The organism is Alexandriicola marinus (assembly GCF_004000435.1).
In the GTDB taxonomy this organism is placed as follows: domain Bacteria; phylum Pseudomonadota; class Alphaproteobacteria; order Rhodobacterales; family Rhodobacteraceae; genus Alexandriicola; species Alexandriicola marinus.
The window spans coordinates 453,150-678,693 of the sequence record NZ_RBVZ01000001.1 but is presented as its reverse complement, the minus strand read 5'-3'; the positions used below and the strand labels follow the sequence as shown (position 1 = coordinate 678,693).

Below are 225,544 nucleotides of genomic sequence, written 5' to 3'. Positions count from 1 at the left end.
CAGGAGGCCGCGCGCACCGCGCTGGCCGAGGTCGGCGGCACGCCGCAAGAAACGCTCGGGCCGTGGGTGCAGGATGCGGACCTGATCATCCTGTCGCTGGCCTCGCCCAAGGTTCTGCACGCGGTCGTGGGTGAACTGGCGGGCCTGATCGCGCCGGGGCAGATCGTGGCCGAGACAGGCACGTTCGCGCTTGCCGACAAACACGCGGCGCGCGAGGTGATCGACGGGGCGGGCGGCGTAATGCTGGATTGCACGGTCAGCGGCACCGGGGCGCAGGCCCGCGTCAAGGACCTGCTGATGATGACCTCCGGCCCCGAAGAGGCGGTGCGCAAGATCGAACCCATCCTCGAGAAATTCACCAAGGGCACGATCTATGGTGGCGAATTCGGCAACGGCGCACGGCTGAAATACGTGGCCAACCATGCGGTGGCGCTCCACAATTGCGCGGCGGCCGAAACGCTGCACTATGCCCGTTCCCACGGCTTGCCGGATGACCTCGTCTACAAGATGCTGTCCACCGGTGCGGGCCAGTCGCGGATGCTGGAACTGCGGATGCCGATGATGATCTCGGGCGAATACCGGCCCGCCACGGCGAACATGTCGATGTTCGAGAAAGACCTTTCGGTGATCGGCGGGGATATCGCGGTTCAGGGCTGCGCAACGCCTATGTTCGATGCGGTGCGCGAAGTCTATGATATCGCCTATGCCGAACTGCCGATGGATCTGGATACCGCCGGCGTCTACGAGGTCTATCGCGAGGGCCGGCTGGAGAAGGACGAGACGTGATCCTCGATCCGATCACCATCGTGATCGTCATGGTCGCCCTTGTCGTGGCCGGCACAGTCAAGGGCGCCATCGGCATCGGCCTTCCGGCCGTGGCCATGTCGATCCTGCCGCTGTTCATCGAACCCGCATTGGGCGTCGCGCTCTTGTCGCTGCCCATCGTGGTGACGAATATCCAGCAGATCGTGACGGGCGAGCGATGGCGGCAGGTGGTCGCCGAATACTGGGTGGCGGGGGCGTTTACCTTCGGGACGACCTTCATCGTGTCGCAGACCCTGCCCCATATCCCCAGCGACATCGTCGGCGGGATCGTCGGGATCACGCTGATCCTGTTTGCGGTGGCCGCCCTCTTCAAGGTGGACTTCCCTGTAACGAAGGCCGCCGGATGGCAGGCCGCCTTCGGCATCGCTTCGGGGATCGCGGGCGGGTTGTCCGCGGTCAAGGCACCGGTGATGATCTATTGCGCCGCGCTCAAGACCCCGCGCGAGGAATTCGTGATCTCGGCGGGGTTCCTGTTCTTCATGGGGGGGCTTGGCCTCGTCTCCGGGCTGTCGCTGGCGTCGGTCTTCACGCTGTCGCTCCTGCCCCTGTCGGTCGGCGCGGTCGTGGCGACGGTCGTCGGGTTTCAGCTGGGCGCCGTGATCCGCAAACGGATCAATGCAGAACTGTTCCGCAAACTGCTGCTTGGCCTGATGCTTCTGATCGGGCTGCGCATGGTCATCCGGATGTTCATCTAGAAGATCATCGCCGTCCGGCCCCTCCCAAAGCCGGACGGCGGCGCTGCTTAGTCTAGACCGAGCAGCTTCAGGGCCGAACCGCCTGCGACGGCGGCCTTGTCGGCCTCGGAAAGATCGGACGAGACGATGTGCTCGACCGGGTCGTAATCAGCCATGTCATACGGGTAATCGGTGCCCATGACAATGTGGTCTGCGCCATACTGCGCGACGAGGTATTCCAGCTGGTCGGGCGTGAAGACGACCGAGTCGAAATACATCCGCTTGAGGTACTCGGTCGGCGGTTTGGGCAGGCCCGCGGCGCTGTCCTTGCGTGCGCCCCAGGCGTGGTCGATCCGACCGGAATAAGCGGGCAGATAACCGCCCCCGTGAACGCCGAGGATCTTGAGGTTCGGGAACCGCTCCATCGTGCCGGAGAAGATCAGATGCGCGAGCGCCAGAGACGTCTCGAGCGGGTTCCCCATCACGTTGGCGAAATAGTAATCCTCGAACCGGTCACCCTGGGTGAAGCCATTCGGGTGGACCATGACCAGCGCGCCCAGTTCCTCGGCCTTCTTCCAGAAGGGTTCGAAGCGGGCATTGGAAATCTCCTCGCCGTCGATATTGGTCAGGATCTGCACGCCCTTCATGTTCAGTTCAGTCATGCAGCGGGTCAGTTCGGCCGCGGCCTCTTCGGGTTCGGTCATTGGCACGGTGCCGAGACCCACGAACCGGTCAGCAGCGCCGCCGACCCATTCCGCGATGCCGTCGTTCACGATCTGGCTGCCCTTGATGCAATGCTCGGGCGGCGACTGATACCAGCACTGGAACGGGATCGGCGCCACAACCTGCATGTCGATGCCCATGGCATCCAGAACGCGCAGACGGTCGTCGCGATCCTTCATCGCCACAGTCCGGTCCTTGTCCTGTTTCATGTTGAGCGCGCGGGTCTCGTCGTTGGAGTGCTTGACCATCGCGATCTTGGACGCGTCGAAATGCGGCGTCATGTAATCCCATGCGGCAGCAATGCTCACGTGGGCGTGGATATCCACCGTCTTGGAGGAAAGGCGTCGCTTGTCGCTGGGCGCGGGGCGCGCGGCGGTCGGGCCGTATCGGTTGTCTTCAGAGCCGAGTTCCGGCGTATCGATCGTGGCATGTGTCATCGGGAATCCTGCATTGTGCCGAGGTCAGGGGTGAGGTTAAGCCCCGCCCGGATCGCTCCGGACGAGGCAGTCTTAAGTCGTCTCGCCTGAAATCAGGCGAAGATTACATGTTTTCTGCGCGCCAGGCTTCTGCCTCGGCATCCACCTCGGCCCGATCGAAATCGTTGGCGGCGTCGATGTAGGTGTCGTTCAGGAAGTCGGCCGGATCGACTTCACGCTCGATCGCGCCCGACGACAGAAGCCGCGGCTGGATGTTGGACCAGACTTCGGTCTGCAGGTCGCCCGCACGCGGGGTTGTCGACACGTTCATGCCGATCACACCGTTCAGAAGGCTGATGCCGGCGGCCTCGTTTTCCCACTCTTCGGGAACAGCGGCGCGCAGCATCGTCTCGACCACGTCGGGGTGGTTGACCGACACATACATGCCCTTGCTCCAGGCGCGCAGGAAGCCTTCGATCGACTCGCGACGCTCTTCGATCATGTCGACGTTCATCGCGAAGGTGTTGGCGGGGCTCGCCAGAAGCTCTTCGGGGGTGATGAGCTTGACCTGGATGCCTGCGCCTTCAAGGCCGGCCCAGTCGTTGATCGACCCCACGAGGCCCGAAACCGAGCCATCGCGCACGGCGGCGGCCAGCGTCGGGCCGCTTTCGCCCAGAACAACCGTCTGGACATCGTCGATCGAGTGGCCTTCGGCATCGAGAGCGGCCTGAAGGAAGGCGCGGTCACGGTCCGACACGAGGCCGACGGTGGTGCCGACAAGATCAGCCATGCTGGTCGCGTCGCTGGTCGCGGCCACGGCCACGCTTTCCGGCGCGTTCTGCATCACTTCGTAGACGGTGTTGATGTTGGTCCCGGCGATGACCGCGTTCAGCGTTTCGGTCGCGTCGAGCATCGCCAGATCGGCCTGACCGTTCTGGACGAAGGCCACATAGGGGATCGAGGTGTCGGACGGCAGAAGTTCGACGACAACGCCCTCTTCCTCGAAGTAGCCCATCGCTTCACCAACGACGAGCGGGTAGAAAACGGTCGAGCGCGGCAGCGGGTTGATCATGCGGACCGCGTCGAGATCCTGGGCAACCAGCGCCCCGGGCGCGAGCATGGCGGCAAGCGCCGTGGATGCAACAAGTGACTTCATGTAGGACATGGGTCTTTCCTCCCTGAAAAGAGTGATATCTCTTTTACTATTTCAGCCCTGCCTCCCAGGCTCGGGCCCTTGCGCGCGAGGCGGCCGCCCTGCGCGCTTCTCTCCGCCAGAAGACAATCCTGTCGTCGAGAAACTCCATAGAATAGAACATCAGAAGCCCCATCACCGTCATGCTCAGAAGCGTGGCGATGGACGAGGCCATATCAAGCTGGAACGAGAACCGGTTCATCAGGACACCCACACCGGCTGTCGCCTGCGCGAATTCCGCGACGACCGCGCCGATCAGCGCCGTGGTCAGACCGATCTTGAGCCCCGCGAACATCAGCGGCAGGGCCGCAGGCACCCGCAGCTTGGTGAAGATATCGCGATGCGATGCACCGAGCGAACGGAACAATTCCTCGCGTTCCCGGTCGATCTTGGTCAGGCCCGTCAGCGTGTTCACGAAGATCGGGAAGAAGCTGATGATCGCGGCCAGCGCCACCTTCGAGCCCATGCCATAGCCGAACCACGCGATGACAACAGGTGTCAGCGCGATCCCCGGCGTCACGTTCAACACGACCGCGTAGGGCGTGACATAGCGCTTGAACGTCTCTGACAGCGAAGAGCTGACGGCCAGCGAGATCGCGATCGCCGCCCCAATCATGAAGCCTGCGACAGCCTCGAACAGGGTGATGAAGAAATGCGAATAGATGGTGCCTTCGGTGACATACAACTCCCAAATGGCGCCCATGATCGCGGTGGGTTTGGGGATCATGATCGTGGCGATCACATCGGTGACCACAGCGATTTCCCAAAGCAGCAGGATCAGCAGGAACAGCCCGATATGCGGCACGAGGCGCAGGTAGAGGGGCTTCGGCTCCTTGGATGCGATGGTTGCGTCAGACATTCCGGCCTCCCGTCAAGTTGCCCCAGGCGCGGGCGCGCTTTTCGCTCATCCGGTCGGTCGCATCGGAATGGTTCCAGAATGCGATCCGGTGATCGAGCACTTCCATTCCCTTGAAGATCAGGAACCCGATGATCGTCAGCGTAAAGATGCAGGCGAAGGCCGAGGCCATGTTCAGGTTGCGGGTATAGGTCAGGATCAGCGCGCCGATCCCCTGATCGCGCAGGATGAATTCGGCGACGAGCACACCCGACAGGGCCGCGGTCAGCGCCAGCCGCTCGCCCGCCATGATGACGGGGACGGCCTCGGGCAGAACCAGCTTGCGCAGGGTCTGCATCTTGGAGGCGCCCATGGAGCGGAAGAGTTCAAGCTTCTCCTCGTTCACGTTCACCACGCCCGAAAGGGTGTTGATGAAGGGCGCAAAGAAACAGACCAGCATGATGATCGCGATCTTGGGCGGCGCACCAAAGCCGAGAGCCGCGATCAGAAGCGGCGCCACGGCGATCCGGGGCGTGGCCTCGAGCACGATGACATAGGGCTGAAGGAACCGCCGCACGACCGGATTGAAGCCCACCAGCGCGCCCAGCCCGACCCCGAGGATCGAGCCTGCAGCAAACCCGATGAAGACCAGCCCGAGCGAGACATAAAGATGATGCCAGACGTTGGCCTGGGTGACGTAGATGCGCCAGAAGGATTCGAGAATCGCGGTGGGCCTCGGATAGAACAGCGGGTCGAGCCAGCCGATCCGCGATCCGAATTCCCAAAGCGCGATCAGCGTCAGGAAGATCGCGGCATGATTGATCATCCGCCGCATCCCGATGCTCATCAGCGGCTTGCCACCGCCCTCGCCCGCAACCTGATCGGTGACAGCCATCAGTGCGACCCCAGCGTGTTTCGAACCTGTTCGACCAGCACGTTGAATTCCGGCGTCGTCTGAAGCGACAGCTCACGCGGACGCGGGAAATTGACCGGAACCATGGCGGCCAGGCGACCGGGGCGCGGTGTCATGACACCCACCCGGTCGGCAAGGAAGATCGCCTCGGTGATGTTGTGCGTCACGAAGATCGTGGTCGCGCCGAATTCGGCAACGATCCGCATCAGTTCCACGTTCAGGTGTTCGCGGGTGAATTCATCGAGCGCGCCGAACGGTTCGTCCAGCAGGAGCACGTCCGCGCCCGTCTGCAACAGCCGCGCCAGCGCGACGCGCTGCTGCATCCCGCCGGACAGCTGGCTGGGATAGCTGAACATGAAATCCTTGAGCCCCACCAGTTCCAGCAACTCGGCCGCGTGGCGTTTGTCCTTGGCGGTGATGGTCCCGTTGAGTTCGGTCGGCAGAAGGACATTCTCGATCGCGGTGCGCCATTCCAGAAGCGTGGCCTTCTGGAACATCATGCCCACATCGGTGCGCGGCCCCTTGACCGGGTCGCCATGCACCGACATCTGGCCGCTGCTCAGGTCGATCAGGCCGGAAATCAGGCGCAGGAGCGTGGATTTCCCGCAGCCCGAAGGCCCGACAAGCGACACGAACTCTCCCTTAGCGATATCGAAAGTCGCCCCTTCCAGCGCCACGACCGAGCCGCCGGCGAATGTCTTGCCGACATTCGTCCCATGCACGATCGGGGCACCCGGTGCGATGCCTGCCGTCTCGGCCGGTGCGATCTCAGATGTTTCCATGAGCATCCTGTCCTCTCAGATTCCGTTTGGTCGTCATTCGACGATGGGCCTTCGCGAAAGCCCTTTCATGATCTTTCGGCGCGACGCGCCAAGATGCCGGTCAACGATACGCACTGCCGCACGGGCGTCGCGGGCCTGGATGGCATCAATCAGGGCCACGTGATCAGCCAGCGGCTGTTCGAAGCCGCCAAGGTCGTCCCTGATCTGCGACAGCGACACGACGCAGAGCCGGTCATAACTGTACATCAGCCGCCGCACGTCTTCGGCCAGCCGGCCGTTCCCGCAAAGATCGGCCAGCGCGATGTGGAAATCGCGGTTGTATTCGGCGAAGGCCTCGATCGAGCTGGTATCGGCATCCCGCCAGCGATCCAGAGGCTTGAGTTGCGCGTCCTCGCATTCATTGACCATCCGGCGAACAGCCGCAGCCTCGAGCGTTTCGCGCATCTCTAAAATATCAGAGGCATCAGAAATCGAGATCGGCGTCACGCGATGGCCCTTGCGGGGCAGCGTCTCTACCAGACCCTCAAACTCCAGTCGTTGAAGCGCTTCGCGCACAGGGCTCTTTGAAACCTCGTATTTCTCGGCAAGTTCGGTTTCACGGATCTCCGCGCCTGGCGGGATCTCGCAGGTGAAAATATCACTACGTATACGATCTAGTACTCGGTGACGAATTAGATCCACTCAACTGTCCTCCCTGTGAAATATCACAAGACTGTCAGAGTGAGTCGGTCAATGGGGTAAACCATTATCGATTCGGCTAGTGTGGATCACGAAATCCGATAGCTGCGCGACGCGCGCTCAGATCCAGTTCTGATAGGTCAGCGGGACCCAGCGATAGCTGTCACCCGTCGCCTCGACATATCCGACAGAGGGGAACGGCATGTGATGACCAGCCACGAGAATCCGGTCGGTCGCCACCATGTCAAGCACGCGCAGCCGGGTCGCGGTCGCGGCCTCGGGATGGTCGTCAAAGGCAATCGCTGCGCGCGGATGGCGCAGCGAAAAGGCATAATGGTTCGTGACGTCGCCCCAGACCAGAAGCTGATCCTTGCCCTGATCGAGCCGGTACATCATGTGGCCCGGGGAATGGCCAAAGCCCTCCTCGGCGAAAAGGCCGGGCGCGATCTCTGCCCCGCCCTCGATCAGGTCAAACCTGTCGGCGACGGGCGCCACGATCTTGTCGAACAATTCCTTGTTGTGGGCGCGCTTCTCGGGGATGCCCTCGCCCGTGCTCCAGGCCTCGAATTCGACACGCCCCACGACGTGGCGTGCATTGGGAAAGGTCATCTCGCCATCGGTGAGAAGCCCGCCCATGTGATCTGGATGACAATGCGTCAGGGCCAGCACGTCGACGTCTTCGGGTGCATAGCCCGCCTCGGCCATGCGCGCGACAAGATTGCCCGCACCCTTGTCATGACCCAGCGCGCCCCAACCGGTATCGAACACGACCAGCTTGCCACCGGTCGTGATCAGGGTCGGCGTGAAGGCGTTTTCCGTCTTGTCGGCCGGCACGAAATTCTCGTGCGCAACCTCGGCCCGCCGCTCCTCCGTCATGTCGGTGGCGTAGGGCGGCGACACCTGCGGCAGGACAATCGCCCCGTCGAGGATCGTGGTCACGTCCGCCTCGCCCAGACGAAAGCGGTGGATCGCGGGGCGGATCGGGGCTTTCAGCGAAGCGGACATGATGTTTCTCCCTATAGCAACGCCGCGGGCAAGGCCGTCGCCAGCCACGGCATGAACAAGACGATGAAGGCCGCCACGAGGATCAGCACGAAATAGGGGGTCGATCCGATGAAGATCTTGCCCAGCGTCGCCGTCTTGTCCGGCACCGCCCCCCGGACGGTATAGACCAGAAGCCCGAACGGCGGCGTCAGCAGCCCCGCCTCGATCACGAGGATGCCGAAGATCGCGAAGGCAATCGGGTCGATCCCGATGCTGGCGGCGATGGGCGAGAAGATCGGAACCGTCAGAAGGATGATCGACACGCTGTCGATCAGCATCCCCATGATCAGCCAGATCACCACCATCAGCGCGATCACCTGCCAGGGATCGAGGCCCGCCTGCGCGAACAGCCCCTGGATGAAGTTGACCGCGCCGCCGATCCCCAGAAGCCGCGAATACATCGAGGCCGTGATCAGAAGGAACATGATCGGCGCCGTCGTGCGCCCCGCCTGCAGGACCGCCTGATAGAGTTCGCGCCAGCCCAGCCCTTTGATGACCGCGATCAGCAGCGCACCCAGCGCGCCGAAACCTGCCGCCTGCGTCGGGTTGAACCAGCCCGTCCAGATTCCGCCGATCACCAGAAAGATCAGGAAGATGATGCCGAAGCTGCCGATCACCTCGGAGCGGACCTCTTCGGGCGTGAGTTTCACCAGATCGCCATCGAAGGGTGGCGCCACGTCAGGCGAACGGACCGCAGCAATGATCACGTAGGCAATGAACAACAACGCAAGAACGATGCCCGGAATGATCCCCGCGATGAACAGCGCACCCACGCTCTGTTCGGTCAGGATTGCCCAGACGATCAGCAGGACAGAGGGCGGAATCAGCATCCCAAGGCAGGCAGACCCCGCCACGGCCCCCAGCGCGAAGGTCTGCTTGTAGCCCACCTTCATCATCTCGGGATAGGCGATCCGGCTGAAGGCTGCGGCCGAGGCGATCGACACCCCGGTCACGGCGGCAAAGATCGTGTTGCCGGTGATCGTGGCGATTGCCAGCCGTCCCGGAAGCCGCTTCATCGTGCGGTCGCAGACGCGGTACAGATCCCCGGCCGCCCCGGATTTGGATATGAATTCCCCCATCAGAACGAAGAGCGGAATCACCGCGAAGACGTCCTTTCTTACCGCCTCGTAGGCGGTGTTGCCGAGGATCGAAATCGCGGGCTCCAGCGCGCCCAGCATCAGCCAGACGCCGATCCCCGAACAGATCGCAAGCGCCACGCCGATATGCGTGCCCAGAAGGATCAGCAGGACCAGAAGGCCGAGCATCCACAGAACGATATCACCACCCATGGATCAGTTCTCCCCGCCCATATAGGCGCCCGGTGCGGCCTGCCCGTCGATCAGATTTCCGCGCCAATCGTGCCAGATCATCGTCAGGTAGGCCCAGGCAGCGAAGCCCGACATCACCAGAACCGTGCCGCGCACGGGCCATGTCGGCACCCTGAGAGAGCCCTCGCCCTCGTATTCCCCGATCCGGTAGGAATCGAAGAAGGCGGGCCAGGTGCTCCAGAGAATCGTCATGAAAACGAGGAAGCCGAGGATCGACATGGATGTGCGCAAGAGCTTTTGCACGAACGGCGGCACCGCATCGGCCAGAATCGAGGTGCGCAACATCGAACCGGAGTAGATCGCCAGCGGGATCTGCAGGAAGGTAATGGCCACCACCGAGTTCTGGATGATCTCCTTGGTGCCGGGCACCGGGCGTCCCAGGAACTTTAGTCCCATGACGTCAAAGAAGATCAAAACCGCTAGACACAGCGTCCAAAACGCCGCGAACAGGTGAATGGCCCGTGCAACACGGGTGTCCACAGACATGATCGGCCCCTCCCTCGACCTTTGTTTCGTGCAACGCTAGCGGAACGAGACGAAGGGTCAAGCCAAGATTAGCAATCGATAAATAGCGCGTCTCGAGGCTTGACCGGTTGCAGATTCTGTGAGGTAGTTAGCGAACGATAAATAAGCCCTTTCTCGGGAGGAAGGGGCCGAGGGACGTGTTTCATGTCTGATGGGAGGAACTGATGACACTTAAGAACGCAATAGTTGCCGCTGGTACGGCAATGGCCATGGTCTGGGGCGCAGCGGCGACAGCCGATACGTTCACGCTTCGGATCGGATCGGGTCACCCGAACGGGCCGTCCGTCTATGTGACTGATACGGCAAACTTTTTCGTGCCCGAAGTGGTGCGTCGCGTGGCCGAGGAAACAGAGCACGAGATCGAATTCGTCGAAGGTTACGGCGGCGCGATCGCGGGCGTGGCCGAAACGCTCGAGGCGGTTCAGAACGGCATCCTCGACATCGGCGCCTTCTGCATCTGTTTTGAACCAGCCAAGCTGTTCCTGCACAACTTCCCCTATTATGCTCCGTTCGGGCCGCAGGATTCGATCGAGGCCATGGCCACGACTCGCGCCGTCTATGACCAGGTGCCGTGGCTGACCGAGCAATTCTCGGAAGAATATGGCCAGATCCTTCTGGGCCTGCATGGCTGGGACAACTACCATCTCGGCACGACCGACCCGTGGGAAACCGTGGCCGACCTCGAAGGTGTGAAGATCGGCGGCGCCGGTCCGAACCTGCCGTGGCTTGAATTCGCGGGTGCGATCCCGGTTCAGTCCACCCTGCCCGACGGCTATCTGTCGCTTCAGACGGGCGTCTACCACGGCTGGCTGATGTTCCCGTCCGCCTATCTTGGCTTCAAGTTCTATGAGCCGTCGCCCTATTACACCCGGATCGGTTTCGGTGCGATGGCGGTGAACGCGCTGACAATGAACGAACGCTCGCTGAGCCGCCTGCCCGAAGATGTTCAGCAGATCATCCTCGAAGTGGGCCGCGCCTACGAGGAGCAGGCCGGTGCCTCGCTCAACGCCGCCCAGCAGCGCGGGATCGAGGGTCTGATCGAGGTTGGCGCCAGGGTCAACGACCTTGCCCCCGAGGTGCGTGCGGGCTGGGCCGAGTCACTCACCAGCTTCCCGAACCAGCAGGCCAAGGAAGCCGACGGTCGTGGCATGCCGGGATCGGAGGTCATGCAGGCCTATCTCGATGCGGTGGCCGCTAGCAGCTATGAGTGGCCAGTCGAATACGTGATCGACTAAGATCGATACAACGGGCGGCCCGAACGGGCCGCCCGTTTTGATTCCAAGACCTTCAGACAGGACCAGACCGATGGATATCATCGAACCAAGCGTCGAGGAAATGCTGGAGCGCGTGGCCCGCTACAAGGAGCTCAAGGGCTCGAAGCAGGCCTACGTCGACACCCGCATCCCCGAATATCACCGCGACATCTTCAACGTCATCGGGCGCGGCGTGACCGAAGACAAGGACCTTGCCCCCTCGATCACCGATGCCCGTTACTTCGGGATCACCTATGTGGGTGCGGAACCCGGCAAGGGCGCGGCACTCCATGCGCACGAGACGATCGAGGTCTTCATCCCCCTCACGGGCCGCTGGGCGGCCTATTGGGGCGCGGAGGGCGACAAGGAGATCGAGATCGATCCCTTTGACGTGATCTCTTTCCCGCCGGGCGTCTTTCGCGGCTTTCGCAACGTGGGCGACGACTATGCGATGCTGATGGCGATCATCGGCTCGAAAGAGACGACTCAGGACGGCGGCCGCGTCGCCTGGGCGCCACAGATCCTCGAGCAGAGCCACAAGACAGGCCTGCGGGTCAACGCAGAAGGCGATCTCGAAGAGGGCTGAGACCAGCGCAGGAGAGGGCGGGGCATGCGCCCTGCCCTCAGGTTAGAGCTTCCAGTATCTCCAGCGGGGACCAGACAAGGCACGCCAGAACGCCCACAGCCGCCGAAATCAGGAAAAGATAACGGGGCCATGGCGAATGGCTGCCCAGGAGCTTGCGTTCGCGAATGTCCTTGAGTTCGGCCTCGGACCGGTCGCTCAGCGCTTCCATGGCCTTCAGGCTCCCCTTGTCCGAAATCCACTCGAACAGGAAAAACAGGGCCACGACACCCAGGAATATTGCAAAGATCTTCCAGCTGGTCACGGAGGCCAACTCTGCCACGCCCGACCCGATTACACCCAGAATGAACCCGAGCGGGATCGAAAACACCGTTCTGATCCTGTCCTCGAAATTCACGGGCAACCCTCACACCAAGGAACTGTATTCACGGCCGGTTCGACAGATAACACCCTGCAAATCGGACATGGAATTGCAAGAAGAACCTTCTGGCGAAAGGCACGGATCACCGACAATCGCCCAAGGGCAAGGCTGGCCCCGCAACGGGAGTGGACGCGTCCTAGTCCGTGAAGACACCGACGCCTGCACCGATGACGGCGCCTTCGACGCAACGCCCATCGACCAGGTATTCTCCCGCAGCACAGCCAATCGCCGCACCGATGGCCGCACGTTCCAGCTGAGGATCGAGGTTCAGTTCATCACAGGCCGACAGGGCGAATACCGGCACCATCACGAGAAGAGCGATCAGTTTCTTCATCTTGGCGTTCCTTTCAAGGTTACTTCCATGGCCACGCAGCTCTAGCTCCGCAGGATGCTCTGCATCTTCTTGCCGCGGCCGAGTTCGTCGACCAGCTTGTCGAGGTAGCGGATCTCCTGCATCAGCGGATCTTCGATATCCTCCACCCGGATCCCGCAAATTACGCCGGTAATCTTTCGCCGGTCCGGGTTCATGGCGGGGGCTTCGGCAAAGAAGGTTTCGAAATCGGTGCCTGCGTCCAGCTGCTGACGGAGACCCGCAGCATCATAGCCGGTCAGCCATGACACCACGGTCTCGAGGTCGGCTTGCGACCGGCCCTTCTTTTCGACTTTCCTGATGTAGTGGGGATAGACCGCCGAAACGGCCATCCCGAAAATCTTGTGGCTCATATGCCCAGCATCACCCGCGCCCGGTTGGCCTGTCAAACGGAAGAGGAATCGGACACCACGGCGATCGGCGCCTTCACGCCACTGCTCGCGTGAAGACAGGTCCGCGCCGGCGCTTGCACGCCGCCGCGACCAATGATCGAACTTCGGTCAGGTCCAGGACCATGCCGTCCGGCTGGCGCGCCTCAGTCGACGCCTTCCAGCTTGCGACTGGCCTGAACGGAGGGACGCTGCTTCATCCGCTCGTAATGCGCCATGACGTTGGGCGGCAGCTCCCAGCCCGCCACGTCAACGGCCCAATATTCGTTATAATAGAGGGCGGTATCGGCGATGGTGAAGGTGTCGCCCATGACCCATTCCTTGCCCTCAAGCTGTTCGTCGACCACGGCAAGTGCCGCCATCATCGCGTCCTTGCCGCGGACCTTCAGCTGCTCGATCGCCTCGGGGATGTCGGAATAGGCGTCCGGGCGCCGGTACATCCGCCACGACAGCATGTGAACGGTGCCGATGATGAAATCCATGGCCTCGAGCGTGCGGATCAGACCTTCGGTATCTTCGGGCAAGAGGTTCTTTTCGGGGTGCTGGCGCGCCAGCCAGATGGCGATTGCCGCGAATTCCGTCACCACGCTTCCGTCGTCGCGCACCAGCGCCGCGACCTTGCCCTTCGGGTTCAGCGCGAGGTATTCCGGCGTCTTCTGTTCCTTCTTCGAGAAATCCACGATCCGCAAATCGTAAGGTTCCCCGATCTCCTCCATCAGCACGTGGATGCCGATGGAGCAGGTCTTTTTCGCGTAGCACAGGGTTGTCATGAACTCATTCCTTCGCGCCCAACCGGCGCGTCATTGTGTGACAGATTTGGCGTCCCGGTCGTCGGGAGGGCTGCGGATTACACCGTGCCCAACGCCTTGAGGATACGTTCGGGCGTCATCGGCATCTGGTGGATCCGTCCCCCCAGAGGCGACAGCGCGTCGTTGACGGCATTCATCAGCGCCGCCGGTGCACCGCCCGTCCCCGCCTCGCCCGCGCCCTTGGCGCCAAGCTCGGAGGTCCGTGTCGGCGTTTCGACATGCGCCACGACGATATCGGGCATCTCGGCGGCCATGGGCACTTCATAATCTGCCATCGATGCGTTCAGCAACTGCCCTTCCTCGTCATAAAGGCATTCCTCGTAGAGCGCGCCGCCGATCCCCTGCACGACACCGCCGCGCACCTGTTCATCGACGAGCATCGGGTTGATCACCCGGCCGCAATCCTCGACGGCCCAGAAGCCCAGGACCTTGACCATCCCCGTTTCCACATCGACCTCGACCTGGGCGGCCATCGCGCCATTGGTAAAGACGAAGGGGAAATCGGTGACCCTGTAGTGGCGGGTCGCCACAAGTTCGGGCTTCATGTCCGAGGGCAATTCGTTGCCGCGATAATAGACCGTGCGGGCCAGATCGGACAGGGTCATGCGCTCGGACCCGTCAAGATCGGTCACCGCACCGTCGCGGATATCCAGCTTGGAGGGTTCGGTCTGAAGCATGACCGCCGCCACGTCGAGCACCTGATCGCGAAGCGCGACCGCGGCCTGCAACATCGCCTCGCCGCCGATGCCGGCCCCGCGCGATGCCCATGTGCCGCCACCGTAGGGCACGGTGTCGGTGTCGCCGGTCGTGACCCGGACCCTGTCGATCGGGATGCCGAACCGATCGGCCGCGATCTGGGCAAGGATGCCGTTCGTCCCCTGCCCCTGTTCGGTCACCGAGGAACTGATCCGCAATCCACCGCCCGCATCCAGCCGCACGGTCGCGCCGTCCTGGCTTGCGATGGGGGCGCCGCCGATCCCGTAGAAGGCGGGCGACGGATTGGTGACCTCGACCATGCTCACAAGACCGATCCCGCGGTAGACGCCCGATTTGCGGGCCTGTGCCTGATCGGCGCGCAGGCCGTTGTAGTCCATGATCTCGAGAAGTTTCTCGAGGCTTTGCTGGTGGCTCAGATCGGCCAGCTTCATGCCAGAGGCCGATTGCCGGGGATAGCTGTCATCGGCCATCAGGTTCCGTCTGCGGACCTCGGCCACGTCCATCCCGATCTCGCGCGCGGCATCCTCAAGCAGGCAGTCGCAGATCGCCATGGCGATCGGATGGCCCACCGCGCGATACTGGCACATCAGGTTCTTGTTCTGGAACACGACGCGCGACCGGGCGCGGTAATTCTCGATCTCATAGGGCGCGCCGGTCAGGTTGAGCACCTGGTTGGCCTCGATGGCCGAGGTGCGCGGATACATCGAGAACGGCCCGATCCCGGTGATGTCATCGAATTCCAGCGCGGCGATCTTGCCGTCGGCCGTCAGGCCCATGCGCCCCTTCACGATGTGATCGCGGGCGTGGATATCTGTCTGAAAGCTTTCCAGCCGGTCGGCCACGAATTTTATCGGCCGGCCCAGCAACTTTGCCGCCGCCGCCGTGGCCACCTCGTCGCCATAGGTATGGATCTTGATCCCGAAGGAGCCGCCTACGTCATGGGCGATGACGCGCACGTCCTCTTCCATCAGGCCAAGATGCTTGGCGAAGATGAACTGCATCATGTGGGGCGCCTGCCCCGAATACCAGAACGTCAGCTGATCGGTCGACGGATCGAACGCCGCCACAGCGGCCCGGGTTTCCAGCGTGACGCCGGTATGCCGGCCAAAGGTGAAGCTGCGCTCGACCGTCGTGACACCGTCGGCGGCAAAGGCCGCGTCCACGTCCCCCACATCGACCGTGCGTTCCCACGCGAGGTTCGACCCGAGGCTGTCGTGGATCAGGGCTGCACCCGGCTCAAGCGCGGCCTCGGGGTCGGTGACCGGATCGAGCGGGTCGAGATCGGCCTCGATCAGGCCCAGCGCATCCTCGGCGATGGCGCGGCTCTCGGCGATGACCATCACCAGCGGTTCGCCCTGCCAGCGGGCGACATCGACGGCCATCGGCATCTGCGGCGCCGACTGAAGGCCCGCGAGGTGGCTCAGGACGCCGACATAGGGTTCGACCACGCCTTCGAGGTCCTTGCCCGTCAGGATGGTATGGACCCCCGGCACAGCGCGCGCGGCCTCGAGATCGAAGCCGTTCACCCGGGCATGGGCATAGGGGGATCGCAGGAAGGCGGCATGCAACATGCGTGGCAGTTGCAGATCATCCACGAAGCGGCCCCGCCCTTCCAGAAGGCGGGCGGCATCCGCGCGGGGCACCGCGCGACCGATATAGCTGTTCGGCCGGTCCAGATCTGTCAGAGGTCCGCTCATGACTGCCTCCCTTCGATGGTTTCGCACACGGCGTCGACGATGGATTGATACCCGGTGCAGCGGCAGTAATTGCCCGACAGGTGCTCCCGGATCGCGGTGCGATCGGCGGGCGCACCGCTTTCGATGTATTCGAGCGCCGACGCCAGCATGCCCGGCGTGCAATAGCCGCATTGCAGGGCGTTGCGGTTGGTGAAGGCCGCCTTCAGCGCCTTTGTATCGGGGCGCGCGCCAAGCCCCTCGATCGTGGTGATCGAGGCGCCATCGGCCTGCACGGCCAGTGTCAGGCAGGACCGGACTGTCTGGTCATCCATCAGGAGCGTGCAGGCCCCGCAGACGCCATGCTCGCAGCCCACATGGGTGCCGGTCAGCCCCTGCCCGTTGCGCAGGAAATCGGCAAGGTTCTGGCGCACCGGAACGGTCGCGTGGATCGTCTCGCCATTGATGGTGACGGTGATATCTTGTGTCTGGCTCATTCAGCTCATCCCTCCGATGGCGCGGCGCAGTGCAACGCCGGCCAGATGCCGTTTCATCGCAGGATCGCCATGCCGGTCGCCGTCGATCTCGAGCGAGGCAAGCGCGGCGACGGCGGCGTCGATATCCGAGGCATCCGCATTCAGCACAGCCTCGGCGTCCGTGGCGCGGAGCGGCGTGCCCGCGACCGAGAAGAAGGCGATCCGCCAATCGGGCGCCTGCGCGACCGCGACGCCGATCATCGCGTAATCCCCATGCCGCCGGGTGATTTCGTAAAACCCGAAGCGATGTCCGGGCGCCGCCTTTGGCAGGCGAACAGCGGTGATCAGTTCCTCGGGCTGACGGGCCGTCTCGTAGAGCCCGAAGAAAAACTCGTCCGCCGCCACGCTGCGTTGCCCGCTGGCCGACCTCAGATCGACGCTGCCGCCCAGCGCCAGAAGAACGGCCGGGCTTTCGGCTGCCGGGTCCGACAGCGCGAGGCTTCCACCGAGGGTGCCGCGGTTGCGGATCGCGGGGTGCGCGATATGCGGCAGCGCCGCGGCCAGCAGCGGCACGTCGCGCGCCACCATCTCGGAGGCCATGAGATCGCGGTACCGCGTCATCGCGCCGATGACGATCTCGCCGTTATCCTCGCAGATGCCGGACAGTTCCGGCACACCCCCCAGATCCACCAGCACGTCCGGCGCGGCCAGTCGGAAATTCATCATCGGCATCAGGCTTTGCCCGCCGGCAAGCGGCTGCGCCTCCTGATCCGTATCTGCCAGAATCGCAAGCGCCTCGTCCATGGTGGACGGACGCTCATAGCGGAAATCCTGAGCTTTCACAGCTATCCTCCCTGCATATCAAGCCACGATATGGTGACGTGACATCTCCCTGACCCGCAGCTTATTTATCATTCTATAAATAGCAAGCGGGGAGACGACATGGCGATCCGACCAAAGACAGTCGTGCAGATGAAAGTGACCGGGACGGGCGAGACGCATGCCCGTTCGCAGATTACCGCGCGCGACGTCGCAAGCACGATCGACGAGCCGTTCGAGCGGGATGGCACCAACATGGGCCTCACCCCGACCGAGACGTTGATGTCGTCCCTGATCGGCTGTACCAACGTCATCTCCAAGCGGATCGCCCAGCAGATGGGCTTCGAGATGGGCGAGATGACCATCGTCCTGACCGCGAAATTCGACCGCCGCGGCACCATGCTGATGGAAGAGATCGACGTTCCGTTCCCGGACGTCATCATGGATATCGACGTGGCCACAGATGGCACGCCCGAGCAGATGGAGGCCATGAAAGCCGATCTCGCCCGGTTCTGCCCGGTCGCCAAGGTGATGCGTGCCGCGGGCACGACGATTACGGAAAACTGGTCGACGAAACCCCTTTGAAGGAAAGCACATGACATACAAACTCATGCCGGAAGCCCAGGCTCCGGCCCTGTCCCTGCCCCTTGTCGGCGGCGGCACCTTCGACCTTGCGGCGCAGACGCCCGCCAATTTCACCATGGTCGTGTTCTATCGCGGTCTGCATTGCCCGGTCTGCCAAAGCTATCTCGGCAAGCTCGACGCACTTGTTCCGGCCTATGAAGAGGCCGGCTTCTCGGTCGTTGCGGCCTCGATGAACACGGGCAAACTGGCCGAACAGACCAAGGCGGACTGGGGGCTGAAGAACCTTCAGATCGCGCATTCGCTGGATGAGGCCACGGCGCGCAGCTGGGGTCTGTGGATCTCGAACTCGATCAAGGAAGCCGAGGCCGACATGTTCTGCGAGCCCGGCCTTTACTGGGTCCGGCCCGACGGACGGCTCTACCTGATCGACATCTCGAACATGCCATGGTCGCGGCCCGATCTGGAATTCCTGCTCTCCAAGGTGCCGTTCGCTGTGGACAAGGGATATCCCGCGCGCGGCGTCAGCTGAAGCATACCCCAAAGGTGAAAAGGCCGGGCGCTCTGCCCGGCCTTTTTCGTTTCGCGCCAGCCCGTCTCAGGCCGCGGGAACGACCGGCGCCTTGTAGGCCAGAAGGCTCTTGGGCGCCCAGTCCCGCACATCCGTTTCCTCGACCGCGCGGCGCAGGCGGGCCATCCGGTCTCGGCGCTGCACCTCGGGCATATCGAGGGCCGCGCGAATCGCGCTGTCCATCGAGCGGTTGGAGAACGGATTGGTGATGACCGCATCGCCCATTTCGACCGCGGCGCCCGCGAATTCCGACAGGACAAGAACGCCGTCGCCGTCGATCCGCGAGGCGACATATTCCTTGGCCACGAGGTTCATCCCGTCCGCCAGCGGCGTGATCCATGCCACATCGGCGGCCTGATAATACGAGACCAGTTCCGTGAACGGGATCGCGCGGGAAATCAGCGTGATCGGCTGCCAGTCCAGCGTGCCGAAGCGGCCGTTGATCCGGCCCGCAATCTGTTCGATCTCGTTCTGGATCTCCTCATAGGCGGTCATGTTGCGGTTGGCCGAGACCGAGACATGCATCAGCCGCACCTTGCCCCGCATATCGGGATCGGCTTCCAGGAGGCGTTCGAAACAGCTGAGCTGTTCGATGCCCCCCTTGGTGTAGTCCGTGCGGCCGACTGACAGGATCAGCTGGGCATCGCCCAGTTCTGCGCGGATCACAGCGGCCTTGTCGCGCGCGGCGTCAGAGCGGGCCTGCTCATCGATATAGGTCACGTCGACACCCACGGGTGTTACGCTGATATCCACTTCGTGACCATCATAGGACAGCCGCGTCGGAACCGCCCGTTCGGTCAGCGCCGTGCCCTCGGAAATCCACTTGTCCGGCACGCGGGTGCGTTCGACGGTATCCACGTCGAACAGGCTCCGCGCGACCGAGACGAAATTCGCCGCATAGCGCGGAATGTGGAAGCCAACGTCATCACAGGCCAGCAGGCTTTCGACGATTTCCTTGCGCCAGGGCAGGACGTTGAACATGTCGGCCGACGGGAAGGGCGTGTGATGGAAGAAGGAAATCTTCACATCGGGGCGCAGCTTGCGCAGGTAACCGGGCACAAGCCACAGGTTGTAGTCATGCACCCAGACCAGCGCCCCCTGCGCGGCCTCGGCGGCCGCGGCCTCTGCAAAGGCCCAGTTCACCTCGCGGAAATTCGGCCAGTTGACCGGGTCGTAATTGTAGCGCTCCTTGAAGCTGTGAAGGATCGGCCAGAACGCCTCTTTCGAGGTGACGTGATAGAAGTCGCTCACCTGTTCGGCCGAAAGCGGCAGACGCGAGACCGAGTAGGAGCCATAGGCATCGTTGATCTCGATCACCTTGTCGAAGTCGGGCTTCGACGGGTCCTCTGCCAGCTTCCACGCGATCCATGCCCCCCGGTCGACCGAGCCGAAGAAGCTTTTCAGCGTCGGCACGATCCCGTTCGGGCTCTTGTTTTCCCGAAGGACGGTCTTTCCGCCCTCCTCCACCTCTTCGTAGGGTTGACGGTGATAGACGATAACCAGATCGGATGACATGGCGTCTCCTTTCTTCAGGCTGCGGTGCGGTCGATCATGTTGAGTGTGAGGATCGCCTCGGCGATGCCCGCGGCCCCCGCGCCTTTCGCGAAGTGGACATGCGGCGCCCCGTTCAGCGCCTCGATCAGAGCGGGTTCGGAATTGCCGACTGCCACGGCCGGAAGGCCAAGCGACAGCATCGACAGGTCGTTGAGCGTATCGCCCGCCACAAGGCAGCGATCGTTCTCGATCCCCAGATGCGTCATCAGGCGCAGAAGCGACGGACCCTTGCTCACACCCTTGGGCAGGACATCGAAGAACCGGTTGTCCGACACCAGCGCATCCAGACCAAGCCCCGCCACGATATCGAGGGCGCTGTCGTCGAACGTTTCGGCATCGAGATCATAGCTGACCCGGTAGCGAAAGCCCGTCGATTGCAGCCTCAGCCCCTTGATCCGGTGCAGCGCGGATTGCACACGGGCCGAGGCGTCGTTCCAAGCGGTGGCGATTTCGGCCTCCAGTTCGGGGATCGGCGTCAGCATGTGATCGCGATCGACCGAGGCGATGGTCGTGCCCACGTCGCCCACGACGTAATCGGGACGCGGGATGCCCTTGGATCGGGTCAGCGACCGGATATAGCCGGGATCGCGCCCCGTGACGAAGACAAGCCCCACGATGTGGCGGTTGTCCTCAATCCAGGAATAGAGCGCGCGGCGCGCCTGCTCTGTCCCGCCAAGGAAGGTGCCATCAAGATCGGTCGCAAGCACAAGCGGCTTGGAGGACAGATCGGGGTTGGGTCGTGTCTGTTCGATCAGGGTCATGAGAACCTTTCTGCAAATTGCTGGATCGCGCTGTCCGAGGCCGGGTGGCTGAAGGACAAGTCCATCGCCTTCGGCTCGGCCTCGATGGGGCGGGCCCACAGCGCGGCGAATGTCGTGCCAAGATCGGCACCGTCGTGGAGAATGGCGCGGACGGCCTCGCAGATCGGCATCTCGACGCTCAGCCTGCGGGCCAGATCGGTGACGGAGCGGGCATTGGCCTCGCCTTCGACGACCACCGGCTTGCCGTCGAAACATTGCTCGCGCGGCACGCGCTGGCCCAGTTGCATCCCAAGCGCCATGTTGCGCGAGGTGGGGCTGGAACAGGTCAGTGTCAGATCGCCGATGCCCGACAGTCCCGTCACCGTCTCGCGCCGGCCGCCCAGCGCCTCGGCCAGAGATTTCATCTCGTCGAGGCCGCGTGTGATCAGGGCCGCCCGCGTGTTTTCGGCAAAGCCCGCGCCCGTCATCATCCCGCAGGCGATGGCGATCACGTTCTTGACCGCCCCGCCGATCTCGACCCCCACCAAATCGTCCGAGACATAGGCCCGGAAGCTTTCTGTCGACAGCGACATGGCCAGCCGGGCGGCCGGGCTGTCATCCGGGCGCAGCCTGTCGGCATAGGCAAAGGGAAAGGCCACCGTGGCGGCCGTCGGATGGCCCATCGCGGTTTCACGCGCGAAGGTCGGCCCCGAGACGCAGCCCACCACGTGGCCCGGCAATTCCTCTTCGGCGACCTGCGTCATGAGAAGGCCGGTCTCGGCCTCGATCCCCTTGGCGCAGACGGCGATGGGGATGCCCTTTGGCGCATGTTCGGCGACCTGCCGCGCGACAGTACGTATGCTGCCCGAAGGCACCACGATCAGCGCAGCCTCGGCGCCCTGCAGGGCCGACGACAGATCATGCACCGCCCTGAGCCGTGGCGGCAGGGCGATCGTGGGCAAGTGGCGTGCGTTTTCGGACCTGCGGTTGATCGTGTCGACCACCTCCCCGTCGCGGCCCCAAATCCGCGTCGCGACCCCCGCCCGCGCAAGGGTCGCGGCCAGGGCTGTGCCCCATGACCCGGCGCCGATCACGGCAACCTTGTCATAGGCATGTGAATGGGAGGGGCGAGGATCGCCGCGAAAAGGCTGATGCTTCATGTCTGTTCCGGATTTTGTTGCGCCGAGGTCGGGTGCACACCGAGAGCGGGTGCGATGGGACGGTCGGGATGTCGCTTACAGGCCATTCATGTCGTAAAATGTACATCCCGCAGCGCCAAAATCAATGCTGCACCCGCAAAAAGCCCCGAGCGCACCGTCAAAACCGGGAAATTGGCGCGTCCGGGGTCACTAAATGTGCACATCACCTTGCTCGGAGCCTCAAAATACAGCAGGTCATGTATCAAAAGCGACATTCATTGGTCGTTTTTTGACTATCTCACCTCAGCCCCTATGCTTTTCCGCAACGCAGCAATTCAACAGGAGGCTTTTCGATGACACAGAGCGTGCGCACCGCCATTTTCCCCGTGGCCGGACTTGGCACCCGGTTCCTGCCCGCGACCAAGGCGACGCCGAAAGAACTTCTCCCGGTCATCGACACCCCCCTGATCCAGTATGCGATCGACGAGGCCCGCGCGGCGGGTATCGAACGGATGGTTTTCGTCACCCACCCGTCCAAACCGGCGATCGAGCGCCATGTGATGGATGACAAGGCCCTGCGCGCAGAACTGCAGGCCCGCGGCAAGGACGGCCTTGCCGAGGATCTGGCCGAAAGTGCCTTTTGCCCCGTGGCCGACGACGTGCGCTTTGTCATGCAGCCCGAGCCTCTGGGTCTGGGCCATGCGGTTCTGTGCGCCCGGGACGAGGTTCTGCCAGGTCCCGTGGCGGTCATCCTTCCCGATGACCTGATCCTTGGCACACCGGGCGCTCTGTCCGAGATGATCGCGGCCCATGAAGGGGGCCACATGGTGGCCACCATGACCGTGCCGCGCGAGGAGACCGCGAAATACGGCATCCTCGCCGTGACAGAACAGGACGGCCCGATCATGAAGGCCCGCGGCATGGTGGAAAAGCCCGCCCCGGCAACCGCGCCGTCGCGCGAGGCGGTCGTGGGGCGCTATGTGCTCGACGCGTCGATCTTTGCCGATCTTGAAACGCAGGCCCCCGGCGCGGGCGGCGAGATCCAGCTGACCGACGCGATCTCGCGCGGGGCGGCGCGACTGGGGCTCCGGGGCTTCCGGTTTTCCGGTCAGCGGTTCGACTGCGGATCGAAGGCCGGAATGCTTGCCGCGACCCTGCACCTTGCCAGCCAGGATCCCGATTACGCGGATGTCTTTGCCGAATTCGGCCTGACAGCCGAGCCCAGCCGCGCGGCCTAAAGCACGCGCGACAGGAAGGCCCGGGTCCGTTCTTCGCGCGGGGCGCCGAAGACGGCCTCGGGCGGGCCCTGCTCCAGAATACGGCCGGCATCCAGAAAGCAGACCTTGTCGGCCAGTTCGCGTGCAAAGCCCATCTCGTGTGTGGCCAGAACCATCGTCATGCCCTGCCGGCGCAGATCGCGCAGTACGTCGAGCACCTCGCCCACCAGTTCTGGGTCAAGCGCGCTCGTGATCTCGTCGAAGAGCATGATTTCGGGCGCCATCGCAAGCGCGCGGATGATCGCCACGCGCTGCTGCTGCCCGCCGGACAGCTGGTCGGGATAATGCTCCATCCGGTCGCCAAGGCCGAACCGGGTGAACAGCTCCGTCACCTGCGGGCGCAGTTCGTCCCGGCTCAGCCCCTTGACCCGGCGCGGCGCCAGCATGACGTTCTCGGACGCGGTCATGTGCGGAAAGAGGTTATAGCTCTGGAACACGATGCCGATGCGCTGGCGCACCGGCTGCGGGTCGCGCCCCGGCTCGGAGATATCGTCCCCGTCCAGCCAGATCGCCCCATCGTCGATCGGCTCGAGCAGGTTCATGCAGCGCAGAAGCGTCGATTTACCCGAGCCTGACGCGCCGATCAGGCAGACCATCTCGCCCTCGCCCACGTCGAGGTCGATGCCCTTGCAGACCTCGTGATCGCCGAACCTCTTGCGCACCCCGCGCAAGGACAATTTCGCGCTCATCTGCGGCGCCTGTTCTGCTTGTTCATCAGGTAATCGGCATAGCGGGTCGCCGGGATCGTCAGCGCCAGAAAGATCAGCGCAGCGCCCACATAGGGCGTGAAATTGGCGTAAAGGGACTTGTAGACCCCGGCCTGCCGGAAGATCTCGACCGGGCCGATGAACGACAACAGCGCCACGTCCTTCTGCAGCGCGATGAACAGGTTCATGTTCGCGGGAACCACGTTGCGGATCGCCTGCGGCAGAACGACGAACCGCATCGTATCGGCATCCGACAAGCCCAGCGAGGCCGCCGCCGCGCGCTGCGACTGGTGGATGGAATCGATGCCCGAACGAATGACCTCGGCCACATAGGCCGCATAGACAAGGATCAGCGCGAGAGAGCCCCAGATATAAGGCGAATTCCAAGGTCGCGGCAGGCCGAGACCCGGAATGCCAAAGCCGATCAGGTAGATCACCAGAACGACAGGAAGTCCCCGGAACACATCCGTATAGACCGCCCCGAAAAGCCGCAGCGGGAACAGCGCCGGCGCCCGCACATCGCGGCAAAGCGCGATGCCAAGACCGACAAGCGCGATCAGCGGCGCGCACCATGCAAAGATCATCACATCCAGAAGGAAGGCGTTCAGCAGCCCCGGGAAAGTCTTGGCAAAGACCTCGCCGTTGAAGAAGGACCGTTGCACCGCCTCCCATCCCGGAGCCAGCGGCACGAGGATGAAGACCGACAGAAGCACAACCGCCGTCGAGGTCAGCGCGATCCTGTTGGATCGCCGCCTGACCGACGCCTCGTAGGCTTCGCGCCGGGTCGGTGCGGCGGGTTTATCCCCCGCCGCGCTTTGATAAAGGTCCTGCTCGGCCATTTACTGGATGACCGGGACGCCCGTCGCCTCGGCCAGCCACTGGACCTCGATCGCGGCCAACTCGCCGCTCTCGGTCAGCTCGGTGATGGCGGCGTCCACGCATTCCTTGAGCGGGTTGCCCTCCTCCATCAGGAGGCCGAACTGATCGGGCGTTTCCGACTGATCCGGCGGGAACTGACCCAGAAGCGCGCCGTTATCGACGACGACCGCAGACAGATACAGCGCGGTGGGCAGGTCATAGAGGGCGGCATCGATCTGGCCCGCCATGATCGCGGCGTTCACATCGGCATTGTCGTTATACAGAAGCGGGTCGCTGTCGGGCTGGATGATCTCGTTGAGCATCGGGACAGCGGTCGTGGTGGCCACGGCGCCCCATTTCAGGCCCTTGAGGCTCTCGAGCGTGGGCTCCGCCCCACCCTCGATGACGGCGCTGGTGGTCAGGACAGCCATCGCGGAGGTGTAGTAAGGCAGGCTGAAATCAACCATCGCCTCACGTTCGGGCGTGATCGAATATTGCTGCATGTTGAAATCGAAATTCTTCGCACCGGGCTGGATCGCCTCGTCGAAACTGGTGCGGACCCAGGTCACCATGTCGGGGCCATAGCCCATCTTTTCGGCGATGGCATAGCCGACGGCCGCCTCGAAGCCTTCGCCACTTTCGGGATTGTCGTCCATCACCCATGGGTAATAGGCGGGATTGCCGGTGGCGATGGTCAGCGTGTCTTCGACAAGCGTCTTGCCGGCCGCGCAGTCGCTGTGCCCCATGGCCATGGCGGTTCCGGCCGACAGGACAAGGGCGAGGGCAGAGGTCGTGATGCGTTTCATGTGGTGACTCCCCGGTGATTTTTCATTCGCTCTAGGTTTGGGTCTGGCAGGCAAATTGTCCAGCCCCCTCGGGGTCGGCGGGGCCCGACTTTCACAACTATCTTTGCCCGTTTTGCCCCGATTGCCGATTGCGCCGGCGCCCCGCGCGCCCATACTGCGGTCACCATGGTCACACCGAACGTCAAGTCGATCCGATCGCTTGCCCGCGGGCTGGATGTGCTGCGCCTATTGCAACGCTCGGGCGCGCTGTCGCTGGCCGATCTTCACCGGCTTTCGGGCCTTCCCAAGGCGACGCTTCTGCGGATCCTGAAGACCCTGACGGAACAGGGCGTCGTCTGGCAAAGGATGGCCGACAACGCCTATATCGCCTCCTATTCGCTCTCGACGCTGGCGCAGGCCATCGACCGGGAGACCGAACTGGTCGAGGCCGCCTCCCCCATCCTCGACCGGCTGAGCCGCGAGGTCAGCTGGCCATCTGTACTGGCCGCGCCGCGCCTGACCCATATGGAGGTGCTCGAGACCAACGCCTCGCGGACCCGGGTCGCGGAGGTGCCGCTCGGGCCGGTGGGGTTCCAGATCAACATGCTGCGCTCGGCCTCGGGGCGGGCCTACCTTGCCGCCTGCGCCGACAACGTGCGCGAGGCCACGCTTGACCGACTGCGCCTGTCGCAGCGCCGGGGCGACAGAGTGGTGCATCTGCCCGGCTATGTGGACAGGCTTCTGACCGAAACGCGCACCCGCGGCTTTGGTCTGCGCGACCCGGATTTCGGCGGCGATTTCGATCTTGGCCGGTCCGAGGCCGATGATGCCCGCGACTCGCTGGGCGTGGCGATCCGCGCGGGCGCGGATGTGCCCGGCGTGATCAACATCACCTGGGCGCGCCGGATCTTCGACCGCGACGCCGCGATCGCGGCCTTCGCGCCCCCCCTCACCGAGGCGGCGCGAGACATCGGGCGCGTGCTGTCGCACTAGATGTTTCACCTGGTGAAACCAGCGGCGACCACCCGTTTACCGCCGGGCGCGTGCTGCCTAGCCTTGCTCCACCTGATGCCGCAAACCGGGAGGCGCGTGCGATGAGCGGGCTGACGCGAGAAGACATCGACTACATCCTCAGGCTTGTCGACGGCTCCGATTTCGAGGAACTGACCCTCGAGATGGGCGATCTCAAGCTGGAACTGCGCAAGGCAGGCGCCCCTGCCCCCCTCGCACCATCGGCAGAGCCCGCATCCACCCCAAGGCCGGCACCTGCCCCCGCGACACCACCAGAACTGACCGGCGAAGGATTGGAGGTGCCGGCGCCCTTGCTGGGTATCTTCTACCATGCCCCAAAACCGGGCGCCCCGCCCTTTGTCACGGTGGGCGACAGGGTCGGCCCCGACAGCGTGATCGGCATCATCGAGGTGATGAAGCTGATGAACCAGGTCACCGCCGGTGTGACCGGCCTCGTGACCGAGATCGTGGCCCCGAATGGCGAGATGGTCGAACATGGCCAGACGCTGATCCGTGTGAAGCCGGATTGAGATGCCCCGGATCGCCCGGATATTCATCGCAAATCGCGGCGAGATCGCCGTTCGCGTGATCCGCACGGCCCGCGCGATCGGGATCGAGACGGTTCTGGGCGTGTCGGAGGCCGACCGCGACAGCCTTGGCGCGCGGCTGGCGGACCGCGCGGTCTGTCTTGGCCCCGCCCCGGCAAGCCAGAGCTATCTGTCGGTCGGCGCGGTGATCGAGGCGGCCAAGGGCATGGGCTGTGACGCGATCCATCCGGGCTATGGCTTCCTGTCGGAAAACCGCGATCTTGCGCAGGCCTGCGCCGACGTGGGGCTGATCTTCATCGGCCCCAGCCCCGACAACCTTGCGGCCGTGGGCGACAAGCTTACCGCACGCGGCCATGCCCGCGATGCGGGCGTGCCGCTTGTTCCGGGCGCCACGGTCGCGACCACCGAAGAGGCGATGCGCCTTGCCGACGAGCTGGGCTTTCCCTTGCTGATCAAGGCGGTGGCGGGCGGCGGCGGGCGCGGGATGAAGCGCGTCGATCACGCGGGTGAACTGGCCTCGCAGCTTGACCTCGCGATGTCAGAGGCGGCGGCGGCCTTCGGCGATGCCCGCGTCTATATCGAACGCCTCGTGACCTCCGGGCGGCATATCGAGGTGCAGATCCTGTCCGACGGGATGCAGGTGCTGCACGCCGGCGAACGGGATTGCTCGATCCAGCGGCGCTATCAGAAAGTGGTCGAAGAAGCGCCTGCCCCGCATCTGCCCGACACGCTGCGCGCAGCCATCCTCGAGGCCGGCTGCGCCTTCGCGCGCCATATAGGCTACCGCTCCCTCGGAACGGTGGAATTCCTCGTCGATGTGGCGCGGGAAGAGTTCTATTTCCTCGAGATGAATGCCCGGGTTCAGGTCGAACACCCGGTGACCGAGGAGGTGACCGGCCTCGATCTGATCGCCCTCCAGATCGCGATTGCCGAAGGGCAGCCGCTGGCGCTTTCGCAAGACGATATCGGGCTTGTCGGACATGCCATCGAGTGCCGTCTGAACGCGGAGGATATCGGCAACAACTTCATGCCCTCGCCGGGGCGGGTGAGCGACGCCTGGTTCCCCTCCCTCCCCGGCCTGCGGGTCGATACCCACATGCAGCCGGGCGCGATGATCCCGCCGCATTACGATTCCATGATCGCCAAGCTGATCACCCATGGCGCGACCCGGGCCGAGGCCATCGCCCGGATGCGCGACGCCCTGCGCGTGATCCGACTTGAGGGCGTCAGGACCAACGCCCCGCTTCATGCCGCGATCATGGAGGATGCGGCTTTTGTCGCGGGCGGGGTCGACACGACCTATCTGCCAGACCTTCTGACACGGATGGACACGACGCCATGACCGATATTTCGCTGATCGACACGACCCTGCGCGACGGCAACCAGTCGAACTGGGGGGCGACCGGGCTCGACACGGGCATGATGCTCCAGATCGCGCCGGTTATGGACAGGATCGGCTTCGAGGCGATCGATTTCACCACCTCCACCCACATGGCCGTGGCTGTGCGGTTCAAGCAGGAAGACCCGTGGGAGAGGCTCCGTCTCTTCAAGGAAGCCACGCCCAACACGCCCCTGTCGTTCCTGACCACGGGCATGCGCTTCATCTCGTGGGAAATCGCCAGCGAAGAGCTGATGGAATTCGCCTTCGGTCTTCTGGTGAAGAACGGGATCGAGCGGTTCGCGGTGATGGACCCGATGAACGACACCCAGGCGATGCTTAACATGGCCGATGTCACGCGCCGTGCGGGCGGCTCTCAGATCGTGGCGGCGCTGACCTTCACGCTGTCGCCGCTTCATGACGACGCGCATTGGTGCGACAAGACCCGGGAGCTGTGCGCCTCCGGCCGGTTCGACAAGATCTATGTCAAGGATCCCGGCGGGCTTGTTTCACCCGAACGGGCCGCCAGACTCTTTCCCGCACTAAGGCAGGCGGCGGGCCGCGTCCCGTTCGAATTCCATTCCCACACCACGATCGGGCTTGCGGCCTTTTCCTACCTCGAGGCGGCGGAGGCGGGCGTCGATTGCCTGCACACTTCGGCCTCGTCGGCGGCGAATGGCACGGGCCAGCCCGCCATGAGCCAGACCACCGCCAACCTGCGCGACATGGGCCATCGGGTCGACGTCGACGATGACGCAGTGGCCGAGATGGATGGCTACATGACCGCGCTCGCCCGGGCCGAGGGGCTCTCTGCGCGCGGGCCCGGAGATTATGACCGCGGCTATTTCCGCCACCAGATCCCCGGCGGGGTCATGGGCACCATGATCCGCCAGCTGAAGGAAACCGGCCGCGAACACCTTCTGCCGCAGGTGCTGGAGGAGGTCGCGCGCGTCCGGGCCGAATTCGGCTATCCGATCATGGTCACGCCGTTCAGCCAGCTGGTGGCAACGCAGGCGATGCTGAACGTCACCTCCGAGGACCGCTACCAGACGGTGCCCGATGAGGTGACGCGCTATGTGCTGGGCCGGTTCGGCACGCCCGCCATGCCGATGGACGGTGCGGTCGAGGATCGGATCAGGGGGTCGAAACGCGCCCGCGAGCTGGAGGATGAGCCGCGGATGGCCTCGCTCGATGAGCTGAGGTCGCGGATCGGCAGGGACTGCCCGGACGAGGAGTTCCTGCTGCGCGCCGTCATGCCCGGCGATCAGGTCGATGCGATGAAGGCCGCGGGCCCCGCCCGGCGGAGCTATGATCCGGCCACCCGCCCCGCGCTCGACCTGATCCGGGAACTGACCTCCCGCAAGGGGCTGGGATCGGTGCGGGTCGAAAAACCGGGGTTCAAACTCTCGCTGTCCGGAGGACGCCCATGACCCATCCCCACCCGATCCGCGCGCTTGTCTTCGATATCGACGGCACGCTGGCCATGATGGACAAGGAAACCGGCACCTACGAGCCGCTTCCCGGCGCGGTCGAGGCCCTTGAGCTCGCCCGCGCGCGCGGGGTGCCCGTGGTGGCCTATACCAACGGCACCTTCTTTCCGCCCGATCATTACTACCCGAGGCTTGCCGACGCGGGCCTCGTGATCGATCCGGGCCATCTCCTGACGCCGGCGGTCGTGGCCGCAGGCGTTCTGAAGGCGCGCGGCCACGAAAGGGTCATGGTGCTGGCCGATGACGGGATCCGGACCCCGCTCGCACAGGCCGGGATCGAGATGGTCGAGCCGGTCAAGACCGCGGGTCCCGTCAGTGCAGTGATGGTGGGCTATACGCGGGCGCTGTCCTCAGACGCGCTCGAGGCGATCGTCGCTGCGATCTGGGACGGGGCCAAGCCCTTCACCAGCTCCGTCGCGCCCTTCGTCGCCTCCTCGAAGGGGCGGATCGTGGGGATACCGGGCGCGGTATCCGCCGCGATCGAGCATTGCACGGGGATCGCGCCCGAGGTGATGGGCAAACCCTCTGTCGCCGGAATGGAGATCGCCTGCGGCCTGACCGGCGTGCCCGCCGAGGCCAGCGCCGTGATCGGCGACGATCCGAAGCTGGAGATCCGGATGGGCCGGGCGGCGGGCGCGCTGACGATCGGCGTGACGACGGGCGCCTATGACGCGGCCGCCTTCGAGGCGGTCGAGCCCGCGCATCGGGCGCATCTCCTGCTCGACACTCTGGCCGGCATCGACGCGCAGCCATGGTTCCCCGCTCCATGACCGGTGATACCCACGGGGCCGGCGCCCTGCCCCTTCCCCGGATGTTCGACCTGACAGGCAAGACGGCCCTGATCACCGGCGCTGGTCAGGGCCTTGGCGCCGAGATGGCGGCCGCGTTGGCCGAGGCCGGTGCGCATCTGGCGCTGCTCGATCGCGATGAGGCGACGCTGGCCGAGACGGCCGCGACGATTTCCGGAGCCGAGGTGCTGCCCCTCACCGCCGACGTGACCGACGCCGCGGCCATGGAGGCGGCGGTGGCGCAAACCGTGGCGCGTTTCGGCACGCTCGACATCGTCATCCCGAATGCCGGGATATCTGAGGCCCAGCCCGGGCGCCTGCACGAGATGCCCCGCGAGGACTGGGACCGGGTCACGGCGGTCAACCTCGATGGTGTCTACAACACCGTGCGCCCCGCGCTGGGGCAGATGGTCTCGCAGGGCAGCGGCAAGGTGATCATGATCGGCTCAATGTTCGGGATCGTGGCGGCGGCGGGCATCTTCCCCCGCCCGGCCTATGCCGCGGCCAAGGGCGCGGTGGTGAGCCTGACGCGCGAACTTGCGTTGGAATACGCCTCGCTCGGCATCCAGGTAAACGCGATCATCCCCGGCTTTTTCCGAACCAAAACCCGCCCCCGCTCGCCGGAGCACGCACAGCAAATGGCGGATTACACGCCCATGGGCCGACTGGCGGAAGCGGCAGAGATACGCGGCACCGTGGTCTACCTTGCCTCGTCTGCCACGGATTACATGACCGGCAACATGCTGGTCATCGACGGCGGCATTCTGGCGCGATGACGCCTGCCGGGGGGCCGGAAACTTTCAAAGTTTCCGGTTCGAATTCTTTCAAAGAATTCGTCACTCAGTCAGCCGGGCGACGCATCAAGGGCCCGAAGGGCGCCGCGACATCGTCGCTTCCCACATAGCCGATGCCATCCTCCTCCCAGACAGCGATATGAGGCACCCAACGGATCCCGCGCTTTTCCTCCACGATCTCGGAGACAAGACCGGGCCAGGAAACCCGCTGGATCGCAACACCATCATAGAAGGAGCCATCTCCCCCGCTAGTGCGCAGAACCCAGATGTTCCGCGCGCCGTCGTCGGAGACCGCGAAATCGAGGACAACACCCATGCCGGGGACGGCCGGCAACGTCTCGCCCCGGACGCGCGAAAAATCGTTGTCCCCCGGATTGAGAAACGCGCGGGTCGGCCCGCCTTCCCAGTCATGGCCCCCGACAAGGATGTCGTAGAACCCATCCCCGTTGATGTCGGGGACCTCGACGGTAAACCAGGTATGCGATCCGCGCGTGCCCTGCGGAATGAACCCGTCGACCCGCTGGAATTGTCCTGTCCCGTCATTAAGCAGGACAAAGAGTGGATCCCTCTGGGTCCCCGCGACAGCCAGGATATCCGGATCGCCGTCGCGGTCGAAATCCGCGGCGGCAGCGCCATGAAAGAAGCCCACATCGGGAGACGGGATCGCGATCCTGTAGGTCCCGTCCGGCTGTGACAGCAGGATGTTGTTCCGTTCGCCGGGAAACGGCGGCCCATCCCATCCGTGGCAGGCGACGAAGACGTCGGGAACCGCATCGCCGTTGAAATCGGCGACGACGGCTTTTCGGGCGTGGATGCAGATATCATCATGGTCGCCTGTCAGGATATCGAGGTGCTCCCATCGCTGCCGTTCCCCTTTGGCAAAGAACGCGTAATAGCCGGGCGATGCCTGTTCGCGCGCGTCCCTGGGATCGTAGATCGCGGTGGCGACGAACAGCTCCCGCGCGCCATCCCCGTCGATATCGAGCGTGGTGCGAAAGATGTCCTGGAAATACCGACCGACCGGAACGCTCAGGCGCGGTATCCGAAAGGGAGGCGTCCCGGGTTCCCTGGCTGTTGCATAGGACGTGGCCGGACCGGGCGGCACCTCAGCGACGGCCTGTCGGAGCAGGTCGAGATCTCCGGCGTCCAGCGCTCCGTCATGCGCCCTGTCAAGCGCGCCGAGAAACCCGGACAGGGCTGTGTCGGAATTCCGGCCCCATTGCCCGTCAACGACGCCCGGCTCGAACCCCAGAAACGTCAGCGCACGTTGTGCATAGGCCACGTCATCGCGACCCTGCGCCTGTGCACTCAGGCTAAAGACGATCTCATGGGCAAGAAGGACAACGACAAACACGCAGGCACGCAACACGATCAAACCCCGCAACAACAAAAGACCGCTTTAATCTATCAGCCCCCGGCCGTCGCCGAAAGCAGAATTGCCGGGGCCGCGGACAGGTCTCTTCTGTCGGGGGCGGACGTTTTTCCGCCCGAAGCAGGGCGCAGACCAAGGGGGGCGTGGTCGGGGCCTATCGCCCCGTCGCAACTTCGAAGACGGCCCCGTCGAGCGCCGGCGTCACCGTGATCTGACAGGTCAGCCGGCTGTTTTCCCGCGGCTCGTTGGCCATGAACTCGACCGTGTCGGCCTCGTCGGCCCGCGGCTCGGGCAAGGTGCCGGGCGCAGCCTCGATCACGTAGCAATGGCATGTTGCGCACATGGCCGAGCCGCCGCATTCGGCGACGATGCCCGCCACGCCGGCATCGCGCGCGGCATACATCAGCGGCTCGCCTTCCGGCGCGTCGACCTCGCGGCGAGTGCCGTCGGCTTCGATAAAGGTGACCTTGACCATCTCGTCTCCTCAGATGAATTGCTTGCCGCCGTCAATAACCAGCGTCTGGCCCGTCATGAAGCCCGAAAGATCGGAGGCGAGGTAGAGCACCCCGCCCACGATATCTCCGGCCTCGGCGTTGCGCTTCAGGGCCGCGCGATCGACACCGTAATTCCGGGCGTCTTCCATATGACCAAAGCTGGCCTCGGTCAGGGTGAAGCCCGGCGCGATGACATTGGCCCGGATCCCGTCGCCGCCCAGTTCCTTTGCCATGACGCGGGTCATGGCGATGACCGCACCCTTGGAGGCCACGTAATGCATCCATTGGGGCGAGCCCGAAAAGACGGTGGCCGAGGCGATGTTGATGATCGATCCGGCGCCGGCCTGCTGCATCATCGGTGCGATGGCCCGGGTGACCTGCCAGACGCCCTTGGCATTGACGTTCATCGCGCGGTCCCAGTCGGCCTCTTCGATCTCCATGAAAGGCGCGCGGGTCAGCCCGCCGAAATAAGCCGCGTTGTTGACCAGAACATCGACGCCGCCCATCGCGTCATGCGCGACAGAGGCCAGCGCGGCACAGCTGGAGCTGTCCGTCACGTCGAGCGGCGCGGCATAGCAGGCAGACCCGATCCGGGTGGCTGTTTCCGCTGCGCCGGCCTCGTCGATATCGGCGGCAAGAACCCGTGCCCCTGCCCCGGCAAAGGCCTCGGCAAAGGCGCGGCCAAGGCCGCCCGCGGCGCCTGTGACGATGACGCGCTTGCCCTCGAGGTTCAGTTGCGTTGCCATTTGTCGGCTCCCTTTCCCGGCGGCAGGGCCGTGGTGAATTCCGGCCCGTGGCCGAGACAGGCCTCGATCATCATCTCGGTCCGGACGGCCGTTGTCTGCCCTTCGGCCAGCGCGCGGCCCGCAGGTGTCAGCATCAGCGGGTTGGATTTCTCCTCAAGCATGATCAGCACCTCGTCGGGGCCCACGCCATACCAGCCACCGATGGTGCGCATGCCATGCGGCGTGGAGCGCCAGCCCTTGTCGGCATCCTTCACCACCGCATCGTTGAGCGACTTGGCTTCCTTCACCGTGTCGTGGCCGTCGATGATCTCGCAGACGGCATCGATATCGACCCCTTCGGGGGCGTGGCGTTCCAGTATCTCCCGGGCGATCTCGACCCCGTAAAGCTCGTGGTCGCGGACAAGGTCGGGCCGGGTCGGCTTGCGCCCGACCGCATGAAGCAAGAGGTCTTCGGGGACCTTTTTCCACCCCACGTCATGCAGCAGGATCGCGGGCAGGACGACGCTTTCCTCGGCCCCCGGCGTCAGCGCGACCAGCCGTCTGGCCAGCGCATAGGCGATGATCGTGTGTTCGTCGTTGTTGCGCACATCCAGATAGGGCCGCGCATCCCGCCAAAGTGGAAGATCGCGGGGAAGAAACAGCGTCTCTGCGGTCATTCCGGCACCTCGTAGCTCAGGTAAAGGGTCTTGTATTCAAGATAAGCCTCAACGCCGTAGCGGCCCTTTTCCCGACCCAGACCGCTTTCTTTCATGCCGCCGAAGGGCACGAAATGCGACGATCGCTGGATGTCGTTGAGCCAGACCGACCCGGCCTCCATCCCTTCGCACAGGGCAAGACCGCGGGCCAGATCGCGTGTGAAGACGAAACCCGCAAGCCCATACCGGCTGTCATTGGCAAGGCGGAGGGCCTCGGCGGGGCTGTCGACCGCGCAAATCCCCAGAACCGGGCCAAAGGTTTCCTCTCTCAGGATCAGCATGTCGGGCGTGGCATCGGCGATGATCGTGGGCGGCAGGTAATGGCCGCCGTCGAAGCCCGGACCGGTCTGTCGGTCGCCCCCCAGAACAATCCGCGCGCCCTTGTCCCGGGCATCGGCCACCTGCGCGGCGCTGTTGGCGTATATCTTGGAATTGACGAGCGGGCCGAGATCCCCGTCGCCCCCTGCGGGCGCAAGCGTAAGGGTCGCGACCTTGTCGGTCAGTTGCGCGACGAACGCGTCATGGATGGCACGGTCGACATAGACCCGGTTCACCCGGTAGCAGAATTGCCCGGAATTGGCGAAGCCGTGGCGGGCGATGGCACTGGTGGCTTTGTCGAGATCGGCGTCGGCGCAGACGATGGCCGGAGACTGACCGCCCAGTTCGAGTGTCAGACGCTTCATCGTGCCGGCCGCCGCCGCCGCGATGGCCTTGCCCACGGCGGTGCTGCCGGTGAAGGCGATCTTGCGCGGGACGGGATGTTCGACGAGCGCCTCGCCCAGAGCCCTGCCCTGCCCCGTGACCACGTTGAAACAGCCCGGCGGCAATCCCGCCTCGGCGAAGATCGCGGCCAGTCTGAGTGTCGACAGCGGCGTGTCTTCGGAGGGTTTGGCAACCATCGTGCAGCCCGCCGCGAGGGCCGCGCCGAGCTTGAACAGAAGAAGCGTGACGGGATAGTTGAACGGGGTGATCGCCACGACAACGCCCACGGGGTCGCGGGTCACGATGGTCTTTTCGCCCGTGGCCCCGCCAAGGCCCATCGTGGCCTGAAGGCGAAGGCCCTCTTCGGCGTAAATGTCCATCAGATCGGCAGAGCGGGATATCTCGCCGATGCAGCCCGCAAGCGGCCGGCCCAGTTCTGCGTGCAGAAGCGCGCCGATTTCGTCCGCGCGGTCGCGCATGGCCCCGGCGCAGGCCTTGAGGATCGCCACCCGCTCCGTCACCGGGCGGTGTCGCCATGTGTCGAAGGCACGTGCGGCCGCCGCGATGGCGCGATCGGCATCCGTGGCCGTGGCATCGGGGACGTGATCGACCACCGCGCCCGTTGCGGGGTTCGACACCTCGAACGTCGCGCCGCCGTCAGAGGCCTGCCACGTGCCGTCGATGAACATCTCCATGGCCCGGGTCCTTCCCTACAACACGTGAAGCATCAGCTTGGCCCGCGTCGCGGCCAGTTCGCGCGCGGCCATCTCGCGGCCCGGCGCTGTCTCGAGGATATCCTTCTGCGCCTCGAGCATGTCGGCATAGCCATGCGGCGTCACCGCGAACCAGTCACAGGCCACCGCGATGCCTGTCACCTCGAACCGCCAGAGCTTGTCGGCATCGCGCACGATCCGGTCATTCAGATGGTGCGGATCCGGGCGGGTGTCATGGCCGTCGATGATCTCGCACACCTGCGCGATGATCTCCTCGCTCCAGCCGGTCGCGCGCAGAACCTCGGTGCCCAGACGCACGCCCTCGGCCTCGTGCAGGTAGCGCACGTCCGATTGCAGCGGGTTGTCGGAGCGAAAGCCCTCTTCGATGATCCGGTCCATGTCGATGGAATACCAGCCGATATCGTGCAGCAGGATCGCAAGAGAGCAGACATCGCGGTCCGCCTCGGGGTGCAGATCAAGAAGCCTCTGGCACCATGCAAAGCTGAGCGGGATGTGCACGTCGTTGCGGCGCGCGCGCATGTAGGGTTCGGCCGCGCGCCAGACAGGGTCATAGCGCGCCGTATCGGCGATCTTCGTCATCGGGGTGTGTCTCTGCAAGGTTGTGAGGGGGCCGCGCGACAGACGCCCGGCCCCTGTCGTGGCTTACGCCTCGTCGAGCACCGTCACGGTGCCGGTGTTGCCGTTGACGCGCAGACGCATCCCGGTCTCGATCCGCGAACTGGCATTGCCGGTTCCCGTCACGGCGGGCAGGCCGTATTCCCGGCAGACGATGGCCGCGTGGCTCATCATTCCGCCGATATCGGTGACCGCGGCGCTGATCTTGCCGAAGACCGGCGCCCATGACGGCGCCGTGACGGGCGTGACAAGGATCTCGCCCTTCTGCAATTCGGACAATTGATCTGGGCTCGACAGAACCCGCGCCACGCCCTCGACCTCGCCGGGGGCGGCGGCCATGCCCTTCAGCTCGCCCGACGTGTCGTCGGCGGCGACCCAGCGTTCCACCGCATCCGAGGTGATCCCCCAGAGCATGATGGTAAAGGGCTCGGTGATGACCTCGGGCGGGTTGTTGAGCGCGGGAAGAGGCCGGACCGAGGACAGCGCCTTGTGAATGCCGCGCCGGCGTTCGATCTCGGCAGGCCAAAGTTCGGTGCCACGCTTGCGCACGCCGATGGCCCAGGACGAGGAGTAATCCCACAACACGTCACGGATCTCGTTGCGGTTGAGGAAGAACATGTCCTCGTCATTCTCCCAAAAGCCCTGATCGGACAGGAGCTTGGACAGCTGCCGCATCTTGCGCCAGAACACGCCCAGCGCCCAATGTTCGATGTAGAAGTTGTGATCCTCGACATAAGGAAACACGACGCGGGCCAGACCCAGCTTGCCGTCAAAGACCTCCTGCGCGTCGGCGTCCATCATCTCGCGGTATTCGGCGGTGATGCGGTCACGCTCGGCCAGAAGCTTGGCGGTCGGGCGCATGATCTCGTCACCGTCCTCGACCCGCTCGATGTAGTCGCGCAGATAGGCCATCGGGATATCGAGGTGATCGATCCAGTACTTGTCCGTCGAATAGAAGCCGTTGCCGGAGGTGAAGTTGAACCACGGGTCCTTGGCCTCTTCCCATTGGGCAAGCCATTTGTCCCCGCCCGGGGCCTTGGCCACCGCGGCCAGCGCCTCGTCGACCGTTCCCGTCTTCAGGGCATCCGCACAGCCCAGTTCGACGGCAAGCTTGGCAAGCTTCTTGATCTCGTCATCGGGGCGGAACAGCTCGGAATCGACGCCCTGAACCATCTTGGCGATGGCCTGATCAGGGATCGTCGGAAACTGCTCCTTCACGAAGCCGAAGAAATCCAGATAGGCCGCGTAGCCGAGGTTCAGAAACTCGAAATGATACTGCCAGATCTTGTAGCACAGCTCGATCGCCTTGTCGTATTGATCGAACAGCTGGTTGGTGGAATCGAGCCCCTTGCCGCCGGTCACGACCGCGATGTCCTCCACATCCGGAAGCGCGGTGAATTCGATCGCGTCCAACTCGCCGATCATGGCGAGAACCTTTTCCTTCCAGTTGGCGTAAAGCTCGCCCCAGTTCTGGAAATAATGGCCCGCACGTTCCATGAATTGCGGCACGCGCGCCTCGATCAGCTCGGGCGCGACGGCCACGGGCGAGAAATAGACATAGCCGTTCAGGATACGGTAATCGACGCCATTCGCGGGCGGGACCACCAGATGGCGGGTGTTGTATTGCCCCAGCCCCTTGATCGCGAAATCCAGCATGATCGTATCGAAGGGACGGAACGGCGTCGGCCAGTGCTGCGAATTGCAGAACCAGAAGGTCGCATCATCCTCTTCGCGCCGCGCGGGCTGAAAATGCGTGTAATAGGGGTAGAGATCCTTCCACCCCTCGGCACCGGCCGGTGTCTCCACCTCGAAGGCGCTTGGGAACATTGGTTTCTGAGCGTCCATTCAATTTCCTCCCTGGAATGGATCGAATGATCAGCCTTTGCTGCTGATCGGATTATTCAGCGTATTCACGATGCCCATCATGCCGGTCATGTAGCTCGCGGGCTTTTTCTCGGCCTTCTTCTGGGACCAGATCGTTTCGGGGCGCGATTGCAGCGCCAGAAGGTTTTCGCCATCGGGCAGGTCCGCGTCGATGGCCCATTCCACATCTTGCGGACATTTGTTCTGCTTTTCCAGACGCTTGGCCAAGCGCGCGACGGCCAGTATCTCGGCATCACTCAGGCAACAGGCCGTGCGGCGGGCCGCCTCGACCTCGCGTTCGACAGCCTCCCCCAGTTCGGCGTCGCCCACCAGTTCCACATGCTTGTCCGCGATCTTGCGGTCGAGGATTTCCTCGAGCACCTTTTCCACCACGAAATTGTCGGGCGTGACCACGCCGGAAACCACCATTTCGCCCAGGCCCCAAGAGGCCTCGATCACGATCCGGGTGCGATCGCCGGTTCCGGGGTCAAGCGTCATGGCGACGCCCGCGGCGCGGGCATTGACCATCTTTTGCACGCCCACGCTCATCAGAACGCCGGCATGCGCGATGTTGTTCTTTTCGCGGTAGGCCACAGCGCGCGTCGTATAGAGCGACGCCCAGCAATCGCGAACATGGGTCACCACGTCATCGGCGCCGCGCACCCACAGATAGGTGTCCTGCTGCCCCGCGAAACTCGCATCCGGCAAATCCTCGGCGGTGGCCGACGACCTGACAGCGACGGGCATATCATCGCCGAGCGCGGCATAGGCTTCGCGGATCGCGGTCTCGACCTCGGGTGGCAACTTGTGCGACCGGATGCGGATACGGATCGCCTGCGCGGCACGGTCGACCGCGTCGAGATCCTCGGGGTCCACACCATCGAGCGCGCGGTCGATCTCGTCGCGCAGTCCGTGATGATCGAGCATGGCGGAGAAGGCCTCCGTCGTCACGGCAAAGCCCGGGGGCACCGCGACACCGGCCTGCGTCATCTCCCCAAGCGAGGCGCACTTGCCGCCGACGCGGGCATGATCCGCTGAACCAATCTCTGAAAAATCAAGAGTAAAGAGATCGTTCATCAAGCGTGCTCCCATTCGACCATGACCGATTTCGGAACACGGAAGGTGATGTTGCGATTGTATTCGGGAACGAAATCTTCGGCCAATCGCATGTCCGGGAACCGTTCGGCCAATTGCCGCACAAGGGCCTGCCCTTCCATCTTGGCGAGGTGGAACCCAAGGCAGTAGTGGATGCCGTAGCCAAAGCTCAGATGGGTTCGGGCATTCTCGCGCGAGATATCGAGCCGCTCGCCTTCGGGGAAAGTCGTCTCATCGCGATTGGCAGAGCCCGTCAGCATCAGGATCTCGGCCCCTTCGGCCAGGTCCACCCCACCCAGCTGGGTCGCATGGCGCGCCTTGCGGCGCCAGCCCACAACCGAGGGCGCAAAGCGCAGCATCTCTTCGATGGCGTTGGGAATGAGCGAATGGTCGGCCTTGATCGCCTCCCAGGCGTCGCGATTGCGCAGCGCCTCGATCACGTAATTGCCCATGAAGGTCGACGTGGTCTCGTGGCCCGCGAACAGCGTGGAATAGAGAACGCCCGCGATTTCCTCGTCGCTGATCTCGGCGCCCTCGGCCTGAAGGCGCAGCAGGTCGGAGGGGAAATCGTCGCCCGGTTCCGCGCGCCGCATATCCAGCAGGTCGTGGATGTATTGCCAATAGGCAACCATGTCGTGGGCCACCGGGACCTGTTCTTCGTCGGTCAGGTCGGACGATGTCATCCGCGAGCGGCTTTCGCCGTATTTCTTGATCCGGGGCACGTCCTCGTCGGGGATCCCCATCAGCGTGAACAGGACATAGGCCGGCACCGGATGGGCAACGATCTGCCAGAAGTCGACCGGGCCGCCGGCGCGCCCCGCCTCTTCGAGGTCGTCGAGGTGCCGGGCCACGATCTCTTCGATCTGGGGGGCGATCGCCTTGAAGCGGCGAGGCCCGAAACAGCCCTGCGCGATCTTGCGGATCCGCGTATGATCGGGCGGAACCCGCGCCGTCAGACCCGAATAGGCGCTGAAACCGCCATCTTTCATGACTTGCCGGGCCGCGTCGCACATCGGCCTCATGGGCTTTTGCGCGTTCTCGCTCGAGAAGGTCTTCCAGTCGTCGAAGATGGCCTTGATGTCGTCATAGCGCGACACGATCCAGTAGCCCGACGGCTCGTGATAGAAGATGGGCTGTTCCTCGCGGAACCGGTGCCATTCGGGATGCGGGTTGTTCAGATCATACGGATCATAGGCATCCGACCCGCGGATGGTATCCAAGGCGTTCATGCTGTCCTCCCTCGTGGCGCGCCACCGATCCTCCGTGGTGTCGCGCCGTCGAGGATGAGCCTAGGGACTAGTCTTTGGTTTTTCTTTGGCCCACGCAATCCAAGCCAAACACCTGTTTGAAAGAGATTTTTCCGATCGAGGCGGAGCAGCCTCCTTCCAAAGCCCAAAGGGCAAGCGGCCTTCGTGGTGCCGGTCCGATTCGCGCTATCGCAGGCTCAGATCCCGCATCTTGCGCCGCGTGGGCGACAGATGATCGAGCGAGCGGCACATCTCGCCATACACCGAGGTCACCTCCGGGCCCGGCGCCGAGACACCGATCGCATTGAGCGCGGCGCTGTATTGCCGGAACTGCCGGTGCATCGCCTCGATCCGGCCCTGCGCATGAAAGACCCGCATGGCTTCGGTGTTGGCGGCCTCGTTCAGCGGATCGAGCGCCACCGCCTTGAGCGCATGATCGAGCGCCTCGCCGAGGCGGCTGTAGCGGCGGAGCAGCTTGGACATGTCATAATGCAGCCGCACCGCCATATCGCGCAGCCACGTCCGGCGCGGGATGATCCAGTCTTCGGTTTCGGTCGAAAGGTATTCATGCGGCAGGTTCTCGAAGAGATCGCCGCGATATTGCCGTTCCCCCTCGAGATAGAGCTTCAGCGCCGCCTCGTTCTTGCCGGCGCGCGCAAAGGACAGGCCGCGTCTGCAGATCTGCTCGAAACTGTCGACGTCGATCCGGCTGCCCGGCGGCACGTTGAGCCGGTAGCTTTCGTCGATGCGCAGCACGGCATCCTGCCCCCCCAGCGTCCGCCTTAGCATTGCGACCGTATGGTGCAGGCGCGCGCGCTTCTTGGCGTTGGGCTCCTCCCCCTGCCAGAGCAATTCGCAGATCTGATCGGCATGGGCACCCTTTTCACCGGCATTCAGAAGGTAGGCGAAAAGCGTTCGCGTCTTCTTGGGCGCGCTGCCCGGCTGGCGCCAGTCGACCGGTTCAGGCCCGCCCGCAAAGACTTCGAGGGGCCCGAGACAGCGGATGTACCACGGCGGCCGATCGCTGGTCTCGGCCGGAACAAGCGGCGCGCGGTCGAGCCAGTCCGGCGCCCCGCCCCGCGCGGCCATCTGATCAATGCGACGCAGCCCGCCCGAACCCGCGAATTCCGGCACGATCCGCCCCAGCATGAAGCCCAGCTTCTCATCCAGCGTGGAACCAAGCCGGATTTCATTGGGCAGCCAATGCGGGTTTTCCCGCAGACCCGAGGGCGAGATGAATTGCTGTGTCGCCCGCATCGCGGCCTGAAGCTGATCCTCGACCAGGAATTCCTTGTCGAACGCCGAGACGACCGCCACGCCGGGCCGCGCGCACAGCCGCTCGGCGATATCGCCCCATCCCTCGATGCCGCCGACGCTTGTCGCGGGGGCATGTGTCCAGGACATGTCGATCACGACGCAGGCCACGTCGGGCACTGCGGCCAGCCGCTGGCGCAGCCGGTCGAGAACATCGTCGATATTCAGGGGAACCGAATCCAGCTGGGCCTCGGCAAAGTCCATGCTGTGACCGGCACCGAACAGCCGCGCGAAGGCATCCGATCCGGTGATTGCAAGGACAGGCTCGCCGCCCGTCGCATGGGACATCGCACCCGCCACGAATTCGGGTTCGTCCGCGGCAAAGAACAGCGTCGCGTTGATTTCGTTCGGCACGGTGGCGCCAGTGTCTGGCATGGGCATCGTTCCTTCCGGTTCAGTCCTATCTTAACGCGATCCCAGCCAATTTGCCAAAGGAAAACCAAAGCCGTGACGCTAGCGTTTCTTCAACGCCCGGACCCGGGCGTCGAGGGAGGATGCATCGGTGACATCGACACCAGGCCGCGCCGGTCGCGCGCGGGCACTCGGGACATGGCAGACCAGCGCCCGGCACAAAGCCGGGATCCCTGGCCGGGACTAGCCCGTCATGGGGTCAGGGCGGGTCTTCGACTACGTAATCATCGGGGCCGGGTCTGCCGGGGCGACCCTTGCCGCCCGGCTGAGCGAACGGCCCGATGTCACCGTCTGCCTGCTGGAGGCCGGCCCGGCCGACCGATCCCCGCGCATCAGTATCCCGCTGGGCGTGATGCTTCTTTCGAAGGACCCGCGGCACAACTGGCTCTATGCCTCGACACCGCAGGAGGCGCTGGATCACAGGCGCATATCGGTGCCGCGCGGAAAGGTTCTGGGCGGATCGTCGGCGATCAACGGCATGATCTATATCCGGGGCCACCGCGCCGATTACGACGGCTGGGCCGAGGCGGGCTGCACCGGCTGGGATTACGCATCCGTCCTGCCCTATTTCAAACGCTCCGAGGCGAATGACGACCCGTCGCTTGACGATGACTGGCATGGCCGGACAGGTCCGCTTTCGGTGACCTATATTCCCGACCCTTCACCCGTGAACGCCGATTTCGTCGCGGCGGCGGGCCAGTTGCAGATGCGGGCCTGCCCGGATTTCAACGTCCCCAAACCCGAGGGCGTGGGCCTGTTTCAGGTGACCCAGCGCGGCGGGCGGCGGCAATCCACCGCCGAGGCCTTTCTCTCGTCCGCCCGCAAACGGGACAATCTGTGCATCGAGACGGACCTCGAGGTGGTCGGCATCGAACTCGACGGCACACGCGCCCGGACGGTCAGGGCGCGCCGCGCCGATGGCACGGCGATCGACTTTGCGGCACGGGCAGAAATCGTGCTGTGCGCCGGGGCGGTAGGGTCCCCTGACATCCTGATGCGCTCTGGCATCGGGGGGGCGGAGGCGCTGCGCGCCGCAGGCATCACGCCGGTTCACGATCTGCCGGGCGTGGGCCGCAACCTTCAGGATCATGCCGATTGCATGATCATCAACCGAAGCCGCTCGACCGTGCCCTACGGCGTGTCGCTGCGCGCCCTGCCCGCCCGCGCCATGGATGCGGTCAACTGGCTGACCCGGCAGCGCGGGATGTTCGCCTCGAACATGGTCGAGGGCGGCGGATTCGTCCGATCCTCCCCCGCTGAGGCGCGGCCCGATATCCAGTTTCACATCATCCCCGGCCTGAAAAGCCACCGGGGACGGATGATCGAATATGGCCACGGCATCTCGTTGCACACCTGCCTGTTGCGGCCCGAAAGCCGGGGCAGCGTCACCCGCACCGCCCCCGACGGCCCGCCCGATATCGATCTTGGCCTTCTGCGCGAAGACGCGGACATGGAGCGGATGCTGCGCGGGGTGAAGCTGGCACGTCAGATCCTGCGCCAGGAGCCCCTTGCCCGCCACGGGCTGACCGAGGTGATCCCCGGCGCCGAGGTGACCGAAGACGACGGGCTTGTGGCGCATATCCGCGCCCAGACGCGGACGGTCTATCACCCGGTCGGCACCTGCGCGATGGGCACCGGCCCCGAGGCGGTCGTCGATCCCGCGCTGCGGGTGCGCGGCCTGCGCGGTCTGCGCGTGGTCGATGCCTCGATCATGCCGCGGATCGTGTCGGGCAACACCAATGCGCCTACGATCATGATCGCCGAAAAAGCGGCCGATCTGATCCGGGCCGACCAGCTTCAGGCAGCGGAGTGACACCAGATGCCACGCTGCGCCCCGCAATCGAACCTGACCCGGGCCATTACGGCCCGGTCGGACAATTGCCCCGGGAGAGGGGCACACACCAGGGAGGAGACGACAAGATGAAACCCGATCTCAAACAACTGGGCGCCGCCGCCGTCGCGGTTCTGGCGCTCGGCAGCCCCGCGTTCGCCGCCGCCGAATGCGGCGCGAATACCGGCGAGCCCGCAACCGGGGAGCCGATCTTCGTGGGCGGTATCCACGGCAACGCCGCGCCCGGCGACTGGACCTCGTCGACGGATTCCGCCGCCGCCTATTTCGCCTGCGTCAACGCCAATGGCGGCATCCATGGCCGTCCGATCGAATACCTCGTCGAGAACGACCAGTGGAACCCCGAGGCCGCGGCACAGGCCGCAGCCCGCCTTGTCAACGACACCGACACGGTGGCGATGGTCGGCAACGGATCGTTCATCGAGATGGCCGTGAACGCCGGCACCTACGAGGCGGCCGACATCATGGTCATGGCCTCGGCCTGCGCGATCTCGGAATGCTTCGAGACGCCCAACCTCGTCTCCACCAACCAGGGGCCGCTGCCGTCGAACCTTGGCGCCGCGCAATATGCGCAGGAGGAACTTGGCGCCGAACACATCGCCTGCATGGGGCTCAACATCCCCAACAACGGCATCTGGTCGTGCAACGCGGTGGCCGAATTCATGGAAAGCCGTGGCGGTCAGTCGACGCCGGTTCTGATCAACCCCGGCGCACCGGATGTGAACTCCGCCCTGCTCGAGGCGCTGGCTTCGGGTGCGGATACGATCCTGATCAACCAGCCCGCGGGCATCGCGCTTGCGATCCTCTCGGCCGCCGAGGAGCAGGACCTGCGCGACATGTTCAACTGGATCGCGCCGACCCCGCTCTATGACCTGTCGGTGCCCGATCAGCTGGGCAGCTACTGGCATGGCCATGTCTTCGTGAACGCGGAACTTGCGCCGCTGAACCTCGAAGGCCCCGACGCGCTCAACTGGGTGGCGGTGCTGGATGAATTCGGCAATGAAGACGATCCGCGCGACACGTTCGGCCAGGCGGGTTACCTGTCGGCCCGCTTCTTCGTGAAGGCGATGCTCGAGATGGATCCGGCCGATGTGGGCGACCGCGCCAAAGTCAGCGAGGCGATCCGCGGCATCTCGGGCTATACCTCCGACCTGATGTGCGGCCCCTACTATGTGGGCGACGCCGATTTCCACATGCCCAACCACGCGGGTTACATGGTGCAGATCGTCGAAGGCGGGTTTGAAATCGTGCGGGACTGCTACGAATACGACAGCCCCTATTTCGAGCGCCACATCGCGATCGAGACGGAACTGGGCCTGCGCTGATCGGCCCTGACGACGTCACCCGGCCCCCCGTCCATCGAACCGGACGGGGGGCCGGTCATTCAAAGCGGGGTGCGAATGGCGAACCTGTCGAAATATTCCAACTGGCTGGCCTGGGCCGTCGCGATGACGCTGATCATCGGTGTCTTGTCGTGGGACGCGCCCCGCCCCCAGATGGTGGGGCTGTTCATCGCATCGGGCCTTGCCGTGGGCTCGCTCTATGCGTTGGGCGGGATCGGCATTGTCGTGCTCTACCGTGCGACCGGCGTTCTGAATTTCGCGGGCGGCGCCGCGGGGGCCGCGGGCGCCATGACCGCTTGGCAATTGGTCGACTGGGGCATCTGGCCGCCGATATCGTGGCTCGGCTGTCTGGCCGTGTCGCTGGCGATCACGCTGTTCTACGGACGGCTGATCGCGCCGCGCCTTGCGTGGCGGGATACCGTGGTCAAGGCCGTGGCGACGCTGGGTTTTGCGCTGATCGTTCTGGGGCTGGTATCCTTCATATGGGCCGACGATCCACGCTCGATCGAATTGCCGACCGACGCGATCGGCGTGCGCATCCTGGGCATGCGGGTCACCGCCACCCGGCTTCTTGTGTTCTTTGCCTCGGTCGCCATCGTCATCGGCATTTGGGCCTTCCTGACCTATACCCGGATCGGGCTTCAGATGCGGTCGCTGGCGAATGATCGCGACCTGTCCGCGCTTCTGGGCATCCCGATCCTGAAGGTCGAGACGATTGCCTGGACGATCGCCGGTGTTCTGGCCGGTTTCACCGGGCTGATGTTCGCCGACCTGATCCGGCTTGAACCTGTCGTGATCACTTTCATGGTCATCCCCTCCATCGCCGCCGCGATCTGCGGCCGGCTCGAGAATCTGACCGCTGTCCTGATCGGCGGGCTCTCGATGGGTGTGATCGAGAACCTTCTGACCCTGTCCGCCCCCCTGCGCGGCGTGCGGCCCATCGCGCCCTTCGTCATCGCGGCGGTCGTCCTGTTATGGCTGCAACGCGGGCAGCGGCTGTCCTTCGGCGGGAGGGACTGATCATGCGCGGCCTGTTTCACGTCACCCCGTCCGGATGGAGCGGCCTCGGCTTCGCGGCATTCGTCATCCTCCTCGTTCCGGAACTCGCCGGAAGCTACTGGCTGTCGGTCTTTACCTCGGCCGCCTGCTTCACGCTGGCGATCGCGGGCGTGGCCTTTCTCTATGCCCGGCTGGGCCTTGTCTCGCTGACGCAGGTCGGCCTGATGGGCGTGGGCGGCTGGGTCATGCTGCGGCTGAACCACGGCACAGACCTGCCCTTCGAGGTGAACCTCGTCCTTTCCGCCCTTGCCACGATGGTGTTCGGCTGGATCCTCGCTCTGCCGGCGCTGCGTTTGCGCGGGCTCTACCTCGCGCTGGTGACGCTGATGGCCGCGGGCGGGCTGGAGATCGTCTTTGCCACCTTCCAGTTCCCCAATGGCGGCGAGGGGTTCTGGGGCGTGACCATCGGGTCGAGCGAGCCGTTTCGCCGCCCTGCCCTTGCCCAGTCGCCCGAGGCCTACCTGCGCTATGTCGCGATCTGTGCGCTTCTGGGCTTCCTGCTGATCGAATTGCATCGCCGCCTGCAACCGGGCCGCGCCTGGGCGATGATCCGCAGGTCCGAGGCGGCTGCGATGGCGGCGGGCGTGAATGTCACGCTCTACAAAACATGGGCCTTCGGGATCTGCGGCCTTCTGGGGGGTGCGGCGGGCGCACTACTGGCCGGATCGCTGGGTCTTCTGGATGACGGCACCTTCCGCGCATCCGAAAGCGTGATGGTCTTCGCGCTCGCCGTCGTGGGGGGCGCGCGCTACTGGCAGGGCGCGGTGATCGCGGCGGCGCTCTACAAGATCCTGCCCCCGCTTCTGTCGACATGGGGCGTCGATGCGGACCTTGCCTTCGTGATTTTCGGCGCGGGTCTCCTCCATGCGGTCATCACCGCGCCTGACGGGATCGCCGGTCAGCTGCGCGGCGCGATTGTCGCGCGGTTCGCCCGGAAGGAGCGCGCCGATGCTTGAGATCACAGACATCACCGTCCGCTTTGGCGGCGTCGTGGCCCTGAACGAGGTCTCGGCCAGATTCACCCAACCCATCGGCGGGATCATCGGCCCCAACGGCGCCGGAAAGACGACCCTGATGAACGTCATCTCGGGCTTTGTGGAACCCGCAGGCGGACGGATCGAACGGGACGGCCAGAACCTCCTGGCCCTCGCCCCGCACCGGCGCGCGCACTGGGGCCTGCGCCGGTCGTTCCAGAAGGAGGAAATCGCCGAGGATCTGACCGTCTTCGAAAACGTTCTGGTCCAGATCGACCATGGCCGCGCCGAACGGGGCCGCAAGTCGGCCGAGGTCCTTCGAATGCTCGAACTGGTGGGGATGGCCGACCGGATGGACAAACCGGGTGAGGCGCTCAACAGTTTCGAACGGCGTCTGACGGATGTCGCCAAATGCCTTGTCGGCAGCCCCCGGATCGTCATGTTCGACGAACCCGCAGGTGGTCTGTCGATCGACGAGACTCGCCAGCTTGGCCGCCTGATCCGCGCGATCCACGACGAGACCGGCGCCCAGACGCTTGTCATCGACCATGACGTAGACCTGATCCGCGAGATCTGCGCCGAGACGCTGGTTCTGGATTTCGGCAAGCGCATCGCCTTTGGCCCAACCTCCGAGGTGCTGGACAATCCCAAGGTCAAGGCCGCCTATCTGGGCACAGAGGAGATCGGGATATGACGCTCGAGGTTGCCAACCTCTCTGTCGGCGGGGGGAGCCGCAAGCTGGTCGATGGCGTGTCGCTGACGCTCGCGCCCGGGAGTGTGACGGCCGTTCTGGGGGCCAATGGCGCGGGAAAATCCGAGCTTGTTCTGGCACTTGCAGGCATGATGCCCGTCACCGGCGGCACGGTCAGCCTCGACGGTGTGGACCTGACGGGCAAGCCCGCGGCCACGATCCGCAGGGCCGGCATCGCGGCCGTGCCCGAGGGTCACAGGGTCCTGACCCGGCTGAGCGTCGACGACAACCTGCGCGCGGCGGGATCGATCCTCGACACCGGCCTCGACGAGACGCTGCGCGAAACCTACGCCCTGTTCCCCGAACTGGCCGAACGCAAGGACCAGATCGCGGGCACCATGTCGGGCGGGCAACAGCAGATGCTGGCCCTTGGCCACGCCATGATGAGCCGGCCGAAATTCCTGCTGATCGACGAGATGTCGCTGGGCCTCGCGCCTCTGGTCGTCAAGCGGCTGATGACCTTCGTGGCGGGCCTCAAGGCGGGCGGCACCGGCGTTCTCCTGATCGAGCAATTCACCGAACTGGCCCTCGGCATTGCCGATACCGCGATCGTCCTGCGCGGCGGAATTCCCCGCTATGCCGGACCCGCCCAGACCCTTCGCGCAGAGCCCGCCAGGCTGGACGCGGCCTATTTCGGAACCGGCTAGCCGCGCGGCACGCCAAGGCTCGCCCGTGCCCCTTTGCTGGGCTAGACTGCGCATGGAAAGGTGTAGAGCCTGCCCTGTGAAAGGAGTTCCGTCATGGCTGATCTTGAAAAGCGCATCGCCCAGGGCCGTGGGGACGAGTTGGCCGATCTTGTCCTGCGCGGCGGGACGATCTGGGATCTGGTCACGGACACGATGATCGAGGGCGATGTGGCGATCTGTGGAGACACGATCGTGGGCATCGGCGCCGCCTACGAGGGCCGCGAGGTGATCGACGTGACGGGTCTGACCCTCGTGCCGGGCTTCATCGACACGCATCTGCATATCGAAAGCTCCCTCGTGACGCCCTTCGAATTCGATCGCTGCGTGACGCCCCTGGGCGTCACCACCGCGATCTGCGATCCGCACGAGATCGCCAACGTGATCGGCCCCGACGGCATCCGCTATTTTCAGGAGGCGAGCGCACATACACTGATGGATATCCGCGTGCAGCTGTCGTCCTGCGTCCCCTCGACCGACATGGAAACCGCGGGCGCCCGGATCGAGGCTGCGGATCTTGCCCCCCTGATGAACCACCCCTCGGGCATCGGGCTGGCGGAATTCATGAATTACCCCGGCGTGATCCATCGCGACCCGGCGGCGATGGCCAAGCTGGCCCTGTTCGAAGGGCGCCATATCGACGGCCATTGCCCGCTTCTGTCGGGGAGCGATCTGAACGCCTATGCCGCCGCCGGCATCCGCACCGAACACGAGGCGACCACCGCCGGGGAGGCCCGCGAGAAGCTGCAAAAGGGGATGCGGGTTCTGATCCGCGAGGGCTCCGTCTCGAAGGATCTGCACGCGCTGCAACCGCTCCTGACGCAGATCACCGCCCCCTATATGTGCCTGTGCACCGATGACCGTAACCCGCTGGATATCGGCGAAGAGGGCCATCTGAACTTCATGGTGGCCGAGTTGATCCGTCTGGGCAGCCCGCCGCTGGCGGCCTATCGCGCGGCCTCGCTCTCGGGGGCGGAGGCCTTCGGCCTGAAGGACCGCGGCCAGATCGCGCCGGGGCGGCGCGCCGATATCGTGGCCCTGTCGGACGTGGCAGGCTGCAAGGTCGAGAAGGTCTTTGCCGGCGGCGTGCCGGTGACCGGCGCGGCCTTTGCCGCGCGCGCGACCATCCCGCCCGTGGGCCGGCACTCCGTCAAGGCGCCCCAGGTTGGCCCGCAGGATTTCCGAACCACCGCCAACCGCGAGGACACCGACGTGATCGGCATCCTCGAAGGCAAGATCATCACCGAACATCTGCATGAAGAGATCCCGATCGAGGATGGCGACAAGCGCCCCGATCCCGCCCGAGACCTCGTGCGGATCGCGGTCGTGGAACGGCACGGCAAGAACGGCAATATCGCCACGGGCTTTGTCAAAGGATTTGGCCTCAAGGCCGGGGCCATCGCCTCCACCGTCTGCCATGACCATCACAACATCGCCTGCGTGGGCATCGACTACGATGACATGGCGCTGGCCGCGAACCGCCTGTCAGAGATCGAGGGCGGCTTCGTCGTGGCTCGCGACGGCAAGGTTCTGGCGGAACTTGCCCTGCCCGTCGCGGGATTGATGAGCCTGGCCCCCTTCGAAGAGGTGCGCGCCCGGCTCCAAGAGCTTCGCGCTGCAGCCAAATCGCTGGGCGTGACGTTGAACGAACCCTTCCTGCAACTGGCCTTCCTCGCCCTGCCCGTCATCCCCGCCCTGAAAATCACCGACCGCGGCATGGTCGACGTCACAAGGTTCGAGCTAATCGGATAATCGAGCCGCGCTGCCCCACGCTGCCATTTGTGGATTTCCTGCATCATCGCGCGCGCTCAATGCGCGGTGCGGCCGGGCGTCGCAAGGCCCCGGCCCTGCTCTTTGCTATGAGGATGGCGGTTCGTCAGGGTGAGGTTCGGATGACAAGACAGATGATGGCCCTTGCGGCCGCCACAGCCATTGGTCTGGCCGGGGTCGCAGGTGCCGACGCGATGCCCGAAGGGTTCGACGCGGGCTTTGACTTCGATGACGGACCCATACGGCTCAGCTTTGGCCCCGATCTGGAACGCAGCGGAGAGTTGATCTGGGACGGCATCCGCACGGTCGATGAGGACCTTCTAGGCATCGCCCGCCTGCCGCTGGATTATCCGAAGGCCTTTGGCGTCGCGGCCCTCGGTCTGGGCGCCCTGATCGTGGCGGACGTGCCGGTCACCCAAGCCTATCAGGACACGATCGAACGTGGCCTGTCCGGCTTTGTCCTGCCCGACCTGGACCTGCCGTGGAGCGATCCGATCGAGGATCTGGGCTTCGTCTACGAGGATGTCTACATCATGACAGGCATCGCCGGCGCTTATGCCTATGGCGTCGCCACCGGCAACGAACAGCATCAGCAGGCCGGTATCCTCGCAACCAAGGCGCTGGCCTATTCGGTGATCACGACGCAGGTCGTGCTCAAGACGATCTTCGGCCGCAACCGGCCCTATGACGATCTGGCCAACGCGGTCGAGACGGAGGGGCCGCAGACGATCGATCCCTTCGATTTCGGAAATTCGAACGGCGTGAAAATCCAGCCGACGCTTGAGGGGACGGCCTTCCCGTCCTATCACTTCACCCAATATGCCGCCGTGGCCCACACGCTGTCGGGCGTCTACGACGATGCGGTCTGGCCCTATGTGGCCATGGGCGTCGTCGCGGCAAGCCGGATCGAGGGGCACAATCACTGGGTCTCCGACATGGTGGCGGGCACGCTTCTGGGCATCGGGATCGGCGAAGTCGTTCTGCGCAATGCCGATGCGCTGCGGGTTGGTGAATTCGACGCCACCCCCTCTGTCAGCCAGAACGGGCTCGGGTTCACCCTGTCGCGCCAGTTCTGACGCGGGTCCAGGGTCAGCCGCCGCCCGACAATAACGCGCCGACACAGAAAAAAGGGCCCCCGAAGGGGCCCTGTAAGTCTCGCTGATCAGGCTCACTATTTGAGTTACCGCCCGGTTTTTTGCCTGCGGCCTGATCCGCGTCAGGGGCGAGCGCACCCGCCCCGGAAGAGTGACGGCAAAACAAAATTCTGGAATTTTGTTCCGCCGCCTTTGTTCGTCTCAGCTACACCCAGACGTTCCGCCACAGGTGTTGCATTTCATACAGGTGCCGTTGCGCACCAGCGTGTAGTTTCCGCATTCGCCGCAGGGATCGCCCTCGTAGCCCTGCATCTTGGCCTTGTCCCGCGCGGTCAGCGTGGTGACCGTGCCCACGGCCGTCTCGGCGGCCGCAGAAACGGCGGGCATCATCGTCTCGATCGCCGTTTGCGGGTCGCTGGCGCTGTTGAAGGCCACGGCCCCCATGCCGCCCTGCAGGACCACCAGATCCTGAGGCAGGCGCTTGCGGGTATAACCCGACGAGATCACCTGCTTGAGAACCTCGAGCGACTTGGTCGCCGCCACATCGGACGGTTGCCGCACGTTCGAGATGCCCTCTTCCTCGCCACGGCCCAGATCGTCGAAGGCCGCGCCTTCGGGCTTCACATGGGCAAGATCGGTGCGGTCGAGGTAGGACACCGCCAGTTCGCGGAAGATGTAGTCGAGGATCGACGTCGCCTGCTTGATCGAATCGTTGCCCTGCACCATGCCCGCCGGCTCGAACTTGGTGAAGGTGAAGGCGTCGACGAATTCCTCGAGCGGGACCCCGTATTGCAGGCCCACCGACACGGCGATGGCGAAGTTGTTCATCATCGCGCGGAAGCCTGCGCCTTCCTTGTGCATGTCGATGAAAATCTCGCCCAAGGAGCCGTCTTCGTATTCGCCCGTCCGCAGATAGACCTTGTGGCCACCGACATTCGCCTTCTGGGTATAACCCTTGCGGCGCTGGGGCATCTTCGTCCGTTCGGACCGGATGATCTCCTTGACGATGATCTTTTCCACGATCTTTTCGGCGAGCACGGCCGCTTTTTCCTGCTGGCTGCCCGAGGTGAGGATTTCTTCGGCTTCCTCGTCATCCTCGATCAGGGCAGAGGCCAGAGGCTGGCTCAGCTTGGAGCCGTCGCGATAAAGCGCGTTGGCCTTCACACCCAGCGACCAGCTGAGTTCATAGGCCTTCTGGCAATCCTCGATCGTGGCGTCGTTGGGCATGTTGATCGTCTTGGAGATCGCGCCCGAGATGAACGATTGCGCCGCGGCCATCATGTAGATGTGGCTGTCGACCGAGAGGAACCGCCTGCCCTTCTTGCCGCAGGGATTGGCGCAGTCGAAGACCACGTAATGCTCGGGCTTGAGATGCGGCGCACCTTCGAGGGTCATGGTGCCGCAGACATGGTCGTTGGCGGCCTCGATCGCGGCCCGGTCAAAGCCCAGGTGACGCAGCAGGTCAAAGGTCGGGTCGTTCAGCTTTTCGGTGGGGATCCCAAGGGTGTCCCGGCAGAACTCCTCGCCCAGCGTCCACTGGTTGAAGACAAAGCGGATGTCGAAGGCCGAGGCCAGCGCCGCTTCCACCTTTTCGATCTGCGCGGGGTCGAAGCCGTGGCCGATCAGGGCGGTGTGGTTGATGCCCGGCGCGTTGCCGATGGTGCCGTGACCCACGGCATAGCTCACGATCTCTTCGATCTGGGATGAGCTGTAGCCCAGCTTTTCAAGGCCCGCAGGAACCGAGCGGTTGATGATCTTGAAATAGCCGCCGCCCGCGAGTTTCTTGAATTTTACCAGTGCGAAATCGGGCTCGATGCCGGTGGTGTCGCAATCCATGACCAGGCCGATCGTCCCGGTCGGCGCGATGACGGTGGCCTGCGCGTTGCGGTAGCCGTGCTTTTCGCCCAGTTCCAGCGCCTCGTCCCAGCTGGCACGCGCCAGCTCGACAAGCCTCTGGTCGGGGCAATTCGCATGATCGAGCGGAACCGGCGCGACGTTGACATCCTCATAGCCCGACGCGTTGCCATAGGCCGCGTTGCGGTGGTTGCGGATGACGCGAAGCATGTTGTCGGCGTTGCGCTTGTAGCCCGAGAACGGCCCCAGTTCGCCCGCTATTTCGGCCGAGGTGGCATAGGAGACACCGGTCATGATCGCCGTCAGCGCACCGGCCATGGCGCGACCCTCGTCGCTGTCATAGCCGAGGCCCATGTTCATCAGCAGCCCGCCGATATTCGCGTAGCCCAGACCGAGCGTGCGGAAATCATAGGACAGCTGGGCAATCTCCTTGGACGGGAACTGCGCCATCATGACCGAGATCTCGAGCGTCAGGGTCCAGAGCCGGGTCGCGTGCATGTAGTCTTCGGCGAGGAATTTCCCGTCGCGGAAGAATTGCAGCAGGTTCATCGATGCAAGGTTACAGGCCGTGTCATCGAGGAACATGTATTCCGAGCAGGGGTTGGAGCCACGGATCGCCCCGTCCGCCGGGCAGGTGTGCCACGCATTGACCGTGTCGTGATACTGGATGCCCGGATCGGCACAGGCCCAGGCCGCGTGGCCCACCTGCTCCCACAATTCGCGGGCGCGGACGGTCTTGATGACCGACCCGTCGACGCGCGAGATCAGCTCCCAGTCCTCATCGTTCTCGACGGCCTTGAGGAAGGCATCGGTGACGCGGATGGAGTTGTTGGAATTCTGGCCCGAAACCGAGGCATAGGCCTCGCTGTCCCAGTCGGTGTCATAGGTCGGGAATTCGATCGACGTGTGACCCTGCTTGGCATAATCCAACACGCGCTTGACGTAAGTCTCGGGAATCGAGACCTTCTTCGCCTCCCGAATTGCACTTTTCAAACCTTCGTTCTTTTTCGGGTCATAGGCATCGGTTTCGATACCGTCCCATGCGCGGATCGCGGCGAAGATCGCGTTGAGCTTCTGTTCATGCATCTTGGAGCCTGCGACGATCGAGGCGACCTTCTGTTCCTCGATGACCTTCCAGTTGATGAACGCCTCGATATCGGGGTGGTCGGCATCGACGATGACCATCTTGGCCGCGCGGCGCGTGGTGCCGCCCGACTTGATCGCACCGGCCGCCCGGTCACCGATCTTGAGAAAGCCCATCAGGCCCGAGGATTTGCCACCGCCCGAAAGCTTTTCGCCCTCGCCGCGGAGCATGGAGAAGTTGGTGCCGGTGCCCGAGCCATATTTGAACAGGCGCGCCTCGCGGACCCACAGGTCCATGATGCCGCCCTCGTTCACGAGGTCGTCCTGCACGCCCTGGATAAAGCAGGCATGCGGCTGGGGGTGTTCATAGGCGCTGTCGGATTTGGTCAGCTTGCCGGTCTTGTAGTCGACATAGTGGTGACCCTGCGCCGGGCCATCGATTCCATAGGCCCAATGCAGGCCGGTGTTGAACCACTGAGGCGAGTTCGGAGCGGCCATCTGGCGGGCCAACATGTACCGCATCTCGTCGTAATATGCCCGGGCGTCCTCTTCGGAGGTGAAATAGCCACCCTTCCAACCCCAATAGGTCCACGCGCCGGCAAGGCGGTCAAAGACCTGCTTGGCCGAGGTCTCGCCCCCCATGACGGCGCCCTTGGCGGGCTTGCTGCGCGACAACCAGCCGGGGACGCCCTTTTCCTTTACGGGGTCGACCTCGGAGGGGACGCCTGCCTTGCGGAAATACTTCTGCGCGATCACGTCCGAGGCAACCTGGCTCCACGCGGCCGGCACTTCGAGGTTTTCCAGCTTAAACACCACGGTGCCGTCGGGATTGCGAATCTCGGATGTTCCGAGACGGAACTCGATGCCCTCGTAGGCGTCCCGGCCCTTTTTCGTGAATGCGCGTTCGATCTTCACCGTGATGCCCCTCTGTCGCGCGGTCTGATGCCGCCTGATGAAACCTTTCGTGACGTCGTTCCGCCACATGCCCCGAGACAAACCCTTCCCTCCCGGAGCGGTTTCCCGCCCGGCTAAAGCCAGCGTATCGTGCCAGAAAGATTGGTTGTCCCTCGATGCCCGACACCAAATCTTGTGTTCCGTCGGGCAACGAGCACAAACTGCCCAACCAGCCCTAGCGGGTCAACGCAATTTTGACACAAGATGAGCCAAAAAATGACTTGACCCAGAGAGACGCCGCATTGGCGCGCGGCGCCAACCGATTCATCCCCCGGACCACCTGTCGTTGCGCGATCGCGACCGGATCGCGGAAACCCCGGCAAGCAAAGGGTTTAGACGATCGAATTCAGACATCGGGTGAAGTTGTCCCCGACTTGCCCACAGCCCGGAGCGGCCAGGGGGATGACACGCCAGGCGACCGACAGGCTGTTGCCCACAAGCCACGACACCCCACATCTAGATGGAATTCACGCACCGTGGCCAATTCTCTTCTAGATGTAGTGGCCCTGAATGCAACGGCATACCGCGCGACACCGGGTATCCAGGTGTCGGGCCGCCTACTCAAACAGAAGAAGGATGTGGTCGGGGCGGAGAGATTCGAACTCACGACCCCCTGTTCCCAAAACAGGTGCGCTACCAGGCTGCGCTACGCCCCGGACCGAGGCCTTCCATACGCGGCGCGCGCGCCATTGAAAAGCCCCTAAGGACAGGGCAACGCCGCATCGGGGCCAATCGCGGGATGCTGCATCACGGCGCCCTCTTCGATCCCCAGCCTCTCGGCCAGACCGCCATTGATCTCGAGCACGAATTGCACATCGTTGCCCCCCGGGATCGGCGTCTCGTCCAGCGGGATCGCATCGCGGTGGATGCGCGTCACGGTTCCATCGGAACCGGCAAACAGCATGTCCAGTGGGATCAGGGTGTTTCGCATCCAGAACGATGCGCGCTGGGGCCGTTCATAGACGAACAGCATTCCCTCGAACCGGCCCATCTCTTCGACGAACATCAGGCCCCGGGATCGTTCGGCGGGTTCGTCGGCCACTTCGACCGTGAACCTCACCTTTCCGAAGTCGCCTTCTATGCTGACGACATCCTGCTGGCATGTGGCCAGCGCCGGGGAGCCGACACCTGCCAACCAAATCGCCAGCGCAATGGTCAGCTGTCCGACCCGACCTCGCGCACGCCCGAGTCCCATCCCAACACCTCCGCGGCCAGGCTTCCGCGCCGGCCCTCGATTACCCGCATACACACGGCCTCGCCCGGGGCGAGATCGGCTAGGCCGGATTGGCGCAGCACTTCGATATGAACGAAGACGTCCTCGCTCCGGCCGAAGACATTGGCAAAGCCAAAGCCCTTCGCCTTATCGAACCACTTAACGCGCGCGGGTTCCAGCGGTCTTGCGGCGATTTCCTCGGGATCGTGTCCTTCGAGGTCGGCGAGCCCCGCGCCCATCGAGGTTGTGGATGGCGGCGTGACAGACAGAACCTCTGCCGCCTGCATCCCCCGATCGGTCTCCTGCACGACCAACTCGATACCCGAGCCGTCAGCCAGAGAGCTCTGTCCGAAATTCCTCAGTACATTCGCATGCAGCAGGATGTCCGGCCCACCTTCATCCGTCACTACGAACCCATAACCCTTGGACGGATCAAACCACTTAACGTGCCCGACCACGGTCGAGCGCTTGGTGTCTTGCATATCAGTCATTCAACTTGTCCCGTATCGCGAAAAGAGCCCCCCTGACGGCTCGCACCTGCGACGGCTTCACAAGACTACGTTTCGCCCCGGAAACACAAGCCCTCAAGGTAAATTGCAACTCACGAAGCGTGAAATTTAGGGGTTGAGACGGTTAACGTTCCACCTACCGGAACCATCTATGCGCGACCAACGAAAGCGATCATGCAACCTGAAGTCGCCATCAGCCCAGAACTCAATTTCGATCGGCGAGATTCGGAATCCGCCCCAGAACGGAGGGCGGGGGGGATTCGTGCCCTTCGTGGCGGTGACTTTTGCGACTTCGGCCATCAGCGCCGCCCTCGAAGACAGGGGCTGCGACTGGCGCGACGCCCATGCGCCGAGCCGGCTTCTGAGCGATCTCGATGCGAAATAGGCATCCGCCTCGGGTCCGTCTTCCCGGGTGACGTTGCCCCGCACCCGAATCTGGCGGCGCAGCGATTTCCAGTGCAGCACGAAGGCCGCCTTGCCCGACAGTTCCAGCTCGCGGCCCTTGGCGCTTTCGTAATTGGTATAGAACACGAAACTGTCGGCCGCGATTTCCTTGAGAAGAACCATGCGCACATTCGGCATCCCGTCCGCATCCACGGTGGACAGGGCGATGGCGTTGGCGTCGTTGACTTCGGATTCTTCGGCCTCGCTCAGCCAGCGCCTTGCCAGCTCGAACGGGTCGTCGCCTGCGAATATGCCTGTTCTGTCGCTCATGATCTGATCATCCTCTGAGAAATTCCGGCACGCAAGGGGCCTGCTCATCGGGGCCGCTTCACCTTGATGCGGGATAACCGATGGCATAAACGAGGGAAATCCCGGTCGGTCATCCGGGCAGTAGAAGGACGGATCACCAATGACAGGGTTGATGCAGGGCAAACGCGGCCTCGTGATGGGGTTGGCCAACGACAAATCGATTGCCTGGGGCATCTCTCGCGCCCTGGCCGGTGCTGGCGCTGAACTGGCCTTTTCCTACCAGGGCGAGGCGCTGAAAAAGCGGGTCGGTCCACTCGCGGCCGAGGTGGGTTCGGATATCGTGCTGCCCTGCGACGTGTCGGATCCGGCCTCGATCGATTCCTTGTTCGACGCATTGGCCGAACGCTGGGACAATCTCGATTTCATCGTTCACGCCATCGGGTTTTCGGACAAGAACGAATTGCGCGGCCGCTATGTCGATACGAGCCGCGACAATTTCATGATGACGATGGATATCTCGGTCTATTCGTTCACGGCCGTTGTTCAGCGCGCTGAAAAGATGATGAACAATGGCGGCGCGGCCCTGACGCTGACCTATTACGGCGCCGAACAGGTCATGCCGCATTACAATGTCATGGGCGTGGCCAAGGCCGCGCTCGAGGCGTCGGTGATGTACCTGGCCGAGGATCTGGGCAAGGACGGCATCCGCGTCAACGCGATCTCGGCCGGACCGATCAAGACCCTGGCGGCCTCGGGCATCGGGGATTTCCGCTATATCCTGAAATGGAACGAGCTGAATTCACCGCTGCGCCGCAACGTGACGATCGACGATGTGGGCAAATCCGCTCTCTATCTTCTGTCCGATCTCGGCTCGGGGGTCACGGGCGAGGTCCATCACGTCGACGCCGGTTACCATGTGGTCGGGATGAAGGCCGTCGATGCCCCGGATATCGATGTCGTGACGGGCCGCAAGGACGGCTAGGCGATGGAGCCGGCCCAACTGATCGCCTTCAACCTGACGCTACTCGCCGCGCTCGCCAGCCCCGGCCCTGCCCTCATGTTCGCGCTGCGCCAATCCATCTCGGCCGGCCGGAGCACCGGAATCGCAACCGGCGCGGGGCTTGCACTGATGGCGGCATGCTGGACGGCGGCGGCCCTTCTGGGGCTGGAGGTTGTCTTTGCGCTGGTGCCCGCCGCCTATCTCGCGATGAAGGTCGCGGGGGCGGCCTACCTGATCTGGATCGCAATCCATGTCTGGCGCGACGCCACGCGCCCTGTGGCCGAGGCCGCGCATCCGGGCCGTCGCGCGTTTCTAGGCGGCGTTCTCGTCAACCTGCTGAACCCGAAATCGGTGCTCTTCGCGGCGGCCGTTCTGGTGGTGATCTTTCCGCCGGGGCTGGCGCTCGTCGACAAGGCGCTGATCGTGGCGAACCATTTCCTCGTTGAGCTGGCGATCTATTCCGGCTTCGCGATACTTCTGACCACCCGGCCCGCGCGCGCGGGCTATCTTCGGCTCAAACCCGCGATCGACCGGGCTGCCGCGCTGATCCTCGGCGCGCTTGGTCTGCGATTGCTTATCGACAGGTAACGCCATGAAAGACCGTCTTCCCCACGAAAAAGGCTTCCACGTCAGCTGGGATCAGATCCACCGCGACAGCCGCGCCCTTGCGTGGCGGCTCGATGGTCAGGGCCCCGACGACGGCGCATGGCGTGCCGTGGTCGCCATCACCCGGGGCGGCATGGCACCCGCGATGATCGTCTCGCGCGAGCTGGATATCCGCACCGTCGATACGATCAGCGTGAAGTCCTATCATTCCGGCGGCGGCAAGGCCGATCAACGCCGCGATGCGGAGGTCCTGAAATCGCCCGACAATACCCTGATGGGCGATGGCGAAGGGATCCTGATCGTCGATGACCTTGTCGACACGGGAAAAACGCTCGAACTGGTGCGCAGCCTCTATCCCAAGGCCCATATCGCCACTGTCTATGCCAAGCCGATGGGCCGGCCGCAGGTGGATACCTTTATCACCGAGGTCAGCCAGGACACGTGGATCTTCTTTCCGTGGGACATGGCACTGCAATACGTGGAACCCTATCGCGGCACCAACTGATCAGACAGCCCGACCGCGACCAGAAAGGGGCCGACATGACACCGGGACGCACCGCAAGCGCCTTCGCCCCACCGATCATGGCCGCGCAAAGCTGGCTGCGCGGGGTCGTCTTTCCGCCCGACAGGCCGCTGATCAATGTCAGCCAGGCGGCCCCGGTCGGGGCGCCACCGCTGGCCCTGCGCGAGGCCATGGCCGCGCTTGTCCGTGACGATCCGGACGTGCATCTTTACGGCCCGGTTCTGGGCCTGCCAGAGCTGCGCACGGCGCTGGCCGCGAAATGGTCGCGAGACGGCGGACATGTCGATCCGCAGGAGGTGGCCATCACCTCGGGATGCAATCAGGCCTATGCCGCCGCGATGATGTCGCTGTGCGAGGAAGGATCGAACGTGATCCTGCCCGTGCCCTATTACTTCAATCACCGGATGTGGAACGACATGAGCGGGATCAAGACCGTGCCCCTGCCCACTGGCCCCGATCTGTTGCCCGACCCGACCAAAGCCGCGGCCCTGATCACGTCAGAAACGCGGGCTATCGTTCTGGTTTCGCCGAACAATCCGGGCGGCGTGGAATATCCGCCAGACCTGGTGGGCGCGTTCTTCGATCTGGCCCGCGATGCGGGGATCGCGCTGGTGATCGACGAGACCTACCGCGACTTCGACGCCCGCCCCGGCCCGCCACACGACCTGTTCGCCCGCCCCGGCTGGCAGGAGACGCTGATCCAGCTGTATTCCTTTTCCAAGGCCTACCGGCTGACAGGCCACCGTGTCGGCGCGATGACGGCGGGCGCGGACCGGATCGCCGAGGCGGAGAAATTCCTTGATTCGGTCGCGATCTGCGCCAACCAGCTGGGTCAGCGCGCGGCCCTGTGGGGGATGCAGAACCTCGATGACTGGCTGGCCGCCGAACGCGCGGAAATCCTTGCCCGTCGCGCCGCGATCGCAGAGGGCTTTCCCGCGCTTGCGTCGCAGGGCTGGCGGCTGATGGGGCTTGGCGCCTATTTCGCCTATGTCGAACATCCCTTCGCGATCCCGTCCGATGACCTCGCGCGCCAGCTGGTGCGGGACGCGAGCGTGCTCCTGCTGCCCGGCACGATGTTCATGCCCGACGACATCCCGGGCGGCGCCGATCAGCTGCGCATCGCCTTCGCCAATATAGATGCCGGCGGGATCGCCACCCTTTTCGACCGTCTCGCCGGTCTCGACTATCCACGGCGCGGGCCGAGGCTTGCAGAGCCGCCCCCCGGTCAATAAAGAAAACCGGACGCCAATTCGAGCGGAGCGGGCAAACCCATGGCAAAGAACAACAACCGGCGCATCGGCGGCTGGGTCATCATGATCCTGCTTTTCGTGGGTCTGATCGGCTTTGGTGGCGCAAACCTGAGCGGTTCGATCCGATCGATCGGGACGGCAGGCGACAAACCGATCCCGGTTCAGGCCTATGCCAATGCGCTGAGCCAGCAGATCGACGCCTTCTCGGCCCAGCTGGGCACGACGATCAGCTTTCCACAGGCGCAATCCATCGGTCTGGACCGTCAGGTGCTGAGCCAGGTCGTGTCCGAACGGGTTCTGGACAATGAAGCCGCCAGCCTGGGTCTGTCGGTCGGCGATGCGCGGGTGGCCGAACGGGTCCGCGCCCTGCCCGCCTTCAACGGCCTGTCGGGTGAATTCGACCGCGAGGCCTATCGCTTCACGCTCGAGGCCAATGGCCTGACCGAAGCCGAGTTCGAAACCCGCCTGCGCGAGGAAATGGCGCGGACGCTTCTTCAGGTGGCGGTGATCGGCGGCACGACAACGCCCGATGCCTATGCCGAAGCCCTGACCGCCTTTATCGGCGAACGGCGCAGCTTTGGCTGGGCCGCGATCACGGATGCCGCCCTTGCCGGGGAACTGCCCGCCCCGACCGAAGAGGAAATCATCGCCCATTACGAGGCCAATCCCGAAACCTATACCCGCCCCGAACGGCGCCGCATCACCTATGCCGCCATCAACCCCGTGGATCTGCAGGACGCGGTCGAGGTCGATGAGCAGGCGATCCGCGATCTGTATGACGCGCGGCTCGACCAATATGTCCAGCCGGAACGGCGCCTTGTCGAACGACTGGTCTTTTCCGACACCGCCGCGGCCGAGGCCGCCCTTGCCCGGATCGCCGAGGGTGAGGCCGGTTTCGATGATCTGGTCGCGGAACGCGGGCTCGATCTGGCGGATGTCGACATGGGGGACGTGGCCCGCGACGATCTTGACGACGCCGGCGATGGTGTCTTCACCGCCGAGTCCGGCGACGTGGTTGGCCCGTTCGCGACCGGGCTGGGCCCGGCGCTTTTCCGGGTGAATGCGATCCTTTCGGCGCAGGAAATCACCTTCGACGAGGCCCGCGACGATCTGCGCGCCGAGCTGGCGCAGGATCGGGCGCGACGCGAAATCGATTCGGCGCGCGGCGATATCGAGGATCTGCTGGCCGGCGGGGCGACGATCGAGGATCTGGCCGACCGCACGATCCTGACCGAAGGCAGCCTCGACTGGCAGACTGGCCAGACGACGGGGATCGCCGCCTATGAGGCGTTCCGCACCGCGGCCCGTGCTGCCGAGGTGGGCGCCTTTCCCGAATTGACCGAACTGGCCGATGGCGGACTGGTCGTGCTGCGGCTCGATGAAATCCTGCCGCCCGAACTCCAGCCGCTCGACGAGGTGCGCCAGCGCGTCACCGTCGACCGCGCCGCCACTGCCCGCGCCGAGGCCATCGAGGCCGAAGCCGAGCGGATCGCCGAGGCCGTGGCGGGCGGGGCCGAATTCTCGGAGTTTGGCCTTGCCGGCTTTGCCGAGATCGACATGATCCGTCGCGATTTCATCGCCGGCGCTCCGCGCGGGATCATGCAGGCCGTCTTCGACATGGCGCCGGGCGAGGCGCGGGTCGTCAGCGATCCCGACGGTCTGGTCGCGGTCGTGCGGCTGGACAGCATCGCCCCCGCGGATATGGACGATCCGACCATGGTCGCCGAGCGCGAGGCAATCGCCGAACGCGCGGCGCAAGGCATCTCGCAGGATATCTACTCCGCCTATACGAATGCCGTCCGGTCGCGGACCGAGGTCACGCTCGACCAGGCGGCGATCAACGCGGTCCACGGCTCGTTCCAGTAACATGGCGCTTCTTCCCGAATACGACGCCTTCCGCGACGGATACGAGGCCGGCCGCAACCAGATCGTCTGGACCCGGCTTGCCGCCGATCTCGACACGCCCGTGTCGCTCATGCTGCGACTGGCGGGCGCGGGCAAACATGCCTTCATGCTGGAAAGCGTCACCGGCGGCGAGGTGCGCGGGCGCTATTCCATCATCGGCTTCAACCCCGACCTGATCTGGGAATGCCGGGGAACCTCTGCGCGCATCAACCGCGAGGCCCGCTATGACGAGGCGGCCTTCGTCGAGGAGGCGGCCGATCCCCTGACCTCGCTGCGCGCGCTTCTGGATGAAAGCCGGATCGACCTGCCCGCCGATCTGCCCGCAGCCTCGGCCGGCCTGTTCGGCTATCTGGGCTATGACATGATCCGGCTGGTGGAGCATCTGCCCGACATCAACCCCGATCCTCTGGGCCTGCCCGATGCCATCATGCTGCGGCCCTCCGTCGTGGCGGTGCTGGACGGGGTCAAGGGCGACGTGATCCTGGTGGCCCCGGCCTGGGCAAATTCGGGGCTGACCGCCAAGGCCGCCTTCGCGCAGGCCGCCGAGCGGGTCATGGACGCGCAGCGCGCACTCGACCGCCCCGTGCCCACCGACAGCCGCGCATTGTCCGAGCCGCGCCCGCCGGGGCCGCCCGTGTCGAATTTCACCAAGGGCGCCTACATGGCCGCGGTCGACAAGGCCAAGGAATATATCCGAGCGGGCGACATCTTTCAGGTCGTGCCCTCGCAGCGCTGGTCTGTGGATTTCCACGAGCCGCCCTTCGCGCTCTATCGCAGCCTGCGCCGCACCAATCCCTCGCCCTTCATGTTCTATTTCAACTTCGGCGGCTTCCAGGTCGTGGGCGCAAGCCCCGAGATCCTCGTCCGGGTCTTCGACCGTGAGGTGACGATCCGGCCCATCGCCGGCACCCGCCCGCGCGGCGCGACACCCGACGAGGACCGCGCCAACGAGGCCAGCCTCATGGCCGACGAAAAGGAACTGGCCGAGCATCTGATGCTGCTCGATCTGGGGCGCAACGATGTGGGCCGGGTGGCAAAGATCGGCACCGTCCGGCCGACCGAGGAATTCGTGGTGGAGCGTTATTCCCACGTGATGCACATCGTGTCGAACGTCGTGGGGGAGCTTGCGCCGGAACATGACGCGCTGTCGGCCTTCTTCGCGGGCATGCCCGCCGGCACCGTGTCAGGCGCCCCCAAGGTCCGCGCGATGGAGATCATCGACGAGCTGGAGCCCGAAAAGCGCGGAGTCTACGGCGGCGGGCTTGGCTATTTCTCGGCGCGCGGTGACATGGACATGTGCATCGCGCTGAGGACTGCGATCCTGAAGGATCGCAAGCTCTATATCCAGGCGGGCGGCGGCGTTGTCCATGACAGCGACCCGGAGGCGGAATACATGGAGACCGTTCACAAATCGAACGCGCTGCGCTCCGCCGCCGAAGACGCCACACGGTTCCGACGCGACGGCAATTGAGGCGGGCGGAGCGCCACCAAAATTATATAATTTTGGTGCCCTCGCCCTATGGTCCGCGCAGCACCGCGGAAACCGGGGCCAGTTCGACCTGGCTTGCGCGATTGGCCGTTCCCCAGAGCGTCAGTGCCGAAATGGTATCAGGCCGGACCCGCGCCAGCAGGATGACACCGCTTTGCTGGCGCGCCCGGAACGCCGCCTGGTCGAGGAAGCGGCGGATCACACGGGCATCCTGGCCCTCTGAATCGAGATCACGGTAGAGCACGCCGGCCGCGACGCCTTCGGCCTCGGCCAGGCGCAGCGCGGTGTTCAGCCCCCGGCTCGCGGTCACGAAGCCCCGCCCCTCGGAGGCGAGCCGCGCCATGGCCAATCCGGTAACGTCGCGGTCGCCCTGCAACCCGCCATCGCCGGGATCGAGCAATCCGATCGTCTGCCGCGCCGCGTCGAAGGATGCCCCGAGGATCACCTCGGCATCCTGCGGCGTGGCCCCGTCCGGGAGCCGCGCAATGGCCAGCACCTCGATTCCCAACTCCCGGTAGGCCGCGATCCGGGCCGCGGCATCGGGCCGGGTCGCGTCGATCGCGACACTGACGGGGAACGGGATACTCGACACGGCCGCAGGTCCGGCCTCTCCGAGGCCCCCCTCATCCATCATGATGACGGAAAGCAGCGGCAGGTCGGGCACCTCCGGCGCCCACTTGGCGGCATGGGCGACAAGGGCCGGTGTATCGGGGTCGGCAATCGCGGCGGAGGAGGCCTCGGCCACCGGTGCCTCGTCTTCGGCGGCTGCCTCCGAATCGGGGCGAATGACGCGGATCTCGGCCGAGCCAGCGGGTAAGGCCGCGTCCGAGCCTCGAAGGGTGATCCGCGGCGCGTCATCCTCATCCGGGGCCGCCTCGTCGGTGGCATCGGCCGCAGGGGGCGCAATCTCGGGTGCCTCGGGGGCAATCTCCAGCACCTCGGGCGCCACTGACGCTTCGGTGGTCGGCTCGGGCGCGGTCTCGGGCACCTCGACGAGGACCGCGCCGCCATCGGGCGACGGATCGCCCGGGCTCCGCGGCGGGAGGTCGTCGATCGCGGGCGGTGCGATATCGGGGGTTTCGGCTTCAACCGCCCCTTCCTCGGGCAGGCTCGGGACCTGTGGCGCAGCCGGCGTGGCCTGCGGCGCAGGCGCAAGCGCGATATCTGTGTCTGCCTCGGGCGGCGGCGCGCTTTCGGGTGCCTCGGACAGCGCGGCGGCCGGCTCCTGCGCATCGGGCTGCGCGGGCGCCCCGGGGCTGGCCCCGCTGACCGGGGCTGGCGCATCCGTCTCTGCGACCGAGGGCGCATCGGCCGAGGTTTCGGGCGCCACGATGGCCGGGGCATCGGTGCTGACATCGGCGGGCGCGGACACGGGGTCTGCGCTGGCCTGATCGGCCTCGGGCGCGGCGTCCGTTTCGGGCGCGGGCGGGGCCTCTGTCTCGGCGATCACCGGGGCCGGCTCATCCGAGCTGCCCCCCAGAACGGGCGCGGAGCGGGGGGCCGCCGGCTCCGCGATCGCGTGGTCGACGTCACCCGTCTGCGGCACGGCCGGCGGCGCGGTGTCGGCGTCGGGCAAGGCCGCGATCCCGGCGGGCGCCTCCGAAGGGTTCGAGACCTCGGGCGTTTCAGACGGGGCCGGTGCACCGCCGGCATCGGTCGATCCGCCGGGCACCGCATCGCCCCCCTCCTGCAGCAGATCGCCCGCGCCCGGCTGCAGATCGGGGGCGGTCGTCAGCGGCGAGAGCGGAGGCCTGTTGCCGGGGGGCGGTTCTGAATTGAGAGAGGTGACAGCAAGCACGAGAGCGGACACGACGCCCCCCCACAAACTGCCCGAGATGAATCCGCGTAGCACGAGACTGCCCCCGTTTCCGTTGTCGGCGCGTTTGCCGCGCCTCTGCTTGCCCCCGGTGTCCGCGATCCGAGGCGGCGCTTGACCTTCCCCGCCCTCGCGGCCCATGAATGGCGCCAAGTATATCGCCGACCGCGAGTACGGTGATAGCCCCAATTGGCCCGGATGGCGACATCATGCTGCTACTGATCGATAACTACGACAGCTTCACCTACAACCTCGTCCACTTCCTGGGCGAGTTGGGGGCCGAGGTCGATGTGCGCCGGAACGACGCACTTGATGTGCAGCAGGCCATGGCGCTGCGGCCAAGCGGTATCGTGCTCTCGCCCGGGCCTTGCGATCCGGCGCGCGCGGGCATCTGCCTTGCGCTGACCCGCTCGGCCGCCGACGCGCGGATACCCCTTATGGGGGTGTGCCTCGGGCATCAGACGATCGGCGAGGCCTTTGGCGGCAAGGTCGTGCGCTGCCATGAGATCGTCCATGGCAAGCCGGGCCGGATCACGCATGATGCGACAGGCGTCTTCGCCGGTCTGCCCTCGCCGCTGTCGGCCACACGGTATCATTCGCTGGTGGTCGAACGTGAGAGCCTGCCGCCCGAGTTGATCGTCAACGCAACCCTCGAAGACGGAACGATCATGGGCCTGCGCCACCGCGACCTGCCGATCCACGGCGTTCAGTTCCATCCCGAATCGATCCGGTCGGAACATGGCCATGCGCTCTTGAAGAATTTTCTGAAGACAATCCCGGTGCCGGCATGAGCGATGCGATGAAACCCCTGATCTATGCCGCCTCCGAAGGCCCGCTGTCGCGCACGCAGGCCGAGACGGCCTTCAACGCCCTGTTCGAAGGCGCAGCCACGCCCGCCCAGATCGGCGGCCTTCTGATGGCGATGCGCGCGCGCGGCGAATCGGTGGCGGAATACACGGCCGCGGCGGCCGCGATGCGGGCCAAATGCGTGCCCGTGACCGCACCCGAGGGGGCGATGGACATCGTGGGGACCGGCGGCGACGGGATGGGGACGCTGAATATCTCGACCGCGACGGCCTTCGTGGTGGCGGGCGCCGGCGTGCCTGTTGCGAAACACGGCAACCGCAACCTGTCGTCCAAGTCCGGCGCGGCCGATGCCTTGGGCGAGATGGGCGTGAACGTCATGGTGGGACCTGAGGTGGTGGAACGGGCCATCGCCGAGGCGGGGATCGGCTTCATGATGGCGCCGATGCACCATCCGGCAACGAAACACGTCATGCCTGTGCGGCAGGAACTGGGGTGCAAGACAATCTTCAACATCCTCGGGCCCCTCACGAACCCCGCCGGGGTCAAGATGCAGCTGACCGGCGCCTTCGCGCCGGACCTGATCTGGCCCATGGCCGAAACGCTCAAGGATCTGGGGTCGACCTCGGTCTGGCTCGTTCACGGCTCGGACGGCACCGACGAGATCTCGATCGCGGGGCCCACCGACGTCGCCGTGCTGAAGGATGGCAAGATCACGGGCCGCGAGGTCCATCCCGAAGAGGCCGGCCTGCCCGAACACAGGTTCGCCGAAATCCTCGGCGGAACGCCGACCGAAAATGCGCAGGCCTTCCGGGCGCTGCTGGACGGGGCGCCGGGCGCCTACCGTGACGCGGTCCTTCTGAACGCAGCGGCGGCACTTGTCGTCGCGGGCGTGGTCGAAGGGCTGAGGGACGGCGCCGAACGGGCGGCCGAAAGCATCGACAGCGGCGCGGCCAAACGCGCGGTCGAGACACTGGCCCGCGTGACCTCAGCCGCGTGATGTTCGATACATCCCGGCTGGGCGGATGGTCGGATCTCCCGTTCTGGTCCGAGGATTTGCCCCGCATCGAGACGGCTCTGGCGGGTCAGCGTGTCCTGCCACCGCCCGATCGTGCCTTTGCAGCACTCGAACGCAGCCAACCCGAGGCAACCCGGGTCGTGATCCTGGGCCAGGATCCCTATCACACGCCCGGCAAGGCAGACGGCCTGGCCTTCTCGATCCCCAGGGAGTTTGGTGGCCGACTGGACAGTCTTGGAAATATTTTCAAGGAGTTGGAGGCCGATCTTGGTGTTGCCCGGACCAATAGCGACCTGTCCGACTGGGCCGATCAGGGGGTTTTGCTGCTCAACACCGCGCTCAGCGTGCCGCCTGGCCAGCCCAAGGCCCATGCCCGGATTGGCTGGACCGCGCTGGTCACACAGGTTCTGGCCCGACTTGACGATGCCCCCCGCGCGTTCCTGTTCTGGGGTGGTCCTGCGCAGGCCTTTGCCCGGCACCTGCGGCGCGAGGATCACCTCGTGATCTCCTCGGCCCACCCCTCGCCCCTGTCGGCGCATCGCGGCTTCTTCGGATCGCGCCCGTTCTCGCGGGTGAACGACTGGCTTGCCGCGACAGGCCGGGCGCCCATCGTCTGGGGCTGAGCCCTCTTTCCTTGGCCGCGGGGCGCGGCTAGAACGGGCCCATGGATATTCTGGACAAGATCAAAGCCTACAAGCTTGACGACGTGGCCGCCCGCAAGGCCGCCCGGCCCCTATCATCGGTCGAAGAGGCCGCCCGCACGGCCCCCCCTGTGCGCGGCTTCGCCGCCGCGTTGCACAAGGCCGGCCAGACGGGCTTTGGCCTGATCGCCGAGATCAAGAAGGCCAGCCCCTCGAAGGGGCTGATCCGCGCCGATTTCGACCCGCCCGCGCTCGCACGGGCCTACGAGGCGGGAGGCGCGACCTGCCTGTCGGTTCTGACCGATGCGCCCTCGTTTCAGGGGGATGACGCCTTCCTGACGGCAGCCCGCGAGGCGACATCCCTGCCTGCGCTGCGCAAGGATTTCATGTACGACACCTACCAGGTGGCCGAGGCCCGCGCGTTGCACGCCGATTGCATTCTGATCATCATGGCATCGGTCACGGACACGCAAGCCGCAGAACTCGAAGCCGCGGCCTTCGATTGGGGCATGGACGTGTTGATCGAGGTGCATGACGGGGCCGAACTGGATCGGGCGCTGGCCCTGAAATCACCGCTGATCGGGATCAACAACCGCAATCTCAAGACCTTCGACGTGACGCTCGACACGACCCGGACGCTCGCGCCCCGAGTGCCCGAAGGGCGGACTATCGTGGCCGAAAGCGGCGTCTTCACCCATCACGATATGGCCGATCTGGCCGGATATGGCGCGCGCAGCTTCCTGATCGGAGAGAGCCTGATGCGGCAGGACGATGTCGAGGCCGCGACCCGCGCGCTTCTTCATCCCGCGGACGCGCCGGCATGAGGGCGGTTGCCAAAATTAGCCAATTTTGGCGGGCGCCTCTGGCGGGCCTGTCATGACACTCAGCCATTTCGACGCCAGTGGGCAGGCCCACATGGTCGACGTGACCGACAAGGACGAGACGGACCGCGTGGCCATCGCCGAGGGCAAGGTGATCATGGCGCCCGAGACACTTGCCCTTGTGGAAGCCGGCACCGCGAGGAAGGGTGACGTTCTGGGGATCGCGCGGATCGCCGGGATCATGGCAACGAAGCGCACCGCCGACCTGATCCCGCTTTGCCATCCGCTTCCGATCTCGAAGGTCGCGCTGGAGCTCGCGCCCAACGCGGACCTGCCCGGCGTCACGATCACGGCCACGGTGCGGACGACAGGCCGGACCGGCGTCGAGATGGAGGCGCTCACCGCCGTTTCGGTCGCGGCGCTGACGATATATGACATGCTCAAGGCCGCGGAGAAATCCATGCGGATCGAGGGGATTCGCGTCCTGCGCAAGGAGGGCGGCAAATCCGGCACCTACGAGGCCGCGCCGTGATCCCTGTCGAGGAGGCACAGGCCCTCTGTCTTGACGGGCTGTCCCCGCTGCCCACCGAGACACTGCCGCTTGTCCGGGCCGCGGGCCGCATCCTGGCCCGTCCTGAACGGGCCACGCGGCCGCAGCCGCCGTTCGCTTCGTCCGCGATGGATGGCTACGCAGTCCGCTCCGTCGATTTGACACCGGGCGCACGCCTTGCGGTCGTGGGCGAGGCGCCCGCGGGCCATGCATGGGACGGCACGCTCGGCCCCGGCGAAGCCCTGCGCATCTTTACCGGCGCACCTTTGCCCAACGGCGCGGACCAGGTCGTGATCCAGGAGGATACGGCCCGCAACGGGGATGAAATCACCATCGTCTCCGATCCGGGAGATAACCTTAACATTCGCCCTCAAGGCGCTGATTTCCCTCAGGGCTTCGAGCTCACGTCACCGCGGCGACTTGGCCCGTCCGAGCTTGCGCTTCTGGCCGCGATGAATGTGGCCAACGTCCACGTCTACCGGGCACCCGAGGTCGCGCTTCTGGCCACCGGCGACGAACTGGTCATGCCGGGCGGCGCCCCGCGGGACGACCAGATCATCGCCTCGAACATCTTTGCCCTGTCATCCATGATCGAGGCCGCGGGCGGGCGCCCCCGCATCCTGCCCATCGCCGCCGACACCGAGGAGGCTCTGGCCCAATCCTTTGCGCTGACCGAAGGCGCGGATGTCGTCGTGACGATCGGCGGCGCCTCGGTCGGCGATCATGATCTGGTCGGCCCCGCCGCGAGCGCCTGGGGCGTGGAGCGGCAGTTCTACAAGATCGCCATGCGCCCCGGCAAACCCCTGATGAGCGGCCGGATCGCCGGGCGCCCGTTCCTCGGCCTGCCGGGAAACCCGGTCTCGGCCATCGTCTGCGGGCATCTGTTCCTACTGCCCGTCCTGCGGCGGCTGATGGGCGACCCCGAGCCCCTGCCCAGGCCGCGCGCTGCACGGCTTGCGGCACCCGTGCGCGCCAACGGGCCGCGCGCCCACTACATGCGGGCGCGGCTCGACCAGACAGATAGCGGCCCCACCATCCGGTCGTTCGACCGGCAGGACAGTTCCTTGCTGACGGTCTTGTCTGAAGCCAATGCCCTTCTGATCCGTCCCCCTCACGCGCCTGCGGCGGACGCGGGAGAGGCCGTCACCTATCTCCCGCTTGCACACGCATAACGGTCATTGTTGACACAAAAAGAGAACATCGGTAGAACATAACCCAAACAGCGTCCGCTCAGGGGTATGATATGCTGACCAAGAAACAACTCGATCTGTTGGAATTCATCCACAAGCGGGTACAGCGGGATGGTGTGCCGCCCTCGTTCGACGAGATGAAGGAAGCGCTGGATCTTAGGTCGAAATCCGGCATCCACCGGCTGATCACCGCTCTGGAAGAGCGGGGGTTCATCCGGCGTCTGGCGCATCGGGCTCGCGCGCTCGAAATCGTGAAGCTTCCTGACAGCATGATGGACCGACCCGGCGGGTTCGAGCCCCGGGTGATCCCCGGCACACGCCCCGATCCTGCCCCGGCCCGGCCGCGGGCCGCCCAGCAGATCGAATTGTCCGGTGCGATCGAGTTGCCCATGATGGGCCGGATTGCAGCCGGTGTTCCGATCGCGGCGATCTCCGAGGTCTCGCACAACGTGGCCGTGCCACAAAGCATGGTCGGCACGGGCGAGCATTACGCGCTTGAAGTGCGGGGCGATTCGATGATCGAGGCCGGGATCAACGACGGCGACGTGGTCGTGATCCGCGAATGCGAGACGGCGGAGACCGGCGATATCGTCGTGGCCCTCGTCGAGGAACAGGAAGCGACGCTCAAGCGGTTTCGCCGGCAAAACGGCATGATCGCGCTCGAGGCGGCGAACCCGGCCTATGAGACACGTCTTTACCGCGATGATCAGGTTCGGGTTCAGGGCCGGTTGGTAGGATTGATCCGCACCTACTGAATGCCGGCGCTGGCCTGCCGGATCGGATCATCGGTCCGGTCCGGGCGGTTCATCATCGCGCGCAGGAGGCCGGGCGCCTGACCGGCATCCGGGTGCCAAAGGCGGTCGCCCGAGATATCCCTGACCGTCAGAATCCTGAGCCCGCCATCGTCCGAGGGATAAAGGGCGAGTGATCCGGTATCGCGCAGCCGGATGGGATCATAGGCGTCGCAGGGGCGCGGTCCGTCCAATGCCACGTTCGTGACAAGGATCTCTGCGCCTCCGCAGCCGTCCAGCGCCTCGAGCGCGGTCTTGCCGCGTACCTGCACGATCCGGGTGCCCTCGACGTCGAACCGCGCGATCCGGCCGGACCACGCCGTCTCGGCCTCTTGGGCGGCCCGCTCCTGAGAGATCAGCTGCCCGTCATTTTCCAGCCAGACACCGGCCGTGAAACCGTCGCCGCGGGGCCGGGACAGGAGCCGCCCCTCTTCTGTCAGGATACCCACAAGTCCACCGCTTTGCGCCACCAGAACCGCAGGCCGTTCGACACCGGCCCAGAGAACCACCACGAGTGCGGCCGGCAGGGCCGCCAGAACCTTGCCCCGCCCCTGCCAGAGCACGAGCCAAAGCCCGCCCAGCGTGATCATCGGAAGAACGAGCGGCGGCGGCCGGGGCACCGCCGACATGGCCCCGTCAAGCGCCGCGATGCGATCCGCCACGAAGAGGATCCACCTCGACCCGCCCTCGATCATCCAGAGCGCCGGCTGTTCAAGTCCCAGCGGCCCAAGAACGGCAAGGATGACGCCGCCGGGCATCACGAAGATGCCCATGGCCGGCACCGCCAGCAGGTTGGCAAGCACGCCGTAATGCGCGATCCGGTTGAAATGCGCTGCCGCATAGGGCGCGGTGGCCGATCCCGCGACAAGCGATGAAAAGACCAGCGCCAGCACCGGCAGGGCCAGCCGCCGCCAGATCGGGACATCGCGATCCGGCGCGGGCAGCAGGCTCCAGGCGAAAACAAGCGCGATCACCGCCGCAAAGGACATCTGGAACCCCGGATTGACGAGGCTTTCGGGCCGCAGAACCATCACGATCAGCGCCGCGATGGCAACGGAGCGCAAGGTCAGCGCCTGCCTGTCCATCAGGACCGCGCCCAGCATGACCGCGACCGTGACAAAGGCCCTCTCCGTCGGAATGTCGCGGCCCGCAAGCGCAAGATAGAAAGCCGCGACCGGCAGGGCGACGAGGGCCGCGACCTTCTTAGCCGGCACCCGCAGGGCCAGCGGCGGGATCGCCGCAACGATCCCCTGCACCAGCGCAAAGACAAAGGCCGCGAGCATGCCCATGTGCATCCCCGAGATCGAGACGAGGTGATAGAGATTGGAGGCGCGCATCGCCTCGTTCGCGGCCTCGCTCAACCCCGAGCGGTCCCCCGTCATCACGGCGGCCGCATAGCCCCCCGCATCACCGGGGATCCGCGCGCGCACGGCGGTTGCCAGATGTGTACGAAGCCGATCGACGGCGAGCCCCTTCTGCCCGTCGCTGGCAGGAGCCGCAACGAGCACGGGATTGCGCGTATAGCCCACCGCCCCGATCCGGTCGAACCACGCCTTGCGGCGGAAATCGAAATCACCCGGTTCGGCAGGTCCGTTGGGGGGGGACAGATGCCCCGTCGTCATCACGCGCAGCCCCGGCACAGGATCGAGCCAGTCCTGCGCGCCGTAAAGCGAGATGCGGACCCGTTCGGGCCGCGCCCCGGGCGCCACCCGCTCAAGCCGCACCTGATCGAGCGTCAACCGCAACGCATCCGAAGAGGAGCGGTCGATCGCCACGATCCGGCCCTCGATCGCGCCATAATAGCGAAACCCCAGAACAGGGGCCGCGACCTGCTGGGCCCGCATCGCCGCCATGCCATAGCCCGCAAGGATCAAGGCAAGCCCCAGCGCCAGCGGCCCCAAGGCCGAACCCAGAGGCCGGACAAGCGCGATGGACAGGCCCATGAGGACCGTCAGCGCCAGAAGGTCGAGCCAGTCGGGCTCGATCCGGGCCGAGAAGTAAAGCCCGATGCCCGCCCCGATCGTCACCGGAACCCAACCGAACAGGTGACCGCGCTGCCGCAGCAGGGATTGAGAAAGCTGGTATCCGGGCCGCACTTGTCCTTGGACCTTTCAAAAAGTATGCCCTGCGGGCGCGCGCCGGAATAAACCTAGGCGCCCCATGGTGAACGAAAGGTTAATCCCAGATGACCGAGAGCAGCTCTGCCCCCTCACGCCCCGTGGTCACCCGGTTCGCCCCCTCGCCCACGGGTGCGCTTCATATCGGCGGTGCCCGCACGGCACTGTTCAACTGGCTCTATGCGCGCGGGCGCGGCGGGAAATTCCTGCTCAGGATCGAGGATACCGACAAGGCCCGATCCACCCCCGAGAACCGGCAGGCGATCCTTGACGGGCTGACTTGGCTGGGCCTCGACTGGGACGGGGAGCCGATCAGCCAGGCCGCCCGCGCCGAACGGCACGCCCAGGTGGCACATGACATGCTGGCCCGCGGTGCGGCCTACAAGTGCTTTGCAACGCCGGAGGAGATCGAGGCCTTCCGCGAGGCGGCCCGCGCAGAAGGCCGCTCGACCCTTTTCCAGTCGCCCTGGCGTGACGTGCCCGAGGCCGATCATCCCGATGCGCCCTTCGTGGTCAGGATCAAGGCCCCACGCGAGGGCGCGACGACCATCGACGACGCGGTTCAGGGGCCGGTCACGCGCGGCAACGACCAGCTGGACGACATGGTTCTTCTGCGCTCGGACGGAAGCCCGGTCTACATGCTGGCCGTGGTGGTGGACGATCACGACATGGGCGTCACCCATGTGATCCGCGGCGACGATCATCTGACCAACGCGTTCCGCCAGTCGATGATCTATGATGCCATGGGCTGGGAAATCCCCGTCATGGCGCATATCCCCCTGATCTTCGGCCCCGACGGCAAGAAACTGTCGAAACGTCACGGTGCGACGGGGGCCGCGGAATACCAACAGATGGGCTATCCGGCGGCGGGCATGCGCAATTACCTCGCGCGGCTGGGCTGGAGCCATGGCGACGACGAATTCTTTACCGATGCGCAGGCACGCGACTGGTTCGACCTGGGCGGGATCGGCAAATCGCCCGCGCGCTTCGACTTCAAGAAGCTGGCCAATATCTGTGGCCAGCATATCGCCGCGGCGGAAGATGCTGCACTGCTGCAAGAAATTGAGGCATTCCGCGAGGCAATCGGCGATCCTGCCCTGACGGCGGAGCAACGCGACGGCCTGTTACGCAGTCTCTATTGCCTGAAAGATCGCGCGAAGACCCTCCCTGAACTCCTTGAAAAAGCGCACTTTATCCTTGCGCAAAGACCGCTCTCCCCGGATGAGAAATCCGAGGCGCAACTGACAGATGTATTCCGTGGTATACTGAACGAATTGACGCCGCAGTTGCAAAATGCTAGCTGGTCGCGAGACAGTTTGGAGACCGTCGTGACAGGCGTGGGCGCGGCTCACGATCTGGGTCTGGGCAAGATGGCGGGGCCATTGCGGGCCGCACTTGCCGGGCGTAGCGTATCTCCAAGTGTATTCGACATGATGCTGGTCCTTGGCAGGGACGAAACCCTTGCCCGGCTGAAGGATGCGGCGGGCTGACATGGTTTCGTAGTAACGGGGCGTTAACCCCGGAAAGACGAAACAGGCGCCACGGGCCAGTCCCGCGGCCTCTCAGAAGGGAATTCATATGGCTGAGACCAAACGCACCGCGACGCTGACCATCGACGGGGTGTCCCACGAGCTGCCGATCTATTCGCCGACCGCTGGGCCGGACGTCATCGATATCCGCAAACTCTATGCCGAAGCGGGCCTGTTCACCTATGATCCGGGCTTTACCTCCACCGCCTCCTGCGATTCCACGATCACCTTCATCGATGGCGGCAAGGGCGAGCTGTTGCACCGGGGCTATCCGATCGACCAGCTGGCCGGTAAATCCCATTACCTCGAAGTCTGTTACCTTCTGCTTTACGGCGAATTGCCTTCGGCTGCGGAACTTGAGGATTTCGAAGAGCGCGTGACCAAGCACACGATGCTTCACGAGCAGATGCAGAACTTCTTCCGCGGCTTCCGCCGTGACGCGCATCCGATGGCCGTCATGGTCGGCGTGGTGGGGGCGATGTCGGCCTTCTATCACGATTCGACCGATATCAACGACGAATGGCAGCGCGAGGTGGCCTCGATCCGGCTGATCGCCAAGATGCCGACCATCGCCGCATGGGCCTATAAATATCACGTGGGCCAGCCCTTCGTGTATCCACGCAACGATCTGGACTATGCGTCCAACTTCCTGCGGATGTGCTTTGCGGTTCCGGCTGAGGAATATGAGGTCGACCCGATCCTCAGCCGCGCGATGGACCGTATCTTCACGCTGCATGCAGACCACGAACAGAACGCCTCGACCTCGACAGTGCGTCTGGCCTCGTCTTCGGGCGCAAACCCCTTTGCCTGCATCGCGGCCGGCATCGCCTGCCTCTGGGGCCCGGCACATGGCGGCGCCAATCAGGCCTGCCTCGAGATGCTTCAGGAAATCGGGAGCGTCGACCGCATCCCCGAATACATCGCCCGCGCCAAGGACAAGAACGATCCGTTCCGCCTGATGGGCTTTGGCCACCGGGTCTACAAGAATTTCGATCCCCGCGCCAAGGTGATGAAGCAATCGGCGGATGAGGTGCTCGATCTCATGGGGATCGAGAACAATCCTGTCCTGCAGGTCGCCAAGGAACTGGAAAAGCAGGCGCTCGACGATCCCTACTTCGCGGACAAGAAGCTGTTCCCGAACGTCGATTTCTATTCGGGCATCATCCTCGAGGCGATGGGCTTCCCCACCTCGATGTTCACGCCGATCTTTGCACTGAGCCGGACGGTGGGCTGGATTTCGCAGTGGAAGGAACAGCTGGGCGATCCGCAGATGAAGATAGGCCGCCCGCGGCAGCTGTATCTTGGCGAGACCCATCGCGACTACGTGGATATCGAGAATCGGTAATCCTTCGGGGTCTTGCCCGACACGAACGCCCCCGGGACCGAATCCCCGGGGGCGTTGTTGTTTTGTCGGGTCGCGATCAGCAGATGCTGTGTTCGGGCTGTGTTCGGACAGATCGTCCTCATTCGCGCCATAAAGCTCGCCTTCATCGACATCGGGATCGCGCTGTTCGGATCTGTCGTGACCGATACATTGTCGATGATCCGCTCTTTGTTCGACGCATTGATGTCCCTGTCGAAGCGGACCTGCACATTGTGATCCACGTCCGCGAGAACACCGCCCTCCCCGTCGACATCGACCTCGACGCGGGACGTATCCGCGTCATGGCCCGATTCCTCGAAATTGTCGGCGTTTTTTGCGGCGATATCGAAGGTGAATTCAACGGGTTGATCGGTTGACAGCTGGTCGAGTTCCAACCCTCGGTCACCAGCTGGTCATGTTCCATGTCCCAACCCGCGTCGCTGTCGATGGCGCTGCTGTCGCCGGGGTCGCGGATGTCGTCGAAGTCCTCTTCAAGCAGGATCTGCGGCTCTGCAGAACCGGGATCAAGAAGGACTGCCACTCGCCGCCCGGCGGGGTGAAGCATAGATCGTCGATCGCTCCCGATCCGCACAGGTCGACATGGAGGCAAGTGCGGTTTCGAAGGTCAGCTCGACCTCGGCCGCGCCATTGTCACCTGTATAGGGGATCTGCTGGTAGCCCAGGAAATTCCAGTCGGCGTCACAGGCCTGGACGTAGCTGTAGTAAGTCTCGATATCGAGAACCCCGTGACCTGAGCGGTGTCGACGAAGGGAAACACCTCGAGCGTCTGGACCGCCGAGCCCCTCGTCAGATCGAAGAAGATGCAACCGACATCGACGGGGTCAGAGCGCTCGGGTTGCGTGATGATAACGACGCTGGACCCGTTGTTGGCATTCCCGAAGATGTCGAGAATGACCTTCGGCTCGCATCCAGGAACAACGGATGCAACCGGACCATTTCATGACATCGGAAACCCCACATGTGACTGACCAGACCATCTCAAAGTGGTGTCAGACGCGAGGTTGGCGGAATGATTCCACCATATTCAGGCCGTAACTCAGCTTCGGGCTGTCTTGCTGCTACGTGATCTCAGACAATCTCAGGAAAGACGACTGATCGATATCTGTCCGAACACAGCCCGCGAGTCGAGTTACCGGCCCTCGTAATGGGCTGTTCTCTTCTCAAGAAAGGCGACGACCCCCTCCTGAAAATCGCGCGTCTGGCCGCACTTGCCCTGAAGCTGCGCTTCCAGAAGAAGCTGGGTCTCAAGGTCATTGTCATAGCTTTCGCGGATGGCGTGCTTGAGGTGCCGGTAGGCCACCGTCGGACCCTTTGCCAGATGCAGGGCCCGTGCCCGCCAATGCGAAGGAAAGGCCCCTGCCTCGATGGCCTCGTAGATCATGCCCCAATCGGCCGCCTGCCGCGCCGTGATCTTGTCGGCGAACAGGGCCGCCCCCATGGCTCGGGCCGTGCCCACCTGACGGGGCAGCCAATAGGTGCCACCGGCATCGGGGATCAGGCCGATCCGGGTGAAGGCCTGAACGAAATAGGCATCCTCGGACGCGATCACCACGTCGGCGGCAAGCGCGAGGTTCGCCCCCGCCCCTGCCGCCGGACCGTTGACAGCGGCGATCGTCGGCAGGCTGCACCCCATGATCACGCGCAGCATGGGAATGTATTCGTCACGCAATGTCCGCTCGAGATCGATATTGGCGGCATTGCCGCCGTCGCCCAGATCCTGCCCCGAACAGAATGCCCGGCCCTCCCCCGTCATGACGACGACACGCGCCTCTGTTTCGCAGGCCTTGACGGCGTGGGTGATCTCCGCGCGCATCTGCGTGTTGAGCGCGTTCATGACCTCTGGCCGCGACAGGGTGATCGTTGCAATGTCGTCCGCGATGTCGAGCTTGATCGCCTGATAGTCCATGGACCCGTCCTTCTATATGCTGACGGGCAACTTAGTCACCGGGGCCACAATGGAAAGCGTGATCCTGCGTCAAAGTCCGCGGCACGGACAATTGTCCGTCATTCTTTCAGCAATTCGTCGAGCCGGGCCTGTTCTTCGGCGCTCAGCATTTCGGCCGGGCGGGCCGCGTTACGCCTGCGCACAGTCACAAGAGCAATCGCCAGCCCGAGGATCAGCAGGATCGGCGCAGACAGCCACAGGAGCATGTTCCAGCCCCGCGTGTCAGGGCGCAGAAGCACGTATTCCCCATAGCGGGCGACAACGAAGTCGACGACCTCCTGATCGGTGTCGCCTTCGACCAGCCTTTCACGCACCATGAGCCGCAATTCGCGCGAGATCGGGGCGTTGGAATCGTCGATGCTCTCGTTGCGGCAGACGGGGCAGCGCAGGCCCGCGCTGATATCACGGGCCCGCTCTTCCAGCACCGGGTCATCCAGCACCTCGTCGGGCTGAACGGCAAAGGCCGGTGCCGCAAGCAGCAGAAGAAGCAGCAGGAGCTTTTTCATTCCGCGGGCACCGCCTTGGCACTGGTTCTGCGCGCGCCGGCGGCGATGCGCAGGCGCCGGTCTGTCAGCGACACCGCACCGCCCAAAGCCATGAGGATCGAGCCACCCCAGATCCAGTTGGCGAATGGTTTGATATGGCTGCGCACCGCATAGCCGCCATTGGCCTGCGGATCGCCGATCACCACATAGACGTCACGCAGGAACCCGTTCCGGATCGCGGCTTCGGTGGTGGGCATGCCCGCCACCGGATAGAACCGCTTTTCGGGATCGAGGACCGCGATCTCGCGGTCCCCGCGCCAGACGGCGATCTTGGCGATCGTGGTCAAGTAGTTGGGCCCCTCGGTCTGGACAACGTCACGCAGTTCCATCTCGTAGCCGCCGACCGGGAACCTGTCGCCGATCTGGGCCACGCGGATATCCTCAACCTGCCATGCGGTGATGCCCGCCACGCCGATGATCGTCACGCCAAGGCCTATATGGGCGGTGGCCTTGCCCCAATCCGCCCGTGGCAGACGGGTCAGGCGCGCCAGCCGTGCCCCGATGCTCTCCCGGCCGGTGCGGGTCCACAGGTCGATTACGGCGCCACCGATCACCCAAACGCCAAGAACCATGCCGATCGGCCCCAGCGCGGACCGTCCCGTCTGCAGCGCGAAGGCCAGCGCCCCCACCGCGACCGCGAGGATCGCGACCGGGATCAATGGTCGGATAGCCTTGCTCAGGCTGCCGCGTTTCCACGCCAGCATCGCGCCCGGCGGCAGAATGATCGCCAGCCCGATGAAGAACGGCGTGAAAGCCGCGTCGAAGAACGGGGGACCTACGCTGAGCGTGCGGCCAAAGACCATCTCGGCGAAGAGGGGCCAGATGGTCCCCACGAAGACGACGAAGGCCGACACCGCCAGAAGCACGTTGTTGAAGACCAGCGCCGATTCCCGGCTGATCGTGGAAAAGACGCCCTTGGCTTCCATCTCGCTTGCGCGGATTGAAAAGAGCGTCAGACCACCGCCCACGAAGACACCCGTGATCGCCAGAAGGTAGACGCCGCGCGCCGGATCGTTGGCGAAGGCGTGAACCGAAGTCAGCACGCCCGACCGCACGATGAACGCGCCCAGAAGCGAAAAGCCGAAGGCAAGGATGGCCAGAAGGATCGTCCAGCTTTTCAATGCCTCGCGCTTTTCCACCACGATGGCGGAATGCAACAACGCGGCTGCAAGAAGCCATGGCATGAACGAGGCGTTCTCGACCGGGTCCCAGAACCAGAAGCCGCCCCAGCCCAGCTCGTAATAGGCCCACCAGGAGCCCAGCGCGATGCCGATCGTCAGAAACAGCCAGGCCGCCAGCGTCCAGGGGCGCACCCAGCGGCCCCACGCCGCGTCGACGCGGCCTTCGATTAGGGCCGCGATGGCGAACGAAAACGACATCGAAAGCCCGACATAGCCGAGGTAGAGGAACGGCGGATGGAAGGCGAGGCCCGGGTCCTGCAGAAGCGGATTCAGGTCCTGCCCGTTCATCGGCGGAACTTCGAGCCGCAGGAAGGGATTCGACGTAAAGATAAGAAAGGCCATGAACGCGACGCCGACCGAGCCCTGCACGGCCAGAACGCGGGCCCGCAGGCTGGGCGGCAGGTTGCCACCGAACCACGCCGCAGAGGCGCCGAACAGGGCGAGGATCAGCACCCACAGAAGCATCGAGCCCTCGTGATTCCCCCAGACCCCGGTGATCTTGTAGATCATCGGCTTGTCACTGTGGGAGTTGAGGTAGACGAGCCTCAGCGAGAAATCCGAGGTCACGAACGCCCAGGTCAACGCGCCAAAGGCAAACGCCAGAAGGATGAACTGGGAAGAGGCGGCAGGCGAGGCGAATTCCATCCATCCCCGCCAACCCTTGTGTGCGCCTACCAGCGGAACGATCGTCTGAAGGATCGCGATCGCGAAGGCGAGAATGAGGGTGAAATGTCCAAGCTCTGTGATCATGAGATGGAGTATAGATCAGCCGCCCGCCCTCGCCAATCCACGTCGGGCGGCCAAAGTGTCACGTCCGTGTGCGCATCCATTCGGCAAGCGCGGCATTGTCGGCGGGCGCGGTGACGGTGCCTGTTTCGCGGGCATCGCTGCCCGTGTCGGCAACCTGTGGCGCCCCGGGCGCGCGCGGCATTCCGGCCAGCATATCGAGATCGGCCGACACCTGCGGAACCCGCGCCATCGTCTCGGCGATGGAACGCTGGAACCGCTGGCCCTGCACCTGATAGCGCGCCCCGAAATAAAAGCTCACGATCGCGCCCATCAGCCACCACAGCGGCTCTGGCACCAGCGCGATGCCCACCATGCGTTCGGCGAACCAGACCGGGTTCGTCATGGCAGAGACCATCAGACCGATCGTGCCAAAGGCCATGAGCGGCCGGGGCAACCGGTTCAACCCATTGATCAACCTGTCGAAAAGTCCGGCACGAGGCGATGAGAATTCGGTCGAGAACTGCTGCATGGCGGCGGCGCGCATCTGCGCGCCGCGCGCATCCGAGGCATCGGCGTTCACCCGGAACACCTCGGCCGTCTCGGCCACCACGTTGCGGCCCGAGCCGAACAGGAACGTCGCGATATCGGTAATCAGCCCCATGATGCCACCCGGTCGCGATGTTGCACGTCGGTCAGGTGATAGCGGGGCGAGATGAATTCCTCGGCCCGGACGATCCAGCCGCCTTTCCCGCCATCGTTCCTGCGGGCGTATTTGCGGCTCGACGGGCGCCGGTCGGCAAGACGGTAGTAGTAATTCCGCCGCGCGATGCCATAGGCATCGGCAAGGTGTTCGGGCGCGGCCTCATAGGCGCGCTGACTGGCCGCGATGGTCTGCGGGCCGATGATCCCGTCGACGGTCACCTCGATCCGCATGTCGCGCAGCAGCTGTTGCAGGATACGCACCGCGTTCGACCCGGCATTCACATACATGTCAAAGACCGAGGGCCGGATCGTCTCGGGCAGTTCGGCAATGCGCGGCCGGTCGAAATAATGTTCGACGAAAATATCGACGGCCTGCCCCCGCGTCAGCGCGCGCACATCGGCCGCTGTCACCGTGCCGTCCCGGTCGAGGTCGAGCCCCAGCCTGCGCATCGTATGAATGGTCACCCCGAAATTCGTGGCCCCGCCGGGATCGTCGGGATCGTTCACATAGCCGCCTTCACGGGCGACGATGCCCTCGGCGATTTCTCTGACGGATTTCATTGCTTCTGCCCCCAAACATGTGTCGAAGGGCAGAAGCTGGGATGGTTTGGTTAATTGATGACTGCGGGACCGTCCGACGGATCGGGTTCCACATAGACGCCCTGCTCCTTGAGCGCGTCGATCACCTCGGCGGGCATATAGGTCTCGTCATGCTTGGCCAGCACTTCGGTCGCGAGGAAAACCCCGTCGACCAGACGGCCTGTCGCGACCGTGCCCTGCCCTTCCTCGAACAGGTCGGGCGGCACGTCGTTGCCCACATAATGAACCGGAACGGTTGCCCCGCCATCGGTGATTTCAAAGAAGAACTTCACACCTTCATCCGGCCGGATCGAGCCATCGGCCACCAGCCCGCCCAGACGAAAGACCTCGGTCTCTTCAGGGGTTTCGGCCGCGATCTGGCTTGGAGACAGGAAGAAACTGATCCCGTCGCGCAGCGCATATCCGATCAGCGCCGTCGATACCGCAAGCGCCACGAAGCCGATCACGATGACCTGCACGCGGCGTTGTTTCTTCAATCCCTTCATTCCAGCCATCTGTTCACCTCATGGGAAAACGGGGGCAAGCCCGAGCCCGGCATCCTCATCGAGGCCAAGCATCAGGTTCGCGTTCTGGATCGCCTGACCAGACGACCCCTTGTTGAGATTGTCGAGCGCCACAACGACGATCGCCCGGCCGGGAATCCGGTCGCCGATCACACCGATGTGGCAATAGTTCGATCCCTGCACATGGCCCGTGCCCGGCGCAGTGCCGAAGGGCAGCGTCACGATGAAACGCTCGTCTGCATAGCGCGCCTCGAGCGCGGCGTGGATCGCCGAAGGATCGCCCTGCACATAGCAGGTGGCAAGGATGCCCCGCGATTGCGGCACGAGGTGGGGGGTAAAGACGATTCGAACGTCGCGGCCGGCAAGGGCCGAGAATTCCTGATCGAATTCGCCCAGGTGGCGGTGCTTGCCGCCTTGCGAATAGCCGACCACGTCCGAGGACCGCTCGGTAAAGAGCATGTTTTCCTTTAGCGCGCGCCCTGCCCCGGAAATCCCGTTCTTCAGATCGCAGATGATCGTGTCGAGATCGATGACACCCGCCTCGATCAGCGGCCGGATCGCGTATTGCACGGTGGCTGCGTTGCAGCCCGTCCCGGCCACGAGCCGCGCGCCGCGAATGTCGTCACGGTAGAATTCGGTCAGCCCGTAGACCGCCTCTTTCTGCAGATCGACCGCCGCATGCGGTGCGCCATACCAGAATTCATAGGCCGCCGGATCGCGCAGGCGGAAATCGGCGCCGAGGTCGACGACCTTCACGCTGCGCGGCAGATCCCGCACCAGCGCCTGGCTCAGCCCATGGGGCAGCGCGCAGAACACCAGTTCGATGCCGGAAAAATCGATCTCGTCCACGGTGACCAGCCCGGGCAGATCAAGGTGGCGCAGATGCGGAAACACGTCGGCCATCGCCATGCCAGCCTTGCGCTCTGCCGACAGCGCGGCGATCGACAGACCCGGATGGGTCGCGATGATGCGGACAAGCTCGGCCCCGGTATAGCCCGAGGCGCCAAGGATGGCGACGGAATGGGTCATGGTTCTCTCTTTCTCAGAGGGAAATAGTCAGAAAGCGGCGCCGGTTCAATTGCGCCATTGCCGCATCATGCGGCGTCGAAGGCAATCTGTCGTCGCAGGAACTGTGTGGCCTTGTCCGAAACGGCCCGCGGTTTGCCCGATGTCAGGAACTTGCTCTCCGTGCCCGTGCCCACCATCTCGGGGCGCCGCGCAAGGTAATCGGCAAGGCTGTCGGCCACCAGTCTGGGCTGGCTCAGCACACGAACCTCGGTGCCAAGGGCCTCCTGAAACGTCTCTTCGACAAGCGGATAGTGCGTGCAGCCCAGAACGGCGGCATCGGGTTCGGGCATCTTGCGCTTGAGCGCCTCGACATGGCTGCGCACCAGCGCCTCGGCAAGGATCATGTCGCCTTCCTCGATGGCATCGACAACGCCGGCGCAGGCCTGCGCCTCGACATCGACGCCGATGGCACGGAACGCAAGCTCGCGCTGGAACGCCCGGCTCGACACCGTCGCAGGCGTGGCGAACAGCGCCACATGGCTCACGCCCACCTCGCGCGGCGGGGAATTGTCGCCCCATTGCCGTTCGGTCAGCGCCTCGATCAGCGGCACAAACACACCCAGAACCCGCTTGTCGCGCGGAACCCAGGCTTCCTGCATGCGGCGCAGCGCGGCGGCGGAGGCCGTGTTGCAGGCCAGGATCACCAGATCGCAGCCTTCATCGAACAGGCGCTGAACCCCCGCGGTCGTCAGGTCATAGATATTGCCGGCCGTGCGCACGCCATAGGGCGTGTTGGCGTTGTCGCCGAAATAGACCAGCGGCAGATCGGGCAGTCGCTTGGTGATCGCATCAAGGACGGTCAGCCCGCCGAGCCCGCTGTCGAATATGCCCACCGCCATGGCTGCTCTCCTGCCTTCGCATTCTGTATCTGGCCTCGAATTCGTGGCCAATACGCCCGGTCTCCACCGGGTCTGGAGAAAGCTCATACGTCACGCGCCGGAGGAAATCCATCATTGCTGTCGGGTCGGCCCGAAATTCCGCCAGACGCTCCTGCAGGACCGGCTGGCCCACGTGAATGCGCACCGGCTGGTTCACCCGCGTCTTGAATTCCCGGATCAACATGCCGAGCCTCAATGTGTAATGCACACGGCTCGCGATCTGGAACAGGCCGCTGTTCGCGCCTTCGAAGAATACGGGCACCACCGTCGCATTGGACCGGGTGATCATCTTGGCCGTGAAATTCCGCCATGTCGGATCAAGTGGCGGGTCGAACACGCGTGCCGAGGTGCTGACCGTGCCGCCCGGAAAGACCCCGATCGCGCCGCCCTGCCCGAGGTATCTCAGCGCCTCGGCCCTTGTTTCGAGGTTCTGGCGTGCGGCCTCCTTGGTGTCGTCGAAACTGATCGGCAGGATGACCTTTTCCAGATCGGGGGATTTCCGGAACACACGATGCGCGAGAATACGAAAGTCGCCGCCCCGACGCGCGCTTAGCATGCGCCCCATCATCAAACCGTCGAGGATGCCGTAGGGGTGATTGGCCACGACGATGACCGGTCCTGTCCGGGGGATCGCGTCAAGTGACCCGGACCGGATGTCCATCGTGATGCCATACCGGTTGCAGATCACCTCCCAGAAATCGCCACCCGCCGCGACTTCATCCTCGTATCCGCGTGCCCTGCGGATCAGGGAGATGCGACCGGTGACGTTTTCCAGCGTCCTGATCAAGACGCGCGAGGCCCGCGATCCGGCGCTGCTGGCATAGCTGATATCGCGGGCGATCTGGCGAAAGGTCATCGCGTTGAGGCCTCGGTCACAAGGAAACAGGGGTTCGGCGTATCGCCCATATGTAAAGCCTTTGTGACCTATTCCGCCGCGCTCTGGTACGCATCGCCCTGCAAGGCGGCAAGCAATTCGGCCCGTCGCGCCTCGGCCTTGGCGGCATTGGCCTGTTTCACCGGGCCGAAACCACGAATGTCGAGGGGCAACCGGGCCAGCGCAATGGCCGCGGCCCGCGCCTCATCGGGCGCAAGCGCTGCCAGATCGGCCTCGTATTGCGCAATCAGCGCCCGCTCCATCCGACGCTCGGCCGTGCGGCCGAACAGGTCGAACGGCGTGCCCCGCAGCCTTTTCATCCCCGCCAGGATCGGCAGCGCCCGGTCGAGCCATCGCCCGAACGCGCGCTTGGCCGGGCGGCCATCCGGGCCCGTTTTCGACAGAACCGGCGGGGCAAGGTGGTAGATCAGCTTCAGATCGCCCTCGAAGGCCTCTCGGGCCTGTTCGCGCGACGACACAAGCAGGCGGGCCACCTCGTATTCGTCCTTGTAGGCCAGCACCTTGTGATAGCCTTCGGCCACCGCCGCCTGCATCGCCGGGTCCGTGAACCGCCCAACGGTCTCGCGGTATCGGCGGGCCAGTGCGGGCGATTGATAGGCCTCCAGATGGGTCGCGCGAAAATCAATCTTCCCCTGCAATGTCAATGTCTTATCAGTCGTTATTAATGTTGCCTTCGAGGCCTCGGGGTCAATCGCGGACCAACGGCCGATCTCGAACGCCATGAGATTGGCCTCGACCGAGGCGCCATTGAGACGGATCGCCTCCCGGACAGCGTCGCGGCTTACGGGGACCGCGCCCCTTTGCCATGCCGCGCCAAAGACGATCATGTTCGAATAAATGCTGTCGCCCAGATGGGTGCGGGCAAGGGCCGTCGCGTCAAGAAGGCTCAGCCCGTCGCCCACCCGCGCGCGCAAAGCGACCTCCAGCCTGTCGGAGGGGATGCGGAACTCCGGGTCCTGGGTGAAAGCGCCCGTTACCACCACATGACCATTGACGATGGCCTGCGTCTCGCCGTGTCGCATCAGCCCGATCGTCTTGGCCCCGGCGCTGACCACCAGGTCACCGCCAATGAGCGTATCGCATTCCCCAGAGGCGACCCGGATCGCCGAGATGTCGCCGGGTCGTTCGCCCAGACGGCAATGGATATGCACCGCGCCGCCCTTTTGCGACAGGCCCGCCATTTCCATCATGCCGGCGCCCTTGCCGTCCAGATGGGCGGCCATGGCGATAACCGCCCCGATGGTGACGACGCCGGTGCCGCCGATCCCGGTGATCACGATATTATGGGTGCCATTGATCGGTGCAATCTCGGCTTCGGGCATGTCGGGCAGATCAATCCCGCCCGTCGCGGCCTTGCGCGGCGTGCCACCCTCGACGGTGACGAAGGAGGGGCAAAACCCCTTGAGGCAGGAGAAATCCTTGTTGCAGCTTGATTGGTCTATCGCCCGTTTGCGGCCCAATTCCGTCTCGAGCGGCACGATCGAAACGCAGTTCGACTGCGCCCCGCAATCGCCGCAACCCTCGCAGATATCGGGGTTGATGAAGACACGCTTGTCGGGGTCCGGGAACGTGCCCTTCTTCCTCCGGCGGCGTTTTTCTGCGGCGCAGGTCTGGATGTAGAGGATCGCCGTCACGCCCGCGACCCGGGCCAGATCGTTCTGCACCAAGGCCAGATCAGACCGGTCGTGCCATCCGATCCCATCGGGGAAGCCAGCGCGATCCGGCTCCTCTTTCGGGTCATAGACCACCGCGATCTTCGCGAGCCCCAGCGCCTTGAGTTCATGGGCGATCTGTTCAGGGCGCAGATCGCCGTCATTGCCCTGCCCGCCGGTCAGAGCGACGGCGTCGTTATAGAGGATCTTGAAGGTGATGTTGGTGCCCGCGGCGACGGCGGCGCGGATCGCCATGACGCCGGAATGATTATACGTCCCGTCCCCCATCTGCTGAAAGGCATGGGGCGTGTGGGAAAACGGCGCCTCGCCCATCCAGCTGGCCCCTTCGGCGCCCATCTGGGTATAGCCCTCGACACCGCGATCCATGAAGATCGCGAGCGTATGGCAACCGATGCCCGCAAAGGCGCGGCTGCCGTCGGGCACCACGGTCGAGGTGTTGTGCGGGCAGCCACCACAGAAATACGGGGTGCGGGAGGCCAGCTCGGTTGCGTTGTCGGCGCGGCGCATCTCGGTCAGACGCGCAAGACGGGCAACCATTTCGTCGGTGCCGCGCCCCTCGTCGATCAGGATGGAGCCGATGTTGACGGCGACCTGAACGGGATCGAGCACGCCCGGAACGGGGAACAGTTCTTCCCCGCGCGTGGCGCCCGTTCCGCCCTTGTGCCAGCCGAACACACGCCGGCCTCTGGGATCATCGAACAGCGCCTCCTTGATCTGAACCTCGATCAGCTTGCGTTTTTCCTCGACCACGACGATCAGATCGAGCCCCTCTGCCCAATCGAGGAACCCTTTCACATCAAGCGGAAAGGTCTGGCCGATCTTGTAGGTCGTGACGCCCAGCGCCCGGGCGCGATCCGCGTCGATCCCCAAAAGGCCGAACGCATGGGTCAGGTCGAGCCAGTTCTTGCCCGCCGCCACGAACCCGATCCGGGCACCGGCGTGCCCGTGAACTCGTCTGTCGATCCCGTTGGCATGGGCAAAGGCCTCGGAGGCAAAGCGCTTGTGATTCAGGAGCCGCGCCTCTTGTGCGGCCCATGGATCGTTGCGCCGGATGTTCAGACCACCGGGCGGCATGTCGAATTCGGGCGTGACGAAAGACATCCGGTCCGGCCGGCCATCGACCACGCTTGTCACCTCGACCGTGTCCTTCATCAGCTTGAGCCCGGTCCAGATGCCCGCAAAACGCGACATTGCAAAGCCGTATAGACCGAAATCGAGAATCTCCTGCACGCCTGCGGGGCTCAGAACAGGAACATAGGCATCGACCATCGCCCAGTCGGACTGGTGGCATGTGGTCGAGCTTTCGCCCGTATGATCGTCGCCCAGCGCCATGACGACGCCGCCCCTGGGCGACGTGCCGGCAAGATTGCCGTGCCGGATGGCATCGCCCGACCTGTCCACGCCGGGCCCCTTGCCATACCAAAGCGCGAAGACGCCGTCATAGCGCCCCTGCCCGCGCAGCTCGGCCTGTTGCGTGCCCCAGACGGCGGTTGCGGCCAGATCCTCGTTCAGACCCGGCTGAAACACGACGTGCGAGGCCTCCAGATCGGCTTTTGCCCGCATCATCTGCATGTCGACGGCACCAAGCGGGGAGCCGCGATAGCCGGTCACGAACCCGGCCGTGTTGAGCCCCGCGGCAAGATCGCGCGCACGCTGCATGAGCATCAGTCGAACAAGCGCCTGTGTGCCATTGAGAAGGACCTCGGTCTTGCCGAGATCGAACTTGTCGTGCAATGTCACATCCTGCCTGCTCATTGAGCCCTCCCTGGCTGAAATTAGGCGCGAGCCCGATCAAGGTCAAAATTCCCGAGACAAAATCCGGAATGCGCTGACAAACGCGGTTGCATAGGTCATGTTCGGACCGGTAACGAGAGGCCGCGTTGGCATTGACGCAACCCGAGGGGCCGGTATGGATTGGGACAAGTTGAGGATCTTTCATGCGGTTGCCGATGCGGGCAGCCTGACCCATGCTGGGGATAACCTCCACCTGAGTCAATCTGCCGTCAGCCGTCAGATCCGGTCGCTCGAAGAATCACTGAACACCACGCTGTTTCACCGCCATGCACGCGGCCTGATCCTCACGGAACAGGGCGAATTGCTGTTTGACGCCACCAAGTCGATGAACAAGCGGCTCGAGGCGGCGTCGGCGCGCATCCGCGACAGCGAGGAAGAGGTGTTCGGCGAATTGCGCGTGACGACCACGATCGGGTTCGGCACGCTTTGGCTCGCGCCGAGGCTGCCCAAGCTTTACGAGAAATATCCCGATCTGAAGATCGATCTGATGCTCGAGGAACGTGTCCTCGACCTGCCGATGCGCGAGGCTGATGTCGCGATCCGCATGAAGGAGCCGAGCCAGGCCGATCTGATCCGCAAGAAACTCATGTCGATCAAGATGCGGCTCTTCGCGTCCGAGACCTATCTGGCGGCCAACGGAACCCCGCAGGAGATCGAAGAGATCGCGGGGCATCGTCTGATTTCGCTCAGCCCGTCATCGCCGCAGGTCTCGGCTGGTGCGGCAATGGTCCAGCATATTCTGACCTACGACATCCCGAGCCTGCTGACCGTGAACAATTATTTCGGTGTGCTGCAGTCGGTTCTGAACAATCTCGGGATCGGCGTCTTGCCCGATTACGTGACCGAGGATTTCCCGGCACTTGTGCGGGTGCTGCCGGATTTCGAATCCGGCGACATACCCGTCTATCTGGCCTATCCGGAAGAACTGCGGCAATCCAAGCGGATCATGGTTTTCCGCGACTTCGTTCAGGAAGAAATCATTGCCCATCGGCGGCGGATGAAAGAGGCGGCCGTCGCCCCGGCGTAGCAGAGCCATGCACAGGGCGCATATCTGCTTTGACGTGGATCCAATACAAAAAACTTGATCCACCAGATGCCCAATCTTATGTCGACTGTCGAAGGCGATGCACACTGGTTGTGCAGCATCTTCATACCTCCCTGTTGGACTTCGCCGGGCCGTTGTGCCCGGCATTTTTTTGTGTGGCCCCCTCACCCGCATCTCCGACACCCCCGACCGCAGACTTGCGCCGCACAAGAAAATCGCGCTCGGCTGCGTTCCGACTGAGAGAGATTGCACTGTCATAGGCCTCCTGCGCGGCAGCATGCGCGCCCGCGCGGCTCAGAAGATCGGCCCGGGCCGCATGAAACGGCTGATAGGCATGCAGTTGAGGCTCGAGCGATCGCAATTGCGAAAGCGCCACCTCGACACCCCCCAGTTCCGCCAGAACCACAAGCCTGTTGAGCCGAACCACGTCGGAGGGTTCATGCACAAGAAGTGCATCATACAACAGGAGCATCTGGCGCCAGTCCGTCGCATCATGGCATGACGCAGAGACATGGAGCGCCGAGATCGCGGCCTTGATCTGGAACGGTCCCGCGGCGCCCATGACAAGGGCGCTGTCGAGCGTCGCGAGGCCCTCCTGCGCCTGCGCGTGATCCCACAATTCGCGGTCCTGTTCGCGCAGCGGAACGAGCCGCCCCGAGGCATCCGCCCGGGCGGCACGGCGCGCATGGGTCGTCAGCATCAGGGACAACAGGCCCAGGATTTCCGGATCGGCGCGCAGATCGACAAGCAGCCGCGCCAGAAAGATCGCCTCGTCGCATAGGTCTACGCGCAGCCTGTCCCGCCCCGAGGTGGCGGCATAGCCTTCGTTGAAGACAAGGTAGATCACGGCCAGCACCGATCCCAGCCTGTCGTCCCATTCGGCCCGGTCCGGAATGCGGAAGGGGATGCCCGCCTTCGCGATCTTGGCCTTGGCCCGGCTGAGCCGCTGCCCCATCGTGGGTTCTGTATCGAGAAAGGCCCGCGCGATCTCGGAGGTGGTCAGCCCGCACAGCGACCGAAGCGTCAGCGCGACACGGCTCTTGGGGTCAAGCGCGGGGTGACAGCAGGTAAAGATCAGCCTGAGACGTTCGTCGGGTATCTCGGCCATCTTCGCGCCATCACCCTCCCGCTCGGCAAGGACGGCAAGCGTGCGTTCCCGCTCCGTCCATCGTGCGGCGCGGCGGATGCGGTCGATCGCCTTGCGCCGCGCCACCCGCAGCAGCCAGCCCAGAGGCTTTTGCGGCACCCCGTGCCGGCCCCAATGCGCGAGCGCTGATTCGAAGGCCTGCGACAGCGCCTCTTCGGCCAGCTCGAATTGGCCGAGATCGGCGGAAAGGGCGGCCAGAAGACGCCCCCTGTCCTCCCGCATGAGCCGGGAGAGTTCGGCATCGATCTCTCCCGGTCGCATGGTCAGCCCTGCGCCGCCGACAGGTCCATCACCGGCCGCACCTCGATCGTGCCGAAATCGGCCACGGGGATCATCGCGGCATAGCGGATGGCATCGTCCAGTGTCTTGCAATCGATGATGTAATAGCCGCCAAGCTGCTCTTTCGTCTCGGCAAAGGGGCCGTCCATGGTTTCGGTCTTGCCGCCCCGGACCCGCACGGACGTGGCCATCTCGACCGGCATCAAGGCCTCGCCTCCGACCATGACGCTATCGGCGACCAGCTTTTCGGAAAAGTCGTTCCAAGGTTTCATATAGGCCTCGAACTCCGGTGTTCCGGGTTCCGGATCGGGCTGATCGGCAGGTGGCGGCGGGGAATAGATCAGGCACATGTATTGCATGGAATTGGTCCTTTCAGAATATGAGAAGTGTCGCCAAAGGGCGGGATTCGGGCAAGCCGCATGCCTCATTTCATTCAGGGCGGGCCGTGCGGCGGGTCAGGATATCAGGGCCTCCGTCTGTGGTTTCGATACCCCAAGGACGCACAGCCCGGCCCGATTTCGACAGGCGCGGAAAAACTTTTCCGCCCGGGGGCCCAAATGCGGGCCGACGCCGCGCTCCGCCCTTCCCTCCCTCGCGCAACTGACGTAACAGGGCGCCCATATGCGGCCGCCCCGAGGATATGCCATGCAAGAGCCGGCGATCACGCCCGACCTGATCGAAGCCCACGGCCTCAAGGACGATGAATATGCCCGGATTGTCCGGCTTCTGAACCGGGAGCCGAACTTCACCGAGCTGGGCATCTTCTCGGCCATGTGGAACGAGCATTGTTCCTACAAGTCATCCAAGAAATGGCTGCGCACACTGCCGACGACAGGCCCTCAGGTGATCTGCGGCCCGGGCGAGAACGCGGGCATCGTCGACATCGGGGACGGTCAGGCCGTGGTCTTCAAGATGGAGAGCCACAACCACCCCTCCTATATCGAGCCCTATCAGGGCGCGGCGACAGGCGTCGGCGGCATCCTGCGCGACGTGTTCACCATGGGCGCGCGCCCGATCGCCGCAATGAATTCGCTGTCGTTCGGCGTGCCCGATCACCCCAAGACAGCCTCCCTCGTGTCGGGGGTCGTGGCCGGCGTCGGCGGCTATGGCAATTGCTTTGGCGTACCGACGGTGGGTGGCGAGGTGCGGTTTCACCCGGCCTATAATGGCAATTGCCTCGTGAACGCCTTTGCCGCGGGCCTCGTCGATACCGACAAGATCTATTATTCCGAAGCCTCGGGCATCGGCATGCCCGTTGTCTATCTGGGCGCGAAAACCGGGCGCGATGGCGTGGGCGGCGCGACGATGGCCTCGGCAGAATTCGACGACACGATCGAGGAAAAGCGCCCCACCGTTCAGGTTGGCGACCCCTTTACCGAAAAGCGCCTGATGGAAGCCACTCTGGAGCTGATGGCCACCGGCGCCGTGATCTCGATTCAGGACATGGGGGCCGCGGGCCTGACCTGTTCGGCCGTCGAGATGGGCGACAAGGGCGGCCTCGGGATCCGGCTCGACCTCGATGCCGTGCCCCAGCGCGAAGAGAACATGACAGCCTACGAAATGATGCTGTCGGAAAGCCAGGAGCGTATGCTCATGGTCCTGCGCCCGGAGAAAGAGGCCGAAGCCAAGGCTGTCTTCGACAAGTGGGACCTCGACTTTGCCATCGTCGGAGAGACGATCGCCGAGGACAAGTTCATCATCTGCCACAAGGGCGAGGTGAAGGCGGACCTTCCGCTCTCGCCCCTGTCGGGCGAGGCGCCGGAATATGACAGGCCGTGGGTCGAGACGCCCGCCGCCACGCCGCTGGGCGCTGTGCCGCAGATCGACCCGATCGATGGCCTCCGGGCGCTGATCGGCAGCCCGAACCACGCGGCCAAGCAGTGGGTCTATCAGCAATATGACAGCCAGGTCATGGCCGATACGATCCGCACGCCCGGACAGGGGGCGGGCATCGTCCGCGTGCATGGCACGACAAAGGCGCTGGCCTTCACCTCGGACGTGACGCCGCGCTATGTGATGGCAAACCCGGTCGAGGGCGGAAAACAGGCCGTGGCCGAAGCCTTCCGCAACCTGTGCGCCGTGGGCGCCAAGCCGCTTGCCTCGACCGACAACCTCAATTTCGGCAATCCCGAAAAGCCGGGCATCATGGGCCAGTTCGTCGGCGCCATCCGTGGCATCGGAGAGGCCTGTTCGGCGCTCGAAATGCCGATCGTTTCAGGCAATGTCTCGCTCTACAACGAAACTGACGGAACCGGCATCCTGCCCACGCCCACGATCGGCGCGGTCGGGCTGATCCCGGATATCGACGCCATCATCGGCACGGTCGCGCAACCGGGCGACGCAGCCTATGTCATCGGCGCGACGGCCGGCCATCTTGGGCAATCGGCTCTCATGTGGGAAATGTTCGCCCGCGCCGAGGGCGATGCCCCGCCGGTCGATCTTGCCGCCGAACGGCGGAACGGCGACTTCCTGCGCGCGCAGGCCAGCGCGATCCGGGCCGCGACGGACCTGTCGGATGGCGGGCTCGCCCTTGCGGCATTCGAAATGGCGGAATGCTCGGAAACAGGCGTCTCGCTCGGGATCAGCGATATCGCAACCCTCTTCGGGGAGGATCAGGCCCGCTATCTTGTGGCCGTGGCCCCCGATGCGACCGATGCCTTTGAAGCGGCCGCGCAGGCAGGCTCTGTTCCCATCGAGAAGGTCGGCAGCTTTGGCGGCGATGCACTGTCATTCGGCGACAGGGTCGCGCCGATGTCAGAACTCGCCCCGCTCTATCGCTCCGCCTTCGAAGAAGCGATTTTCGGATGATCCGACCAACGGCGCCCCGGATACGCGGCGCCGTCCGGTTGGCCTAGTAGCCGCCGAGGATCCTGCCCAGAGCGTCCAGCGGGACATGGGCGGAAAACAGGACCCCGCCCGCATAGGCCACCAGAAATACCGATATCCGCGAACGGATGTACCAACCCGGCTGCCCGGAGGCGAGTTCGGCGAGACGGGGCGCGATCCGGTCGGCCGCGACGCGCGACAATGAAGCCGAGATCATCTGGGCCGCCGCGCTGATGCCGAAGACAAGACCCAATCCGAACAGGATCAGAAGAACCATCGGCCCCATCCCGAGGCCAAGCAGCGTGTCGATGTAACCGCCCGATGTTCCGAACATCAGGCCAACAGCACAGGTAATCGCGTTTCGAAGCAGAAATTCCAGGGTCATCTCGTCAACCATGTCATCGGTAATCGTTAGGACATTAGAAACGAAATCTGGCGCGCAGATGTCAGGACTTGCTCACAACAACGACCTTTGCCGGGACTCTTCCGCCATTTCGCCCGTCTACCAGCGGTCAAGCCCCAGAAGCTTGCGGCCAAGGGGGCTCAAGTCTGCCGGGCCGCCATTGTGCCGCTTTTCCCAGTCGCGCGGATCGCCGGGGAAATCGGGCCGGTTCGGCGGTTCGATCTCGCGCCACAGGCGGATCCGCTCCTCCCGCTCCGCGGCGTTCTCCTGATCGGCAGGCTGCATCGAGATATATTGCGCCATCCGGACCCGTCCCTCGCTGAGGTTCGGGCGGACGCCATGGGCCAGAAGCGAGTTGAAGATCATCAGGTCGCCCGGTTCCATCACGATGTTTTCCCGCTCCAGCCCGGTCATGTCCGGCAGGAGTGGGTTGCGGTCGGCGGGCTGGGTCTTCACCCAGTCGGCGAAATGCTCGAACAGGTAGGGCACACATTGAAACCCGCCGGTCTCTCCATCCTGCGGCAAAAGGCTCAGCACGCCCTGAACGCCGATCGGCGGCGGGTCGAGTGACGTGTTCACATCCCAGTGGATGAACCCGTCCGGAGAACCGCTGCGATCCTTCCGCGGGACATTTAGATTGGCCCGGTCGATGGCGACCCAGAGATCCTCTCTGTCCCAGATATCGACAAAGGCGTCATAGACGCGCGGCTCCATCCGATTGTCCCAAAGATACTGGTGATGGTAGATCTCGACCATGCCGGCATTGTTCAGCTCGGCCCGGACATGCGGGCGACGCTCGGGCGCGTACCATGTCGACGGGTCGTCGGGGTCTTTCTCGTCGAATTCCCAAAGCAGCGCGGCAAGCCTGTCGCAATTTTCCCGGGGCACGGCACCACGCACGATTACATAGCCCTTGGTAATCCAGTGCTGCCAATCCTCTTCGGACAGGACACGAAGCGGCAATTCCTTCCTGATATCGCGCAATTGCGTCGTGACACCGGCACCAAGCGGGTGGCTGATATCGTCTGCCGTGATCTCCATGGGTCGTCTCCTCCGGTCTCTTTCGACGACGTTGCATCGGAGGGATCACATAGGCAAGCGACGCTTGCAGAGCCGGTCCCCGCGTCCTACATCTTTGGCAGTTCACGAGGATCCCACGGAATGGCAATTACAGCACATGAAATCGAAACGCTCCTGCGCGAGGCCTTCCCGGATGCCAGCATCAAGGTGCAGGGCGATGACGGCGCGCATTTCGCCGCCGAAGTGATCGACGAAAGTTTTCGCGGCAAGAACCGCGTCCAGCAACAGCGCGCCGTCTATGCCGCGCTGAAAGGCAAGATGGACGGCGCGAACGGCGAGTTGCACGCGCTCGCCCTGACCACGAAGGCCCCCGGCTGAGCAAAGCAAGAGCCACAGCGCATCGCCCGCCACAACCTTGGATTGCAGGACTCCTCTGCGATGATCACTGTCGTCAGGACGGGCCTGGCATACCGGCGCGAGGGGTCCGCGCATGGCCTAAATCAAGGTGTTCATCCACAACCAGCTTCCCGACGGTGTCACGCTGCGGGACTTCAAGAAAGGGCGGTCCGGCAGCACCGTCAGGCTTGATCCCTCCCCCTCGCTGCCGGACTACGAGATCATCAGCGGCTATCGCAAGCTCGACGACATCAAGTCGAAGCTGAACACCATCCTCGCCAACCGGCCAAACGACGTTCTGGGCCTCATCGATCACTCCGCCCATGGCAACCCGATCTCTCACAACTCGCTCGGCCTGTCCGATGTGGCCAACTGGGCCAGTTACCTGAAAACCCTGCCTTGGGCGGACGAGGCCCGGGTCTATCTGTCCGGCTGCAACACGGGCATCAGCCTCGACCGGTCGCTGAATTTCAGCGATCACGGCCCCATTGCCGAACGCCTGGCCCAGGCTATCCCCTTCAACCCGCAATCCTTCGCCCACAAGATCACGGTCTTCGGAACCGTGGGCTTTTGCTACGGCAGCATGTCCATCGGCATAAGGACCGAACGCGAAGTCATCGAACTCGTGCGCGGGGAACGGGCCGTGCGGCTGGGGCGGTCCATCATCCGGATCCCGGGCCGCCGGGTGCGTATCGTTCACGCGGCCTACCCCGACGGCAAGACGGCCAACGGCACTGTCGCCTCCTACAACGCCTTCCCCAACTGGTGAGCGCCATGGCACATGTCATTCTCGAACACCCCGCAACCGGGCACCGGCTCGCCCTCGATCCGGTCCGCAGCCAGGCTGTCGCGGATGAGATCGCCCGCGTCAGCCCCGGCCCCCTCACGCGCCTCGCAAACTGGCTCTTTCCAGTCGATGGCGAGGTCCCGGCCATCGTGCCGGATGCGTTCCTGACGGTCTCCCAGTCTCCGGTGGCCGGCGACTACATGATCCAGTCGGCCATCGTCCTGCGGCGCTCCGATCTCGGCCAGCCGATGCAGTTTCACATGGGGCGTCAGATCCTGACCTGGATCGCCGACGATCTGCCCTGAACGCCGCGCCCGGTCGACCGACCTTGTCGAATGGGTAGGAATCTCCTACCTATCCCGGGACACACCCCAGCGGAGCCAATGCAATGAGCGCACAAGAAACGATCAAGGATACCGTCACCAACAACGATGTCGTGCTCTTCATGAAGGGCACGAAGTCCATGCCGCAATGCGGGTTCTCCTCCCGCGTGGCGGGCGTTCTGAATTTCATGGGCGTCGAGTATCAGGACGTGAACGTCCTCGAGGACGAAAACGTCCGCCAGGCGATCAAGGATTATTCCGACTGGCCGACCATCCCGCAGCTCTACGTGAAGGGCGAATTCGTCGGCGGATGCGACATCATCACCGAGATGACGCTGTCGGGCGAGCTGGACCAGCTGCTGGACGACAAGGGCGTGGTCTATTCGAAAGATGCCGCGGACAAGATCCGGGAGGCCAACGCCTGACACATCCCGCATTTGCGGGATTGCAACACATTGGCGCGGCGTTTTCCCCACTTGGGGGCGCCGCGCTATTCATTTCGACGGCGCCGTGGTTCAGTGTGCCGAGCTGTCATTATCGGGGGGCCATGGTGCACCCGCTTGGGAAGGCTCGGCGCCGAAACTGTGGGGGCAGTGTGCGCCGGGGGAGGTTTTTCAAACGCCAAACTGTTGCCGGCCGGGCCCTGGGCCCGGGACCGATCGGCCTGTTCTGGCCGGACGGGAGTCGTTTATCATGATGACCATTCTATGGGCCTTGATCGTGCTGCTGCTTATCGTGATCACGATAAGCCTGCTGATCGTCTATCTGCGCCAGAGAGATCAGACCCGTCGCGAGGCGATCGAGGCCCTTGCGGCCCGCCGCGGATGGTCACTGATGATCACGAGCCAGAGCCTCGGCCGCCCGTCGATCCTCCGGCTTGCGTCGCGCTCCGGCCCGGCCTGGCAGGCTGAAACCAAGCGGTTCGAGGCGCGATCCGGCGTGAAAGCCGAGAACATCACCGAATACCACAGCACCGCGACGAGCTGGGCCGACAACCTGATGATCATCTGTCATCGCCCCGGAGACAGCGCGGGCGAGGCCGGGGGGGCCACATCAGCCAGCAATACCGGCGCCATCGACCAGGACGAGGTCCGCGCGCTTGTCGGGCAGGATATCGGAGATTCGATCCCTCCCCTTCAGGTCTGGCCCGCCCATGAACGGATGATCGTTTATGCCAGCGCAGACCCGTCGTTCCGGGTCGATCTGGGCGATTTGGCGAAGGTGTTTCTCGACTGGGAGCCGCTCAAGGCCGGGCCTCGCGGCCAGATCGTCGTGATTCTCGGCAACAGCGGCCTTAGGGTCAGGCTGCGCCATTCGGTCAATGGTGCAGATGGGCTGGAACGATTCGTGGATTATTCCACCGGTCTCTACCGGCTGTTCTCACGCCCCTGATCAGCGCGCACTGCCCGCCTTTTCGTCGACGGTATCGGCCAGCGCTTCGGCCTGCGCCGCCAGCTCGGCCAGCATCTCCATGACTTCGTGGGGCACGACAGGCACCTCGATCCGCGTCGGTTCGGGCGCCGGCTGTTCTTCGAAGGCACGCAACCGGGCCTCCGCGATCCGCAGCTTTTCTTCAAGAGCGGCGGTCTTGTCGGCCAGCATCAGCCCGGACATCAACAGCATCCGAGCCTCCGGCACCCGTCCGATCTGTTCAGACAGGGCCGTCGCCTCGGCATCAAGCATGTTGGCCGCCGAGACGAGATAGGATTCCTCTCCCTCCTGACACGCAACTTCGAAGCTCCGGCCTCCGATCAGGATTTCCACCTGCGGCATCAGTTCTGCCCTCCAAGTATCGGCTCCAGTTCGGCGAGGATCGCCTGCATCTCGGCGCGGTCTGCCGCATGGGCGGCGCGCAACGCCTCGAGCTCGGCCATCATGGCCCGGTTGACCAGTTCCGGCTCTGCCACCCCCTCGCTCAGTGCCGTCGACATTTCGCCGGCCACCGCGCGCAGTTCGGCATTCACCTGTTGCAGCCGCTGCAATTCATGATCGAGTTCCGACATCCGCGTCCGACCGCTGGCCACGGCCGCTTCGAGTTCGGCGATCTTTGTTTCCTGCCGGTCCTTGAGCGCGCGGACACGTTCTTCCAGCTGGGCGTTCACCGTCCGCTCTTCGTCGAGTTTCTGGCGCAGGGCAGGCACGGTGTCGACGTCGTCATCGCCAGGCTCTTCGAGAGCCTCGACCTGCCGCCGGATCCGCGCAAGCGCAGACGTGATCCGCGACTCGAATTCAGATATTTCGCTCATGACCGTCTTGCCCTGTCGTCTACCAGCCCGTTCTTCGCGGGCTCTCCATCGCGCGCATCGAAACATAGCGGTGTGGCGCGCCACTGGCCACAATCACAGCACCTTTGGACCGGCACCAGAGGCCGCAAACATGCGAATCGTGCCTCGTTCAAAGAGACTATGCCAAAGCCCCCGACGCGGCAATTCAACAAGACCCCCTGATTTCAGGGCGTTAGGAAACAGCCTTGATGTTGACGCGTGCCAGCTTGATCTTGTCCCCTGCCCTGCTATCAACCGCTCAACGCTTTCAGACCAGACAGGATCAGGCCCTTGGACATCGACGCCCTTCGCGACGCACACCCCGATCACTGGATGCGGGCCGCCGCCATCCGCACCTTGACGCTCGACGCCGTCGCCGCCGCCAATTCCGGCCATTCCGGAATGCCCATGGGCATGGCCGACGTCGCGACGGTTCTTTACGAGAAACACCTTCGGTTCGACCCCAAGGCGCCGAACTGGCCCGACCGCGACAGGTTCATCCTGTCCGCGGGGCACGGCTCGATGCTGCTGTACTCCCTGCTCTACCTGACGGGCTACGAGCAGATGACGCTTCAGCAGCTCAAGGATTTCCGGCAATGGGGCTCGCGCACCGCGGGCCACCCGGAATACGGCCATGCCGAGGGGATCGAGACAACCACCGGCCCGCTGGGTCAGGGGATCGGCAATTCGGTCGGTTTCGCGATTGCCGAGGAATCGCTGCGTGCGCGCTTCGGCGCCAAGCTGATCAACCACCACACCTATTGCATCGCGGGCGACGGCTGCCTGATGGAAGGCGTCAGCCAGGAGGCGATCGCCCTTGCCGGGATGCAGCAGCTGGGCCACCTCGTCGTCTTCTTCGACGACAACGGCATCACAATCGACGGCAAGGTCGAGATCGCCGACACCACCGATCAATGCGCCCGGTTCGCAGCCTCCGGCTGGCACGTTCAGCATATCGACGGACATGATCCCGTCGCGATCGACGCGGCCATCACCGCGGCCAAGGCCGATCCGCGCCCCTCGATGATCGCGTGCAAGACACATATCGCCCTTGGCCATGCCGCGCAGGACACCGCCAAGGGCCACGGCGCCCTGACCGACGGCGATCAACTGCAGGCCGCGAAAGAGGCCTATGGCTGGCCCTACGGCCCCTTCGAAATCCCCGCCGAGATCAAGGCCCAATGGGAAGCGATGGGCGCGCGTGGCGCTCAGGCCCGCGCCGAGTGGCAGGCCCGCCTCGAGACGCTTCCCGAAGGACGCCGCCGCGAATTCGAGCGCTGCTTCGCAGGAGACGCGCCGAAATCGCTGGCCGGACGCCTTCGCGCGCTGAAAAAGCAGATATCCGAGACCGCACCCAAGGTCGCCACGCGGAAATCCTCGGAAATGGTGCTTGAGGTCGTCAATCCGGTGATGAAGGAAACGCTGGGTGGCTCGGCCGACCTGACTGGGTCCAACAACACCAAGTCGGGCGACATGACCGTCTTCGCCCCGGGCGATCGCAAGGGCCGCTACATCCATTTCGGTGTGCGCGAACACGGCATGGCTGCGGCCATGAACGGCATGGCGCTGCATGGCGGGGTCAGGCCCTATGGCGGGACTTTCTTCTGCTTCACCGATTATGCGCGAGGCGCGGTGCGCCTGTCGTCGCTGATGGGTATCCCGGTCACCTATGTGATGACGCATGACAGCATCGGCCTCGGTGAAGACGGTCCGACCCACCAGCCTGTCGAACATCTTGCGATGATGCGCGCCACGCCCAACGCCAATGTCTTCCGGCCCGCCGATACGGTCGAAACCGCCGAAGCCTGGGAACTGGCGCTCACGTCGCGCACGACCCCCTCGATCCTCGCACTGACCCGTCAGGGTCTGCCGACCGTCCGGACCGAACACAAGACCCGCAACCTCACCGCACAGGGCGCCTATGTCCTTGCCGAGGCAGAGGGCAAGCGTCAGGCCGTTCTGATGGCGACGGGTTCGGAGGTTTCGGTGGCCCTTGCAGCCCGCGATATCCTTCAGGCCGAAGGCATCGGCACGCGCGTCGTCTCGATGCCGTGCTGGGAGCTGTTCGAACAGCAGGACGAAAAGTATCGCCGCCGGGTCCTGCCGCGCGGCGCGGTGCGCGTGGCGATCGAGGCCGGCGTTCGGTTCGGCTGGGATCGCTGGCTGATCGGCGAAGGCGGTCGCGCCGACAAGGCCGATTTCGTCGGCATGGACGGTTTCGGTGCCTCGGCGCCCGCCGGCGAGTTGTTCGAGAAGTTCGGCATCACCGCCGAGGCCACCGCCGAGAAGGTGCGGGCACTTCTGAAATGATCTTGCGGGGCGCGGCGCTTGCAGCAGCACTGGCGCTGGCGGGCTGCGCCGCGCCGCCGCCCCCATCACCGTCACCGGGCAATGTCATGCCCGGTGTCTCCCTTCCCGGCCCTGCCGCGGGTGGGACGGCCAGCACAGCCGTCGCGTTTCCCGGACAACCGAACCTTGCGATCGTTCCGCCGCCGACCGCCGAGGCCGACGCGTTTGCAGTGGCCTTTCTCGACACGATCCAGCCCCGCTCCTTTGCGGAACGTCGGGAATTCTGCGGCTATTTCCTCGTGATCGCGGGTCGGATCGCCGCGACGCCACCTATTCCCGGCACGACAGCCAGCTGCACGCAGCCCGCGCCGCCACCCAATGCCTTCGCCTCGTATCATACGCATGGGGCCTTTGATCGTGACTACGACAACGAAGTCCCCTCGCCCGAGGATATGCTGGGTGATTTCGCCTTCGGCATCGACGGCTATATCAGCACCCCCGGCGGCCGTGTCTGGCGGGTCGAAATCGACGAACGCGCGGCGCTTCAGGTCTGCGGTCTGGGCTGTGTGACGGTCGACAGGGGCTTCATCCCCCGCAATGAGAGCTCAATTCCGCCGCGGATGACAGTGCAGGACGTGCTTGCCCGGTATTGAGCGACGCGGCCTGGTGGCCCGAAAATCGGGGAATTTCGGGCGGCCAACAAAATTCGAGAATTTTGTTGGCGCTCAGTGAGCGGACTCCTTCTTTCCCGTAACGAGGGCAATCGCAGGTCCCACGATCCGCGTTGCCACCGGGATCAGCACGAAGCCCAGAGCCAGCCCCACGATCCCATCCAAAAGCGCCGTGACCGCCCATTTGATGAAGCCCGCCGCCTGCGAGATAGCCCCTCCCACGCCTTCGGCCACATGATGGATCGTGTCATAAAGCCATGGCCATCCGAGCGCCTCGAGCCCATGGATGATGATCGATCCGCCGACCCAGAGCATCGCAGCCGTGCCCACGATCGTCAGAAGCCTGAGGAACCCCGGCATGCCCCGCACCAGCCCCCGACCCATGGCCCGGGTCAGGCCGAGCCGACCCCGTTCTGCCATCCGGAGGCCGATGTCATCGGCCTTCACGATGACCGCGACACTGCCATAGACCACGATCGTGATACCCACGCCCACCACGGCAAGCGTCGTGGCCTCGAACCAGAAATTGCTTTCGGGGATCGTTGCCAGAGAAATCGTCATGATCTCGGCCGACAGGATGAAGTCGGTCTTGATCGCACCGGCCACACGCTCCTCTTCGAGGTGGGCGGGATCGCGCACGTCGAGATCCTCCTCCACACGGGCATTGCCATGGGGAAAGAGCCAGTGAAAGACCTTCTCCGCCCCTTCGAAGCACAAGTAGCTTCCGCCCAACATCAGAAGTGGCGTGATCAGCCAAGGCGCAAAGGCCGCCAGCAGCAATGCAGCAGGCAGAAGGATCAGCATCTTGTTGCGGATCGAACCGAGCGCGATCCGACCGATGATCGGCAATTCGCGATCGGGCTTGAAGCCGGTCACGTATTTCGGCGTCACCGCGGCGTCGTCGATCAGCACACCCGCCGTCTTGGACCCGGCCTTGAAGGCCTGCGCCGCCACGTCATCGACCGACGTCGCGGCCAGCTTGGCGATCGCGGCCACGTCATCCAGCAGTGCAAGCAACCCACTCATCGAAAACCCTCTCATCCTGCGTCCGGCCAGCCTAGACGACATGGCCCGGATGGCAAGTTCCCGCTCGGCGCAGGCATCCGGGCCGAAGCGTTAGCGCAATCATCGCAAAACCGGCGGACGGTTAACGTTAACATACTATGATTACTCGCCTTTTCCCTTTTCACCCCGGGCCGGAAATCGTAGCGAACCGTCAATACGAGTCGCGCATGTATCGAACGGAGCCTCTTCATGACTGTCACCTTGGGGATCAACGGATTTGGCCGCATTGGTCGGAGCACACTGGCCTACATCACCGAGAGCGCGCGCAACGACGTGCAGGTCGTCAAGGTGAACGCCACGGGTCCGCTCGAGACCAGCGCACACCTCTTGCGCTATGACAGCGTGCATGGCCGGTTTCCCTTCGATGTCCGGGTGAGCGGAACCACGATGGACATCGGGCGTGGACCGATGGAAATGCAATCGACCTATGACCTGGACGAGCTTGACTGGTCGGGCTGCGATGTCGTTCTGGAATGCACGGGCCAGTTCAACGACGGGCACAAGGCCGATACCCATCTCAGGCGCGGGGCGAAATCGGTGCTGATTTCGGCACCGGCCAAGAATGTTGCGAAAACGATCGTCTACGGCGTCAATCACCGCGATCTGGAACCCGGCGACACGATGATCTCGAACGGCTCCTGCACCACCAATTGCCTCGCCCCCTTGGCCAAGGTCCTCGACGAGGCGATCGGGATCGAACGGGGCATCATGACGACGATCCATTCCTATACCGGGGATCAGCCGACGCTCGATCGTCGGCACAACGACCTGTATCGCGCGCGCGCGGCGGCCATGGCGATGATCCCCACCTCGACGGGTGCCGCCAAGGCATTGGGCGAGGTTCTGCCAAACCTGCGGGGCAAGTTGGACGGCACGGCGATGCGCGTTCCGACCCCGAATGTCAGCGCGGTGGACCTGACCTTCGAGGCCGGGAAGGACGTGACGGTCGAGGACGTGAACGAGATCGTGCGCGAGGCGGCCTCGGGTCACATGGGCGCCGTTCTGAGCTATGATCCCGAGCCCAAGGTCTCGGTCGATTTCAACCACACGACCCACAGTTCGATCTTTGCCCCGGACCAGACCAAGGTCGTCGGAGGCCGCACGGTGCGGGTGCTGGCCTGGTACGACAACGAATGGGGCTTTTCGGCGCGGATGGCCGATGTCGCGGGCGCAATGGGCCGCCTGAACTAGGCGCGACGCGAAATCATCTCGAACCAAGGGGGCCCATCGACCCCCTTCTTCGCTCACGGGGCGCAGATTACGGCGGGTTCCCGCTCTGCAACCGGGGTTCGAGACGCATAAACTGCTAGTAAATCCAGTCCGTTTCCAACTCTGGATCAATGGCAAGACCGGGCCGGACGCCAGAAGTTCCCAACTGCAAGACGCGCCATTCCGGCCCGTCTGCCAGAAAGGAACCTACCTCATGAAACACTTCATGCTTGCAATCGCCCTCCTCGGTTCGGCCACCACCGGCCATGCCGCCACCCGCGCCGACCTGACCGACGAACGGAAGGCCGAGATCACACAGCTTCTGACCGAGCAGGGCTATGAGGTGCGCCAGGTCCAGATCGAGGACGGCATGTACGAGGTCTATGCCCTCAAGGACGGTGAGCGCTTCGAAATCTATCTCGATGACTCGCTGGCCGTCGCGATGACCAAGACCGACGATTGATCCCAGCCCGGGCCGGGCGGCACCCGTGCCCCCGGCCTGCGCCGACACACCGGAGTGATGACATGAAGAAATATCGTATCTGGGATCCGCTGGTCCGGCTCTTTCACTGGACGCTCGTGATCGCCTTTGCCGCCAATGCCTTCTTTACCGACGACGAAAGCAGCCTGCATGAATATGTCGGATATGTCGTGATCGGCCTTGTGGCCATTCGGCTTGTCTGGGGGGTGATCGGTTCGAAACACGCGCGCTTCGCGGACTTCTTTCCCACACCCGCGGGGGTTCTTGCGCAAATTTCGGATATCGCGACCGGGCGCCGGTCTGTCCATCTTGGGCACACCCCGCTTGGGGCGCTGATGATCCTGAACCTGCTTGCGACCCTCGCGGCCATCGGGGCCACGGGCTACCTGATGACGACAAATGCATTCTGGGGCGTCGAATGGGTCGAAGAGACGCATGAGGCCCTTGTTATCTGGGCCGAGATTTCCATCGTCGCCCATGTCGCCGCCGTCATTTTCGAAAGCCTCAGAACAGGCGTGAACCTGCCTCGCGCAATGGTTACGGGCGTGAAATCGGTTCCGGAAGACGCTAAGCTCGTTCCATGAGCGAGTCTGGAACAGGAGGGCCACTGGCCCTCAGCGCCTTGATCGCCGCGCAAGGTCTTTGCGCGGCCTTCTTTCTTTGGGATGTCTGGGGAGACGGCGTCTCCATGGGCATCAAGAGCCTGAGCGATCTGCATTTCGTGATCGAGGCGGTGGCTGCGGTCGCCCTCATTTCGGCCGTCATCATCGAGATGCGCTTTCTTCGGGGTCTCTTGCGCCGCAAGGCCCATCTCGAGAGGCAAGTCTCGGTTGCCGCAACGGCGTTCCACGATATCATCGAAAATCAGTTCAAGGACTGGGGCCTGACCGTCTCCGAGGCGGACGTCGCCCATTTCCTGGTCAAGGGCGCTTCGATCGGGGACATCGCCCGGTATCGCGGCAGCGCCGAAGGAACGGTGAAATCCCACCTCAATGCGATCTACCGCAAGGCGGGGGTGGGCAACCGCGGAGAACTGCTGAGCCTGTTGATCGAGGATCTCGTCGGTCTTGAAGAAACGGTGCCGCCCGCGTCGAACACATCCACCACCGCCTGACGGCGCGCTTGCAGGGGACGGTCCGCTCTGGCACGCTCGTGTTGTCCCGTGTTGCTGGAATGGTGCGCCCATGACCACCAGAGTTGCTTTGGTTCTTTTCCTGACGATCCTGGCGCTCATTGGCATCGACCTGATCTTTTTCGAAGGGCGCGGTTCCATCCTCGCGGCACGGCACTTTGTTGACCTCGTCGGCGCGCTGGCCTTCTGGAGATGAGCGGGGCTGCGCAGTTGACAATCAGGTCGAATTCGATTTGGTAGCGCTAACATTTCCAGCCGGAGGAAGAAGATGACTGTAACCGTCGCCATTAACGGCTTTGGACGAATTGGACGCAATGTCCTGCGCGGGATCATCGAGTCCGGTCGGACCGATATCGAAGTCGTGGCCATCAACGACCTCGGCCCGGTCGAGACCAACGCCCACCTTCTGCGCTATGATTCTGTGCATGGGCGCTTTCCCGCCACAGTGACCACGACCGAGACCACGATCGATGTCGGTCGCGGCCCCATGGAGGTGACCGCGATCCGCAATCCCGCCGACCTGCCCTGGAAAGATGTCGACGTGGTGATGGAATGCACCGGCATCTTCACCTCGAAGGAGGCCTGCCAGGCGCATCTGGAGAACGGGTCCAAGCGGGTCCTGATTTCGGCGCCGGGCAAGGAGGCGGACAACACGATCGTCTATGGCGTGAACCACGACAGCCTGACGTCCGACCAGATCGTCGTGTCGAACGCATCGTGCACGACGAATTGCCTCGCCCCGGTGGCCTATGTTCTCAACAACGCGATCGGGATCGAAAAGGGCTTCATGACCACGATCCACAGCTATACCGGCGATCAGCCGACGCTGGATACGATGCACAAGGATCTGTATCGCGCACGTGCCGCGGCGCTGTCGATGATCCCCACTTCGACGGGTGCGGCAAAGGCCGTGGGCCTTGTCCTGCCCGAATTGGCGGGCAAGCTGGACGGTGTGGCGATCCGCGTGCCGACGCCGAATGTCTCGGTCGTGGACCTGACCTTCATGGCGGCCAAGGACACCTCGGTCGAGGAAATCAACGCCGCGATCCGCGCCGCCGCAGATGGCCCTCTCAAGGGGGTTCTGGGCTATACGGACGAGCCGCTGGTCAGCACGGATTTCAACCATGACCCGCATTCCTCGGTCTTCCACATGGATCAGACCAAGGTGATGGAGGGACGCATGGTCCGCATCCTGAGCTGGTATGACAACGAATGGGGCTTCTCCAACCGGATGGCCGATACCGCCGTCGCCATGGGCAAGCTGATCTGACTTTTCAGACGTTCCGAAATCCGAAAGACCCGGGCCCTCAGCCCGGGTCTTTTCGTGTGTGCCCCCATGCTCGCCATGCATTTGATGCAGGGCGGGCTTTCCATTCTGTTCATTGTGCAGGTGCAGCATTGGCTTAAGTTAGCGGTAACGAAACGCAAACAGGAAAGGCCAAGCCATGACCCTGATCCAAGGACTCCAGACCGCCATCGCCAAGCGCCGGGCCTATCTGCGCACCCGGCACGAGATCGCCAGCCTACCCCTCGACGTGGCGCTCGACCTCGATATCTATCCCGGCGATGCCGACAAGATCGCCCGCCAGGCCGTCTACGGCTAGGGATCACGCATCCGGGGGCCGAGCAGGTTCACTCCTCGCCCTGCCCCGGACGAACAAGGTTCCTGCCCGCGTCCTTCGCGTGATAGAGCGCCCGGTCCGCCGAGCGTATCGCCAGATCAAGGGTGTCTTCGGCCACGAGGTTCGAGACACCCGCCGAGATCGTCAGATCGATGATCCGACCTTCATGTGAAAATTCAACCTCGGCGATGTTGATCCGCAGGGCATCGGCCGCGGCCAGCCCTGCATCCAGCCCCAATCCGGGCAGGAATACGCAGAATTCGTCGCCGCCCAACCGGCCGGCCATCGCGCCCGCGGGCAGTGCTCCCGCGATCTGACGGGCAAGTTCACGGATCGCGAAATCGCCCGCGAGATGACCCAGCTGATCGTTGATTGCCTTGAACTGGTCGACATCGATCAGGATCAGCGCACCTCCCTCCCCCGTTGCCGCGACATCCGCGGCAAACGCGGCCCTGTTCAGAAGGCCGGTCAACTGGTCGTGCCGCGCCAGCTGGATCAGTTCGCGGTTGAGCGCCTCGATCCGGCGCCTCAGTCGCACAAGATAGAGGGACACCGGCAACGACACGCAAAGCGGGATAATGACCGCGGGAATGAACGCCTGCGGCTCCGGCGGCGCCAGCATGATCGTGAAGATGACGGAGGAGACGACCGACACAGCCACCACCACGGCCACAAAGACCACATCCCGCTGACGCGAGCGTTCGGCGACACGGTGCCCCATCAGGCCCGGAAATTCTGGCGGCAGGACACTCAACACGCGACCTTGTTCAGACTGAATCGGCAGTTCCTGATGCCGCCGAAACCTTAAGTCCGGGTTATGCGCGGCGACTTTAGGCCGAGAGTTTGGCCCCGAGATGAGCGCGCACCTCGGGAGACACGAACTTCGACACGTCGCCTCCGAGCCGCGCGATTTCCTTGACCAGCTTGGACGCGATGGCCTGATGCTGGGCTTCGGCCATAAGGAAAACCGTCTCGATACTGTCATCAAGCGCGCGGTTCATGCCGACCATCTGGTATTCGTATTCGAAATCCGCCACGGCGCGCAGCCCGCGCACGATCACACTGGCCCCCACATCGCGCGCGCAATCGATCAAGAGGTTCTCGAAGGGATGGACCGCGATCTCGCAGCCCGTCGCGGCGCTGATCGGCCCTGCTTCGGCCTCGATCATGGCCACCCTCTCGTCAAGCGAAAACAAGGGCCCCTTGTCCCGGTTGATCGCCACACCGATGACAAGGCGATCCACCAGCCGGCACGCGCGGCGGATGATGTCGGAATGACCCCGTGTGACGGGATCAAAGGTTCCGGGATATAGGCCGATGCGCATGTCTGAGGTCCTTGGGCCGAAAGTCACTTTGGCGCGCACGCAACATCATTGCGCCACGGGACGCAAGGGCGCAGCAAAGGAATAATGCTCAGCGACCGGAGATCATGTCCTCGAGAGCAGTCTTTTCCATCGCAAGTTCGGACAAGCGCGCCTTGACAACGTCGCCGATCGAAATCAGGCCGATCATTTCGCCGTCGCGCATCACCGGCAGGTGACGGAACCGACCGTCGGTCATCTTTTCGAGAACGGCATGCGCACTGTCCTCGGGGGCGCAGGTCACGGGATCGCGGGTCATCATGCTTTGCGCGGTCTCCGACAGACAGCCCGGGCCGCGCTTGCCCAGTTCCCGGACGATGTCACGTTCTGACAGGATGCCCGCGGGCGTTGTCCCGTCTTCGGACACCACGACGGTGCCCAGACGTTTTTCCGACAACAAGGCCACGACATCTGAAACGTTGGTTGTGCCCGGCACTGTCAGGACCGACGAATCTGCCTTCGATTCAAGGATTTTCATAACCAGCATCAGGCGACCTCCCTCTCCCATGCTGCGCGGCACGGGGGTGCCGCACCCTCAAATCGTGGCTTGCACGCGACCCTTGTGTCAAGCCGCCAGCGCCTCAAGCCGCTCTACCTCGGCTTTCAGCCCCGACAGGATCGCACCGGCGACACGGTTGATCCGATCCGAGCGGCGATCATCGGCGTGACGAACCAGATAGAACGACCGGCGCAGCGAGAGCGTTTGCGTCAGCACCCGAACCAGTTCGGGCGCGAAGGGCAGCGCAAAGTCATGCACGATCCCGACGCCGACCCCCTGCCGCAGCATCTGAAGCTGAACCGCCACCGAATTCGACGCCATCTGCACGCCGTTCCGGCCCAGATCGCCGAGATAGTCGAGTTCCCGGTCAAAGATCATGTCCGGGATATAGCCCACCACCGGCCGCCTCTCGAGATCGGACAGCCGCTTCGGCACGGCCAGATCGCGATGCTGCGCGAGGTGGAGCCGATAGTCGGTGATCTTCTGGACGGTCAGCCGACCGGCATCCGGGGGACTGACCGTGATGGCGAGATCCGCCTCGCGTTTCGACAGGTTCACCACACGCGGCAATGCGAGGATCTGGAACTCGAGCCCGGGATTGGCCTCGCGGATGCGGGCGCAGACCAAAGGCAGCAGGAAATTCGCGCAGCCGTCCGGCGCGCCGATCCGGATCTGGCCGCTCAGCCCGTCTTCGCCCTGCCCCGCTTCGAGCCCCGCGCGCAGGGCCGCCTCCGCCGAGGCCGCATGATCGCGCAGCCGTTGCCCCCGTTCGGTCAGCGAATAACCCTGTGGCGACTTGATGAACAACGCCGTGCCAAGGCTGTCTTCCAGCCGCGCGATCCGCCGCCCGACGGTTGCAGGATCCATACGAAGCACCGGGGCCGCCGCCGACAGGCTTTCGGCGCGGGCGACCGCAAGAAAGACGCGCAGATCATCCCAGTTCATGTTCAGGCCCATGCATTCATGCAAAATGAATTTGGAAAGCTTCCTCTTTAGCCCGCAGATTTGCAAGACTAGTCTAAGCGCAGCTTTCGTCCTTGCCGTGCCATCCCGGCCCGGCGATCCGAATGACAGCAAGGGAGGCTCCATGTCCGATCTCACCCATTTCCTGAACGGTGAAATGACCGCCGGCACATCCGGCCGGTTCACCGATATCTTCAACCCGGCCACGGGCGAGGTGCAGTATCGCGCACCGCTGGCCAGCGCGTCGGAAACCGACAAGGCCATCGCCGATGCCGCCGCCGCCCAGCCCCAATGGGCCGCGATGAACCCGCAGCGGCGTGCGCGCGTCATGATGGCCATGGTCGGCCTGATCAACCGCGACATGGACAAGCTGGCCGAGGCGCTGTCCCGCGAGCACGGCAAGACGCTGCCCGATGCAAAGGGCGATCTCCAGCGCGGGCTCGAGGTGATCGAATTCTGCATCGGGGCGCCGCACCTGCTGAAGGGCGAGTATTCCGACAGCGTCGGCCCCGGCATCGACCTGTACTCCATGCGTCAGCCGCTGGGCGTGGTCGCCGCGATCATGCCGTTCAACTTCCCCGCCATGATGCCGCTGTGGCACGTGGGCCCGGCGCTTGTCTGTGGCAACGCGGTCGTACTCAAGCCGTCCGAGCGTGACCCCTCGGTTCCGCTGATGCTGGCCGAGCTGTTTGTCGAGGCGGGTCTGCCCAAGGGCTGTTTCCAGGTCGTCAACGGCGACAAGGAGGCCGTCGATACGCTCCTCGACAGCGAGATCATCCAGGGCGTGTCCTTCGTGGGCTCCACCCCGATCGCGCAATACATCTATTCCCGCGCGACCGCCTCGGGCAAACGGGCACAATGCTTCGGCGGTGCCAAGAACCACCTGATCGTCATGCCCGACGCCGATATGGATCAGGCCGCCGACGCGCTGGTGGGTTCGGGCTATGGCGCAGCGGGCGAACGCTGCATGGCCGTTTCGGTCGCGGTGCCGGTGGGCGAGGAAACCGCCGACCGCCTGATCGAAAAGCTGATCCCCCGGATCGAGAAGTTGAAGGTCGGGCCCTACACGGCCGGCAATGACGTCGACTTCGGCCCCGTCGTGACCAAGGCCGCGAAGGACAGGATCCTCGGGCTCATCAACCGCGGCGTCGAAGAGGGCGCGGAACTTGTCGTCGACAACCGAGACTTCAAGCTTCAGGGCTATGAGGACGGCTTCTTCGTTGGCCCGCACCTGTTTGACCGCGTCACCCCCGACATGGACATCTACAAGGAAGAGATCTTCGGCCCCGTCCTGTCGACCGTGCGCGCGGGCAGCTATGAAGAAGCGCTGAGCCTCGCTTTCGATCATGAATATGGCAACGGCACCGCGATCTTTACCCGCGATGGCGACGCGGCCCGCGATTTCGCGAGCCGGATCAACATCGGCATGGTGGGCATCAACGTCCCGATCCCGGTGCCGCTGGCCTATCACACCTTCGGCGGCTGGAAGAAATCCATGTTCGGGGATCTCAACCAGCACGGGCCCGACAGCTTCCGGTTCTACACCCGGACCAAGACCGTCACGGCCCGCTGGCCCTCGGGCATCAAGGAAGGCGGCGAGTTCAATTTCAAGGCCATGGATTGATCTTTGGGGCCGGTCATCCGACCGGCCCTGTCACAACAACGAAAAAGGGCGGCCAGATCGGCCGCCCTTCTTCAATTCAGATAAGGCTATGCCTCAGCTTGCCGACTTGCGCCGACGCACCGCTGCCAGACCACCGAGGCCGAGCAAGAGCATGAAGCCTGCCGCCGGAACCGGGATCACCGCAGTTTCGATCTCGAAGAGCCGAACGTTGGAAAGCTGCGGAATATTGAATTTCTTCGTCAAGAGATCACCGTTTGACCAATCTCCGAGGAGAGTTGCGCCGTCCATGACGTATGCAGCTTGGTCGTTGGCACCCTTGAGCGTGAAGATATACAATTTGTTCGCCGCGAACGCGAACGGATTGATTAGCGACCAACTCCCGCTCTCACGATCAGTCGTCGTGAATTCGAACAGGCCGCCGGCACTGACCTGGGTTCCGCTACTATCGACTGAACCGATCTGGTCAAGTAGGGACCAACCCGTCAGTATCTGACCGTCGAGGGCGAACAATCCGTCAAGATCGCCTCCGGCGACGTTGCCCCCGGGATTGGCAGTGCTGAAATCTCCGTCGCACGCGACGGATACGGTCAGGTTCGCAAGGTCGCAGTCATCAGTCGTTCCGCCACCAGCAAGCGTCACCGTGGACGCGCTCGCAGCAGAAGCGGCAAGGGAAAGGCCTGCCGCCAAGAGTATTTTCCTAAAAGTCATGGTGACCCCCCCAAGAGGTTACGGAAATCTTTGCCAAAACGGCCTCACCAATCAACAAACGAAAGATATCACGTCGCCCCGACAGGGGGAAAGCGTTTCATTCAAATTCTCTCTATGGTTGATTTTTTGTCAAAAATGCGGCCAGACTTCGCCCAAAAGGCGACAGCAGTGTGACCGACCTCTAATTATTGTTGCAAATCCGGAAACAACTCGGGTGGAAAACAGGCAGATCGGGGCGAATCACCCATGCCACCCACCCAAGGGCATTCGCGTGGTTTGCCGAGGTGGTCGGATGCGGCGTTCGCGATTTTTCTTGGCAAAATCTGCCTCTCCGGTTTTTCTGTGACCAAACCGGGAGTCACGATGACAGAGCCGTCCTTCACCATCGGGATCGAGGAAGAATACCTCCTCGTCGACAGCGAAACGATGGCGTTGGCCGAGGCGCCGGCGTCCCTGATGGAGGCCTCGACCGCCGAGCTGGAGGAACAGGTCTCCCCGGAATTTCTGCGCTGTCAGGTCGAGGTGGGCACCCGCAAATGCGCCAACATCACCGAGGCGCGCGCCGATCTTGCCCGCCTGCGCAGCACGATCGCCCGCCATGCCGCCGCCGAAGGCCTTAGCCCGATCGCCGCCGCCTGCCATCCCAGCGCGGACTGGAAGGAGCAGCACCACACCCCCAAGGATCGGTATGACGCGCTCAAGGGCGAGTTGGCCGGCGTGGCCGAACGGATGCTGATCTGCGGGATGCATGTGCATATCGGCCTTGATGATGATGAATTGCGGATCGACCTGATGAACCAGGTCTCGTATTTCCTGCCGCATATCCTCGCCCTGTCGGCCTCGTCGGCCTTCTGGCAGGGGCGGGATACGGGGCTGGCCTCCTACAGGCTGACGGTTTTCGACAATCTGCCCCGAACAGGGCTGCCGCCCCGGCTTACCTCGTGGTCGGATTACCGGCGGTCCGTCGATACGCTCATCAATTGCGGCCTGATCGAAGACACCACGAAGATCTGGTGGGATGTGCGCCCGGCCCACCGCTTTCCCACGCTTGAGGTGCGGATCTGTGACACGGCGCCCCGGCTGGACCACGCGATCTCGATCGCCGCGATCGTGCAATGTGTCATGCGGATGCTTTGGCGCCTGCGCACGCAGAACCAGCGCTGGCGGATCTACGAGGCGTTCCTGATCAACGAGAACCGCTGGCGCGCACAGCGCTATGGGTTGCAATCGGAACTGATCGATTTCGGGCTGGGCAAGCTTGTGCCCTATTCCGACCTCTTCGACGAATTGATCGAAGTTCTGTCACCCGATGCTGAGGCGCTGGGGTGCCTGTCCGAACTCGAGGCCGCGCGCGATATCCTTGCCACCGGCAACGGCGCCGACAGGCAACGGGCCGCCTATACCGCCGCACGAAGCGAGGGGCTCGATCACGACGCGGCGCTGGTGCGTGTGACGCAGCGGATGACCGAGGATTTCGTCAGCGATCTCTGACATTCTGGCGGTCAGTCGAGGCTCTGCCGGTGGGGCCTGACTGCGACCGCAGAGAATTGCGCAAGTCACCTGAAACTGACCTCAAAAGTGGTGCCTACCCTCAGCCGAGGCTTGCCCCCCACCTCAGGTCCAATACCCTGATCCCGGGGAGACGGAGGAGATCGGGTGGATTTCGCGCTAAGCAACGAACAAGAGGCCATCCTCGAGATGGCCACGGCCTTCGGGGCGGACCACATCGCCCCGAAGGCACGCGACTGGGATAGAGCGGGCACGATCCCGCGCAACCTCTGGCCGAAAATGGCCGAACTGGGCTTTGGCGGCCTTTACGTCAGCGAAGCGCGCGGTGGCACGGGGCTGTCGCGGCTCGACGGGACGCTCGTCTTCGAGGGGCTGTCGCGGGCCTGCGCGTCGGTCGCAGCCTTCCTGTCGATCCACAACATGTGCGCGGCGATGATCGACCGATACGGATCGGACGACCTGGCCGACCGTCTGCTCCCCGGTGCCGTGTCGATGGAGCAGGTCCTGTCCTACTGCCTGACAGAGCCGGGCTGCGGCTCGGACGCGGCCGCGCTGAGCACCCGCGCCGACCGGACCGGGAGCGGCTACCGGGTGACGGGCACGAAGTCCTTCATCTCGGGCGGCGGCTATTCGGATGCCTATATCGTCATGGCGCGCACCGGGGGACCGGGGCCGAAAGGGATCAGCGCACTCGTCCTCGAAGAGGGCACGGAGGGGCTGAGTTTCGGTGCGCTGGAAGACAAGATGGGCTGGCGAAGCCAACCGACACGACAAGTATACTTTCAGAATTCGAACATCCCGGAGGGCAATCTGATTGGCAAACCGGGTCAAGGGTTCACATATGCAATGTCAGCGCTGGATGGCGGCCGATTGAACATCGCGGCCTGCAGCCTGGGCGCCGCGCAGGAGGCGCTCGACCGGACCGTCGCCTACCTGCGCGAGCGATCGGCATTCGGCCAGCGGCTTGACCAGTTTCAGGCCCTGCAATTCCGGCTGGCCGACATGGAGATCCGGATGCAGTCCGCCCGCACATTCCTGCGGCAGGCGGCATGGAGACTCGACGCCGGGGCAAAGGACGCGACAATCCAGTGCGCCATGGCCAAGAAACTGGTGACAGAGACTTGCAGCGACGTGGCCGACCAATGCCTGCAGATGCATGGCGGTTACGGATATCTCGCCGACTACGGGATCGAAAAGATCGTGCGCGATCTGAGGGTGCATCAAATCCTCGAAGGGACGAACGAGATCATGCAGGTCATCGTCGCCCGCGATATGATCGTCTCATGACAGATATCGACATCCGAATCGACGGCTGCGCCGGCCGCATCACGCTCAACCGGCCCGACGCGCTCAATGCCCTGACATGGGAGATGTGCCGCCGCATCGATGCAGCGCTGATCGACTGGGCCGATGCGCCGCAGGTCCGGCTTCTGGTCATCGACGCGGTGGGAGAGCGGGCCTTCTGCGCAGGCGGCGACCTGACAGAGATGTACCGCACCGGCATGGCCGGTGATTTCGACTATGGGCGACGGTTCTGGGCCGATGAATACCGGATGAACCGGCGTCTGTTCCGCTTCCCCAAACCGGTGGTGTCGTTCCTGCAGGGGCATGTTCTGGGCGGCGGCGTCGGTGTCGGGTGTCATGGATCGCACAGGATCGTCTGCGACAGCTCGCGCATCGCGATGCCGGAATGCGGCGTGGGGCTCGTGCCGGATGTGGGCGGCTCCTACCTTCTGGGGCAGGCGCCGGGCCGGCTTGGGGAATACCTCGGCACGACGGCGGCGCGGATGACGGCCGGGGACGCCATTCATGCGGGCTTTGCCGATTACTACATCCCGTTCGAGGACTGGCCCACACTGAAACAGCGCGTGTGCGGCACGGGTGATCCCGCGCTGATCGATGCCGCCGCGCGCCCCGCCCCGGCCTCGGCGCTTGCGGCGGATCAGGCGCGGATCGACTATCATTTCTCCGGGGAAACTCTGGACGATATTGTCCGATCGCTGCGCGCGGAACGAAGCGAGGAGAATGCAGCCACGCTGATGGCGTTCGAGCGCAATTCCCCACTGGCCATGGCAAGCGCGGTGCAGATCGTGCATCGCCTCCGCGGTCCCGGCGCAACGATCGAACGCGCGCTGGATCTCGAGGCGCGCTTCACCTTCCGATCCATGGAGCATGGCGATTTTCTCGAAGGAATTCGAGCGCTTATCATCGACAAAGACAAGTCGCCAAAGTGGAAACACAGGCTCGGCGACGTCAACCAAATGGACGTGGCACGCATGTTGATGCCGCTGGGCGCGGACGCCCCGACACTGGAGGATGCGACATGAAGATCGGGTTTATCGGGCTGGGAAACATGGGGGCGCCCATGGCCGCAAACCTCCTCGCGGCGGGCCATTCCGTCATCGGGCATGATATCGCGGCCCGCCCCGATGGCATCCCCTTGGCCGACAGCCCGGCAGGCGCCGTATCCGAGGCCGATGTCGTCATCACGATGTTGCCGGACGGGCCGATCCTGCGGCAGGTCGCACGCGAGATTTACCCCTTCATGAAGCAAGGCGCGATCCATCTGGATTGTTCGACCGTCGATGTCGACAGCGCACGCGAGGTGGCCGATCTGGCCCGGAAACATGGCCTGCTTGCGGCGGACGCGCCCGTGTCGGGCGGCATCGGCGGGGCGCAGGCGGGGACGCTGACCTTCATGGCCGGTGGCCCGGCCGAGGCCTTTGGTGATCTGCGCCCATTGTTCGAGATCATGGGCGCGAAGATGGTGCATTGCGGCGGGGCCGGTGCCGGTCAGGCGGCCAAGATCTGCAACAACATGATCCTCGGCGCCACGATGATCGCGACCTGCGAGGCCTTTGTTCTGGCGGACAAACTGGGGCTCAGCCGGAAATCCATGTTCGACGTCGTATCGACCTCGTCGGGGTCCAGCTGGTCGATGACCGCCTATTGCCCGGCCCCCGGGGTGGGCCCCAAATCACCCGCCGACAATGACTATGCGCCCGGGTTCGCGGCGGAACTGATGCTCAAGGATCTGGGGCTGAGCCAGCAGGCCGCCGAAGCGGTCGATGCCGCCACGCCGATGGGCCAGGCGGCGCTCGGCCTCTATCGTCGCTTTGTCGAGGAGGACGCCGGACGGGGCCGGGATTTCTCGGCGATGCTGCCCTATCTCGCGGACAAGGGCCGCCCGACATGAACTGGACGGATCGTGTTCCTGCCTTTGCCTCGCTTGAGCCGGGGGATCGATCCATGCTCGAGGATCTGGGCGTGATGGCCCTGCCACGGGGGGCGATCGTCTTTCGCCCGGGCGATTCGGTGCAGGGCTATGCCCTTGTCCTGTCGGGCCGGATCGATGTCTCGCTGACCGGGCCGACGGGGCGCGAGATCATGCTTTACTCCGTGGCCCCCGGCCAAAGCTGCATCCAGACCACGCTGGGCCTTCTGGCGGGCGACGATTATTCGGCCGAAGCCGTGGCCTCGGTCGAGACAGAGATGGTCCTTGTGCCACGCGCACTGTTCCTGTCGCTCGTCGATGGCAGCGCGGCGTTTCGGGCGCTGGTCTTTGCGGCCTTTGCCGACCGGATGCAGACGATGATGCAACTTCTTGAAAAGGTTGCCTTTCAGAAGGTTGAAACCCGGCTTGCCGAACGGCTTCTGGCGCTGGCGCCCGAGAATGGCACGATCCACCTGACCCATGCCGATCTGGCGGGTCAGGTCGGCTCCGCGCGCGAGGTCGTCTCACGGCGGTTGGAACGCTGGGCGCGGTCGGGCTGGGTCAGCGTTGGCCGGGGGACGATCACCGTGCAGGACAGGGCCGCACTTTCTGCACTTGCGAGCGATGGTTTGTGACCTGTGTCACAGACCGTGGCCGCCCCGTGTGTCAGACTGAACCCATATTCCAATAGTGGAGAGCACCATGACCAAGAACGTCGGAAACATCGATCGCGTCCTGAGAATCGTCGTCGGCCTCGCGCTTATCGCGGGTTTCTTCCTCAACTCGGGCGGCAGCTACAGCTGGCTCTACCTGATCGGGATCGTGCCGCTGGCCACAGGCCTGATGAGCACCTGTCCCCTCTACAGCGTCTTCGGCTTCTCGACCTGCCCGACCAAGAAGGGCTGACGCCCATATCAGGCCTGCGCCCCCGGCGCGGGTCTGCGTCGGGGCGGCGGTGGTGCGAACCCGCCCCCCGGCGCGTTATTCCGCAGCCACCTTTTTCGGGCGCAACATGTCCTTGAGATAGCGGCCCGTATGGCTTTCGGTGACCTCGGCCACGACTTCGGGCGTCCCGGTCGCCACCACCTGTCCGCCACCGTCTCCGCCTTCGGGTCCGATGTCGATGATGTGGTCGGCGGTCTTGATCACATCGAGGTTGTGCTCGATCACGATCATAGAATTGCCAGCCTCGACCAGTTCGTGCAGCACATCGAGCAGCCTGCGCACATCTTCGAAATGCAGACCTGTCGTCGGCTCGTCGAGGATGTAAAGCGTGCGGCCCGTCGATCGTTTGGCCAGTTCCTTTGACAGCTTGACCCGCTGCGCCTCGCCGCCGGACAGCGTGGTCGCCTGCTGGCCCACCTTGATATAGCCAAGGCCGACGCGCACCAGCGCATCCATCTTTTCGCGGATCGACGGCACGGCCTTGAAGAAGTCCTGGGCCTCTTCGACCGTCATGTCGAGGACGTCTGCAATCGACTTGCCCTTGAACCTGATCTCGAGCGTTTCGCGGTTGTAGCGGGCGCCCTTGCAGGTTTCGCATTCGACATAGACATCGGGCAGGAAGTGCATCTCGATCTTGATGACGCCGTCCCCCTGGCACGCCTCGCAGCGGCCACCCTTCACGTTGAACGAGAACCGCCCCGGCTTGTAGCCGCGGGCCTTCGCTTCGGGCAGGCCCGCGAACCAGTCGCGGATCGGGGTGAAGGCGCCGGTATAGGTGGCCGGGTTCGAGCGGGGCGTGCGCCCGATCGGGCGCTGGTCGATATCGATGACCTTGTCGAGATGCTCGAAGCCCTTGATCGTCTCGCAGGGGGCGGGCGTCGTGCGGGCGCCATTCAGCTTCTGCGCGGCGTTCTTGTACAGCGTCTCGATCGTCAGCGTCGACTTGCCGCCACCCGATACGCCGGTCACGCAGATGAACTTGCCCAGCGGGAAATCGACGGTCAGATCACGCAGGTTGTTGCCCGTCGCCTTCTTGACGGTCAGCTTCTTGCCGTTGCCCTTGCGGCGGGTCGCGGGCACAGAGATCTCGCGCCGCCCGGCAAGGTAGTCGCCGGTCAGGCTGGCCTCGGTCGCCATGATCTGGGCCGGCGTGCCGTGGGCCACGACCTGCCCCCCATGGACCCCGGCGCCGGGGCCGATATCAAAGACGTAATCAGCCTCGCGGATCGCCTCTTCGTCATGTTCCACGACGATGACAGTATTGCCCTGATCGCGCAGGTTCTTGAGCGTGGTCAGAAGCCGGTCGTTGTCGCGCTGATGCAAGCCGATGGACGGCTCGTCGAGGACATAAAGAACCCCCGTCAGCCCACTGCCGATCTGGCTGGCCAGACGGATCCGCTGGCTTTCGCCGCCCGACAGCGTGCCCGCATTGCGCGACAGCGTCAGGTATTCAAGGCCCACGTTGTTCAGGAACCCCAGTCGTTCGCGGATTTCCTTGACGATGGCGCGGGCGATCTCGTTCTTCTGTTTGCTCAGGTGATCCGGAACCGCCTCGATCCAGGCCAGCGCCTCGCGGATCGACATCTGGACGACTTCGCCCACATGCAGACCGCCGATCTTGACGGCCAGAGCCTCGGCGCGGAGCCGGTGGCCACCGCAGGTGCCGCAGGACCGGTTGTTCTGATATTGCTCGAATTCTTCGCGGATCCAGCTGGAATCGGTCTCACGATAGCGCCGCTCCATGTTGGGGATCACGCCTTCGAACGGCCGCTCGACCTGGTAGACGCGGCCGCCCTCGTCATAGCGGAACTTGATCTCTTCTTTCCCAGACCCACGCAGGAAAACTTCCTGCACCTTGGGATCGAGGTCTTTCCACCGCGCATTCTGGTTAAAGCCGTAGTGCTTTGCGATGGCCTCGATCGTCTGAAGGAAATAGGGGCTTTTCCCTTTGCGCCAGGGCGCCAGCGCCCCGTCCGCGATCTTGAGCGTCACGTCCGGCACCACCAGCCGTTCGTCGAAGAACAGCTCGACCCCGAGGCCGTCGCAGGACGGACACGCGCCAAAGGGGGCGTTGAACGAAAACAGCCGCGGCTCGATTTCGGGGATGGTGAATCCGCTGACAGGACAGGCGAATTTCTCCGAGAAGGTCAGCCGCTCCGGCTCCCCCTCGCCCTCACGCGGGGCGGTCTCGAGGATGGCGATGCCATCGGCGAGGTCCAGCGCGGTGCGGAAACTGTCGGCCAGCCGCGTCTCGAGCCCTTCGCGCACCACGATGCGGTCGACCACCACGTCGATATCGTGGCGGAACTTCTTGTCGAGGACCGGCGGATCGTCGAGGTCGTGAAACTCCCCGTCGACCTTGACCCGCTGGAAGCCCTGCTTGCGCAGCTCCAGCATTTCCTTGCGATATTCGCCCTTACGGTCGCGGATGATCGGCGCCAGAAGATAGCCACGCAGCCCCTCTTCCATCGCCATGACACGGTCGACCATGTCCTGCACCTGCTGCGCCTCGATCGGAAGCCCGGTCGCGGGGGAATAGGGTGTGCCGACGCGTGCGAACAAAAGACGCATGTAGTCGTAGATCTCGGTCACGGTGCCGACGGTCGAGCGCGGGTTCTTCGACGTGGTTTTCTGTTCGATCGAGATCGCGGGGCTGAGGCCCGAGATATGATCGACATCGGGCTTTTCCATCATGTCGAGGAACTGCCGCGCATAGGCGCTGAGGCTTTCGACATAGCGCCGTTGCCCTTCGGCATAGATCGTATCGAAGGCGAGCGACGACTTGCCCGACCCCGAAAGGCCGGTGATCACCACAAGCTCATCGCGGGGGATATCGACGTCGATGTTCTTGAGATTGTGCTCGCGCGCGCCGCGCACTTCGATCTTCTTCAGCTCGGCCATGACCTACCTCGTCAATTCCAGCCGAGACATAGCGGCTTTGATCGCCGACTCAATGGCTGCATAGGAACATTAATAGAACATCAAGGGCCCGTCACGCAGTTTGAGGCAGATTCCTGTGGATAAGCCAGACCACGCCGGCCGCGATCAGACTCAGCGCGGCGGCAAGCACGACCAGCCCCGGCAGCCCGGCCCAGAGGACGGTCGCGAACAGCGGGACCGATAGCGCGGTCCCCACATTGCCCAGTTGCGCCATCGCGCCGGTTGCGCGCGCCTGATCGCCGGCCTCGTGGTTCAGCGCGGTCACATTGGCAAAGGCCGATCCCGGCGCGATGCCAAGGATCACCATGACCGGCATCGCCGCGATCCCGCGCCACGCCTCGGGGCACAGCGTCAGTAGGCCAAGGCCCGCAGCCGACAGGAGATAGCCCCAAACCGTCACGCGCCAGGGCGCGATGCGCCGCGACAGAACCCCCGCCGCAAAGGTGCCGATGATCGCCACAAGCGGCAGGAACGGCGCTGTCCAGCCACCAACGAAACGCGGCAGAAACGTCAGGACCCCAAGGAACAGCACCGTATGAAACACGAAACACAGCCCCGGAGCGATGCGCCGGACATCGCCATAGATGTCGATATGGCGGCGCCAGAAATCCAGACGCTCACGCACCCCGTCGAAGCCGCGGGACAATTGCGGCCTGAGCCAGATCAGAACCGCCAGCATGGCGGCCGCATGAGCGAGGTAGAGGGGGCCCGGCTCTGTCAGGACAGAAGCCACCGCCGCCGTCAGCGCGAAACTCACGCCGAAGAACGTACCCCAGAGCCCCATCGCGACCGGCCTGTCCGGCCCGATTGCGGCCCCCGCGATCAGGGCGGGCGCCGCCACGACGATCGCCAGATGTGCCGCCCCTTCGACAAGCCGCAGGCCCAGAAACATCCAGAACGGCGGCAGGAATGCCTGAAGGGCCGACAGCACCGCCGCCGCGAAAAGGCCTGTCAACAGAACCCGGGCCGGTCCGAAAAGGGCCGCGATCACCCCCGCGGCCACGCCGAAGATGATGCCCATGATACTGAGCGCAGAGACCGCGATCGTCACGGGCGCGCCCGGCCATTGGGCCGACAACGCCTCAAGCGTGAGCGCAATCTTCGCGAATTGCGCCCCTGCCAGTAGCCCGGCGGCATAGAGTGCCCAGATCAGCCGCCAGTTCGTGCGCATGGCGACATCTCACGCCGGAGCGCGACGGCAGACAAGGGCGAAACGCACGTTCCTAGAAATGGATTGCCCGACCATAGGCGTCGAGCACGCTTTCATGCATCATCTCGCTCAGCGTCGGATGCGGGAAGACGGCGTGCATCAGGTCTTCTTCGGTGGTCTCAAGCTGGCGACCCACGACATAACCCTGAATCAGTTCCGTCACCTCGGCGCCGACCATATGCGCGCCCAGAAGCTCGCCCGTCTTGGCGTCGAAGACGGTCTTCACCATGCCCTCGGATTCGCCCAGCGCGATGGCCTTGCCATTGCCGATGAACGGGAAGCGGCCAACCTTGACGTCATAGCCCAGTTCCTTGGCCTTGGCCTCGGAATAGCCGACGCTGGCGACCTGCGGATGGCAATAGGTGCACCCCGCGATGCTTTCGGGTTTCACCGGATGCGGGTGCCCGCCTGCCACCATCTCGGCCACCATGACGCCTTCGTGGCTGGCCTTGTGGGCAAGCCACGGCGCACCGGCGATATCGCCGATGGCCCAGACGCCATCCACGCCGGTGCGGCAATATTCATCCGTCACCACATGGGTCCGGTCGACCGTCACGCCCAGTTTTTCGAGACCAAGCCCTTCGGTATTGCCGACAATCCCGACGGCGGAGATCACCGTGTCGAATTCGACCTTCTCGGTCTTGCCGCCCTGTTCGATATGGGCGGTCACCTTGTCCTTGGCCCGGTCGAGCTGCTTGACGGTCGCCTTTTCGCGGATCGTCATGCCCTGCTTTTCGAACTGCTTCTTGGCAAAGGCGCTGATCTCGGCATCCTCGACAGGCAGGATGCGGTCCATCACCTCGACAACCGTGGTGTCGGCGCCCAGCGTGTTGAAGAAGCTTGCGAATTCGATGCCGATGGCGCCCGAGCCGATGACCAGAAGCTTCTTTGGCATGTGGGGCGGCATCAGCGCATGTTTGTAGGACCAGACCCGCTCTCCGTCGGCCTCGAGGCCGGGCAGGTTGCGGGCGCGGGCGCCGGTCGCGAGGATGATGTTCTTCGAGGTCAGCTCTTCGGTGCCCTTGTCCGTCTTGACGCTGACCTTGCCGGGCGCCGGGACGGAAGCCTCGCCCATGATGACCTCGACCTTGTTCTTCTTGAGAAGATGGCCGACGCCGCCGGACAATTGCTTGGCCACGCCGCGTGATCGTTTGACCACCGCATCAAGGTCATAACCGATGTTTTCGGCCTTCAGTCCGAATTCCTTGGCCCGGTGCATAAGGTGGAACACCTCGGAGGAACGGAGCATCGCCTTGGTCGGGATGCAGCCCCAGTTCAGGCAAATGCCGCCCAGATGCTCGCGTTCGACGCAGGCCACCTTCAGCCCAAGCTGCGCGCCGCGGATCGCGGCCACGTATCCGCCCGGACCTGCGCCGATCACGATCATATCGAAGCTCTTGCCTGCCATGTCATCTCCTCCGGCCACAAATTAGTTTGACATTAAACTAATTCTTCGAGGCGAACCAGTGACCTCGCGGCATGGCCGGCATAATCATTCTGCATGGGTCGTCAGGTCGCCGCGTCCACCCGGTTGCGACCGCCGTCCTTGGCCCGGTAGAGCGCCTCATCCGCGCGGCGCAGGACCGCGGCGGGATCAGGGCCGTCCGTCGGCCAGGCGGCCACGCCGGCCGAAATCGTGATCGCCGGCAGGACCTTGTCGAGATAGCGGACCTGCGTCGCCTCGATCGCGGCGCGAATCCTTTCGGCCACTTCGCGCGCGGCCTCGCGGTCGGCCCCCGGAACCAGAACCGCGAATTCCTCCCCCCCGATCCGGCAGGAAATCTCGCCCGCCGTCAGGCGTTCCTTGAGCGTGTCTCCGATCGTGCGCAGGACCATGTCGCCCGCATCGTGCCCATGATTGTCGTTGAATGCCTTGAAGTGATCCGCATCGAAGGAGACCAGCCCGAAACCGGTGGCGCCGGCCCCCATCTGGCGGCGGATCGCCTCCATGAAGTGGCGCCGGTTGAACAGGCCTGTCAGCGGGTCGCGGATCGACTGATCGCGCAATTCGTCGCGCAGTTTCACGTTGGCGATCGCCATCGAGATGTGTTCGCCACAGCTGACCGCAAAACGGGAGGGATCCTCGATCCCGGTCTCGGCCTTTCGCAGCCCGTCAAAGCGGAAATGCAGAAGACCGACCGTATCGCCATGGGCCACGACGGGAACACACAGGTAATGATCCGCCGCGTCGGCATCGGCGCCAAGCGCCTCGTCGACATGGTCGCAGACGAAACACATGCCCTCGCGGGTGAATTCATAATGCCGTCCGCGCCTGAGCGACCAGCAGCTGTCGGGCGTGATATGGCTGGACAGGGTCTCGGTGTTCCAGCTGCAGACCCCGTCCAGAACATCGCGCGAATTGGAATAGACATACAATTCCCCCGCGCTGCCCGGCATCAGCTTGACCATGAAACTGCGCACGATGCGGAACAATTCGTCCAGCGACTTGCACGATTGCAGCCATTCGTCGAGCGAGGCAAGAAGCCGGGCCTCGTTCCGGCGGGCCCGTTCCTGAGCGAGCACCTCTTCCGCCCGGGTCCGGGCTTCTTCGGCCTCTTTCTTGGCGGCGTCGAGTTCAAGTGCGGCGCGGCGTGCCTGTGTCACGTCGGTGAACGTGACGACATAGCCGCCCCCGCGCGTCGGACGGCCATTGGTCAGGATCATCCGACCCGACGGCATCTTGAGGTCGAAGGTGAACGGCTGATGCGCCGTGACCTGCCCCTGATAATAGCGCATCGTGGTTTCGGTGATTTCCCCGCGCGCCACCGCGCGTTTGCAGAAATCGTCGATGCTGCTGCCGACTTTCAGATCGCCGCCCGAAAGCTCCAGCACCCGGTAGATGCGATTGTTGTGCAGCTTGCAGATGCCATCAGCGGACCACTGCACGATCCCCTGTTCCATGATGTCGAGAATTCCGGCCGTAAGCGCGCCGTCATCGTCGATGATCACGCCGACCGAACCATCGGTCGATGACATGATCTGGGATGCGCTGAAGTGCGCATCCCCCGGGGGGTCATGCTTCAAGGGCCTTCTCCTGACACATTTGCGGACAAGAGAAGGATCGCCCAAGAACCTCTGTTCCGGGTTAAACCGGCCGGCAGAAAACGCGCGGGATTTTCGTCAAATTCCGCCTGTCAGGCCGCGCCCGCCAGTTCGCGCAACTCGCGCCCATAGCCGCCCTCGTCGATCCATGCCTGCTCCGCTGCCGTGCTGGACCGCGCCAGCGCCGCGTTTCGTGTCGGGAACCGGCCGAACCGGCGGATGATCTCGCGGTGCGCACGGGCATGGGGAAGGTTCTGTTCGCCCGTTTCCGGCATCCGGGTCAGAAACAGGCGCACGGCCCGGTCCTGATCGATCAGGTTCTCCGAATGCATCAGCGGCATGTAGAAGAACTGCCGCTGCGGTTCGGGGATCCGCAAGTCCCATTTGCGCGCGATCGCGGTCTTGGCCGCAGCGCGGGCCTGCCTGTCGGAGGCAAAGGACTTGCCCGTGCCCTTGAACATGTTGCGCGGAAACTGGTCCACGAGGATCAGGTAGGCCAGCGCCCCCTGCGGCGAAGTCAGCCAAAGCCCGCAGGATCCGGCCATGGCCTTGTTCCAGTCGTCCTCGAACTTGTCACGGATTTCGGCATTCAGGGCGTCTTCACCACTGTACCAGCCCGAGGGCCCGACCTCGTCGATCCAGAAGTTCAGGATCGTTTCAGGGTTCGCCATGATGACGCTCCTCTACACTCGCCCCTCTCAGCTTGATCAACCCTGTCGCGCCAAGGGGCCGGCACGCAAGGAATTTCTCGATCCGGACCGGGCGACGAGGCCCGGAGGGGTGGCCGAAAGGACTCACTTCGCGACCTCGACACGTGCGGCCTCCTCCTCGTCGGAGGCCCGCTCGTCGATCGCCTCTTCCTCGGCTTCGATGTAGACCTCCTGGGCGGTCTCGACCATGACGGGTGAGGCCTGCGCCATCACAGGCGCATAGGAGACAAGGTCCTCGACCGATGTCGTTGTCTGGCGGCGCGTCATGCGCCACAGGCCATAGACGGCGATCGCCATCATCAGAACCGCGACAAAGAGCCAGTAGGCGTGCACGCCGAAGCCATCCATGATCACGCCAACGAGGATCGGACCGGCAATCGCGCCCACCCCGTTGATAAAGAGAAAACCGCCCGAGGCCGCCGCCATATCTGCGCGGTCGAGGTGGTCGTTGGCATAGGCGATCAAGAGCGCATAAAGCGGGTTCGACATGCCGCCGACGATCACCGTGCTGACAAGCGTCAGCACATAGATGCCCGGCACCACGAAAGCCAGAAGCGCGCCGACGCCACCCACGGCCGCGGCAATCACGATCAGGACCCGCCGGTCCATCCTGTCGGAAAGCCAGCCGATCGGGTATTGCAGGAACAGCGCCGAGATATAGGTGGCCGACACCAGCACCGAGACCTGCGCCACGGTCAGTCCGGCCTGCGCGCCATAGACGGCCAGCATGCCGAACTGCGCCGAGAACACGCCCCCCAACAGGAACATGCCGGTGCAGGCCAGAGGCGAGGCATCGATCAGCTGGCGGATCGGCAGGGGCTTCGTCAGCTCGAACTGGGGCGCTTTGCCCACCGACAGCAGGATCGGCGCGAAGGAGATCGAGACCAGGACCGAGGGGATGATGAACAGAATGAACCCCGACACATCGCCCAGCAGGATGATGTATTGCGCGACCACGATCCCCGCCATCTGCACGATCATGTAGACCGACAGAGATTTGCCCCGCATCTCGTTGGTGGAGGCGTCGTTGAGCCAGCTTTCGGCGGTAATGTAGACACCGCAGATGCAAAAGCCGAAGATCAGCCGCCCGATCGTCCAGGCGATCGGGTCGGTCAGGGCTGGATACAGGATCAGGACCGCCGAAATCATCGAGCCCAGCGCCGCGAAGACTCGCACATGCCCGACCGACCGGATCAGACGCGGAACAAGCCTGCTCGAGAACAGGAAACCCGCGAAATAGGCCGCCATGATGATCGACATCTGAAACGTCGAAAATCCTTCGATATCCCCCCGCAGACCCAGCAACGTGCCTTGCAGGCCATTGCCGATCATCAGCAGGAACATCCCCAGAAAGAGGGCCCAGGAATTTCGAAAAACGTCCAGCATTTTCGCACCAAAACTCGATGATCAGTCGGCAATCTAGGCCGATGCGCACATGCGGCTCTGTTCTTCGGGCGACGCCCTATGCCGCTTACGGATCAGGGACAAGCAGGGATGCGTCTCCGTAAGAGAAAAACCGGTAGTCTTCGGAAATGGCATGAGCATAGATCCGCCGAATTCTTTCGGCTCCCATCACGGCTGAAACAAGCATCATCAGCGTCGATTTCGGGAGGTGGAAATTCGTCATCAACGCATCGGCGATGCGGAACCTGAAGCCCGGCGTGATAAAGATGTCGGTTTCGCCGACCCAGGGCGCGATGCCATCATCGGTCGCCGCGCTTTCGATCAGGCGCAGGGCTGTCGTGCCGACGGGAATGATGCGACCGCCCGCGGCGCGGGTTGCGTTGATTTCAGCCGCGGCGGCCTCGGACACCTCGCCCCATTCGGCATGCATCCGGTGGTCGCGGATATCGTCGACCTTGACCGGCAGGAACGTGCCCGCCCCCACATGCAGCGTGACATGCGAAAAACTCACGCCCCGGGCGGCGAGCCCCGCCATCAATGCGTCGTCGAAATGAAGCGAGGCCGTCGGCGCGGCCACCGCACCCGGGCGCGCGGCCCAAAGCGTCTGGTAATCGTCGCGGTCAGCGGCATCCGCCGCCCTGCGCGCGGCGATGTAGGGCGGCAGCGGCATCATGCCCGCGGCATCGAGCGCGCGGTCGAAATCATCGCCCGTCAGGTTGAACCGCAACCGTCCCTGCCCGTCTTCCTTTGCCTCGAGGACCGCGCTCAGCTCATCCGAAAAGACGACCTCTTCGCCCTCGCGCAGCTTGCGCAACGGTTTGATCAGTGCGGCCCATGTGCCGTTGGCCTGCGGCTCCAGCAAGGTCACTTCGATCCTCGCGGTCCCCTCGCCTGCGGCACCGGGGCGGTGGCGTTGACCGTTCAGCCGCGCAGGGATCACCTTGGTATCATTCAGGACAAGCCTGTCGCCCGGCCGGAGAAAGCCAGGAAGGTCGATCGCATGGGCGTCGGTGATCTTGTCGCCCTCGGCCACCAGCATCCGTGCAGAGGATCGGGGCCGCGCGGGCCGGGTCGCGATCAGGTGCTCGGGCAGGTCGAAATCGAAGTCGCTCAGCTTCATCGCATGGGTCCTATTGAGTGGCCTCCGGCGGAGGCCGGCGGAAGATTTCCCGGAACATGCCGGGTGTCAGCACGGAGAGCGGATTGACGTCCACCCGATGCTCGCCCACCGGTCCCGTCAATCGGTAGGAGAAGCCGAACAGCCCCTCTCCCGGGCGGGTCAGGACAGAGCCCACCCCGTTGATCAGGTAAAGCGGCGACAACACTCCCTGGAAATCCATCCTCCTGTCGGCGGGCGTGTAATAACCGTCGAGAGAAATGCCAAGACCGGGGCCGACCGCACTGGATTGCAGGATGGCGATCTGGCTGGGCGAGACGCGGAAATTGGCATCCACCTCGGTGAACAAGAGCCCCTGCCCGTCCAACTGCTGCAATAATCCCACGACCGAGATTGCGTCGATCAGCGAGGCCAGCGCGGGCGCATCGCGGATACGCAGGTTGTCGATATCAAGAACGCCGTCGAACTGCCCCTCCTGACCCGTGGGTGTCAGGCTCATGTCGAGCGCACCGCTCCGGGCGGTCTCGAACAGGTTGGCCGCACGCAGAACCGCACCGGCATCGTTGCTCTGGATGCGGACCCCGGTGCCACCCGACATCGGGGCGACCACGCCCTGCACCGGCGCGCCGCCGTTCACCGAGGCCACGAATTCCCCCTGAAAACCGCCGTTGGTCGTGAAATCGCCCTGAAACCCCGTCAGCGCGATCCCGTCGGTGACCTGAAGCCGGTCGAGCGCGATGCGCATCGGCCCGCCCGCGCCCCCCGCGCCGCCGCCCAGTTGGGCGCGGCGCAGATCGAAGGTTCCGCCCCCGATCCGGATTTCGGGTGGCCGGGCCGCGCCGCGCCCCACCAGCGTGACAGGCCCGTCAAGCCAGCCGTCGACGCGAACCCGCGAGAAGGTCGCGCGGTCCAGACCGCCGGCGTCCCGCAGGCTCAGGCTGCCCCGCGCATCGAGGCCCGGCGCATCAAGGGTCAGCACCTCGATTTGCGGCACCGGGCCGAGACGGCCCGACACCTCGAAGGCACCGCCCGTATCAGCCCCCTTCGACCAGTTGAGCGCGGGGATCGACATGCGCAAGCCGCGCAGATCGGAGGTCAGCCGAAACGCGGGCGGTGCGCCTCGCGCCAGCGCGATATCGATCCCGCCCTCGCCGGAGCCGCGCACCAGATCGGGCGGCAGAGCGATGCCGAACTCGTCGATGAATCGCTCCGACAACTCGATCCGTCCCGAAACCTCGGACCTCCCGCCGTTGGCCGGGCCGAACAGCGTGCGCCATTCCAGACTTGCGGGGACCTGCCCGATCCGCATCGGGCCGCCGATGGCCAGACCATCCGTATCGGCGCGCAGGGCCAGGCGGTCGGCCGCGATGGTGCGTCCGGGCACGATCCGGTCGCTGCGCAGATCGGTCAGGACGGCATTGGCCACGAAGGGCACCCGTTCCAGCGGCCCGCCGGGCTCACGCCGTTTCAGGATCAGATCGAACCCCGCCTCGACACTGACCCGGCCTTGCGCAAGCGTCACCTCGCGCCCCGCCCGGCTGATGAACCGGAACGGCTCGCTGTCAAGCAGCGACAAGGCCGCGGTGACCGTGCTTCGGGCCCTCAGGTCAAGCCGGGCGGGTGTGGGTTGCGGGATCCGGGTATCGGGGATGCGAAAGATCGATCCCGCCACTTCGGCCTCGCCGCCCTGCGGCGCGGCCATGCGCCCTTCGTGAACCGTCACGGTCAGTGCGTTGTTCTGGATCGCGACCACGCCCATGGCGTCGCGAACCATCGGCAGGCTGCGCATGACCCGCACGTCCGCATCGCGAAACTCGTGGGTCAGGGCAATATCGGCGCCCCCGCCCCCCTGCGACAGCCGGATGCCGGCCGCGATATCGGTCGCCGTGCCGCGGCTGACGTTATTGGCAAGCCAGCGGCGCGTGCCCGGCTTGATCTCTTCGGGCCAGAGAGCCAACAGCTGCGCCACGTCCAGTTGGTCCGCCCGGCCATCGAGGGCCACCCGCCAGCCGCCCTCGTCCACCGTGACCCGGCCGGACCCGGCAAGCCGGGCGGCGGGCACCGCGTCCGGGCCCGGACCGGTCTCGATCATCAGGCGGCCCAGATCGACGGCGAACGGATCGAGCCGCAGCCGGAAGTCCGTCGATGCCCCCGCGAGGGTCAGGGGCTGGGGATAGAACCCCGGCGGATCGAGCACGATGTCGCTCAGGCTGAACTGCGCCACAAGCGCAGAGGGCCAGTCGCTGGCCTCGCGCTGTAGAAAGGCCTGACCTTCGCCGCGGGCTGCGCCCCAGTCGGATTGCACTTCGACCGTCTCGAACCCGATGCGCCCCGTGGCCGGATCGAAATCCAGAACCGCGCGGGCGGACTGGAACTTGACCGGCTCCGTCCGGGGGTCGGGCCTGAGCGCGCCGTCGCGGATATCCAGCTCGGCGCGAAACGGCCCGAGGCTGCCGTCGGGCAGAAGTTCGGCATCCAGCTCGGCCGAGAGCCGTGCCTCCAGAACGCCAAGCCAGCTGAGGGCCGGGCTTTGCGTCGCGATATCAGTGGCCAGCACGTCATCCGCCCGGACCGAGAGCTGCGCCTCGGGCGAGCCGCGCGGGCTTTCGAACGACAGCGCCAGCGTGGTCACGAAATCCCGCCTCGACAGAAGAACAAGGTCACTGTCGAGCCGGGTCCGGCCGCCGGTGAAATCAAGCGCGACCTGCCCGCCGTCGACGGTCCAGGCCCGGCCCGCGCGGGCGTCGTCATAGTTCAGGATCAACCCGTCGGCGGTGATCCGCTCCAGCGCCGCGAGCGCAGGCTGATCGAGGATCGCATCCAGCGATCCCAGAAGCGCGGGCAGGTTCGCGGCCTGCTGCATCGTGGCGCCGCCGGTGTTGAAACTGACCGCGACGGTGCCATCCGCGCCGCGCGTCAGCGACACCTGCGCCCCGCTGAGGCTGATCTCCTGTGGCAGGACCTCGCGGCGAAACATGATACCGCGCGGCGAGATCCGGGTTGCGATGACCGGGATGCGGGCCAGCGTCCGGCCCTCGGCATCGCGGATCTCGGTTCCGGTCATCCGCACCGTCGGATGCAGGTCACGGGCCACCTCGACCGTGATGTCCCCGAAGGTCAGCGATCCGCCGCCCAGCGCGGACGCGGCCTGCGCCTCGACCCGCGCCTTGAGCCAGCTGGGGGCGGAGATTTCCTGACCGATCAGGAGAAAAGGTGTCAGAAGCGCGAATACCAGCGGGATCAGGCAGATCAGCACGACCGCCCTCAGCCCGAACCAGACCCGCGGCAGAACCGGGCGGTGCCGGTGCAGGTGGGGATCGGGCGGCACGGTGCGGACCTCAGGATGCGCGGCAAGAACCGCACGCGCCTCGGGCGCGTCGGCCTCCGTCTCCGGCGGATCGTCCGAGGAAGGTGGTCGCTCTGTCATTCCTGTCGGCACTTGCCCTTTAATTCGCCCCGCGCGACCCTAGAACAAAAGCCGACATCAAGGCCAACCCGAAAGGACAGTTCCCATGACCGACGTCTCGCTTCAGCCCGGCGATACCGCGCCCGATTTCAGCCTCCCCCGCGACGGGGGCGACACGGTTTCCCTCTCCGATTTCGCGGGCAAGGCGGTGGTTCTCTACTTCTATCCGCGCGACGACACGCCGGGCTGCACCAAGGAGGCGATCGCCTTCACCGGCCTTGCCGGCGAATTCGAGGCGGCGGGCGCCGTGATCCTCGGCGCGTCGAAAGACACAGAGGCCAAGCATGACAAGTTCCGCGACAAGTACGACCTGAACATCCCGCTTCTGTCCGACGCCGAAGGCGACCTGTGCGAACGCTATGGCGTCTGGGTCGAAAAGAACATGTATGGCAAGAAATCCATGGGCATCGAGCGGGCCACCTTCCTGATCGATGGCGCAGGCAAGATCGCCCGCGTCTGGCGCAAGGTGAAGGTGCCGGGCCACGCCGAAGAGGTGCTTGAGGCCGTGCGCGCCCTTTGACCTTTGCCCGCGGCTGGGCCATCAGGCGTTCGATCCTGTCACCCAGCCGCGAGGACCCACATGCAAGAAACCGCCCTTGTCGCGCCCATCGTGTCAGTGATCGTGATGCGTCATGGGGCTGGAGGCCCCGAGGTTCTGCTGATGCGACGGGTCAACCGGCCGCGCGGCGCATGGTGCCAGGTCGCGGGCAAGGTCAAACCCGGCGAAACCGCGTGGAGGGCCGCCCTGCGCGAATTGCACGAGGAGACGGGCCTCGTGCCCGATCGGTTCTTTTCCGGAGACACGGTCGAACACTTCTACGAGGCGCGCCTCGACCGGGTCATCATCGGGCCGGTCTTCGTGGCGATGGTGCCGTCCGATGCCCAGCCGCGGATCGATGCCGAACATGACGCCGCCGAATGGCTGGGTCTTGCCGAGGCGATCGCCCGGGTCAGCTTTACCGGCCAGCGCCGCGTTCTGCGCGACATCGAAGAGACATTCGTGACCAACACACCCCATCCCGATCTGGAAATCCCCTTGCAGGAGCCCGCCCCATGACGCCGCTCGCCCAGATGGCCGAAGATGTTCTTCGCACCGCCGATGGCCGCGAAAAGACCGCACTTTCAAGGAAATACGCAGCAGAGTGGATGTCGGCCCGCGCCGCCGGCGAACGGCCCGAGATCGGCCATGCCACGCCACCCGACAGCCCCGCGCGCCCCGCCCGGCCAGAGCTTCTGCCGCCCCGGGACGTGCCGCGCCGCAGGCCGGGTTCAGAGCAGGGCCGCATCGCGCTCTTGCACGCGGTGGCGCATATCGAACTCAACGCCGTCGATCTGCATTGGGACATCATCGCCCGGTTTCCCGGGACACCGATGCCCATCGGCTTCTACGACGACTGGGTCAAGGCGGCGGACGAAGAATCCAAGCATTTCAACCTGATCTGCGACTGGCTCGAGGCGCGCGGCAGCCATTATGGCGCCCTGCCCGCCCATGCGGGCATGTGGCGCGCCGCCGAAGACACGGCCACTGATTTCATGGGCCGGCTGGCCGTGGTGCCGATGGTCCTCGAGGCGCGCGGGCTCGACGTGACGCCCGGCATGATCGAGATCTTCCGCAAGCACGGGGATGACATGGCCATCGCGGCGCTCGAGACGATCTATGCCGAAGAGGTCCACCATGTGGCCTATGGATCGAAGTGGTTCAATTTCCTCTGCGGCCGGCACGAGATGGATCCGACCGAGGCCTTTCACGACCTCGTGCGGCGCTATTTCCACGCGACGCTCAAGCCGCCCTTCAACGAGGAAAAACGGGCCGAGGCCGGCATTCCCCCCGACTTTTACTGGCCACTGGCCGAAAGCCTGCCGGACCGGTCTTGAAGGCAATGACCCCGCGGCATCGGCAAGATCATGCCCATCGGGCACGATCCGGAGCCTAATGCCTCGAAATTCGGTCAAATTTCTTGCACCCGGGACGACCAGTCAGTAACCCGTTGAGAGCGCAAAGCCCCTCCTAAGCGGGCTGGCGTTATTGGGGACGGGACGGGAGGTTGCGGGCCTTTGAGGACGCGCGCAGGACAAATTTTGCACACGGCGCTGGAAAAGCGCTTTCCGGAAAAGCGATTGTTTCTGAGATCGGATACCGAAACCCGGTTCATCCGCCTCAAATCCGAAACGCAACTCATTGCATGGGCAGGCTCCGTTCTGGTGGTCGGATGGGCGATTGTCGCGACCGCGATCATCTTGATGGATTCCATCGGTGCCGGAAATTTCCGTGCGCAGGCGCAGCGCGACAAGATGATCTATGAAGAACGGCTGAGCGCCATCTCGTCCGAACGCGACAACCGCGCCGCCGAAGCCATTGCCGCGCAGCAGCGGTTCAACTCGGCGCTCGAGCAGATATCGATCATGCAGACCGAACTTCTGGCGTCCGAAGACCGGCGCCGGGAACTCGAGACCGGTCTCGAGGTCGTTCATGCGACAATGTCCACGATCATGCGCGAACGCGAAGCGCTCAAGTCCGAACTTGCCACCGTTCTGGCAAGCGCCGACGACGGCAACGGTCTGTCCCGGTCCGGCGCGGTCAGCGAAGAGATGAACGGCACGGTCGAAATCCTTGCCGATGCGCTTGCGCAGACCGCCGCCGAGCGCGACCTGATCGCGGCGGACGCCGAATTCGCGATCGACCGCGCCTCCGAGCTCGAGCTGGAACTGCGCCTCATGGAGGATCGCAACGACGAGATTTTCCGCCAGCTGGAAGAGGCGATGCTCGTCTCGGTCGAACCGCTCGACAACATGTTCCGGGCCGCAGGGCTCAACACCGACAACCTGATCGAACAGGTGCGCCGTGGCTATTCAGGGACAGGCGGGCCGCTGACACCCCTGTCGTTCTCGACGATGGGAGGCGAGCCCGACCCGCAGGCGGAACGCGCCAATCGCATCCTTGATTCGATGGATCGCATCAACCTTTACCGTATCGCGGCCGAACGGGCCCCGTTCGACATGCCGGTCAAATCCAATTTCCGCTTCACCTCGGGCTTCGGGATGCGGTGGGGCCGGCTTCATGCGGGCACCGATTTCGCAGCACCCATCGGCACGCCGATCTACGCAACCGCCGACGGTGTCGTGACAAGTGCCGGTTGGTCGTCTGGCTATGGACGGCTGATCAAGATCCAGCACGAGTTCGGAATCGAGACCCGGTATGCGCATCTCAATGCCATTCGTGTCGAAGTGGGCCAAAGGGTCTCGCGCGGGCAGAGGATAGGTGATATGGGGAATTCCGGACGGTCGACCGGCCCTCACCTGCACTACGAGGTGCGTGTCGGCGGTGAACCCGTGAACCCCATGATTTACATAAGAGCTGGAAGAGATGTTTTCTAAAAGCAAAATCAACGAGCCGGGCCCCAAGGCCGGAGAGACCCCCGCCGCCCAGCCCGCCGCCAGCAGCGCCCCGGCACCTTCGTCGCAGCCGAGCCAGGCACCGTCCTCTCCGAAGGCAAAGCCGCCGGCGTCGATCCTGTCGTCGGATCTGCACATCAAGGGCAACCTCAAGACCAGTGGTGACATCCAGATCGAGGGCCAGATCGAGGGCGACATCCGCGCGCATCTGCTGACCATCGGCGAAGGCGCCATGATCAAAGGCGAACTGGTGGCCGACGATGTCGTGATCAACGGCCGCATCGTGGGTCGGGTCCGCGGTCTCAAGGTGCGCCTGACGTCGACCGCACGGGTCGAAGGCGACATCATCCACAAGACGATCGCCATCGAATCCGGTGCGCATTTCGAAGGTTCCGTCCAGCGTCAGGAAGACCCGCTTGCCACCGGCGGAGCGGCCAAGCCCGCGCCGAAGCCCGGCTCCGGCACCTCGGCACCGACGCAGGCCTCTGCGCCCACGATGCCGCCGGTCCAGTCGAAGGACGGCTGATCGCCAACCGGCTTACACTTCCGGAAAACGACAGGGCGCCCGCTGGGCGCCCTTTTGCGTTTCAGGGCACGGGCCGCTCCTGTCAGACCGGATCGTACAAGGCGCGCCGATAGACATGCCACGTGGCATGGCCAAGGATCGGCAACACGATCATCAGCCCCAGGAACCACGGCAAGAGCGCGAGAAACGTCAGAACCGCGATCACCGCGGCCCAGACCAGCATGACCGGAAGGTTCTGCATCACCATCCGGAAACTGAGGATCATGGCGCTGACGAAATCCACCTCCTTCTCCAGCAGGAGAGGCAGGCTCACCACCGTCAGCGAAAACAGCAGGAAGGCGAGGACCGCGCCAATCGCCAGTTCCACCGCAATCATCCGAAGCCCTTCGTTGGTGAAGAATACGTCAAAGCTTTGCGAGATGTTCGTCATGGTCGAGAACCCCATGAAGAGCGCAAAGATCATGTGGGCGAGAAAGGTCCAGAACAGGAAATAGAACACGATGATCGCACCCATCCACGGGATCTGGCGTCCCCTTTCGGCCCAGACCACCCCAAGGATCGGGCGCCATTCCAGCGGCTGCCCGGCCTCGAGCCTGCGGCTCACCTCGTATAGGCCAACTGCCGCGAAAGGTGCCGCCAGCGGAAACCCAAGTGACGCCGCAAGCGTCCAGGTCACGTGCCCTGCCCCCAACATCAACAGCAGGAACCCGCCCAGCACATAGACTGCACTGAAGAACAGGCCAAAGGCCGGCGCGCGTCTGAAATCATAGGCCCCTGCCTTCAGGCAGATCCACAACTCGCCCAGCGTTACCCGTCCGATCAACGGCAAGGTATCGGCGGCGCCAATCACAGGTGTTCCCGACATCTGGCTGCTCCTCCCGCCTTGATTTGGCGTCCCGAAGCGGCCTTGTGTCAAGTCCCCGGTGGCCTTTGGGCCGCGGGCCAGTCGGTCGCCTCGTGCCAGGCCTGCGCGAGTTCAAGCAAACGCCGGTCGGACCCGCGCGGGCCGATCAGCTGCATCCCCATCGGCAGACCCGCCTCCGAGAATCCGACCGGCACGTTGACGACCGGTAGGCCAATCAGGCTCGCCGCGATCATGACTTCCATCCAGCGGTGATAGGTGTCCATCTGGCGGCCTGCGATGTCGCGCGGCCATTCGACCGTCTTGTCGAAGGGAAAGACCTGCGCCGACGGCAGGGCCAGCACGTCGACCTGCCCGAAGACCTCGGCCGCCTTGCGGAACCAATCCGACCGCAGGACGCTTGCCTTGTGGATTTCCATCCCCGAATAGCTCAGGCCCCGCTCGACCTCCCAGATCGCCTCGGGTTTGAGCCGTTCACGGCTTGCCGGCGTGGCATAAAGCGGCTCGATCCCGGTGGTGACCTGCCACGACCTCAGCGTCGTCCAGGACCGCCAGATGGCCTCGGCCGAATGCGGCGGGGCAATCTCTTCGACGCGGGCACCCAGATCGCCGAAAGCCTGCAACGCGCGCAGGCACAAGTCAGCCACCCCCGCCTCATAGGCAAAGGCCCCGCCCCAATCGCCCAGCCATCCGATGCGCACACCGTCGGCCAAAGGCGCGATATCCGCCATCGATCCGGAGCCCCGTGCATGGGGCAGGCGCGGGTCAGGCCCGGCCATCGTCTCAAGCATCGCGCCCAGATCACGCGGGTTTCGCGCCATCGGACCAGCGGTCGACAATTGGTGAAGAAAGCTGTCGCCGATCGGGTCGGCCGGGACCAGCCCCCATGACGGCCGCATTCCGTAGACGTTGTTCCAGCCCGCCGGATTGCGCAGGCTGCCCATCATGTCCGACCCGTCGGCCACGCTCAGAAGTCCGGTTGCCAGTGCCACCGCTGCGCCGCCCGAACTGCCGCCGCAGGTCCGGGCCCGGTCATAGGGGTTCGACGTCGCGCCGAAGACGGCGTTGTAGGTCTGGCTGCCCAATCCGAATTCGGGGGTATTCGTCTTGCCGATCACGATCGCGCCGGCAGCCCTCAGACGGGACACGAAAAGGCTGTCGCCCTCGGCCACCTGGCCCGCGAAAAGCGGCGACCCCATCGTGGTCGGCAACCCCTTGGCATTGGAGAGGTCCTTGATCGCGATCGGTATTCCGTGAAGCCAGCCCTTGCGCTCTGCGCCTTCGGCCTGACGAGCCTCGTCCATCAGACTGTCGCGATCCCGCAGGGAAACGATCGCATTCAGATCAGGGTTGATCCGGTCGATCCGGTCAAGCGTGGCCGCCATCAGCTCTGAGGCCGAGATATCCTTGCGCGCAACCGCATCGGAAAGCGCAAGGCCCCCTGCCCTGATCAGATCGTCCATTGGTTTCCTCCCACGGGGATCGACCGCCCCGATCACTCCTCGGCGGTGGCTTCGGCCCGGCTCTTGCCTGAGACCTGCAACGCCAGCGTCGCTGCCATGAAGGCATCGAGATCGCCGTCCAGCACGCCCTGCGTGTCGCTGGTTTCGTGCGAGGTGCGCAGGTCCTTGACCATCTGGTAGGGCTGCAAGACGTAGGAGCGGATCTGGTTGCCCCAGCCGGCATCGCCCTTGTTCTCGTGCGCCTCGTTGATGGCGGCGTTCCGGCGGTCCAACTCCATCTGGTAGAGCCGGGATTTCAGCGCCTTCATCGCGATGTCGCGGTTCTGGTGCTGGGATTTCTCGGAACTGGTCACCACGATGCCGGTGGGCATGTGGGTGATCCGCACGGCCGAATCGGTCGTGTTGACGTGCTGACCGCCCGCACCCGAGGACCGGTAGGTATCGATCCGGATGTCGGACGGGTTCACCTCGATCTCGATATTGTCGTCGACCACGGGATAGACCCAGACAGAACTGAACGAGGTGTGCCGCCGGGCAGAGCTGTCATAGGGCGAGATCCGAACCAGACGGTGAACACCGGATTCGGACTTCAGCCAGCCATAGGCATTCGGTCCGCTGATCTTGTAGGCCGCCGACTTGATGCCGGCCTCTTCGCCCGGGCTCTCGGATTGCAGCTCGACCTTGTAGCCGTGCTTTTCGGCCCAGCGCACATACATCCGCGCCAGCATCGCCGCCCAGTCGCAGCTCTCGGTGCCGCCGGCGCCTGCGTTGATCTCGAGGAAGGTGTCGTTGCCATCGGCCTCCCCGTCGAGAAGGGCCTCGATCTCCTTTTGGGCGGCGCGTTCGCGAACGGCCTTCAGCGCGCCTTCGGCCTCGGCCACGATCTCGTCGTCGCCCTCCATTTCGCCCAGTTCGATCAACTCGACATTTTCGCGCATCTCGCGGCTGAGCGTCTCGTAGTTCGAGATCGCATCGACAAGCATCTGACGTTCGCGCATCAGCTTTTGCGCGGCGGCCGGATCATCCCACAGGGTCGGATCCTCGACCCGCGCGTCGAATTCCTCGAGCCGGTGCTTGGCCGTGTTCCAGTCCAGCCTCTGGGCCAGAAGGTTCAGTGATTTCTCGATGGCGGCAATGGTGTTCTGCGTCTCGGCGCGCATGGATCGGTTCCCGGTTATTACCCGTCGAGGCATATCCCGCGGGCCGAGCCTCGGCAAGGGCGGGCACCGTCGCGTCCCGGTCGGGCGCGGTCTGCGTCAGTACAGACCGCCCGACGACAGGGTGCCAAAGGTCGCCCGGGGCCCGATCTGCGCGGTGCCTCCGGAGGCGGAGGGCGCGGTCTGAACCTGCTGGCGGACTTCGTCGAACAACGGCAGGTCGCCAGACATGGCGAAACCACCGTCGAAGGTGATCCCGAAGACAGGCTCTTCCCCATCACGGAAACATTCCGACACGACATTGTCGCCCGAGGCGTCGTCCGGCAGGCGCGCACCCGAGAACCGGTCGATATTGATAAACCGGCAATCCTCGGGGACTGAGAAGGACGTGCCGCCGTACTGGGCGATCGCGGCCCGCATGAACTGCTCGAAGACCGGGCCGCAGACGCCGCCACCGGACGCCCCGCCCATGGAGCGCGGCGTGTCATAGCCGATGTAGCAGCCCGCCGCGATGTTGGAGGAGAAGCCCACGAACCAGACATCCTTGGCATCGTTTGTGGTGCCGGTCTTGCCCGCGATGGGCACGGGCAGGTTGATCCCGCGCGCGGTGCCGCGCTGCACGACGCCCTGCATCATCGAGGTCAACTGATAGGCAGTCACCGCGTTCATGATGCGGTCGCGGTTGGTCTGGATGCGGGGCGCCTGTCCGCGTGGCAGGCTGGCCTCCCCGCAATCGGGGCAGATCGACTGGTTGTGCCGGTAGACGGTGTTGCCAAAGCGGTCCTGGACGCGGTCGACCAGTGTCGGCTCCACCCGTTCGCCGCCGTTGGCGAACATGGAATAGGCCGCCACCATGCGGAACAGCGTCGTTTCCTCGGCCCCGAGAGAACCGGCCAAAACCTGCCCCATGTCCTCGTAGACGCCGAACCGTTCGGCATATTCAGCCACGACATCCATCCCGACCTCTTGCGCAAGGCGGATGGTCATCAGGTTCCGTGATTGTTCGATGCCCGTGCGCAGCGGTGTCGGGCCATAATAGCGGTTGGAGGCGTTCTGCGGACGCCACACACCTTGCGGCGTGTTGATCTCGATCGGGGCGTCGACGACGATCGTCGCGGGCGTATAGCCGCTGTCGAGGGCGGCGGCGAAGACGAAGGGCTTGAAGGCCGACCCCGGCTGCCGGAAAGCCTGCGTCGCGCGGTTGAAGACCGAATGCTGGTAGGAAAACCCGCCCTGCATCGCCAGAACCCGGCCCGTGTTGACATCCATCGCCATGAAGGCGCCCTGCACCTCGGGGATCTGCCGCAAGGTCCAGCGGATGAACGCGCCATCTCCATCCGCGACCATCCGGCGCACGTGAACCACGTCGCCCACCTCGAAATTGTCGAAGAAGTCGCCGCGCATCCATTCGATATCGCGCCGGGGCACGACCGGCTCGGGATCGCCGTCCTGCCAGCCCTCGATCCCGAGGCGCAGGCTCTGATCCGCCACTTCGAGAACGACGGCAGGATACCACTGGCTTTCCAGCGTGACGTCACGCGCGACCGATACCTCGGAAAGCGCGGCGCGCCATGCCTCTTCGGATGACAGCGCCTCGAGAGGGAGCGTCTCGCCCGTGCCGCGCCATCTGCCGCTGCCCCGGTCGAATTGTTCGAGCGCCTGCTGAAGCGCATGGGCCGCCTCGACCTGAAGATCGGGGTCGATCGTCGCGCGGACTGAAAGGCCGCCGCCGAAGAATTCCTCTTCGCCGAAATCACGGCTCAGCTGGCGGCGGATTTCATCGGTGAAATAATCGCGCGGCGGCAGGCTGGCGCGGAAGCTTTCCACGTCGCCCGCCTGCACCGTCAGAAGCGGTGCATCCTGTTGCGCGCGCATCGTGGCGAGATCGAGGTAGCCGTTTTCATACATCTCGCGCAGGACATAGTTGCGCCGATTGATGGCCGCCTCTTCCTGTCGGACGGGATGCAGGTTGCCGGGCCGCTGGGCCAGCGCCGCGAGATAGGCGGCCTCACCGGGGGTGAGCCGGGAAAGCGGCTTGTTGTAATAGGTCTGGGCGGCCGCAGCGACGCCATAGGAGTTCTGACCCAGGAAGATCTCGTTGAGATACAACTCGAGGATCCGTTCCTTGTCCATCGCCTGTTCAATCCGCGTGGCGAGAATGATCTCCTTGATCTTGCGCTCGGCCGTGCGGTCGGCGGACAGAAGGAAGTTCTTCATCACCTGCTGGGTGATGGTCGAGGCACCGCGCAGATCCTGCCCCCGGCTCTGAACAGCCTCGACAAAGGCCGCGGCGATGCCGCGGATGTCATAGCCAGGATGCAAATAGAAATTCCTGTCCTCGGCGCTGATGAAGGCCTGTTTCACGAGGTCGGGGATTTCCTCGGCCGGGGTGAACAGCCGCCGTTCCGAGGCGAACTCGTCGATGACACGGCCCTCGACAGAATAGATCCGGCTGATCGTCTTGGGGGCATATTGGGCCAGCACCTCATAGCTCGGCAGATCGCGGCCATACATGTAGAAGACCGCCCCCAGCGTGAGCGCTCCCATGCCGATGCCCAGCGTGACCATCGAGAACAGTCCGCCAAAGAAGGAAAAAACGAAACGAACCATTGTGGCCCCGGCTGATTGCGCTGATTTCGCTTATAGAGATGGGGGCGGTTGGGGTCAAAAGCGAAAGGGTCGCGGCCCGGCATGAACTTGCCAAGTCGCCCGCGCCGTTCGTGACCTTTTGGGGCCTGTGCCGCTTGCGCCGGAGTGGCATCGCTCCGATATCCACGGGATGACAGCACTCTCCGCCTCTTTGCCCACGGCACAGGACGTGATCGCGACCTATGACCGTGTCGCGGCCGACTGGGCCCGGTCCCGCAATCGCAGCCTGTTCGAAAGACGCTGGATCGACCGGTGGCTTACGCTTGCGCCAAGGTCCCGGCCCCTCCGGGTTCTTGATCTGGGCTGTGGGTCCGGCCAGCCGATCGCGACCTATCTGGCCGAGCGCGGGGCCGAGGTCACCGGGGTCGACGCCTCACATGCCATGTGCGCGCTCTTCGGGCAGGCCATGCCCGAGGCCCGCTGCATCGAGGCCGCAATGCAGGACCTGCGGCTGCCCGAGACGTTCGAGGCGATCCTCGCCTGGAACAGCTTTTTCCATCTGTCGGCCGAGGATCAAAGGGCCACGATGGCGACGTTCGCCCATCACGCGGTCCCGGGTGCGGCGCTGATGTTCACCTCCGGCCCTACTGCCGGCACGGCCTTTGGAACGGTTGGCGGGGCGCCGATCTTTCACGAAAGCCTCGATCCGGACGAGTATCGCGCCCTTCTGGCTGAAGCGGGGTTCGCCGTGGTCGATTTCCGCCCCGAAGACCCCGAGTGCAACGGCCATTCGGTCTGGCTTGCCCGCGCTATTGCCTGAGCAGGGGCGCGCGGGCCCGTCGTTCGGCGTCCCAGCGCTGAACGCCCTGAACAATGCCGCCGATGATCCGCGCCCGACCGGCCGGAGAGCCGATGACCTCGCGATCCTGCGGGTTCGACAGAAACCCGATCTCGATCAGGACAGAGGCGAAATCCGGCGCCGTCAGAACCGCAAGCGGGGCCGTTCGCCGGGGCCGCGAATTCATCGCCACACCCGCGTCGTCCAGCGCGGTCACCACCTGATCGGCAAGGCGCAGCGACTGCGGACCGGTTTCCAGGCGCGCCAGATCCATCAAGACCGTGGCGACCGTGTCGTCCTGACCGCTGAGATCGAGCCCCGAGAGCAGATCCCCCCTGTCATGGCGTTCGGCCATCCGGGCCGAGGCCCCGTCGCTCGCCTCTCCCGTCAGGGTATAGACCGACGCCCCGCGCGTGACCTCCTCGTCCAGCGCATCGGCATGAAGCGAGAGCAGCACATCGGCACCGGCGGCCCGGGCGATGGTCATCCGCTCTTCCAGAGGAACGAAGATATCGGCCCTTCGGGTCAGAACCGGCCGGATGCCCCCTGCCCGTGCGAGCGCCTCTTCCAGTTCGATCGAGAATTGCAGGATGATGTCGGCTTCCTTGATACCGCCACGCACGGCGCCCGGATCGATGCCGCCGTGGCCCGGATCGATCACGACGACCAGATCGTCATCACCGCCGTCGGGCGGTGCCACAAGCGACGGCCGGTCCGTCGCGTGGATATCCCAATCCGGATCAGGCGGTGCGCCCGCTGCTGCGGCAAATCGGTCGGGGTCGGCGCGGCTCAGGCGGACCCGGACGACGGCGGTGCCGTCGGTCTCGTCGACCTCCATCCCGGCGGTTTCGATCAAGGTCGGCCCGGCAAGATCGATCACCAGCCGTGACCAGCCGGGGCGGAAGGCGCCGAACCGCAGATCGGTCGCATTGTCGGCATTCAGAAGCCCCGCGCGGGACGCGCCGCGCCAGTCGACCTCGCGGAAATCCATGACAAGCCTGCGCGGATCATCGAGGGTGAAGACGCGAAACGGCACCGGCTGACTGAGGTAGAGCGTCACGTCCAGCCCGTCTTCGGCGTCGCGCACCTGGCTTTGGGCCACGTCCAGACGGGCCAGCCCGCTGAATTCCTGCGCGGTGGTGGCGAACGGCCACAGAAGAACAATCAAGAACAACAGGGCGCGGATCATGCCGACCGCCTTTCATCCATGAACCGGGTCAGTCGTTCGATCCCCTCTTCGATATCGGCCGTGGCGCGGGCATAGGAAAACCGCAGCCAATGATGCCCGTCCTCGGGATCGAAATCGAGCCCCGGCGTGACGGCGACGCCCGCCCGGTCGAGGATCTCGGACGAAAACGCCAGAGCGTCATCGGTATGCGCGCTGACATCGGCATAGATGTAGAACGCCCCGTCAGGCGGGGCCATCGTGGCGAAGCCCGCCCTGGCGAGACCGTCGAGCAGAAGGTCGCGGTTGCGCGCATAGACGGCGACATTGGCCTGCAGTTCGTCCTCGCAATCCATTGCCGCAAGGGCCAGCCGCTGCGACGCATGCGGCGGGCAGATGAACATGTTTTGCGCCAGCCTCTCGACGATGCGGACATGATCCTCGGGGACGACCATCCAGCCGACGCGCCACCCCGTCATCGAGAAATACTTGGAAAAGGAGTTCACCACATAGACTTCATCGGTCACTTCAAGCGCGGAAACCGACCTTTGGGCATAGCTCAACCCGTGATAAATCTCGTCCGAAATCAGGGGGATACCGCTCACCTCGCAGGCCTCGGCAAGGGCGGCCAGTTCCATCTTGCCCAGCATCGAGCCGGTCGGATTGCCGGGTGAGGCCACGATCAGACCGTCGAGATATTGCCCCGACAGATCCGCGGGACGGGGCTGCATCCGCGCCTCGAGCGAGGTGCGCAAGCCGACGGGTTCGAGATCGAGCGCGCGCAGGATTTGCCGGTAGGACGGATAGCACGGCAGACCCAGCCCGACGCGTGCCCCCGGATCGAAAAGCGCGGTGAATGCAAGGATGAAGGCACCGGAAGCGCCCGCCGTCACGATCACCCGGGCGGGATCGACATCGACATTGTACCATTCGCCCATGTGGCGCGCGATGCGTGCGCGCAGCTCGGGCATACCCAGCGCGACGGTATAGCCCATGGGATCGCGGGCCAGTTCGTCCGACAGCCGGGCAAGGGCGGCGGCAGGCGCACCGGTGCTTGGCTGGCCCACTTCCATGTGGATGATATGGCGTCCGTCCTCTTCGGCGGCGCGCGCGGCCTCCATCACGTCCATCACGATGAAGGGATCGACAAGTCCGCGGGTTGAGTTTCTCATGCTCTGGCCTCTATTGTCCGCAGCAACAACGTGCAGATCCGGTTTGGTCCATCTGCCCCCGCCCACCCCCTCGCGTCAATCGTTGCGGCGCAATTGCCCGCGATCCGGGCGGGACGGTGCAATCGGGAGGCGTCCGGGCCATAATCGGCTGCCCCAATCGGAGGTTCGCCATGTTCGCCCGTCTCGCCCTTTCCGCAGCGCTTGCCCTTGGGGTCGCGCTGCCTGCCGCCGCCTTCGACTTGTCCGAGATGACAGACGACGAACGCAGTGTCTTCCGTTCGGAGATCAGGGCCTACCTGCTTGAGAACCCGGAAGTGCTGATGGAGGCGATCTCGGTCCTCGAGTCGCGCGAACGCGAGGCGCAGGCTGCCAATGATGTGGCGCTTGCACAGACCTATGCCGATCAGCTTTTCGACGATGGCCATTCCTGGGTGGGCGGCAATCCCGATGGTGACGTGACGATTGTCGAATTCCTCGATTACCGCTGCGGCTATTGCAAACGCGCGTTCGAAGAGGTCGAAACCCTGCTGGAAAGCGATGGCAACATCCGCTTCATCGTCAAGGAATTCCCGATCCTTGGCGACCAGTCGACGCTTGCGGCCCGCTTTGCGATCGCCGTGCTGCGGGTCGAGGGGGATGCTGCCTACGAGGATGTGCACAACACGCTGATGACGATGCGGTCGGACGTGACGATGTCGGCCCTTGTCCAGATCTCCGACACGTTCGGGCTGGATACGGCGGCGATCAGCGCCGAGATGGAGAGCGAGGACGTCTCGCGCATCATCGCTGAGAACCGGGCGCTGGCGCAGGCGCTCGCGATCAGTGGAACGCCGACCTTCGTGATCGGCGATCGGCTGGTGCGCGGATATATCCCGGGCGACCAGATGGAATTGGTCGTGGCCGAGGCCCGCGCGCAGGACTGACCTCAATGCGGGTTGGAACACAGCCCGTGATCCGACAATGACCTGAGCACATAGCATTGCCGCGCGGGGCCCGACCCTTCGCAGCCATCCGCGATGCGGGACAATTCCTGCTCAAGCGAGCGAAGCTGCGCGATCTTGTCGCGCACGGCGGCAAGCTGCGCCTCGGCAATCTCCATCGCCGACTGGCAGGACCGGTCGGGATGCTGTTGCAGATCGATCAGCGAGAGGATCTCGTCGATGCCGAAACCCAGCGCGCGCGCATGCCTGATAAATCCCAACCGCTCCAGCCCCGCGGCATCGTAGCGCCGCTGATTGCCGGCACTGCGCCCGGCGGGGGTCAGAAGACCGATCTCCTCGTAATAGCGGATCGTGGGCACCTTGACCCCGGTCCTTCGGGACAACTCTCCGATGGAAAACATCTGATTTACCTCTTGAACCTCTAGCCACTAGAGAGACTACCTTCCGGTGCAGCAAGATACAAAGGGAAGACCGATATGTCAGGTTGCTGCGGAGAAGACGCGAAATTCGATGGGGTGTCGCCCGACTACAAACGGCGCCTCTGGGCCGTGATCGCGATCAACGCCGCGATGTTCGCGGTAGAAATGACGGCCGGTCATTATGCCCGATCACAGGCATTGCAGGCGGACGCGCTGGATTTTCTGGGCGATGCGCTGACCTATGGCATCTCGCTTGCCGTGATCGGCGCCTCGCTGCGGGTGCGCTCCACGGCGGCCCTTGCCAAGGGGCTGAGTCTTTTTGTCATGGGTGTCTGGGTTCTGGGCTCCACCCTCTACCGGGTCGTCTATGTCGGCGTCCCGGAGGCCGGCGTCATGGGCGCGATCGGCGCATTGGCTCTTGCCGCCAATCTGGCCAGCGTGCTGATACTGATGCGCTACAAGGACGGGGACGCCAATGTCCGGTCGGTCTGGCTATGCTCGCGCAACGACGCGATCGGCAACGTGGCGGTCATGATCGCGGCGCTGGGTGTCTGGGGCACGGCCACGGGTTGGCCCGACCTGATCGTGGCCGCGATCATGGCGTCGCTGTTCCTGTCGTCCTCGTGGCAGATCATCCGTCAGGCGCTGGCCGAACGGCGCCACGACACGGCGCGGGCCTGATCTATTCGGCGGCGGGGCGCTCTGCCTCGCCGGCCTCGATATCGGCGGCGCGCTTTTCGACCTGTTCCACGATGTGGTCGATCATCTTGTCGTTGTCCATCCGGTGGCTTTGCTTGCCAGCCAGATAGACCATGCCGTTGCCCGCCCCGCCGCCGGTAAAGCCCACATCCGTCATCAGCGCCTCACCGGGGCCGTTCACGACGCAGCCGATGATCGACAGGCTCATCGGCGTCTTGATGTGTTCCAGCCGCTTTTCGAGGATTTCGACGGTCTTGATCACGTCAAAGCCCTGCCGCGCGCAGGACGGGCAAGAGATGATGTTCACGCCGCGGTGCCGCAGGCCGAGCGACTTGAGGATCTCGTAGCCGACCTTAACCTCTTCGACCGGATCGGCCGAAAGCGAGACACGGATCGTGTCGCCGATCCCCATCCACAGAAGGTTGCCCAGACCGATGGCGGATTTGATCGTGCCGGAAGTCAGGCCACCGGCCTCGGTGATGCCCAGATGGATCGGGGCGTCGGTCTGTTCAGAGAGTTGCTGATAGGCGGCCGCCGCCATGAAGACGTCAGAGGCCTTGCAGCTGATCTTGAACTCGTGAAAATCGTTGTCCTGCAGGATCTTGATATGATCCATCCCGCTTTCGACCATCGCGTCGGGGCACGGCTCGCCGTATTTTTCCAGCAGGTGTTTTTCGAGGCTTCCCGCATTCACGCCGATCCGCATGGAGCAGTTGTTGTCTCGGGCCGCCTTGATGACCTCGCGCACGCGTTTTTCGTCACCGATGTTGCCCGGGTTGATCCGCAGGCAGGCGGCACCCGCTTCGGCGGCTTCGATGCCGCGTTTGTAGTGGAAATGGATGTCGGCCACGATCGGCACCGGGCTTTCGGCCACGATCTCCTTCAGGGCCTTCGACGAGCCCTCGTCGGGTACAGATACGCGCACGATATCGGCACCCGCATCCGCGGCCGCCTGAACTTGTGCGATCGTGCCCTTCACATCGGTGGTCAGCGTATTGGTCATCGTCTGCACCGAAATCGGTGCATCACCACCGACCGGCACATTGCCCACCATGATCTGGCGCGACTTGCGGCGATAGATGTTGCGCCAGGGACGAATGTGATTGAGCGACATGAGACTGCGACCTTTGACTGGCTGGTTGGTGCCAACCTAATCGCCCCGATGCCTGCTCACAAGCCGGGGGCGGTGCTGTTTTCGACCGGAAAGGGCCCTATTCGGTGGTTTCGGCGGATGCGACGTTCACAAGCTCGGCCAGATCGGAATCGGCGGTGATATCGGCTACCGTATAGCTTTGTGTCAGGCTGTCGACGGCAAGCGCGACATTCGACGTTACGGTGCCACGGGGCCCGACCGGGCCGTAATGCGTGCCGTTGACGGCAAAATAGACGGCACCGGATTCCCCGACGCGCAGCGTTGCGGGATCCTCGGTCGCGGGAACCTCGAAGGTATCCCCGGCGTTCATGATGCCCTCGAAAAGCGTCGTGCCCTCGGCCGAACGGACCCTGACCCATGCGGGACGCACGGCCACCAATGCCAGCTCCGGGGCGGGCCCTTCGTTGACCTGAACGGATGGCACGGCAAGGTCATCCGACGGCAGGCCGGGCGCGACTTGGGCGATCAGTTCCGGGCGGGCACCAAAGCCCGTTTCGCCGACCAGCGTTCCCACACTCGATGGATCGAGGGTCGAGATCGGACCGTCGCGCGCGACCATCACCGGCACGTCCAGCGCCTGCGGCCGATAAAGCCGGTCGAGCGCATCGGGAGACGGGATGGTGGCATCGGCCACGGTTTGCGTCAGCGGACCTTCGGGCCGGGACGCGCCCGCGAGAGGATCCACATCCGACACCACGGTCGGGGCCTGTTCCACGGGGGCGAACTGAACCTTCTGGACTTCCTGCAGGACAGACCAGCTGCCGTATCCGATGCCACCGATCAGCATAACCAGAACCATGATCGAGCCGACAGCCCTCGGTTCGATGCCCGAAAAGGCGCGTTCGGCAGAGGGGATGAACGGTGTGGCAGACGACGCGAAGATATCCTTGCCGGCCGCGCCAAGCATCCTGTCCTCGCGCGACGCCAGAACCGACGAGGCCTCGGCCGACATGCCATGCGAGGTGACGAAACCGCTTTCCTTGCAGAACGTCTCGAACGCCCAGTCGGCATCCATGTTCAGATAGCGCGCATAGGATCGCACGTAACCCGCGATGAAGCCCGGCGTATCAAAGGCAGAAGGATCAGCATTCTCGATTGCCGCGATATAGGCGGCCTTGATCTTCAGTTCGCGCTGAACGTCCAGAAGGCTTTTGCCCATGGTCGCCCGCTCACCGCGCATCAGGTCGCCAAGACGCAGTTCAAAGGCATCGAAGCCTTTGGCTTCAACTCCCTCATTCGTGGCCTTCGAGCGTCTGAAGCCGCGTCCGATCATGCCTGGTCCCGTTGCCTTTTGCCCCAGTTGACCTCGCCACGATTCGGCAGTGCGGCGGGCCAATTATGTTTTCATAACACAGAGCAAAAAACGTTGCAGCGCAGAAATTTATCAGCCTGCGAGATCAGCGCGATTCAGCGCACATTGGCCCCAAAGTCTGTCCAAAGCATGAACAAGTGCATCCATTTCACGCGGTCCGTGCACGGGAGAGGGCGTGAATCGCAGCCGCTCCGTCCCGCGGGGAACGGTCGGAAAGTTGATCGGCTGCACGTAGATTCCATGATCGGACAGGAGCCTGTCGGACATCATCTTGGTGTGGACCGGGTCCCCCACGATCAATGGAACGATATGACTTCCATGATCGACGATGGGCAGACCAAGACCCTTGAGCCGCAGCTTGAGTATGCCCGCCTGCTGCTGGTGCAGATCGCGCAGGGCCGCGTCGGTCTTGAGATGCGCGACGCTGGCCGCGGCCCCCGCGGCCACCGCAGGTGGCAGTGACGTGGTGAAGATGAAGCCCGGCGCATAGGAGCGGATGGCGTCGACCATCCGCGCCGAGGCCGCGATATAGCCGCCCATCACGCCATAGGCCTTGGCGAGCGTTCCGTTGATGATGTCGATCCGATGCGCAAGGCGATCGCGTTCGGACACGCCGCCGCCGCGCGGGCCGTACATGCCCACGGCATGAACCTCGTCGATATATGTCAGCGCCCCGAATTCCTCGGCGAGATCGCAGATCTTGGCAATCGGTCCGAAATCGCCGTCCATCGAATAGACGGATTCGAAGGCGATCAGCTTGGGCGCGGCCGGGTCGTCAGCCTCGAGCAATTCACGCAGATGCGCCACGTCGTTGTGGCGGAAGATGCGCTTGGCCCCGCCATTGCGGCGCACACCCTCGATCATCGAGGCATGGTTGAGCGCGTCGGAATAGATGATCAGACCGGGAAACAGACGCGGCAGCGTGCTGAGCGTGGCATCATTGGCAATATAGGCCGAGGTGAAAAGCAGCGCCGCTTCCTTGCCGTGCAGGTCGGCAAGCTCGGCCTCGAGCAGGTTGTGATAGACCGTCGTGCCCGAGATGTTGCGCGTCCCGCCAGAGCCCGCGCCCACGGCATCGATCGCCTCGTGCATCGCCGCAAGCACCACAGGATGCTGCCCCATCCCGAGGTAGTCATTGCCACACCAGACCGTGACGGGCTGTTCCGTCCCGTCCGGACGGCGCCACGTGGCATGGGGAAACTGACCGTTCTTGCGCGCGATATCGATAAAGGTCCGGTAGCGGCCTTCGTCATGCAGACGCGTCAGCGCCGTGTCCAGATGCGCGGCATAATCCAAGAGCCATCTCCTCAGTCGTCGAAATCCGGGACGCAAACCCGGTGATGGGCTGTCATATAGAGCGCTCAACGATCGGGCAATACGCTACAATTTGACGCCCCTGCCCCATCCCCGCACAGGGCAGATAGGTCCGCCTCTCCCGGCTGGACATCCCCCCGCCCTGCCGTCACTCTTTCAGCAAATCGATCATCAGGAAGAGCCCTTCACCATGACCTCTGCCCGCCTTGCCCCCGTGCTCGACCGGATTGACGCCGATCTCGATGCGGCCCTCGACCGGCTCATGACGCTCCTGCGCATTCCCTCGATCTCGACCGATCCGGCCTTTGCCGACAAATGCGATGCCGCCGCCGACTGGCTGGTGGACGACCTCGCCTCGATCGGCGTCGATGCGACCAAGCGCCCGACCCCCGGTCACCCCATGGTGATCGGCCATGTGGACGGGCCGGGTCGCCACCTGATGTTCTATGGCCATTACGACGTGCAACCGGTCGATCCGCTCGACCTGTGGCACCGCGACCCCTTCGACCCCGAAATCCAGGACACGCCCAAGGGCCGCGTCATCCGCGGTCGCGGCTCGTCCGACGACAAGGGGCAGCTGATGACCTTCGTCGAGGCCTGCCGCGCATGGAAGGCCGTTCACGGAAGCCTGCCTGCGAAGATTACTTTCTTCTTCGAGGGCGAGGAAGAATCGGGCTCCCCGTCTCTTGTTCCGTTTCTGAAAGAACATACCGACGAACTGGCGGCCGAGCTGGCGCTGATCTGCGACACCGGCCTCTTCGACGAGGAAACCCCCGCCGTCACCACCATGCTGCGCGGACTTCTGGGCGAAGAGATCGTGATCCGTGGCCCCGACATGGATCTGCATTCGGGCATGTATGGGGGCCCTGCCCGCAATCCGATCCGGGTTCTGGCCGGGATCATCGCGGCCCTTCACGACGACGAGGGCCGGGTCACCGTCCCGGGCTTCTATGACGGCGTGCCCGAACTGAGCAACGAGCTGCGCGCGCAATGGGAAGACCTCGGCTTCGATGCCGACGCCTTTCTTGGCGATGTGGGCCTGTCGGTGCCGGCAGGCGAGGCCGGGCGCAGCGCGCTCGAGATGATCTGGTCGCGCCCCACCTGCGAGGTCAATGGCATCACCGGCGGCTACACCGGCGACGGGTTCAAGACCGTTCTGCCGTCAGAGGCGCGGGCCAAGATCAGCTTCCGGCTCGTGGGCCAGCAGGACCCTCTCGCGATCCGCGAAAGCTTCCGAAAGATGGTGCAGGACATGCTGCCGGCCGATTGCAGCGTGGATTTCCATCCCCACGGCGCCTCGCCCGCCTCCGTCATGTCGACCGACGATCCGGCATTCGAGGCGGCGCGGCAGGCGTTGTCCGAGGAATGGCCCCGGCCTGCGGCCTTCATCGGATCAGGCGGTTCGATCCCGATCGCGGGTTATTTCAAGGATATCCTCGGCATCGATTCGATGCTGATCGGCTTCGGCCGCGAGGACGACCTGATCCATTCCCCGAACGAGAAATACAGTCTCGACAGCTTTCATCGTGGCATGCGCAGCTGGGCGCGCATTCTCGACACGCTGGCGGCCGAGGACTAGGGCGGCCAGCCCCCCGAAGGTCAGACCTTTGCCAATTCCCTGTAGCGCACCGCCGGCCCGAGGCTGGGCCCGTGGGCGCACAGATGCTTGGTCAAAGCAATCTTCAGGGCATGATCCGTGAGGTAGGGGCGCAGCGCTTCGAGCGGCAGGTCTTCACGATCGAAATCCTCGATCGCGATCTCCGCGTCGGGAGGTACATCTTCGGCGGAGCCTGACCCATCGGCCTTTGCGGGGGCCGGTGATGCAAGGACCGTCACCGGCGATTCAAGCGCGCTGATCCGGAGACGCAGCGCAGAGCGCGCCCGCGACAGGCTGGCCTCGAATTCGCCAAAGACCCGTTTGCCGGCCAATGCAGCCGCGCGCAGCGGGGCGGTGTCCGACAGGCGGATATGGCGGATATCCTCCGACAAGCGGCCAAGCCGCTCGACATCGCGGCGCATGCGGTCCGCGTCTCCCGTTTTCCAGGTCTGGCGCGCCTGGTCCAACAGGGCATCCGCCTGATCCAGTAGCGGCGCATTGACACTTCTCAGACGGGCGTCGATTTCGTCGGGATCGATCTGGAACAGGCTATTGCGGCGCATCGACGCCTCCTCTCGCATGGAACAGGAGGATCATCGGCGCAGGATGGTGAAGGATGCGTTAACCGCGCCGGGTGGCGAGCCGTATCAGCTTCAGGATCAGAACCAGCCAGGGCACGCCATGCAGAAGAAGATCGAAAACATCGATCGGGGCGCGCAGCTCGCCCGCTGCCAGCATCTTGAGCTTCTCCCAAAGATGCGGTTCGGGCGTGAACGGCGCCAGCCCAAGCGTCAACGCGAGGATGAACGCGATCGAAAGCGGTATCTGATCAAGAAGGCGCATCGCCCACTCCTTTCTCACCCCCTGAACGACGAACGCCGCACCTGACGGTGCGGCGGGATCGTCCCCGAAAGGGGGAAGTGGCGCGGTTGACGGGGCTCGAACCCGCGACCCCCGGCGTGACAGGCCGGTACTCTAACCAACTGAGCTACAACCGCGTGAGACGGGGGATTAGGCCAACGCGCCGGGGCCGTCAAGCGCGAACCGACCCGAAATTCGCAGAAATCTTCATTGACGTCCAAGTGCCGCGAGTGCGGCCAGATCATCCCAGGCCACGGGGCGCGACATGATCCTCTGGCCAAAGAGGTCGTCGTGGCCGTCAGGCCCCTCCGTGCCGCCCATGGCGCGGTAGAAGGCCCGCGTCGGGGCGTTGTCCCGCATGACGGTCAGCCATATGTTCGATCCGCCCCGCGCCATTACCTCTGCCGCCATCGAGGCCATCAGCGCGCGCCCGAAGCCGCCACCCCTTGCGTCGGGGCGAACGTGCAGATTGTCGACGTAAGGTCCGCCCTCATGTGTCATGTGCAGTGCCGCGAAGCCTGCGACCCTGTCGCCTTCCCGCGAGACAAGCACGATCCAGTCCGGCCCCGGAAGATCCGCCCATTTGCGTGCCATGATGCCGGGCACCTCCTCGTCGAGGAAGGAATCGGAGACAAGACCCCGGTACGCCGATTGCCAGCTTGCGATCTGGATCTCGGCAATCTCGCCCAGATCCTCCGGTCTTGCCGCCTCGATCACCATCGTTCCCTCCAAAGTTCCCGATGCAAGACAGCACGCGGCCCGGGGGGGGATCAATGGCGTCGGCCCGGGGGCGCGCCAAAATTAGCTAATTTTGGCCCGCCCTACGGCAGCGGGATGAACTCCTGATTGTCACCGGGGGGCAGCTGGAACCGGCCGCTTTCCCAGTCGCCTGCGCGCCAGGCTTCCTTGGCGGCCTCGATCTTCTCCTGCGAGGAGGCCACGAAGTTCCACCAGATGTGGCGCGGCCCGTTCATCGTGGCCCCACCGAGGATCATGACGCGCGCGCCCGCGGGCCCCGCCGCGAAGGAGACCCGGTCACCGGGACGAAAGACCATCATCCGCCCGGCCTCGAACCGATCGCCGGCCAATTCTATCTCGCCCGTCATGACATAAAGGCCCCGGTCCTCGTGATTATCGGGAAGCGGCATCTTCGCTCCAGGCTCCAGCACGGCATCGAGGTAGAACATCTCTGACGGAGTTTCGACCGGGGCGCGTTCGCCATAGGCGGAGCCGAGGATGATGCGCACCTTCTTGCCCTCGCCCTCCAGTTCGGGCAGCGCGCCGCTGGCGACATGGATGAAGTCGGCGGCCCCCTCTTCACGATCCTCGGGAAGTGCGATCCAGCTTTGCACACCCATCACGCGGCGCACCGGCTCTGGCTTCTCGTCATCCATCCTCTCGGAATGGGTGACGCCGTGGCCCGCGACCATGAGGTTCACATCGCCCGATTCGATCCACGAATCCGTGCCAAGCGAATCCCTGTGGTGGATGCGCCCCTCATACAGATAGGTGACCGTGGCCAGACCGATATGGGGATGCGGGCGGACATCTATGCCCTGCCCCGTCAGGAATTCAGCGGGGCCCACCTGATCGAAGAAGATGAACGGCCCGACCATCTGCCGCTGCGGCGACGGAAGCGCACGGCGCACCTCGAATCCACCCAGATCGCGCGCGCGCGGGACGATGACGGTTTCCACGGAATCGACGGCATCTCCGGTCGGGTAATCAGGCTCGAGTGACGGGTTCCAGCTCAAGATGTTCTCCTCAATCATCCATGTAACTGAACATATCGCATGATCGCCGCATTGGTATGTGCGATTTCACACAGAAATTCTCTCGAAAAGCAGAATAGCCGATACCAGCCGTGGCCAGGCACAGGCAGCGGACAGGACTCGCTTGTCAGGAAGGGGTGGTGGGTGGTGAGGGGCTCGAACCCCCGACATCCTCGGTGTAAACGAGACGCTCTACCAACTGAGCTAACCACCCGACACAGGCGGATTACCCCGCCGATCCGCTGGCATCAAGCGTTTCGTGCCAACCGTCGCGCAACCTGTGAACCACGCCCTGCCCGCCGGGAAGATCGCCCACACGCTCGATCCCCCATCCCAGCGCCGCGGCCCGCAAAAAGCGCGATGTAATGCCATGGGTCACGACGACGGCCGGACCGTCGAGATCGCCCAGGAACGCCTGGACCCGTGCGTAAAGCGCCTCGAAAGGCTCTCCGTTGGGGGCCGCTCTGTAGTGATCGAGGAAACTCGCGCCGGGCGGCAGTGCCGCGGCGGCGATGATCTCTTCGCGGCGCATCCCGGCCCAGTCGCCCACGCCGATTTCGGACAACCGCTGGTCGGTGGTTGCCTCCGCGGTGTCGCCCAGAACGATCCGCGCCGTCTGCTGCGCCCGGCCCTGCGGGCTGACAAAGAAGCGGTGGGTCACCGGTGTGACGCCAATATCGCGCAAGAGACTGCCAAGGTTTCGGGCCTGTTCGCGGCCCATCTCGGTCAGCGGGGAATCAAAGACGCCCTGCCAGCGCCCCTCGCGGTTCCATTCCGTTTCGCCGTGGCGCAGCACAAAAAGTTCAGGATATCTCACGCCAATTGTCCGATGACAGCTTCGGGTATGAACCGGCCCGACCCGCCGATCGCGCGCCTGTTCAAAACCAAAGCCCGCCCCGGATCAAGATCATACAGAGGGAAATGGTGGGTGATGAGAGATTTGAACTCCCGACATCTTCGATGTGAACGAAGCGCTCTACCACTGAGCTAATCACCCGCGAGGCATCGTTTAGCCAAGCCGCGCCCCCTGTTCAAGAGGCAACGACGCACACAAAGCCAGGGCCCCTCGCTTTCCAGCCGGGACTGCCCGCCCGTCAGCGCCTCCCGTCTTCAGCTGTCAGACGGGGTCGCGGAATTCCGGACCAGCCGGAGCACAAAGGTCTTGCCTCGGGGTGTCGCCTTTTCACGCTGAAGCTTCAGCTTGCCAAAGCCGGGCAGATCAATGTCCTCGCCATTCTCGATCGCCTCGCCGATCACCGCCATCGTGGTCTCGATCGCGGTCCGGGCCTCACCCTTGCGCATGCCAGAACGGTCGACCACGCGCTCCAGCACATCGCGCATCCGCAATTGCAGCCGGGGCTCGATCTTTTGATCCGTCGATTTCTCCGTCACATCCGCCTTGGCCGAGCCCTTGGGGGCTGTTGTTTTCAGTTTGGTGACCTTGCTGGTCATACACGTTCTCCCACTACTCGGAGAAATGACTAGCAGGCGTGGTGCGCGCCCGTCACCCTACTATCGGTCGTGGATATGTCGAATCTGACAGATCGTTGCAGACGGTTGCGGCAACGCCCCGGATCGCGGGCACATTGCGCAGTATGGGAGCATGAAGAACAAAAAAAGGACGCGGCCCGAGGGTCGCGTCCCTGTTTCATGTTCGGCCGCGTGGCGACCGAGGCCTGCCTCAATGCGCGGTGGCTGCGGCCCCGCTGTCATCGGACTTGGAGGCGGCAAGTGCCGCGGCCTCCTCGGCGGCTTCGTCCCATTCGATGGGCTCCGGCCGGCGGACCAGCGCATGTTCAAGAACTTCCGACACATGGCTGACGGGGATGATCTTGAGCCCCTCTTTCACGTTGTCAGGGATCTCGGAGAGATCCTTTTCGTTCTCTTCGGGGATCAGAACCGTGGTGATCCCGCCGCGCAATGCCGCCAGAAGCTTTTCCTTGAGCCCGCCGATCGGCATCGCATTGCCCCGCAACGAGACTTCGCCGGTCATGGCGATGTCCTTGCGCACGGGGATCTGCGTCAGCACCGACACGATCGAGGTCACCATGGCGAGGCCCGCGGACGGACCGTCCTTGGGCGTGGCGCCGTCGGGGACGTGGACGTGGATGTCCATCTTGTCGAATTTCGGCGGCTTCACCCCAATTTTCGGCGCGATGGAGCGGACATAGCTTGACGCCGCATCGATGGATTCTTTCATCACGTCGCCCAACTTGCCGGTCGTCTTCATCCGGCCCTTGCCAGGAAGGCGCAGGGCTTCGATCGACAGCAGCTCGCCACCCACCGAGGTATAGGCCAGCCCGGTGACGACACCGATCTGATCCTCCTTCTCGGCAAGGCCGAAGCGATACTTCTTGACGCCGAGATAGTCGTTGATGTTCTCGGCCGTGACCTCGATCTTTTCGGCTTCGCGCTTGACGATCTTGGTGACCGCCTTGCGCGCGACCTTGGCGATCTCGCGCTCAAGGTTCCGCACGCCCGCTTCGCGGGTATAGGTGCGGATCATCTCGCTGATGGCCTCGTCGGTCAGCACGAATTCCTTTTCCCGCAAGCCGTGGTTCTTCATGACCTTGGGCAGGAGGTGCTGTTTCGCGATCTCGCGCTTTTCATCCTCGGTGTAGCCGGCCAGCGGGATGATCTCCATCCGGTCCAGAAGCGGCCCCGGCATGTTGTAGGAGTTCGCCGTAGTCAGGAACATCACGTTCGACAGGTCGTATTCCACTTCGAGATAGTGGTCGACGAAGGTGTTGTTCTGTTCCGGATCCAGCACTTCGAGCATGGCCGACGCCGGGTCACCCCGGAAATCCTGTCCCATCTTGTCGATTTCATCGAGCAGGATGAGCGGGTTGGTCGTCTTGGCCTTCTTCAGCGCCTGGATGATCTTGCCCGGCATGGAGCCGATATAGGTCCGACGGTGGCCACGAATCTCGGATTCGTCGCGCACCCCGCCCAGCGAGATGCGAATGAACTCGCGCCCCGTGGCCTTGGCGACAGATTTGCCGAGGCTCGTCTTGCCCACGCCGGGAGGGCCGACAAGGCACATGATCGGGCCCTTCAGCTTTTTCGAGCGTTGCTGCACGGCGAGGTATTCGACGATCCGTTCCTTGACCTTGTCGAGACCATAATGGTCGGCGTCGAGGATCGCCTCGGCGCGAGACAGATCCTTCTTGACGCGGGATTTGGTGCCCCACGGGATCGCCAGCATCCAGTCGAGGTAGTTGCGCACGACCGTGGCTTCTGCCGACATCGGGCTCATGTTCTTGAGCTTCTTCAGCTCGGCCTCGGCCTTTTCGCGCGCCTCTTTCGACAGCTTGGTCTCAGCGATCTTTTCCTCGAGTTCGGCCAGTTCGTTGGCTCCGTCCTCGCCGTCGCCCAGCTCCTTCTGAATGGCCTTCATCTGCTCATTCAGATAATATTCGCGCTGGGTCCGCTCCATCTGGGTCTTGACCCGGGTCTTGATCTTCTTCTCGACCTGCAGGACGCTCATTTCGCCCTGCATCTGGCCATAGACCTTTTCCAGCCGTTCCGCGATCGAAAGCGTTTCCAGAAGCTCCTGCTTCTGGTCGACCTCGACACCGAGGTGACCAGCGACCAGATCGGCCAGCTTTGCCGGTTCTGTGGCTTCCGTCACGGCGGCAAGCGCCTCTTCGGGGATGTTCTTGCGCACCTTGGAATAGCGTTCGAATTCCTGCGCGACAGACCGGACCAGCGCCTCGACGACCTGCGGATCGCCCAGTTCCTCGTCCAGAAGTTCGGCGCGGGCCTCGAAGAAGTTCTCGTTCTCGATGAATTCGGTGATCTGCACGCGGGCCTTGCCCTCGACCAGGACCTTGACCGTCCCGTCAGGCAGTTTCAGCAGCTGCAGCACATTGGCCAGAACCCCGGCCTTGTAGATGCCGTCCGAACCGGGATCGTCTTCACCCGGGTCGATCTGGCTCGACAGCAGGATCTGCTTGTCGTCGGCCATCACCTCCTCAAGTGCGCGCACCGATTTCTCGCGGCCCACGAAGAGCGGCACGATCATGTGCGGGAATACCACGATGTCCCGCAGCGGCAGGACCGGGTAGGAGGCGCTCATTGGGTTTTCCATGCTCGTTTCCTTGTTCTTGGCAAACGACCCGCGGTCCCGCATCAGCGGCAACATCTGGGATCGTTCCGTTTCCGAACGCTTAATCTGGGGCGCGGACCGCCCTCTTTCAAGCTTAGTTCCTTGATGCCGACTGTGCCCCTAGCTGCGCGCGGCCACAAGTGGCCTTTGCCGTGAATTCCATGCAAAACGCAGGTATCGACGCGCGGGGACCGGTTTCGGCCGGCCAGTGAACCGCGCCTGACGCCGGATCGATTCACTCCGGGAAAATTCCTCACCACCGCCCCGGATAAGCCGCAAATCAAGGCGATTTTTGCAAGATCAGCTTCGGGTGGGGAAAACCGGAACTGGATCGATGAGGTGCCATACCGACGCTCAGATATCACGACCGCGCCTGTTGGGGCGTCCCGGCAGATCGGCTGCACGCAAGCCCCGAGACGCGAAGATCGTCATCCGCCCCCAACCGACCCTGATGGGCGCCTTTCAACGGGTGCCCCGTTCCGCGCCGCAGGCCGACAAGCCCCCGGCCCGTTCAAGTCTTAAAGAGTAATACAAGATGCCAAGCATTCTGATCCGACAGCGCCGAAGGGTAATCCTGTTCACATCATGCCTTCTGCTGGCCGCCATTCTGCGGATCGGGTTATCTCCGCTCGTGGTGCTGTTCGCGATTCCGGGCATCGGTCTTCCGGCGCTGATCGTGAAATACGCCCCCGACCTGCGGCGGACGATCGAGGCGACGGCGCTTGGGATTGTGGTGATCGCGGCCATGCCGACACCGGCGGTCAGCCTTCTGACGCTGATCCCCGCGGGAAGCTATCTCGCCTTTCATGTCCTTTACGGCCCGTGGTCTGACCGGATTCCGCTGCGTATCTCGCTGCTCAGTTCGCGCGCCGCCAAGGTCTCGGCCCCGGTCGAGGCGGTCTGGGATCAGCTGATCCCGGGCGAGGCCGAACCCGAACATCACTGGACCGGAAACCTCGCCGACACCATGGCCGATCCGGACGATCCGATGACGCTCCACCTGCGCCGGCGCCGGATCAATGGCCTGCTGGAAGAGATGACCCTGACCTTCATCGATTATGTCGCCGATCGCAGCTGCCGCTATATCCTCGAACGCAGGACGGACGGGATCATCGACGAATCCATCACCACGTTCAGCGTCGACCCCATTGGCGACGAAGAAACGGTGGTCGAGAGTTTCATGGCGCAGCATGCCATGCTGCCGCGCGTCGCGCTTGACCGGATCCTTGATGATTTCATGGGCGACGAATGGGACGGCCCGGGCATCAAGTCGACACGCAAGCGCACCTGGGTCTTTCACAACCGTGACCGCTCGCCCCTGCCCGCGCTGCCGCACCCGGCCTGACCCGGGACGCGTGTCGCAATCGTCAGCCCGGAGGCAGCTGCCGATCAAGCCAGCCTGCCACAGCCTCCGGCACCCGGCTGTCCATCCCGGTCTTCAGCTGGCGCGGATAATCGGCGAAGCCCGGTGCCTCGCTCCGCCGCAGCAGATGCGAGAGCCCGTCTAGAACCAGCAGTTCGGCATTCGGATTGGCCGCCGCGATGGCGGCGCCGTCCGCGGGCGGGCATTGCACATCCTCTGCCGCGACCAAAAGCAGCGTCGGCAAGGTCTGACGGAGTTGCAGGCTGCGCACATCGGCGTCGAGAAAATCCCTCAGCCAGCGCGCGGGCACCTTCTGACCCATGAGCCGAAACGTCCCGGTCGTGCTGGCGCGCGCCTTGTCGATCAGCCGCTGCTGCATCTGCAGGGGCGTGCCCACGACCCGGCCCACGGCCCGCGCGATCCGGCCCTTGAGGCCCGGCATGGACTGAACCATCGCCTCGGCATGACTGGCCTGCCAGCGCAACAGATCGTCGCCCGGCGTCACGTAGGGGCACACTAGGATCAACCCCGCGACCGGCTCCCGTTCGGCCGCCATGGCGGCAAGCGCCGTGCCCTCGGAATGGCCACAAAGGTAGATCGGTGCCGCTGACAGCGTTCGGGCCTTCGCGATCCATGCGCAGACATCGTCGGTCAACTCCGCCTGCCCCGCTTCGAGATATGTCCCGGTCGATGCGCCGCAGCCGCGCTTGTCATAGCGGATCGACGCGATGCCCTTGGCCGCCAAGGCGGTCGCAATCGTATTGAAGGCGTTAAGCGGCGCGCCCTTTGCATTCTCGTTCCGGTCCAGAGGCCCCGACCCATGGATGAACAGGACCATGCCGCGCGCCACGCCATCAGGCCGGACCCATGTGCCCTCGAGGCGGGCCCGTGAGGACGTGACGGTCACTGTCTCTTCGATCATGCGCGTTTTTCCAGCGGCGACCTTTGGGCGGGAAACGCATTCCCCGTCGTGGTCAGCTACGTCTTGCAAACAGGTATCCGGGCTTGCGGTATTCGACCGCCCAACTCGCCTCATGTTGGACCATCGCGCGTTCAAAATCGGGGATATTCGTCTCCTCGTCCGCGATCAGCATCCACCCGCCCGCGCCCACGTGATCCAGAAGCCCCTCCAGAACCCTGTTCCGCGGGTCCCGGTCCAGCATATGAAGCGTGCGGTCGATCAGGATCACGTCAAACGTGCCCTCGGGCTTGAACGAGACGATATCGCCAACGATCCCCTCTATGGGCAGACCCTCTTTCGCCGCCACGGCGAGAAGGTCGCGGATCCCGTTGGGCGCGATATCGACCCCCACCACGTGATGTCCCGCCCGCGCGAGAAACAGTGCATCGCGCCCTTGTCCGCAGCCGAGATCGAGGATGCGGGCGCCGGGCAGATCATATCGGCCGAAGAAATCCACGAACTCCCGGCTTGGCGGGCCAAGGGCGTCGGGCGTCTCGCCATAGAGCCTGTCGTAATCATATCCCATGAGGAGAACGATACCCGACGTGTAGAGCTTTGGCCAAGTAAACCTGACCGCGTTTTTTGGCCGTCACAGGGGCTCGATATCGCCCTCGGCTCTCTGGGCATGGAAATCGGCCACGAATGCGGACAGCGTCTGCTCGGCGATCGCCCCGCGCAGCCCTGACATCAGCTCCTGATAATAATGCAGGTTGTGCCATGTCAGCAGCATGCCCGAGATCATCTCGCCGGCACGAAACACATGGTGCAGGTAGGCGCGCGAATAGTTGCGGCAGGCGGGACAGGTGCAGGCCTCGTCCAGCGGGCGGGGGTCGTCGGCATGGCGGGCGTTCTTGATGTTGATCTGACCGCGCCGGGTCCAGGCCTGACCCGTCCGGCCCGAGCGGGACGGCAGCACGCAATCCATCATGTCGATCCCGCGTTCGACCGCGCCCACGATGTCATCGGGCTTGCCCACGCCCATCAGGTAGCGCGGCTTGTCGGCAGGCAGGAACCCGGGGGCATAATCCAGAACGCCGAACATCGCCTCCTGCCCCTCGCCCACGGCAAGGCCGCCGACCGCATAGCCTTCGAACCCGATGGCCTTGAGCGCCTCGGCCGATTCCTCGCGCAATTCGCGTGTGACGCCCCCCTGCATGATCCCGAAAAGCGCGTGCCCCGGCCTGTCGCCGAACGCGTCGCGCGACCGCGCGGCCCAACGCATCGACAGCCGCATGCTGGCCGCGACGGCCTCATCGCTGGCCGGAAGCGCGGGGCATTCGTCAAAGGCCATCACGATATCAGAGCCCAGAAGCCGCTGAATCTCCATCGATCTTTCGGGCGTCAACTCGTGCCGGGAGCCGTCGATATGGCTGCGGAAGGTGACGCCGTTTTCCGTCAGCTTGCGCAGGTCGGCGAGGCTCATCACCTGAAACCCGCCCGAATCCGTGAGAATCGGTTTGTTCCAGTTCATGAAGTGGTGAAGCCCGCCCAGCCGGGCGATCCGCTCTGCCCCGGGGCGCAGCATCAGGTGATAGGTATTGCCCAGAAGGATATCCGCGCCGGTCGCGGCCACGCTTTCGGGCATCATCGCCTTGACGGTCGCCGCCGTGCCCACGGGCATGAAGGCGGGCGTGCGGATCGTGCCCCGCATCGTCTGGATCGTGCCGGTGCGCGCCGCGCCATCGGTGGCGGCAAGCGAAAAGGAAAAGGGCTGTGTCATGGTCTTAATCCGTAGGTCCGGCCCTCTTCTGGACCGGGGCCCGCGGAAATGAAAGCCCGGAACCGGCCCGACACCGCCGCGAAGAGCCGCAAGACAGCCTTCGCTTTACCTCCCCGATCCAATTCCTATATGAACAGTCAGGAATTAGGATCACGGACCGCGAAGGAGTTCGCAATGCCAGACACCCAGCTTGAAGGCACGCCCCTCATCGCCCCCTCGAGTACCGACCATCCGATGTACGAGTCGGTCGTGGAGGCCTGCCGGTCCGTCTATGATCCCGAGATCCCGGTGAACATCTACGATCTGGGGCTTGTCTACACGATCGACATCTCGCCCGAAAACGAGGTCCGGATCATCATGACGCTGACCGCACCGGGCTGTCCCGTCGCGGGTGAGATGCCCGGCTGGGTCGCCGATGCCGTCGCGCCGCTTCCGGGGATCAAGCAGGTCGATGTCGATCTGACATGGGAGCCGCAATGGGGCATGGACATGATGTCCGACGAAGCGCGGCTTGAACTGGGCTTCATGTAGCCCGTCAACCGGCCACGTCCCACACTGCAAACCGCCGAGGATTCGTCTGGTAGGTCAACCGGTTGCGTCATAGAGTTACGCGACTCGCGATTGGACCTCCTGACATGACGACCGTCTCTCCACCGCGCCTGTCGACACTTGTCCTCATGGCAATCATCGGCATCATTGCGCTCAACATGACCTTGCCGTCGCTGGCCCACATGGCCGGCGATTTCGACATCACCTATGCCGAAGCGAGCCTGTCGATCTCGTTGTTCATGATCGTGACGGCAGTCCTGCAGTTGATCGTCGGCCCGATCGCCGATGTGGTGGGCCGGCGCCCCGTGCTTCTGGCCTCGTTGGTCATCTTTCTGCTGGCCTCGGCGGGCTGCGCATTGGCGCCGAACTACCTGACATTCATGATCTTCCGGGTGCTTCAGGGCGCTGTCATCGTTGCGAACCTGCTGTCGCGGGCCATCGTGCGTGACACCTCCGCCCCGCAAGAGGCAACCGGACGGCTGGCAACCATCGGCATGGTCACTTCGCTGGGACCCATGGTCTCACCCTTTCTGGGTGGCCTGCTGGATCAGGCGTTCGGATGGCGGGCCACCTACCATGTCTTCTGGGTGCTGGGGCTGGCGTTGCTGTGGTTGTGCTGGGCGGACGTGGCCGAGACGGGCCGCGCGCAGGGCAAGACACTGGCCCAGCACGGGCGCGCCTATGGCGCATTGATCCGCAACGGCAAATTCTGGTCTTATGCCATGAGCCTCGGCCTTTCTGTCGGGGTGTTCTTCGGCTTCCTGACAGGCGCGCCGCTCTTGGCGACCGAAACCTTCGGGCTGAGCCCGGCCCTTTTGGGCATTGCCCTCGGCGCGCCGCCCGTGGGCTTTCTGCTGGGCAATGCGCTCTCGGTGCGGCTGAGCACGCGCATGTCGGTGGGCCAGCTTGTCATCGCCGGACGGCTGGTCTCGGTCATCGGTCTGAGCCTTGCCTTGATCACATGGTGGCTGACCGGCGGGACGGCGCTGTCCTTCTTTGCCTTCATGCCCTTCATCGGGCTGGCAAACGGCCTGACCCTGCCCGCCGCGAACGTGGGCGCGATGTCGGTCGAGCCCGATCTGGCCGGGAGCGCCGCGGGCCTGTCGGGGGCGCTCATGGTGGGTTCGGGTGCCGTGATGTCCTACCTGACGGGCTGGATCCTGACCGGGGCGGCCGATCCGCTCCGGCTCTTGATGCTCCTCGTGGCGACCTCGGTCCTTGCGCTGATCGTCGCCCTGCCGGTTCTCAATCACGAACTTGCGCTCGAGGCTTGAGAAGCGATCCCGTCCGCCTTAGGTTGAAGTCGACGAAAAGGAGTTTTCCAATGTTCGGCATTCCCGGCAATCCGCCTGTCACGATCACCGATGCGGCCGCGACCCAGATCGCGAAGCTGATGGCCGATGGCGGCCACCAGGGTCTTCGCATCGGCGTCAAGAAGGGCGGCTGCGCGGGCATGGAATACACCATGGATTACGTCGATAGCATCGAGGCCCATGACGAGGTCGTCGAACAGAACGGCGCCAAGGTGATCATCGCGCCGATGGCCCAGATGTTCCTGTTCGGCACCCAGATCGACTACGAAACCTCGCTTCTGGAATCGGGCTTCAAGTTCCGCAATCCCAATGTTGTCGATGCCTGCGGATGCGGCGAATCGATCAAGTTCGACGAGAGCCTCAGCGCCGGGGAATGAGCGTCACCGACGCCGACATCGCCTACGCGACCGAGCTGTTTTCGGGCGTGGGCCCGCTGACGACCCGCAAGATGATGGGTGGCCTCAGCATCTATTGCGAGGGTCAGATCTTCGCCATCCTGTCGAGCGAGGCGCGCATATACCTCAAGGCCACGGGCGATTTCGCCGAGGCGCTGGCCGCTGAAGGCGCGGAAATCTTCGAGATGGGCGGGCGTAGCATGGGATACTGGACCCTCCCCGACGCCGCGCTTGACGATCCCGACCTCGCCACCGACTGGGCGCGCCGCGCGCTGGCCGCGCTGTGACACCCTGGGCCGTCAGGCCTTGTGTTGCAGGTGGACATAGGTTTCGGCAAAGCGACGGTTCAGGTGATCGCCTGCACGGATGAGCTGGCCCGAACCGGGCGGCGCCACATTCGCATCAAAAGACGGGTTGAAGAAAAGCGGTACGGAAATCCGCTCCTCCGGGCCGCCCTGAACCCTGTGCAACGTGGCCTTGGCGGCACCATCGGTCCAGAATTCCAGCATTTCGCCGAAATTGATGATGAATTCCCCGGGATCGGCCCGCACCGGCAGCCAGTCCCCCGATGGCATCCGCACCTCGAGCCCCGGCACACCATCGGTCGCCAATAGCGTCAGGCAGCCGTAATCGGTGTGCGCGGCGATCCCGAAATCCTTGTCCCCGGCCCAGTCAGGGCGGGGGGGATAGTAATTGCCGCGCAAGAGCGCCATCGGCGGATCGAACGCCCGATCAAAGGCCCCGCCGTCGCCGCCCGTGGCTGCCGAAAGGGCGCGCAGGATATCCATCGCGACATCCATCGCGCTCGCGAAATAGCTCTCGATCTCGGGGCGGAACCCGGGCAAATCCTCGGGCCACAGGTTCGGGGCATAGACCGGCAGGTTGCGGGCGGCCATCGGATGACCCTCGGGCAATTCGCGTCCGCAATCGAACACTTCCTTGAAATCGGGGTTCGCGCCGGGATCGACCTGTTCGGATTTCGGCCCGCCCCAACCGCGATTGGCCCCAGTCCGGGCCATGTCGACCGAGCGCTTGCGCGCCTCGGGCAGACGAAAGAAGCGGCGATAAGCGTCCAGAACACGCTCCACTTCGGTGGCGCCCAGCGCGGTATTGCCCAACGTCAGGAAGCCCACCTCGCGCACCGCGACACCCAGCCGCGCCATTTCGGCCGGATCGCGCGCGATCAGCGCCTCAAGATCGAACCTCGGGATCATCCCGGCCCCTCCGCCTTGCATTTGTGCCCCGACGGGCCCGGTGCTAAGACGAAAATCATCCGTCCACCGTGACGCACGACAGCCCGCAGGAGCAAGCATGCGCAAAAGACTAGCCGCAGGAAACTGGAAAATGAACGGAACCTCCGGGTCGCTTTCCGAACTCGAGGCGCTGGCCGCCGCGCATCCCGCCCCGTCGGTCGAGGTTCTGATCTGCCTGCCCGCCACGCTGATCGAACGTGCCTCACGCCGGGCCGAGGGGTCGGCCATCGCGATCGGCGGGCAGGATTGCCACGCCGCTGCCTCGGGCGCGCACACCGGCGACATCGCGGCCACGATGCTGGTGGACGCAGGCGCCAGTGCCGTGATCGTCGGCCATTCGGAACGGCGCACCGATCACGCGGAGACAAGCGCACATGTCGCGGCCAAGGCCATCGCCGCGCAGTCGGCCGGCCTGACCGCGATCATCTGCATCGGCGAGACGCTGCAGGAACGCGAGGCCGGCACCACGCTCTCCGTCCTCGATGACCAGCTTGCGGGCTCGCTTCCCGATGGGGCGGACGCGGGTAACACGGTGATCGCCTATGAACCCGTCTGGGCCATCGGCACCGGCCTGACCCCCACGATCGACCAGATTGACGAGGTTCACCGCCATCTGCGTGCGCGTCTGGCCGCCCGGGGGCTTGCGGATATCGCGATCCTCTATGGCGGCTCGGTCAAGGGATCGAACGCGGCCGAGATCTTTGCGGTCGAGGATGTCGACGGCGCGCTGGTCGGCGGGGCCTCTCTCACGGCGGCCGATTTCTCGCCCATCGTCACGGCGCTCGAGGCCAGCTGACATCCAATGTTCCGGAACGCCGCCCCGTCGGCGCTTGCATCACCCGCCCCTTGAGGCCAGCCTTCGCGCATGGAAACGATCTCGCAATCCCCGACCGACCCGGCCTTCGTGCAGGACCCCTACCCGTTCTATGAACGCGCCCGCACCATGGGCGATCTGGTCTATTGGCAGGATTATGCCATGCCCTGCGCCACGTCACACAAGCTGGTCTCGGCCCTGTTGCGTGACAAGCGGATGGGGCGCGAGCCTCCGCCTGGCAAGGGTCCCGTCATCACGGAACGGACCCGCCCCTTCTACGAGGTCGAGGCCCATTCCATGCTGGCAATCGAACCGCCCCGCCACACGCGGCTGAGGGGCCTTGTTCTAAGGGCCTTTACTTCGCGCCGGATCGCCGCGCTGGAGCCCGAGATAGAGGCCCTGTGCCATCAACTGATCGACGCCTTCCCGCATGACCAACCCTTCGATCTGATCGCTGCCTATGCCCGCACGATCCCGGTCGTCATCATCTGCCGCCTTCTGGGTGTTCCGGAGGAACGGGGCGAGGACCTGCTCGCCTGGTCCAACGCGATGGTCGCCATGTATCAGGCCCGCCGCACGCCCGAGATCGAGCAAGAGGCGTCACGCGCGACCATCGAATTCGCCGAATTCATGCGCAGCTACGTGGCCGAGAAACGCCATCATCCCGCCGACGACCTGATCACGCATCTGATCGCGGCGGAACAGGACGGAGAACGGCTCTCGACGGATGAGTTGATCACCACCGCGATCCTGCTTCTCAATGCGGGCCACGAGGCCACGGTTCACACCATCGGCAATGGCGCAAAGGCCCTGATCGAGGCCGGAACGCCGCCGATCACGCCGGCTTGCGTCGAGGAGGTCATCCGCTTTGACCCGCCACTGCACCTGTTCACGCGCTGGATCTATGAGGAGGTCGAGATCGCGGGACATCGCTTTGCCCCCGGCGACGAGGTCGGCTGCCTGCTGGCCGCCGCGAACCGCGATCCATTGGCCTATCCCGATCCGGCCCGGTTCGACCCGGCCCGCACCGGCCCGGCGAATACATCGTTCGGGGCCGGCATCCATTTCTGTGTCGGGGCACCCCTCGCCCGGCTGGAACTGGACGTGGCCTTCCGCATCCTGTTCGCCCGCTGCCCCGACCTGCGCCTGGCCGAGTCCCCGCATTTCGCCAACCTCTACCACTTCCACGGGCTGGAACGGCTGATGGTGGAGACGGGCTAAAGCGACCGGGCTGCGATCCACTTGATTTCCCATACGACTGGAAGGGCGAGCATGAATTGAACCCGCCCTTGAAGGTCAGATTTCCAGCTGGGTCCTGATCCCTCGTCTCAGAGGCCGCCTTCGGCTGCGAAGCCGAAGCCTGCGACGGAGGCCGACTCCTGGGCTACACCGTCAAGCTCGATGTCGAGCTCGTCGCCCACCTCGCCAGAAAGCGGAAAGGTGAAGAACGTCGTGCCGCTCGCCTCGTCGACGAAAACCGCCAGTTCGGCTTCCAGATCGCCGGACACTGAAAACGACGTTCCGTCCGAGTAAGAACCGCTCAAGTCGCCTGACAGTATCGCAGGATCAGCGGCTCCGTCATCAAAATCGACGAGCACCGATCCGCTTCCGGAAAACCCGCCTGACACTTCGCCGATCAACTCGATATCGCTCGGGGCCAGGGTCTCGTATTCCTCGAAAAGAGGGAGCTGGTAGATGCCCAAATTGCTGATCTCGACGTTGCCAGTATTGTCATCAAAATTGACGTTGGCAGTCATTTCTCCGATGATCTCGTCGCTGACGCCAGCAGTCATGTTGACCCCAACAGGGCCCGAAGCGTCAGAGATTTGGAACCCTGCGATCCCGTCGTAGCGAACGTTGCCTTGCGGAATCTGGTCTTGCGGAATCGGAATTGGCTCACCAACCCCGAAGGTCGCGTTCGAGGCATCGGCAATATCGGCGCTCGACAAGGTATCGCTCCCTTGGCCCCCTTGCCCCCCGTCGCCCACTGACGACACGCATCCACCGAGTGCCACCGCAGACACCATCAATGCCATTTTCGTCTTCATAGGCTTCCCCCCAATCCAGTTTGCAGCAATACATGCTCCAACAGGCAGGCGCCTTTTTTTATTTAAAGTCAATAATTTAATTATTAGGTATTAAAATACCTCATTCTTGACCCTACTGAGAGTGTGACACGGCGCTTCACAATGGCAGCGCCGTTGTCGATTTGATCTCTTCCATGCTCAGCAAGGCCGTGACGTTGAACACCCGGACCTCGGAGATCAGCGCCTGGTAAAAGGCGTCATAGGCGCGCGCATTGGGGACGCGCACCTTGAGGATATAGTCGATATCGCCAGCCAGCCGGTGCGCCTCCTGCACTTCGGGGCGCGCCTTGAGGGCCGCGAGGAACCGCGCCTGCCAGTCAGCCTCGTGCTCGCTCGTGCGGATCAGGACAAAGAAGGTCGCCTCGAAACCCAGCGCCTCCGCATCGAGGGCCACGGTCTGCGCGCCGATGATCCCCGCGTCGCGCAGTTTGCGAATCCGGTTCCAGACCGGCGTCTTGGACGAGCCCACCGCCTTGGCGATTTCATCGAGGGACCGGGACGCATCGGTCTGAAGCTCGATGAGGATCTTCCGGTCCGTCTCGTCAATCCGAACAGCCATTCGCCCTTTTCCCCTCGCGAGAAACAGCCGTCACATCTGACGGCTCATTTGGAACACATGTTCTTATATAGCCCATGATCTAGCAAAATTACAGAACAATATTCTATATTGGGATCAGAATTCATGGGATAGACCACGTCATGCAGCACTTCCCCATCTTCCTGGCCGTCGCGGGCCGCCGCATCGTCGTCTCCGGCAACGGGGAAACGGTGCTGGCCAAGTTGCGGCTTCTTCTCAAGACAGAAGCGCGGATCACGGTGATCGGCGCAGACCCCGCCGACGGGCTGCGCGATCTGGCCGATCAGGGGCGGATCACATTGATCCCGCGCCCGATGCAGGCGGGAGACGCGATCTGCGCGGCGCTGTTCTATGCGGCCAATGACGATGCCCGCGAAGACCGCCGGGTAGCGGCCCTCGCACGGGCCGAAGGAGCGCTGGTCAATATCGTCGACAACCTCGAAGACAGCGCCTTCATCACCCCCGCGATCGTGGATCGCGATCCGGTGACGGTGGCTATAGGCACCGAAGGCGCGGCCCCGGTTCTGGCCCGCCGCATCAAGGCCGATCTGGAAGAACGGCTGCCGGCCTCGCTCGGTATCCTCGCCCGGATCGGAAAGGGCTTTCGCAGCGTGGCAGAGCGGCTGCCCATGGGTCGGGTGCGGCGGGAATTCTGGGCCGAGTATTACGACAGGGCCGGACCCGCGGCTTTTGACGAAGGCGGCGAAGAGGCGCTGCGCCCGACACTCGACGCCCTCCTCGACCGACACCTTGCCGCGCCCGTGCGCGTGGGTCGGGTCGATCTGGTGGGCGCAGGTCCGGGCGATCCCGATCTTCTGACGCTCAAGGCACGCAAGGCGCTCGACCGGGCCGATGTCGTGATCTTCGATCAGCTGGTCTCGGCCCCGATCCTTGAACTCGCCCGCCGCGAGGCGGTGATGATCCATGCCGGCAAGGAGGGCTTCGGCGCTTCGATGCCGCAGTCGCGGATCAACGAGCTGATCATCAGCCATGCCAAAGCGGGCGCCCATGTCGTGCGCCTGAAATCCGGCGATCCCACGGTCTTTGGCCGCCTCGACGAAGAGATCGAGGCCTGCGAGGCCGCCGGTATCGACTGGTCGGTCGTGCCGGGGATCACCGCGTCCTCGGCCGCCGTGGCGGGCATCGGGCAAAGCCTGACGAAGCGGGGCCGCAATTCGGGCGTCCGGTTCCTGACCGGCCACGACACCAAGGGTTTTGCCGAACATGACTGGGCGCAGCTGGCCCGTCCGGGCGAGGTCGCGGCCATCTACATGGGCAAGAAAAGCGCGCGTTTCATTCAGGGGCGGCTCCTGATGCACGGCGCCGATCCCGCGACGCCCGTGACGGTGGTCGAGAACGCGTCTCGCCCTGATCAGCGGGTCCTGACGACCACGCTCTCCCGTCTGGAACCGACATTGAGCGAGGCGGGGCTGACCGGCCCTGCCCTGACATTCCTGGGCCTCGCCCCCCGCGCGGCCTGCGCCGCCCCTGCCGCCACGAGAACCTCTGAAATCCAAGCAGCAGGAACAGCCTGATGACACGAGACTTCACCCCCAAGGTCGTCACCGCGAGCGCGCTTCTCGAGGGCGACGCGGTCTGGCTGACCGAAGATGACCGTTGGACGCGCAACATGGCCGAGGCCGAATTGATCGAGGACGAGGCGCATGGCGATATCCGGCTTCTGTTCGCGCAGAGCCAGTCCGAGACCGTCGTCGGCGCCTATCTGGCCGATGCGAAAGCCGGTGAGGCCGGGCCGGAGCCCATCCATTTCCGCGAGGCCTTCCGCACGCGCGGCCCCTCGAACTATCGCCACGGCAAACAGGAAGCGGGCCCGAATTTCTAGAAATTCGGGCGGACCAAAATTCGCGAATTTTGGTGAAAGGAAGAGACATGTATACGTACACCGATTTCGATGAACGCTTTGTCCGCAACCGCGTGGCCGAATTCCGCGCCCAGGTCGCGCGTCGCATCGCGGGCCACCTGACAGAGGACGAATTCAAGCCGCTGCGCCTGATGAACGGCCTCTACCTCCAGCTCCACGCCTATATGCTGCGGGTCGCGATCCCATATGGCACCCTGAACGCGGCACAGATGCGGCAGCTGGCCATGATCGCGGATCGCTGGGACAGGGGGTATGGCCACTTCACCACCCGCCAGAACATCCAGTTCAACTGGCCCGAGCTGCGTGACGTGCCCGACATGCTCGATGCGCTGGCCGATGTGGGGATGCATGCGATCCAGACATCCGGGAATACGATCCGCAACGTGACCGCCGACCATTTCGCAGGTGCCGCCGCCGACGAGATCGAGGACCCAAGACCCTATGCCGAGCTGCTGCGCCAATGGTCGACCGATCACCCGGAATTCCAGTTCCTGCCGCGCAAGTTCAAGATCGCCGTGACGGGAAGCCCCAACGATCGCGCCGTGACCCGGGCCCATGACATCGGGCTGCGGATGGTGCGCGATGCTTCGGGCGCGCCGGGGTTCGAGGTCATCGTGGGCGGTGGCCTTGGCCGGACGCCGATGGTCGGCAAGGTGTTGAACCCCTTCCTGCCACGCGAAGATCTACTGCCCTATGTCGAGGCGATCGTGAGCGTCTATAACCTGCTCGGGCGACGCGACAACAAGTACAAGGCCCGGATCAAGATCACAGTTCACGAGCACGGGATCGACGAGATCCGCCGGCTGGTCAATGAACGTTTCGAACAGATTAGACCGACAATACCCCCTATCGACCCCGAATATTTTGCACAAATCGAACAATCTTTCGCTTTACCGGTCTTCAGGGCCGCTCCGGTCGACGGATACGAGGCGACCCGGGCGGCCGACCCCGCATTCCGCGCCTGGACCGACACAAACCTCGCCCCGCACCGGGCCGAGGGTCATGCGATCGTGTCGATCTCTCTGAAGTCCCACGGCGCCACCCCGGGGGACGCGACCTCGGAGCAGATGCGGATCATGGCCAAGCTTGCAGAGCGCTATGGCCATGATGAACTCCGGATCAGTCACGAACAGAACGTGATCCTGCCCCATGTCCACAAATCCGATCTGCCCGCGATCTACGCTCAGCTGCGCGCGGCGGGCCTTGCCACGGCGAATATCGGCCTCGTCTCGGATATCATCGCCTGCCCCGGCATGGACTACTGCGCGCTGGCGACCGCCCGCTCGATCCCGGTCGCGCAGGAAATCGCGATGCGGTTCGACGAACTGAAGCTGGAACACGAGATCGGGCCCCTGAAGATCAAGATCTCGGGCTGCATCAATGCCTGCGGGCACCACCATGTCGGCCATATCGGGATCCTCGGTCTCGACCGCGCCGGCGTCGAGAACTACCAGATCACGCTGGGCGGCGACGGCACCGAAACCACCGTGATCGGTGAACGTGCCGGGCCCGGATTTTCGGCAGACGAGATCGTGCCAGCGGTCGAACGGTTGGTTCTGGGCTATCTCGACCTGCGCGAGGCACCGGACGAGACCTTTATCGAGGCCTATCGCAGGCTGGGGGCCGCCCCGTTCAAGGCGTTTCTTTATCCACAGGAGGCCAAGGCCAATGCCGCTTGATGGAATAGACACGCAGGTCACCGCGCTGAACGCGCGGTATCGCCACCACGGCGCCACCGCCGTCATGGAGACGGCCCTGCGCGACGCCGATCTGGGCCGGATCGCACTGGTGTCGTCCTTCGGGGCGGAATCGGTCGTGTTGTTGCACATGGTCTCGGTGATGGACCGGCGGCTTCCGGTGTTGTTCATCGACACCGAGATGCTGTTCGCGGAAACGCTGACCTACCAGATGGAACTGACCGAACGGCTGAGGCTCGAGAATGTTCAGGTCATCCGCGCCGACAGGTCTGCGCTCTTCGAGCGTGACAACGAAAACCTGTTGCACCTGCATGACCCGGATGCCTGCTGCCATCTGCGCAAGACAGAGCCGCTGCAACGCGCGCTCGAGGGCTATGACAGCTGGATCACGGGCCGCAAACGATACCAGGGCGCCACGCGCACCAACCTCGATTTCTTCGAATCCGAGGCAGGACTTCGGATCAAGGTCAATCCTCTGGCCCATTGGGACAAGGGCGATGTCGCCGATTACATCGCGGAGAACCGGCTACCCCGGCATCCGCTTGTCTCGCGCGGCTATCCCTCCGTGGGCTGCGCCCCCTGCACCACCCGCGTCAACGACGGCGAAGACCCGCGTGCCGGCCGTTGGCGCGACCTCGACAAGGTCGAATGCGGCATCCACTTCGCCGGCGGGCGCCTCGTGCGCTCCGGCGCCACCGAACAGACGCCCGGCTGAGACGCGGCGACAGGAGAGACAGATGACAATCATCGTCACCGACACGGGCTTTGCACCCGATGATTTCGCAGGACCCGAATTGCGGGTCGAGGCGCTACCGGCCAATGATTGCGCGGGGTTCGCGGTGACCCTGCCGTCCGATACGGCACCCGATGCGCTCACAGGCCCTCTGCTGGAGGCCGCGATGATCCGGATCGAGTTTCCGACATTTGCCGACGGGCGCGGCTTCACCCTGGCGCGGCTTCTGCGGATCAACGGCTATCGCGGACGGCTGCGCGCGGCGGGCCACGTGATCGCCGATCAATACGCCATGGCGCGGCGTTCGGGCTTTGACGAGGTGGAAATCGCCGACGAGCTCGCCACCCGACAACCAGAGCCGCATTGGCGCGCCCGCGCCGACTGGCAGGCGCATGATTATCGCAACAGGCTGGCCCGCCCGGGCGCCTGATTCCGACCGGGCTTTAACTGATCCAGATCAACGACTATGAGGAGAGGCGGCCCTAGATGGCTGTCCATGACAGAGATGACCGAGCAAGCACCCGTGACACAAGCCACCGCCACCAAGGTCGCAGCCCTGCCCGATGCGCAGACAGTGACCTCCGTTCAGCATTACACCGACCGGCTGTTTGCCTTTCGGGTAACGCGCCCGCAATCGCTCCGCTTTCGTTCCGGCGAATTCGTGATGATCGGCCTGATGGGCGACAATGGCAAACCGCTGTTGCGGGCCTATTCGATCGCCTCGCCCTCCTGGGACGAAGAGCTGGAATTCTATTCGATCAAGGTCCCCGACGGGCCGCTGACATCGAAGCTGCAGCATATCCAGCCGGGCGACGAGATCATCCTGCGGCCCAAACCCGTGGGCACGCTGGTCCATGACGCGCTTCTGCCAGGCAAACGGATCTATTTCTTTTCCACCGGGACAGGGTTTGCGCCTTTCGCCTCGCTCCTGCGCGATCCGCAGACCTACGAGGATTACGACGAGGTCATCATCACCCATACCTGCCGCGAGGTGGCCGAGCTGACCTATGGCCGCGACCTGATCGAAAGCATCCGCAATGACGAGCTGTTGCAGGAACTGATCGGCGAGGAAAACCTCGCCAAGCTGCGCTATTACCCCACCACGACCCGCGAAGAGAGCCCCAAGATGGGCCGGATCACCACGCTGATCGAGAACGGCGAATTGTTCGCCGATCTGGGCGTGCCGCCGCTCAACCCCGAACACGATCGCGCCATGATCTGCGGAAGCCTCGCCTTCAACATCGACGTCAAGGCGCTGCTGGAACAGGCAGGCCTGCGCGAGGGCGCGAATTCGGAGCCCAAGGAATTCGTGGTCGAAAAGGCCTTTGTAGGCGACGGTATCTGACACGGTCCGCCACCCGGAATGCAAAGCGCCGCGCGAGTATCCTCGCGCGGCGCTTTTTCTTTTTCGTTCAGACCGTTACTGGCCGAGCGCGTCCCGGATCTGGCCCAGAACCGCGTCGCGGATCAGCGGGTTGTTGATCGCGCCCTCGATGGCGGTGACCAGCGTCTGCTTGGTGCCGTCATCCAGCGAGCTGCCATTGATCGCGGTTGTGATCGCCTCGAGATCGAGGTTCTCGGGATCGAGGAGGCTGTCGAGGTCGAGACCGCCTTCGGCGGGCGCCTCCTCGGCCATCTCTTCGGTCACTTCTTCTGTGGCGGCAGCGGATTCGTCGGCCACCTCTTCCGCGGCCTCGGTGCCTTCTTCGACGACGACTTCGGCAGGCTGATCGGCGGTTTCGGTCGCGTTCTCGACCGCAGCGTCGGTCCCGTCCACGAGGTCGGTGGCGCCATCGACGGCCTCTTCGACGGCCTCTTCGGCTCCGTCGACCATGTCCGCCGCGGTGTCTGCGGCGTCCGTCATGGCGTCTTCTGCCACATCGGCGGCCCCTTCGGCCGCGTCGATCGCCTCGTCAACCATCTCTTCACTCGCCGCGGCGGCGTCTTCGGCGGCTTCGGTCGCATCGGCAACGGCGCCTTCGACGGCCTCTTCGGTCGCATCCATCGCGTCACCGGCGGCGTCGGTCACCTCTTCGACGGTGCCCTCGACGGCCTCGGCGGCTTCTTCGGCCATGTCCGCGGCCTCGGCGGCGGCAGCCTCGGCAGCGGCGGCAGCTTCGGCGGCTTCCGCTTCGGCGGCGGCTTCAGCCTCGGCAGCAGCGGCCGCGGCGGCTTCGGCGGCAGCCTGAGCTTCGGCCTCGGCGGCGGCAGCAGCGGCTGCGGCTTCCTCTTCTGCGGCAGCGGCGGCGGCGGCGGCTTCAGCTTCTGCGGCTTCCGCGGCGGCCTCGGCCGCCTCGATCGCGGCCTGCTGGGCCTGCTGGCTCGAGTAATACCAATACCCACCGCCCGCAATGACGAGCACGCCGATAATGGCAACAATGCGGTTCATGTCCATTTCCCTCCGGAATCACTAGTAATCGTCCGTTGATCGAACGCCTTCGCTATGTCAGATGGGAAAGTGATGTAAAAGGCGCAATCCCCCGGACGGCCTTTTCCGGCTTGAACCCGCAGAGCCGTCAGATTACCTTTCGAACGCAATTTTCAACTGAACAAAGGACGAAAGCCATAGCCCGCAGACCACATAACGCGCCCCCGGTGCGTGACACAGGCCCTCGCGTCAACAGCCGCATCAGGGCCGCGGAAATCCGCCTTATCGGGGCAGAAGGTGAAAATATCGGAGTGATCAGCCCGGAAAAGGCGCTGGCCCTCGCCGAAGAGGCCGGGCTTGATCTGGTCGAGATTTCTCCAAACGCCAATCCGCCGGTCTGCAAGATCATGGATTATGGCAAGTACAAGTACGAGACTCAGAAGAAAGAGGCCGAGGCTCGGAAAAAACAGAAGATCATCGAGGTCAAGGAAGTCAAATTCCGCCCCAACACCGACACGCATGACTATGACGTCAAGATGCGCAACGTGTTGAAATTCCTAGAAAATGGCGACAAGGTGAAGGTCACTCTCAGGTTCCGGGGCCGGGAGATGGCGCACCAGGATCTGGGTCGCGACCTGCTGCATCGCGTGGCGGCCGATGTCGAAGAGATCGGCAAGGTCGAGAACATGCCCAAGATGGAAGGCCGCCAGATGGTCATGATGATCGGCCCGACCAAGTAAGCCTCGGTTTCCGGACAGTTCTGAAGACGCGCGCCCCGCCGGGCGCGCGTTTGCCGTTTCAGGGCGGGATGTTTTCCGGCGTGATCACCCGGATCGGCGACGGCCCCGACGGGGTTGCCGATGGCGGGGTCAGTCGGTGCGCGCTCAGGATGTGACCGAAGGCCGACTGCATATCCGCCCGCAGATCGTGATCCAGCACCACCGAGATCGAACGGCGGCGCAGCAACTCGCGGTTATCGGCGTCAAGATCGTGGGCCACGTAGATATCGGGCAGCCGCCCCAGGTCTTTGAGCGTGGCGAGGATCCCGCGATTGCCCCCACCCATCGAATAGACCGCCCTGAGATCGCGGCACTGCCCCGTCACCTCGGCGATCCGCCGCGCGGTATCGGGGTTGAGCCCGCCACCGCCGCTTGCATCCAGAATGGCGAGTTGCGGCGCCTCGCGCCGCAAAGCCTGGGCAAAGGCCGCGAATCTCTGTTCCTCCCCGGCAAAGCGCGCGTCGCTCATCGCGGTAAGCACCGTCCCGCCCTGACCGCCGTTCATCCGCGCGATGAGCCATGCAGCCGTGCGCCCGGCCATCGGATTGTCGAGGCCCGCATAGGCGATCCGCTCTGTTCCGGTCAGATCGGTAAAGATCGTGACGACCGGGATACCCCGCTCGGCCAGCCGGGCGACCGCGGCCCGCACCGGCGGCAGATCGCGCGCCTTGATGCAGATGCCCTGACTGCCCCGCCGCGCGATCCTGTCGAGAATCGTGGCCGTGTCAGGCCCGCTGAGCCGTTCGTGAAAGCTGAACCGGGGCCGGATCACCGCGGCGCCCCCCATCAGGGGCAGGACGGCTTCGGCGGCGGCGCGTATCTCGGTGCTGAACCGGCGCGGCGCCTCGACCACCAGATCGACAAAGACCCGCCGCCCCCGCGCCGACAATTGCGCCTCCTGCCCCTCGAGTTCGGCAATGGCCGCGGCGACCCGTGCCGCGGACTGGGCGCTGACATGAGCCCGGGCGTTCAGAACCCGGTCCACCGTTGCGGTCGACAGTCCCGATTGGGCAGCGATCTCCTTGATGGGAAAGCGATGGGTCATTGATGGATTATTGATGTGTTTCCGCCTCGGCGGCAAGCGCCTGTGCCCCTATGATCACACCAAATGGGAGGAGGACCCGATGAAAGACGTTCAAGACAAGAACCCCGCCTACTTCACCGCCGAGACCTGCGATCTGGCCGATTTCGCGCAACTGTGCGAACAGACGCTCGCCCCCGAGACCGTGCCCAATGCGGCGCGGGTGGAAAAGAACATCCCCATCTATGACGGCGCGGCGCTGCGCGACCGGCTGACCGATCCCGCCGATCGTCGGGCCATCATGGCGGAATGGGCGCGCAACTTCCGCACGGGCTCCGGCATCGTGGTGATCTCGGGCGGCTATGCCGACACCACCGTCATCGATGAAGCGACCCAGGTCTATCTCGACCTGATCGAGGCCGAGAGGGAGGCCCATGTCGGCGCCGACCACTTTGCGGCGGGTGGCGCGAATGATCGCCTTTGGAATTCGCTCCAGAAGCTGTGCCTTGCCGATTCCCGGCTTTTTGCACGGTATTTCGGAAATACCTTGATCGACGCGGCCTGCGAGGCGTGGCTTGGCCCGAACTACCAGATGACTGCACAGGTCAACCTCGTGCATCCCGGCGGGAAGGCCCAGACCGCGCATCGCGACTATCACCTTGGCTTCCAGACCGCCGAGACCTGCGCGCGCTACCCGGCTCATGTGCATGACCTCTCACCCGTAATGACGCTGCAGGCCGGGATTGCTCATTGTGACATGTCGCTGGCGTCGGGGCCGACCAAGCTCTTGCCGTTCAGTCAGGCCTATCGCCCGGGCTATGCCGCCTACCGGTTGCCGGAATTCGCCGAATATTTCGAGGCGAACCATGTGCAATTACCACTGGCGAAAGGCGATCTTCTGTTCTTCAACCCGGCGCTCTTCCACGCCGCGGGCGAGAACAAGACGACAGATGTCGAACGCTTCGTGAACCTGATGCAAATCGGCTCGGCCCTTGGACGGACGCTTGAGAATGTCGACAGATACCAGATGAGCCTTGCGCTCTATCCTGTTCTTCTGGAAGGCAAAACGGGCCTGTCAGAGGCCGAGGTGGATGCCGCCATCGCCTGCTGCGCAGAAGGCTATCCTTTCCCGACCAACCTTGACACCGATCCGCCGGTTGGCGGGCTTGCCCCGCCCAGCATGGCCGATCTGATGCGACAGGCACTGGACGATGGCTACAGCATCGATGCGTTCCGGGCCGCGCTCGACGCACAACGCGAACGTCAGGGGGCCTGAGGCCCCCTCGCGAATATCAGGCAGCCTCGACCGCGCGCTTTGCCATGACCTTGACCAGATGGGCGCGATACTCGGCCGATCCGTGCAGATCCCCGATCATCTGATCGGCCGAGACACTCAGCGGTTCGAGCGCTGCGGCGCTGAAATCCGAATTCAGCGCCTCTTCCGCCTCGCTCCACCGGAAGACGCCGTTTTCGCTGGCCCCGGTCACAGCAACCCGCACGCCATCGTCGAATTGCGCCACGAAGACGCCGACAAGCGCAAAGCGCGAGGCCGGCTGCACGAATTTCTGGTAGCTGGCCCGGCGCGGCACCGGGAACCGGACCTCGGTGATGATCTCGCCTTCGTTCAGCGCGGTCTCGAACATGCCGATGAAATAGGCGTCGGCCGGGATGTCGCGCGTGTTGGTCTTGATCGTGGCCCCGGCCCCAAGAGCCGCCGCCGGATAGCAGGCAGAGGGGTCGTTGTTGGCGAGGCTCCCGCCGATTGTGCCCCGGTTGCGCACGGCCGGATCGCCGATATGCCCGGCCATCGCGGCCAGCGCGGGAAAGCTGTCGGCGGCCTCGCGGGCAACGACGGCATGCGACGTGGCCCCGCCGATGCACACCTCGCCCGCGTCACTCATGCAGACGCCCTGCATCTCGCCGATCGCTGTCAGGCTGACGAGGGTTTCGGGCATCGCGAGACGCTGCTTCAGCGTAGGGATCAATGTCTGCCCCCCGCCCAGCGCCTGTCCGCCCTCTTCGGACAGCAGCGCCAAGGCCTCGGCGATCGTTTCGGGGCGTTCAATCTCGAATGCATACATGCTGTCTTCTCCTGTCGGCGCGGATCGACCGGCCGCGCGTCTTGATCAGCCGGCGACCATCGCGTCCACGTCCTGACCGGACGCGGCGAGGACCGCCTTTATGATGTTGTGATACCCGGTGCAGCGGCAGATGTTGCCCTCGAGATAGTCGCGGATCTCGGCCACGCTCGGCTTGGGGTTTTCTTTCAGCAACGAGGCGGTCGCCATGACCATCCCCGGGGTGCAAAATCCGCATTGCAGGCCGTGCTGATCCTGAAAGGCCTGCTGGATCGCTGACAGCGAACCGTCGGGATTGGCCATGCCCTCGATCGTCGTCACTTCGGTGCCCGCGGCTTCGGCCGCGAACATGGTGCAGGATTTCACGACCTCACCGTCCACGTGAACAAGGCAGGCGCCGCACTGGCTCGTGTCACAGCCGATATGGGTGCCCGTCAGCCGCAAGTTTCCACGCAGGAAATCCGACAGAAGCGTGCGCCCCTCCACCTCGGCAGAGACGGCCTCGCCATTCACGGTCATCGAGACCTGTGTCATAGATATTCTCCCCCGTGTTCGAATGATCGGCGGCAGATAATCACGCGGCCCCGGGGATTGGAAGGCATTTTTCGGGCTCCGGATCGCGGCGCGCGCCACAGCGTCAGGCACCGGTTCCGGAGGCGCCCTGCCCTACTTGGCCTCGCGTGGTCGCGGACGGCTTGGCGGCTCCTTCAGCAGCCCGCCGATGCCCATCGCGGCGATATCGGCATCCGACACCTCGACCCCGCACAGGAGCCGGTCCAGCACCCAGTCGGCCCCGTTCAACGCGACGGACCGCGCGCATCCCGGCAGCCCGATCACGGGCACCCCGCGCAACTGCCCGACAAGAAGCAGGTTGCCGGGATCGACGGGCATCCCGAACCGGGTGAGTGTGCCGCCGGCGCGCCTCAGGGCGGCGGGGCCCACGTCGAGCGGGTCGGATGTGGCGGAGCCCGTCAGGATCAGCACGATATCGGCGGACGACGCGGTCAGCGCCTGGGCAAGTGCACCGACCTCGTGCGGGATGATCTCTCTCGGACCGAGGGAGACACCGAACCGGTCGAGCCGCGCCTTGGTCGCCGCGCGGCCCTTGGCGCCGATCGTCTGGCCCGGAACCGTGGTTTCGATAAGCCGGGCGGTGCGCCGCACCGGCGCATGCCGCTGCAAGAGGCCCTGCCCGCCCAGCGCCTCGGCGGCGGCCACGTCGGCCTCGGGAGCGGCATAGGTGATGATCTTGACCGTGGCGACCAGGGTCCGGTCCTCGAGCCGCGCATAGGGGGGCAGCGTGGCCAGCGTGAGCGCCGGATTGATCCGGTTCAACCGGTCGATGGCCGCCGTGTCGAGGCCCAGTATCCCCGACCCCGTGGCATGGATATTGACCCGGCCGGTCGTGGCCCGGCCCAGGCGCAATCCCGCGCCGTCCGGATCGGGCAGGATGGCGCGGGCCAGCCGCTCCGCCGCGCGATCCTCGGTCACGTCGCCCGGTTCGGGGCGGGCGGCGATGACCTCTGTCAAACCGGCCATCGCCAACCGCTCCAGATCGGCAGGCTCAAGAGCCTTGCCCTTTCGCAGCCGACCATCGGGCAGGCCCACCGAATGGGCGAGGATCGCCCCCTCGGCCGCAGCCACGGGAACCGGACCGAACTTCATCCGCGCCTCAATGTCCGGGTTACCTCTGCCATGATCGAAACGGCGATCTCCGCCGGGGAGCGCCCCCCGATGTCGAGCCCGACCGGCGCATGGATACGGGCGATATCGCCCGCCCCAAAGCCCGCCTCCTCAAGCCGGGCCACACGTTTGGCATGGGTCCGTGTCGAGCCGAGACAGCCGAGGTAGAACACCTCCGAGCGCAGCGCCGTGACGATCGCGGGATCGTCCAGCTTTGGATCGTGGGTCAGCGTGATCACGGCCGTTCTGGGATCAAGGCCATGGGCCGCAAGGGCCTCGTCGGGCCAATCGTCGAGGATCGTCTCGCCGGGGAAACGCGCCGCCGCCCCGAAGGCCGGGCGGGGATCGATGATCACGGGATCATAGCCCGCAAGCCGCGCCATGACGACAAGAGGCTGGGCGATGTGAACGGCGCCCACGATCACCATGCGCAGGGGCGGGTTGTGCACGCCGATGAAGGTTCGCTCATCGGGCTCGATGCCGGATCTGTCGAGGCGGAACCTCTCGGGCGCGGCATCGGGGCCGATCAATTCACGCGAAACGCCTTCCAGATCGACGGACAGGCCGATGGCCTGCCGCGCGTCACGCGCCTCGACCAGCCGGGCCAATGTCTGCTCGGGCAAGGTGCCGCCGACCGTATCCACATGGACACGGATGCGCCCGCCACAGGCCAGCCCCACGGCGAAAGCCTCGTCATCGCTGACCCCATAGTCCAGAAGGCGCGTGCGGCCCTCATCCAGCGCCTCGATCGCCTCGACGATCACCGCGCCTTCGACACAGCCACCCGAGACGGAGCCCTCCATCGCGCCCTCCCGGTCGATCACCAGCTGGCTGCCCACAGGGCGCGGCGCGGAGCCCCAGGTTTCGACCACCGTGGCGATGGCCGCACCCCGCCCCGCGCGATGCCAGTCGAGCGCAAGTCGGGGAATGTCGTCGGTGCGGTCGTCCATGCTGTCCTCCCGAAGTTGCGGTCGCTGCAGATTAGGCGATGCCCACGGCAGACGGAAGCGGACCTTCCGATGTGGAATGAAAAACCCCGCCGCCGGGTCTCCGGGGCGGGGCAGAAAGGGCCGGTGGGCAGCGCGTGCCCGTGATCCCTGCGTCAGTAGTCGTATTCGGTAAAGATCAGCTGGCCAGGATTGCGGCGCGATCCGTCATAGGAGCCGATCCAGATATCATAGCGACCGGCCATCGGGTTCGAGATCGTCACCGCAGGATTGGTTCCGCGATAATCGTCATCATAGAACCAGGTCTGGCCGTCGGGCGCGTTCACCAGCAGGATCGCATCGGCACCACTTTGCACGGCGATCGTCAACTGCGAGGAGGTCCCGCTCCATGACAGGGAGAAATCCGGCCGTGTCGTGACAAAGCCGTTCACGTTCTGCTGGCCACGGCCAAGGATAGTCCCGAAGTAGCAGTTGTTCAGGTTGGTCGATCCGCCCGCCGTAATGTTGCGGACGATCGGATCAGGCTGGAACCCGGCACTCAGCCCGATCTGGCCGAAATGAGGATTGAGATTGAAGTTGGGGCAGGCAACGGCAGGGGCTGCGGCGATTGCAGTCCCGACTGACAACGCCGCAAGAATTCTTTTCAGCATAAGCTGTCCTCCAGAAAAAAATGTTTGGCAAAGGCCAATGGAATTCAGCGTCTTTCCGCCGATCGGGTAAGTCAATGATTTTTGAGCAGACAATTGCCGAACTATCCCGAATGTCACGCCGAGACGGCAATTCTGTCTTCCGCCCATTTTGCCGGGATCACAGCGCAGGTTGATCCTCGGTGAAAATCGGGGATCACGTCCGCCGGTCCCGCTTCTCCAAACTTTTGCCGCAATTCGCCACGGATTGTTGCCACCCATGCACCAATTCACATCGATTTCCATCATTGTCGGCACTTGGTTGCGAAAAACCTGGCGCAAACCTGTGCGGACTTGCCCTTCCACGCCGGAACGCGAAAAGTATCGATCAGGCTCTTGGGGGGCAATGTTGTGAACGAGTCACCAGATCTCGATGTTGATCTGTCCGGGCTGGATCCGGACGAATGGACCCGTCGTATCGATGAGATCGGCGAGGACGAAGGCTATTACCAACGGATCGGCGACCGGCATGCGGCGCTGTTCATAGATGCGGGGCCGAAACTTCTGGTCAGTTTCGAAAACCGCGCGACGGCCATGTCGAACCCGTTCGGCAGGCCCCGCGGATTTGACATGGCCACACGCGAGAACTGGTCATTGCTGACGATTCTGGCCGACGGCGATACGTGGTTCCGCGCGCCCGAACTCTATGGCTATTTCGACCGGCTGGTGGACGAGGCCTTTCTCGAGGATTTTGACCGGGTCCTGTTCTTCGGCATTCATGATGCGGGCTATGCGGCGGCGGCCTATTCGGTCACGTCCCCGGGGGCGAGCGCGCTTCTGATCCGGCCGGTGGCAACTCTTGATCCGGCGATCACCCCATGGGAGCGGCGGTTCACCTCGAAAAGGCGGCTCGATTTCACCACCCGCTATGGCTATGCGCCCGACATGGTCGAAGCACTCGACAAGGCGCATGTGGTCTTTGACCCGACCAAGGCCGCCGACGCGATGCATGCCGCACTGTATCGCGGACCCAATGTCAGCTTCTATCCGACCCGTCAGGCCCGCCCCCGGATCGAGGCGCTGTTCGACGGAATCGGCATCACCGGCGACCTGCTCAAGGCCGCGATGGACGACAGGCTCGACCCGTCGCGCTTTGCCGAGTTGTGGCGCAGGCGCCGGACCTCGGCCTCCTATGTGCGCAACCTGCTGAAACGGGTGGATATGGACGACCGGCCCGGGCTGGCCGCGCGGATCTGCGCCTTCGGCCTCACAACACCCGACGCGGAATTCTATCGCGACCGGCTCGCGGCGCTTGGCGGTGCGGCGTCCGCCCGCGCGCCGGCGTAGCGGCCTATTTGCTGGCCCGCCTGAGCGCAACCGGCACAAGGGCTGCGGTATCCTCACCGTCAAGCTCGCTCCATTCGAGGATCGCCGTGCCCAGCTCCTCGAGGTAGAGATAGCGCAGGTCAAGACCGCCCTCTTCGCCCCAGTCGTATCGCAGCTCGGCAAGGATCGTCGAATAGGTGCATCCCGACAGTTCAAGCGGCGCCCCCTGCGAGAACCGCAGGATCGTCGTCTCTTCGCGGCTGGTTCCGTCGTCAAACTGGTTGACCGTCCGGCCTGTCCAGCCCAGCCCCGGCAACGGCGGAGGAAAGCGGGCGGGATCGATCGGGAATTCCACCACCAGCGTGGTGCCGGGCTCCCGCCCTCCGGCCGCGTTCAACTGCCATTCCTCGACGAAATAGACGCCGTGCCACGCCCGCAGGACCCACGGCGCATCGCCCGAGGCATAGCGCTCCTCGATAAGATGCGTGCCGTCCCCGATGCGGCGGATCGTGGTGTAGTCGCCCGTCTGGTATTCGACGACCACGCCACGGGTCAGGTCCGCAGGGCCGAGGCATTCTGCCTGCGCCGCACCGACCGCCAGCGCCGCGCACAGCGCCGCGGTTGCGCCGTGCCGGATCATGGGCGCTTCCCGTCGATCCGCGACTTCGCAAAAGCCGACAGCCGCAAGCCGAAATAGCCGATCACGCCGCCGAGGATCACACCGAGAGGCGAGCCTGCGTCGAACATCGCGCAAAGCGCACCGGCGATCACCATCACGACCATGAAGCTGAACAGCTTCATTTCCCCGTCTTCGAGTTTGATCGCGCCGCGCAGGGTTTCGGCCAGCGGCCGGGCAAGCGGTGCCTCGGCATGTGGCGCAAGAAAGCCCGCCACAAGAGCAATGACAAATCCGAACATCGCATCACCGTTCGTTGAAATGACCTAACCCGGACTATCACCAAGCGGCTCGTGCGGGGCAAGTCCCTATGGCCAGTCGCGCCCGCTGGGTGTAACGGAAGGTCATGACAGAGATGCATGATGCGACCCCGCCCCGCCTGACCATCCGCCGGCCTGACGACTGGCATCTGCACTTGCGCGACGGCGGGATGCTGAAAGGGGTGCTGCCCGACACGGCCCGCCATTTCGCGCGCGCCATCGTGATGCCAAACCTCGTCCCGCCCGTCGTGACGGCCGAGCAGGCCAATGCCTACCGAGACCGGATCATGGCGGCCCTGCCCGAGGGCATGACGTTCCAGCCGCTTATGACGCTCTACCTGACCGAAGAGACCGATCCCGACGACGTGGCCCGCGCCCATGCAGAGGGTATCGCCACGGCGGTCAAGCTTTATCCGGCGGGCGCCACGACCAATTCCGCCTCGGGCGTGCGGGACTTCGCAAAGGTCCGTCCGGTTCTGGAACAGATGGCCGAGATCGGAATGCCGCTGTGCGTTCATGGCGAGGTGACCGATCCGTCGATCGATATCTTCGACCGCGAGGCCGTGTTCATCGACAAGATCCTGAAACCCATCCGCAAGAAGACGCCCGATCTGCGCGTCGTGATGGAACATGTGACAACGCAGAACGCGGTGGATTACGTCCGCGACACACCCAAGAACCTTGCCGCGACGATCACCACCCATCACCTGATCATCAACCGCAACCACATCCTCGCAGGCGGGATCAGGCCGCATTATTACTGCCTGCCGGTGGCCAAGCGGGAAAAGCATCGCGTGGCGCTGGTTCAGGCGGCGGTGTCCGGTGACCGGCGGTTCTTCCTCGGCACCGATTCCGCCCCGCACAATGACCCGGCCAAGCTTCAGCCCTGCGGATGCGCGGGCATCTATACTGCGCCGGTGACAATGGCCTGCCTCGCCGAAGTGTTCGAGACGGCCGACAAGCTGCGCCAGCTGGAGGCGTTCACCTCGCTCAACGGGCCCGCCTTCTATGGGCTGCCGCCCAATGAGGAAACGATCACGCTGGTCAAGGACGGACCATTCGACCGGCCAGACCGGATCGAGACGGAGGATGGCCCCGTCACCATCTTTGATCCCGGCTTCCCGATGCACTGGCGCGTTGACGCCTGAACCCGCCCCTACCGACGCAGGACAAGACACCATGATCCCATCCAGTTTTCCCGACAAAACCGAAATCGCCCGGGTCTCGGCCCGCATCCTGCTTGATATCGGGGCCGTCAATTTCAATTCCGAAGAACCCTTCACCTATGCCTCGGGCCGGCGGGCGCCGGTCTATGTGGATTGCCGCCGGATCATCTCATTCCCGCGCGCGCGGTCGGTGCTGATGGATTTCCTGGCGGCCACGATCATGCGCGAGGCCGGCACCGAAGCCTTCGACAACATCGCCGGCGGCGAGACGGCTGGCATCCCCTTTGGCGCGATGATCGCCGAGCGGCTGGCCCTGCCGATGACCTATGTCCGCAAGAAGCCCAAGGGCTATGGCAAGAACGCCCGGATCGAGGGCGCGATGACAGAAGGCCAGCGGGTCTGCCTTGTCGAGGACATGACGACCGACGGCGGATCGAAGATCTCCTTCGTCGATGCGATCCGCGAGACGGGCGCGACCTGCAACTACACGGCGGTCGTCTTTTTCTATGGCATCCATGAGGGCGTCGAATATCGGTTGGCCGATCACGGGATCACGCTTCTGTCGCTGTGCACATGGTGGGACGTGATCGCCGCGGCCCGCGAGGGCAGCACCTTCGATGCGGCCACGCTGGACGCGGTCGAGGCCTATCTGCGCGATCCCGGCGGCTGGACGCCGCCCGCCTGACGCGTGGCTCGGGTGTGGAGAAATCGCCCACAGAATCAGGGAAAGTCATTGCGGCCCACGGGGGATGACGGCCCTTGCGGTCAGGCGTGACCCTTCATCTTGTGACATGTCGACCGACTTGCGGTATATGTTGATCAGACAGGCAAACCAGCCGCGGGGCAAACCCGGTTCGCCCACAGGGTTGTCCCCGCAGATATCCCGATAGCCGGACGCCTTCGGGCGATGTAGAGCATCGGACGGGGATACGAGGGTGAGCAGGCAGGGGAAACGGACCAAATGAACGAGATCACGGTTTTCAATCCGGCAGGCAATTCCGAAGAACAAAGCGCGATGCCGCATTCCGTCGAGGCGGAACAGCAGCTTCTGGGCGCGATCCTGACGAACAACGACATCTTCGACAGGGTCAGTTCGATCATCACCATGGATCATTTCTATGATCCGGTTCATGCGCGCATCTTCGACGTGGCCGCCCAGCGCATCTCAAAGAACGCGCTGGCTTCTCCGGTTACGCTCAAGGCGTTTCTCGAGGATGACGAGGGGCTCAAGGAGTTGGGCGGGCCGGCCTATCTGGCGCGGCTGGCCGGTGCTGCCATCTCGGCCTTCGCGGCGCGCGATTATGCACAGATGATCTATGATCTGGCGATCCGGCGCGAGTTGATCCAGCTGGGTCAGGAGATTGCCGCCAAGGCCGGCAAGGTCGATGTCGCCTCGGAGCCGCGCGAACAGATCGTCGAGGCGGAGCAAAAGCTTTACAAGCTTGCCGAACAGGGGCGCTCCGACACCGGATTCCAGAGCTTTCTCAGGGCCGTGACCGATGCCGTTCAGGTGGCCAATGCCGCCTATCAGCGCGATGGCGGGCTGGCCGGCGTATCGACCGGTCTTGTCGATCTCGACAAGAAACTGGGCGGGCTGCACAAGTCGGACCTTCTGATTCTTGCCGGGCGCCCCTCCATGGGCAAGACGTCGCTTGCCACCAACGTGGCCTTCAACATCGCCCGGGCCTATCGCAAGGGGCAGCTGCCCGATGGCAGCGAAGGCTCCGTCAACGGCGGCGTGGTCGGCTTCTTCAGCCTCGAGATGAGCGCCGAACAACTTGCCGCCCGTATCCTGAGCGAGGCCTCGGAAGTGCCGTCGGAACAGATCCGGCGCGGCGACATGACAGAGGTGGAATTCCGCCGATTCGTCGATGCCGCAAAGGAACTGGAGGCCTGCCCTCTTTATATCGACGACACGCCCGCCCTGCCGATCAGCCAGGTTGCGGCGCGCGCGCGAAGGCTCAAGCGGACGCACGGGCTCGACGCGCTGTTCGTCGACTACCTTCAGCTGCTGCGCGGCGCGGGCCGGACGGAAAACCGGGTCAACGAAATCTCCGAGATCACCCAGGGCCTCAAGGCGATCGCCAAGGAACTCGACATTCCCGTCGTGGCGCTGTCGCAGCTGTCGCGTCAGGTCGAAAGCCGGGAGGACAAGCGCCCGCAGCTGTCGGACCTGCGCGAATCGGGCTCGATCGAGCAGGATGCCGACGTGGTGATGTTCGTCTTCCGCGAGGAATATTATGTCGAGCGGGAAAAGCCCTCCGACGACCGGCTCGAGGAAATGGCCGCCTGGCAGGAACGGATGGAGCGGCTGCATGGCAAGGCCGAGGTGATCATCGGCAAGCAGCGGCACGGGCCCATCGGCTCTGTCGATCTGAGCTTCGAGGGCCAGTTCACCCGCTTTGGCAACCTCGCCAAGCCGTGGCAGCAGGACAACGGCTTCGGCTGATCGCGCTTCACTTGCGCCGGGCGCCCGCCCGGCCCAAGATCGGCGCATGCGGTTCCTGTTCCTGATCTGGGCCATGCTGATGGTGGCCCTGCCCCTGCGTGCCGAAGAGGTCGATGTCGAGCTGTTGCTGATGGTCGACGTCTCGCTGTCGATGTCGCCCGAAGAGCTTGAAATCCAGAGGCGCGGCTATGCCGAGGCGATTGCCAGCGACGAAGTCTTTGCCGCGATCAGCAGCGGTTTCACCGGCCGGGTTGCCGTGGCCTATGTCGAATGGGCCGGCTCGAATTCGCACAACATCGTCGTCGACTGGCGCCTGATCGAGACACGCGAGGATGCACGCGCCTTTGCCTCGGCGCTTGACGATCATTTCCCGACGGCCCTGCGCCGCACCTCGCTGACCGGCGCGCTCCAGCTTGGTCAGCAGATGATCGAGACCAATGAATTCGAAGGGTTGCGGCGCGTCATTGATATCTCGGGCGACGGTCCGAATAATCAGGGCGGCGCGGTCGACAGGCGGCGTGACGCGGTTCTGTCGGCGGGTATCGTGATCAACGGCCTGCCCCTGATGACCCGCGACGGCGGGTTCTCCCACCTGCAACTGGACGATCTGGATGTCTATTACCGCGCCTGCGTCACAGGCGGGCCGGGCAGTTTCGTCCTGCCCGTCACCCGGTGGGAGGACTTCGCGACCGCCGTCCGGCGCAAGCTGGTTCTGGAACTGGCCGGTCACAGCCCCCGGGTGATGCAGGCACAGTTTGTACCCATTCCCGATTATGACTGCCAGATCGGCGAAAAGCTCTGGCAGCAGTATCGCAACGGCGTTGGCCAATTCGGCGGGCCGTGACGGGCAAACGGGGTCGTGACTCGCGCAGGACCCCACATCAAACTAGTTTCGTGTTTAACCCGGGGAGAGCATCGTATGAGCCAGGACCAAGAGACGACGCAGAGCGGCCGAAACGGCCTGCGCCAGGCCCGCGAGATCGAGGGGCACCTCGGATGGCTCGACGGCTTCACCGGCGCGGCGCTCGCCGTTCTTGCGGTGGCGTCGGGCATCTACACTTATCTCGGCGTCTCGTCGCTGCTGGATGATACCGGCGCCATGTCGGCCTTTGCCGCGATGGCCTATTCGGTGGCAGTCTCGGTCGGCATCTTCGTCTTCTGGTCCTATATGCTGCGCCTTCTGCCCGCGATGCGGACCATGGCGTCGCGGCTGGGACTGATGGGGGCGATGGGGCTTGGATGCGTCGCGATCATCGCCATGTCGTCGTGGCTGAACGCAGCCGCACTTGCAGGGGCCGCTGCGGTCGAACAGCATCTTGCGGTCACGGTCCAGAGGTATCAGGGCGCGCTCGAGCGGGCGAATACCATCGCCATTTCGGCCCAGAGCCTCGAACGGGACGTGGCCCGCCTGCGCCAGAGCTTCGAAGACCTCTCTGAACAGGAGGCCAGTGGCGAGCTGTCCGGATTTGCAGGCCAGGGCGCTGTCTTCCGGCTCTTGCGCCAGAAATCCGATGAGCTGGCCGCGCTCGAGGCGCAGATCGCGACGCAGGATGCGCTGGTGGCCGCAGCCTTTGCCGAAGGAAACGAAACACTCAGCCGGATGCGCGCGTTGACGGTGGCGCCCGGCCCGGTCGAGACACGGTCTGTCCAGTTCTCGGAAGAGGCGGTGCGTCTGGCCAACGTGATCACGCGCCTCAGGCAATTGTCGGTGGCCCCGCTCGTCCGGCGCTCGGCGCTCGATCTGTCGCAATCCGTGATCCTGCCGCAGCTGGACGGGTCGACCGAGGATACCCGCGCGGGCCAGCAGGCCACGATCGATTCCGTGCGCACCGTTCTGGCACAAAGGGCCGACACGCTGCGGCTCGCCGCCGAATCGGTCATGTCGATGGAGCAACCCGAAGAGACGGTCTACACACCCATTTCCGCCGCCGACGCCGTGATCCTGTATGCGGGCAATTTCGTGCCCAGCTGGGCGGGCGCCATCGCGATCGACCTTTTGCCGGCCGTTCTGGTGTTCATCACGGCCATCGCGCAGGCCGCGATCCGCTCGGGCCGAGAAACGACGCCGGTCAGCGATCAGCTGACCTTGGCCGAACTCCGCGCCGCCATGGCCGGCATCGACGAGATCGAACGCCAGATGGACCACGCACAGACCCTTGCCCACAGCCATCAACACCCCGAATCCGAGACCGAAGCTGACAGGCCACCGCCGCAGCCCACCGAGGCGGGCCAGCCCTGGCCGCAGGTTTCGGCGATCGATCCCGGACGTCGCGGCGAATGACCGAAGGCAGCCACACGATCCGGCGATGGATCATGGGCATCCTCGTCGTGCAGGTGGGCTTTGCCCTGATCCTGATGGGGGCCGATGTGATGCGGTCTCTGCCGGCGCTGCTGTCGCCCTCGCAGGCACCCGCCCTCCTGTCGCCGGTGGGCCCCGGCGATCAGCGGCGGCGGTTCGATCCCGGCGACATCACCTTTCGCACCCCGTCGCCCGGCACGCGACCGGTGCCCGCGACGCAGGACATGCCGACGCGGCTTGAATTCACCGCAGGCCAGATGGGCGAGCGTCCGGCGCTGACCCTGACGGGCACGATCGCGCCGGGCGATGGCGCGCGATTCGCCGACTGGATCGGAACCCATGTGCGGCCCGAGATCGTCTTTCTCAACAGCCCCGGCGGATCGGTGACCGACGCGATCGAGATCGGGCGCCAGTTGCGCCGGATGGGCATCGAAACGGCGATGACCGACAGCGATATCTGCCTGTCCGCCTGCCCCTATGTTCTGGCCGGCGGCACCCCACGCGACGTGGCGCCGGGGGCCATGGTCGGCGTGCACCAGCATTATTTCGGTGAAAACATCGCGCTGCCCGCCTTTCTGGCCGTGGAGGATATCCAGCGCGGCCAGGGCGAGGTCATGGGCTACCTGATCGAGATGGGCATCGACCCCGCCATCATGGAGCCCGCCCTGCTGACACCGCCCGACGAAATCTATGTTCTGCTGCCCGAAGAACTCAAAGGATTCGGGCTGATAGGGGCGCCGGAAGACAGCTGACCTGCGAGGCGTCTGTTCGCGCTTGCCGCGCCTGACGCGCCCTGTCAAAAGGGCCGCCATGAGTACTGGAATCCTGTCAATCGACCTTGCTGCGCTGGTTGCGAACTGGCGCGCGCTCGACGCGAAATCGGCGGCCGAGACGGCAGCTGTTGTCAAGGCGGACGGCTACGGTCTGGGCGCGGGGCGCGTCGCGCGCAGCCTGCTGAACGCCGGCTGTCGCACCTTCTTTGTCGCCACCGCCGAAGAAGGCGCCGGCCTACGCCAATCCATCGGACCCGAGCCCGAAATCCGCGTCTTTTCCGGCCACATGGCAGGCGATACCGAGATGATCGGCGATCTGGGTCTCGTGCCGATGCTGAACTCCCTCGATCAGCTGACCCGACATTTCGAGGCGCTGCCCGGCCACGCCTTCGGGATCCAGCTTGATACCGGGATGAACCGGCTTGGCATGGAATGGGACGAATGGGGCGCCGTGGCGGAAATGGCGATTGCACAGGGCCCGTGCCTGTTGATGAGCCACCTGGCCTGCGCCGACGAGCCCGATCATCCGATGAATGCCTATCAGCTGGATATGTTCCACCGGATGACGGACGGGCTTGGCGTGCCAAGATCGCTTGCCGCAACAGGCGGTGTCCTGCTTGGCCCGGACTATCATTTTGACATGACCCGCCCGGGCATCGGCCTTTATGGCGGGCGTCCGTTCACCGACGCGCGGCCCGTGGTGCAGCTTGATCTTCCCGTCATCCAGATCCGCGACCTGCGCGAAGGCGAGGTCGTCGGCTATGGCAACAGCTGGCAGGCCAAGCGCCCCTCGCGGATCGCGACCGTTTCGGCGGGCTATGCCGACGGTCTGCACCGGGCCCTGTCGAACCTCGCGACGCTTTGGGATGGCGATCGGCCCTGCCCGCTTGTCGGCCGGGTCTCGATGGACCTGATCACCGTCGATGTGACCGACCTGGGCGAATCGCCAGACGTGCTGAGCATCCTCGGGCCACATCAGGGTGTCGACGATCTGGCCGATCTGATCGGCACCATCGGCTACGAGATACTGACATCGCTCGGCCAGCGCTATTACCGACGCTACATTCCGGGCTGATATCCGCCATTGTTACACGTCGGGAAACAATGACGGCCTCGCCGCCGTAACGTGGAGACTTGCCCGCGAAAGTCGGTGGCCTGAGAGCAATTTCCCTTGGGAGCCGGGCCTTTATACGCATATCCTGAAGCCCGAGATATGGCTTTGGGGGAAGCTTGAGTGTCGTACCAGTTGCTGATTTTCCGCGCGTCGCAAGCGATGCAAGTCGCTGCAATATCCTTGATCGGACTTATCGGTCTGGCCCTTCTTGCGTTCACGATCGGATCTGCGCTGGGTCTTTTGCCCTGGCTCGAATTCGAGGCGACTTTCGGGGACTATACCTATCTCCATGCCGGACAGGCGGTTCAGATCGGGGTGACGGCCCTGTTTGTCATGCTGTTCTGTTTCATTCCCAGCCAGGTCCGGATCCTGTCACTGGAAAAGGCGCACAGGGATTTCCGCATCACGATGGATGACGTGGCCCTTGCCTATCATCGTTGTCATGCGGCCGACCGTGCCGGCGTGTTCACCATGTCATCCGAATTCGATCAGGTGCGCGAACGGCTGGCCTATCTGCGCGATCATCCCGATCTGCCCGAACTTGAAACCGACGTCCTGACCGTGGCCGCCCAGATGAGCCAGCAGGCCCGGCGTCTGGCCGATGTCTATTCCGACGAAAAGGTCCGCCGGGCCAAGGACTTCCTCGCCCAGCGCCAGCACGAGGCGGAAACGCAGCAGGCCCGGATCGTCGAGGCGCTGCATGTCTGCCGCGAGATTCGGCGCTGGACACATCAGGTCGAGTTGGAAGAACGCGTGGTCGCTAGCCAGCTGGACCGGCTCGACCAGCAATTGCGCGCCACCCTGCCCGAGCTTGGCTACATGATCGAGCCGGATTATTCGGATCATTACTTCGACAGCGCAGAGGCGGAGGCGGCCGGGGCCGACCTGACGCTCATGCGCAAACGGATGAACGTCTTCAGCCTGTCGCGCACCGCTGCGGAATGACCGGGCTGCCCTTGTCGGGGACGGCGCCTGTCATTAGGTCGACCCGGATGCGCGCCAAGGCGAGGACCCGATCATGACAGCCCTGAAACTCGCGAATCTCGCGCTTCTCGTCCTGTTTCCCGTGTCGTGGTTCGCGCCGCTCCTGAAGGCGGGGCTTCTTCCTGTCTTCGGACTGGACGAGATCAGCGTGATCTCGGGGCTGAGGGCGCTCTGGGATACCGACGTGATCCTCGCGCTTCTGGTCACGGCCTTCGCCCTCTTTGCTCCGATGTTCAAGACAATCGGTATCAGCTTGATTCATTTCGATCTTTTGAAACCCGCGGTGCAGCCTGTCCTGTCATGGCTAGGTAAACTGGCGATGGCGGATGTCTTTCTCATTGCGCTCTATGTCGTGATCCTCAAGGGCATCGGCATCGGCCGGGTCGAAACGTCATGGGGGCTCTATCTCTTTACCGGCTGCATCCTCGCCTCGATCGTGATCTCGGGCCTGACGCGGAAGGCGGGGTGAGCCATTGCCCCTTCCCGCGCCGCGGGGCATGAAAGGGCCATGGCAAAGGACCTGAGTTTTCACTGCACCGAATGCGGCGCGGCCCATTCGAAATGGACCGGCAAATGCGATGCCTGCGGCGCGTGGAATTCCATCGTCGAGGACAAGCCCCTGTCTCAGGGGCCGAAATCCAAGACGCTGGGCGGAAAACGCGGCCGGACCGTGCCGCTGACCGACCTTGCCACGCAAGAGGACGCCCCGCCCCGCACCGAGGCGGGCGTAGCGGAACTGGACCGTGTGCTGGGCGGTGGCCTTGTTGCGGCCTCTGCGATCCTGCTGGGCGGCGATCCGGGGATCGGGAAATCGACGCTCCTGCTTCAGGCGGCGGCACGATTCGCCCGCAACGGGCTCAAGGTGATCTATGTCACGGGCGAGGAATCCTCGGCACAGGTCCAGATGCGGGCACGCAGGCTCGGGCTGGAACAAAGCCCCGTCAAACTGGCGGCCGAAACCAACCTGCGCGACATCCTCACGACGCTCGAGGAGGAAAAACCCGACCTCGCGATCATCGATTCGATCCAGACGATGTGGGCCGACACCGTCGACAGCGCGCCGGGCTCCGTCAGTCAGGTCCGGGCTGCGGCGCATGAGCTGACGACCTTTGCCAAGGCCCGCAACATGGCCGTCGTCCTCGTGGGGCATGTGACCAAGGAAGGCGCCATTGCCGGGCCGCGTGTCGTTGAACACATGGTCGATTGCGTTCTCTATTTCGAAGGCGAACGCGGCCAACAGTTCCGTATTCTGCGCGCCGTGAAGAACCGCTTTGGCCCCGCCGACGAGATCGGCGTCTTCGAGATGACGGGCAAGGGGCTGGCTGAGGTCAGGAACCCCTCGGCCCTGTTCCTGAGCGAACGCAGCGCCCCTGCCCCGGGATCGGTCGTCTTTGCCGGGATCGAAGGCACCCGGCCGCTCTTGTGCGAGATACAGGCGCTTGTCGCCCCTGCCCCTCAGGGTCAGGCGCGCCGCTCGGTCGTCGGGTGGGATGGCAGCCGGCTGGCGATGATCCTAGCCGTGCTCGAGGCGCGCTGCGGGATCACCTTCGCCGGGCTCGATGTCTATCTCAACGTGGCGGGCGGATTGCGGATCACCGAACCTGCCGCCGACCTTGCCGTGGCCTGCGCACTTGTTTCCGCGCGCGAAGATACGACGTTGTCCGAAACCTGTGTCATTTTCGGCGAGATCAGCCTATCAGGTGCGGTGCGTCCGGTCAGCCAGACCGAAAACCGGTTGAAAGAGGCGCAAAAACTTGGTTTCTCCTCCGCGATCCTGCCCGCGCGCGCGAAACGTCGCGCGGATCCGGATCAGGAGGTGGGGCTGGAGCTGCAGAACATGCAGGATCTGGCAGGAGTGATCGAAACGGTCTTCGGGATAACACCCGAATCCGGATGACGGGGACAAGAGTCGAGGCCCATGGAAGGTTTTACCATTATCGACGGCGTCGTTGCGGCCGTGATCGTGCTCTCGGCCCTATTGGCCTATAGCCGCGGTCTCGTGCGTGAGGCGCTTGCAATCGCGGGTTGGATCGGCGCGACGATCCTTGCCTTCATCTTCGCCGATCAGGTTCAGCCGCTTGTGCGCCAGATCCCTGTTCTGGGCGATTTCATCGGAGACAGCTGCGAATTGTCGATCATCGCGGCCTTTGCGGCCGTGTTCGCCGTCACGCTGGTGGTCTTTTCCGTCTTCACCCCGCTGTTTTCGTCGATCGTCCAGCGATCGGCGCTTGGCGGGGTCGATCAGGGCCTTGGCTTCCTGTTCGGGGTGTTCCGGGGGATCCTCTTGGTCGCGGTCGCCTTCTTTGTCTATGACACCGTCCTGACCGCGCAATCGGTGCAGATGGTCGAGGACAGCCGCTCCGCCGCCGTCTTCTCGCGCTTTACCGACCAGCTTGAAGAACAGAACCCCGAAGCCGCGCTCGGCTGGATCACCACCCAGTATGAACAGCTGGTCGGCGATTGCGGTTCGCCCGATGCTGGGTAATTGACCGAAACGGCGGGATGACAGCGGCGCTGCATCCCGTTATGACGTCACAGAACTGTCACACCGGATTCGGAGCTGCCCCGCCGTGACGAATGACATGCCTCCCGCCCACCCATTCGACGATGACAAACTGAGGGAGGAATGCGGAGTCTTTGGCGTCGTCGGCGTCGGAACCGCATCCAGCCTCGTGGCCCTCGGCCTGCACGCCCTGCAACATCGCGGCCAGGAAGCCGGCGGTATCGTCACGCACGATCCCGACACCGGATTTCACCAGGCCCGCCGCATGGGGCTTGTTCGGGACAATTTCACCTCGACCGAGATGATCGACAGCCTGCCCGGCCCCATCGGCATCGGGCATGTGCGTTATTCGACCGCCGGATCGAAGGGCCAGACCGCGATTCGCGACGTGCAGCCCTTTTTCGGCGAGTTCTCGATGGGCGGCGCGGCTGTTGCCCATAACGGCAACATCACCAATGCGCTCGAACTGCGGCGCGAACTGATTGAGCGTGGCTCGATCTTCCAGTCCTCGTCGGACACCGAATGCATCATTCACCTGATGGCCCGGTCCATGGGCCGAACGATCCCCGACCGAATGGAAGATGCGCTGCGCAAGGTCGAGGGTGCGTTCTCGATCGTCGCGATGACACGGCAAAAGCTGATCGGCTGCCGCGATCCGCTGGGCGTGCGGCCCCTTGTTCTGGGCCAGATCGGCGATGGCTGGGTTCTGGCCTCCGAAAGCTGCGCACTCGACATCATCGGGGCCGAGCTGGTCCGCGAAGTCGAACCCGGAGAGATGGTCGTCTGCACCGAAGAGGGCGTCGAAAGCCATTTTCCGTTCCGCCGGGCCAAACCGCGGTTCTGCATCTTCGAACATGTCTATTTCTCGCGCCCCGACAGCAGCGTCGGCGGGCGGTCGGTCTATGAAACCCGCGAGGCGATCGGCCGGGAACTGGCCAAGGAAAGCCCGGTCGAGGCCGATCTGGTCTGCCCGGTGCCCGACAGCGGCACGCCGGCCGCGATCGGATACAGCCTTGCCTCGGGCATTCCTTACGCCATGGGGATCATCCGCAACCAGTACATGGGCCGGACCTTCATCGAACCGACCGAGCAGATCCGCAACATGGGTGTGCGGCTCAAGCTGAACGTCAACCGTGCCCTGATCCGGGGCAAACGGGTGATCCTCGTCGATGACAGCGTGGTGCGTGGCACGACCAGCCAGAAGATCAAGGACATGATCCTCGATGCAGGCGCGGCCGAGGTGCATTTCCGCATCGCATCCCCGCCGACGGCATGGCCCTGTTTCTATGGGGTCGATACGCCGCAGCGCGAAAAACTTCTGGCCGCGACCATGAGCGAAGACGAGATGCGCGAGCATCTGGGCGTCGACAGTCTGAAGTTCATCTCACTCGACGGGCTCTACCGCGCCGTGGGCGAGGCCGGTGGCCGCAATGCCGCACAGCCGCAATATTGCGATGCCTGTTTCTCGGGCGACTATCCCGTGCGACCGGCCGACATGATCGAGCAGGGCTTTGTCATGAAGGCCGCCGAATAGGCCCGCCGCTTGTGCCGGATGCGATTTCGCGGCATAGGCAGCGGCCATGACGGATTGTGACGCAGTCGACGATTATCTCTCGGGCCTTTCGGAGGAAAAGCGGCGCTGCCTGCTTGATCTCAGGGCAGAGCTGAGGCGCCATGTCCCCGATGCGCAGGACGTCATGTCCTACGGGATGCCCGGGCTCCGGCGCGGGAAGATGGTCGCGGGCTACGCCGCCTTCAAGGCGCATTGCGGGCTGTATCCGCATTCCGGAACAATCATCCCTCAACTGGCCGCGGAACTGGAGTCGCTGGGCCTGAAGCATTCGAAGAGCGGCGTCCTTTTCGCCCCAGACACCCGCCTGCCATCAGCGCTTGTCGGACAGATCGTTGCGCTGCGCCTTGTGGAGATCGCGGCATGAAGCTGCCCTCGACCGTGATCGTCCTGTGCACCGGGCGCTGCGGGTCGATGACCCTGTCCAAGGCCTGCGCGCATTTCACGAATTTCAGCGCGGGCCACGAAACCCGGACCCACCTGACGGGACCGGAGCGGTTCGATTTCGGCCCGAACCGGATCGAGATCGACAACCGGCTGGCCTGGCTTCTGGGGCGGCTTGACCGGGCCTGGGGCGACCGGGCGGCCTATGTGCACCTGACCCGGGACCCCGAGGCGGTGGCGGCGAGCTTTGCGGCACGCGCCCATCAGGGCATCCTCAAGGCCTACCGCACCGATATCCTGTCGCGGTCGCGCTATCGGTCGCGCGGGGTGCCGGTGATGGAGTTCTGCCGCGATTACGTTGACAACGTCACCAGCAACATCGAGCTGTTCCTGCGCGACAAGACCCATGTCATGTCCATGGCGCTGGAAACGATGGAGACGGATTTCGACCGGCTGGCCCAGTGGATCGGGGCCGAAGGCGATCTCGAGGCCGCGCGGGCCGAACTGCGCATTTCCCATAACGCAACGAAGGCCAATTCATGAAGACAGCCCTGATCACCGGCGCCTCCCGCGGGCTGGGCGCCGCGCTGGCCGAAGCGCTGGCGCCCCATGCCCATATAGTGGCCGTGGCCCGCACCGTGGGCGGGCTCGAAGAACTGGATGACCGGATCCGCGCCAAGGGCGGACAGGCGACGCTTGCGCCGATGGATATCACCGTGCCCGAGGCAATGCAGCAGCTGTGCCGCGGCATCCATGACCGCTGGGGGAGGCTCGATATCTGGATCCATACCGCCATCCACGCCGGCCCCCTCGCGCCCGCACCGCATCTGTCGGACAAGGATTTCGACAAATCCGTCGCGGTCAACATCAAGGCCACGCAGCGCCTGATCAGCTATGTCCAGCCGCTTCTGGGCGAGACGGGTTGCGCGGTGTTTCTGGATGATGATCGCGCCGGCGAGAAATTCTTTGGCCATTACGGCGCAACGAAGGCCGCGCAGATCGCTCTGGCCCGCAGTTGGCAGGCCGAAAGCCGCCGCACCGGCCCAAGGATCGAGATACTGAGCCCGCCGCCGATGCCAACAGCCGTGCGCGCGCGGTTCTTTCCGGGCGAAAATCGAGACGCATTGACGGATATTCACGACGCGGCCGCAACGCTCTGCCCTGCGATCCTTGCGGATTGACCGGCGGGCGCTTGCCCGCCCCTGCCCGCTCCCGTAATCAGGTCCCAAGGGCCGAGACACGGGCCGGGATTACCGGGGGGGGCGTCATGCGCATACTCATCACCAATGACGACGGGATCAACGCCCCCGGCCTGCGGATCCTGTCCGAGATCGCGGATACCATCGCCGGCAGGGATGGCGAGGTCTGGACCGTTGCCCCCGCGTTCGAGCAATCGGGCGTCGGTCATTGCATCAGCTATTCGCGCCCCACAATGATGGCAGAGCTGGGCCCACGGCGCTTCGCGCTAGAGGGCAGCCCCGCCGATTGCGTGCTCGTGGGCTTGCATGACGTGATGAAGGACGGCCCCCCTGACCTTGTCCTGTCGGGTGTCAATCGCGGTAACAACGCAGGCCAGAACACGCTGTATTCCGGCACGATCGGCGCCGCGATGGAGGCCGCGTTGCAGGGCATCCCCGCGATCGCGCTGTCGCAATTCTATGGACCCCGGAACGTAGGCCTCGATCAGCCGTTCGAGGCCGCGGCAGCGCACGGTGCAGAGGTGATCAACCGCATTCTCGCGGCAGACGAGGGCAGCCACGCTCCTTACCGGCTGTTCTACAACGTGAATTTTCCGCCCGTGCCCGCCGACGAAGTGACTGGCATGGCCGTGGTCGCGCAAGGCTTCCGCCCCACATCGCGCTTTGTCGCCGAACCCTCGGTCGCGCCGAACGGGCGCAGGTTTCACTGGATCCGCGGCGGCAAACAGGACGAGGCGACAGGCCCCGATACCGATGTGACAGCCAACCTCGAGGGTCGGATCTCGATCACGCCGATGCGGGCCGATCTGACCGCGCATGATGCGCTGGCGTCCCTCGAAGGGAGCTTTGCGTGAGTTTCGACGCCGAAGCCAAGATGCAGTTCCTATTCGCGCTTCGGTCGCGCGGCGTGACGGATGCCCGCACGCTTCGGGCGATGGAAAAGATCGACCGCGCCCGCTTTATCAGCGGCAGCGTCTTTGCCGGACGCGCCTACGAGGACATGCCCCTGCCCATCGCCTGCGGCCAGACGATCTCGCAACCCTCGGTCGTGGGCCTGATGACGCAGGCGCTCGAGGTGGAGGAACGGCACAAGGTTCTCGAGGTGGGCACAGGCTCCGGCTACCAGGCCGCGATCCTGAGCCTGCTGGCGCGCCGGGTCTATACGGTCGAGCGGTATCGCAGGCTGGTCGACGGGGCCCGACGGATCTTTGACGAACTGAGCCTGACCAATATCACCGCCTTTACCGCCGATGGCAGCCATGGTCTGCCCGAACAGGCGCCGTTCGACAGGATCATCGTCACGGCGGCCGCCGAGGACCCGCCCGGCCCCCTCTTGGCCCAGCTGCGGATCGGGGGTATCATGGTCTTGCCGGTGGGGCAGTCTGATACGGTGCAAAGCCTGATCAGGGTGCGCCGGTCCGAGGACGGGTTCGATTACGAAGAACTTCGGACGGTGCGGTTCGTGCCCCTGATGGAGGGGCTCGGTCGGGATTGAGCGGCCGGTGGCAAAGCGACGACACATATAGCGCAAGGACCCGCTCAAGAGGTCAGAGGCGATTGAGGATATGATGCAGCGACCCTTTTACTCGTTCGGTCCGGCCATTCGGCGCGGAACCCTTCTTGCCTGTTCGGCCGCCCTGCTTGCCGCCTGTTCAGATGAACCGTTCGACCTCGATCTTCGGGATCTGACGTCGGGGTTCGACACCACAGCGGCGCTGGCCGCGACCCCGACACGACCTGCGCCTGACAATCGCGGCGTGATTTCCTATCCCAATTATCAGGTTGTCGTGGCCCGGCGCGGCGACACGGTGCGCACCATCGCGGCGCGCCTTGGTTTGGATGCCGATCAGCTGGCCCGTTACAACGGGATCGACCCCGACGTCACGCTGCGCCGCGACGAGATCATTGCCCTGCCCGTTCGGGTGGCAGAGCCTTCACCAGCCACGGGTGCAAGTGTATCGGGCCCGATCCAGCCGCCGTCCGAAGTCGATGTCACAACGATCGCCTCGGATGCGATCGACCGGGCCGGCGACGTGACGACCGAACCCACGGTGCAACCCGCAGCCCAGCCCTCGACACCCGAGCCGCAGACCGGGGTTGAACCGATCCGCCACCAGGTCATCCGAGGCGAGACGATCTATTCCATCGCGCGGGTCTATGGAACCGATGTGGGCGCCATCGCGGAATGGAACGGGCTGGGTTCCGATCTGTCGATCCGCGAGGGCCAGTTCCTTCTGATCCCGGTCCCCGGCGCCGCGCCCCCCCCCGCAACATCGGATGCCGCCCTTCCCGGCGAGGGCAGCGCGACGCCGGTGCCGCCAAGTGCAGCCGCACCGCTGCCTGACGAGAACCCCGAACCCGTGGCACAGGCCGGGGCCAATGACGACGAGGTCGCCAGCGAGGCCCCCGATCTGGGCAGCGAACAATCACAGGCCGCGCCCAGCGATGCGCCGATGATCTATCCGGTCACGGGCACCATCATCCGCGATTATGCGCGGGGTCGGAACGAGGGGATCGACATCGGCGTGGCTGCGGGAACCCCGGTCAGGGCCGCCGCCGCCGGAACCGTCGCCGCGATCACCACCGATACCGCCGGGATCCAGATCGTCGTGATCCGCCATCCCGACAACCTCCTGACGGTCTATACCCATGTCGACGCCCTGCAGGTCGAGCGAAACCAGCAGGTCAGTCAGGGAACGGTGATCGGGTCGGTTCTTGCCGGCGACCCGAGCTTTCTGCATTTCGAGGTTCGTCAGGGCACCGACAGCGTCGATCCGTCGAATTTCCTGCCCTGAGCGCGGCGGGACAGGTCCTGCCCTACGACAGGGACACGCCCCGTCGGCCCGCCAGATCAGTGAAGTATTGCCATGCGACCCGGCCCGAGCGGCTCCCGCGTGTGGCCTGCCATTCGATGGCCTCGGCGCGGAGAGTCTCGTCGTCGATCTCGACGCCATAGGCATCGCAATAGCCCCGGATCATCGCGAGGTATTCATCCTGATCGCAGGGATGGAAGCCCAGCCACAGGCCGAAGCGGTCGGACAATGAAACCTTTTCCTCGACGGCCTCGGAGGGATTGATCGCGCTTGATCGTTCGTTCTCGATCATGTCGCGGGGCATAAGATGACGGCGGTTCGACGTGGCATAAAGCACCACGTTATCCGGCCGCCCCTCGATCCCGCCATCCAGAACCGCCTTGAGCGATTTGTAATGCGCGTCGTCGTGGCTGAACGACAGGTCATCGCAGAACAGGATGAACCGTGACTGGGGCGCCTCGCGCAGAAGCGCAAGGCAGCGTCCGATCGTCGGCAGGTCCTCGCGCTGGATCTCGACGATCTTTAGCCCGGGAAACTCGGCGCTCAACGCGCCATGCACAGCCTTGACGAGGCTTGATTTCCCCATCCCGCGCGCACCCCACAACAAGGCGTTGTTGGCGGGCAGACCCTTCGCGAATTGAAGCGAATTCTCCATCAGGGTGTCGCGGGCCCGGCCGATCCCCAGCAGCAGGTCGACATCGACGCGACTGACATGCGCGACGGGAACAAGCTTGTCGGGATCGGCATGCCAGACAAAGGCGGTGGCGGCGTCGAAATCGGGGGCCTCCGCCGGCACCGGGGCGATCCGCTCCAGCGCGCGCGCGATCCGCGCGAGAGACTCGGATTTCTTCATCAGGAGCGGTCCTTCACGTCGGTCGCATCATCGTCGGCGGCCGCCGCCTCGGCAATGTCGGCCTCTTCCTCGTCATCCTCGAACCACAGGCCTTCGGCCCGCAGCTTGGCTTCGCGCTGACGTTCCACCCGACGGACGAGAATGATCGATACCTCGTAAAGACCATAGACCACGGTAAAGAGGATCACCTGGCTGACGACATCGGGCGGCGTGGCAAGAGCTGCAACTACGAGGATGCCCACCATCGCGTATTTGCGGACCCGGCCCAGACCTTCGGCACTGACCAGCCCCGCCTTGCCCATCAGGGTCAGAAGCACGGGCAGCTGGAAACACAGGCCAAAGGCCACGATGAACTTGATCGTCAGAAGGACGTAACCCTGTGCGGAGCCCTGAAAGGCGATCCCCGCCGTGGTCGTGTCGGTGGTCGGGCCTTCGCCCAGGGCGCCCGCCTGCTGAAACCCGAGGAAGAAGTTAAAGGCCAGCGGCGTGATGATGTAGAACGCAAAAGCCCCGCCCAGCAGAAACATCGCAGGCGAGGAGATCAGGAAGGGCAGAAACGCATTCTTTTCCGTGCGGTAAAGCCCCGGCGCCACGAAGCGCCACATCTGGTAGCTGATGATCGGAAACGACAGCACCAGACCGCCGAACAACGAGATCGAGATCGCGAGGAAGAAACCCTCCTGCAATTGCAGAAGGTAGGTCTGACATTCCTGCCCGCGTTCGATCAGCGCATTGCACAGCGGCGAGCTGAGGAAATCGAAGACCGGTTTCCAAACCGTGAAGCAGATCACCATCCCCACGACAAAGGCCAGCAGGGACCAGATCAACCGCGAGCGCAATTCGGCAAGATGCTCGATCAGCGGGGCGGTGCTGTCCTCGATTTCATCGGAGGCGTCGCTCATCTTGGATTACTCGTCCTTGGTCGTGCCGGTGGCCTTGGCGGAAGGCTTCGGCGCGGGCGGTTCCGGTGTCGGGTGGATTGACGCGGCCTCGACCTCGTCGGCGGCGGCCTCTGCCTCCATCTCGGCGATCTCGGCATCGCGGGCCGCCCATTTCTGGTCTGCGGCCGCTTTCTTGGCGTCATCGGTGGGCGTCGTGTCTTTGGCCGTGGTTTTCAGACCCCGATCCGGCGGCTTTCCGACATTCTTGGCGGCGTTGCGGATCTGGTCCGCGCCGAAAGACGACGGGTTCGCGGCGGCGCGAACCGTTTTCTGGATATCCTTGACGCCGGCATCGTCGGCGGCGGCCTCCATGGCGCGGCTGAATTCCCGCGCCATCGACCGGGCCTTGCCCGTGAACTGCCCCATCGTGCGGAACATGTTCGGCAAATCCTTCGGGCCGACCACGATCAACGCGATCACACCGATCAGGATCAGTTCGCTCCAGCCCATGCCGAACATGTCAGTCTCCCCTCAGGAAATGGATCAATGGTCAGATCAGACCTTGTCCTTTTCCTTCTCTTCTTCGGGGGTCACGTCGCGGGCATTGGCGGCCTCTTCGATCTCGGCCTTGCCATCGTCGACGCCTTTCTTGAAGGCGGTGATACCCTTGCCGACTTCACCCATGAGCGACGAGATCTTGCCACGGCCGAACAGCACGAGGACCACGACGGCGATCAGAAGAAGGCCGGGAAGGCCGATGTTGTTGAGCATGTCTATCCCTCCGGGGGCGTTGCGTTTCGTCTTGGTCTTAGGCTGATGTCGGCGGGTGGAAAAGATGCCAATGCATGAATTCTCGGCCGGGGGCTGGCAGTCGGACACATTTTTTGTCAAAAACCTGTCAGTTGACAGAATAGTGACAAATCATGCCTCGCACCGACCGGCTTTATGACCTGATCCAGATCCTGCGCGACGGCCGGCTTCACCGGGCGCAGGACCTCGCCGACCGTCTGGGCGTGTCGCTGCGCACGATCTATCGCGACATGGATACGCTGATGGCCTCGGGCGTCCCGCTCGAGGGCAATCGTGGGCTGGGGTATCGCGCGACCGCAGACATGACCCTGCCTCCGCTGAACCTGACCATGGCCGAACTGGAGGCGCTGCACCTCGGGCTGGCGGTCGTGAACGAGGCGGGCGACGCGGAACTCGGCGACGCGGCGCGCAGCCTGTCGGCCAAGATCGACGCCATCCTGCCCGAAGACCGCAGCGCGCCGCCTTCGGGTTGGGGTGCGGCGGTCTATCCGTTCGCGCAGGCCACGCTGGGCTTTCAGCACCACGCCGCGATCCGGGCCGCGATCCGCGCGCGGCAGAAACTGCGCCTGATGACAGACGACGGCCCCGCCACGGGAGAGATCGTGCGCCCGCTCCATCTGGAATATTGGGGTCGGCTGTGGATGATGACGGCATGGTCCGAGACCGACGGCGATTTCCGCACGATCCGGCTCGACACGATCTCGCAGGTCGTTGTTCTGCCGCAGCTTTTCGTCGAAGAAGAGGGAAAATCCCTCGCCGATTTCAGGTCGCGCCAAGGCTCGGAAAAACGAAACACCGGTCCCGGCGGATCATGAGCCAGAGCGGTGTGCCGGGCTTGGGGAGGAACACCGACGGCACGATCGCCTTGAGCGCCGAGCCGTCGAAATCCATCCGGAACTCGACAAGGCTTTCCGATCCCATGAACCGTGCCCGTTCGACCACGCCGCGGGCGGGCGTGCCGTCCTGCGGGGTCGGGTTGGGGCCGCGGCCATGCCTGTCGAAATCGATCTTCAGGTGCTGCGGCCGGATCACGATATCGACCTCGGTCCCGTCCGCGAAGCCGGGCGCCAGGAACTGGCCAAAGGCGGTTTCGGTCAGGGCACCATTAACTTTGCCCCGGATCACGTTGATATCGCTGAAAAATGCTGCGGCCTCACGATCCGCAGGCGCATTGTAGATATTGTAAGGCGCACCGCGCTGCACGATGCGGCCGTTCCGCATCAACGCGATTTCGTCGGCCATGCGCATGGCCTCGGCCGGTTCGTGGGTGACAAGCAGAACCGCCGTGCCTTCGGCCTTGAGAACCGCCAGCGTCTCGTCCCGGATCTCGTCACGCAGACGGTCGTCGAGGCCGGAAAACGGCTCGTCCATCAGCATGATCGACGGCTTGGGCGCCAGCGCCCGGGCCAGCGCCACGCGCTGCTGTTCGCCGCCCGACAATTCATGCGGGAAGCGGTCGATATGGCGCGACATGCCCACCTTGTGCAGGAGCGTTTCGACCTGTTGCCGGATCGCGGCCTTGGGCCCTTTCAGCCCAAACGCCACGTTGCCCGCGACCGAAAGGTGCGGAAACAGCGCGAAATCCTGAAACATCAGGCCGATCCGGCGCTCTTCGGGGGGAACGCGGACCTCGTCGTTGCAGATCGGGCGACCTTCGACACGGATTTCTCCGGCATCCTGCGTGTCAACGCCCGCGATCATCCGCAAAGTCGTCGACTTCCCACAGCCCGATGGCCCCAGAAGACAGGTCACCTGCCCCTGCCCGATGGAAAGAGACACGTCTTCGACGACCTTCCGGCCGTCGAACAGGCGTGTCAGGTTTCTGACCTCAAGTCGGGGAGGAGCAGACACGGGACGGGATCCTTACAAAAATCATAGGATATAGGCCAGATAGCAATCCCGACCCGCCCCCGCAACCCGGCTCACATCACCGTATTCACGGCGCCGCCATCCAGCAGGATGTTCTGCCCGATGATAAAGCCCGAATGCTGCGAACACAGGAACGCGCAGGCCGCCCCGAATTCCTCGGGTGTGCCATAGCGCCGCGCGGGGATCGTGGCTTCCCGGCGGGCCTTGGCCTCGTCCATGCTGATGCCTTCGGCATCGGAGACGCCCTTGTCGAGGCTGATTGCCCGATCCGTGGCATGGATCCCCGGCAGCAGGTTGTTGATCACCACACCGCTCGGCGCGACCTGGCGCGCGGTGCCGGCGACATAGCCGGTCAGCCCGGCGCGGGCCGAATTCGACAAGCCCAGAACGGCGATCGGCGACTTGACGGACATGGAGGTGATGTTGACCACCCGGCCCCAGCCTCGCTCCATCATCCCGGGCACAAGCGCTTTCATCAGGGCGATCGGCGCGAGCATGTTGGCGTCGAGGGCCGCGATGAAATCCGCCCTCTCCCAATCCGTCCACATGCCGGGGGGCGGACCACCGGCATTGGTCACGAGGATGTCGACATCGCCCGCGGCCTTCAGAACCGCGGCGCGGCCTTCATCCGTCGTGATGTCGGCCGCGACCGTGATCACCTCGACGCCATATCTGGCCCTGATCTCGGCGGCGGCGGCCTCGAGCGCCTCGGCACCCCGGGCATTCATGACAAGCGAAACACCGGCATCGGCAAGCGCTTCGGCGCATCCCCGGCCCAACCCCTTTGAAGAGGCGCAGACCAGCGCCCGTTTTCCTGAAATACCCAGTTCCATCCCGTTCTCCCGTCCTGCGGCAAACATGGCCTAGCATTCGGGCCGCCGGTCGGCAACAATGTCTGACGGCCGGCCCGATTTGGCCATAGTTTTCAATTAACTTCCTGGAAGTGGTTCATAGGTTAACCAGAACAAGATGTACGCGAAGCAAGAAACGCCAACAACGCAATCCCTACAGGTCTATCGCGCGCGCGATTTCGTATGTTCCGACGGCGTGGCCGAAGGGGATCCGATCTCATTCGCCGATGAACTGGTGATGGACGATGTCTACATGCTGGCCAGCAGGGCACAGCGCGAGAGGCTGTCGATCATTCTGGGGGACGGTCCGCGATCCTTCACGGTGTCGTTCGACAGCGCGGCCGGGGGCGTCGGTCGGCAGGTCCACCTCGACAGCTGCGTCACGCTGATGGCGCCCGACAGCACGACATACGAGCTCCTGATCCTCGTCGAGGTCGAGGATGGCGCGGTCGAGGAGATTTATCTTCTTCCCCTCGTCCCCCTCTCCGTTGAAACGGAATATCGCCTCGTGGGTTTCGACCTCGACGCAGCGCCCCTGCGGTTCGCCGAAGTGGCCTGCGTCTCGTTCTGCCGTGGCACGCACATCACCATGGCCTCGGGCGAACAGCGCCGGATCGAGGATTTGCAGGTCGGCGACAAGGTTCTGACCCGCGATGACGGGCCGCAGGCCATCCGCTGGATCGGCCAGACAACCCTGCGCGCCGTGGGCGAATTCGCCCCGATCGTGATCCGCAAGGGTGCGCTGCACAACGAAAACGACCTGCGGCTCAGCCCCGATCACAGGATCTTCGTCTACCAGCGACAGGACAGGCTTGGCGCGGGCCGGGCGGAGGTTCTGGTCAAGGTCCGGCACCTGACGAACGGCACCTCGGTCGTGCAGGAAGACGGCGGCTTCATGGAGTATTACCAGCTGCTCTTTGACCAGCACCAGATCATCTATGCCGAAGGCATCGCCGCGGAATCGCTGCTGATCGATCAACGAACCCGACCGGCCCTGCCGCCCGACGCCACCCGGCGCGGCCGCCACGAATATCGCGCCCACCTGAACTACGAAGTCAGCGAGAGATTGCTGGCCAGCGGCGACGCGGTCGAAAAACTGCGCCGCGCCTCGCGGTCGGATTGATCAAGAAAAGGCCGCCCCGAGTGAGGGACGGCCAATCTTTGCACGACGAAGATCAGAGATCGCTTATTCGACGATCTCACCCCCGAAGCCGAATTCGGCACCTTCGACCGCTTCGCCATTGATCGTGAAGACAGTGTCGTCAACCGCCCCGGCCGCGATCGTCTCTACCAGATCTCCGGTTGCATCATCCTCAACATTGGCAATTGACCCCTCGACCGATCCGTCGATGCCGTAATCATCGCCTTGGAATTCGAGCTCGCCCGAGATATCACCGACGAAGCTGATATCCCCACCGTCCAATACGAACTCACCATTGGTGAACTCGATGTCGCCACGGGCGTCAAAGTCCTGAAAAGCCCCACCCAAGACGCTGTCATTTGCGTCAAGACGAGCCCCGAGCCACCGGGTGAACTCGGTCGTGACAACTTCATCGTCGAAATTCGCGGTAATCACAGCATCGGCAGTCAGAACCGTTTCCTGATTGCCGTCCGGAATCGACCAACCTGCAAATCCTTCATAAGTGGTCGTACCGGTTCTCGCGGCAAAGTTGTCTTCAGTGAGAAGCTGGATGTCTTGAAGGCTTTCCGTGTTCCCCGCGAGCAGCTCATCAATGTCGCCCGCATTGTCCACAATCGCTTCGAGTTCTTCAGCACGAGATTCGAGCTCTTGCACGTCGGCGATATTGTCGAGAATTCCGCACGATGACAATGCAAACGGGATAATCAAGGCAGAGTAGCGAAACATAAGCGGTTTTCCTCACTGGATCAGGGTCATTTGGGGTTAAACTTGTCACAGTCCTTGCGACAAGTCTGTCAAAAGATACTTGCCGAATTTTGAACAACTCAATTTTTGCAGATTTATCACGCTTCGATTGCCCTGCACACCACGCCGCGCTAGAGCGAACATCATGACAAACCGCCCCACACTCCCCTCCGAGATCGCCCGCCGGCGCACATTTGCGATCATCTCGCATCCCGATGCAGGCAAGACGACGCTGACCGAAAAGTTCCTGCTTTACGGCGGGGCGATCCAGCTTGCCGGTCAGGTCCGGGCCAAGGGTGAGGCGCGGCGCACGCGGTCGGATTTCATGAAGATGGAACAGGATCGCGGCATTTCGGTTTCGGCCTCGGCCATGTCGTTCGATTTCGGGCGGTTCCGCTTCAATCTGGTCGACACGCCCGGCCACTCGGACTTCTCCGAAGACACCTACCGGACGCTCACGGCCGTTGATGCCGCCGTTATGGTGATCGACGGGGCCAAGGGTGTCGAAAGCCAGACACGCAAGCTGTTCGAGGTCTGCCGCCTGCGGGACCTGCCGATCCTGACGTTCTGCAACAAGATGGACCGCGAAAGCCGCGACACGTTCGAAATCATCGACGAGATACAGGAAAACCTGGCCATCGACGTGACCCCGGCCTCCTGGCCGATCGGGATGGGCCGCGACTTTCTGGGCTGCTACGATCTGCTGAACGACCGGCTGGAACTGATGGACCGGGCCGATCGCAACAAGGTGGCCGAGACAGTGCAGATCGCGGGCCTCGACGATCCGAGGATGGAAGAGCATATTCCCGCCGATCTGCTGGCCAAGCTGCGCGAAGACGTGGAGATGGCGCGCGAACTGCTCCCCACCCTTGATCCTCAGTCCGTTCTCGAAGGGCACATGACGCCGATCTGGTTCGGCTCGGCGATCAACTCCTTCGGGGTCAAGGAACTGATGGACGGCATCGGCCACTACGGGCCCGAGCCGCAGATCCAGTCCGCCCAGCCCCGCGCGATCGCCCCCGAAGAGACCAAGGTTGCGGGCTTTGTCTTCAAGGTTCAGGCCAATATGGACCCCAAGCACCGCGACCGGGTGGCCTTTGTCCGGCTTGCCTCAGGCCATTTCACGCGCGGCATGAAACTGACTCATGTGCGCAGCAAGAAACCCATGGCGATCACGAACCCGGTTCTGTTCCTCGCCTCCGACCGCGAACTGGCCGAAGAGGCCTGGGCCGGCGACATCATCGGCATCCCGAACCACGGACAGCTGCGCATCGGCGATACGCTGACCGAAGGCGAGGCGCTGCGCGTGACAGGCATCCCGTCCTTCGCGCCGGAACTGCTTCAGGGTGTGCGCGCGGGCGACCCGATGAAGGCCAAGCACCTGGAAAAGGCGCTGATGCAATTCGCCGAGGAAGGCGCCGCCAAGGTCTTCAAGCCGATGATCGGCTCTGGCTTTATCGTGGGGGTCGTGGGCGCACTGCAATTCGAGGTTCTGGCCAGCCGGATCGAGCTGGAATACGGGCTTCCCGTATCCTTCTCGCCCTCGCAATTCACCTCGGCCCGCTGGGTGTCAGGCGACAAGGCCGCGGTCGAGGCTTTTGCAAATACCAACAAGCAGCACATCAGCTATGACCACGACGGCGATCCCGTCTATCTGACACGCCTGCAATGGGACATCGACCGGGTCGAACGGGATTACCCCGACATCACACTGACAGCGACCAAGGAAATGATGGTGTGAGCAATCTTCCCCGGATCCGGCGGCTGGGCCCGTTGGACTGGGCCAGCCCCCTGCCCGACCATGTGACCGAGAACATGAACGGGGCGACGCTGTTCCGGGTGCCCGATTGGGTCGAGGGGCGGCTGGGGCACTATTACCTCTATTTCGCGCATCACGAGGGGCACTACATCCGACTGGCCCATGCCGACAGCGTCACCGGGCCATGGACCTTGGTCGACGGCGGTGCGCTGCATCGCGATGAATGCCCGTGGGTTGCGACCCATATCGCCTCCCCCGACCTGCGGATCGAGGAAGAAGATCGCCGGATCGTGATGTATTTCCATGGCGACATGACGGATCCGAAGGGCCAGTTCAGCTTTCGCGCGGAAAGCACCGACGGGGTGACGTTCACGCCCGATCCGCATCGGCTCGGGACCTTCTATTTCCGACATTTCGATCATGGCGGGCGGGTGCATGCACTTGGCAAGGCGCGGATCTACCGCTCGGACGACGGTGGGCGGACCTTCGAACAAGGCCCGCTTGTCTATCCGCTGAGCCCTGAGACGCCGGGCCAGATCGGGCCGCAGGCGCTGCGGCATTCGGCCGTCCTCGTCGAGGGCGACATGGCGCATGTGGTCTTTTCCCGGATCGGCGACGCGCCCGAGGCGCTGCGTTACGGCACAATGGGGCTTCACGGCGATTGGCGGGACTGGCGGATCGAGGATCACGGCGTGATCCTGTCACCCGATGCCGATTTCGAAGGCGGCGATATGCCTGCGGTTCCCTCGGAAGAGGGCAAGATCATGGAATTCCAACGGGCCTTGCGCGACCCGCACCTGTTTCGCGATGATGGCCGGGTCTTTCTTGTCTACAGTTTCGGGGGCGAGGCGGGACTTGCGATGGCCCGTTTCCAGCTCGCCTGATCCATCCGATCTAGAAGATGAACAGGTCCGCGGTCACGTCCACCATGTCGACGCCGCGCAGCTCGATGAAAATGCTGGCCACTTCGTAGTCCGGGCTGATCCACGAAACCGTGGCATCGCCATCCGCCTGCTCCCAAATGGTTAGATCGGCAAAGCCAAGCTTGGTCTCGCTGAAATCCAACAGGTCCATGGCGATATCGAAATCCTCCACGATGTCGGAAGAGACCCCGCCGCCGTAGGGCCAGAAGCTTTCTCCGTCGCCCAGCTTGTAGATGAGCACGTCCGCGCCGCCACCGGTCCAGATGAAATTGTAGCCGGTGCCGCCAAAGATCTCCTCGCCGAGATCGGTGCCAAACATGATCTCGTTGGCTTCGCTGCCAAAGCTGCCGTGGTCGCGGTCATTGCCCAGATCGGTGCGTTCTCCGTCGACGATCTCAAAGGCCGGGGCGGTCCAATAAGCGGCGTCCAGCTCAAGATACTCGATCACCCGTGACTCGTCTCCTGCGAACTGGTCGACAACCGTGATCGTGCTTGTCCCGCCATCGAGCCAGACCACCATATTGTCCGCCGAGCGCCCGAAGCTCAGCCGCGCCATGGCCCCCGCCAGATCGTCGTCGGAAGGACCGTAGAGCCCGTAGATGTCAATCAGATCCTCGTTGAGGTAACTTGGCGCGTCACCGTTGTCGACGATCACGTCGTGGCCCCACTGGCCGGTTTCCGTGGTGCTGAGCCAGCCGAAGGAATACCTGTCCCCATCAATCCCGCCGATTATGAAATCGTCGCCGAGCCCGCCGTGAAGAACGTCGGCACCACTCGATCCAAAGATGAAATCGTCTCCATCCTCGCCCCAGATATAATCGGCACCCTCACCACCGAATACGAGGTCGTTGCCGGCCCCGGCGTAGCTGAAATCGCCGCCGGCGAGCAGAAGAATCAGGTCCTGGACCGCGGTTCCGTCAGTGAAATCACCCTCCGCAGTGCCAATGACGACGTTGATCCCTACGGGAAGAGCCGTGGCTCCCCTCTCGGTAAAGGACGGGTTGTCCAGAGCAGAACGGGTTTCTGAAATCTGACCTTTCTGGGTGCGCATAAGAAGATCCTCCTTGTCCGAATTCGGCTGGTTGTCTGGTTCTGGCGCGGCAATGAAATTGCTCCACGACTCACCGACCAAAGGAGCCACGCGGTACTTACAGGCTTGCACGAACCAGCCCGGCCGACCATCCAACTGAGGTTTAGGGACCGCAGTTTTCCGATCCATCCACCACCAGGCAGATGCAAGTTCCCGCCGCATTCGCGATGATCGTGGTCTGACTTGCCTTCGGCTTCGGGGCCGAGGCGGCTCTGGCACTTGCCGAGATCACGTTATGACGCGGGTCGGCAGGTTTCGGCCAATGGTCCAGTGATCGCTGTCGCCTTTTTCTCTCCGATTGTGAACGATGGTTTTGAATGGCCTCTTCTGAATCGCTCCAACGGAGGACCGGACGTGATCCGCATGCTCGTTATTTCCGCACTGATCCTGACGATTGCAAGCTGCGCAGAGGTCGCTCCCGTAGACGGCGACCCCATAACTCCCGTCGACACACCACCCGACCCCGACGCCACCGACGCTCCTCCGACAGGCGCTGAAGACAATAGCCCAGAACCTACCTTGTATGATGAATACTTTGATGAAGCGGACCTTATTGGTGTTGCCTTTGGCTGGTTTGACGATCCGTTCCGCACGCGCCTTTCGAACCTTCCTACCACGGGGTCGAGCACCTATGACGGCGTCCTCGGCGTTGTGCTGCCGCAAGGCGATACATCTGTGCAAACCCTTGGCGACCTGAACCTGACCCTCTTCTTCGACGACAGTCCTGGCACCGGATCCGTCACCCAGATGATCGACGAGACGAACCAGACTTATGTGGGCACGCTTGCCATCGGCGGCGTCATCGTGAACACGACCGATACGAGTGCTCCGTCCTTTGCCGGGGACCTTTCCGGAACATTGATCGACACAGACACGGTCGAATTCGCCATCGATGGAACGCTCAGCGGGGATTTCTTCCTCGCGACCGATTATGTCGCCGGCGATGTGACAACCGACGTCACCGTCGATGGGCAAATCTCCGCAACGCAAAGCGAGTTCATCGCGACCTCCGTGCCACAGTGAGCGCAGGCAAAAGGCGGGAATCTGCCCACCGCCGGCACTGGGCCCCCTTTTCGTTGACTCGTGCCCCACTCGCTGCAACTTGTGGGGCAACGCCATGATTTGCAGGGAAAACCTTCATGACGCTTGTGAGCAAGAAACTTCGTAGCGCGACAGCCATTGGCCTCTTCGCGGCCGCCGCCCCCGCCAGCCAGGCGATTGCCAATGACGCGGGATGGGATCTTCTCAAGAGCATCGGTCTCGAAGAGATCGTGACGGAGACCAGCTACGAGGTCCGCAAGTCATTCCCCGAAAGCCTCGAAGCCCCGGTCGAGGGCTTTTCGCTGACGGGCTTCGTCGTCCCGCTCTGGAACGACGGGGCAATCAAGGATTTCATTCTGGTCTCGGACATGGGCTTCTGTCCGTTCTGCGGCGATCCCGAACATGGCACCGCCGTTCAGGTCGAACTCGACATTCCGATGTCCGAACTCGAGGAAGGCATGCGGATCACTGTGCAAGGTGTGCTCGAGCCCGTTCTCGACCCCGAGACGATGCAATCGGTGCGACTTGTCCAGGCGGCCGTCGTCAGCTGATCGGTGCTGATTACCTTGACCTCAGGGTGATTAACGCGTAGGGGCGAATTCAATTCGACGCAGCTGCAATCCGGCAGGTGCGGGCCGCGTGACTTTGCGGCCAGAACAATGGGCCGCATATGTCACGAAAGGACCCGAATTGACAGACGACGTCACTGAACTCCCCGCCGAAGCCGATCCCCAGATCACGTTTGCCGACCTTGGCCTTGACCGCAAGGTTCTCAAGGCTGTCGAGGAGACGGGCTACACGATCCCGACCCCGATCCAGGCCGGCGCCATTCCGCCCGCGCTGGAACGCAAGGACGTGCTGGGCATTGCCCAGACGGGCACCGGCAAGACCGCAAGCTTCACCCTGCCGATGATCCACATGCTGGCCCGTGGACGCGCCCGCGCGCGGATGCCGCGCAGCCTTGTTCTGTGCCCGACGCGCGAATTGGCAGCTCAGGTTGCCGAGAATTTCGACACCTACGCCAAGCATGTGAAACTGACCAAGGCCCTGCTGATCGGCGGCGTCAGCTTCAAGGAGCAGGATGCCCTGATCGACCGGGGCGTCGACGTTCTGATCGCGACGCCGGGCCGCCTTCTCGACCATTTCGAACGGGGCAAGCTGTTGCTCACCGGTATCGAGATCATGGTCGTGGACGAGGCCGACCGGATGCTCGACATGGGGTTCATCCCAGACATCGAGCGTATCTTCGGCCTGACGCCCTTTACCCGGCAGACACTGTTCTTCTCGGCCACCATGGCGCCCGAGATCGAACGGATCACGAACACCTTCCTGTCGGCCCCGGCCAAGATCGAGGTCGCACGCGCCGCGACCACGGGCGAGAACATCGAACAGGGTGTCGTCATGTTCCGCGCTGGCCGCCGCGATGCCGAAGCCAAGGCAAAGCGCGACCTGCTGCGCGCGCTGATCGACAACGAGGGCGAGGAATGCAAGAACGCGATCATCTTCTGCAACCGCAAGGTTGACGTGGATGTTGTCGCCAAGTCCCTGAAAAAGCATGGCTATAATGCCGAACCGATTCATGGCGACCTTGACCAGAGCCAGCGCATGCGCACGCTTGACGGGTTCCGCGATGGCAGCGTGCGGTTCCTGTGCGCCTCTGACGTGGCGGCCCGCGGGCTGGATATCCCGGCGGTGAGCCACGTGTTCAATTTCGACGTGCCCTCCCATGCCGAGGATTACGTCCACCGGATCGGCCGCACGGGCCGTGCCGGGCGCAAGGGCAAGACGATCATGATCTGCGTGCCCCGCGATGAGAAGAACCTCGACGCGATCGAGAAGCTGGTCCAGAACCAGATCCCGCGTCTCGACACCCCGATGTCACCGGGCGCCGCTCCGGAGGCCCCGGCCCCTGAGGCCGCGACACAGACCGAAGAAAAGAAGCCCCGTCGCCGCAGCAGGTCGCGCAAGACAGAGCCCCCGGCCGAGACGACCGAGACCAAGACCGCCGAAGTGGTCGAACCCAAAGCGGCCGAAACGGTGGCGGTTGCGGCAAAGCCGCCCGCGAAGCCCGTGCCCGAACGCCAGAACGCTCGGCGCGGTCGGGACCACAAGGGTGGCCGGGACGAAAAGGTGATTGGCCTTGGCGACGACACGCCCGGTTTCCTTGCCAAGAGCTTTGAAGAGCGCCTGACCAACTAGGTCGGGCCTCTCTTCGAACTCAAATCGGAATATTCAGATAACGCATATTCTGAGCTTTGGATCTGCCTATAAAATCAAAATAACAATCTGAAGCCGAATCGCTTTTTCAATTCTTGATTTTGGCTTCCTGCGGTCCCGGCGATTTCTCGCCATGCGAGGCCCAAACGGAAGCAAGAGCCTGCCGCCCGCCCCAGGCGCGGGAAAGTGTCTGTTGCCGCTCCTGACCTGTCTCATAGGTCAATACCCATGAGACACGCTTTTCGCCGGAAAAAGAGCGAAAGCTCGGCCCGCCCAAGGCGGGAGACACCTTACGAGGAACGATCGAGTTCGATCGCAATGGCCGGGGTCCTGGCGGCCGGCCCGATCGGGATCTTCGTTTTCGTTGCCCTTTTCCTTGCCGGATTGTCCGCGCTCGCGAGCCTGGCTTTGACCGTCGCCATACAGCTTGTCGTGATCGGCAGCATCGTTGTGATCGGAATCATGGTTCAGACCGATGAGGAGAAGAACGGCAGCGGCACGCAGGACCAGACGCCGGGCCAGCGGGAACTCCCTGAGACCTGGATTTTCCATTCCCGTCGCGAAAGCAGCGAACGGCAGTATCGTTCCGCATTGATCGCGCGGCGCACCGGCCAGACCGCCAGTATCGCCCGCGTGCTGACCGAGATCGGCAGTGATGTTCATCAATGTGCCGACCATGATGCCCTCCTCGAAACGGTCAAGGTCCGGCAGGATCGCTGGAGCCTGATGGTATTCGACATCGATGCCGCGACGGATCTGGACAGTGCCGTTATGGATCTCATGGATTTCCGCACAACCTGCCCGGACGTCCCTGTCATTCTGCTGTCCGGAGATGTCACCCGGGACGACTTCTCCGGGCACCGCCGACCGATCGGGGATATCACCCTGCGCAAGCCGGTCTTCCGGGGACGACTGATCGAGGCTGTCAGGTGCGTCGGGCTGGACCTCGAGCCGGCCTATCACGATATCTGACGCAGGCGCCCGCTCACGGCTGCGTGTCATCAGTGCGCTTGGGCACGCGCCGCATTCGCGATCCAGTCGAGGGATGGATCACGCGCAGAGGCGGGCCCGGATATCCGGTAATTCCGAAAAATCGTCGAAGGCTGCCTGATGCGGGATATCGGCGACAGGCGTCTGACGAATGCCCTTGGTGTAAAGTGCGAAGGGCAGACCAGCCCGCTGGGCGGTTTCTGCGTCAACTTCGCTGTCCCCGACATAAAGCCCAGGCCCCTGCCCCAGTTCGGCAAAGGCGTGATGCAGGGGCGCCGGGTCGGGCTTGCGGCGCGGCAGGGCATCGCCGGCCACGACAACGGCAAAGCGGTGTGCAAGGCCCGTCTCTTCCAGAACCGGGATCAGGGGCGCCAGCGGTTTGTTGGTGCATAGCCCCATCGCCACACCTGCCGCATCGAAGGCATCCAGCATCTCGGCCACACCGTCGAACAGGCGGGTCCCCCGCGCGGCATCCTTGTAGAGCGGAATGAACCGCGCCATCAGGGCGGATCGGTCAGCAGGATCAAGCCCTGTCGCCGCGATCAGCCGATCCAGAAACACCTGCTCACCATGGCCGACGAAGCCTCCGACCTCGGCCATCCCCAGCGGCGGCAGGCCCCATTCGCCCAACAGCGCATTGGCCGCCCCGGCGATACCGGGGAGGCTGTCGATCAGGGTGCCATCCAGATCGAAGACGACGGGCGCAGTCATGACAATCGGCTTACGACGACCGTCACCTCCGGCTTCTTGCCGATTTCGGACTGCGCGCTGTTGCGGGCGATGCGGCGCAGCTCGTGATCCAGCTTCTCCTCGCTCCGCAATGTCTTGCGATCCGCGCGGTTCACGAACTGGCCCAGATCCTCCTCGATCACGTCGACAAGAGCCGCGTTGGAAATGCCCGTTTCCGGCAGGCCCGCCAGTTCGACCCAAGGCTCGCCAAGGGGCTGGTCATTCTCATCGAGGATCAGCGTCACGACCATATGGCCATTCAGCGCCATCTTGATCCGGTCGCGCACGATCCCGTCGAGCGCCCCGATCTGGACCGTTCCATCGATGTAGGTCCGGCCCGTCTCGATATATTCGGCGACCGAGGGGCGGTTGCCCGACAGATCGATCATCATGCCATTGACCGCGACGATCGACGGCAGACCCGCCTCTTCGGCGATGCGGGCATGTTTGCGCAGGTGGCGGTGTTCGCCATGCATCGGGATCATCATCGCAGGGCGGATGATGGCATGCATTTCCTCGAGATCGGGGCGGTTCGCATGGCCCGAGACGTGGTATTTGCCACCGTCGTCGTCGACGATGTCGACGCCCATCTCGGACAGTTGGTTCATGATCCGGATCACACCACGCTCATTGCCCGGGATCGTCTTGGAGGAGAACAGGAAGGTGTCGCCCTCGGTCAGGGTCAGACCCATGTACTTGCCGTTTGCCAGCTGGGCCGAGGCGGCGCGCCGCTCCCCCTGGCTGCCGGTCACCAGAAGAAGGACGTTCTGACGGGGCATGTCGAGCACGTCTTCGGGGCTGATGGTCGAGGGGAACCCGTCCAGAAGGCCCGTCTCAGTGCCGACCTCGACCATGCGGCGCATCGCGCGGCCCAGCAGGCAGACCGACCGGCCTGCCCGTTCAGCCGCCGTGGCCAGCGTCTTGAGCCGGGCGACATTGGAGGCAAAGGTCGTGGCCACAACCATGCCGGTGGCCTCTTGCATGAAGGTTTCGATGCTATCGGACAGGGTGGCCTCGGACCGGCCCGGTTCGGGAGAAAAGACGTTGGTCGAATCGCAGATCAGCGCACGCACCCCGGGCTTGGCGATCTCGGCCCACAGGGCGCGGTCAAAGGGTTCGCCCACGATGGGCGTCTCGTCGATCTTGAAATCGCCGGAATGCACGACCCGGCCCTTGGGCGTGTCGATCACGAGCCCCGCACTTTCGGGGATCGAATGGCTGATCGGGACAAATCCCACCGTGAAGGGGCCGAAGGTGACCGTCTCGGGCCATGCTTCCACGATCCTGAGCGCAGTGTCGGGTGCGCCATGCTCATCCAGCTTGCGCCGGGCCAGCGCGCCGGTGAACTTCCGCGCCAGAATGGGCGCGCGCAACGCGTCCCAGTAATGGCCGACCGCACCGATGTGATCTTCGTGCCCATGGGTGATGAAGATCGCCTCGATCTGTTCGCGCCGCTCCTTGAGCCAGGAGATATCGGGCAGGATCAGATCGACCCCCGGCGTGCCGTCCATGTCGGGAAATGTGACGCCAAGATCCACGACGATCAGCCGCTCTTTCCCCGGGGCGCCGTAGCCATAGACATAGGCGTTCATGCCGATTTCACCGGCACCCCCGAGGGGCAGGTAGATCAATCGCTCGTTGCTCATGCAGTTTCCTTGTTGAATGTGTAGATGACCGTAAGGCCATGGACCGTCAGATCATCTTCGACAAAATCGAACAGCGCCTCGGCCTGTGCGAACAGGGGCGCAAGCCCGCCCGTTCCGATCACGGTCATGGGGCGGCCATATTCGGCCTTGATGCGACGGAGAATTCCTTCGATGAGCCCGACATACCCCCAAAAGACACCGGACTGAATACATTCCACCGTGTTCGTGCCGATTACTTTCGCGGGCATGGTAATATCGACATGGGGCAGCGCGGCCGCCCCCTGATGCAGCGCCTCGAGGCTGAGGTTCACACCGGGGGAAATGACGCCGCCGACATAGGCACCGTCTTCTGCAACCACGTCGAAATTCGTGGCGGTTCCGAAATCCACGACAACCACGTCGCCGCCATGGCGATCAAAGGCGCCCGCGGCATTGGCAAGCCGGTCGGGCCCGGGGCGGACCCCCTCTTCCACGCGCGGCGGCACGGGGAGCGCGCATTCGGGCTTGCCCACCACGATGGGCCGACACCCGAAATACCGGTCGCACAGGACACGCAGGTTGAACACGACCCTCGGCACCGTCGACGAGATGATCACCTCGTTGATCGTGACATCGAGGTGCTCGGCCTTCATCAGTGTCGACAGCCAGACGAAATACTGATCCGCCGTGCGCTGCCATTCGGTCGAGGTCCGCCACGTGGCGACAAAGCGCGTGCCATCCCAGACCGAGAACACGGTATTGGTATTGCCGCAATCAATGGCAAGAAGCATGGGATCCTCCCTGGAACGGGTCCTGGCCTAGAAGTAGACGTCGGCCGCGGTGATGCGGCGCGGACCGGTCGCGGTGATCAGGATCAGGTTGCCGTCCAGATCCACCGTGTCGAACAGCCCCTTGACCGTTTCCTTGCTCGTCCGGGCGACGATGGTTTCACCCAGTCGCGCCGCCTGTTTGAGCCAGTCGTCACGGATGCGTGGAAAGCCGAAGGTGGCAAGCTTGCCCTCCTGCGTGGCGAAGGCATTGGCAAGGACCGAAAGGAATTCCTCCGGATCGACCGCATCGCCCAGTTCCTCGGCCAGAGAGATCGGCGGGAACGGCGCGTCGATCCCCTTGGGCGCATGGGCGAGGTTCACGCCGATCCCGATCGACAGCCAGTCGACAAACGGGCCACGCGACGAACTCTCCAACAGGATCCCCGCGACCTTCCCGCCGTTCAGAAGAACGTCGTTGGGCCATTTCAGGGCCAGCTTTTCATGTTCGACATAGAGCGCCAGCGCCTCGCACAGTGCATTGGCCGCAAGGAATGACCGCTTGGCCGCCTCCTGGGGGGAAGCATCGGGCCGGAAGATCAGGGTCGCGGCAAAGTTGCCGGGCTGTTCCAGCCATGTCCGGTTGTGCCGGCCCCGCGCCTCGGTCTGGCGCCGGGCGAGGAACCAAGTCGGCTTGCTCAGCGTGCGGATCTGGCGCGCGGCCTCGCGCATGGTGCTGTCGACCTGGTCGAGAACGACCTTGTCGTAGCCCGACGGCCAGGGAAGACCCCGGCCCTCTGACGACCTAGTTGACAAGCGAGGCCGCCGCGGCGGCTGCCGCGGGCTCGATGCCGAAGAGGTTCACGATGCCCACGACCATCACCGCGGCCGATGCCATCAGGAACCCCCAGAGAACCGGCGACATGCCGGGATCAAGCGCGTCGCGCTCCTCTCCGAAATACATGTAGTAGACGATCCGCAGGTAGTAGAAGGCGCCGATGACACTTGCCAGAACGCCCGCGACGGCCAGCCAGCCAAGGCCCGCATCATAGGCCGCGCGCAGGACATACAGCTTGCCGAAGAAGCCCACCATCGGCGGCACGCCCGCAAGGCTGAACAGCAGCACGAGCATGGCAAGCGCCTTGAGCG

General features: G+C 64.1%; 225 protein-coding genes and 4 tRNA genes (2 of these 229 only partly in view). 110 read left to right on the top strand and 119 right to left on the bottom strand.

Translation table 11 applies throughout. The features are described from left to right. Both EP376_RS03330 and EP376_RS03325 read left to right on the top strand, forming a co-directional pair. Positions 1-786 carry the 3' portion of an NAD(P)-dependent oxidoreductase gene (locus EP376_RS03330; RefSeq protein WP_164744851.1) on the top strand. The gene continues 93 nt to the left of window position 1, outside the view, so 786 of the gene's 879 nt are visible here — the last part of the coding sequence; its start codon lies beyond the left edge, outside the window; its stop codon occupies positions 784-786. Next, entirely contained in the window at positions 783-1,520 is a 738-nt protein-coding gene (locus EP376_RS03325; protein WP_127654107.1) for a sulfite exporter TauE/SafE family protein, read from the top strand. Before EP376_RS03330 ends, EP376_RS03325 begins: the two co-directional genes overlap by 4 nt. Positions 1,521-1,567: 47 nt before the next feature. On the opposite strand, the gene EP376_RS03320 is transcribed toward EP376_RS03325, so the two are convergent. From EP376_RS03320 to EP376_RS03280, 9 genes are all read right to left on the bottom strand, one after another. After that, the gene (locus tag EP376_RS03320; RefSeq protein ID WP_127654106.1) at positions 1,568-2,659 is read right to left on the bottom strand and encodes an amidohydrolase family protein; all 1,092 of its coding nucleotides are present in this window, start codon (positions 2,657-2,659) and stop codon (positions 1,568-1,570) included. Between the two features lie 103 nt (positions 2,660-2,762). Next, positions 2,763-3,803: an ABC transporter substrate-binding protein gene (locus EP376_RS03315; RefSeq protein ID WP_127654105.1), complete on the bottom strand. Its 1,041-nt coding sequence runs from the start codon at positions 3,801-3,803 to the stop codon at positions 2,763-2,765. Between the two features lie 37 nt (positions 3,804-3,840). Beyond that, entirely contained in the window at positions 3,841-4,689 is an 849-nt protein-coding gene (locus EP376_RS03310) for an ABC transporter permease (RefSeq protein WP_127654104.1), read from the bottom strand. Further along, positions 4,682-5,560, bottom strand: a complete 879-nt coding sequence (locus tag EP376_RS03305; protein WP_127654103.1) for an ABC transporter permease — start codon at positions 5,558-5,560, stop codon at positions 4,682-4,684. The genes EP376_RS03310 and EP376_RS03305 overlap by 8 nt, the downstream gene beginning before the upstream one ends. Next, a complete protein-coding gene (locus tag EP376_RS03300) occupies positions 5,560-6,360 on the bottom strand; it encodes an ABC transporter ATP-binding protein (protein WP_127654102.1) in 801 nt (266 codons plus the stop codon). Before EP376_RS03300 ends, EP376_RS03305 begins: the two co-directional genes overlap by 1 nt. A gap of 33 nt (positions 6,361-6,393) precedes the next feature. Continuing rightward, a complete protein-coding gene (locus EP376_RS03295) occupies positions 6,394-7,041 on the bottom strand; it encodes a GntR family transcriptional regulator (protein WP_127654101.1) in 648 nt (215 codons plus the stop codon). A 117-nt stretch (positions 7,042-7,158) separates the two neighbouring features. Beyond that, complete coding sequence (locus EP376_RS03290; RefSeq protein ID WP_127654100.1) at positions 7,159-8,043, bottom strand: MBL fold metallo-hydrolase; 885 nt, start codon at positions 8,041-8,043, stop codon at positions 7,159-7,161. An 11-nt stretch (positions 8,044-8,054) separates the two neighbouring features. Beyond that, complete coding sequence (locus EP376_RS03285; protein ID WP_127654099.1) at positions 8,055-9,371, bottom strand: TRAP transporter large permease; 1,317 nt, start codon at positions 9,369-9,371, stop codon at positions 8,055-8,057. Positions 9,372-9,374: 3 nt separating this feature from the next. Continuing rightward, the gene (locus tag EP376_RS03280; RefSeq protein WP_127654098.1) at positions 9,375-9,896 is read right to left on the bottom strand and encodes a TRAP transporter small permease; all 522 of its coding nucleotides are present in this window, start codon (positions 9,894-9,896) and stop codon (positions 9,375-9,377) included. Between the two features lie 203 nt (positions 9,897-10,099). Between EP376_RS03280 and EP376_RS03275 the strand changes: the two genes are divergently transcribed. Together EP376_RS03275 and EP376_RS03270 are read left to right on the top strand one after the other, a co-directional pair. After that, on the top strand, positions 10,100-11,170 hold the full coding sequence (locus EP376_RS03275) for a C4-dicarboxylate TRAP transporter substrate-binding protein (RefSeq protein WP_127654097.1): 1,071 nt from the start codon (positions 10,100-10,102) through the stop codon (positions 11,168-11,170). A 70-nt stretch (positions 11,171-11,240) separates the two neighbouring features. After that, positions 11,241-11,774, top strand: a complete 534-nt coding sequence (locus EP376_RS03270; RefSeq protein ID WP_127654096.1) for a cupin domain-containing protein — start codon at positions 11,241-11,243, stop codon at positions 11,772-11,774. 37 nt (positions 11,775-11,811) lie between these two features. Here EP376_RS03270 and EP376_RS03265 read toward each other — a convergent pair whose 3' ends face one another. From EP376_RS03265 to EP376_RS03235, 7 genes are all read right to left on the bottom strand, one after another. Continuing rightward, positions 11,812-12,141 carry a hypothetical protein gene (locus EP376_RS03265; RefSeq protein WP_127654095.1) on the bottom strand — a complete coding sequence of 110 codons (330 nt, stop codon included), beginning with the start codon at positions 12,139-12,141 and terminating at the stop codon, positions 11,812-11,814. A gap of 187 nt (positions 12,142-12,328) precedes the next feature. After that, positions 12,329-12,526: a hypothetical protein gene (locus EP376_RS03260; protein WP_127654094.1), complete on the bottom strand. Its 198-nt coding sequence runs from the start codon at positions 12,524-12,526 to the stop codon at positions 12,329-12,331. Positions 12,527-12,567: 41 nt separating this feature from the next. Further along, positions 12,568-12,915 carry a DUF2200 domain-containing protein gene (locus EP376_RS03255; RefSeq protein ID WP_127654093.1) on the bottom strand — a complete coding sequence of 116 codons (348 nt, stop codon included), beginning with the start codon at positions 12,913-12,915 and terminating at the stop codon, positions 12,568-12,570. 182 nt (positions 12,916-13,097) lie between these two features. Beyond that, on the bottom strand, positions 13,098-13,721 hold the full coding sequence (locus EP376_RS03250) for a glutathione S-transferase family protein (RefSeq protein WP_127654092.1): 624 nt from the start codon (positions 13,719-13,721) through the stop codon (positions 13,098-13,100). A gap of 77 nt (positions 13,722-13,798) precedes the next feature. Further along, positions 13,799-16,174 (bottom strand): xanthine dehydrogenase family protein molybdopterin-binding subunit, encoded by a 2,376-nt coding sequence (locus EP376_RS03245; RefSeq protein ID WP_127654091.1) that lies wholly within the window; start codon positions 16,172-16,174, stop codon positions 13,799-13,801. Continuing rightward, positions 16,171-16,647 carry a (2Fe-2S)-binding protein gene (locus EP376_RS03240; protein WP_127654090.1) on the bottom strand — a complete coding sequence of 159 codons (477 nt, stop codon included), beginning with the start codon at positions 16,645-16,647 and terminating at the stop codon, positions 16,171-16,173. The genes EP376_RS03245 and EP376_RS03240 overlap by 4 nt, the downstream gene beginning before the upstream one ends. After that, positions 16,648-17,469 (bottom strand): FAD binding domain-containing protein, encoded by an 822-nt coding sequence (locus EP376_RS03235; protein WP_127654089.1) that lies wholly within the window; start codon positions 17,467-17,469, stop codon positions 16,648-16,650. A 99-nt stretch (positions 17,470-17,568) separates the two neighbouring features. Here EP376_RS03235 and EP376_RS03230 point away from each other — a divergent pair, with 99 nt between their 5' ends. Both EP376_RS03230 and EP376_RS03225 read left to right on the top strand, forming a co-directional pair. Next, positions 17,569-18,030, top strand: a complete 462-nt coding sequence (locus tag EP376_RS03230; protein WP_127654088.1) for an OsmC family protein — start codon at positions 17,569-17,571, stop codon at positions 18,028-18,030. Positions 18,031-18,040: 10 nt separating this feature from the next. Next, complete coding sequence (locus tag EP376_RS03225; RefSeq protein WP_127654087.1) at positions 18,041-18,559, top strand: redoxin domain-containing protein; 519 nt, start codon at positions 18,041-18,043, stop codon at positions 18,557-18,559. 66 nt (positions 18,560-18,625) lie between these two features. Here the strand turns inward: EP376_RS03225 and ggpS are convergent, their stop codons facing one another. The 4 genes from ggpS to EP376_RS22910 all read right to left on the bottom strand — a co-directional run bounded on the left by ggpS (position 18,626) and on the right by EP376_RS22910 (position 22,306). Next, the gene (gene ggpS / locus EP376_RS03220) at positions 18,626-20,113 is read right to left on the bottom strand and encodes a glucosylglycerol-phosphate synthase (protein WP_127654086.1); all 1,488 of its coding nucleotides are present in this window, start codon (positions 20,111-20,113) and stop codon (positions 18,626-18,628) included. A gap of 14 nt (positions 20,114-20,127) precedes the next feature. Then, positions 20,128-20,913 carry an HAD-IIB family hydrolase gene (locus tag EP376_RS03215; protein ID WP_127654085.1) on the bottom strand — a complete coding sequence of 262 codons (786 nt, stop codon included), beginning with the start codon at positions 20,911-20,913 and terminating at the stop codon, positions 20,128-20,130. Then, a complete protein-coding gene (locus EP376_RS03210) occupies positions 20,910-22,052 on the bottom strand; it encodes an NAD(P)H-dependent glycerol-3-phosphate dehydrogenase (protein ID WP_127654084.1) in 1,143 nt (380 codons plus the stop codon). The genes EP376_RS03215 and EP376_RS03210 overlap by 4 nt, the downstream gene beginning before the upstream one ends. A gap of 86 nt (positions 22,053-22,138) precedes the next feature. Then, entirely contained in the window at positions 22,139-22,306 is a 168-nt protein-coding gene (locus tag EP376_RS22910) for a hypothetical protein (RefSeq protein ID WP_164744850.1), read from the bottom strand. A 78-nt stretch (positions 22,307-22,384) separates the two neighbouring features. Between EP376_RS22910 and EP376_RS03205 the strand changes: the two genes are divergently transcribed. Then, positions 22,385-23,269 carry a UTP--glucose-1-phosphate uridylyltransferase gene (locus tag EP376_RS03205; protein WP_127654083.1) on the top strand — a complete coding sequence of 295 codons (885 nt, stop codon included), beginning with the start codon at positions 22,385-22,387 and terminating at the stop codon, positions 23,267-23,269. Here the strand turns inward: EP376_RS03205 and EP376_RS03200 are convergent. Genes EP376_RS03200 through EP376_RS03190 form a run of 3 tightly spaced genes read right to left on the bottom strand, consistent with a single transcriptional unit; the run spans position 23,266 to position 25,679 of the window. Next, entirely contained in the window at positions 23,266-23,997 is a 732-nt protein-coding gene (locus tag EP376_RS03200; RefSeq protein WP_127654082.1) for an amino acid ABC transporter ATP-binding protein, read from the bottom strand. The two genes, EP376_RS03205 and EP376_RS03200, sit on opposite strands and share 4 nt — an antisense overlap. Further along, positions 23,994-24,854, bottom strand: a complete 861-nt coding sequence (locus EP376_RS03195) for an amino acid ABC transporter permease (protein WP_127654081.1) — start codon at positions 24,852-24,854, stop codon at positions 23,994-23,996. The genes EP376_RS03200 and EP376_RS03195 overlap by 4 nt, the downstream gene beginning before the upstream one ends. Continuing rightward, entirely contained in the window at positions 24,855-25,679 is an 825-nt protein-coding gene (locus EP376_RS03190; RefSeq protein ID WP_127654080.1) for an ABC transporter substrate-binding protein, read from the bottom strand. 165 nt (positions 25,680-25,844) lie between these two features. Here EP376_RS03190 and EP376_RS03185 point away from each other — a divergent pair, with 165 nt between their 5' ends. The 6 genes from EP376_RS03185 (at position 25,845) to EP376_RS03160 (ending at position 31,649) form a co-directional block, all read left to right on the top strand. Then, on the top strand, positions 25,845-26,651 hold the full coding sequence (locus EP376_RS03185) for a helix-turn-helix domain-containing protein (protein WP_127654079.1): 807 nt from the start codon (positions 25,845-25,847) through the stop codon (positions 26,649-26,651). Positions 26,652-26,752: 101 nt separating this feature from the next. Further along, positions 26,753-27,199 carry an acetyl-CoA carboxylase biotin carboxyl carrier protein gene (locus tag EP376_RS03180; RefSeq protein WP_203330885.1) on the top strand — a complete coding sequence of 149 codons (447 nt, stop codon included), beginning with the start codon at positions 26,753-26,755 and terminating at the stop codon, positions 27,197-27,199. 1 nt (position 27,200) lies between these two features. Further along, positions 27,201-28,559, top strand: coding sequence for an acetyl-CoA carboxylase biotin carboxylase subunit (locus tag EP376_RS03175; RefSeq protein WP_127654078.1), 1,359 nt, complete (start codon positions 27,201-27,203; stop codon positions 28,557-28,559). Next, positions 28,556-30,025 (top strand): biotin carboxyl carrier protein, encoded by a 1,470-nt coding sequence (locus tag EP376_RS03170; protein ID WP_127654077.1) that lies wholly within the window; start codon positions 28,556-28,558, stop codon positions 30,023-30,025. Before EP376_RS03175 ends, EP376_RS03170 begins: the two co-directional genes overlap by 4 nt. Continuing rightward, positions 30,022-30,855 carry an HAD-IIA family hydrolase gene (locus EP376_RS03165; RefSeq protein WP_127654076.1) on the top strand — a complete coding sequence of 278 codons (834 nt, stop codon included), beginning with the start codon at positions 30,022-30,024 and terminating at the stop codon, positions 30,853-30,855. Before EP376_RS03170 ends, EP376_RS03165 begins: the two co-directional genes overlap by 4 nt. Beyond that, entirely contained in the window at positions 30,852-31,649 is a 798-nt protein-coding gene (locus EP376_RS03160) for an SDR family NAD(P)-dependent oxidoreductase (protein WP_164744849.1), read from the top strand. The genes EP376_RS03165 and EP376_RS03160 overlap by 4 nt, the downstream gene beginning before the upstream one ends. 64 nt (positions 31,650-31,713) lie before the next feature. Here the strand turns inward: EP376_RS03160 and EP376_RS03155 are convergent, their stop codons facing one another. The 10 genes from EP376_RS03155 to EP376_RS03110 form a co-directional block, all read right to left on the bottom strand. Further along, a complete protein-coding gene (locus EP376_RS03155) occupies positions 31,714-33,036 on the bottom strand; it encodes an FG-GAP repeat domain-containing protein (protein WP_164744848.1) in 1,323 nt (440 codons plus the stop codon). Between the two features lie 157 nt (positions 33,037-33,193). After that, positions 33,194-33,514, bottom strand: a complete 321-nt coding sequence (locus EP376_RS03150) for a 2Fe-2S iron-sulfur cluster-binding protein (RefSeq protein WP_127654073.1) — start codon at positions 33,512-33,514, stop codon at positions 33,194-33,196. 9 nt (positions 33,515-33,523) lie between these two features. After that, complete coding sequence (locus tag EP376_RS03145) at positions 33,524-34,279, bottom strand: SDR family NAD(P)-dependent oxidoreductase (RefSeq protein ID WP_127654072.1); 756 nt, start codon at positions 34,277-34,279, stop codon at positions 33,524-33,526. Beyond that, complete coding sequence (locus tag EP376_RS03140; RefSeq protein WP_127654071.1) at positions 34,264-34,935, bottom strand: HD domain-containing protein; 672 nt, start codon at positions 34,933-34,935, stop codon at positions 34,264-34,266. The genes EP376_RS03145 and EP376_RS03140 overlap by 16 nt, the downstream gene beginning before the upstream one ends. Beyond that, the gene (locus tag EP376_RS03135) at positions 34,932-36,371 is read right to left on the bottom strand and encodes an aldehyde dehydrogenase family protein (protein WP_127654070.1); all 1,440 of its coding nucleotides are present in this window, start codon (positions 36,369-36,371) and stop codon (positions 34,932-34,934) included. The genes EP376_RS03140 and EP376_RS03135 overlap by 4 nt, the downstream gene beginning before the upstream one ends. 15 nt (positions 36,372-36,386) lie before the next feature. Further along, positions 36,387-36,989, bottom strand: a complete 603-nt coding sequence (locus EP376_RS03130; RefSeq protein WP_127654069.1) for an HD domain-containing protein — start codon at positions 36,987-36,989, stop codon at positions 36,387-36,389. A 63-nt stretch (positions 36,990-37,052) separates the two neighbouring features. Further along, positions 37,053-38,870: a PEP-utilizing enzyme gene (locus tag EP376_RS03125; protein WP_127654068.1), complete on the bottom strand. Its 1,818-nt coding sequence runs from the start codon at positions 38,868-38,870 to the stop codon at positions 37,053-37,055. Between the two features lie 30 nt (positions 38,871-38,900). Then, positions 38,901-39,965, bottom strand: coding sequence for a PEP/pyruvate-binding domain-containing protein (locus EP376_RS03120; protein ID WP_127654067.1), 1,065 nt, complete (start codon positions 39,963-39,965; stop codon positions 38,901-38,903). After that, on the bottom strand, positions 39,965-41,212 hold the full coding sequence (locus EP376_RS03115; RefSeq protein ID WP_127654066.1) for a cytochrome P450: 1,248 nt from the start codon (positions 41,210-41,212) through the stop codon (positions 39,965-39,967). Before EP376_RS03115 ends, EP376_RS03120 begins: the two co-directional genes overlap by 1 nt. 204 nt (positions 41,213-41,416) lie before the next feature. Then, entirely contained in the window at positions 41,417-42,919 is a 1,503-nt protein-coding gene (locus tag EP376_RS03110; protein WP_164744847.1) for an AfsR/SARP family transcriptional regulator, read from the bottom strand. Between the two features lie 229 nt (positions 42,920-43,148). Between EP376_RS03110 and EP376_RS03105 the strand changes: the two genes are divergently transcribed. From EP376_RS03105 to EP376_RS03070, 8 genes are all read left to right on the top strand, one after another. After that, positions 43,149-44,768 carry a GMC family oxidoreductase gene (locus EP376_RS03105; RefSeq protein ID WP_127654064.1) on the top strand — a complete coding sequence of 540 codons (1,620 nt, stop codon included), beginning with the start codon at positions 43,149-43,151 and terminating at the stop codon, positions 44,766-44,768. Positions 44,769-44,875: 107 nt separating this feature from the next. Beyond that, the gene (locus tag EP376_RS03100; protein WP_127654063.1) at positions 44,876-46,129 is read left to right on the top strand and encodes an ABC transporter substrate-binding protein; all 1,254 of its coding nucleotides are present in this window, start codon (positions 44,876-44,878) and stop codon (positions 46,127-46,129) included. Between the two features lie 75 nt (positions 46,130-46,204). After that, positions 46,205-47,167, top strand: coding sequence for a branched-chain amino acid ABC transporter permease (locus tag EP376_RS03095; RefSeq protein ID WP_127654062.1), 963 nt, complete (start codon positions 46,205-46,207; stop codon positions 47,165-47,167). Between the two features lie 2 nt (positions 47,168-47,169). Then, on the top strand, positions 47,170-48,162 hold the full coding sequence (locus tag EP376_RS03090) for a branched-chain amino acid ABC transporter permease (protein ID WP_127654061.1): 993 nt from the start codon (positions 47,170-47,172) through the stop codon (positions 48,160-48,162). Beyond that, complete coding sequence (locus EP376_RS03085; protein ID WP_127654060.1) at positions 48,155-48,874, top strand: ABC transporter ATP-binding protein; 720 nt, start codon at positions 48,155-48,157, stop codon at positions 48,872-48,874. The genes EP376_RS03090 and EP376_RS03085 overlap by 8 nt, the downstream gene beginning before the upstream one ends. Next, a complete protein-coding gene (locus tag EP376_RS03080; protein WP_127654059.1) occupies positions 48,871-49,578 on the top strand; it encodes an ABC transporter ATP-binding protein in 708 nt (235 codons plus the stop codon). The genes EP376_RS03085 and EP376_RS03080 overlap by 4 nt, the downstream gene beginning before the upstream one ends. Before the next feature lie 93 nt (positions 49,579-49,671). Beyond that, entirely contained in the window at positions 49,672-51,366 is a 1,695-nt protein-coding gene (gene ade / locus EP376_RS03075) for an adenine deaminase (protein ID WP_127654058.1), read from the top strand. A 140-nt stretch (positions 51,367-51,506) separates the two neighbouring features. Then, complete coding sequence (locus tag EP376_RS03070) at positions 51,507-52,460, top strand: phosphatase PAP2 family protein (protein WP_164744846.1); 954 nt, start codon at positions 51,507-51,509, stop codon at positions 52,458-52,460. Between the two features lie 219 nt (positions 52,461-52,679). On the opposite strand, the gene EP376_RS03065 is transcribed toward EP376_RS03070, so the two are convergent. The 5 genes from EP376_RS03065 to pdxH form a co-directional block, all read right to left on the bottom strand. Next, positions 52,680-56,330, bottom strand: coding sequence for a vitamin B12-dependent ribonucleotide reductase (locus EP376_RS03065; protein WP_127654056.1), 3,651 nt, complete (start codon positions 56,328-56,330; stop codon positions 52,680-52,682). Positions 56,331-56,948: 618 nt separating this feature from the next. Then, positions 56,949-57,025 (bottom strand) — tRNA-Pro (locus EP376_RS03060). Positions 57,026-57,069: 44 nt separating this feature from the next. Next, on the bottom strand, positions 57,070-57,564 hold the full coding sequence (locus EP376_RS03055; RefSeq protein ID WP_127654055.1) for a DUF192 domain-containing protein: 495 nt from the start codon (positions 57,562-57,564) through the stop codon (positions 57,070-57,072). Continuing rightward, positions 57,525-58,064 (bottom strand): cold-shock protein, encoded by a 540-nt coding sequence (locus EP376_RS03050; RefSeq protein WP_127654709.1) that lies wholly within the window; start codon positions 58,062-58,064, stop codon positions 57,525-57,527. Before EP376_RS03050 ends, EP376_RS03055 begins: the two co-directional genes overlap by 40 nt. Before the next feature lie 135 nt (positions 58,065-58,199). Further along, complete coding sequence (pdxH, locus tag EP376_RS03045; protein WP_127654054.1) at positions 58,200-58,805, bottom strand: pyridoxamine 5'-phosphate oxidase; 606 nt, start codon at positions 58,803-58,805, stop codon at positions 58,200-58,202. A gap of 139 nt (positions 58,806-58,944) precedes the next feature. Here pdxH and fabI point away from each other — a divergent pair, with 139 nt between their 5' ends. The 6 genes from fabI to trpE are packed head-to-tail and all read left to right on the top strand — an operon-like array spanning position 58,945 to position 65,539. After that, positions 58,945-59,766: an enoyl-ACP reductase FabI gene (gene fabI / locus EP376_RS03040; protein ID WP_127654053.1), complete on the top strand. Its 822-nt coding sequence runs from the start codon at positions 58,945-58,947 to the stop codon at positions 59,764-59,766. A 3-nt stretch (positions 59,767-59,769) separates the two neighbouring features. Then, complete coding sequence (locus EP376_RS03035) at positions 59,770-60,372, top strand: LysE family translocator (RefSeq protein WP_127654052.1); 603 nt, start codon at positions 59,770-59,772, stop codon at positions 60,370-60,372. A 4-nt stretch (positions 60,373-60,376) separates the two neighbouring features. Then, entirely contained in the window at positions 60,377-60,895 is a 519-nt protein-coding gene (gene gpt / locus EP376_RS03030; protein WP_127654051.1) for a xanthine phosphoribosyltransferase, read from the top strand. A 35-nt stretch (positions 60,896-60,930) separates the two neighbouring features. After that, complete coding sequence (locus EP376_RS03025) at positions 60,931-62,145, top strand: aminotransferase (protein WP_127654050.1); 1,215 nt, start codon at positions 60,931-60,933, stop codon at positions 62,143-62,145. Between the two features lie 39 nt (positions 62,146-62,184). Beyond that, complete coding sequence (locus EP376_RS03020; protein WP_127654049.1) at positions 62,185-64,029, top strand: peptidyl-prolyl cis-trans isomerase; 1,845 nt, start codon at positions 62,185-62,187, stop codon at positions 64,027-64,029. 1 nt (position 64,030) lies between these two features. Further along, the gene (gene trpE / locus EP376_RS03015) at positions 64,031-65,539 is read left to right on the top strand and encodes an anthranilate synthase component I (RefSeq protein WP_127654048.1); all 1,509 of its coding nucleotides are present in this window, start codon (positions 64,031-64,033) and stop codon (positions 65,537-65,539) included. A gap of 46 nt (positions 65,540-65,585) precedes the next feature. On the opposite strand, the gene EP376_RS03010 is transcribed toward trpE, so the two are convergent. After that, on the bottom strand, positions 65,586-67,409 hold the full coding sequence (locus tag EP376_RS03010; protein ID WP_127654047.1) for a polysaccharide deacteylase family 2 protein: 1,824 nt from the start codon (positions 67,407-67,409) through the stop codon (positions 65,586-65,588). 173 nt (positions 67,410-67,582) lie between these two features. On the opposite strand from EP376_RS03010, the gene EP376_RS03005 reads away from it, so the two are divergent. From EP376_RS03005 to lexA, 7 genes are all read left to right on the top strand, one after another. Further along, positions 67,583-68,164, top strand: a complete 582-nt coding sequence (locus tag EP376_RS03005) for an anthranilate synthase component II (protein ID WP_127654046.1) — start codon at positions 67,583-67,585, stop codon at positions 68,162-68,164. Then, complete coding sequence (gene trpD, locus EP376_RS03000) at positions 68,161-69,177, top strand: anthranilate phosphoribosyltransferase (RefSeq protein ID WP_127654045.1); 1,017 nt, start codon at positions 68,161-68,163, stop codon at positions 69,175-69,177. The genes EP376_RS03005 and trpD overlap by 4 nt, the downstream gene beginning before the upstream one ends. Beyond that, positions 69,177-69,818, top strand: a complete 642-nt coding sequence (locus EP376_RS02995) for a uracil-DNA glycosylase (RefSeq protein ID WP_127654044.1) — start codon at positions 69,177-69,179, stop codon at positions 69,816-69,818. Before trpD ends, EP376_RS02995 begins: the two co-directional genes overlap by 1 nt. Positions 69,819-69,859: 41 nt before the next feature. Beyond that, positions 69,860-70,660 (top strand): indole-3-glycerol phosphate synthase TrpC, encoded by an 801-nt coding sequence (gene trpC / locus EP376_RS02990; RefSeq protein ID WP_127654043.1) that lies wholly within the window; start codon positions 69,860-69,862, stop codon positions 70,658-70,660. 52 nt (positions 70,661-70,712) lie between these two features. Continuing rightward, the gene (gene moaC / locus EP376_RS02985; RefSeq protein ID WP_127654042.1) at positions 70,713-71,189 is read left to right on the top strand and encodes a cyclic pyranopterin monophosphate synthase MoaC; all 477 of its coding nucleotides are present in this window, start codon (positions 70,713-70,715) and stop codon (positions 71,187-71,189) included. Further along, positions 71,186-72,379, top strand: a complete 1,194-nt coding sequence (locus EP376_RS02980; RefSeq protein ID WP_127654041.1) for a molybdopterin molybdotransferase MoeA — start codon at positions 71,186-71,188, stop codon at positions 72,377-72,379. The genes moaC and EP376_RS02980 overlap by 4 nt, the downstream gene beginning before the upstream one ends. Positions 72,380-72,450: 71 nt before the next feature. Beyond that, on the top strand, positions 72,451-73,152 hold the full coding sequence (gene lexA, locus EP376_RS02975; protein ID WP_127654040.1) for a transcriptional repressor LexA: 702 nt from the start codon (positions 72,451-72,453) through the stop codon (positions 73,150-73,152). Here the strand turns inward: lexA and EP376_RS02970 are convergent. Continuing rightward, positions 73,146-75,284 carry a ComEC/Rec2 family competence protein gene (locus EP376_RS02970; RefSeq protein WP_127654039.1) on the bottom strand — a complete coding sequence of 713 codons (2,139 nt, stop codon included), beginning with the start codon at positions 75,282-75,284 and terminating at the stop codon, positions 73,146-73,148. The two genes, lexA and EP376_RS02970, sit on opposite strands and share 7 nt — an antisense overlap. 89 nt (positions 75,285-75,373) lie before the next feature. Here EP376_RS02970 and gltX point away from each other — a divergent pair, with 89 nt between their 5' ends. Next, on the top strand, positions 75,374-76,795 hold the full coding sequence (gene gltX / locus EP376_RS02965) for a glutamate--tRNA ligase (RefSeq protein WP_127654038.1): 1,422 nt from the start codon (positions 75,374-75,376) through the stop codon (positions 76,793-76,795). Positions 76,796-76,883: 88 nt separating this feature from the next. Next, positions 76,884-78,179, top strand: coding sequence for a citrate synthase (gltA, locus tag EP376_RS02960; RefSeq protein WP_127654037.1), 1,296 nt, complete (start codon positions 76,884-76,886; stop codon positions 78,177-78,179). Here the strand turns inward: gltA and EP376_RS02955 are convergent. From EP376_RS02955 to EP376_RS02905, 11 genes are all read right to left on the bottom strand, one after another. Continuing rightward, complete coding sequence (locus EP376_RS02955) at positions 78,155-78,592, bottom strand: hypothetical protein (protein WP_127654036.1); 438 nt, start codon at positions 78,590-78,592, stop codon at positions 78,155-78,157. The genes gltA and EP376_RS02955 overlap by 25 nt on opposite strands. 755 nt (positions 78,593-79,347) lie before the next feature. After that, positions 79,348-80,124 (bottom strand): enoyl-CoA hydratase-related protein, encoded by a 777-nt coding sequence (locus EP376_RS02950; RefSeq protein ID WP_127654035.1) that lies wholly within the window; start codon positions 80,122-80,124, stop codon positions 79,348-79,350. A gap of 98 nt (positions 80,125-80,222) precedes the next feature. Further along, positions 80,223-80,669: a cytochrome c-type biogenesis protein gene (locus EP376_RS02945; RefSeq protein ID WP_127654034.1), complete on the bottom strand. Its 447-nt coding sequence runs from the start codon at positions 80,667-80,669 to the stop codon at positions 80,223-80,225. Beyond that, a complete protein-coding gene (locus EP376_RS02940) occupies positions 80,666-82,639 on the bottom strand; it encodes a heme lyase CcmF/NrfE family subunit (RefSeq protein ID WP_127654033.1) in 1,974 nt (657 codons plus the stop codon). Before EP376_RS02940 ends, EP376_RS02945 begins: the two co-directional genes overlap by 4 nt. A 58-nt stretch (positions 82,640-82,697) precedes the next feature. Next, the gene (locus EP376_RS02935) at positions 82,698-83,279 is read right to left on the bottom strand and encodes a holin family protein (RefSeq protein ID WP_203330888.1); all 582 of its coding nucleotides are present in this window, start codon (positions 83,277-83,279) and stop codon (positions 82,698-82,700) included. After that, positions 83,270-83,881, bottom strand: coding sequence for a holin-associated N-acetylmuramidase (locus tag EP376_RS02930; RefSeq protein WP_127654032.1), 612 nt, complete (start codon positions 83,879-83,881; stop codon positions 83,270-83,272). The genes EP376_RS02935 and EP376_RS02930 overlap by 10 nt, the downstream gene beginning before the upstream one ends. A gap of 50 nt (positions 83,882-83,931) precedes the next feature. Then, positions 83,932-84,405 (bottom strand): cytochrome c maturation protein CcmE, encoded by a 474-nt coding sequence (gene ccmE / locus EP376_RS02925; protein ID WP_127654707.1) that lies wholly within the window; start codon positions 84,403-84,405, stop codon positions 83,932-83,934. A gap of 18 nt (positions 84,406-84,423) precedes the next feature. Beyond that, the gene (argC, locus tag EP376_RS02920; RefSeq protein ID WP_127654031.1) at positions 84,424-85,452 is read right to left on the bottom strand and encodes an N-acetyl-gamma-glutamyl-phosphate reductase; all 1,029 of its coding nucleotides are present in this window, start codon (positions 85,450-85,452) and stop codon (positions 84,424-84,426) included. Positions 85,453-85,517: 65 nt separating this feature from the next. Further along, positions 85,518-86,330: a glutamate racemase gene (gene murI / locus EP376_RS02915; protein WP_127654030.1), complete on the bottom strand. Its 813-nt coding sequence runs from the start codon at positions 86,328-86,330 to the stop codon at positions 85,518-85,520. Then, positions 86,281-87,225, bottom strand: coding sequence for a lysophospholipid acyltransferase family protein (locus tag EP376_RS02910; protein ID WP_127654029.1), 945 nt, complete (start codon positions 87,223-87,225; stop codon positions 86,281-86,283). Before EP376_RS02910 ends, murI begins: the two co-directional genes overlap by 50 nt. Before the next feature lie 68 nt (positions 87,226-87,293). Further along, a complete protein-coding gene (locus EP376_RS02905) occupies positions 87,294-90,692 on the bottom strand; it encodes an indolepyruvate ferredoxin oxidoreductase family protein (protein WP_127654028.1) in 3,399 nt (1,132 codons plus the stop codon). Positions 90,693-90,846: 154 nt separating this feature from the next. Here EP376_RS02905 and EP376_RS02900 point away from each other — a divergent pair, with 154 nt between their 5' ends. Further along, positions 90,847-91,758 carry a LysR family transcriptional regulator gene (locus EP376_RS02900; RefSeq protein WP_127654027.1) on the top strand — a complete coding sequence of 304 codons (912 nt, stop codon included), beginning with the start codon at positions 90,847-90,849 and terminating at the stop codon, positions 91,756-91,758. Between the two features lie 121 nt (positions 91,759-91,879). Here the strand turns inward: EP376_RS02900 and EP376_RS02895 are convergent, their stop codons facing one another. Then, positions 91,880-93,184, bottom strand: coding sequence for an RNA polymerase sigma factor (locus EP376_RS02895; RefSeq protein ID WP_127654026.1), 1,305 nt, complete (start codon positions 93,182-93,184; stop codon positions 91,880-91,882). A gap of 2 nt (positions 93,185-93,186) precedes the next feature. After that, positions 93,187-93,561 carry a YciI family protein gene (locus EP376_RS02890; RefSeq protein WP_127654025.1) on the bottom strand — a complete coding sequence of 125 codons (375 nt, stop codon included), beginning with the start codon at positions 93,559-93,561 and terminating at the stop codon, positions 93,187-93,189. A 286-nt stretch (positions 93,562-93,847) separates the two neighbouring features. Between EP376_RS02890 and purL the strand changes: the two genes are divergently transcribed. Further along, positions 93,848-96,010 (top strand): phosphoribosylformylglycinamidine synthase subunit PurL, encoded by a 2,163-nt coding sequence (gene purL, locus EP376_RS02885; protein ID WP_127654024.1) that lies wholly within the window; start codon positions 93,848-93,850, stop codon positions 96,008-96,010. A 43-nt stretch (positions 96,011-96,053) separates the two neighbouring features. On the opposite strand, the gene EP376_RS02880 is transcribed toward purL, so the two are convergent. Together EP376_RS02880 and EP376_RS02875 are read right to left on the bottom strand one after the other, a co-directional pair. Continuing rightward, positions 96,054-96,413 carry a hypothetical protein gene (locus EP376_RS02880; RefSeq protein ID WP_127654023.1) on the bottom strand — a complete coding sequence of 120 codons (360 nt, stop codon included), beginning with the start codon at positions 96,411-96,413 and terminating at the stop codon, positions 96,054-96,056. Between the two features lie 117 nt (positions 96,414-96,530). Continuing rightward, positions 96,531-97,472 (bottom strand): phytanoyl-CoA dioxygenase family protein, encoded by a 942-nt coding sequence (locus EP376_RS02875; protein WP_127654022.1) that lies wholly within the window; start codon positions 97,470-97,472, stop codon positions 96,531-96,533. Between the two features lie 120 nt (positions 97,473-97,592). Between EP376_RS02875 and EP376_RS02870 the strand changes: the two genes are divergently transcribed. The 5 genes from EP376_RS02870 to EP376_RS02850 all read left to right on the top strand — a co-directional run bounded on the left by EP376_RS02870 (position 97,593) and on the right by EP376_RS02850 (position 100,349). After that, on the top strand, positions 97,593-97,829 hold the full coding sequence (locus EP376_RS02870) for a BolA/IbaG family iron-sulfur metabolism protein (protein WP_127654021.1): 237 nt from the start codon (positions 97,593-97,595) through the stop codon (positions 97,827-97,829). Positions 97,830-97,956: 127 nt separating this feature from the next. Further along, a complete protein-coding gene (locus EP376_RS02865) occupies positions 97,957-98,616 on the top strand; it encodes a hypothetical protein (RefSeq protein ID WP_127654020.1) in 660 nt (219 codons plus the stop codon). Between the two features lie 5 nt (positions 98,617-98,621). Beyond that, positions 98,622-98,939, top strand: a complete 318-nt coding sequence (locus EP376_RS02860; RefSeq protein WP_127654019.1) for a hypothetical protein — start codon at positions 98,622-98,624, stop codon at positions 98,937-98,939. 83 nt (positions 98,940-99,022) lie between these two features. Continuing rightward, complete coding sequence (gene grxD / locus EP376_RS02855) at positions 99,023-99,382, top strand: Grx4 family monothiol glutaredoxin (protein WP_127654018.1); 360 nt, start codon at positions 99,023-99,025, stop codon at positions 99,380-99,382. A gap of 268 nt (positions 99,383-99,650) precedes the next feature. Continuing rightward, positions 99,651-100,349, top strand: a complete 699-nt coding sequence (locus tag EP376_RS02850; RefSeq protein ID WP_127654017.1) for a hypothetical protein — start codon at positions 99,651-99,653, stop codon at positions 100,347-100,349. On the opposite strand, the gene EP376_RS02845 is transcribed toward EP376_RS02850, so the two are convergent. Next, positions 100,350-100,730 (bottom strand): cell division protein ZapA, encoded by a 381-nt coding sequence (locus tag EP376_RS02845; protein ID WP_127654016.1) that lies wholly within the window; start codon positions 100,728-100,730, stop codon positions 100,350-100,352. Continuing rightward, positions 100,730-101,203, bottom strand: a complete 474-nt coding sequence (locus tag EP376_RS02840) for a hypothetical protein (protein ID WP_127654015.1) — start codon at positions 101,201-101,203, stop codon at positions 100,730-100,732. The genes EP376_RS02845 and EP376_RS02840 overlap by 1 nt, the downstream gene beginning before the upstream one ends. 309 nt (positions 101,204-101,512) lie before the next feature. Between EP376_RS02840 and tkt the strand changes: the two genes are divergently transcribed. After that, the gene (gene tkt / locus EP376_RS02835) at positions 101,513-103,531 is read left to right on the top strand and encodes a transketolase (protein ID WP_127654014.1); all 2,019 of its coding nucleotides are present in this window, start codon (positions 101,513-101,515) and stop codon (positions 103,529-103,531) included. Further along, positions 103,528-104,163 (top strand): DUF4329 domain-containing protein, encoded by a 636-nt coding sequence (locus tag EP376_RS02830; protein WP_127654013.1) that lies wholly within the window; start codon positions 103,528-103,530, stop codon positions 104,161-104,163. Before tkt ends, EP376_RS02830 begins: the two co-directional genes overlap by 4 nt. A gap of 72 nt (positions 104,164-104,235) precedes the next feature. Here EP376_RS02830 and EP376_RS02825 read toward each other — a convergent pair whose 3' ends face one another. After that, a complete protein-coding gene (locus tag EP376_RS02825; protein WP_127654012.1) occupies positions 104,236-105,207 on the bottom strand; it encodes a DUF808 domain-containing protein in 972 nt (323 codons plus the stop codon). A gap of 228 nt (positions 105,208-105,435) precedes the next feature. Between EP376_RS02825 and gap (EP376_RS02820) the strand changes: the two genes are divergently transcribed. The 7 genes from gap (EP376_RS02820) to EP376_RS22900 all read left to right on the top strand — a co-directional run bounded on the left by gap (EP376_RS02820) (position 105,436) and on the right by EP376_RS22900 (position 109,672). After that, on the top strand, positions 105,436-106,437 hold the full coding sequence (gene gap / locus EP376_RS02820) for a type I glyceraldehyde-3-phosphate dehydrogenase (RefSeq protein WP_127654011.1): 1,002 nt from the start codon (positions 105,436-105,438) through the stop codon (positions 106,435-106,437). Positions 106,438-106,669: 232 nt separating this feature from the next. After that, a complete protein-coding gene (locus EP376_RS02815; RefSeq protein WP_127654010.1) occupies positions 106,670-106,918 on the top strand; it encodes a PepSY domain-containing protein in 249 nt (82 codons plus the stop codon). Positions 106,919-106,980: 62 nt separating this feature from the next. After that, positions 106,981-107,520, top strand: coding sequence for a cytochrome b/b6 domain-containing protein (locus EP376_RS02810; RefSeq protein ID WP_127654009.1), 540 nt, complete (start codon positions 106,981-106,983; stop codon positions 107,518-107,520). Further along, positions 107,517-108,050 carry a helix-turn-helix transcriptional regulator gene (locus EP376_RS02805; RefSeq protein ID WP_127654008.1) on the top strand — a complete coding sequence of 178 codons (534 nt, stop codon included), beginning with the start codon at positions 107,517-107,519 and terminating at the stop codon, positions 108,048-108,050. Before EP376_RS02810 ends, EP376_RS02805 begins: the two co-directional genes overlap by 4 nt. Positions 108,051-108,120: 70 nt before the next feature. Then, positions 108,121-108,264 carry a hypothetical protein gene (locus EP376_RS22905; protein ID WP_164744845.1) on the top strand — a complete coding sequence of 48 codons (144 nt, stop codon included), beginning with the start codon at positions 108,121-108,123 and terminating at the stop codon, positions 108,262-108,264. Positions 108,265-108,336: 72 nt separating this feature from the next. After that, entirely contained in the window at positions 108,337-109,338 is a 1,002-nt protein-coding gene (gap, locus tag EP376_RS02800) for a type I glyceraldehyde-3-phosphate dehydrogenase (RefSeq protein WP_127654007.1), read from the top strand. A gap of 175 nt (positions 109,339-109,513) precedes the next feature. Beyond that, a complete protein-coding gene (locus tag EP376_RS22900) occupies positions 109,514-109,672 on the top strand; it encodes a hypothetical protein (RefSeq protein WP_164744844.1) in 159 nt (52 codons plus the stop codon). Between the two features lie 28 nt (positions 109,673-109,700). Here the strand turns inward: EP376_RS22900 and EP376_RS02795 are convergent, their stop codons facing one another. The 4 genes from EP376_RS02795 to EP376_RS02780 all read right to left on the bottom strand — a co-directional run bounded on the left by EP376_RS02795 (position 109,701) and on the right by EP376_RS02780 (position 112,495). Continuing rightward, entirely contained in the window at positions 109,701-110,444 is a 744-nt protein-coding gene (locus tag EP376_RS02795; protein WP_127654006.1) for a GGDEF domain-containing protein, read from the bottom strand. 76 nt (positions 110,445-110,520) lie between these two features. After that, a complete protein-coding gene (coaD, locus tag EP376_RS02790; protein ID WP_127654005.1) occupies positions 110,521-111,015 on the bottom strand; it encodes a pantetheine-phosphate adenylyltransferase in 495 nt (164 codons plus the stop codon). 88 nt (positions 111,016-111,103) lie between these two features. Continuing rightward, complete coding sequence (locus EP376_RS02785) at positions 111,104-111,538, bottom strand: CBS domain-containing protein (protein WP_127654004.1); 435 nt, start codon at positions 111,536-111,538, stop codon at positions 111,104-111,106. 78 nt (positions 111,539-111,616) lie between these two features. Further along, positions 111,617-112,495, bottom strand: coding sequence for a LysR family transcriptional regulator (locus tag EP376_RS02780; protein WP_127654003.1), 879 nt, complete (start codon positions 112,493-112,495; stop codon positions 111,617-111,619). A 142-nt stretch (positions 112,496-112,637) separates the two neighbouring features. On the opposite strand from EP376_RS02780, the gene EP376_RS02775 reads away from it, so the two are divergent. Further along, complete coding sequence (locus EP376_RS02775; RefSeq protein ID WP_127654002.1) at positions 112,638-114,137, top strand: CoA-acylating methylmalonate-semialdehyde dehydrogenase; 1,500 nt, start codon at positions 112,638-112,640, stop codon at positions 114,135-114,137. 93 nt (positions 114,138-114,230) lie between these two features. Here the strand turns inward: EP376_RS02775 and EP376_RS02770 are convergent, their stop codons facing one another. After that, positions 114,231-114,845 carry a VPLPA-CTERM sorting domain-containing protein gene (locus EP376_RS02770; RefSeq protein ID WP_127654001.1) on the bottom strand — a complete coding sequence of 205 codons (615 nt, stop codon included), beginning with the start codon at positions 114,843-114,845 and terminating at the stop codon, positions 114,231-114,233. 363 nt (positions 114,846-115,208) lie between these two features. Here EP376_RS02770 and EP376_RS02765 point away from each other — a divergent pair, with 363 nt between their 5' ends. The 6 genes from EP376_RS02765 (at position 115,209) to EP376_RS02740 (ending at position 120,474) form a co-directional block, all read left to right on the top strand. Beyond that, complete coding sequence (locus EP376_RS02765; RefSeq protein ID WP_127654000.1) at positions 115,209-116,336, top strand: carboxylate-amine ligase; 1,128 nt, start codon at positions 115,209-115,211, stop codon at positions 116,334-116,336. A gap of 165 nt (positions 116,337-116,501) precedes the next feature. Further along, entirely contained in the window at positions 116,502-117,641 is a 1,140-nt protein-coding gene (locus EP376_RS02760) for an acyl-CoA dehydrogenase family protein (protein WP_127653999.1), read from the top strand. Further along, positions 117,638-118,681, top strand: a complete 1,044-nt coding sequence (locus tag EP376_RS02755; protein WP_127653998.1) for an enoyl-CoA hydratase/isomerase family protein — start codon at positions 117,638-117,640, stop codon at positions 118,679-118,681. Before EP376_RS02760 ends, EP376_RS02755 begins: the two co-directional genes overlap by 4 nt. Next, on the top strand, positions 118,678-119,550 hold the full coding sequence (gene mmsB, locus EP376_RS02750; protein ID WP_127653997.1) for a 3-hydroxyisobutyrate dehydrogenase: 873 nt from the start codon (positions 118,678-118,680) through the stop codon (positions 119,548-119,550). Before EP376_RS02755 ends, mmsB begins: the two co-directional genes overlap by 4 nt. Next, entirely contained in the window at positions 119,547-120,203 is a 657-nt protein-coding gene (locus EP376_RS02745) for a Crp/Fnr family transcriptional regulator (protein ID WP_127653996.1), read from the top strand. Before mmsB ends, EP376_RS02745 begins: the two co-directional genes overlap by 4 nt. Positions 120,204-120,270: 67 nt before the next feature. Then, the gene (locus EP376_RS02740; protein ID WP_127653995.1) at positions 120,271-120,474 is read left to right on the top strand and encodes a YgaP family membrane protein; all 204 of its coding nucleotides are present in this window, start codon (positions 120,271-120,273) and stop codon (positions 120,472-120,474) included. Positions 120,475-120,549: 75 nt separating this feature from the next. On the opposite strand, the gene uvrA is transcribed toward EP376_RS02740, so the two are convergent. The 8 genes from uvrA to EP376_RS02700 all read right to left on the bottom strand — a co-directional run bounded on the left by uvrA (position 120,550) and on the right by EP376_RS02700 (position 134,363). After that, on the bottom strand, positions 120,550-123,414 hold the full coding sequence (gene uvrA, locus EP376_RS02735) for an excinuclease ABC subunit UvrA (protein WP_127653994.1): 2,865 nt from the start codon (positions 123,412-123,414) through the stop codon (positions 120,550-120,552). A gap of 91 nt (positions 123,415-123,505) precedes the next feature. Beyond that, positions 123,506-124,624, bottom strand: a complete 1,119-nt coding sequence (locus tag EP376_RS02730) for an MFS transporter (protein ID WP_127653993.1) — start codon at positions 124,622-124,624, stop codon at positions 123,506-123,508. A gap of 52 nt (positions 124,625-124,676) precedes the next feature. Continuing rightward, positions 124,677-126,071, bottom strand: coding sequence for a dihydrolipoyl dehydrogenase (gene lpdA / locus EP376_RS02725; RefSeq protein ID WP_127653992.1), 1,395 nt, complete (start codon positions 126,069-126,071; stop codon positions 124,677-124,679). A gap of 101 nt (positions 126,072-126,172) precedes the next feature. After that, complete coding sequence (locus tag EP376_RS02720; protein WP_127653991.1) at positions 126,173-127,687, bottom strand: sensor domain-containing diguanylate cyclase; 1,515 nt, start codon at positions 127,685-127,687, stop codon at positions 126,173-126,175. A 110-nt stretch (positions 127,688-127,797) separates the two neighbouring features. After that, positions 127,798-128,376: a DUF924 family protein gene (locus tag EP376_RS02715; RefSeq protein WP_127653990.1), complete on the bottom strand. Its 579-nt coding sequence runs from the start codon at positions 128,374-128,376 to the stop codon at positions 127,798-127,800. Positions 128,377-128,499: 123 nt separating this feature from the next. Continuing rightward, positions 128,500-129,801, bottom strand: a complete 1,302-nt coding sequence (locus EP376_RS02710; RefSeq protein WP_127653989.1) for an MFS transporter — start codon at positions 129,799-129,801, stop codon at positions 128,500-128,502. A gap of 85 nt (positions 129,802-129,886) precedes the next feature. After that, complete coding sequence (gene queA, locus EP376_RS02705; RefSeq protein WP_127653988.1) at positions 129,887-130,939, bottom strand: tRNA preQ1(34) S-adenosylmethionine ribosyltransferase-isomerase QueA; 1,053 nt, start codon at positions 130,937-130,939, stop codon at positions 129,887-129,889. Positions 130,940-130,949: 10 nt separating this feature from the next. Continuing rightward, the gene (locus tag EP376_RS02700) at positions 130,950-134,363 is read right to left on the bottom strand and encodes a DUF3971 domain-containing protein (RefSeq protein WP_127653987.1); all 3,414 of its coding nucleotides are present in this window, start codon (positions 134,361-134,363) and stop codon (positions 130,950-130,952) included. Positions 134,364-134,448: 85 nt separating this feature from the next. Between EP376_RS02700 and bcp the strand changes: the two genes are divergently transcribed. The 5 genes from bcp (at position 134,449) to EP376_RS02675 (ending at position 138,321) form a co-directional block, all read left to right on the top strand. Further along, a complete protein-coding gene (gene bcp, locus EP376_RS02695) occupies positions 134,449-134,922 on the top strand; it encodes a thioredoxin-dependent thiol peroxidase (protein ID WP_127653986.1) in 474 nt (157 codons plus the stop codon). A 60-nt stretch (positions 134,923-134,982) separates the two neighbouring features. After that, the gene (locus EP376_RS02690) at positions 134,983-135,459 is read left to right on the top strand and encodes an NUDIX hydrolase (RefSeq protein WP_127653985.1); all 477 of its coding nucleotides are present in this window, start codon (positions 134,983-134,985) and stop codon (positions 135,457-135,459) included. Then, positions 135,456-136,277: a ferritin-like domain-containing protein gene (locus EP376_RS02685; protein ID WP_127653984.1), complete on the top strand. Its 822-nt coding sequence runs from the start codon at positions 135,456-135,458 to the stop codon at positions 136,275-136,277. The genes EP376_RS02690 and EP376_RS02685 overlap by 4 nt, the downstream gene beginning before the upstream one ends. A gap of 180 nt (positions 136,278-136,457) precedes the next feature. After that, positions 136,458-137,777 carry a M23 family metallopeptidase gene (locus EP376_RS02680; protein ID WP_127653983.1) on the top strand — a complete coding sequence of 440 codons (1,320 nt, stop codon included), beginning with the start codon at positions 136,458-136,460 and terminating at the stop codon, positions 137,775-137,777. Beyond that, a complete protein-coding gene (locus EP376_RS02675; RefSeq protein WP_127653982.1) occupies positions 137,767-138,321 on the top strand; it encodes a bactofilin family protein in 555 nt (184 codons plus the stop codon). Before EP376_RS02680 ends, EP376_RS02675 begins: the two co-directional genes overlap by 11 nt. Before the next feature lie 82 nt (positions 138,322-138,403). On the opposite strand, the gene EP376_RS02670 is transcribed toward EP376_RS02675, so the two are convergent. The 4 genes from EP376_RS02670 to EP376_RS02655 form a co-directional block, all read right to left on the bottom strand. After that, positions 138,404-139,186, bottom strand: coding sequence for a DUF2189 domain-containing protein (locus EP376_RS02670; protein ID WP_127653981.1), 783 nt, complete (start codon positions 139,184-139,186; stop codon positions 138,404-138,406). A gap of 47 nt (positions 139,187-139,233) precedes the next feature. Next, positions 139,234-140,646 carry an amidase gene (locus EP376_RS02665; RefSeq protein ID WP_127653980.1) on the bottom strand — a complete coding sequence of 471 codons (1,413 nt, stop codon included), beginning with the start codon at positions 140,644-140,646 and terminating at the stop codon, positions 139,234-139,236. A gap of 32 nt (positions 140,647-140,678) precedes the next feature. Next, complete coding sequence (gene prfB, locus EP376_RS02660; RefSeq protein ID WP_127653979.1) at positions 140,679-141,806, bottom strand: peptide chain release factor 2; 1,128 nt, start codon at positions 141,804-141,806, stop codon at positions 140,679-140,681. A gap of 96 nt (positions 141,807-141,902) precedes the next feature. Continuing rightward, positions 141,903-144,413, bottom strand: a complete 2,511-nt coding sequence (locus EP376_RS02655) for a penicillin-binding protein 1A (protein WP_127653978.1) — start codon at positions 144,411-144,413, stop codon at positions 141,903-141,905. Positions 144,414-144,582: 169 nt separating this feature from the next. On the opposite strand from EP376_RS02655, the gene EP376_RS02650 reads away from it, so the two are divergent. Then, a complete protein-coding gene (locus EP376_RS02650) occupies positions 144,583-145,212 on the top strand; it encodes a class I SAM-dependent DNA methyltransferase (RefSeq protein ID WP_127653977.1) in 630 nt (209 codons plus the stop codon). Here EP376_RS02650 and EP376_RS02645 read toward each other — a convergent pair. Further along, positions 145,202-146,419 (bottom strand): N-acetylmuramoyl-L-alanine amidase, encoded by a 1,218-nt coding sequence (locus tag EP376_RS02645; RefSeq protein ID WP_127653976.1) that lies wholly within the window; start codon positions 146,417-146,419, stop codon positions 145,202-145,204. The genes EP376_RS02650 and EP376_RS02645 overlap by 11 nt on opposite strands. Then, the gene (locus tag EP376_RS02640) at positions 146,416-147,567 is read right to left on the bottom strand and encodes a pyridoxal phosphate-dependent aminotransferase (RefSeq protein WP_127653975.1); all 1,152 of its coding nucleotides are present in this window, start codon (positions 147,565-147,567) and stop codon (positions 146,416-146,418) included. Before EP376_RS02640 ends, EP376_RS02645 begins: the two co-directional genes overlap by 4 nt. Before the next feature lie 170 nt (positions 147,568-147,737). Here EP376_RS02640 and EP376_RS02635 point away from each other — a divergent pair, with 170 nt between their 5' ends. Continuing rightward, entirely contained in the window at positions 147,738-148,490 is a 753-nt protein-coding gene (locus EP376_RS02635) for a DsbA family protein (protein WP_127653974.1), read from the top strand. Positions 148,491-148,492: 2 nt separating this feature from the next. Here EP376_RS02635 and EP376_RS02630 read toward each other — a convergent pair whose 3' ends face one another. Then, positions 148,493-148,909 carry a MerR family transcriptional regulator gene (locus EP376_RS02630; protein ID WP_127653973.1) on the bottom strand — a complete coding sequence of 139 codons (417 nt, stop codon included), beginning with the start codon at positions 148,907-148,909 and terminating at the stop codon, positions 148,493-148,495. Positions 148,910-148,984: 75 nt separating this feature from the next. On the opposite strand from EP376_RS02630, the gene EP376_RS02625 reads away from it, so the two are divergent. After that, a complete protein-coding gene (locus EP376_RS02625; RefSeq protein WP_127653972.1) occupies positions 148,985-149,608 on the top strand; it encodes a cation efflux transmembrane domain-containing protein in 624 nt (207 codons plus the stop codon). A 1-nt stretch (position 149,609) separates the two neighbouring features. Here EP376_RS02625 and ispG read toward each other — a convergent pair whose 3' ends face one another. From ispG to hemA, 3 genes are all read right to left on the bottom strand, one after another. Beyond that, complete coding sequence (ispG, locus tag EP376_RS02620; protein WP_127653971.1) at positions 149,610-150,740, bottom strand: flavodoxin-dependent (E)-4-hydroxy-3-methylbut-2-enyl-diphosphate synthase; 1,131 nt, start codon at positions 150,738-150,740, stop codon at positions 149,610-149,612. A gap of 97 nt (positions 150,741-150,837) precedes the next feature. Then, the gene (locus EP376_RS02615; RefSeq protein ID WP_127653970.1) at positions 150,838-152,052 is read right to left on the bottom strand and encodes a helix-turn-helix domain-containing protein; all 1,215 of its coding nucleotides are present in this window, start codon (positions 152,050-152,052) and stop codon (positions 150,838-150,840) included. A gap of 111 nt (positions 152,053-152,163) precedes the next feature. Beyond that, a complete protein-coding gene (gene hemA / locus EP376_RS02610; protein WP_127653969.1) occupies positions 152,164-153,387 on the bottom strand; it encodes a 5-aminolevulinate synthase in 1,224 nt (407 codons plus the stop codon). A 208-nt stretch (positions 153,388-153,595) separates the two neighbouring features. Here hemA and EP376_RS02605 point away from each other — a divergent pair, with 208 nt between their 5' ends. Then, positions 153,596-154,984, top strand: a complete 1,389-nt coding sequence (locus EP376_RS02605) for a M20/M25/M40 family metallo-hydrolase (protein WP_127653968.1) — start codon at positions 153,596-153,598, stop codon at positions 154,982-154,984. Positions 154,985-155,004: 20 nt separating this feature from the next. Here EP376_RS02605 and EP376_RS02600 read toward each other — a convergent pair whose 3' ends face one another. The 10 genes from EP376_RS02600 to lon form a co-directional block, all read right to left on the bottom strand. After that, positions 155,005-155,565, bottom strand: coding sequence for a hypothetical protein (locus tag EP376_RS02600; protein WP_127653967.1), 561 nt, complete (start codon positions 155,563-155,565; stop codon positions 155,005-155,007). Positions 155,566-155,623: 58 nt separating this feature from the next. Then, positions 155,624-155,845, bottom strand: coding sequence for an RND transporter (locus EP376_RS02595; protein WP_127653966.1), 222 nt, complete (start codon positions 155,843-155,845; stop codon positions 155,624-155,626). A gap of 78 nt (positions 155,846-155,923) precedes the next feature. After that, a tRNA-Asp gene (locus EP376_RS02590) sits at positions 155,924-156,000 on the bottom strand. 70 nt (positions 156,001-156,070) lie between these two features. Then, complete coding sequence (locus EP376_RS02585; RefSeq protein WP_127653965.1) at positions 156,071-156,583, bottom strand: GNAT family N-acetyltransferase; 513 nt, start codon at positions 156,581-156,583, stop codon at positions 156,071-156,073. A 101-nt stretch (positions 156,584-156,684) separates the two neighbouring features. After that, a complete protein-coding gene (locus EP376_RS02580) occupies positions 156,685-157,617 on the bottom strand; it encodes a pirin family protein (protein WP_127653964.1) in 933 nt (310 codons plus the stop codon). A 156-nt stretch (positions 157,618-157,773) separates the two neighbouring features. Then, a tRNA-Val gene (locus tag EP376_RS02575) sits at positions 157,774-157,849 on the bottom strand. Positions 157,850-157,861: 12 nt separating this feature from the next. Next, the gene (locus tag EP376_RS02570; RefSeq protein WP_127653963.1) at positions 157,862-158,452 is read right to left on the bottom strand and encodes a histidine phosphatase family protein; all 591 of its coding nucleotides are present in this window, start codon (positions 158,450-158,452) and stop codon (positions 157,862-157,864) included. Between the two features lie 105 nt (positions 158,453-158,557). Next, positions 158,558-158,632, bottom strand: a tRNA-Val gene (locus EP376_RS02565). Positions 158,633-158,745: 113 nt separating this feature from the next. Further along, a complete protein-coding gene (locus tag EP376_RS02560) occupies positions 158,746-159,087 on the bottom strand; it encodes an HU family DNA-binding protein (RefSeq protein WP_127653962.1) in 342 nt (113 codons plus the stop codon). A 229-nt stretch (positions 159,088-159,316) separates the two neighbouring features. Beyond that, positions 159,317-161,725 (bottom strand): endopeptidase La, encoded by a 2,409-nt coding sequence (gene lon, locus EP376_RS02555; RefSeq protein WP_127653961.1) that lies wholly within the window; start codon positions 161,723-161,725, stop codon positions 159,317-159,319. A gap of 553 nt (positions 161,726-162,278) precedes the next feature. Here lon and EP376_RS02550 point away from each other — a divergent pair. Further along, positions 162,279-163,088, top strand: a complete 810-nt coding sequence (locus EP376_RS02550; protein WP_127653960.1) for an SRPBCC family protein — start codon at positions 162,279-162,281, stop codon at positions 163,086-163,088. 22 nt (positions 163,089-163,110) lie between these two features. Here EP376_RS02550 and EP376_RS02545 read toward each other — a convergent pair whose 3' ends face one another. The 3 genes from EP376_RS02545 to tgt form a co-directional block, all read right to left on the bottom strand. Next, positions 163,111-164,028, bottom strand: coding sequence for an alpha/beta hydrolase (locus tag EP376_RS02545; protein WP_164744843.1), 918 nt, complete (start codon positions 164,026-164,028; stop codon positions 163,111-163,113). 52 nt (positions 164,029-164,080) lie between these two features. Beyond that, positions 164,081-164,593, bottom strand: a complete 513-nt coding sequence (locus EP376_RS02540; protein WP_127653958.1) for a class I SAM-dependent methyltransferase — start codon at positions 164,591-164,593, stop codon at positions 164,081-164,083. Between the two features lie 63 nt (positions 164,594-164,656). Next, entirely contained in the window at positions 164,657-165,787 is a 1,131-nt protein-coding gene (gene tgt / locus EP376_RS02535) for a tRNA guanosine(34) transglycosylase Tgt (RefSeq protein ID WP_127653957.1), read from the bottom strand. Positions 165,788-165,961: 174 nt separating this feature from the next. On the opposite strand from tgt, the gene EP376_RS02530 reads away from it, so the two are divergent. The 4 genes from EP376_RS02530 to EP376_RS02515 all read left to right on the top strand — a co-directional run bounded on the left by EP376_RS02530 (position 165,962) and on the right by EP376_RS02515 (position 168,331). Continuing rightward, a complete protein-coding gene (locus EP376_RS02530; protein ID WP_127653956.1) occupies positions 165,962-166,318 on the top strand; it encodes an SUF system Fe-S cluster assembly protein in 357 nt (118 codons plus the stop codon). A gap of 104 nt (positions 166,319-166,422) precedes the next feature. Beyond that, the gene (locus EP376_RS02525; RefSeq protein ID WP_127653955.1) at positions 166,423-167,610 is read left to right on the top strand and encodes a multidrug effflux MFS transporter; all 1,188 of its coding nucleotides are present in this window, start codon (positions 166,423-166,425) and stop codon (positions 167,608-167,610) included. A 50-nt stretch (positions 167,611-167,660) separates the two neighbouring features. Then, entirely contained in the window at positions 167,661-168,026 is a 366-nt protein-coding gene (locus EP376_RS02520) for a HesB/IscA family protein (RefSeq protein ID WP_127653954.1), read from the top strand. Continuing rightward, positions 168,023-168,331, top strand: coding sequence for a TfoX/Sxy family protein (locus EP376_RS02515; RefSeq protein ID WP_127653953.1), 309 nt, complete (start codon positions 168,023-168,025; stop codon positions 168,329-168,331). Before EP376_RS02520 ends, EP376_RS02515 begins: the two co-directional genes overlap by 4 nt. Before the next feature lie 12 nt (positions 168,332-168,343). On the opposite strand, the gene EP376_RS02510 is transcribed toward EP376_RS02515, so the two are convergent. Then, positions 168,344-169,258 carry an isopenicillin N synthase family dioxygenase gene (locus tag EP376_RS02510; protein WP_127653952.1) on the bottom strand — a complete coding sequence of 305 codons (915 nt, stop codon included), beginning with the start codon at positions 169,256-169,258 and terminating at the stop codon, positions 168,344-168,346. 97 nt (positions 169,259-169,355) lie between these two features. On the opposite strand from EP376_RS02510, the gene tpiA reads away from it, so the two are divergent. After that, on the top strand, positions 169,356-170,093 hold the full coding sequence (gene tpiA, locus EP376_RS02505) for a triose-phosphate isomerase (protein ID WP_127653951.1): 738 nt from the start codon (positions 169,356-169,358) through the stop codon (positions 170,091-170,093). 69 nt (positions 170,094-170,162) lie between these two features. Further along, positions 170,163-171,332 (top strand): cytochrome P450, encoded by a 1,170-nt coding sequence (locus EP376_RS02500; protein WP_127653950.1) that lies wholly within the window; start codon positions 170,163-170,165, stop codon positions 171,330-171,332. Positions 171,333-171,439: 107 nt separating this feature from the next. Here EP376_RS02500 and EP376_RS02495 read toward each other — a convergent pair whose 3' ends face one another. Both EP376_RS02495 and EP376_RS02490 read right to left on the bottom strand, forming a co-directional pair. After that, the gene (locus EP376_RS02495) at positions 171,440-172,060 is read right to left on the bottom strand and encodes a hypothetical protein (protein WP_127653949.1); all 621 of its coding nucleotides are present in this window, start codon (positions 172,058-172,060) and stop codon (positions 171,440-171,442) included. 235 nt (positions 172,061-172,295) lie between these two features. After that, a complete protein-coding gene (locus tag EP376_RS02490; RefSeq protein ID WP_127653948.1) occupies positions 172,296-172,757 on the bottom strand; it encodes an Lrp/AsnC family transcriptional regulator in 462 nt (153 codons plus the stop codon). Positions 172,758-172,897: 140 nt separating this feature from the next. On the opposite strand from EP376_RS02490, the gene cysG reads away from it, so the two are divergent. The 6 genes from cysG (at position 172,898) to EP376_RS02460 (ending at position 178,432) form a co-directional block, all read left to right on the top strand. Further along, entirely contained in the window at positions 172,898-174,310 is a 1,413-nt protein-coding gene (cysG, locus tag EP376_RS02485; protein WP_127653947.1) for a siroheme synthase CysG, read from the top strand. After that, entirely contained in the window at positions 174,310-174,618 is a 309-nt protein-coding gene (locus EP376_RS02480) for a DUF2849 domain-containing protein (RefSeq protein ID WP_127653946.1), read from the top strand. Before cysG ends, EP376_RS02480 begins: the two co-directional genes overlap by 1 nt. A gap of 47 nt (positions 174,619-174,665) precedes the next feature. Continuing rightward, a complete protein-coding gene (locus EP376_RS02475; protein WP_127653945.1) occupies positions 174,666-176,336 on the top strand; it encodes a nitrite/sulfite reductase in 1,671 nt (556 codons plus the stop codon). Next, positions 176,326-177,069 carry a phosphoadenylyl-sulfate reductase gene (locus tag EP376_RS02470; protein ID WP_127653944.1) on the top strand — a complete coding sequence of 248 codons (744 nt, stop codon included), beginning with the start codon at positions 176,326-176,328 and terminating at the stop codon, positions 177,067-177,069. Before EP376_RS02475 ends, EP376_RS02470 begins: the two co-directional genes overlap by 11 nt. Positions 177,070-177,091: 22 nt before the next feature. Beyond that, positions 177,092-177,517 (top strand): DUF934 domain-containing protein, encoded by a 426-nt coding sequence (locus EP376_RS02465; protein WP_127653943.1) that lies wholly within the window; start codon positions 177,092-177,094, stop codon positions 177,515-177,517. A gap of 75 nt (positions 177,518-177,592) precedes the next feature. Further along, entirely contained in the window at positions 177,593-178,432 is an 840-nt protein-coding gene (locus EP376_RS02460; protein WP_127654706.1) for a ferredoxin--NADP reductase, read from the top strand. Between the two features lie 75 nt (positions 178,433-178,507). Here EP376_RS02460 and EP376_RS02455 read toward each other — a convergent pair whose 3' ends face one another. After that, the gene (locus EP376_RS02455) at positions 178,508-179,476 is read right to left on the bottom strand and encodes a hypothetical protein (RefSeq protein ID WP_164744842.1); all 969 of its coding nucleotides are present in this window, start codon (positions 179,474-179,476) and stop codon (positions 178,508-178,510) included. A gap of 206 nt (positions 179,477-179,682) precedes the next feature. On the opposite strand from EP376_RS02455, the gene infC reads away from it, so the two are divergent. Next, entirely contained in the window at positions 179,683-180,195 is a 513-nt protein-coding gene (gene infC / locus EP376_RS02450) for a translation initiation factor IF-3 (protein WP_338068373.1), read from the top strand. Between the two features lie 58 nt (positions 180,196-180,253). Here infC and EP376_RS02445 read toward each other — a convergent pair whose 3' ends face one another. Continuing rightward, positions 180,254-181,279: a LacI family DNA-binding transcriptional regulator gene (locus EP376_RS02445; protein ID WP_127653941.1), complete on the bottom strand. Its 1,026-nt coding sequence runs from the start codon at positions 181,277-181,279 to the stop codon at positions 180,254-180,256. Positions 181,280-181,358: 79 nt separating this feature from the next. On the opposite strand from EP376_RS02445, the gene EP376_RS02440 reads away from it, so the two are divergent. Beyond that, a complete protein-coding gene (locus EP376_RS02440; protein ID WP_127653940.1) occupies positions 181,359-182,531 on the top strand; it encodes a phytanoyl-CoA dioxygenase family protein in 1,173 nt (390 codons plus the stop codon). A gap of 16 nt (positions 182,532-182,547) precedes the next feature. Here EP376_RS02440 and EP376_RS02435 read toward each other — a convergent pair whose 3' ends face one another. The 5 genes from EP376_RS02435 to EP376_RS23280 form a co-directional block, all read right to left on the bottom strand. Then, positions 182,548-183,336, bottom strand: coding sequence for an FAD binding domain-containing protein (locus tag EP376_RS02435; RefSeq protein WP_127653939.1), 789 nt, complete (start codon positions 183,334-183,336; stop codon positions 182,548-182,550). A gap of 45 nt (positions 183,337-183,381) precedes the next feature. Next, a complete protein-coding gene (locus EP376_RS02430; RefSeq protein WP_127653938.1) occupies positions 183,382-183,867 on the bottom strand; it encodes a (2Fe-2S)-binding protein in 486 nt (161 codons plus the stop codon). 132 nt (positions 183,868-183,999) lie between these two features. Further along, on the bottom strand, positions 184,000-184,998 hold the full coding sequence (locus tag EP376_RS02425) for a molybdopterin-binding protein (protein ID WP_127653937.1): 999 nt from the start codon (positions 184,996-184,998) through the stop codon (positions 184,000-184,002). Then, complete coding sequence (locus tag EP376_RS02420; protein WP_127653936.1) at positions 184,995-185,966, bottom strand: XdhC family protein; 972 nt, start codon at positions 185,964-185,966, stop codon at positions 184,995-184,997. Before EP376_RS02420 ends, EP376_RS02425 begins: the two co-directional genes overlap by 4 nt. 152 nt (positions 185,967-186,118) lie before the next feature. Next, complete coding sequence (locus tag EP376_RS23280; protein ID WP_238928558.1) at positions 186,119-186,898, bottom strand: hypothetical protein; 780 nt, start codon at positions 186,896-186,898, stop codon at positions 186,119-186,121. A gap of 102 nt (positions 186,899-187,000) precedes the next feature. Between EP376_RS23280 and EP376_RS02410 the strand changes: the two genes are divergently transcribed. After that, positions 187,001-187,936, top strand: a complete 936-nt coding sequence (locus EP376_RS02410) for a hypothetical protein (protein WP_240652426.1) — start codon at positions 187,001-187,003, stop codon at positions 187,934-187,936. Positions 187,937-187,940: 4 nt separating this feature from the next. Here the strand turns inward: EP376_RS02410 and EP376_RS02405 are convergent, their stop codons facing one another. Both EP376_RS02405 and EP376_RS02400 read right to left on the bottom strand, forming a co-directional pair. Then, positions 187,941-188,555 carry a hypothetical protein gene (locus EP376_RS02405; RefSeq protein WP_127653934.1) on the bottom strand — a complete coding sequence of 205 codons (615 nt, stop codon included), beginning with the start codon at positions 188,553-188,555 and terminating at the stop codon, positions 187,941-187,943. After that, complete coding sequence (locus EP376_RS02400) at positions 188,552-188,833, bottom strand: hypothetical protein (RefSeq protein ID WP_127653933.1); 282 nt, start codon at positions 188,831-188,833, stop codon at positions 188,552-188,554. Before EP376_RS02400 ends, EP376_RS02405 begins: the two co-directional genes overlap by 4 nt. Before the next feature lie 113 nt (positions 188,834-188,946). Here EP376_RS02400 and pyrC point away from each other — a divergent pair, with 113 nt between their 5' ends. The 18 genes from pyrC to EP376_RS02310 all read left to right on the top strand — a co-directional run bounded on the left by pyrC (position 188,947) and on the right by EP376_RS02310 (position 206,087). Beyond that, on the top strand, positions 188,947-189,999 hold the full coding sequence (gene pyrC / locus EP376_RS02395) for a dihydroorotase (protein WP_127654703.1): 1,053 nt from the start codon (positions 188,947-188,949) through the stop codon (positions 189,997-189,999). Between the two features lie 31 nt (positions 190,000-190,030). Then, positions 190,031-190,702, top strand: a complete 672-nt coding sequence (locus EP376_RS02390; RefSeq protein ID WP_127653932.1) for an orotate phosphoribosyltransferase — start codon at positions 190,031-190,033, stop codon at positions 190,700-190,702. 276 nt (positions 190,703-190,978) lie between these two features. Then, positions 190,979-192,466 carry a replicative DNA helicase gene (locus tag EP376_RS02385; RefSeq protein WP_127653931.1) on the top strand — a complete coding sequence of 496 codons (1,488 nt, stop codon included), beginning with the start codon at positions 190,979-190,981 and terminating at the stop codon, positions 192,464-192,466. Positions 192,467-192,512: 46 nt separating this feature from the next. After that, complete coding sequence (locus tag EP376_RS02380) at positions 192,513-193,310, top strand: DUF1194 domain-containing protein (protein ID WP_127653930.1); 798 nt, start codon at positions 192,513-192,515, stop codon at positions 193,308-193,310. 75 nt (positions 193,311-193,385) lie between these two features. Beyond that, a complete protein-coding gene (locus EP376_RS02375; RefSeq protein WP_127653929.1) occupies positions 193,386-194,747 on the top strand; it encodes a hypothetical protein in 1,362 nt (453 codons plus the stop codon). Continuing rightward, complete coding sequence (locus EP376_RS02370; RefSeq protein ID WP_127653928.1) at positions 194,744-195,517, top strand: COG3904 family protein; 774 nt, start codon at positions 194,744-194,746, stop codon at positions 195,515-195,517. The genes EP376_RS02375 and EP376_RS02370 overlap by 4 nt, the downstream gene beginning before the upstream one ends. Positions 195,518-195,575: 58 nt before the next feature. Beyond that, positions 195,576-196,613: an alanine racemase gene (alr, locus tag EP376_RS02365; protein ID WP_127653927.1), complete on the top strand. Its 1,038-nt coding sequence runs from the start codon at positions 195,576-195,578 to the stop codon at positions 196,611-196,613. A 219-nt stretch (positions 196,614-196,832) separates the two neighbouring features. After that, positions 196,833-197,597 carry a DNA repair protein gene (locus EP376_RS02360; RefSeq protein ID WP_238928556.1) on the top strand — a complete coding sequence of 255 codons (765 nt, stop codon included), beginning with the start codon at positions 196,833-196,835 and terminating at the stop codon, positions 197,595-197,597. Positions 197,598-197,670: 73 nt separating this feature from the next. Next, positions 197,671-198,105, top strand: a complete 435-nt coding sequence (locus tag EP376_RS02355) for a paraquat-inducible protein A (protein ID WP_127653926.1) — start codon at positions 197,671-197,673, stop codon at positions 198,103-198,105. Between the two features lie 39 nt (positions 198,106-198,144). Next, complete coding sequence (radA, locus tag EP376_RS02350) at positions 198,145-199,533, top strand: DNA repair protein RadA (RefSeq protein WP_127653925.1); 1,389 nt, start codon at positions 198,145-198,147, stop codon at positions 199,531-199,533. Positions 199,534-199,554: 21 nt separating this feature from the next. Then, on the top strand, positions 199,555-200,121 hold the full coding sequence (locus tag EP376_RS02345) for a CvpA family protein (protein ID WP_127653924.1): 567 nt from the start codon (positions 199,555-199,557) through the stop codon (positions 200,119-200,121). A 97-nt stretch (positions 200,122-200,218) separates the two neighbouring features. Beyond that, positions 200,219-201,673, top strand: coding sequence for an amidophosphoribosyltransferase (gene purF, locus EP376_RS02340; protein ID WP_127653923.1), 1,455 nt, complete (start codon positions 200,219-200,221; stop codon positions 201,671-201,673). 46 nt (positions 201,674-201,719) lie between these two features. After that, a complete protein-coding gene (locus EP376_RS02335) occupies positions 201,720-202,076 on the top strand; it encodes an iron chaperone (RefSeq protein WP_127653922.1) in 357 nt (118 codons plus the stop codon). Further along, on the top strand, positions 202,073-202,636 hold the full coding sequence (locus EP376_RS02330; protein ID WP_127653921.1) for a hypothetical protein: 564 nt from the start codon (positions 202,073-202,075) through the stop codon (positions 202,634-202,636). Before EP376_RS02335 ends, EP376_RS02330 begins: the two co-directional genes overlap by 4 nt. Then, positions 202,633-203,274, top strand: a complete 642-nt coding sequence (locus tag EP376_RS02325; protein ID WP_127653920.1) for an SDR family NAD(P)-dependent oxidoreductase — start codon at positions 202,633-202,635, stop codon at positions 203,272-203,274. Before EP376_RS02330 ends, EP376_RS02325 begins: the two co-directional genes overlap by 4 nt. A gap of 86 nt (positions 203,275-203,360) precedes the next feature. Further along, on the top strand, positions 203,361-204,146 hold the full coding sequence (surE, locus tag EP376_RS02320; RefSeq protein ID WP_127653919.1) for a 5'/3'-nucleotidase SurE: 786 nt from the start codon (positions 203,361-203,363) through the stop codon (positions 204,144-204,146). Continuing rightward, entirely contained in the window at positions 204,143-204,787 is a 645-nt protein-coding gene (locus tag EP376_RS02315; RefSeq protein ID WP_240652425.1) for a protein-L-isoaspartate(D-aspartate) O-methyltransferase, read from the top strand. The genes surE and EP376_RS02315 overlap by 4 nt, the downstream gene beginning before the upstream one ends. A 73-nt stretch (positions 204,788-204,860) precedes the next feature. Beyond that, the gene (locus tag EP376_RS02310) at positions 204,861-206,087 is read left to right on the top strand and encodes a peptidoglycan DD-metalloendopeptidase family protein (protein WP_238928554.1); all 1,227 of its coding nucleotides are present in this window, start codon (positions 204,861-204,863) and stop codon (positions 206,085-206,087) included. A 22-nt stretch (positions 206,088-206,109) separates the two neighbouring features. Here EP376_RS02310 and EP376_RS02305 read toward each other — a convergent pair whose 3' ends face one another. The 4 genes from EP376_RS02305 to EP376_RS02290 are packed head-to-tail and all read right to left on the bottom strand — an operon-like array spanning position 206,110 to position 208,610. Next, complete coding sequence (locus EP376_RS02305; protein ID WP_127653917.1) at positions 206,110-206,958, bottom strand: ATP-binding protein; 849 nt, start codon at positions 206,956-206,958, stop codon at positions 206,110-206,112. Beyond that, a complete protein-coding gene (tatC, locus tag EP376_RS02300) occupies positions 206,958-207,860 on the bottom strand; it encodes a twin-arginine translocase subunit TatC (protein ID WP_127653916.1) in 903 nt (300 codons plus the stop codon). The genes EP376_RS02305 and tatC overlap by 1 nt, the downstream gene beginning before the upstream one ends. Positions 207,861-207,866: 6 nt before the next feature. After that, the gene (gene tatB / locus EP376_RS02295; RefSeq protein WP_127653915.1) at positions 207,867-208,358 is read right to left on the bottom strand and encodes a Sec-independent protein translocase protein TatB; all 492 of its coding nucleotides are present in this window, start codon (positions 208,356-208,358) and stop codon (positions 207,867-207,869) included. Positions 208,359-208,394: 36 nt separating this feature from the next. Then, positions 208,395-208,610 carry a twin-arginine translocase TatA/TatE family subunit gene (locus EP376_RS02290; RefSeq protein WP_127653914.1) on the bottom strand — a complete coding sequence of 72 codons (216 nt, stop codon included), beginning with the start codon at positions 208,608-208,610 and terminating at the stop codon, positions 208,395-208,397. Positions 208,611-208,762: 152 nt separating this feature from the next. On the opposite strand from EP376_RS02290, the gene EP376_RS02285 reads away from it, so the two are divergent. Next, the gene (locus EP376_RS02285) at positions 208,763-209,464 is read left to right on the top strand and encodes a helix-turn-helix transcriptional regulator (protein ID WP_127653913.1); all 702 of its coding nucleotides are present in this window, start codon (positions 208,763-208,765) and stop codon (positions 209,462-209,464) included. Here the strand turns inward: EP376_RS02285 and EP376_RS02280 are convergent. Together EP376_RS02280 and EP376_RS02275 are read right to left on the bottom strand one after the other, a co-directional pair. After that, positions 209,412-210,500 (bottom strand): ABC transporter ATP-binding protein, encoded by a 1,089-nt coding sequence (locus EP376_RS02280; RefSeq protein ID WP_127653912.1) that lies wholly within the window; start codon positions 210,498-210,500, stop codon positions 209,412-209,414. The two genes, EP376_RS02285 and EP376_RS02280, sit on opposite strands and share 53 nt — an antisense overlap. Positions 210,501-210,571: 71 nt before the next feature. Then, positions 210,572-211,351 carry an SDR family oxidoreductase gene (locus EP376_RS02275; protein ID WP_127653911.1) on the bottom strand — a complete coding sequence of 260 codons (780 nt, stop codon included), beginning with the start codon at positions 211,349-211,351 and terminating at the stop codon, positions 210,572-210,574. 136 nt (positions 211,352-211,487) lie between these two features. On the opposite strand from EP376_RS02275, the gene EP376_RS02270 reads away from it, so the two are divergent. Next, entirely contained in the window at positions 211,488-212,492 is a 1,005-nt protein-coding gene (locus tag EP376_RS02270) for a Hint domain-containing protein (RefSeq protein WP_127653910.1), read from the top strand. A 63-nt stretch (positions 212,493-212,555) separates the two neighbouring features. Here the strand turns inward: EP376_RS02270 and EP376_RS02265 are convergent, their stop codons facing one another. Then, on the bottom strand, positions 212,556-213,236 hold the full coding sequence (locus EP376_RS02265; protein ID WP_127653909.1) for a hypothetical protein: 681 nt from the start codon (positions 213,234-213,236) through the stop codon (positions 212,556-212,558). Positions 213,237-213,399: 163 nt separating this feature from the next. On the opposite strand from EP376_RS02265, the gene EP376_RS02260 reads away from it, so the two are divergent. Both EP376_RS02260 and EP376_RS02255 read left to right on the top strand, forming a co-directional pair. Further along, complete coding sequence (locus EP376_RS02260) at positions 213,400-214,995, top strand: peptide chain release factor 3 (protein ID WP_127653908.1); 1,596 nt, start codon at positions 213,400-213,402, stop codon at positions 214,993-214,995. Then, the gene (locus EP376_RS02255) at positions 214,992-215,897 is read left to right on the top strand and encodes a glycoside hydrolase family protein (protein WP_127653907.1); all 906 of its coding nucleotides are present in this window, start codon (positions 214,992-214,994) and stop codon (positions 215,895-215,897) included. The genes EP376_RS02260 and EP376_RS02255 overlap by 4 nt, the downstream gene beginning before the upstream one ends. Before the next feature lie 10 nt (positions 215,898-215,907). On the opposite strand, the gene EP376_RS02250 is transcribed toward EP376_RS02255, so the two are convergent. After that, positions 215,908-217,188 carry a calcium-binding protein gene (locus EP376_RS02250; RefSeq protein ID WP_127653906.1) on the bottom strand — a complete coding sequence of 427 codons (1,281 nt, stop codon included), beginning with the start codon at positions 217,186-217,188 and terminating at the stop codon, positions 215,908-215,910. Positions 217,189-217,380: 192 nt separating this feature from the next. Here EP376_RS02250 and EP376_RS02245 point away from each other — a divergent pair, with 192 nt between their 5' ends. From EP376_RS02245 to EP376_RS02230, 4 genes are all read left to right on the top strand, one after another. Continuing rightward, a complete protein-coding gene (locus tag EP376_RS02245; RefSeq protein WP_127653905.1) occupies positions 217,381-218,049 on the top strand; it encodes a hypothetical protein in 669 nt (222 codons plus the stop codon). A 116-nt stretch (positions 218,050-218,165) separates the two neighbouring features. Then, positions 218,166-218,618, top strand: a complete 453-nt coding sequence (locus EP376_RS02240) for a hypothetical protein (protein ID WP_127653904.1) — start codon at positions 218,166-218,168, stop codon at positions 218,616-218,618. A 139-nt stretch (positions 218,619-218,757) separates the two neighbouring features. Then, entirely contained in the window at positions 218,758-220,266 is a 1,509-nt protein-coding gene (locus EP376_RS02235; RefSeq protein ID WP_238928552.1) for a DEAD/DEAH box helicase, read from the top strand. 336 nt (positions 220,267-220,602) lie between these two features. Continuing rightward, a complete protein-coding gene (locus EP376_RS02230) occupies positions 220,603-221,256 on the top strand; it encodes a DNA-binding transcriptional response regulator (protein ID WP_127653903.1) in 654 nt (217 codons plus the stop codon). Between the two features lie 78 nt (positions 221,257-221,334). On the opposite strand, the gene gph is transcribed toward EP376_RS02230, so the two are convergent. The 5 genes in view from gph to nuoN are tightly spaced (at most 27 nt apart) and all read right to left on the bottom strand, a layout consistent with a single transcriptional unit that may run on beyond the window. After that, on the bottom strand, positions 221,335-221,985 hold the full coding sequence (gph, locus tag EP376_RS02225; RefSeq protein ID WP_127653902.1) for a phosphoglycolate phosphatase: 651 nt from the start codon (positions 221,983-221,985) through the stop codon (positions 221,335-221,337). Continuing rightward, positions 221,982-223,649 carry a ribonuclease J gene (locus EP376_RS02220; RefSeq protein ID WP_127653901.1) on the bottom strand — a complete coding sequence of 556 codons (1,668 nt, stop codon included), beginning with the start codon at positions 223,647-223,649 and terminating at the stop codon, positions 221,982-221,984. Before EP376_RS02220 ends, gph begins: the two co-directional genes overlap by 4 nt. Continuing rightward, entirely contained in the window at positions 223,646-224,419 is a 774-nt protein-coding gene (locus EP376_RS02215) for a type III pantothenate kinase (protein WP_127653900.1), read from the bottom strand. Before EP376_RS02215 ends, EP376_RS02220 begins: the two co-directional genes overlap by 4 nt. 27 nt (positions 224,420-224,446) lie before the next feature. Then, positions 224,447-225,211, bottom strand: coding sequence for a biotin--[acetyl-CoA-carboxylase] ligase (locus tag EP376_RS02210; protein WP_127653899.1), 765 nt, complete (start codon positions 225,209-225,211; stop codon positions 224,447-224,449). Beyond that, positions 225,201-225,544, bottom strand: the end of a protein-coding gene (gene nuoN, locus EP376_RS02205; protein ID WP_127653898.1) for an NADH-quinone oxidoreductase subunit NuoN. It continues 1,090 nt past the right edge of the window; the window shows 344 of its 1,434 coding nt (coding positions 1,091-1,434); its start codon lies beyond the right edge, outside the window — the gene reads right to left on this strand; it ends in the stop codon at positions 225,201-225,203. The genes EP376_RS02210 and nuoN overlap by 11 nt, the downstream gene beginning before the upstream one ends.

Excerpts from the sequence above, each read along its gene's own strand:
- EP376_RS03320 (WP_127654106.1), bottom strand. The coding sequence starts at position 2,659 with ATGACACATGCCACGATCGATACGCCGGAACTCGGCTCTGAAGACAAC.
- EP376_RS03315 (WP_127654105.1), bottom strand. The coding sequence starts at position 3,803 with ATGTCCTACATGAAGTCACTTGTTGCATCCACGGCGCTTGCCGCCATG.
- EP376_RS03310 (WP_127654104.1), bottom strand. The coding sequence starts at position 4,689 with ATGTCTGACGCAACCATCGCATCCAAGGAGCCGAAGCCCCTCTACCTG.
- EP376_RS03305 (WP_127654103.1), bottom strand. The coding sequence starts at position 5,560 with ATGGCTGTCACCGATCAGGTTGCGGGCGAGGGCGGTGGCAAGCCGCTG.
- EP376_RS03300 (WP_127654102.1), bottom strand. The coding sequence starts at position 6,360 with ATGGAAACATCTGAGATCGCACCGGCCGAGACGGCAGGCATCGCACCG.
- EP376_RS03290 (WP_127654100.1), bottom strand. The coding sequence starts at position 8,043 with ATGTCCGCTTCGCTGAAAGCCCCGATCCGCCCCGCGATCCACCGCTTT.
- EP376_RS03285 (WP_127654099.1), bottom strand. The coding sequence starts at position 9,371 with ATGGGTGGTGATATCGTTCTGTGGATGCTCGGCCTTCTGGTCCTGCTG.
- EP376_RS03280 (WP_127654098.1), bottom strand. The coding sequence starts at position 9,896 with ATGTCTGTGGACACCCGTGTTGCACGGGCCATTCACCTGTTCGCGGCG.
- EP376_RS03275 (WP_127654097.1), top strand. The coding sequence starts at position 10,100 with ATGACACTTAAGAACGCAATAGTTGCCGCTGGTACGGCAATGGCCATG.
- EP376_RS03270 (WP_127654096.1), top strand. The coding sequence starts at position 11,241 with ATGGATATCATCGAACCAAGCGTCGAGGAAATGCTGGAGCGCGTGGCC.
- EP376_RS03260 (WP_127654094.1), bottom strand. The coding sequence starts at position 12,526 with ATGAAGAAACTGATCGCTCTTCTCGTGATGGTGCCGGTATTCGCCCTG.
- EP376_RS03255 (WP_127654093.1), bottom strand. The coding sequence starts at position 12,915 with ATGAGCCACAAGATTTTCGGGATGGCCGTTTCGGCGGTCTATCCCCAC.
- EP376_RS03250 (WP_127654092.1), bottom strand. The coding sequence starts at position 13,721 with ATGACAACCCTGTGCTACGCGAAAAAGACCTGCTCCATCGGCATCCAC.
- EP376_RS03245 (WP_127654091.1), bottom strand. The coding sequence starts at position 16,174 with ATGAGCGGACCTCTGACAGATCTGGACCGGCCGAACAGCTATATCGGT.
- EP376_RS03240 (WP_127654090.1), bottom strand. The coding sequence starts at position 16,647 with ATGAGCCAGACACAAGATATCACCGTCACCATCAATGGCGAGACGATC.
- EP376_RS03230 (WP_127654088.1), top strand. The coding sequence starts at position 17,569 with ATGGCGATCCGACCAAAGACAGTCGTGCAGATGAAAGTGACCGGGACG.
- EP376_RS03225 (WP_127654087.1), top strand. The coding sequence starts at position 18,041 with ATGACATACAAACTCATGCCGGAAGCCCAGGCTCCGGCCCTGTCCCTG.
- ggpS (WP_127654086.1), bottom strand. The coding sequence starts at position 20,113 with ATGTCATCCGATCTGGTTATCGTCTATCACCGTCAACCCTACGAAGAG.
- EP376_RS03215 (WP_127654085.1), bottom strand. The coding sequence starts at position 20,913 with ATGACCCTGATCGAACAGACACGACCCAACCCCGATCTGTCCTCCAAG.
- EP376_RS03210 (WP_127654084.1), bottom strand. The coding sequence starts at position 22,052 with ATGAAGCATCAGCCTTTTCGCGGCGATCCTCGCCCCTCCCATTCACAT.
- EP376_RS22910 (WP_164744850.1), bottom strand. The coding sequence starts at position 22,306 with ATGTCGCTTTTGATACATGACCTGCTGTATTTTGAGGCTCCGAGCAAG.
- EP376_RS03205 (WP_127654083.1), top strand. The coding sequence starts at position 22,385 with ATGACACAGAGCGTGCGCACCGCCATTTTCCCCGTGGCCGGACTTGGC.
- EP376_RS03200 (WP_127654082.1), bottom strand. The coding sequence starts at position 23,997 with ATGAGCGCGAAATTGTCCTTGCGCGGGGTGCGCAAGAGGTTCGGCGAT.
- EP376_RS03195 (WP_127654081.1), bottom strand. The coding sequence starts at position 24,854 with ATGGCCGAGCAGGACCTTTATCAAAGCGCGGCGGGGGATAAACCCGCC.
- EP376_RS03190 (WP_127654080.1), bottom strand. The coding sequence starts at position 25,679 with ATGAAACGCATCACGACCTCTGCCCTCGCCCTTGTCCTGTCGGCCGGA.
- EP376_RS03185 (WP_127654079.1), top strand. The coding sequence starts at position 25,845 with ATGGTCACACCGAACGTCAAGTCGATCCGATCGCTTGCCCGCGGGCTG.
- EP376_RS03180 (WP_203330885.1), top strand. The coding sequence starts at position 26,753 with ATGAGCGGGCTGACGCGAGAAGACATCGACTACATCCTCAGGCTTGTC.
- EP376_RS03175 (WP_127654078.1), top strand. The coding sequence starts at position 27,201 with ATGCCCCGGATCGCCCGGATATTCATCGCAAATCGCGGCGAGATCGCC.
- EP376_RS03170 (WP_127654077.1), top strand. The coding sequence starts at position 28,556 with ATGACCGATATTTCGCTGATCGACACGACCCTGCGCGACGGCAACCAG.
- EP376_RS03165 (WP_127654076.1), top strand. The coding sequence starts at position 30,022 with ATGACCCATCCCCACCCGATCCGCGCGCTTGTCTTCGATATCGACGGC.
- EP376_RS03160 (WP_164744849.1), top strand. The coding sequence starts at position 30,852 with ATGACCGGTGATACCCACGGGGCCGGCGCCCTGCCCCTTCCCCGGATG.
- EP376_RS03150 (WP_127654073.1), bottom strand. The coding sequence starts at position 33,514 with ATGGTCAAGGTCACCTTTATCGAAGCCGACGGCACTCGCCGCGAGGTC.
- EP376_RS03145 (WP_127654072.1), bottom strand. The coding sequence starts at position 34,279 with ATGGCAACGCAACTGAACCTCGAGGGCAAGCGCGTCATCGTCACAGGC.
- EP376_RS03140 (WP_127654071.1), bottom strand. The coding sequence starts at position 34,935 with ATGACCGCAGAGACGCTGTTTCTTCCCCGCGATCTTCCACTTTGGCGG.
- EP376_RS03135 (WP_127654070.1), bottom strand. The coding sequence starts at position 36,371 with ATGGAGATGTTCATCGACGGCACGTGGCAGGCCTCTGACGGCGGCGCG.
- EP376_RS03130 (WP_127654069.1), bottom strand. The coding sequence starts at position 36,989 with ATGACGAAGATCGCCGATACGGCGCGCTATGACCCTGTCTGGCGCGCG.
- EP376_RS03125 (WP_127654068.1), bottom strand. The coding sequence starts at position 38,870 with ATGGACGCTCAGAAACCAATGTTCCCAAGCGCCTTCGAGGTGGAGACA.
- EP376_RS03120 (WP_127654067.1), bottom strand. The coding sequence starts at position 39,965 with ATGAACGATCTCTTTACTCTTGATTTTTCAGAGATTGGTTCAGCGGAT.
- EP376_RS03115 (WP_127654066.1), bottom strand. The coding sequence starts at position 41,212 with ATGAACGCCTTGGATACCATCCGCGGGTCGGATGCCTATGATCCGTAT.
- EP376_RS03110 (WP_164744847.1), bottom strand. The coding sequence starts at position 42,919 with ATGCCAGACACTGGCGCCACCGTGCCGAACGAAATCAACGCGACGCTG.
- EP376_RS03105 (WP_127654064.1), top strand. The coding sequence starts at position 43,149 with ATGGGGTCAGGGCGGGTCTTCGACTACGTAATCATCGGGGCCGGGTCT.
- EP376_RS03100 (WP_127654063.1), top strand. The coding sequence starts at position 44,876 with ATGAAACCCGATCTCAAACAACTGGGCGCCGCCGCCGTCGCGGTTCTG.
- EP376_RS03095 (WP_127654062.1), top strand. The coding sequence starts at position 46,205 with ATGGCGAACCTGTCGAAATATTCCAACTGGCTGGCCTGGGCCGTCGCG.
- EP376_RS03090 (WP_127654061.1), top strand. The coding sequence starts at position 47,170 with ATGCGCGGCCTGTTTCACGTCACCCCGTCCGGATGGAGCGGCCTCGGC.
- EP376_RS03085 (WP_127654060.1), top strand. The coding sequence starts at position 48,155 with ATGCTTGAGATCACAGACATCACCGTCCGCTTTGGCGGCGTCGTGGCC.
- EP376_RS03080 (WP_127654059.1), top strand. The coding sequence starts at position 48,871 with ATGACGCTCGAGGTTGCCAACCTCTCTGTCGGCGGGGGGAGCCGCAAG.
- ade (WP_127654058.1), top strand. The coding sequence starts at position 49,672 with ATGGCTGATCTTGAAAAGCGCATCGCCCAGGGCCGTGGGGACGAGTTG.
- EP376_RS03070 (WP_164744846.1), top strand. The coding sequence starts at position 51,507 with ATGACAAGACAGATGATGGCCCTTGCGGCCGCCACAGCCATTGGTCTG.
- EP376_RS03055 (WP_127654055.1), bottom strand. The coding sequence starts at position 57,564 with ATGGGACTCGGGCGTGCGCGAGGTCGGGTCGGACAGCTGACCATTGCG.
- EP376_RS03050 (WP_127654709.1), bottom strand. The coding sequence starts at position 58,064 with ATGCAAGACACCAAGCGCTCGACCGTGGTCGGGCACGTTAAGTGGTTT.
- pdxH (WP_127654054.1), bottom strand. The coding sequence starts at position 58,805 with ATGAGCGACAGAACAGGCATATTCGCAGGCGACGACCCGTTCGAGCTG.
- fabI (WP_127654053.1), top strand. The coding sequence starts at position 58,945 with ATGACAGGGTTGATGCAGGGCAAACGCGGCCTCGTGATGGGGTTGGCC.
- EP376_RS03035 (WP_127654052.1), top strand. The coding sequence starts at position 59,770 with ATGGAGCCGGCCCAACTGATCGCCTTCAACCTGACGCTACTCGCCGCG.
- gpt (WP_127654051.1), top strand. The coding sequence starts at position 60,377 with ATGAAAGACCGTCTTCCCCACGAAAAAGGCTTCCACGTCAGCTGGGAT.
- EP376_RS03025 (WP_127654050.1), top strand. The coding sequence starts at position 60,931 with ATGACACCGGGACGCACCGCAAGCGCCTTCGCCCCACCGATCATGGCC.
- EP376_RS03020 (WP_127654049.1), top strand. The coding sequence starts at position 62,185 with ATGGCAAAGAACAACAACCGGCGCATCGGCGGCTGGGTCATCATGATC.
- trpE (WP_127654048.1), top strand. The coding sequence starts at position 64,031 with ATGGCGCTTCTTCCCGAATACGACGCCTTCCGCGACGGATACGAGGCC.
- EP376_RS03005 (WP_127654046.1), top strand. The coding sequence starts at position 67,583 with ATGCTGCTACTGATCGATAACTACGACAGCTTCACCTACAACCTCGTC.
- trpD (WP_127654045.1), top strand. The coding sequence starts at position 68,161 with ATGAGCGATGCGATGAAACCCCTGATCTATGCCGCCTCCGAAGGCCCG.
- EP376_RS02995 (WP_127654044.1), top strand. The coding sequence starts at position 69,177 with ATGTTCGATACATCCCGGCTGGGCGGATGGTCGGATCTCCCGTTCTGG.
- trpC (WP_127654043.1), top strand. The coding sequence starts at position 69,860 with ATGGATATTCTGGACAAGATCAAAGCCTACAAGCTTGACGACGTGGCC.
- moaC (WP_127654042.1), top strand. The coding sequence starts at position 70,713 with ATGACACTCAGCCATTTCGACGCCAGTGGGCAGGCCCACATGGTCGAC.
- lexA (WP_127654040.1), top strand. The coding sequence starts at position 72,451 with ATGCTGACCAAGAAACAACTCGATCTGTTGGAATTCATCCACAAGCGG.
- gltX (WP_127654038.1), top strand. The coding sequence starts at position 75,374 with ATGACCGAGAGCAGCTCTGCCCCCTCACGCCCCGTGGTCACCCGGTTC.
- gltA (WP_127654037.1), top strand. The coding sequence starts at position 76,884 with ATGGCTGAGACCAAACGCACCGCGACGCTGACCATCGACGGGGTGTCC.
- EP376_RS02950 (WP_127654035.1), bottom strand. The coding sequence starts at position 80,124 with ATGGACTATCAGGCGATCAAGCTCGACATCGCGGACGACATTGCAACG.
- EP376_RS02945 (WP_127654034.1), bottom strand. The coding sequence starts at position 80,669 with ATGAAAAAGCTCCTGCTGCTTCTTCTGCTGCTTGCGGCACCGGCCTTT.
- EP376_RS02940 (WP_127654033.1), bottom strand. The coding sequence starts at position 82,639 with ATGATCACAGAGCTTGGACATTTCACCCTCATTCTCGCCTTCGCGATC.
- EP376_RS02935 (WP_203330888.1), bottom strand. The coding sequence starts at position 83,279 with ATGGGGCTGATTACCGATATCGCGACGTTCCTGTTCGGCTCGGGCCGC.
- EP376_RS02930 (WP_127654032.1), bottom strand. The coding sequence starts at position 83,881 with ATGAAATCCGTCAGAGAAATCGCCGAGGGCATCGTCGCCCGTGAAGGC.
- ccmE (WP_127654707.1), bottom strand. The coding sequence starts at position 84,405 with ATGAAGGGATTGAAGAAACAACGCCGCGTGCAGGTCATCGTGATCGGC.
- argC (WP_127654031.1), bottom strand. The coding sequence starts at position 85,452 with ATGACCCATTCCGTCGCCATCCTTGGCGCCTCGGGCTATACCGGGGCC.
- murI (WP_127654030.1), bottom strand. The coding sequence starts at position 86,330 with ATGGCGGTGGGCATATTCGACAGCGGGCTCGGCGGGCTGACCGTCCTT.
- EP376_RS02910 (WP_127654029.1), bottom strand. The coding sequence starts at position 87,225 with ATGACCTTTCGCCAGATCGCCCGCGATATCAGCTATGCCAGCAGCGCC.
- EP376_RS02905 (WP_127654028.1), bottom strand. The coding sequence starts at position 90,692 with ATGAGCAGGCAGGATGTGACATTGCACGACAAGTTCGATCTCGGCAAG.
- EP376_RS02900 (WP_127654027.1), top strand. The coding sequence starts at position 90,847 with ATGGATTGGGACAAGTTGAGGATCTTTCATGCGGTTGCCGATGCGGGC.
- EP376_RS02895 (WP_127654026.1), bottom strand. The coding sequence starts at position 93,184 with ATGCGACCGGGAGAGATCGATGCCGAACTCTCCCGGCTCATGCGGGAG.
- EP376_RS02890 (WP_127654025.1), bottom strand. The coding sequence starts at position 93,561 with ATGCAATACATGTGCCTGATCTATTCCCCGCCGCCACCTGCCGATCAG.
- purL (WP_127654024.1), top strand. The coding sequence starts at position 93,848 with ATGCAAGAGCCGGCGATCACGCCCGACCTGATCGAAGCCCACGGCCTC.
- EP376_RS02880 (WP_127654023.1), bottom strand. The coding sequence starts at position 96,413 with ATGACCCTGGAATTTCTGCTTCGAAACGCGATTACCTGTGCTGTTGGC.
- EP376_RS02875 (WP_127654022.1), bottom strand. The coding sequence starts at position 97,472 with ATGGAGATCACGGCAGACGATATCAGCCACCCGCTTGGTGCCGGTGTC.
- EP376_RS02870 (WP_127654021.1), top strand. The coding sequence starts at position 97,593 with ATGGCAATTACAGCACATGAAATCGAAACGCTCCTGCGCGAGGCCTTC.
- EP376_RS02860 (WP_127654019.1), top strand. The coding sequence starts at position 98,622 with ATGGCACATGTCATTCTCGAACACCCCGCAACCGGGCACCGGCTCGCC.
- grxD (WP_127654018.1), top strand. The coding sequence starts at position 99,023 with ATGAGCGCACAAGAAACGATCAAGGATACCGTCACCAACAACGATGTC.
- EP376_RS02850 (WP_127654017.1), top strand. The coding sequence starts at position 99,651 with ATGATGACCATTCTATGGGCCTTGATCGTGCTGCTGCTTATCGTGATC.
- EP376_RS02845 (WP_127654016.1), bottom strand. The coding sequence starts at position 100,730 with ATGCCGCAGGTGGAAATCCTGATCGGAGGCCGGAGCTTCGAAGTTGCG.
- EP376_RS02840 (WP_127654015.1), bottom strand. The coding sequence starts at position 101,203 with ATGAGCGAAATATCTGAATTCGAGTCGCGGATCACGTCTGCGCTTGCG.
- EP376_RS02830 (WP_127654013.1), top strand. The coding sequence starts at position 103,528 with ATGATCTTGCGGGGCGCGGCGCTTGCAGCAGCACTGGCGCTGGCGGGC.
- EP376_RS02825 (WP_127654012.1), bottom strand. The coding sequence starts at position 105,207 with ATGAGTGGGTTGCTTGCACTGCTGGATGACGTGGCCGCGATCGCCAAG.
- gap (WP_127654011.1), top strand. The coding sequence starts at position 105,436 with ATGACTGTCACCTTGGGGATCAACGGATTTGGCCGCATTGGTCGGAGC.
- EP376_RS02815 (WP_127654010.1), top strand. The coding sequence starts at position 106,670 with ATGAAACACTTCATGCTTGCAATCGCCCTCCTCGGTTCGGCCACCACC.
- EP376_RS02810 (WP_127654009.1), top strand. The coding sequence starts at position 106,981 with ATGAAGAAATATCGTATCTGGGATCCGCTGGTCCGGCTCTTTCACTGG.
- EP376_RS02805 (WP_127654008.1), top strand. The coding sequence starts at position 107,517 with ATGAGCGAGTCTGGAACAGGAGGGCCACTGGCCCTCAGCGCCTTGATC.
- EP376_RS22905 (WP_164744845.1), top strand. The coding sequence starts at position 108,121 with ATGACCACCAGAGTTGCTTTGGTTCTTTTCCTGACGATCCTGGCGCTC.
- gap (WP_127654007.1), top strand. The coding sequence starts at position 108,337 with ATGACTGTAACCGTCGCCATTAACGGCTTTGGACGAATTGGACGCAAT.
- EP376_RS22900 (WP_164744844.1), top strand. The coding sequence starts at position 109,514 with ATGACCCTGATCCAAGGACTCCAGACCGCCATCGCCAAGCGCCGGGCC.
- coaD (WP_127654005.1), bottom strand. The coding sequence starts at position 111,015 with ATGCGCATCGGCCTATATCCCGGAACCTTTGATCCCGTCACACGGGGT.
- EP376_RS02785 (WP_127654004.1), bottom strand. The coding sequence starts at position 111,538 with ATGCTGGTTATGAAAATCCTTGAATCGAAGGCAGATTCGTCGGTCCTG.
- EP376_RS02780 (WP_127654003.1), bottom strand. The coding sequence starts at position 112,495 with ATGAACTGGGATGATCTGCGCGTCTTTCTTGCGGTCGCCCGCGCCGAA.
- EP376_RS02775 (WP_127654002.1), top strand. The coding sequence starts at position 112,638 with ATGTCCGATCTCACCCATTTCCTGAACGGTGAAATGACCGCCGGCACA.
- EP376_RS02770 (WP_127654001.1), bottom strand. The coding sequence starts at position 114,845 with ATGACTTTTAGGAAAATACTCTTGGCGGCAGGCCTTTCCCTTGCCGCT.
- EP376_RS02765 (WP_127654000.1), top strand. The coding sequence starts at position 115,209 with ATGACAGAGCCGTCCTTCACCATCGGGATCGAGGAAGAATACCTCCTC.
- EP376_RS02755 (WP_127653998.1), top strand. The coding sequence starts at position 117,638 with ATGACAGATATCGACATCCGAATCGACGGCTGCGCCGGCCGCATCACG.
- mmsB (WP_127653997.1), top strand. The coding sequence starts at position 118,678 with ATGAAGATCGGGTTTATCGGGCTGGGAAACATGGGGGCGCCCATGGCC.
- EP376_RS02745 (WP_127653996.1), top strand. The coding sequence starts at position 119,547 with ATGAACTGGACGGATCGTGTTCCTGCCTTTGCCTCGCTTGAGCCGGGG.
- EP376_RS02740 (WP_127653995.1), top strand. The coding sequence starts at position 120,271 with ATGACCAAGAACGTCGGAAACATCGATCGCGTCCTGAGAATCGTCGTC.
- uvrA (WP_127653994.1), bottom strand. The coding sequence starts at position 123,414 with ATGGCCGAGCTGAAGAAGATCGAAGTGCGCGGCGCGCGCGAGCACAAT.
- EP376_RS02730 (WP_127653993.1), bottom strand. The coding sequence starts at position 124,624 with ATGCGCACGAACTGGCGGCTGATCTGGGCACTCTATGCCGCCGGGCTA.
- lpdA (WP_127653992.1), bottom strand. The coding sequence starts at position 126,071 with ATGGCAGGCAAGAGCTTCGATATGATCGTGATCGGCGCAGGTCCGGGC.
- EP376_RS02715 (WP_127653990.1), bottom strand. The coding sequence starts at position 128,376 with ATGGCGAACCCTGAAACGATCCTGAACTTCTGGATCGACGAGGTCGGG.
- EP376_RS02710 (WP_127653989.1), bottom strand. The coding sequence starts at position 129,801 with ATGCTGGACGTTTTTCGAAATTCCTGGGCCCTCTTTCTGGGGATGTTC.
- queA (WP_127653988.1), bottom strand. The coding sequence starts at position 130,939 with ATGAAGCTGAGCGACTTCGATTTCGACCTGCCCGAGCACCTGATCGCG.
- EP376_RS02700 (WP_127653987.1), bottom strand. The coding sequence starts at position 134,363 with ATGACAGAGCGACCACCTTCCTCGGACGATCCGCCGGAGACGGAGGCC.
- bcp (WP_127653986.1), top strand. The coding sequence starts at position 134,449 with ATGACCGACGTCTCGCTTCAGCCCGGCGATACCGCGCCCGATTTCAGC.
- EP376_RS02690 (WP_127653985.1), top strand. The coding sequence starts at position 134,983 with ATGCAAGAAACCGCCCTTGTCGCGCCCATCGTGTCAGTGATCGTGATG.
- EP376_RS02685 (WP_127653984.1), top strand. The coding sequence starts at position 135,456 with ATGACGCCGCTCGCCCAGATGGCCGAAGATGTTCTTCGCACCGCCGAT.
- EP376_RS02675 (WP_127653982.1), top strand. The coding sequence starts at position 137,767 with ATGTTTTCTAAAAGCAAAATCAACGAGCCGGGCCCCAAGGCCGGAGAG.
- EP376_RS02670 (WP_127653981.1), bottom strand. The coding sequence starts at position 139,186 with ATGTCGGGAACACCTGTGATTGGCGCCGCCGATACCTTGCCGTTGATC.
- EP376_RS02665 (WP_127653980.1), bottom strand. The coding sequence starts at position 140,646 with ATGGACGATCTGATCAGGGCAGGGGGCCTTGCGCTTTCCGATGCGGTT.
- prfB (WP_127653979.1), bottom strand. The coding sequence starts at position 141,806 with ATGCGCGCCGAGACGCAGAACACCATTGCCGCCATCGAGAAATCACTG.
- EP376_RS02655 (WP_127653978.1), bottom strand. The coding sequence starts at position 144,413 with ATGGTTCGTTTCGTTTTTTCCTTCTTTGGCGGACTGTTCTCGATGGTC.
- EP376_RS02650 (WP_127653977.1), top strand. The coding sequence starts at position 144,583 with ATGACAGCACTCTCCGCCTCTTTGCCCACGGCACAGGACGTGATCGCG.
- EP376_RS02645 (WP_127653976.1), bottom strand. The coding sequence starts at position 146,419 with ATGATCCGCGCCCTGTTGTTCTTGATTGTTCTTCTGTGGCCGTTCGCC.
- EP376_RS02640 (WP_127653975.1), bottom strand. The coding sequence starts at position 147,567 with ATGAGAAACTCAACCCGCGGACTTGTCGATCCCTTCATCGTGATGGAC.
- EP376_RS02635 (WP_127653974.1), top strand. The coding sequence starts at position 147,738 with ATGTTCGCCCGTCTCGCCCTTTCCGCAGCGCTTGCCCTTGGGGTCGCG.
- EP376_RS02630 (WP_127653973.1), bottom strand. The coding sequence starts at position 148,909 with ATGTTTTCCATCGGAGAGTTGTCCCGAAGGACCGGGGTCAAGGTGCCC.
- EP376_RS02625 (WP_127653972.1), top strand. The coding sequence starts at position 148,985 with ATGTCAGGTTGCTGCGGAGAAGACGCGAAATTCGATGGGGTGTCGCCC.
- ispG (WP_127653971.1), bottom strand. The coding sequence starts at position 150,740 with ATGTCGCTCAATCACATTCGTCCCTGGCGCAACATCTATCGCCGCAAG.
- EP376_RS02615 (WP_127653970.1), bottom strand. The coding sequence starts at position 152,052 with ATGATCGGACGCGGCTTCAGACGCTCGAAGGCCACGAATGAGGGAGTT.
- EP376_RS02605 (WP_127653968.1), top strand. The coding sequence starts at position 153,596 with ATGACCTCTGCCCGCCTTGCCCCCGTGCTCGACCGGATTGACGCCGAT.
- EP376_RS02600 (WP_127653967.1), bottom strand. The coding sequence starts at position 155,565 with ATGCGCCGCAATAGCCTGTTCCAGATCGATCCCGACGAAATCGACGCC.
- EP376_RS02595 (WP_127653966.1), bottom strand. The coding sequence starts at position 155,845 with ATGCGCCTTCTTGATCAGATACCGCTTTCGATCGCGTTCATCCTCGCG.
- EP376_RS02585 (WP_127653965.1), bottom strand. The coding sequence starts at position 156,583 with ATGGTGATCGAGGCGGCAAGACCGGAGGATCTGGGCGAGATTGCCGAG.
- EP376_RS02560 (WP_127653962.1), bottom strand. The coding sequence starts at position 159,087 with ATGACCAGCAAGGTCACCAAACTGAAAACAACAGCCCCCAAGGGCTCG.
- lon (WP_127653961.1), bottom strand. The coding sequence starts at position 161,725 with ATGGAAAACCCAATGAGCGCCTCCTACCCGGTCCTGCCGCTGCGGGAC.
- EP376_RS02550 (WP_127653960.1), top strand. The coding sequence starts at position 162,279 with ATGCCAAGCATTCTGATCCGACAGCGCCGAAGGGTAATCCTGTTCACA.
- EP376_RS02545 (WP_164744843.1), bottom strand. The coding sequence starts at position 164,028 with ATGATCGAAGAGACAGTGACCGTCACGTCCTCACGGGCCCGCCTCGAG.
- EP376_RS02540 (WP_127653958.1), bottom strand. The coding sequence starts at position 164,593 with ATGGGATATGATTACGACAGGCTCTATGGCGAGACGCCCGACGCCCTT.
- tgt (WP_127653957.1), bottom strand. The coding sequence starts at position 165,787 with ATGACACAGCCCTTTTCCTTTTCGCTTGCCGCCACCGATGGCGCGGCG.
- EP376_RS02530 (WP_127653956.1), top strand. The coding sequence starts at position 165,962 with ATGCCAGACACCCAGCTTGAAGGCACGCCCCTCATCGCCCCCTCGAGT.
- EP376_RS02525 (WP_127653955.1), top strand. The coding sequence starts at position 166,423 with ATGACGACCGTCTCTCCACCGCGCCTGTCGACACTTGTCCTCATGGCA.
- EP376_RS02520 (WP_127653954.1), top strand. The coding sequence starts at position 167,661 with ATGTTCGGCATTCCCGGCAATCCGCCTGTCACGATCACCGATGCGGCC.
- EP376_RS02515 (WP_127653953.1), top strand. The coding sequence starts at position 168,023 with ATGAGCGTCACCGACGCCGACATCGCCTACGCGACCGAGCTGTTTTCG.
- EP376_RS02510 (WP_127653952.1), bottom strand. The coding sequence starts at position 169,258 with ATGATCCCGAGGTTCGATCTTGAGGCGCTGATCGCGCGCGATCCGGCC.
- tpiA (WP_127653951.1), top strand. The coding sequence starts at position 169,356 with ATGCGCAAAAGACTAGCCGCAGGAAACTGGAAAATGAACGGAACCTCC.
- EP376_RS02500 (WP_127653950.1), top strand. The coding sequence starts at position 170,163 with ATGGAAACGATCTCGCAATCCCCGACCGACCCGGCCTTCGTGCAGGAC.
- EP376_RS02490 (WP_127653948.1), bottom strand. The coding sequence starts at position 172,757 with ATGGCTGTTCGGATTGACGAGACGGACCGGAAGATCCTCATCGAGCTT.
- cysG (WP_127653947.1), top strand. The coding sequence starts at position 172,898 with ATGCAGCACTTCCCCATCTTCCTGGCCGTCGCGGGCCGCCGCATCGTC.
- EP376_RS02480 (WP_127653946.1), top strand. The coding sequence starts at position 174,310 with ATGACACGAGACTTCACCCCCAAGGTCGTCACCGCGAGCGCGCTTCTC.
- EP376_RS02475 (WP_127653945.1), top strand. The coding sequence starts at position 174,666 with ATGTATACGTACACCGATTTCGATGAACGCTTTGTCCGCAACCGCGTG.
- EP376_RS02470 (WP_127653944.1), top strand. The coding sequence starts at position 176,326 with ATGCCGCTTGATGGAATAGACACGCAGGTCACCGCGCTGAACGCGCGG.
- EP376_RS02465 (WP_127653943.1), top strand. The coding sequence starts at position 177,092 with ATGACAATCATCGTCACCGACACGGGCTTTGCACCCGATGATTTCGCA.
- EP376_RS02460 (WP_127654706.1), top strand. The coding sequence starts at position 177,593 with ATGACCGAGCAAGCACCCGTGACACAAGCCACCGCCACCAAGGTCGCA.
- EP376_RS02455 (WP_164744842.1), bottom strand. The coding sequence starts at position 179,476 with ATGAACCGCATTGTTGCCATTATCGGCGTGCTCGTCATTGCGGGCGGT.
- EP376_RS02445 (WP_127653941.1), bottom strand. The coding sequence starts at position 181,279 with ATGACCCATCGCTTTCCCATCAAGGAGATCGCTGCCCAATCGGGACTG.
- EP376_RS02440 (WP_127653940.1), top strand. The coding sequence starts at position 181,359 with ATGAAAGACGTTCAAGACAAGAACCCCGCCTACTTCACCGCCGAGACC.
- EP376_RS02435 (WP_127653939.1), bottom strand. The coding sequence starts at position 183,336 with ATGTATGCATTCGAGATTGAACGCCCCGAAACGATCGCCGAGGCCTTG.
- EP376_RS02430 (WP_127653938.1), bottom strand. The coding sequence starts at position 183,867 with ATGACACAGGTCTCGATGACCGTGAATGGCGAGGCCGTCTCTGCCGAG.
- EP376_RS02425 (WP_127653937.1), bottom strand. The coding sequence starts at position 184,998 with ATGAAGTTCGGTCCGGTTCCCGTGGCTGCGGCCGAGGGGGCGATCCTC.
- EP376_RS02420 (WP_127653936.1), bottom strand. The coding sequence starts at position 185,966 with ATGGACGACCGCACCGACGACATTCCCCGACTTGCGCTCGACTGGCAT.
- EP376_RS23280 (WP_238928558.1), bottom strand. The coding sequence starts at position 186,898 with ATGATGGAAATCGATGTGAATTGGTGCATGGGTGGCAACAATCCGTGG.
- EP376_RS02405 (WP_127653934.1), bottom strand. The coding sequence starts at position 188,555 with ATGATCCGGCACGGCGCAACCGCGGCGCTGTGCGCGGCGCTGGCGGTC.
- EP376_RS02400 (WP_127653933.1), bottom strand. The coding sequence starts at position 188,833 with ATGTTCGGATTTGTCATTGCTCTTGTGGCGGGCTTTCTTGCGCCACAT.
- pyrC (WP_127654703.1), top strand. The coding sequence starts at position 188,947 with ATGCATGATGCGACCCCGCCCCGCCTGACCATCCGCCGGCCTGACGAC.
- EP376_RS02390 (WP_127653932.1), top strand. The coding sequence starts at position 190,031 with ATGATCCCATCCAGTTTTCCCGACAAAACCGAAATCGCCCGGGTCTCG.
- EP376_RS02385 (WP_127653931.1), top strand. The coding sequence starts at position 190,979 with ATGAACGAGATCACGGTTTTCAATCCGGCAGGCAATTCCGAAGAACAA.
- EP376_RS02380 (WP_127653930.1), top strand. The coding sequence starts at position 192,513 with ATGCGGTTCCTGTTCCTGATCTGGGCCATGCTGATGGTGGCCCTGCCC.
- EP376_RS02375 (WP_127653929.1), top strand. The coding sequence starts at position 193,386 with ATGAGCCAGGACCAAGAGACGACGCAGAGCGGCCGAAACGGCCTGCGC.
- EP376_RS02370 (WP_127653928.1), top strand. The coding sequence starts at position 194,744 with ATGACCGAAGGCAGCCACACGATCCGGCGATGGATCATGGGCATCCTC.
- alr (WP_127653927.1), top strand. The coding sequence starts at position 195,576 with ATGAGTACTGGAATCCTGTCAATCGACCTTGCTGCGCTGGTTGCGAAC.
- EP376_RS02355 (WP_127653926.1), top strand. The coding sequence starts at position 197,671 with ATGACAGCCCTGAAACTCGCGAATCTCGCGCTTCTCGTCCTGTTTCCC.
- radA (WP_127653925.1), top strand. The coding sequence starts at position 198,145 with ATGGCAAAGGACCTGAGTTTTCACTGCACCGAATGCGGCGCGGCCCAT.
- EP376_RS02345 (WP_127653924.1), top strand. The coding sequence starts at position 199,555 with ATGGAAGGTTTTACCATTATCGACGGCGTCGTTGCGGCCGTGATCGTG.
- purF (WP_127653923.1), top strand. The coding sequence starts at position 200,219 with ATGCCTCCCGCCCACCCATTCGACGATGACAAACTGAGGGAGGAATGC.
- EP376_RS02335 (WP_127653922.1), top strand. The coding sequence starts at position 201,720 with ATGACGGATTGTGACGCAGTCGACGATTATCTCTCGGGCCTTTCGGAG.
- EP376_RS02330 (WP_127653921.1), top strand. The coding sequence starts at position 202,073 with ATGAAGCTGCCCTCGACCGTGATCGTCCTGTGCACCGGGCGCTGCGGG.
- EP376_RS02325 (WP_127653920.1), top strand. The coding sequence starts at position 202,633 with ATGAAGACAGCCCTGATCACCGGCGCCTCCCGCGGGCTGGGCGCCGCG.
- surE (WP_127653919.1), top strand. The coding sequence starts at position 203,361 with ATGCGCATACTCATCACCAATGACGACGGGATCAACGCCCCCGGCCTG.
- EP376_RS02310 (WP_238928554.1), top strand. The coding sequence starts at position 204,861 with ATGCAGCGACCCTTTTACTCGTTCGGTCCGGCCATTCGGCGCGGAACC.
- EP376_RS02305 (WP_127653917.1), bottom strand. The coding sequence starts at position 206,958 with ATGAAGAAATCCGAGTCTCTCGCGCGGATCGCGCGCGCGCTGGAGCGG.
- tatC (WP_127653916.1), bottom strand. The coding sequence starts at position 207,860 with ATGAGCGACGCCTCCGATGAAATCGAGGACAGCACCGCCCCGCTGATC.
- tatB (WP_127653915.1), bottom strand. The coding sequence starts at position 208,358 with ATGTTCGGCATGGGCTGGAGCGAACTGATCCTGATCGGTGTGATCGCG.
- EP376_RS02290 (WP_127653914.1), bottom strand. The coding sequence starts at position 208,610 with ATGCTCAACAACATCGGCCTTCCCGGCCTTCTTCTGATCGCCGTCGTG.
- EP376_RS02285 (WP_127653913.1), top strand. The coding sequence starts at position 208,763 with ATGCCTCGCACCGACCGGCTTTATGACCTGATCCAGATCCTGCGCGAC.
- EP376_RS02275 (WP_127653911.1), bottom strand. The coding sequence starts at position 211,351 with ATGGAACTGGGTATTTCAGGAAAACGGGCGCTGGTCTGCGCCTCTTCA.
- EP376_RS02270 (WP_127653910.1), top strand. The coding sequence starts at position 211,488 with ATGTACGCGAAGCAAGAAACGCCAACAACGCAATCCCTACAGGTCTAT.
- EP376_RS02265 (WP_127653909.1), bottom strand. The coding sequence starts at position 213,236 with ATGTTTCGCTACTCTGCCTTGATTATCCCGTTTGCATTGTCATCGTGC.
- EP376_RS02260 (WP_127653908.1), top strand. The coding sequence starts at position 213,400 with ATGACAAACCGCCCCACACTCCCCTCCGAGATCGCCCGCCGGCGCACA.
- EP376_RS02250 (WP_127653906.1), bottom strand. The coding sequence starts at position 217,188 with ATGCGGCGGGAACTTGCATCTGCCTGGTGGTGGATGGATCGGAAAACT.
- EP376_RS02240 (WP_127653904.1), top strand. The coding sequence starts at position 218,166 with ATGACGCTTGTGAGCAAGAAACTTCGTAGCGCGACAGCCATTGGCCTC.
- EP376_RS02230 (WP_127653903.1), top strand. The coding sequence starts at position 220,603 with ATGGCCGGGGTCCTGGCGGCCGGCCCGATCGGGATCTTCGTTTTCGTT.
- gph (WP_127653902.1), bottom strand. The coding sequence starts at position 221,985 with ATGACTGCGCCCGTCGTCTTCGATCTGGATGGCACCCTGATCGACAGC.
- EP376_RS02220 (WP_127653901.1), bottom strand. The coding sequence starts at position 223,649 with ATGAGCAACGAGCGATTGATCTACCTGCCCCTCGGGGGTGCCGGTGAA.
- EP376_RS02215 (WP_127653900.1), bottom strand. The coding sequence starts at position 224,419 with ATGCTTCTTGCCATTGATTGCGGCAATACCAATACCGTGTTCTCGGTC.